This window comes from Amycolatopsis sp. NPDC114505 (assembly GCF_055633615.1).
In genome coordinates, this window is the sequence record NZ_JBVKDV010000001.1 from 1,504,012 (window position 1) to 1,727,815 (window position 223,804).

Below are 223,804 nucleotides of genomic sequence, written 5' to 3' on the forward strand. Positions count from 1 at the left end.
CGAACAGCTGCTTGCCGCGGGTGTTGAGCAGCGCCGGGATGTTCAGCTCCGGGTACGCGTAGTTCATGCTCACCAGCGCGAACCCGAGGAAGCCGACCGCGTAGTGCCCGTCGAGGTTCTTCGCGACCGAAGCCAGGTCCGCCGGCACCGCGCCCGCGTACGCGCCCTTCAGCTTCAGCTCGGGCGCGTAGCTCGGCTGCAGCTCGGCCGCCGCGGCCGACGCGCCGCCGCCCTGGGAGTAGCCGGCGATCGCGACCGGGCCGTCGTCCGGGAGCCCGGCCTCCGGCAGCCGCTGGGCCGCGCGGATCGCGTCGAGCACCGCGTGTCCCTCGGAAGCGCGGTTGACGTACGTGTGGTCGCCCGGCGTGCCGAGCCCCTCGTAGTCGGTCACGACGACGCCGTAGCCCCGCGCCAGCATCCCGGCGATGAACGGACCTTCGTACTCGAAGCCGGCAGCAAGCGCTTTCGACGGCGCGCAGTCGTCGCCCTCGCCCTGCGTGCCGACGGCGTAGGAGACGATCGGGCGCACGCCCGACCCGTGCCAGGCGGACCGCGGGGTCAGCACCGTGCCGGTGACCGCGATCGGCGAACCGTGCGTGTCGGTGCTGCGGTACATGATCCGCTGCACGCCGGCGTCGGCCTTGATCAGCTTGACCGGGTCGATGTAGAACGTCGATGCCTCGTGCCGGACGACGTCGCCGTTGCGGCCGGCCGGCAGGGGCGAAGGGGGGTCGTAGAACGACGCTGCGGAGGCCTGCGGCGGGCCGAACGTCACCAGGGCCAGAACCGAAACCGTGGCGACCGCCGCGGAGAGGGCGCGGCGAGGGAAGATACGCATGCTTGCTCCTCGTTGAGCAGGACTAGTGCGCGGGGGGAACACCTTTTTGGACAGAGGTGTCGGAAAAAGAATCACGTGAGGTGGACCACCATGTCAAGCCCGGCTCCGCGCGGGCGGCCGCGCAAGCTCCCGGTCGGGGAGCAGCGCGCACGCGTGCTGAGCGCGACGGCGAGGGTCGTCGCGCAGCACGGGATGCAGGGCGCGACGATCGAACAGATCGCGCGGGAAGCCGGCGTCTCGCGACAGGCCGTCTACGAGCAGTTCGGCGACCGCGCGACGCTGTTCTCCGAGGTCGTGGCCGTGACGGAGGAGCAGGCGTTCGCCGCCATCGCGGGCCCGTCGGTGGCCGACCCGCAGCCCGGCCTGCGGGCCTGGGCGCGCGCCAACTACGCCAACATGGTCACCTTCGTCGCCGACAGCCCGGAGGCCTACGGCGTGCTCCGTGCGGCGGAACGCGCGGGCGACCCCGCTCTCACCCGGTTGAGGGAGAGGCTGGCCGTCGTCTACGCCGACGCGAGCCGCAAGCGGTGGGCCGCGCACGGCATCGACTCCGGCCGCGCCGACCGCGCGCTCGTCACGCTCTTCTTCGCGATGACCGAGTCACTCGTGCAGGCGACGTGGGACGGCGAGCCGCCGGACCAGGAAGCCCTGATCGACCTGCTCACCGAATTCACGGTCGGCGGAGTCGCCCGCCTCCAGACGAAGGCGAGCGACGTCATCGACCGGCTGCGGTAGAGGGCAGCTAAGCCGCGGCGAGGGCCACTTCGACGGACCCCACCACCCGGTTCCGCCCGCCGTGCTTGGCCGCGTACACGGCCGCGTCGGCGGACGCCATCACTTCCTCGATCGACGACCCGTCGAGCGGGTAGGCGGCGACGCCGATGGACGCCGTCTGCCGTTCGATGTCGACGGTGGCGCCTTCGTTGGTCTTCGTGTTGATGATCAGCTCGCTGACCCGTTGCCGGATCCGTTCCGCCGTGACGATCGCGTCCTCTTTGGAGGTCGACGGCAGCAGCGCGACGAACTCCTCGCCGCCGAACCGGCCGACCAGGTCGTGGGCGCGGGTCTCCTGCTTGACCACGGCGGCGACCGCCTTGAGCACGTCGTCCCCAGCGAGGTGCCCGTAGGTGTCGTTGATCCGCTTGAAGTGGTCGAGGTCGATCATCATGGCGCCGAAGCTGCCGTTGTCGCGCTCCGCGCGCGAGATCTCCCGCTGTGCGCCGTCCTGCCAGGTCGTGGCGTTGAGCAGCTGGGTCTTCTGGTCGGTGGTGGCCAGCTCCTCGAGGCGCTTGATCAGCATCGACCGCTGCAGCACGTACAGCGGCAGGATGACCAGCACCGACAGCAGCGGCTCGTCCGTCAGCACCATGACGAGCAACCCGCCGACGCACAGGGTCGCCAGCTCCAGCAGGTTGTCGTCCATGTTGCCCAGGCAACCCTCCACAGTGGCGTTCGCCTGGTTGGCGAGGTAGAGGCCGAGGCTGGTGAGGAGGGCGTTCACGACGAAGTAGGTGGCCACCGCGAGGCACACGACCGGAACGGTGATCTGCGGCGCGATGAACACGGCGAGCCCCGCCGTGCACGCGGACAGGCTGGCGGTCGTGGCGTTGGCCGCGACGCGGTGCGGCTGCCCGGGGCGGGTGCCCGACCAGCTGCGCAGTGCCATGTTGAGGTAGAGCGACACGCTCAGCAGGGCGACCAGCTGGGCGGGCAGCAGCAGCCCGGCCGGGATCAGCCAGACCGACGTCATGTTGACGTGGGAGCTTTCGCTCAGGCTGCGGCGGGCCCGTTCGATGCGGCGGCTGACCTCGTTCTGTGCGACAGCGAGGGCCAGGAGCAGCGCGAACATCCCGTATTCGTCAATCGAGGCCGGAGTGGTGAAAGCGGCGATGACCGCCCACGCGACCGCCGCCGTGATGGCGGTCAGGGTGAGCGCGATCCAGCGTGGCGGTCGCCGCCACAGCGCCCAGTCGGCAACACCAAAAACCCGGCCTTGTCCAGATCGTTCCCCCAATGTGACCATCTTTCCCCCAAGCTCTTGCGCTGTAGCGCGGTGACAACCCACTCACGGACAGTTTCAGCCCGTTTGCCTCCTGTCCACAAGGGCTTTCGGTGTGTACCTTTTTCCTGACGCCGGATGAAGGGTGACCAGCGATGCGAACCAGAGACCAGTAGCAGGGCGCACCGCAAGGTCGCGAGGTCTATGACACCCGCGCGTGGAGCACGTGGTTCAGGCGTGTTCGGCGCGCGGGACTTCGTCGTCCACACGGGCGTCCCGGTCCGAGTTCAGCGCGCGGTACCACGCCAACGCGAGCGGAAGCGTGAGTATCAATCCGGCAACACCGAAGATGCCGACGGTCGTCTGCGCCCCGACCAAGTCCGTCAGCACACCGCCGATGAGCGGGCTGACGCCGAGCATCGTCGTCAGGCCGGTGTTGGACAGGCCCATCGTCTGCGCGCGGTTTTCGTCCGGCACCGAGAGCGTCAGTGACGCCGTCGCCTGCAGCAGCGCGACCGAGCCGAACGCGCCGGACAGGATGAACAGGACGATCGACACCCACGGGTTCGGCTGCGCGAAGCCTGCCAGCATGGGCACCGCGCACAGCGCCGACAGCGGCCCGATCAGCTTCGGCCGTGCTTCGGCGGGCACCCACCGCGTGAAGACGAAGGTGCCGATGACGCTGCCCACCGGGTCGGCCGCGAGCAGGAGCCCGACGAGCTCGGGGCCGCCGCCCGCCGACGAGACGTAGGGCGCGGCGATCCCCTCGTAGACCGGCAGCAGGCCCATCAGCCAGGTGAACAGCACCAGCGCCCGCAGCGCGGGGTTGGCGAACGCCACCCGCCCGCCGGTGCCGATCATGGCGAAGAACGACTTCCGCTTCTCGGCGTTCGCGGCGGGCGGCCGGGCCCGCACGCCGAACCGGACGAAGCCGGCGGAGAGCAGGAACGTGGCCGCGTCGACCACCAGGGCCACGTGCGGGTCGAGGGCCAGCAGCAGCGCGCCGCCGCCGGCGAAGCCGAGGAGCTGCGCCGACTGCACGGTCATGCTCCGCACGCCCATGCCGACGACGAACCGGTCGCCTTCGAGGATCTGCGGCAGCAGCGCGAGCTGGGCGGCCTTGAACGGCGGGTTCAGCAGCGAGACGCCGGCGACCAGGACGCAGACGACCCAGAACGGCAGCGACGGGATCGCGACGAGCAGGATCAGCCCGGCGCGCACCAGGTCGACGGCGACCATCACGGTCCGTCTCGAGAACCGGTCGGCGAGACCGGTCAGGAAGATGCCGCCGAGCAGCGAAGGCGCGAACGTCAGCGCGTAGGTGAGGCCGGTCAGCGTGGCGGAGCCGGTGACGGTGAAGACGAGGATCGAAAGCGCGACTCTGGCCAGCTGGTCCCCGGCGATCGACAGGAGTTCCCCGAACCACAGCGCGCGGAACTCGGCGATCCCGAACACCTCGCGGAACGTGACGCGATCCCGCGGAGCCGCCATACGCTTTCTCCCGACCTCTTGTGCAGACCGTGCCCTTCGCCTGACCGTTGGTGACGAAAAGGCCTATCGGTCATGGGGTAGTCACGGTACGTGAGTTACCCCAGCCAGTGTCCCGTGACTGTTGGTGAATCTCTAGGTTCTTTCGCCGGTATCGAAGGTGTCACGGAGCTTTCCTGAACGGGTCAGACGATAGCCCGCAGTGTCTGGCCGGTCGCCCAGGAGTCACCAATGGATCATTCCGTACCCGATGGCCGGAGGACCAGAGGCAAAAGTAGCCACCTCGACCACCTTCAGGTCCGGTACCGCTCGATCACCTCGATCGACGCTCGGACCTGCTCGAAGGTGGGTGGCGCGGCCCGGTTGAACACGACGGTCAGGGACCGGCGCGGGACGACGACGAACTCGACATCGACCCCGGCCGCTTCCGACGCGGCCTCGACGACGTCTCGCCAGTGCTTCGGGTCGATCCCGTCGGGGTCGGCCCATTCGTGCGCGAAGATCGCCCAGTTGCCCCTGAGCAGGGTGCCGACCACGTCCTGCGCGGTGTGGACGCGGTGCGGCGGGCCTATCTCATCCAGCACGTCTTCGCGGTCGCGGTAAGGGGGAAAAGGCCCGGGCGCCTGCGTGGACAACGGACAAATCCGCTCCTCTCGCCGTGGTGGCCCCGGGGATTCGGTGCCGCGAGCCGGAGTGTTTGGTTTTATTCCCGGAATTCCGGAGTATGGGAAGGACGTCCTGGTCGGGAGCCCGCGCGTAGCTTCGGGCTCATGGCCGAGCGCGCGCCGTTCACCCTCGCCGTCGTGGGCGCCGGACCCCGGGGGGTCGGCGTCCTCGAGCGGCTCGGCGCGAACTCCGAGCTCCTGCGCGACCGCCGGCTCGAGGTGCACCTGATCGATCCGTTCCCGCCGGGGCCCGGCCGGGTGTGGCGCTACGACCAGTCGCCACTGCTGCGGATGAACTCCATGCCCGAGGACGTCACGATGTTCACCGACGACTCGGTGAAGATGGCGGGCCCGGTGCGGCCGGGGCCGACGCTGCTGGAGTGGGCGCGGAAGGTGCGTGACGGCGCGCTCGACGCCGAAGTCCCGCCCGACGTCGTCGCCGAGCTGACCGCGCTCGACAGCTTCGACTTCCCGACCCGGCGGCTGCAGAGCGCCTACCTGACCTGGGTCTACCGCGAGATCCTCGGCGACCTGCCCGAGGGCATCGACGTCGTCGAGCACGCCGCGCGGGCCGTCGGGGTCGACGGTCATACCGTCAGACTGTCTGACGGTACGACCGTGCGCGCGGACGCCGTCGTGTTCACCGTCGGGCACCTCGACGCGGAACCGGACGAACGGGAGCGCGAGCTCGTCACGTTCGCCGCGCGGCACGGGCTCGCCTACTACCCGGCCGGCTACACCGCCGACGTCGACTACTCCGGCATCGCCCCCGGCGAAACCGTGCTGGTGCGCGGGTTCGGGCTGGCGTTCGTCGACCTGATGCTGCTGCTGACCGAGGGCCGCGGCGGCCGGTTCGAGGACCTCCCGTGCGGCGGTCTGCGCTACCACCCGAGCGGCGCCGAGCCGGTGCTGCACGTCGGCTCGCGCCGCGGGGTGCCTTACCACGCGAAGATCGGCTACCGGCTGCGCGGGAAACCGTTGCGGCTGCCCAGGTTCTTCGACGCCTACGCGATGGACGGGCTCCCCGGCGACGCCCTCGACTTCCGCGCGGACGTCTGGCCGCTGATCGCGAAGGAGCTGACCTGGGGGTACTACAGCGAGCTGTTCACCGGGCACCCGGACCGCGTGCGCATGGACTTCGTCGTGTTCGCCGACGCCTTCGCCGACCTGCCGTGGGACTCGCCGGGGATGCGCGACCTCGTCGACCGGGCGGTGCCCGCCGAGGCCGACCGGCTCGACCTCGACCGGCTCGACCGGCCGATGGCCGGCAGCGAGTTCGGCTCGGGCGAGGAGTTCGGCAAGCAGCTGCGGGAGTACATCGAAGCCGACCTCGCGCGCCGGGCCGACCAGGAGTTCAGCGCCGACCTGGGCGCGTTCATGGCGTTGCTGTCGGTGTACGGCCAGCTGCCGGTGCTCGTCCAAAAAGGACGGCTGGACGCGTCTTCGCAAGTGTCCGATATGGACGGCTGGTTCCACGGGTTCTTCTCGTACTACGCCAGCGGGCCGCCGCCGCGCCGGCTGGAGGAGCTGCTGGCCTTGCACCAGGCGGGCGTGGTCTCGTTCGCCGGCGCGGAAATGCGGGTGACAACGGACGGCGAGGCGTTCGTCGCGTCCAGCGCGAGCTATCCGGGAACGGTATCGGCGCGGACTTTGGTCGAAGCGAGGCTGCCGGGCCCGAGCGTCACGCGCGCGGCGGACGGCCTGCTCCAGCAGCTGCGCGACGCGGGCGAGCTGGCGGAGGAGACGGTGGCGGACCCGGTGACGGGCGCGTTGCTGCCGTCGGGCCGGATCCACACGCGGGTGTCGGACTCCCGCCTGCTCGACGGAACGGGCCACCCGCACCCCCACCGGTTCGCGGTGGGCCCCCACACGAGCGCCCGCTCGGCGGCGGCGTTCACCCGCCCCCGCACGAACGCGTCGAGCTTCCGCCAGAACGACGCCGTCGCGCGCGAGATCTTGGCGCTGGTCAGCCCGCCCAGCTGACGATCTCGGCCAGGACTTGCGCCGGCGGGGGCATTTCCGCGATCTCGGCCGCGATGCCCCGCGCGATGTCCCGGGGTTTCGGATCCGTGAGCAGCTCGCGCGCCGCTGTCTCGAGCGCGGGGATCCGGACCTCGTCGCCGACCAGGGCCCGCGCGACGCCGAGCGACGACAGCGTCTCGGCGTTCGCGAACTGGTCGGCGCCCTGCGGCAGGATCAGCTGCGGCAGCCCGGCGGCGAGCGAGGCGAGCACCGTGCCTGTGCCGCCGTGGTGCACGACCAGGCCCGCGTGTTTCAAGACCTCGGCCTGCGGCACGAACCCGGCCGCCTGCACGCGGTCCGGTAGCGGGCCCAGAAGAGCGGGATCGCCGGGGCCGAGCGCCACCAGCACGTCGACGTCCAGCTGGGACAACGCTCGGATCGCCCCGCGCAGGACGTCCGTCGCGCCGAAGACGACCGTGCCCAGCGTCAGGTAGACGAAGCCGTCTTCCGGGAGCGGGGGCAGCGGGACATCGGGGTCGAACGGCGTCGGGCGCATCCGGAACACCTTCGGCACGGCGGCGGTGCCCGGGTCGCGGACGCTGTCCGGCCAGACGTCGACGCAGGCGTCGCCGAACAGCGCGTCCGACGGGAGCGTGCCCCACAGTGGCCGCAGTCGTTCGGCGGCGACGGACAGGAGCTCCGGCGGCATCGACCGCCCGATCACGACCGAGACGGCGGGGATGCCCGCGCGGCGGGCCGCGATGCCGGCGCCGACGTCGCTCATCTCGTAGACGACCAGGTCCGGACGCAGTTCGGGGAGCAACGGCGTCAGGTCGTCGAGCAAGGATCGCGGCAGCAGCTCGGCGAACATCGTGATGCCGACGTCCAGGAATCCGGCGTCCTCGCCGTGCCGCTTCTTGGCTTCGGCCTCCGCCTCGCCGATGCCGATCCCGGCGCGGTGGACGTCGAACCCGAGGTCGCGCACCTTGGGCACGAAGGCCTCGCCGGTGCCGAAGACGACTTCGTGACCGGCGTCGACGGCCGCGTTCGCCAGTGGCAGCAAGGGAAACAGGTGGCCGTACGCCGGGCGGCACGTGAAGAGGATCCGCACCGGCCCGAGCGTACTCGTCAGCCCTTCACGACCGGAGCGATTTGCTGCACCCACTGCTGCGGTGCCGACGTCCCGCCGGGCAGGGAGTTGAAGTACTCCCAGCCGTCGATCCCGCCGAAGTCCGCGTACTTGCCGATGAGGCTCCGGACCGTCGACTGGAGTGTCGACATGGCGACGTATCCGCTGCAGTTGGCGGGGTTGGTCACGGTCCCGGCGACGACCTTGCTCGCGGGGACCACCCCGCGGCGGATGATGTTGTCGTAGCCCGACGTGCTGCTGAGCGAGCCCCAGCCGCAGTAGAACTGCGTGTTGAACCACGAGATCTGGCTGCCGCGGTCGCGGTAGAGCGTGTCGTAGTTGAGGCCCGAGAGCCCGCCACCGCCGCTGAGCTCGGTCGCGACCGGGGCCAGCGTCACCAGGAACGAGCTGCCGAAGTCGGCGCGCAGGGCGTCGATGACCTTGTTGAGCGCCGCGTTGGACATGTGCTCTTCGACGTCGAGGTCGATGCCGGAGAGCGAGTAGGTCCGGATGAGGTTGCGCAGCAGCGGGTAGTAGGTGTCGAACTGGGTTTCGAGCCGCTGGAAGCTGCCCGCGGCGGCCCCTCCGACGAAGGCGAGGACGTGCACGCCCTGGCCGCGCAGGGTCGCGAGGTCCTGCCACATCCGCGTGAACTTGCTCGCGTTCGGCGGATCGTCGTTGAGGTGCACGACGCTGCCGGCATCGAGGTGGATGGCCCCGACGACGACGTCCGTGGCCCCGGCATCGCGCAGCGGCAGCGGCGAGACGTAGGTGGACCCGTTGTAGATGGTCTGGTAGTAGACGACAACCCTCCGTCCGGCGGCGGCCGAAGCCGGCACCGCACCCGAAATCATCAGCACCAAGGCCACGAAGGCCACGCCGATCCTCCGCATGGTCCAGACCATAAGTCGCGGCGGGTGGTTGGGGAAACACCCACCGTCGAACTTGTCCGGTTTCCTGTCTCGCTTGTCGACATATGACCGGGCTTCCGGTGATTCTCATGGTTTGTGGACACCGTGGCCGGGGTTCTGCCTCTCATTCGCAAGGAGAATGAGAGAAGCCGAAGCCTCGCACATGCGGGTAGTTGACTATCGGTTCGGCGACAAGGTTCTGGTTCGGCACTTCGGTCGTGACGACTGGGTTCCGGGGCGGGTCGTCAGGGTCGAGGAGCTCGATTCCCGGCCAGGGCACCGCTACACCCAGATCAAAGTTGCCCGCTGGGACTCCCGAGTACTTCACGGTGAGTCGAGGCAACATCAGCCTCGTGAGGCATGACTCGCGATGGGACCCCTTCGTCGTGCGGCCTTTCATGACACCGGATGAATACCGCGTCACGGGAGGAGCCGCGCAGTTCCAGATGACGAGCTCACCAGGCCCCACCCAGGTCGGTGCTTACCAGTCGGCGACGTCTTACGACCCAGGTGACCCGGTTTGGGCCTGGGAAGCTGGGTGACCGTGCGCTATCTCGACGGGTTTCGCCGCCAGAACGGCCGGCCGGCCAAATGTTGCCGGCCGGCCGACGTCTGGCCCGTGATCTGCGCCTTTCCGGCGCCGGTGCGAAGGCTTGAGATCGAGCCGGAATGGCTGTCCGAAGCGGATCCGCGTCGAGCGCACGCCCTTTCGCTGCGTTTCGGCTACCACAACGCGGACCGGTACCGGAAGGATTGTCAGGCGCTCGGCGGCTGCGGTAGTCACTGATTCAGCCCACTTCCTGCGCCGAACGTCCGGGGATCGCGTCCAGGAGCTCCTTCGTGTACTCCGCCTTCGGCGCCTCCAGGACCTGCGAAGCCGGGCCCAGCTCCACCAGTGCGCCCTCGCGCATCACTCCGACCTGGTCCGCCAGCTGCCGGACCACTGCCAGGTCGTGGGAAATGAACAGGTACGACAACCCCAGCGACGACTGCAGCTCCGCCAGCAGCCGCAGGATCTGGGCCTGCACCGACACGTCCAGCGCCGACACCGGCTCGTCGCAGATCACCAGGTCCGGCCGCAACGCCAACGCGCGCGCTATCGCCACCCGCTGCCGCTGGCCGCCCGACAGCTCGGATGGCTTTCGGCGCGCCACCGATGACGGCAACGCCACCTGGTCCAGCAGCGACGGGACCCGGGTGCGCGGCAGCCCGAACGCCCGCAGCGGCTCGGCGACGACGTCCTCGATCGAGAACTTCGGGTTCAGTGACGCGTACGGGTTCTGGTACACGATCTGCATCCGCCGCCGCAGCCGGCGCAGTTCGGGGCCACCCAACGACGTGATGTCCTGGCCGTCGAAGGAAATCGAACCCGCCGACGGCGTCTCCAGCCGCAGCACCATCCGGGCCGTTGTCGACTTGCCCGAGCCCGATTCGCCCACCAGGGCCAGCGTCTGGCCGCGCGGGATGTCGAACGAGACGCCGTCGACCGCGCGGATTCCGCCGTCGAACGTCTTCGCCAGGTCGCGCACCGAAACCAGCGGCTCGGCGACCGGGGCCGCCGGACGCACGGTGCTCGTCATGCTCGGCGCCGCCGCGAGCAGCTGCCGCGTGTAGGGGTGCGTCGGCGCGCTGACCACCGAAGAACCCTCCTCGACGACCACACCATCAGAAAGCACCACGATCCGCGACGCGCGGTCGGCCGCGACGCCCAGGTCGTGTGTGATCAGCAGGATCGCCGTGCCCGACTCCGCGGCCAGCGACGTCAGGTGGTCGAGGATCCGGCGCTGCACGGTGACGTCCAGCGCCGACGTCGGCTCGTCCGCGATGATCAGCTTCGGCCGCCCGGCCAGCGCCGACGCGATCAGCACGCGCTGCCGGAGGCCGCCCGACAGCTGGTGCGGGTACTGCCGCGCCCGCAGCTCCGGCGAGGGGACGCCCGCGCGTTCGAGCAGCTCGATGGCCTGGACACCAGCGGCGCGCCGGTCCGCGAGGCCGTGGATCTTCAGCACCTCCGCGACCTGGTCGCCGATTCGGTGCACGGGGTTCAGCGACACCGCCGGGTCCTGCGGCACCAGCGCGATCTCGCGCCCGCGCACCCCGCGCCACTCCCGGGGCGACAGCGCGAGCAGGTCCCGGCCGTCGAAGGTGATCGAGCCGCCGTCGATCCGGCCGCCGCGGGGCAGCAAGCCGATCGCCGCGTGCGCGGTGGTCGACTTGCCCGAGCCCGACTCCCCGACGACGGCGACCACCTCGCCCGCGTCGACGTGCAGTCCGACGTCACGTACCGCCGGGACCTTCCGGTACGACACGGCCAGGTCCGCGATCCGCAGCAGGGTCATCGGTCTCCTCCGTCCAGCGCGCGGGACAGCCGGTTCGCGGCGAGGACGACCGCCGCGACCGTCAGCCCCGGGAACGTCGTCATCCACCAGGCCGTGGCCAAGAAGCTCCGCCCGCCCGCGACGAGCGAGCCCCACTCCGGCGTCGGCGGCGTCGCGCCGAAGCCCAGGAAGCTCAGTGCGGACACTTCGAGCACGGCTGTGCCGAGCGTGAGCGTCGCCAGCGCGAGCACCGGGCCCGCCGCGTTCGGCAGGACGTGCCGCAGCAGCACGCCGGACCAGCGCACTCCGCTGGCTCGCGCCGCTTCGACGAACACGCCGTTTCGCACGCGAAGCACCTCCGCGCGCATGACTCGCGCGAAGGACGCGAGGTTCGCGATGCCGACGGCGATCGCGACGTTCGTCGTGCCGAAGCCCAGCGCCGTGACCAGGGCCAGCGACAGCAGGATCGGCGGGATGGCCAGGAAGACGTCGACGACCCGCATGATCGCCGTGTCTGCCCAGCCGCCGCGGAACCCGGCCAGCAGGCCGAGCGCCGAGCCCGCGACCAGCGCCACGAGGACGGCGATCGCGGTGGCCCGCAGTGAGAGCGACGCGCCGTGGATCACCCGCGCGTAGACGTCACGGCCGGTTTCGTCGGTGCCGAAGAAGTGGTGCAGCGACGGCCCTTGCAGCCGCTCGACGGGGACGCCGGTGATGGGGTCGTACCCGGTCAGCAGGCCCGGCACGAAGGCCGCGAGCAGCACGAACGCCAGCACGGCGACGGCGACCACGAGGCCGGGGCGGCGGACGACCGGGGTGGCGAGGTCAACCACGGGCCACCTCCGGGGTCCGCGCGATGCGCGGGTCGAGCAGCGGGTACAGCAGGTCGACGATCAGGTTGAGCACCACGAACACCAGTGCGGCCAGCACGATCACCGCCTGCACCACCGGGACGTCCTGCGCGGTGACGGCGGCCGCGGTGATCCGGCCGACGCCGTCGCGCGAGAACACCGTCTCGGTGATCACCGACCCCGCGACGAGGTTGCCCGCCACCACGCCGGCGACGGTCAGCGTCGGCACGGCGGCGTTGCGCAGGAGGTGTCCGAAGTGGACGCGCCAGCGGCTCGCGCCCTTGGCCGCCGCGATCTCCGCGTACGGCTCCTCCTGCTGCGTCGCGAGGCTCTTCGCCAGCACCTGCCCGATGATCGCGCCGGTCGGCAGGGCGAGGGTGATCGCGGGCAGGATGACCGTGGAGAAGCCCTGCGTGCCGAGTGCCGGCAGCAGCCGCAGCCGGAACGAGAAGAACTGGATCAGCAGCAGCCCGACCCAGAACGGCGGCAGCGAGATCGCCAGCGACGGCAGGGACAGCAGCGCCTGCCGCAGCCAGCGGAACCGCGTGAACGTCCCGAGGAACGCCGACCCGCCGCCGAACAGCACCGCGAACACCAGCGCCAGGCTCGTCACGGCGAGCGTCGGCGGCAACGCCGTGACGACCATGTGCGACGCGTCGTCGCCGGTCGCGACGCTGCGGCCGAAGTCGCCGTGCAGCGCCGAGACCAGCCGTTTCACGTACTGGACTGGCAGCGGCGAGTCGAGGCCGTACTCCGCGCGGGCGGCGGCGAGCTGCTCGGGCGTCGCCGACGAACCGGCCTCCCCGCTGGCGAGCTTCGCCGAAACGGCGTCGCCCGGCAGCAGGTAGAGGATCAGGAACGACAGCGTGAACGCCGCCCACAGCACGAACACCGCCTGCCCGACGCGGCGGAGCAGGTAGCGCCTCACGAGAGCCACGCGTCGAAGAGCTGCAGCCTCGACGACGCTTCGAAGTCGACGGCGTGCGCCTGCGAGCTCAGCGCGACGACCTGGGTCAGCTCGAACACCGGGATCGCGTAGGCGTGGTCGACGATCAGCTTCTGGACCTCGTCGGCCGACGGCTTGCGCTTGGCTTTGTCCACAGTGGACGACTGAGCGTCGAGGGCGACGTCGAGTGGGTTGCCCGGCGTGAGCTTGCTGCGGTTGCCGGCCTTCGTCGAGAACTGGCCGCGCAGGATGTCCGGGTCGGCGCGCGTCACGTTGTACCAGAGGAAGTCGTAGTTGCCCGACAGCTGGATCTGCGTGGTCTCGGCCGTCGTGTGCTGCTCGATCCGCAGGTCGAAGCCGATCTTGCGCAGCTGCTGCTGGACCAGCTCCAGCACGCTGCGGTTCTGGTTGAACACCGGCGAGAACACCACGGACGCGCGCAGCTTCTGCCCGTCCTTGACGCGGATCCCGTCCGGGCCGGGCACCCAGCCGTCGCCGTCGAGGAGCGCGGCCGCGCCCTTCTGGTCGTACGCGAGCTGCTGCGAGAGGTCGTCGTACAGCGGCGTCGCCGAGCCGAGGATGCTGGTGGCGGGCTTGTAGGACGCCGTCAGCACGGTGTTCACGACCTCGGTGCGGTCGACGCCCTTGAGCACGGCCTGGCGCACCTTCTCGTCGGCGAGCACGCCGCGGGTGGTGTTGGCGTGCAGGTTGAACACGACGCCGGGGTTGGGCCGGATGTTCTCGCTGAAGCCGTTGCCCGTGAACTGCGGCTCGTCGACCGGCTGGATGTCGGTGGCCGCGTCGAGCTGGCCGGAGGCGAGGCTGCCGGTGCGGACGCCGGGCTCCGGCACGATCTTGTAGTCGATCTTGTCGAGGTAGGCCTCGCCCTGGTGCTTGAACAGCGACGAGCCCCAGTTGTAGCCCTTGCGCTTGGCCAGGACGATCTCCTGGTTCTGCTTCAGGCTCTCGAAGACGAACGGTCCGGAGCCGATCAGGCCGGTGCCCTGGCAGCGCTGTTCCGGCGTCTTCTGGAACGCCGCGGGCGCGAGCACGCCGAGCGACATCGTCGAGCTGGCCTGCAGGAACTGGGCGCTGGGCGCGGAGAACTGGAGGCGCACGGTCTGCGGATCGACCACGGTCGACGCCTTGTACGCGGCCAGGTAGCCGTAGCCGAGCTGGGCTTTCGTGCCGAGGGCCTTGATGCCGTCGAAGCTCGTCTTGACGGCGGCGGCGTCGACCGGGCTGCCGTCGGAGAACGTCGCGCCGGCGCGGAGGTGGAAGGTGAACGCCGTCGAATCGGCGCTGACCTCCCACTTCTCGGCCAGCCACGGCTTGATCTCGCCGGTCTTCGGGTCCTGGTCGGTGAGCGAGTCGACCAGCTGGCGCGCGACGTTGATGGACGCGTTCGTCGCGGTCTGCTGCGGGTCGATGCAGTCGGGCGCCGACGAGATGCCCAGGCGCAGCGTGCCGCCGGGTTTCGGCGGGCCGGACGCGGCTTGTTCGGTGCCGGCGGCGGAGCAGGCGGTCAGCAGGACGGGCAGGGCGAGCAGGGCCGCGGCGTTGCGGGCGTGGAAGAGTGGGGACACCGGACGGCCTCCAGCGGGGAGCGGTTGCGTCTTCGATGAGCGACGCTAACCACGCGCTGAAGGCCGTCCCACAGAGCGAACCGCGGTCCCAACCCCTGGCACCGCAACGAATGCCCCTTGACTAACCGCCCGCGATCAGCAGCGGCCGAGCATGTCCGTCAGCGCGGTCTTCTCGGCGCTGTTGATCGTCAGCTTGAACTTGTACTTCACCGCGGTCCACATCTTCGCGTAGGTGCACCAGTAGCTCGTGAGCGGCGGCTTCCACTGGTCGGGCGACTTGTCGCCCTTCTGCTGGTTGACGTTGTCCGTCACGGCGATCAGCTGCGGGTCGGTGAGGTCGTTCGCGTACGCCTGGCGCTGCGCGGTCGTCCACGCCGAAGCGCCGGTGCGCCACGCGTCGGCCAGCGGCACGACGTGGTCGATGTCCACATCGGACGTCGCCGTCCAGGTCGCGCCGTCGTACGGGCTGAACCAGCTGCCGGACGTCGCCGCGCAGTCGGACCCGGTGACGACGTTCGTGCCGTCGCGCTTGAGGACCACCTCGCGGGTGTTGCAGCTGTTGCCCTGGTCGATCCAGTGCGGGAACTTGTCCCGGCTGTAGCCGGTCTGCGAACCGTCGGCCTTGACGGTCAGCGACGCGAGCTCGGACTTCGCCGTGGCCGTCGAAGGGATGCCCGGCGGGGTGGCATCGGCGACGCTGACCAGCGTGCCGGAGAGCACGGCGGTGGCCGCGAGAATGGTGAACGACTGACGAACAGCACGCCTGGTTGGCATTTTGCTGCCTCCGGTTCAGGTGTGGGGACAGCTAACCCTGATACACCGGAGTGGCGTGTGCAACACGTATAGGTGACATGTTGCTGCCCGTTGGTGAACGCTGCGTTGCCGCCAGCTCGCTCAATCGTGAAACTAGCAGGTCAGGCCGGTCCGCGGACCAGTCGAAGGTCTTGGGTGTGCCGGTACCACGTCCACTTGTTCACCGCCCGCTCGTGGACGACGTCGTCGCTGACGGGCCGCGTCGGGATGCAGCCGATCTGGAACGCGCGCGAGTAGAGCGTCGTCGGCCGCTTGAAGATCGTCCCCTTCGTGACCCGGACGGTCAGGCCGGGTCCCTCCGGATCCGGCGTCACCTCGATCGACGACGCCGGCCCGCGCAGCGCCACCGCCTCGTCGGCGTAGGCCACGCCGCGGACGAGCCGCAGCACGCCGCGCCCGACGAGCACGCCGCCGACGTCGTCGCGGATCAGCGGCACCGGGTCGACCTCCCCGCGCAGGGCGAGCGCGAGGGCCTGCAACGGCGTCTTCGGCAGCCCCCAGAGCGCGGCGACGGCCGAGTCCGGCGAAGACGGCACGAACCCGACCGACACGCCGGAGAGCGCGTCCTTGCGCAGCAGCCTCAAGACCACAGCCGCCAGGTCCGCGTCGGTGCCCGACACGACGAGGTGATCGTGTTCGCCCAGCATGGGGTCGATTTCCGTCTTGCCGGGCCGGCTGGGCACGCGGATCGATTCGACATCATCGACCTCTTCGAAGCCCGCCGCCGCATCGCCACAGGCCACCACTAGTCCGCGCACCCGCAGGACCTCCGTTACAGTCATGCACCGGCATTTCCTCAGCGCCACCGGTGTCCGTCCGGGACACTAAACCTCACGTCGTCGAACACCTTGGAGTGTCACATGCCGGCCATCGTGCTCATCGGTGCCCAATGGGGGGACGAAGGCAAGGGCAAGGCCACCGACCTGATGGGTGACCGGGTCCAGTGGGTCGTCCGTTACCAGGGTGGCAACAACGCCGGTCACACGGTCGTCCTGCCGAACGGCGAGAACTTCGCCCTGCACCTCATCCCGTCCGGCATCCTCACCCCCGGCGTGACGAACGTCATCGGCAACGGCGTGGTGGTCGACCCGGGTGTGCTGCTCGACGAGCTGTCCGGCCTCGAAGCGCGGGACGTCGACACGTCCAAGCTGCTGATCTCGGCCGACGCGCACTTGATCATGCCGTACCACGTGGCCATCGACAAAGTCACCGAGCGCTACCTCGGCAGCCGCAAGATCGGCACCACCGGCCGCGGCATCGGCCCGTGCTACCAGGACAAGATCGCCCGCGTCGGCGTCCGCGTGCAGGACCTGCTCGACGAGAAGATCTTCCGCCAGAAGGTCGAAGCCGCGCTGGAGTTCAAGAACCAGGTGCTGGTGAAGGTCTACAACCGCAAGGCACTCGAGGCGGACCAGGTCGCCGACGAGGTGCTGGCCGCGGGCGAGAAGTTCGCGCACCGCATCGCCGACACGCGCCTGCAGCTCAACCAGGCTCTCGAGCGCGGCGAAACCGTGCTGCTGGAGGGCTCCCAGGGCACGCTGCTCGACGTCGACCACGGCACCTACCCGTTCGTGACGTCGTCGAACCCGACGTCCGGCGGCGCGAGCGCGGGGTCGGGCATCGGCCCGGGCCGCATCACCACGGTCCTCGGCATCCTCAAGGCGTACACGACCCGCGTCGGCTCGGGCCCGTTCCCGACCGAGCTGCACGACGAGTCCGGCGAGTACCTGCGCAAGCAGGGCGGCGAGTTCGGCGTCACCACCGGCCGTTCGCGGCGCACGGGCTGGTTCGACGCGGTGATCGCGCGCTACGCGGTCCGCGTCAACGGCATCACCGACTACTTCCTCACCAAGCTGGACGTGCTGTCCGGCCTGGAGAAGGTGCCGGTGTGCGTCGGCTACGAGGTCGACGGCTTCCGCACGCAGGACATGCCGATGACGCAGACCGACGTGCACCACGCGATCCCGATCTACGAAGAGCACCCGGGCTGGTTCGAGGACATCTCGGCGTGCCGCACGTTCGAGGAGCTCCCGGCGAACGCGCGCGCGTACGTCGAGCGCCTGGAAGAGCTGTCGGGCGCCCGGATTTCGGCGATCGGCGTCGGCCCGGGCCGCGAGCAGACGATCGTCCGGCACACGTTTGTATAGGCGCTGTACGTCTAGGTCAGTTTCGTGCTGACCGGCGTCTCGTTGCGGAACAGGTCGAGCACCGGGCAGTGCTCGTCGACCTCGCGCTTGAGGTCTTCGTAGCGCTCCCGGGGCGCCGGCCCTTCCAGTTCGACGGACACGCGCACGTCCCCGAAACCGGGGCGGGTGTTGAAGGAGAAGCCGAAGAAGCCGTGCAGGTCGAGGTCGCCGTCGACGGTGACCTTGACGGAGTCGAGCGGGATGCCGCGCTTCGCCGCCCAGAACTGGTAGGTGATGACCTGGCAGGACCCGAGGGCGGCGAGCGCGAACTCGACGGGGTTGGCGGCCTGGTCGGCCCCGCCGAGCGCGGGCGGCTCGTCGACGGCGAACTCGTGGTCCCGGACCTTGACGTGCACTTCGGTCCTGGTCCCCGGCTTGAGGGTGTTGGCCACGCTGAAGGAGACGGCGGCGTTGTGCGGGTCCGCGTCGACGGCCTTGCGGGTGCCTTCGATGACGTCGGTCAGCGACATGGGTGCTCCTCGGTGATCGGCATTTCGCCACAGAGTGGGCGATTCTGAAAGCGCTCGCTCGGGTTCTCAAGTCCTGAGAGCACCGGCGTCCGGGATGCGGAAGCACTCGACCGGGCGACGCGGGAGCGGTAACGCACGCGGTAACAGCGCGATAACGAGAGGACGGACACCGCAGCCACACCGCAGGAGACCCCCTTTGCCGGAAACGCACAGCCGAGGCCCGATCGACGTGACCCTGGTCGCCGGGTTCCGCACCGCCACCGCCGATCCCGAGGACCTGCGGCGCGCGGTCACCGCGTCGCCGGGTTTCGCGCACGTCGATCAGCAGGCCGCGGTGCTCGAACTGGTCCTGCGAGCGGGCACCACCCAGCCGCGACGCCGTCTTCGGTCCCTGAGAAGGCTTCTGGGTCGCCGGCGCTGACTCGCGGTGCCGGTCTCAGCTCAACCGGTTCGTGAGCGCCGCCGTCACCGACATCTCCTCGAGGTCCAGTTCGCGCAGCACTTTCTGCAGGATGTCGTCGTCGAGGCGGCCGGCGCGGTTCTCGTCGATCATCGCCTTGCGCTGGGCGATCAGGAGTTCCTTCCGGGCCTTCGCGAACTGGGCCTGCGGGGTGCCGGAGCGGTCCTCGCCGGACAGCTTGATCGTGGCTTCGGCGAACCGGTAGCGCGTGTCGACGAGCCGTTTCAGCCGCTCCTTCAGCTGTTCGACCTTCTCGGGCGGCAGGTCCAGCTCCGCGAGCCGGTCGCGGCTGATCTCCCGAAGCCGCTGGTGCGCCGCCTTCTTCGCGACTTCGCGCGCGGCCAGCTCTTCGGCCTCGTCGCGGGATGCCTCCGACGGGTCCTGCACCTTCAGCACCCGGATCAGCGGCGGCAGCGTCAGCCCCTGGATCAGCACCGTCCCGATCGCCACCGCGAACGCGAACAGCTGGATCTCCTCTCGCCCCGGGGTGCCGGCCGGGACACCGGCGGCCGCGGCCAGCGTGACGACGCCGCGCATGCCCGTCCACGAAAGCACCGCCAGCGACCGCCACGGCGGGGTCGCGCGCCCGCGGCCGAACAGCCGGAACGCCCTCGGCAGGAACGCGAAGACGAACACCGCCGGGATCCGGACCACCATCGTCACCAGCAGCACGACCACCGCGACCAGCGCCAGCGTCCCGTTGTCGCGGGCCGCGTGCTGGGCGCCGTCGAGCACGAACGGCAGCTGCAGCCCCATCAGCGCGAACACCAGCGCCTCCAGCAGGACGTCGATCGACGCCCACACCGATCTGTCCTGCATGCGCGTCGCGGGTGACGCGTAGAGCGAGCGCGCGCCGAGGTAGAGCCCGGCGGCGACGACCGCCAGGACGCCGGACCCGCTGAACTCCGGGCCGAATGGGTGCAGGTGCTCGGCGAGGACGTACGCGCCGAACGGCACGATGATCCCGAACGCCGACTCCAGCAGCGGGTCGTCGAGCAATCGCCGGATCAGCACGACCGCCGCGCCGATCGCCAGGCCGACCCCGATGCCCAGCACCGTCGCCACGCCGAACACCGCGAACCCGTGCCCGGCCGAGCCGGCGGTGCCCGCGACCGCGGCGAGCGCGACCTTGTACAGCGTCAGCGCGGCGGCGTCGTTGACCAGGCTCTCCCCGGTCAGCACGGCCATCAGCCGGCGCGGCAGCCCGAGCTTGCGCCCGATCGCCACCGCCGTCACCGCGTCCGGGGGCGCCACCACCGCGCCGAGGACCAGTGCCGACGCGAAGGGCACGTCCGGCAGCAGCAGGTGCACGACGACGGCGACGACCACCGCGGTCACCGCCACCAGCACCACGCCGAGCGCGACGATCGGCCGCAGGTTCGTCTTGAAGTGCGTCACCGAGCTCTCGAGCGACGTCGAGTAGAGCAGCGGCGGCAGCACGACCGTGAGGATCAGCTCCGGTTCCAGCTCCAGCCGCGGCACGCCGGGGATCAGCGCGACCCCGAGCGCGACGACCACCACCAGCAACGGCGCGGACAGGTTGTAGCGGCGGGCGAACGCGGTCAGCGCGAGCGAACCGGCGAGCACGCCCATCAGCGTCAGGATCTCCACGCGCGTGATCTTTCCCCAGGTAGAGGCCATGCGCTCGGCTTCCGTCCAATGGAAGTGAGCTGGATTGCGACATAGCACCCATGCATACTTGTGCGCAATCCGCACACCTGTACGGAAACCGTGCACCGACGCACATCCGGAGGTTCTCCCATGTCCCCTGGCACCCGCTCCTGGGTCGTGCCCCTGGCCTGGACCGCCGTCCTGCTCGACGGGTTCGACCTGGTCGTCCTCGGCTCCGTGCTGCCCGTGCTGCTGCGCGACCACGTCTGGGGCCTGACGCCCGCCACGGCGTCGGTCGTCTCGACCGTCGGCCTGGCCGGGATGATGCTGGGCGGGCTGGCGATCGGCACCATCACCGACGTCATCGGCCGCCGGAAGTCACTGATCATCTCCGTGACGCTGTTCTCGCTGTGCACGCTGCTGTGCGCCTTCGCGCCGTCGACGTTCGTCTTCGGCCTGCTGCGGTTCGTCGCCGGGCTCGGCCTCGGCGGCTGCCTGCCGACGGCCATCACGCTCGTCACGGAGTACGCGCGCCGCGGCAAGTCCGGCAGCGCGACGACCACGGTGATGACCGGCTACCACGTCGGCGCGGTGCTCACGGCGCTGCTCGGCATCGTGCTGATCGCGCCGCTGGGCTGGCGCGCGATGTTCGTCGCCGGGGCGATCCCGGCGGTCGTGCTGATCCCGCTGATGCTGAAGTTCCTGCCGGAGTCGGAGACGTTCCAGCAGGTCCGCGAGACCGAGCGGTCGGCCGGGCACGCGGTGGCCGGCCTGTTCCGCGGCGGCCTGCTGCGCGCGACGATCGCGTTCTGGGTGACGTCGTTCATGGGGCTGCTGCTGGTGTACGGGCTGAACACGTGGCTGCCGGAGATCATGCGCCAGGCCGGGTACCCGCTCGGCGCGGCGCTCAGTCTGCTGCTGACGCTGAACCTCGGCGGCATCGCCGGCCTGCTCGTCGCGGGCCGGGTCGCCGACCGCGTCGGCATCCGCCCGTCGGCGCGCGTCTGGTTCGTCGCGGGGGCCGTCTTCCTGGCACTGTTGAGCGTGAAGCTGCCCGCCGTCGGGCTGTACGCGGCGGTGTTCCTGACCGGCTGCTTCGTGTTCAGCGCGCAGGTGCTGGTGTACGCGTACATCGGCCGGATCTACCCGGACGCGATCCGCGCGACCGGCCTCGGCTGGTCCGCCGGCATCGGCCGCATCGGCGCGATCTCCGGCCCCCTCCTCGGCGGCGCGCTCCTGACGGCCGGAATCGCGTACCCGTGGGGCTTCTACGCGTTCGCCGCCGTCGGCGCCCTGGGTGCGGTAGCGGTCTCGGTGGTCCGCCCGGGCCGCCAAAGCCCGGCCCAGGACACCGCCCCGGCGGTCACCGAATCCCGGCCCGCCACCACCTGAAAGCGTGCCGTCCGCCCCCGGGACAGTCCGGCGCGGCTGTCCCAGGGGCGGAGCCGGCGACCTGGTTCATCGCCGGCGTCACCGGCCGTCAGACGACCCGCTTTGCACTCACGCAGCGGTTTCATCCAACGCGCTGACCGGCTGGGCAGGGTGTGCCGCGGCCTTGCGCAGCGCGGCCCGGCGAGGGCTGATCCAGCGTGATCCGGCGAACCGGATGACCCGCCACCGCAGCCGCGCGGCGATGGACAGCATGTGTTCCTGGTTGTCGCGTTTGGCGACCAGGTAGGCGAGCGTGTGCTCTCCCGGCTCCCGGATGAGCAACGGTCGGGGCCGCACCTTGATCTCGCCGAGTTCGAGCCCTTCCAGCTTCCCGGGGTTGTTGGTGAGCAGCGTGACTTCCTTGAGCCCCAGCTGCTTCAGCAACGCCGCGGCGTCCCGGTACGACCGGGAGTCGGCCTTGCGCTCCAATGCCGCGTACGCGGCGAACGTGTCCATGCCGGTCTCCTGGCAGAGCTGGTATCCCCGCGCCTTCGTCAGGAGACCGGCACCACGGCCTTCCTGGTCCAGATAGATGAGGACCCCGGAGTTCCGCTTGATCTCCTCGAGCGACTTGTCCAGCTGGTAAAGGCAGTCACAGTTGGTGGACCCGAATATTTCGCCGTAGAGGCACCGGGACTGGATCCGCACGAGGCATCCGTCCCGCGGTTCGCCGAACACCGCCGCGCACGCCGGATTGAACTGTTCGGTACCGCCGAGGACGACGACCCGGAAATCGCCGTCCGAATCCTGCAATCTGTGCTCCACGACCTCGGTCACGGGTTCTCCATGTCGGATTTCCTCCACAGCCGGTCGACGTCTTCGGTGCCGGGCATGGAGTCGGTGATCTCCTCGATCGTGAGGTTGGCGGTCATGGCCTGGATCGCCCATTCGAGGGCCTCCCAAGTCAGATCTCCGCCGTCCTTGAGGAGTTGGAAAGTCAGGGCCGCGGAAAAAGCTTCGCGGGCCCCAGGCGTGTCTTCGAGCGGAACGTTCGGGCCCTCGATGTCCCTGGATCGCGTCCGGGACCGGATCTTGGCGCCGAAGTTCTCCACCACACAGACTGTCTCCACGCCTAGGGTGAGCAGTTCCTCAGCCAGCGCGTCGACCGTGTCGGGGCGGTCCGGATAGGACAGCAGCCCGCGCAATTCGCCTTCACGGCCGACGAGGTAATCGACGCCGTGAAGATACCGGTAAAGCTGTTGCGGCGTTGCCATGGGGGGCGAAGCCTGCAAAAGAACCAGCGGTTTCGGCGATTGCTGGGTGGCCGTTTCGAGCGCCCATTGAACCGTTTCCACCGGTGGTTCCAAGGTGACCATGACCGCATCGGCTTCGGCGATTGCTTGTTTCGTGCGCGGTTGTTCGAATTCCGTAGTGGACAGCGAGACCTTACCCGCGTTCATCCAGCCTAAATAACGGGTTTCACCCTTTTGTGTAACGAGCATCAGGGCCCGCGGGTTCGCCTCGCCCGGCGTCGTCCGGATCAGCTCGGTCGAGAGGCCTTCTTGCTGCATGTAGCGAGTGAGCTCGCGTGCGGCCTCGTCGCCCCCGATGGCGGCGCAGAGCCGCGCACGGAGGCCGAACCGCCGCGCGGCGACCGCCAGGTTGAGCCCCTTGCCCCCGGGGTGCTCCTCGAACGAGGTCGCCTGCACCGCGGCACTGATTCCGGGTAGCTCGTCGGAGACCACGACCACGTCCGTCACCGCGCCCCCGACCACGACGATCGAGTCGCTGGGCTCGTGGGAACCGGCAGCCGGCTCCAGCAGTGCTTCCGGACTATGCACGCAGCGCTCGGCGAGCCGGACGAGCGCGCGTGCCTCGACCGAGCCGCGCAGGGTGCGCACGGTCGGCGCCGGGGGAATCCCGGTCACGCCGAGCAGGCGGTGGAATGCCTCCCAGTGCTGGGCGAGCGCATTGCGTCGCTCGCCGAGGTCCTCGGCATACAGCCCGCGCAGCTTCGGCCGATCGGAGAGCAGGTCGCCGAGCACGCCCAGGGAGAGCGCCGCGTCGACGATCAGCCGGTCGGTCGGCTCGAGATCGGCCGTGACGCGGGTGACGACGTCGACGATGGCCTGGTCGGTGGACACGGCGCGCTCACGCGCGTACCGGCGCACGACGGGCAGGTCGGCGAGCAGCACGACGTCGACCTCCGTCGCGCTGAGCCGCTCGACATTGAGGCCGCTGCGGGTGCGCAGCTTGAGGAAGACGTTTCGGACGCCCTCGACGGCGGCGTCGGGCTTCGCCATCAGCCCAGCCTACCCTTCTACTGCCATTTGACGTCTCCAAGATGACACTTGTTGGACAAACTCTGGGTGATTCCATGGCAGATGCACGGGTGCTCGTCACGATCGGTTCATCTGCCGCGGCGAGGGTACCTCCTCTGCTAGTCCGTTCAGGTCACGACTCCCCGGCTTCGAGTGGTGTTTGACTCCTCAGCGAGAGGGCGTCGAGGTGTGAGCCGGGAGCGCCCGTCTTCGTTATCGCAACGTCAATTGACATCGTTACTCGGCAAATGTCACTCTTGGGTTGCCTCATCGGCCCCAAGGAGGTCGCCATGAAGCCCTGCAACTTCGGTTCAGGCCACGAAAGCAGTCCCACTCGCACGGCGTCCGCGCTGCGGATTCCGCAGGAAGCTGCACTGATCGACTTCGGGACCCGACGGAATCTGGCAATTGCCGCCCTGGGATTGCTCGCGCTGTCAGTCGCCGGGTGCGCCCTTCCATTGAAGGCGGCCGACCCCACTGGCGGAGACCAAGTCATCATCGTCTCCAGCGCCACCGCGAATGAGCCTCGGCCCGCCCTTGCCGACGCGGCCCGCAAGATCCTCATCGACGCCGCGAACAGCGGAAACGCCTCTGCGCGTGGCGACGGCAAGAGCAGTGTCGCGCTCGTCGCGGCCGCCGACGGCATCGACTCGCGCCAGGTCGTCCTGACGCCGAGACGAGCCGACGGATCGCTGGAGCACGGGCTGCAACGGCCGTCACTCATCGAGCGCAACATCCAGACCGTTGCCGACGCGGTCGCGGCCACCGCCGCCGCGCGGCCCGGGCTCGATCTACTCGGCGGCATCGACGCCGCTGTCCGCGGGGTTGCTCCCGGTTGGCTGATCGTGGTGAGCAGCGGGCTGAGCACGGCGGGGGCCTTCGACCTGCGGCAGGTCGGCTGGGACGCCCAGCCGAAGACGGTCGCGAGCCAGCTGGCCGCCAAGAACGCGTTGCCGCACCTCGAGAACTGGCACGTGCTGTTCACCGGGCTCGGCAGTGTCGCCGGCGCGCAGCCGCCCCTGCCCGGCCCCGCCCACGACAAGCTCCTGCAGTACTGGCAGGCGATCTGCGCAGGCGCTCGGGCCGCCGGCTGCGACTTCGATGACAAGCGCGTCCCCGGCGAACCGCCGCACGCCACGGTCGCCACGCCGGCCGTGCCCGTGCCCGGCGTGACGTCGGTGGTCGGGCCCGCCGGCCAGGTCAGCACCACCGTGTCCGACAGCGCGCTCGGGTTCTCGGGGGATTCCGCGGTGCTGTCCCCGGGTGCCCGGGAACTGCTGCGCACCCTTGCCGGGAGCATCACCGCGCGGTTGGCGGGTAGGCCCGGTGCGGTGGTGAACGTCCGGGGCTACGCCGCCGATCCGCCGGGGTCGACCGCGGCCGGCCGCCAGGCACTCGCCGACCAGCGCGCCCACGCGGTGTCCGACGCGCTCGGCCAGGCCGGGGTTCGCCAGCGGCTCGACGTAGCCGGGGTCGGCACCCAGCCCGGCCGGACGGCGATGGTGGGCGGCCGGTTCGACGAGGCCGCGGCAGCCGCGATGCGACGAGTGGAGATCGCTTACTAGCAGACGAGGAGGTACCGCCATGACCAGCAGCGACGAGACGCGCAACCTGCCGCTCCCGCAGCCGCGACGCCCGCGGGAGCGGGAGTACGCCGGGGGCTCCTCGGCGGCCGAGGACCGGCTGCTCGCCCGGATCCGGGAACTGCGCTACCTGGCCGAGCGGGCGATGGACGACCACGTCGTCGGCCCGCACGGGCAGAATCTGACGGTAGCCGAAGCCGACGCCAGGGCCGACCTCCTCGACGGGCTGATCGAGCTGGAACAGGTGCGCGGCAGCCTGCGTCACCGCCGCGTCAACCGGCTCACCCGGGTGCTGACCCTGCTGACCGTCACCGTCGTCGACCTGCCGATCATGCTGTGGCTGGCCAGCTCGGTGTTCAACGTCGACTGGACGGCTCCGCTCGGGCTGCCACTGCTCATCAGCGTGGTGATCTCGGTGCTGGCCACCGTCGGCGCCGCCACCGCGTTGCACCATCTGGGCCACAACCAGCGTCAGCACAAGAACCACCGCCGCCAGTTGGAGTGGAGAAAGCTATCCACCGGCGCCAAGCTGAGCCTGCTCACCGTCGGGCTGCTGGTGGGCCTGATGGGCGTGGTGATGTTCGTCCGGGTCTCCACCGAGGGACTGTTGTCCGGGATGAACGGCCTCGCCCTGCTGATGGCGGTGCTCGTCGCGCTCGTCATGGTCGTGTCGGCGACGCTGGTGTTCTGGACGGCCTTCCGCGACGGCTCTCTGGAGCAGGACGACCTGCGCCATTACAGCGATTGCGTCCGGCCGCACCTGGCCGCCAAGCGCGAGTACGAGGACCAGGCCTACGAGCTGGGGTGTCAGTACGATCTGCTGCGCCGCCGCGCCGAACGGGAGGACACCCACCCCGCGTCCGCCGAGTGAGCGCGTGTCTTGGTGAGGGAGTCGACCGAGGCGGACTCCCTCACCAAGACCTCTCGCCGAGCGTCAGCCGAGGTCCTTCAGTTCCTTTTCGACGGCCGCGAGCTCGGCCTCCGAACCCTGGACCTTGGGGCCCTTGAACCACTTGTGGGCCGAGAGCACCCACCACAGCGCCGCGCCGCCGAGGACCACGAGGAACGCGATCGGCGTGTAGTTGAACGAGTCCACCGTCACCGGCGACGCCTGCGGGAGCATGAACAGCACGAAGATCAGGACGACCCACGTCGTCGCGATGATGCCGACCGGCTTGCCCCAGCGTCCGAGGTGCCACGGCCCGCGCTCGAAGCTGTCGCCCAGGCGGACGCGCAGGAACACCGGGATCACGTAAGCGACGTACAGGCCGACGACGGCGATGGACGTCACCGCGCTGTAAGCGGTGTAGCTCCACAGGTACGGCAGCGCCAGGATCAGCGCGCCACCCGCACCCAGCCAGACGGCGTTGGTCGGGGTCTGCGTGCGCTTGTTGATCTTGTGCCAGAAGTTCGACCCCGGGATCGCGCCGTCCCGCGCGAACGCGTAGATCATCCGCGAGTTGGCCGTCACCGAAGCCATCCCGCAGAACAGCTGCGCACCGATGCAGATCAGCAGCAGGAACTTGCCGGTGACCGCGCCGGTGGCGTCGATGAAGATCTGCGCGGGCGGGACGCCGGTGGACGAGCCGACCTCGCCGGCGTAGTCCTGGATCGCGAACGTCAGGCCGATCAGCAGGATCCAGCCCGCGACGAGCGAGACGACGATCGACATCACGATGCCGCGCGGCCCGGCCGTCGCCGCACTCTTCGTCTCCTCGGTCATGTGCGCCGACGCGTCGTAGCCAGTGAGCGTGTACTGCGCGACCAGCAACCCGAGCGCGAAGACGTAGAACGCCGAACCCCAGCCCGTCTGGTTGACGAAGCTGCCGAAGACGAACGACGCGTCCTGGTGCTTGGCCGGCACGAAGACCAGCACGCCCACGATCACCAGCACGCCGATGAGGTGCCACCACACGCTGACGTTGTTGAGGATCGCGACGATCCGGACGCCGAAGGTGTTCAGCAGGCCGTGCACCACGAGGATGATCGCGAGCAGCAGGATCGTGTGGCCCGGCGTCGCCGCGAAGCCCCACTGCAGGTCGAGGAACGCGTTGAGGAACAGCGCCGCGCCGAAGTCGATGCCCGCGGTGACGGCGATCTGCCCGACGAGGTTGAACCAGCCGGTGAACCACGACCACGCCGCGCCGTTCTTCCGGGCCAGCCTCGCGGCCCAGTAGTACAGCCCGCCCGCGGTCGGGTAGCTGGAGCAGACCTCGGCCATGCCGAGACCGACCAGGATGACGAACACCCCGACCAGTGGCCAGCCCCAGATCATCGCGGCCGGGCCGCCCGTCTTCATGCCGAACCCGTAGAGCGTCAGGCAGCCGGACAGGATGGAGATGATGGTGAACGAGACGGCGAAGTTCGAGAACCCCGACATCGTCCGCTTGAGCTCCTGCGCGTAGCCGAGCTGGTGGAGGCGCGCGCTGTCGTCATCGTGGGCGGGGTCGTGGTCGGGAGTGGTCTGCTGGTCGGAAACGTCCATCGGGCACCTCTTGAAAGGTATGCGGCCAGACCATTGAATTCGCCGAAAGTAGCCCCGGTCCCGGAGGGTGTCAAGCCTTCGTCAAGAACTCGTCCAGCCGCCGCAGCCGGGGCCCGCCACCACGGTGGTCGTTCGAGATCAGCGTCGCGGTGATGCCGGAGGACGGCTGGTGCAGGCTCACGAACGTCACGCCGTGGTCGCCGCCCTCCAGCCGGAGCACACCCGGCCGCGGCAGCCAGAAGCCGAGCCCGTAGCCGTCCACGTGCGGGCGCAGCGCCCGGTCGGCCCACTCGCGCGGCACGATCCGGCCGTCGAGCAGGGCGGGCCAGAACTTCCGGAAGTCCGGCGCGCTGCTGTAGATCCCGCCGTCGCCGAAGCCCACGACCGGCAGGCTGAACACGTTGGTGCGGCCGTCTTCCAGGTAGCCGGTGGCCGTCCGGCCGGGGAGCGCGTCCGACCGGAGGAACGCGGTGTCGGTCATCCCCGCGGGCTCGGTGACGCGGGTCCGGACGAGGTCCGCGAAAGGTATGCCCGCGACCCGTTCGGCGATCAGGCCCAGGACGGCGAACGCGCCGTTGTTGTAGTGGAACCGCTCGCCGGGCGGGAACTGCTGCGGGAACCCGTCGAGCGCGACGAGGTAGTCGGCCGACGTGACGAGACCGGGCGGGGTCTCGGGCGGGTTCTCGTCGTCGCAGAAGTCGCCGATGCCGGACGTGTGGGTCAGCAGGTGCTCGATCGTGACGCGGTCGTCGATCAGCGGCAGGTCGTCACCGAGGATGTCGCGGGCTTTCGTCGTCAGTGCGAGGTGTCCCTCGGCGACCAGGCCGATGACGACGAGAGCGGTGAACCCCTTGGTGCCACTGGCGATCGCGAACCGGGTGTCGACGGTGTTCCGGACGGCGTAACCGATGTGCGCGTACCCGGCCGCCTCGGCGTGCAACGTCTCGTCGCCGCGGCTGACCAGCACGACACCGGAAAAGGGCGCTTCCATGGACTCAGCGTCCACGGAAGCGCCCGTCACGGCAAAGTGTTTACCGGCCCAGGAACGCGTGCAGCGACTCGAGGGCGGTGTCCGGCTGGTCGGCGAAGAAGCCGTCGACGCCGGCCTTCAGGAACGCGGCCTCCTCGGTGAAGACGTCGCCGTAGGCGTCCGGCTCGGCCGACGAGCGCAGGTTCGCCGGCAGGAACGGGTTCTCGTTCCGGAACGTGTACGGCTGCACCTTCAGGCCCGCCTTGTGCGCGTCCGCGACGATCGCGGTCGGCTTGGTCAGGTTCCCGGCGGCGTCGAGCGGGATGATCTGCGCCTTGTCCGGCCCGAGGTACTTCGCGTACTTCGCGACGTCCTTCAGCCCCTTCGCCGAGACGATGTCGGCGTAGGTCCGCTTGTCGCCGCTCGCGACGAAGTCCGCCGGGGCGCCGCTCGCGGAGGTCAGCTGCAGCAGCGGCGTCCGGACCTGCTTGTGGAGCGCGATCAGGTTCGACACCTCGAACGACTGGATGATCGCCGGCGCGTCCGGCCGGTCGAGGCCGTTCTTCTTGAGGGCCGCGACGAGCTTCGGCTCGGTCGGGTTGCCGATCGACTGGAAGAACGTCGAGTGCTTGACCTCGGGGTAGGTGCCGAGCGTCCGGTGCAGCTCCTTGCCGAGCCGCTTGGTCAGGTCGAGCACCTCCTGGAAGGTGGCGATCTGGTAGCGCCCGTTGTACAGCGTGTTGTGCGGCCGGTTCGCCGGGATCCGCTCGACCGCGCGCAGCGTCTTCAGCTCGGCGAGCGTGAAGTCCTGGGTGAACCAGCCGGTCGTCGGGACGCCGTCGATCACCAGGGTCTTCTTGCGGTCCGCGAACTCGGGGTGCTTCGAGACGTCGGTGGTCCCGCTGATCTCCGGCTCGTGCCGGGCGACGAGCTGGCCGTCCTTGGTCGGCACGAGGTCGACGTCGACGAAGTTCACGCCCATCCGGTAGGCGAGCTCGTACGAGGCGAGGGTGTGCTCCGGCCGGTACCCGGGCGCGCCGCGGTGTCCGATGATCACGGGGTCATCGTGGCCCCGTCCGTGCGCGGCCGCATCGGCGGACCCCCCGCTTTCGGACGGCACGGTGGACGCGCTCGCCGACCCGACGGCCAGTCCGGTGACGCTCAGCAACGCCAGTCCGGCGAGCGCCAGCACGCCGACACGTTTGCGCTTCATCTGGTGACCTCTTTTCACACAGGGTGTGCCCTGACTACCCGTGCAACCCTCGATGTCGCAAGCGTCCGAAGTGCGTATCTGGACGAACACCCCGGTAAACGGCGCGTGGACTCCTGCGCACGCGCCTGTGTCCTCCGGCACGGCGCGGGCCGGGCGGGTGGCGCACGCCGGCGGGCGTGCCACGCGGGGTTCGCCTTGCAAGCGACCGGCGGGCCGCGGGCGATCGCACCGCGGCCGGCCGGACTGCCCACCCCGCACCGCTGGCCGCTCGCGTTGCGCAGGCGAGCGGTGACCCGCTCCGGCCCCGGCGCACTGGCCACCTCGCCGATGCGCGGCGGCAGGGTGGCAGGGTGGCTGCTCGGCGTTCGCGCTGCAGGCTGCCGGCCGGCTCGCCCCGGCCTGCCCTCTCGCCGGGGCGAGCCGCGTGTCTCGAGCCTCGGTAAACGGCGGCCGGCGGCGGTGCTGCCGGGCTCGGGCAGTGCGGGCCGTCGTAACCAGCGCTGCCCGTATGCGGTCGAGTCCGATGAGCGACCTGTGGACTCCTGCCGACGCGGGTGTGGCCCGCGGCACGGCCGTGCGGGCCGTCGCAACCAGGCCCGTCACCAGCCGGTAGCGCCCCGTGAACACCGCGTGGAACCCTGCTCACGCCGGGTGGCGGAGGACGGCGAAATGTCCGGGGTGAACACGGCCGGATACTCTGTGCGGCGTGCGCGTACTGGTAATCGGCTCCGGCGCCCGTGAGCACGCCCTCGTCCTCGCGGCCTCCGGCGACCCCACCGTCACCGCCCTGGCCTGCGCGCCCGGCAATGCCGGGACGGCCGCCATGGCCGAGCAGCTCGGTGTCGAGGCGGCGGATCCCGAGGCGGTCGCCGCCCTCGCGAAGAGCTGGCAGGCCGACCTCGTCGTGGTCGGGCCCGAGGTTCCGCTCGTCGCCGGTGTCGCCGATGCCGTCCGCAAGGCCGGCATCGCCTGCTTCGGCCCCTCGGCCGCGGCGGCCCGCATCGAAGGTTCGAAGGCGTTCGCGAAGGACGTCATGGCCGCGGCGAACGTGCCGACCGCGCGCAGCGAGGTGGTCGACAACCCGGCCCGCCTCGACGCCGCGCTCGCCCGCTTCGGCCCGACCTGGGTGGTCAAGGACGACGGCCTCGCCGCCGGCAAGGGCGTCGTCGTCACGACCGACTACGACGTCGCGCGCAAGCACGCCATCATGCTGCTCGACGGCGGTCACCCGGTCCTCCTGGAGTCCTTTTTGGACGGTCCGGAGGCGTCGCTGTTCTGCTTCGTCGACGGCCACACCGTCGTCCCGCTGCTGCCCGCACAGGACTTCAAGCGCGTCGGTGACGACGACGCCGGCCCGAACACCGGCGGCATGGGTGCCTACGCGCCGCTGCCCTGGGCGCCCGAGAACCTCGTCGACGAGCTGGTCGAGAAGGTCGTCCAGCCGGTCGCCGACGAGCTGGTCGCGCGCGGCGCGTCGTTCTCCGGCCTGCTCTACGCCGGGCTCGCGCTGACCTCGGACGGCCCGCAGGTCATCGAGTTCAACTGCCGCTTCGGCGACCCGGAGACGCAGGTCGTGCTGGCCCTGCTGCGCACCCCGATCGCCGGGCTGATGCTCGCCACCGCCACCGGCAAGCTCGCCGAGCACCCGCCGCTGGAGTGGGCGGGCGGCGCCGCGGTCACCGTCGTGATCGCCGCCGACGGCTACCCGGGCAAGCCGCGCACCGGCGACATCATCGGCGGCGCCGAACTGGAAGGCGTGCTGCACGCGGGCACCCGCCGTCGCGACGACGGCGCCGTGGTCTCCTCCGGCGGCCGCGTGCTCTCGGTGGTCGGCACCGGCAAGACGCTCAAGTCGGCGCGCAAGCACGCGTACGAGACCGTCGAGAAGGTCCACCTCGCGGGCTCGCACCACCGCACGGACATCGCGCTCAAGGCGGCGAACGGCGAGGTCGGCGCCCCGACGGCCAAACAGCGCGCCTGATCCGGGAACCGGCGGGGGACGATGTTCGTCCAATCTCAGCCTGCTGTCACACCCGGGTTGGTAGCCTCGACGGGAGTCGGCCGGTCACTGTCCGTATGACGTCAGGGGAGAGCATGTCAGGACCCTCGTACGACCTCAGCTCGGCCGTCCCCGTGGCGCCGGCGGCCGCGGACGTCCTGGTCCACCCGGACAAGCTCCTGGACGTCGCCCGGATCGTCGAAGAGCAGGCCAACTCCCTCGAAGACCAGCTGCTGACCAAGCTCGGGCAGCTGCGGATCGACGCGCCGTCGGCCGACGTGATCAGCACCCAGTCGATCGACGCCTGGAACACCCTCATCGCCGACGGCGACCGCTCCTACGCGGGCCAGGTCCGCGAGTACGTCGCCGGCCTGAAGCGCCTGGTCTCGCAGCTGCGCGACGCCGCCAAGGACTACAAGGTCAGCGAAGACGAGAAGGCGGCGGTGTTCGGTGACCGCAGCAGGCACGGTGCGTAGCCGGAAGCTGCGGATCACCGGAGGCGTGCTCGCGACGGCGGCGCTCGCCGGCTGCTCGGCGGGCACCGACGGCACCCCTTACCCCATCGAGACGGCCGCGACCGCGGCGTCGCAGAGCGCCAAGGCGGCCCAGCTGCCGCAACGGCCGGCTGAGCTGCCCCTGCAGGGCGTCAACCTGTGCGAGGTGTTCCCGCAGGTGCAGCTCGACGCCATGAAGATCACCAGCGCGCCCCGGGAAGCTCCCCCGGAGGACGGGCCGACGTGCGTGTTCGACGCGGACGGCGCGGAGCCGGTGCACGCCTACCACGTGCGAGCGGTGTCGGCGGACCTCGACGAGTGGATCACCGGGGCCCGCAAGAAGAACAGCATGACCACCGAGCCGAAGACCATCGGCGGTTACCCGGCGCTGACGAACTACCGCGCGGCCGGCGATCCCGCCGACTGCGAGGCGCTCGTCGGCGTCGCGAGGGGCCAGACGCTGGCCGTCCAGACCTTCGCCATCACCCGCGGCAAGTTCACGCAGCCGCAGCTGTGCGACCTGTCGGTGCAGGCCGCCGACATCGCGCTGCAGACCTTGAAAGCACGCAACTAGGGAGGGCGCGTGGAATTCTCCGAGCTCGCGGCCGGGATTCAGAACCACCGCTTCGACGGCTGGACGAACACCGCGATCGCCGACCAGATCACGCGGATGATCAACGGTGACGGCACCGGCAGCATCGGCACGGCCGTCGACGCGCTGAAGGCCGTCGCGACCGCGCTCGCCCACACCGACCAGACCCTGCGCGCGCAGCTGCTCAAGCTCGGCGTCGAGTGGCAGAGCCAGGCCGGCGGTGCGGCCAGCCAGGTCCTCACCGAGCAGGCCGGGTTCTCCCAGGACGCGACGACGAAGGTCGCGCACGCCGCGGAGATGGTGTTCGAGCAGGGCGAGTCGTTCAACCGGACCAAGTACAAGCTCCCGGACGCCGAGACCGTCCGGAAGGGCGCGGGCGGCTACACGCTCGGCGACGGCCTGCTGCTCAGCCTGATCGGCTTCGAGACCGACCACGCCCGGCAGGTCGAGGCCGCGAACGACGCCAAGGAACAGGCCAAGCAGGCGCTGAACGAGTACGCGCAGGAAAGCGGCACCAACCTGCTCTCGACGCAGTCGCTGTCCGACCCCGAGTCGCTGAAGCTGGCCGCCCCGGGCATCACGCCGGGCGTGCTGGACGTCGCGGGCGCCGCCGTCGCGGTGACGCCGGACGGCGGTGTGAAGCCGGCTTCGGACAAGGTCCGGTCGGTGCACGTCGACCCGCCGGTGGTGCAGCCGGTGTCGCACACGGTCCACGCCGACCCTCCGACCCCGGTCTACGGCGTCGCGGCGCAGCAGCAGCCGTCCCGGCCCGTCGCGCAGCCGCCGCGCCAGACCGGCGCGGGCACCTCGCCCGCGCAGCACACGACACCGTCGTCGTCGACGACTCCGGCGGGCGTGAAACCGCCGACGTCGACGCCCGGCCCCGGCTGGGTCAACGCGCCGGGTCGCGGCACGGCGTCCGGTGACTCCTCCCACTTCTCACCCGGGCTGTCGGTCGGCGGCGGCGAGCAGTTCGTGCCGCCGGGCGCACCCGGCTCACTGCCGCCCGGCTCGGCGCCGGGGACGGCGCCGATCAAGTCCCTCGGCGGCGGTGGCGCGTCCGGCGCCGGCTCGACCAGCGTCGACAGCTCGTTCGGCGGGGCCAACCGCGGTGCCGACGGCCTGCTGGCCAAGGGCCGCACGGTCGGCGCGATGCCGCAGGCCCCGCTCCCGCCCGGTCAGTTCACGGCCGAACGCGGTTTCGTGGCGAAGCCCGGCGCGACCCCCGGCGAGATCGGCGCGGGCGCGGCGGCGGTCGGTGCCGGCGCGGCCGGTGGCGCGCTGAGCGGCGACAAGGAACGCCTGCGGCGCGAAAAGGGCCAGGCGAAGGGCCCGGTGCGGCCGCTGCCGGTCGGCGAGCTGCCCGAGGAGGAGGCCGTCGCGCTGCGGAAGTCGGAGCAGATCAGCCCGAAGCAGCAGGCCGGCGAGTCGAAGTTCCTGTCCGAGGCGGCCCCGCAGGAGGACGACGCCGAGCACGTCCGCCGCTTCGGCGTCGACGACCAGGACCTGTTCGCCGACCAGCGGATGGTTTCTCCCGACGTGATCGGCGACCACAGCGGGGACGGGCGCTGACCGTGTCGCTGGTGCTGTCCGCGCGGGAGTTCGACGTGCTCTGGGAGTCGTTGGGCCTGCCCCGCCGGCACGTCGCGCTGGACGTGCCGAGCGAAGGAATGACCCGCGGCGAGCGGCTGGAAGTGGTCGACGCGGCCTGGGCGTCGCTGAGCGAGCGGCGCCTGGCCCGCAACCGCCGGGTGTCGGGCGAGGTGGCGGACCTGCTCAACCTGCTGGCCCGTCCCCAGTTCGGCGTGGACGTGTGGGTGTGGGCCGAGCGCGAGATCCGCGGCCGCGCGGTGAGCGTCCGCAGCCAGGCGGTGCTGGCGGTGGTCGACAGCGGCGAGGTCTGGCTGATCCCGGCCACGGAGGACGGCCTCCCGGAGGCGGCGGCCTCGGTGGCGGGCGACCTGGGCCCGGGCATCGGCCAGACGGTGAGCATCCCGTACGACGTCCTCAGATCCGCCGACGCGGCCGCGAAGGGCGACGCGAAAGGCCTGGTCACGGCGTTGGAGGACCGGGGCGTGGAGCTGTTCCAGGCCCAGGAGCTGTCGGGCATGCTGCTGGGCCAGGAGGCCAGGGGCCAGTTCGGCGCGGAACGCGTGGGCCGCGACGGCGTGGTCCACCGAGCGGGCCGGGTCGTGGCGTTCTTCGACACGGACGCGGGGCGGTACCTGTTCCAGGTGGCGTCGGACCGCGACGGCCGCGAGTGGGCGACCGTGACCCCGGCGGACAACGCCCTGCTGGCGACGCGAATCCGTGAACTGATGGCGGAGGCCTGATCCCCGCCGGGTGGAAGTTCGCCGGGAACGGTACGCGCGGCGCGCGGGAAGTCATAAAGTAAGCGCGGGAACCGTCCCGGTCATGACGACGTCTGATCGGGCGGATGCAAGTGTGCGAAGGGGATGACGAACCGTGCCTGTCTACGACGCCGACTCGATGGCCATCGCGGCCGGCCAGGTGGAGAAGCTGAAGGACGAGTTCGAAAAGTCCAAGCAGAAGGTCACCGGCATGGACCACGAGCACGAGAGTCCCTTCGGCGGGATGGACGACAAGGGCGACGCGCACGGCGCGGTCGGCAAGTTCAAGGACGGCGTGCACAGCCAGTTCGACGCCGCGGGCAAGCACATGGAGGCGCTGGGTTTCGCCATGCGCAAGGCCGCCGGCCTGATCGCCGAAACCGACCAGGTCGGGGCGAGCGACCTCACGCTGCACGTCGACAAGTGAACTGAGCAGGGGGCACCAGAGTGGCTTTGAACGGGGTCGGCGCCGGAACGCCGGACAATTGGGACGCCTTCATGAAGAAGGTCGATCAGGTCGAAAAGGTCAATCTGCAGAAAATCACCGACGCGGCGACGCAGTTTCGTGACGCGGGCAAGAACGCCGGTGACCACAATGCGTCCCTGAAGTCGTCGACGGACGCGCTGGGCGGCGATGTGTGGGCCGGCCCGGCGGCGGACCAGTTCTTCACCTACGTCCGCCAGGTGCGCGACGCCGGCACCAAGGTGCAGACCCACCTCGAAGACGTCGCCAAGGACCTCGACACCCTGCAGACCAACCTCGCCGAGATCAAGCGCAAGGTCTCGGACAAGCAGAACTCCGCCGAGACCGCGGTCAACGAGCGCAACACCAAGGCGGCGACCGACATCAAGGTCGCGCTGGACAGCGCGAAGAAGGCGATGGACGAGGGCAAGCCCGGCCCGAGCCCGACCGCCGCCGAGATCCTCGAGCAGGCCAAGACGGACATCCACACCATCACCGCCGGCTTCGACGGCGACGTGTCCGCGTTGCAGACCCAGGCCGACACGCAGATCAAGGCCTCGCAGACGCTGATGTCCCAGCAGATCGACGGCGGCTACGACCAGGTTCCCCTGCCGAGCAGCACTCCCGCGGCGCCCAAGAGCACCGGCGGCATCCACAGCAACGGCGCCTCCCACGGCGGTGGCGGTGGCGGTGGTGGCGGAGGCGGTGGCCTCGGCCCCAGCGGCGGCCCGCCGTCGTCCCCGCCGCCCGGCAACGTCCAGCAGTGGATCCAGGAGGCGATCAAGGCCCTTCAGGCGGCCGGCGTCCCCGTCACCGACGCGGACATCCCCAACATCTGGGCGATCATCCAGCACGAGTCGGGCGGGAATCCCAACGCCATCAACAACTGGGACTCCAACGCCGCTGCCGGGCACCCGTCCAAGGGGCTCATGCAGTGCATCGACGGGACGTTCAACGCCCACAAGCTGCCCGGCCACGACAACATCTACAACCCGGTCGACAACATCATCGCGGGCGTGCGGTACTCCTTCGACCGCTACGGCGGCCTCGGCAACGTGCCGGGCATCAAGGCCATGGCCCACGGCGGTGCCTACCAGGGGTACTAGAACTAGCCTGGCCCCATGGCCGACCTCGAGGCGGGTCCCGCGCTGCGGGCCGGTGTGCCGCCCTTCCACGTCATGGACGTCCTTTCCGCCGCGGGCGCGCGGCAGCGCAGTCACGGTGATCTCGTGTCGCTCGCCGCCGGGCAGCCTTCCGTGCCCGCGCCGAAGCCCGTTCTCGACGCCGCCCGCGAAGCGCTCGGCAAGAGCACCCTCGGCTACACCGAACAGCTCGGCATCCCCGAGCTGCGCGAGGCTGTCGCCGGGCACTACCAGCGGAAATACCGGCTCGACGTCACCGCTCAGGACGTCGTCATGACCACGGGGTCGTCCGGGGGCTTCCTGCTCGCCTTCCTCAGCGCCTTCGACCCCGGGGCCAAGGTGGCGATGGCCCGGCCCGGCTACCCCGCCTACCGCAACCTGCTGACCGTCCTCGGCTGCGAGGTCGTCGAGTTCGCGACCACCGCCGAGACGAACTTCCAGCCCACCGTCGCCCTGCTCGACGAGCTCGGGCCGATCGACGGCCTGATCGTCGCCAGCCCCAGCAACCCGACCGGCACCGTCCTGCCGCCCGGGGAGCTGGCCGCCATCGCCGGCTGGTGCTCGTCGCACGGGGTGCAGCTGATCAGCGACGAGATCTACCACGGCATCTCCTACGGCGCCGAGCTCGACTGCGCGTGGCAGTTCGGCCGGGAGCCGCTCGTGCTCGGCAGCTTCTCGAAGTACTTCGCGATGACCGGCTGGCGGCTCGGCTGGATGCTCGTGCCGCAGCGGCTCCACCGCGCGGTCGACGTCCTGACCGGCAACTTCACCATCTGCCCGCCCGCGGTTTCGCAGTACGCGGCGCTCGCCGCCTTCACCCCGGAGGCGTACGCGGAGGCCGACGCGCACGTCGAGCGCTACCGCGCCAACCGCGACCGGCTCTTCGCCGGCCTCAAGGGCATCGGCCTCGACGAGCTCGCTCCCGCCGATGGTGCTTTCTACGCGTACGCCGACGTCAGCGCGTACACCCACGACAGTCTGAGCTGGTGCCAGCGGCTGCTCGCCGACACGGGCCTCGCCATCACCCCCGGCGTCGACTTCGACCCGGTCGACGGCGGCAAGTACGTCCGGTTCTCCTTCGCGGGCAGCGCGGACGACCTCGACGAAGGCGTTCGCCGGCTGGGGGCCTGGCTCGGCCAGGGGGAACCCTGATTCATCCCTGAACGTTGGCTCGCTGAGGGGAGTTTCGCCGGCCGAGGTGTCAGAGTGGAGTCATCGGGCCGGAGGGGCCACGGGAGCAATCGGAGGAAGCCATGTTCTGGAAGATCGTCGGCGGCCTGATCGTCGCCTGGGTGGCGTTCATGGTGCTGGGCGCCGTGATCGGCTTCGTTTTCAAGGCCGTCCTGTGGATCGCCATCATCGGTGGCATCGCCTTCCTGGGCGCCGCCGGCTACCGCGCGATCAGCGGCAAGAAGGACCCCAGGCGGATCAACCGCTACTGAGCTATCCCGGGATCCGCGCCACGCCGCACAGCGACGTCCAGTTGACGGGCGTCAGCGGCGCCAGGCGCGGCCCGTCCGGCCACCACCGGTGCGGCGCCGTCAACCCGGGCTCGAGCAGGTCGAGGCCGTCGAAAAACGACGCGATCTCGGCCCGCGTGCGGTAGCTCGTGTCGAGCCCGGTGCCGCTGAACCGCTTCTGCAGAGACGTCGCGACGCCGGCCGCTTCGGAGCCGTCGTCCGGGTTGTGCTGGTGGAGCAGGACCAGGTACGACCCCGGCGCCATCGCGCCGACGTAGGACTTGACCACTTGCCGGGCCTGCTCGAGGTCCGTGATGTGGTGGACGATCGCGCACAGCACGAGCCCGACCGGCCGGTCGAAGTCGATGAACCGGCCCACGTCGGACAGGGTTTCGCCGGGCCGCAGCAGGTCGTTGCCCGAGATGTGCGTGAAGTCGTTGTCGACGAGCAACGCCCGGCCGTGCGCCTGCACGACCGGGTCGTTGTCGACGTAGACGACGTGCGCCTCGGGGTTGTACTTCTGCGCCACCTGGTGGGTGTTCTCCACCGTCGGGAAGCCCGAGCCGAGGTCGAGGAACTGGTCGACGCCGAGCCGTTCGGTCAGGTACCGCACGGCGCGGACGAGCCACTGCCGCACTTCCTGCGCCATCGCCGGGGACTCCGGCGCGATCTCCAGGATCTGCCGCACCACCGCGCGGTCGGCCTCGTAGTTGTCCTGCCCGCCCATCAACGCGTCGAAGACGCGGGCGATGCTCGGCCGGTCGAAGTCGACGCGGGCCGACGGTCGTTCGCTCGTCATGGCGGCCTACCGGGGGTCGGGGTCCGTGCAGCCTAGGCCACGAACGATCACCGCTGGTAGGCGGACGTGCGGTGCGGGTGAGGTCAGTCGAGCCACGCGCGGGCCGCGTCCGCGCCGTTCCACACCTCCGCCTTGAGCCCCACCGCCCGTGCGCCGTCCACATTGGACTGACGGTCGTCGAAGAACAGGCAGTCGGCCGGCTCCGCGCCGAGCTCGTCGAGCAGCAGGCGGAAGATCTTCGCGTCCGGCTTGACGCACCGGACGTCGCCCGAGAACAGCGTCACGCGGAAGTGGCGGGCCCACTCCTGCGCGCGGACCCACTCGCCGAAGACCACCGGGGCGTTCGACAGCAGCGCCAGCGACGCGCCGGCTTCGGAAAGGGCCTCGAACAACGCCTGCGAAGACGGTTCCAGGTGCGCCCAGCCCTCGACGTCGACGCGGGTCAGCTCGGCCGACAGCGTTTCGTCGACGGACACGTCCAAGGCCTTGCCGACCGTCTGCCAGTACTCGAGCGGGGTGCTTCCGGCGTCATAAGGAATCCGGTAGTCCCAGTACGCCCTCTCGAACTCCGGCAGCGGCGCGCCGATCAGCGCGGCCAGCTCCGGACGGGCCTCGCTCGGCTTGCTCAGCACGTCGCCGTAGTCGAACACGATCCAGTTCACGGTGCCCCCGGTACTCATCGGGCGCCGGACTTGATCCGGCGCAACGCTTCTTCGATGTCGGTCGCGCTCAGGTCCCGGTGCGTCACGAACCGGACCCGGCCCGCCATCGGCACCGCGCGGATCCCGAGCGAGTCCAGCCAGGCCAGCGCGGTCGGGATGTCGGGTACCTCGGCGAGCACGATGTTGGTGTCCGGCTCGTTCGTCGCCCAGCCGTGGTCGGCCAGGCCCTCGGCCAGGCGCCGCGCGTTCTCGTGCGACTCGGCCAGCTCGGGGACGCGGTCCAGCGCGACCAGGCAGGCCGCGGCCAGGACGCCGCCCTGCCGGACGCCGCCGCCGAGCATCTGCCGCATCCGGCGCGCCCGCTCGACGAACGCGACGCTGCCCGCGACGACCGAGCCGACCGGCGCGCCGAGGCCCTTGCTGAAGCAGGCCGAAACGCTGTCGACGCCGACGGTCAGCGCGGCCGGCGGCACCTCCAGCGCGACCGCGGCCTGCCAGAGCCGGGCGCCGTCGAGGTGCACGGTCAGGCCGGCTTCCTTCGCGACGGATAGCAGCTGGGCGTGCTCGTCGGGCGGGGTGACCGCGCCGCCGGCCGCGTTGTGCGTGTTCTCGAGGCAGAGCAGCGACGTCCGTAATGTGAAGTACGGCCCGGGTTGTCCGATCGCGGCCGCGAGGGCGTCGGGCGAGGGACGGCCCGGGCCGCCGTCGTGCTCCAGGATGTCCGGCATCCCGCCGGCCAGCCACGCCGCCGAGCCGAGCTCGTTGGTCAGCACGTGGGCACCCCGCGTGGCCAGGAACCGGTCGCCACGCTGCAGGTGGATGCTCAGCGCGACGAGGTTCGCCATGGTCCCGCTCGGCACCCACAGCGCGGCCGGCATGCCCAGGACGTGGGCGGCGCGTTCCTCCAGCGCCTGGATCGTCGGGTCGCGTTCGAGGACGTTGTCGCCGACCTCCGCGGACGCCATCGCCGCGCGCATCGTGTCATCCGGACGGGTGACGGTGTCGGAGCGGAAGTCCAGCGGCGGCAGCGTGAAGGTCACGGAGCGATCACATCACACCCACCTCCCGGGGATCAATGAGCCCCGGAGTGGTGGGACCTGCTCGGTCCGTGCAACCGTGGACGCCCCTGATTCCGTCCTACCCACCGACGACAACAGAGCGGAGCACGACTGCGCGTGGACCAGCGCGACGAGGAGGAGTTCGCGGAGTACTTCGCCGCCAGGCGGGACGCCGTGCGCCGGACCGCGTACATGCTCTGCGGCGACTGGCACCGGGCGGACGACCTCGCGCAGACGGCGTTCGTCGCGCTGCACCGGAGGTGGAAGAAGATCAGGGATCGCGCGGCGACCGACGCGTACGTCCGCACGACGCTCGTGCGGGCGTCGATCGACGAATCGCGGCGTCCGTGGCGGCGTGAGTGGCAGACCGAGGTCCTGCCGGAACCCGCCGACGACTCGCCCGGCCTCGACGACCTCGTCGCGACCAGGGAAGACCTGCTCGCGGCGTTGAAGGAAGTGCCGCCCAAGCAGCGGGCGGTGCTGGTCATGCGGTTCTTCGAAGGACTCGACGTGACCGGCGCGGCGAAGGCGCTGGGCTGCAGCGAAGGCAATGTGAAGAGCCAGACCGCGCGCGGGCTGGCGAACCTCAAGCAGGTTCTGGAACGGGAGGTGGAGACCAATGGATGAGCAGGAGCTGCGCTCGTTGTTCTCCGCCGCGCCGCCGGACGCACCCGAGCCGACGTTCTCCCAGGACGACGTCGTTCGCGAATCGCGCCGCCAGACCGTGCGGCGCCGGAACCGGATCACCGCCGGGGTGAGCGCCGCGGCGCTGGTGGTCGTCGGGTTCGGCGCGTACGGCTTGCTGTCCGGGGGTACCCCCGAGGCACTGACAGCCGCGGACAACGGCGCCATGGCGTCACAATCCGGGCCGGGGTCGGGGCAACCCGGCTTGAGCCCGGCACGTCCTGAAGTCGGTGGGGGGTCACCGAACTTCTCGTCCGAACCACCTCGGCAGGGAGGTGACCAGGGCGGGAAGACCGGCCAGCTGGCCGAAGGCGCCTCCGGGTGCGAACAGGTGGACGGGGAGCTCGCCATCGCCCTCGCTGGCGAGCTCCCCGGCCACGTCGCCGGAACCCCGGCAGTGCCGGGCGGCGCCTGTTCGACGGCGTCGCGCTCGGCCGGGTTCCCGGTCCCGGGCGGCGAGGTGTCCGCGGCGGTGTACCCGAAGGGCATTCCCGTGGTCTTCAAGTCCCAGCCGGCCGGCACGGTCACGGCCCAGGTGGCCACGGCGTCCGGCGGGTCGTTGCTGCTGGTCAGCGTGCCTTCGGCCGGGGCGACGGCGCCGTACGCGGGTCAGGTTCAGGCGTTCGCGCACGATCTCGCGCCCCGCTTCTGAGCCCGGGTCCGCCCGGTTGGCAGAATGACCGGTCATGACCGCTGCGACCACCCCGAAAGGGGAACGACGGCGCGCCGCGCTCGTCGAGGCCGCCGCGAAGCTGCTCGTCGAGGGCGGGTTCGACGCCGTCCGGCACCGGGCGGTGGCCGAGCGCGCGGGGCTGCCCCTCGCCTCGACGACGTACTACTTCGACTCGCTGGAAGAGCTGGTCACGGCGGCCGTCGAGCACCATTCGAACGCCGAGCTGGCGGCGGGCCGGCGCCGGCTGGAGGAGCTCGCGACCCGCAACCGCGGCGTGCAGGCGACTGTCGACCTGGTGCTGGACATGCTGCTCGGGCCGGAGACCGACGACCCGGAGGCCGACGCGGAAGCGGTGCTCCTGCGGTACGAACGCCTGGTCGCGACCGGTCGCCGTCCGTACCTGCGGCCGTTGATGCGGACGCTGTCGGCCCAGCTCGACGAGCTGCTGACGGAGATCTTCGCGCGCTCGGGCACCCCGGTTTCGACCGATGAACTCGAACGGCTGATCGCGCTGGTCGACGGCGCCGTCGTCAACGCCCTGATCGCGATCGACCCGGCCCCGCGCGCGGCGGCTTCGCGGATGCTGCAGAACGCACTCGACGGCTCCTGACCATTACTGTCGTGCAGGTGGACTTGAACCTGCTGACCGCATTGGACGCGTTGCTGGAGGAGAACTCCGTGCAGGCGGCCGCCGACCGGTTGCACCTCACGCCGCCCGCGATGAGCCGCACGCTCGCGCGGATCCGGGCGACGACCGGCGACGACATCCTGGTGCGCACCGGCCGCACGATGACCCCGACGCCCCGCGCGCTCGCGATGCGCGACGAGGTCCGGACGCTGGTGGCCCGCGCGAACCGGGTGCTGGCCCCGGCCCGCACGGTGGACCCGGCGACGCTGCGTCGCACGTTCACCATCCAGGGCCACGACGCGCTGCTCGCGGCGCTGTTCCCGGCATTGCTGCGCACGGCGTCGGCGGAGGCGCCCGGGCTGGGGCTGCGGTTGCTGGCGGAGGCGCCGGTGGACACGCCCGACCTGGCGCGCGGGCACGTCGACCTGGAGCTCGGGGCGACGGTGCCGGCGTCGCCGGAGATCAGCCACGAGGTCGTCGGCGAGGATCGCCTGGTGCTGGTGACGCGAGCCGGGCGCGAGATGGACATCGAGGAGTTCGCGGCGGCCGAGCACGTGATCGTGTCCCGGCGCGGCCGGCTGCGCGACGGCGTCGACAAGGTGCTGGCCGAGCTTGGGCTGCGCCGCCGGGTGGTCGCGGCGCTCCCGACGGCGGCACTGGCGCTGCAGGCGATCGCGCACAGCGACGTCGTGGGGGTGATGGCCGAGCGGTCCACGGCCCAGGCCCGCGCCGACGTCGGCTTGAGCGCGGTGGAACTGCCGTTCGACCCGCCCAGCGCACCGGTGGTGCTGAGCTGGCACAGCCGCTACGACACGGACCCGGCGCACGAATGGCTGCGCGCCCACTGCCGCACCGCGGTGACCGACGTGCTGGCCGGGTCTGCCGCGGCGGGGTCGTGAGTGAGAAACAGCGTTAGAACACTGTTTCTCACTCACGACCTCACTTGGCCAGCGCTACCAGGACTTCGCCGCGGGGGCCGTCTTCGGCCGCGTCGAGCATGGCCGCGGCCACCGTCGCGTGGCTGATCATCGGCGGGAACAGCTTGCGGGGCAAGGAGTCGAGCCGCACGCTCTGCCGCGTCGGGCTGATCGGGCCGCTCTTCATCGGGCCCACGTGGACCACCGTCCCGCCCATGCCGAGGATCGCCGCGTCCGCGCCGACCTTGTCCGGCACCTCGGCTTTCAGGAGCCGCGCCACCAACGTCCGGGACAGCCAGCCCGCCGCCTCCGCCGAGGGCCCGGTCCCGAGCGCGCCGACCGACACCGCCCGCGACGGTCCCGCGGCCACCACCGCACGGGCCCCGGCGGTCAGCACGCCGGGTGGGTCGCCCTTCCGCAAGCCCAGCGCGTCGAGCACGATTTCGCTGCCGCGTAAGGCATCCGCGATCCCCGCGGCGTCGTGGACGTCGGCGGCGACCGTGGTCAGCCGCTCGGTGGACGACGGCGCCGGGTTCCGGCTGACGGCCACCACCTCGTGTCCGCGCTCGAGCGCCTGCCGCACCAGCTCACTGCCCACCGCGCCCGACGCGCCGAGCACCGCCACCCGGCTCACTTCAGCACCTCCAGCGCCGCGGCGTGCAGACCCGGTGCGGCGACGAGGATGTCGGCCGAGTTGACGTCCCAAGCGGAGCCCGTGAGATCGGTGACGACCGCGCCCGCTTCCGCGGCGAGCAGGGCGCCGGCCGCGCTGCCGGGCAGGTCGGGTTCGTACTGCCAGAACACGTCGTACTGCCCGGCGGCGAGGCCCAGCAACGGGAACGTCGTCGGAATCGTGTTGCGCACCAGCAATGCCTTCGATGCCATCGCCACGAACGCGCTCGCGAACCGCGTGTAGACCTCGGGAGAGCTGCCCGCCTGGCTCGCCGTCACCGCCGCGCTCGAGAGGTCGGTCTTGGCCGAGACGTGCAGCCGCCGCCCGTTGAGGAAGGCGCCTTCGCCGCGCACCGCCGTGTACGTCAGGTCGCCGATCGGCTGGCGGACGACGGTCAGCTCCGGCTGCCCGTCCGTGACCAGCGTGATCGTCACGCCCCACTCCGGCAGGCCGTGGACGTGGTTGACCGCGCCTTCGGTGCCGTCGACCACCCACCACCGCCCGGCCGGCACGACGCGGCCGGTCTCGTCTTCGTCCCACCAGCCGACGCCGGGGACGACGCCGTCGAGCGCCTCGCGCACGATCGCCGTCGAGGTCGCTTCGAGGCGGGTGCCGAGCTCGTACATCGCCGCCCGGTCCGCCGGCCGGCTCGCCGGGTCGTACGCGTCGAGCAAAGCCTGTCCGGCCTTCTCGGCCGCTTGGGTGACCGCTGTCAGAACGTTTGTCATGTACCTATTACGGCACGGACTGACGCCTGACTCCAGTGCAATCTCCTTAACTGACGAGTTACCGCCGTGCACTTGAGCTAGGACTTGCGCTGCGCCTTCGCCAGGTCGTCGCGGGACTTCGTGACGAGTGCCAGCATCGCCTGCTCGGCCGCCACGGGGTCGCCGGCGACGATCGCGTCGAACACCTTGCGGTGGCTCGGCACCGGGTCCTCCGCCGCCGACGCCCCGTGCACCAGCTTGTCGCGCTCGGCCAGCCCGATCGCGATCACGCGTTCCATCCGCATCAGGAAGTTGTTGTGGGTGGCCGTCATCAGCCGCCGGTGGAACGCGAGGTCGGCCTGGACGCTCGCCTCGGCGTCGTCGGCGGCAGCCATGTCGGCCAGTGCCTCCCGCAGTGAGTCGAGGTCTTCCTCCGACGCGCGTTCGGCCGCGATCCGCGCCGCCGCGGGCTCGACGACCGTGCGGACCTCGGTCAGCTCGTCGAGCAGGCCCGGGTCGTCGGCGGCCGCGGTCTGCCAGCGCATGACGTCGGTGTCGAGCATGTTCCAGCGCTCGCGCGGCTGGACGAACGTGCCGCGCTTCTGCCGCGCGTCGATCATCCCCTTCGCGGCCAGCACCTTCAGCGCCTCGCGCAGCGCGGTCAGGCTGATGTCGAGCTCTTCGCGCAGCGCCGGCAGGTCCAGGACGGTGCCCTCGCCCCACTCGTCGGAGAGGATGCGGCTGGCCAGTGCCTCCACGGTCTGGCCGTGCAACCCGCGTGGCCGGTGTTCGGTCAATGGAGGGCCCTCTCAGCTGGCAGGTCGTGATCGGAGTCATCCTACGCCGCCCACTAAGTCGTCATAAATTATGAATACATCTTGACACCGGCGTCGCCCGGTTGCACTCTTTGGCAGCAGTCACGCCCGTGCGGGCACCAAGACAAAGGGGTCACGACATGACGAGTGCAGGCCTGTCCCGCCGCCGTTTCCTGCGCAACACGAGCCTCGCCGGGCTGGGCGCCATCGGCTCGGGCAGCTTCCTCGCCGCCTGCGCCACCTCCGCGAACTCCGGCCCGGTCAAGCAGGCCGCCGGCGCGGTCACCGTCCAGTCGAACCTGTCCTCGCCCGAGGCGAAGAAGGCGATCGAGGCGCTGGCCCAGGCGTTCGGCGCGAAGGGCGGCGCGACGGCCACGGTCAACACCGTCGCGTCCGAGACCTTCCGCACCCAGCTGCCCAGCTACCTCACCGCGGCCACCCCGCCGGACACCTTCACGTGGTACCCGGGTTCGCTGCTGTCCGGCTACGCGCGCAAGGGCCTGCTGCTCGACGTCGGCGACGTCTGGCAGACCATGGGCGACTACAGCGCCGCGTTCCGCGCGCTCTCCGGCGACGGTGCCGGGCACCAGGTCTTCGTCCCCACGTCCTACTACTGGTGGGGCTTCTTCTACCGCAAGTCCAACTTCGCGAAGTGGGGCGTGCGGCCGCCGACGAACTGGACTGAGTTCCTCGCGCTGTGCGAAACCCTGAAGGACAAGGGGATCTCGCCGATCGGGCTCGGCGCGGGCGGTACCACGCCGTGGACCGCGTCCGCCTGGTTCGACTACCTGAACATCCGGATCAACGGCGCGCCCTTCCACCGCGAGCTGCTCGCCGGCAAGCAGCGCTTCGACGACCCGCGCGTCAAGAAGATCTTCGACCCGTGGCGCCAGGCCCTGCCGTACTTCGACCCGAACGGCACCGCGATCGCGTTCCAGGACGCCACGACCGTGCTGCTGCAGGGCCGCACCGGCATGGTCCTGACCGGCACGTTCTTCGCCGACGCCGCCCCGAAGGACGCGCTCGACGACCTCGACTTCTTCCAGTTCCCGATCCTCGACCCGGCCGTCCCGGTCGCCGAGGAGGGCCCGACCGACGGCTTCTTCGCCAGCGCGCGCACCCCGCACGTCGCCGAGGTCAAGGAGTGGTTCAAGTACGTCGCGACGGCCGAGGCGCAGGAGCTCTACATCAAGAACTCCTCCGGCACGGTCCTGCCGACCAACCCGAAGGCCAAGGACAACGGCACCCCGCTGGTCCAAAAGGGACGCAAGATGCTCGCGGACGCCAAGGAGATCACGCAGTTCTTCAACCGCGACTCCTCCGACGCGCTGCAGCCGACCGCCGACGCCGCGCTGATCCGGTTCATCCAGAAGCCGAACGAGCTCGACTCGATCCTGAGCGACTGGCAGACCGCCGCGCAGAAGGTCTGGCAGTCCTGAGATGGCGGTGCTGACCGCTGACCGGCCGAAGACCGCGGTGCGGGCCCCCAAACGCCGTCGCCGGATATCGCCGGTGCTGCTGGCGTTCGTCCTGGTGCCCCTCCTCGTCGAGGGGTTCTGGGTGTTCTGGCCGGCGCTGCAGGGGTTCTACCTGGCGCTGACGAACTGGGACGGCGTCTCGGCGCCCACGTTCGTCGGCCTCGGGAACTTCGCCGAGATGTTCTCCGACGACATCTTCAAGACCGCCGCGCTCGACACGGTGATCTGGCTCGTGCTCTTCGGTGGCCTCTCGGCCGTCGGGGGGCTCGCGCTGGCGGCGTTGCTGCAGAAGGAACGCCGTGGCGTCGGGTTCTACCGGGCCGCGCTGTTCACGCCGGTGGTCTTCTCGCTGGTCGCGACGTCGCTGATCTGGCAGGTGATCTACCAGCCGGACGGCGTCTTCAACAAGGTCCTCGGCGCGATCGGGCTCGGCGGCTGGCAGCACGCGTGGCTCGCCGACCCGAAGACGGCGCTGTACGCGGTGCTCGTCCCGGCGCTGTGGCGGCAGCTCGGGTACGTCATGGTGCTGTACCTGGCCGGGCTCAAGGGCATCGACCCGGCACTGTACGAGGCGGCCAAGCTGGACGGCGCGACCGCGTGGCAGCAGTTCCGCAACGTCACCTGGCCGCAGCTGCGCAGTGTCAACTCCGTGGTCCTGTCGGTGATCATCATCGACTCGCTGCGTTCGTTCGACGTCATCTGGTCGATGACGAAGGGCGGGCCGTACCACTCGTCCGAGGTGCTCAGCACGTACATGTACGCGACGGCGTTCCAGTCGCTGCGCCTCGGCTACGCGTCCGCGCTGGCCGTGGTGATCTTCGTGTTGGCGTTCGGCGTGATCGTGACCTACCTCGTGCGCGCCTTCCGGGAGGACTCGTGAGGAGGACCCGGACCTTCGGGTTCCACCTGCTCGCGGGTGGGCTTTCGGTGCTGTGGCTGCTGCCGATCCTGCTGGTGCTCACGACGAGCGTCCGCACGTTCTCCGACATCGCGTCGAACGGACTGGGCGCGCTGCCCGCGTCGTTCTCGCTCGACGGGTTCGGGCAGGCGTGGGGCGAGGGCGGCGGCGGGCACGCGATGCTCAACAGCCTGCTCGTGACGATCCCGACCGTGCTGCTCGCGCTGCTGCTCAGCTCGGCGGCGGCGTTCGCGCTGAGCCGGTACGAGATCCCGTTCCGCCGCACGATCATCCTGGTGATGCTGGCGGGAAACCTGCTGCCGCCGCAGATCCTGCTCGTGCCGGTGGCGAAGCTGGCCGAGCTGCTGGGCATCTACGACACGCTGACGGCGCTGATCGTCGTGCAGGTCGGGTTCGGGCTCGGCTTCTACACGTTCGTGCTGCAGGGGTTCATGCGGTCGATCCCGGGTGAGATCCAGCAGGCGGCGCTGATCGACGGCGCCGGCGTCGCCCAGATCTTCTGGCGGATCATCCTGCCGATGACCCGCCCGGCGCTGGCCGCGCTCGGGGCGCTGGCGTTCACCTGGACGTTCAACGACCTGCTGTGGTCGATCACCGTGCTGCGCACCGGGACGGTGATGCCGGTGACGCCGGCGCTGCTCGGCCTGCAGGGGCAGTACGTGTCCAACTGGAACGTGATCGCCGCGGGCTCGGTGATCGCCGCGGTGCCGACGGTCGCGGTGTTCCTGCGGTTCCAGAAGCACTTCATCTCGGGACTCGCGATCGGGGCGATCAAGTGACGTGGACAGTGCCGATGAAGTCCACTTCGTACACCGTGGCGCTGGATCCGTCCCGCCGGTGGGCCGAACTGGTGGCGTGGGGGCCGTCCGGGATCGAGGACGGGCCATTGGTGTTCACGAACGCGGGCGACGTGCACTTCATCACCGAGGCCGACGCGGCGCCGGTCGAGTACGCACCGCTGGGTCTGCGGCCGTTCTCCGGCGCGGACGTCGCGGTGCGGGGTGGTTCGTGGTGGCGGTTCGACGCCGTCTCCTCTGCTTCTGACCTGCGCTTGTCCTTTGTGGACGAGGTATCCGGGCTGCGCGCGGTGCTCTGCTACCGGCCGGTGCCTTCGACGGACGTGCTGACCCGGTGGGTCGAGTTCGAAAACACCGGTTCGTCGACGCTGGAGTTCGACCGGCTGGGCTCGGCGGGTGTCTGCATCCCGACGGTGGCCGGCGCCCGTCTGACGTATTTGACCGGGCAGTGGTCGCAGGAGTTCACCCGCCAGTCCGTTTCGCTGCCGGCCGGCGGGTTCCGGATGGAAAGCCGGTTCGGCGTCCCGGGGCACGCTCATGTGCCGTGGCTCGCGGTGCAGGACTCTTCAGGCGGCCCCGCATTCGGCGTTTCCCTGGAGTGGCCCGGGTCGTGGTCGATCGAGGCGGACGTCGAGCCTTCGGGTCTGACGCGCGTCCGGGCCGGGCGGCTGCCTTCGCCGGGGCCGGTCTTGCTGGAACCCGGTGCCTCTCTATCAACCCCGGTGGTTGCGCTGGCGTCCAGTGTGGATGGTCTGTCGGGCCTTGCTTCGGTCTGGCACGACTACGACCGCGTGCTGGCCGGCTCGCGGTGGCAGCGCCCGCGTCCGGTGCTCTACAACTCGTGGGAAGCGACCGGGTTCGACGTCCGGAGCGCGCCCCAGCTGGAGCTGGCGAAGCGAGCGGCGGACATCGGCGTCGAGCTGTTCGTGGTGGACGACGGCTGGTTCACCGGCCGCGACGACGACACCGGCGGCCTCGGTGACTGGACCCCCGCGGACGAGTCGTTCGGGGAGTTCGTCGAGTCGGTGCGGGAGCTGGGCCTGGAGTTCGGCCTGTGGGTCGAGCCGGAGGCGGTCAGCCCGAAGTCGCGGCTGTACGCGTCGCATCCGGACTGGGTGTATCGGATCGACGGGCGTCCGCTGACGTTGATCCGCAACCAGCTGCTGCTGGACTTTGGTCTGCCCGACGTTGTTTCTTTTGTCAAGTCTACTTTGGACTCATTGCTGTCGGCGTACCCGATCTCGTACCTGAAGTGGGACATGAACCGTCCCCCGACGGAGCGCGGCCGCCCGGGCTCGCCGGACGCGGACTTGGACGCCGAGCACGTGGCGGGGTACTTGTCGGTGCTGGACCACCTGCGTGCTGTGCACCCGCACGTGACGATCGAGGCGTGCGCGGGCGGCGGCGGCCGGACGGACCTGGCAACGGTCGCGCGCACGGACGTCGTCTGGCCGAGCGACAACACCGGGCCGTTGGACCGGCTGGCGATCCAGGACGGGTTCCTGCTGATGCACGCGCCGCACCTGATGAGTTCGTGGGTGACGGACTCGTCGGGCATCTTCGACCCGCGGCCCCGGTCGCTGCGGTTCCGTTTCGTGACGGCGATGGCCGGGGTACTGGGGATCGGCGCGGACCTGTCTCGCTGGACTTCGTCACAGCATGCTGAAGCGGCTTCGCTGATCGCTGTGTACAAGTCGATCCGTTCGGTCATTCACCACGGCGTCGCGCGGGTGCTGGCCGGCCCGTCATCCCCGACGGCGGCAACGCAGTACACGTCCGAGGACGGCGACACGGTGGTCGTGCTGGCGTGGAGCACGGGCTCTCTGACGGGGGCGCCGCTGGTGCCGGGCCGGTCGTCGCGGGTGCGTCTTTCCTTGCCCGCGGACGCGTCCTATGTGGACGAAAAGGGATCCCGGTACTCAGGAGCGCACCTGAAGTACGCGGGCCTCCCGTTCGACTGGACCACAGACCACGACGCGGACATCGTGATCCTGCGCCGTCAGGGCAGTGACACCGGCAGCACGAACGTCGGCGACCCCGTCGGGTAGTGCTTCAGGTCCGCCTCACCCGACGCCGTCAGCGTGAACGCCGTGATCGCGTCCTCCGACTGGGCCGCCACGTAACAAGTCCCGTCCACCAAGGCGAAGTGCCGTGGGTTCGCGCCGCAGGGCTGGTCCGCCACGACCAACGTCTCGTCGAGGGCGAACTCCGTCACGCAGTCCGGGCCGCGGTTCGACACGTACATCCGCGCGTCCGCCAGCTCCAGGTGGGCCACCAGGTTCGGCGTCACCGACGACAGCGTCGACGCCGTGACCGACTCCACCGCGAACGCGCCCGGGGACGTCTCGCGGACCGTCACCACGGTGCCGGCCAGCTCGCCCACCACGTACGCCAGATCCGTACCCGGCCGCCGGACCAGCTGGCGCGGGCCCGTTCCGGCAGGCAGCGACGACACGGCCAACGGCGCGAGAGCACCGTCGGAAGACAGCGTGTAGCTGCGGATCTCGTCCGTCCCCAGGTCGACCGCGCTCACGATCGAACTGTCGGGAGCCGGGACCGCCATGTGGACGTGCGCCGCCTCCTGACGATCGGCGTCAGGTCCGCTCCCGGTGTGCTGGACCAAGGCTGTCCGCGACTCCAGGGCACCGGAAGAAGTCAGCGAGAACACCGCCAGGCTGCCCCCGGTGTAGTTGGCGCACAACAGGAAGCGGCCGTCCGGCGTCACCGCCAGGTGACACGGGTGCGCGCCGCCCGTCTCCGAAGTGCCCAGCACCGACAACGCACCCGAGGGCGAAATGGACAACGCCGTGACCGCGCCCGAGGCGGTCTCGTTCGCCGCGTACAGCACCGGCAACGACGGGTGCCGCACCAGCCACGACGGTGACTCCATCGGCAGCGTCGCCACCTCGGAGAGCGCCCCGGACGCGGACCGCGAGAACGTCGTGATCCCCGTGCCGTTCCCCGCGTCGCCGGTGTAGCACCCGACGAAGACCAGCTCAGCCATGCGCGCTCCTCAACAGCGTCTCGACCCGGGCGGAAATCTCCGCGGGCGTGCCGCGGGTCAGCGCCGAGCCGACCCCGCACGCCACCGCGCCCGCCGCCAGCCAGCCTGGCACGTCCGCCGGTCCGATGCCGCCGGTGGGCACCAGTGGCGCCTGCGGGAGCGCCGCCCGCACGTCCGAAATCCACGATGGCCCGAGAGAAGAAGCCGGGAAAACCTTGACCGCGTCAGCACCTTCTTCCAGCGCCCGCACGATTTCGGTCACCGAACCCGCGCCGGGGAACGCCGCCGCGCCGTACCGGTGAGCGGTACGGATCACCGCCGCGTCCACCGACGGCGACACGAGGAACCGCGCGCCCGCGCGGATCGCCAGTACCGCCGACGCCTCGTCGAGCACCGTGCCGGCGCCGATCGTCGCGTCCGGGTAGGCCGCGGACAGCCCCGAGATCGCGTCCAGCGCGCCCGGGTTGGTCAGCGGCAGCTCGATCGAGCGCAGCCCGGCCTCCAAAGCCGCGCGCGCCGCCGATACCGCCGACTCCGCGTCGTGCGTGCGCACGATCCCGACGACGCCCTGCCGCAGCGCCGCCGCCGTGATCTCCCAGCGATAGGTCATCGGTCCACCTCCGTGCCGAGCAGTGCCTTGGTGAGTTCGCGCCGGTCGGGCAGGCCTTCCAGGTCGGTCCGCGAGCCGACGACCAGCGCCGCGCACATCGCGCCCGCCCGCAGCGCTTCGTCCGGCGGTGCGCCCCGCAGCCACGCCGACAGATACCCCGCCGTCAGCGCGTCCCCCGCCCCGACCGGGTCGACGACCCGCGTGACCAGGCTCGGCTGCGACCACGAACCGTCGGCCGTCACCGCTCGCGCGACCTTGTCCCGCTGCTTGACGACGACCGTCTGCGCCCGGCCGGCGAGCAGCGCGTCCGGGGTCTGCTCTAGCAGCTCGAGCTCGTCTTCTCCGGCGAACACCAGATCCGCCCTGGTCAGGAGGGGTCCGACGACCGAGCGCCAGCGATCCGCGGAAGCGAGCTTCAGCCGGACGTTCGGGTCGAAGGACACCCAAGCGCCCGAAGCGCGTGCGAGCGCAAAGAGCGCTTCGACCGCTTCGGACGACAGCATCGCTGTGATGCCGGAGACGTGGACGAGCCGAGCACCGTCGAGACCCGCTTCGCGCACGTACGCAGCCGAGAGACGCGAAGCAGCGGAGCCACTTCGGTGGTACTCGACCGTCTCGGTGTCCCGGATCAAGAACCCGGTGAAGCCGGACGAGTCGACTTCGACCTGCGAGACGTCGACGTCGTCCGCGCGCAGCGTCGCGAGGATCGAAGCACCGGACGGGTCGTCGCCGACGCGGCTCAGCCAGCGGACGCGGTGGCCGAGCCGGGCCAGGCCGACGGCGACGTTGGTCTCGGCGCCGGCGACGGACGACGTGAAGGTGCGGGCACGCCGCAGCGCGACGCCGGGCTCGGCGAGCAGCAGCCGCATCGCCTCGCCGAGGGTGACGACTTCGGTGTTCATCGCCGACAGCATAGCGCGTGAAATCTTAATTTAGGATTTATTCTTGACGGAGGACGAGACGCCCCGGCATGCTGCTCTCCGGCTCAGCTCGACGCTGTTTCATCGGAGAAGGGTGTCCGGCAACATGCTCTTGAAGAGATCCCTGGCGGTCGTAGCAGCGGCAACAGCCGCGCTGACCGCCGTAGCGATCCCGGCTCAAGCAACCCCGGCCGTGGACCAAGGCGCTCCCGACTACTACGACAGCGGGGTCGCGAAGACCCCGTACATGGGCTGGAACACCTACTACGGCCTCGGCGCGCCCAGCGAGGCGTCGGTGAAGTCCGTCGCGGACTTCCTCGTCTCCAGCGGCCTGCGCGACGCCGGCTACCGCTACGTCTGGATCGACGGCGGCTGGACCGCGCCGGACCCGCGTGACGCGCAGGGCAACCTCCACGAGGACAGCGCGAAGTTCCCGAGTGGACTGTCCACTTTGGTCAACTACCTGCACGGCAAGGGTCTCAAGGCTGGCATCTACACCGACGCGGGCGCCTCCGACGGCAAGAACTGCGCGGCCGGCTCCGGCGGCTACTACGAGCAGGACACCAAGCGGTTCGCGAACTGGAAGTTCGACGCCGTCAAGGTCGACTTCCTCTGCGGCATCGCCCAGAACCTCAAGCCCGCCGACGCGTTCTCGCAGTTCAGCAAGGCCCTCGCCAAGGCGGGCCGCCCGATGGTGCTGAACGTCTGCAACCCGGTCACCGACGAGTGGGGCACCCCGCACGGCCCGGACCAGGTCGCCGGCATCGCCTACAGCTACGGCCCGCTCGTCGCCGACTCCTGGCGCACCAGCACGGACATCGCGTTCGGCACGCCGTACGAGGGCATCTGGAAAGACGTCCTGCGCAACATGGACGCCAACGCCGCGCACCCCGAGGCGAACGGGCCGGGGCACTACAACGACCCCGACTACCTGATCCCGATGCGCAAGACCGAGCAGGGCACCTACGAGCTGAACGAGGAGGAGTCGACCACCCAGTTCGTCATGTGGGCGGAGATGGCCTCCCCGCTGATCCTCGGCTCGGACCCGCGCACGCTGCCCGCGTCGATGATCGGCACGCTGAAGAACCCGGAGATCGTCGGCGTCAACCAGGACCGGCTCGGCACGCAGGGCGTCCGCGTCGCGACGAACGGCAGCACCGACACCTACAGCAAGGTCCTCTCCCGCGACGGCGACCGCGCGGTGGTCCTGCTCAACCGCGGCGAGGCCCCGACGCAGATGACGGTGAACTTCGCCGACGCCGGGCTCAAGGGGCGAGTGTCCATTCGCGACCTCCGCGCCCGCGCCGACCGCGGCAGCGCCACCGGCTCGTACACGGTCACGGTCCCCGCGCACGGCACCGCGTTCCTCCGCCTGCACGGCACCGACCTCGTCCCGGGTGACGACCTCGGCGGCGACGCGTCCGCCAGCCCGGCGATCGTCCGCACCGGCGGCCAGACCGTGACGTTCTTCCGGGACCGCGACGGCTCCCTGCAGGTCAAGGGCCTCGACGGGCCGCGCCAGGTCGGCGGCAAGTTCCTCGGCCAGCCGGCCGCGGTCGCCACCGCCAAGGGCGTCGACGTCTACGTCCGCGGCCTCGACAACGCTCTCTACCAGCGCAGCTACACGAAGAAGTGGGGCGACTGGAAGCGGCTCGGCGGGACGCTCACCGACTCGCCGTCCGTCACCAGCAACGGCACGGTCTTCGCGCGCGGCGCCGACGGCCAGGTCTGGCAGCGGACCAGCGCCGGTCAGTGGTCCGGTCTCGGCGCACCCGGCGGCAAACCGATCTACGGCAGGCCCGGCGCGGCGACGTCCACCAGCGGCACGGTCGTCGCGGTCCGCACCGCCGACGACAGCGTCTGGGTCCGCACGAAGACCGGGGACACCTGGTCGGACTGGACCGGCATCGGCGGCACGATCAGCAGCAGCCCGACGCTCGTCGCGGCCGGCGCGAAGGTCGCACTCACCGCGTCCGCGAGCGACTACTCGCTGTGGGCCAACGAGTGGTCCGGCTCGTGGGCCGGCTGGTTCAAACGGCCGGAGTACCCGAGCGGGAGCATCGTGGGAACCCTCGGCGCCGCGTCCGACGGCGCGTCGCTGTGGTTCGCCGCCCGCGGGCCGGACGACCATGTCCACGTAGCCGAGTTCTAGGAACAGGAGAGGCGATGTCCACGCGCACCGCGGTGGTGACCGGAGCGGCGTCCGGGATCGGGCTGGCGACGGCCCGGAAGCTGCTCGACGACGGTTACCGCGTGCTGGGCGTGGACATCGCCGAACTCCCCGACGGCGTCACGCCGATCCGGGGATCGGTCAGCGACGAAACGACCTGGGCGGACATCGGCGAGGTGGACGCACTGGTCAGCAACGCCTACGTGCCGAGCACCGGGCCCCTGCACGAGATCGACCGCGCCGACTGGCAGCGGCAGCTCGACGTCAACCTGACCGGCACGTACCTCGCCCTGAAAGCCTGCCTACCGTCGCTGCGGAAGAACGGCGGCGCGGTCGTGCTGGTTTCTTCGGTGCATGCGCACTTCGGGCTGCCGGGCCACCCCGCGTACGCCGCCAGCAAGGGCGCGCTGGTCGCGCTGGCCCGGCAGCTGGCCGTCGAATACGCCCCGGCCGTGCGGGTCAACTCCGTCCTGCCGGGGCCGGTGCTCACCGAGGCCTGGAACCGCATCTCGCCGGCGGACCGCGAACGCAGCGCCCAGGCGACCCCGGCGGGCCGGCTCGGCGACCCGGCGGAGGTGGCGAACGTGATCGCGTTCCTGCTCTCGGACGCCGCGTCGTTCGTCACCGGAGCCGAGCTGACCGTCGACGGCGGCTGGTCCGCCGCCAAGGATTCCGCGTAGATGGGGGACACGGGTGAAGATCACCGGGGTTGAAACGTTTCTGGTCGCGCCGCGCTGGCTCTTCCTCAAGGTCAGCACGGACGAGGGCATCAGCGGCTGGGGCGAGCCCGTGGTCGAGGGCCGCGCGGAGACCGTGCGCGCGGCCGTGCACGAGCTGTCCGAGCTGGTGATCGGCCAGGACCCGCTGCGCATCGAGGACCATTGGCAGGTGCTGCGCCGCGGCGGTTTCTACCGCGGCGGGCCGGTGCTTTCCAGCGCGTTGGCCGGCTTCGACCACGCGCTGTGGGACATCGCCGGCAAGGCTCGCAACACGCCCGTGCACGAGCTGCTCGGCGGCCCGGTCCGCGACCGCGTCCGGGTCTACAGCTGGGTCGGCGGCGACCGCCCGTCCGGCATCCGCGAGGCGGTGACCGCGCAGGTCGAGGCCGGGTTCACGGCCGTGAAGATGAACGTCGCCGGGCCGCTGACCGCGATCGCGTCGCCCGCCGAGGCCGACGCCGCGGTGGCGCGTGCCTGGGAAGCGCGGGAGGTGCTCGGCCCCCACCGCGACCTGGCGATCGACTTCCACGGCCGCGTCTCGCCCGCGATGGCGCGGCGGCTGGTCAAGCTCCTCGAAGACGTCCAGCCGATGTTCGTCGAGGAACCGGTCCTGCCGGAGACGCAGGGCGACGCGCTGCGCCGGGTCGTCGAGGCCTCGACCGTGCCGGTCGCGGTCGGCGAGCGGCTCTACTCGCGCTGGGAGTTCAAGCCGGTGCTCGACGCGGGCGTCGCGGTGCTCCAGCCCGACCCGTCGCACGCCGGCGGCATCTCCGAGCTGCGGCGGATCGGCGCGCTCGCCGAGGTCTACGGCGCGTCGCTGGCGCCGCACTGCCCGCTCGGGCCGATCTCACTGGCCGCCTCTCTGCAGGTCGCGTTCGCGACGCCGAACTTCCTGATCCAGGAACAGAGCGTCGGCATGCACTACCACGAGGGCCGCGAGCACGCGTACCTTACGGATCCGTCGATCTTCGCCTTCCAGGACGGCTACGCGGCCCGCCCGCTCGGGCCCGGCCTCGGCATCGAGGTCGACGAAGCGGCGGTCCGGCGCGCCGACGAGGTCGGGCACACCTGGCGCTCGCCGGTGTGGCGCCACGACGACGGCGGTCTCGCCGAATGGTGATCTGGCTCGACCGCGGCGACCTGCGGCTCGGTCTGGTGCCGGAACTCGGCGGCCGGCTGCTGTCGGTGCGCCACCGCGGCGTCGAACTGTTGTGGCGCAACGCCGACCTGCTCGACGACGACCTGCGCGGCGAGTACGCGCCGAACTCCGGGCGAATGGGCGACTGGGTCAACTACGGCGGCGACAAGACGTGGCCCGCGCCGCAGGGCTGGTCCGGCCCGGACGAATGGGCCGGCCCGCCGGACCCGGTCCTCGACTCCGGGCCGTACGCCGTGGCCGCCGACGGCGACACGGTGACGATGACCAGCGCCCCGGACCCGCGCACCGGGCTGCGGTTCACCCGCGCGGTCACGATCCTCGACGGCGGCTACCGGCTGGACCTGCGCGCGGAGAACGTGTCCGGGCGGCGGGTGCGCTGGGCGCTGTGGAACGTGACCCAGCTCCCCGGGGGTGGCGAGGTCATCGCCGGGCTCAGCCGGCCGGACGTCGTCGCGCTGGTGGCCGGGACGGGCACGCCGGAGTACACAGTGGACGGTGACCGGCTGGTCGTGCCCGCCCAGGACGTCGTCGGCAAGCTGGGGGTGCCGGGTTCGGCGGGCTGGGTGACCTACGGCGCGTTGACGCTCTCCTTCGACGTCGACCCGGCGGGCGAGTACCCGGATCAGGGCTCACCGCTGGAGATCTGGCTGGAGCACCCGCTCCCTTCGCCGCTCGCGGAACTGGGTGACCTGGATCCGCCCGCGCGGATCGTCGAGCTGGAGGTGCTCGGCCCGCTGACCGTGCTCGCCCCGGGTGCTGCGATGAGCCTGACCTGCACAGGTATCGTGAGGGCGTGACGGACAAGCCCCGCATTCCGAACGTGCTCGCCGCCCGCTACGCCTCGGCGGAGCTGGTCTCGCTCTGGTCGCCGGAGCAGAAGGTCGTCCTGGAGCGGCAGCTGTGGCTCGCCGTCCTCAAGGCGCAGAAGGACCTCGGCGTCGAGGTGCCCGATGGCGTGGTCGAAGACTACGAGCGCGTCATCGGTACTGTCGACCTCGAGTCGATCGCGGCCCGGGAGCGCGTCACCCGTCACGACGTCAAGGCGCGCATCGAGGAGTTCAGCGACCTCGCCGGGCAGGAGCACGTCCACAAGGGCATGACCTCGCGCGACCTCACCGAGAACGTCGAACAGCTGCAGCTGCTCCGCTCGCTGGAGCTGGTGCGCACGCGCGTCGCCGCCGTGCTCGCCCGGCTGGCCGTGCTCGCCGTCGAGCATGCCGACACCGTCATGGCCGGGCGCTCGCACAACGTCGCCGCGCAGGCCACCACCCTCGGCAAGCGCTTCGCCACGGCGGCCGACGAGCTGCTCGTCGCGTTCGAGCGGCTCGACAACCTGATCGAGCGTTACCCGCTGCGTGGCATCAAGGGCCCGGTCGGCACCGCGCAGGACATGCTCGACCTCCTCGGTGACGAGTCCACTTTGGACGAGCTCGAGGACCGCGTCATGCAGCACCTCGGCTTCAACCAGCGGTTCGTCAGCGTCGGCCAGGTCTACCCGCGCTCGCTCGACTTCGACGTGCTGTCCACTGTGGTCCAGCTCGCGGCGGCGCCGTCCAGCCTGGCCAAGACCATCCGGCTGATGGCCGGCCACGAGCTGGTCACCGAGGGCTTCAAGCCCGGCCAGGTCGGCTCGTCCGCCATGCCGCACAAGATGAACACGCGCTCGTGCGAGCGGGTGAACGGCCTCGCGGTCGTGCTGCGCGGCTACCTCTCCATGATCGGCGAGCTGGCCGGCGACCAGTGGAACGAGGGCGACGTCTCCGACTCGGTCGTCCGCCGCGTCGCGCTGCCGGACGCGTTCTTCGCGCTCGACGGCCTGCTGGAGACCTTCCTCACGGTCCTCGCCGAGTTCGGTGCCTTCCCGGCGGTCATCGAGCGTGAGCTCGATCGCTACCTGCCGTTCCTCACCACGACGAAGGTGCTCATGGCGTCCGTCCGCGCGGGCGTCGGACGTGAGACGGCCCACGAAGCGATCAAGGAGCACTCCGTCGCCGTCGCGCTGGAGATGCGGGAAGGTCGCGCCGAGAACGACCTCCTCGATCGCTTCGCCGCCGACGAGCGCATCCCGCTCGACCGCGGTGAGCTGGACAAGCTCCTCGCCGACCGGATTTCGTTCACCGGCACGGCCGGCCGTCAGGTCGAGCAGGTGGCCGAGCGCGTCGCGCGGGTGCTCGAGCGCTTCCCGGAGGCCGCGGGCTACGCGCCCCAGCCGATCCTGTGAGCTGACGCACCCGTCCACGGAGTGGAACGAATCCACACGAACGGGCGAAATCCCTAATCTCGATCGCTGACCCCAGAACGTACATCTCCCCTGGAAGAAGCGATGAGATCCACGCTGTCCAAGATCGCCGCCGCCCTCACCGCGGGCGCGCTGACGCTGACCCTCGCCGCCTGCGGTGGTTCCGACGCGGGTTCGACCACCCTGCGCGTCGGGACCCTGAGCGACGCCCCGCCGTCGATCTACCTGGAGAACGGCCGGTTCACCGGCTACGACAACGAGTTGCTGCGCGACATCGCGAGCCGTGAGGGTTTCGAGGTCGAGTTCGTCGGCACGGAGTTCTCCAGCCTGCTGGCCGGCGTCGCGACCGGCAAGTTCGACATCGGCAGCTCGACGATCTCCAGCACCGAGGCGCGCAAGAAGACGGTCGCGTTCTCGAACGGCTACAACACCGGCTTCACCACGATCGTGACCGCGAAGGGCGCGAACCTGAAGGCCCCGACGGCGTTCGCGGGCAAGCGCCTCGGCGTCGTCCAGGGGTCGGTGCAGGACGAGTTCGCGGGCAAGACGGCCGGCGCGGAGGTCGTCCGCTTCCCCGACTACAACGCGGGTTTCGCGCAGCTGAAGAACGGCACGCTGGACGGCTGGGTCGTGCCGCAGGACATCGGCCAGAAGTACCTGGACCAGAACCCCGCGGTCCCGCTGGAGCCCGGCTACACGGTCGAGGACAAGGACACGCCATCGGCGTTCGCCGTCGCGAAGAACAACCCCGACCTGCTGAAGAAGCTCAACGACGGACTCGCGAAGGCGATCGCGGACGGCTCGGTCGCCCGCATCTACGGCCAGTTCTACAAGACGACGCCGCTGTCGAAGGAGCTGCAGCAGGGTGGCCCCGGCTTGCTCGTGAAGAACGTGAGTGCGTGACATGAGGAAGCTGATCGTCACCGCGCTGGCTGCCGTCGACGTTCGTGGCTCGGATGGCGCTTTCCCGCATCGAGCCCCGGCGGGCGTACTGATCTCGACAACGAGCGCGACTCCAGGCGCACCAGTCGCGAAACCGCGCTCAGCCGGTCTCCTCGCAGCCTTGGCCTCGCAGTCGTGAGTGCCTTGGCCGACCAGAGCGTGCGAGTCACCGAGGTGAGCATCCAGGCCAAGCAGGGCACGCCGGTCACCGACGAGCAGGGCCTGGCGGGCAAGCGCGTCGCCGTCATCCAGGCGACCGTCGGCGACCACTGGCTGAGCGGCACCGTTCCCACCGCGCAGGCCGTGCGCTTCCCGGACTACGCCGCCGCGCTGACCGCGTTGAAGAGCGGCGCGGTCGACGCGTACGTCCTCGACCAGAGCATCGCGGAGAAGAACGTCACCGACAACCCGGACGCCAAGCTGGTCGTCGTGAAGAGCTTCGTCACTGACGTGCCGCACGGGTTCGCGGTGAAGAAGGGCAACTCCGAGCTGCTCGGCAAGATCGACACCGGGCTCGAGCAGGTGATCTCCGACGGGACCTGGCTTAAGCTGCACCAGCAGTTCCTGCCGACCGTTCCGGTGCCGGCCGGGTTCCAGGGTTAGGAGAAGCATGAAGAAGACACTGGTCACGTTGCTCACCGCGATCTTGCTGGCCGCGCTCACGGCGTGCGGTGGTTCGGACAGCGGTGGCGACAAGACCCTGCGCGTCGGGACGCTGAGCGACTCGAAGCCGAACGCCTACCAGGAGAACGGCAACTACACCGGGTTCGACAACGAGCTGCTGAAGGCCATCGCGGCCAAGGAAGGCCTGAAGCTCGAGTTCGCCGCGACGGAGTTCTCCGCCCTGCTCGGCCAGGTCGCGAACGGCACCTTCGACATCGGCAGCTCGGCGATCTCGCAGACCGACGCCCGCAAGAAGACCGTCGACTTCTCCGCGCCGTACAACTACCAGTCCCTCGGCATCGAGGCCAAGGAGACCGCCGGCATCACCGACGAGAACTCCCTGGCAGGTAAGCGGGTCGGCGTCGTCCAGGGCACGGTCTCGGATTCGTGGCTCGGCACGAACGCGCCGACCGCGCAGGCCGTCCGCTTCCCGAACGACGCCGCCGCCCTCAACGCCCTCAAGACCGGCGCGATCGACGGCGCGGTGTTCGACCAGGCCACGGCCGAGGACTACGCGAAGAACAACGCCGACGCGAAGCTCAAGGTGACCAAGGCGATCACCACGACGATCCCGCACGGGTTCGCGTTCAAGAAGGGCAACACCGACCTGATCAACAAGATCAACGACGGCCTCAAGAAGGTCATCGCGGACGGCACCTGGGTCAAGGTCCACGACCAGTTCGAGCCCACCGCGCCCGTGCCGGCGGAGTTCAAGGCGGGGCAGTAGTCCACAATGGACGATTTCGTCAACACGTTCCTGAACTGGGACTACATCACCCAGGTCCTGCCCGACCTGCTGAAGACCGGCCTGCTCAACACGCTCGTCCTGTCGGTGTCGTCGGCGCTGATCGGCACCGTGCTCGGCATGCTGCTCGCCGTCATGGGCCTGTCCACCAAGCGGTGGCTGCGCTGGCCCGCGCGGATCTACACCGACATCTTCCGCGGGCTGCCGGCCATCCTGACGATCCTCCTGATCGGCCAGGGGCTCGGCACGCTCGCGCGGGACGTCGTCGGCACGAACCCTTACCCGATGGGCATCCTGGCGCTGTCGCTGATCGCGGCGGCCTACATCGGCGAGATCTTCCGGTCCGGCATCCAGAGTGTCGACAAAGGACAGATGGAGGCCAGCCGCGCGCTCGGGATGAGCTACACGAAGTCGATGCTGCTGGTGATCATCCCGCAGGGTGTCCGGCGGGTGCTGCCCGCACTGGTCAACCAGTTCATCGCGCTGGTCAAGGACTCCAGCCTCGTCTACGTGCTCGGCCTGCTGGCCGGGCAGCGCGAGCTGTTCCGGATCGGCCAGGACCTCGCGGCGAACACCGGCAACCTGTCGCCGCTGGTCGCCGCCGGGGTGTTCTTCCTGGTGATCACGGTGCCGCTGACGCACCTGGTGAACTACATCGACAAGAAGCTCCGGACCGGCCGCAAGGTGCGCCCCGACGAACCGGACGAGGGTGACCCGGTGGAGATCGGTCCCGGGGGGAGGGTGAGCACGTGGTGACGACGGCGGTGCGCTCGTCCAGTGTGGAGCTGCGCGACATCCACGTCAGCTTCGGCACGCTGGAAGTCCTGCGCGGGGTCGACCTCAAGGTCGAGAGCGGCAAGACGACCTGCGTGATCGGTCCGTCCGGCTCCGGCAAGTCGACGCTCCTGCGGTGCGTGAACCGCCTGCAGGAGCCGGACTCCGGCGACCTCCTGCTCGACGGCGAGTCCGTGATCCGGTCCGACCCGGACGCGCTGCGCCAGCGCGTCGGCATGGTGTTCCAGCACTTCAACCTCTTCGGCCACCGGAGCGTGCTGGACAACATCGTGCTGCCGCTGCGCAGCGTGAAGGGGATCAGCAAGGAGGAGGCGTCGGCGATCGCCCGCGCGCGGCTGTCGGACGTCGGCCTGGCCGACAAGGCGCCGTACCGGCCGAGCGCGCTCTCGGGCGGTCAGCAGCAGCGCGTCGCGATCGCCAGGGCGCTGGCGATGGACCCCGAGGTGATGCTCTTCGACGAGGCCACCAGCGCGCTCGACCCCGAGCTGGTCAAGGGTGTGCTGAACCTCATGGCGGGCCTGGCCTCGCGGGGACTGACCCTGATCGTCGTGACGCACGAGATGGGCTTCGCGCGCAGCGTCGCCGACGAGGTCGCGTTCATGGACGCGGGGAAGATCGTGGAGCAGGGCCCGCCGGCGCAGCTCTTCGACGAGCCGCAGAGCCCCCGCCTGCAGCGATTCCTGTCACAGGTCCTCTAGAAACGACGCGCTTCTTCGCCGTGCCCGCGGGTAGCCTGCGGGCATGGCGAGGATCGCGCGGCTGACGTACTACCCGGTCAAGGGGTGTGCCGGTACTTCGGTGCCGGTCGCCGAGGTCGGGCCGGCCGGGCTGGCGCACGACCGCGTCTTCCAGGTCGTCGCGCCCGACGGGGACTTCCGCAGCCAGCGTCGCTACCCGATCCTGGCCTCGGTCCGGCCGCGCGTCGACGGCGGCAAGCTCGAACTCGCCGCGCCGGGCGTCGAAGACCTCGTCCTCGACATCCGCCGCGACGGTCCGCGGCACCCTGGCTCGACGTTCTCCTGGCACGGCACCGGCATCCACCAGGGCGACGAAGCCGCCGAGTGGTTCTCGGACCTGCTCGGCCTGCCGTCCGTCCTGATCGGCGTCGCGCCGGACCACGAGCGCGTCACGGGCGGTGAGACACCCGGCACGGCCGCGTTCGCCGACGGGCACGCGCTGCTCGTCGCCGGCGAGTCCTCTTTGGACGGCCTGAACGCGCGCATCCTCGAACGCGGCGGCGAGCCCGTGCCGATGGACCGCTTCCGGCCCAACGTGATCGTGTCCGGCTGGGCCGAGCCGCACACCGAGGACGAAGTCCGCGCGATGACCGTCGGCACCGCGAAGTTCGGCTACGCCAAGCAATGCGTGCGCTGCACGGTGCCGATGGTCGACCAGGAGACGGGGAAGAAGGCGGGCCCCGAGCCGATCCGCACGCTCGCGAGCTACCGGCGGCACCCGGACGGCGGCGTGATCTTCGGGATGAAGGCCGCGGTGCTGCGCCCGGGTCAGGTCGCGGTGGGCGACGAGGTGATCGTGCACTCCTGGGCGGGCCCGAGCCCCAGCACGGCCGCGGCGGAACCGCCGTTGACGGCGACGGCGAGCCGTCCCGCGGAGTCGGTGTAGAGCACGCTCGCGCCGGCGGGCACGTCGGCGAAGGTGCGGCCGACCTCGGTGAGCACCGCGATCCGCTCGCTGTGCACGGAAACCGCGCCGGACAGCCCCGACAGCTCCAGGTCGGCCGGGGTCGCGGCGAGCTGGACGTTGCCGAAGTGGTCGACCGTCAGCACCTCCGACACCAGCTTCCCCGGGAACGCCGCCACGAACGGCTCCGGCAGCTCGACCAGGTCGGTCACGGGAGCGCCGAAGTCGGCCGGCGGGACGCCCAGAGCCAGGTGGGCCGCCGCGGGCGCGAAGACGTCCCGGCCGTGGAACGTCGCCGACGTCACCGGCAGCCGCAATGACGGCTCGGCCAGCTCGTACGCGGCCCGGACCCCGCCCAGCGCCTGCGCGGCGGGCAGCAGGAGGCCGTTGTCCGGCCCGACCAGCAGCCCGCCGTCGGCGACGACGACCACGCCGAGCCGGGCCGTGCCGACGCCCGGGTCGACGACGGCGACGTGCACCGCCTCGGGCAGGAACGGCACCGTCTGGGCCAGCGCCATCGCCCCGTGCCGGACGTCCTGGGGCGGCACCTCGTGCGTGACGTCGAGTACCCGCACGGCGGGCGCCAGCCGCGCGATCACGCCGTGGCAGGCCGCCACGAAGCCGTCGCGCAGGCCGTAGTCGGTCGTCACCGAGATCCAGTCGTACGCCATGCCAGCATCATCCATGGTGGCGGAGGGTGCGCGTTAGGGTTCAGCGCGTGACACCCCTCTCCACCCCCGAGCGAGTCGCCACCGGCAAGGTCCGTGACCTGTACGCCGTGGGCGACGACCAGCTGCTGGTCGTCGCTTCCGACCGCATTTCCGCCTTCGAGCGCGTGTTCCCCACCGACGTCCCGGACAAGGGCCGGGTCCTCACCGCGATGAGCGTGTTCTGGTTCCGCGAGCTGGCCGACGTCCTCCCGAACCACCTGATCGCCCACGACGGGCCCGCCATCCCGGAGGCCTTCCGCGGCCGGGCGCTGCTGGTCGAGCGGCTCCGGATGCTGCCGGTGGAGGCCGTCGTCCGCGGCCACCTCGCCGGCCGCGGGTACGCGGAGTACCGCAAGTCCGGTTCGGTGTGCGGGATCGCGCTGCCGCCCGGGCTGGCCGAGTCCGCGCGGCTGCCGGAGCCGATCTTCACGCCGTCCACCAAGGCACGTCCCGGCGAGATCGACGAACACCTCGACTTCGAGACGTTCGCGACGGTCCTCGGCCGCCCGCTCGCCGAACGGGTCCGCGAGGCGTCGCTCGAGCTGTACCGCCGTGGTGCCGCCCGGGCCGCGGAGCAGGGCCTGCTGCTGGCCGACACGAAGTTCGAGTTCGGTGTCCGGCCGAACGGCGAGCTCGTGCTCGCGGACGAGCTGCTGACCCCGGACTCGGCGCGCTACTGGCTCGCTGACGGCCACCGCCCCGGCCGCCCGCGGCCGTCGTTCGACAAGCAGCACGTGCGCGACTGGCTGGTCGACCCGGCGTCCGGCTGGGACTGCGTGTCCGCGCTGCCGCCGTTGCCGCCCGAGGTGGTGACCGCCACGCGCAAGCGCTACCTCGAGGCATGCCGCCGCATCACCGGGCGTTCCCTGGCAGACTGGCTGCGTGATCCTGCTGATCTGCGGCAGCCTGCGGGCCGGCTCCGGCAATGCGGCGGTGCTGGGGACCGTGGCGACGCTCACCGCGAGCAAGACGTACACCGGTCTCGGCGACCTGCCGCACTTCAACCCGGATGACGACCGCGACCCGCTGCACCCCGAGGTCGCGGCGCTGCGGGCGGCGATCAAGGAGGCGGACGCGATCCTGATCTGCACGCCGGAGTACGCGGGCGGCCTGCCGGGCTCGCTCAAGAACCTCCTGGACTGGACGGTCGGCGGCGGCGAGATCTACGGCAAGCCGGTGGCGTGGATCAACGCGTCGTCGGTGGCGGCGCCGACGGGTGGCCGCGACGCGCACGACTCGCTGCGGAAGGTCCTGGGGTACGCGGGCGCGAAGATCGTCGACGAGGCGTGCGCGCGGATCCCGGTGTCGCGCGCGGACGCCGTCGACGGGCAGGTCGCCAACCCCGACCTGCGCGGGCGGATCGCCGTGGCGGTGCAGCGCCTGCGTGAAGGCGTCTGACCCTTCCGGCAACGGACGCTCGCCCGTCCTGCGCAGTTCATGACGACTTTAGACGCGTACGTCCCAATGGTGGCGTGGAAGCTCGCTTGCTGGTTTCGCTGTCGGGAATCACCCCGCGCACGCTGCACCGGTGCGCCGACCTCACGGCCGAGCTCGACCGCCGCAAAGTCCCGCTCTCGGTGCTGTACGCCGCCCGCACGGGCGGCGGCCCGGTGACGGAGTGGGTGCGCACGCGCGCCCGGACCGGCGATTCCGTGCTGCTGCACGGGTACGACCACACCGTCACGCCCACGCACCGCACGGTGTACCTGGGCAAGAAGGCCGAGTTCGCGACCCTGCCGGCCCACGAGGCCCGGCTGCGGCTGATCGCCGCGAAGGCCGCACTGGACAGCACCGGCCTGGCCGTCGACGGCTTCGCACCGCCGCGCTGGATCGCCTCGTCCGGGACGCTGCAGGCGTTGGCGGAGCACGGGTTCCGCCTCTGCGCGGACCTCGGCGCGGTCCGCGACCTCGTCACGGGCGAGGTACGCCGGGCGCGCGTGAGCGAGTTCACGAGCCAGTCGCAGCGCACGGAAACGGTGCGCTGCTTCGCACTGGTGCTGGCGTCGGCCCGCGCGGCTCGCCGGGGCGGGCTGGTCCGGCTGGGGGTGGACGCCACGGACCTCACCCGCCCCGGCCTCCGCCAGGCCCTCCTCGACGCCGTCGACGTGGCGCTGGAGAACCGGGCGTTCGGAGCCACTTACGGCTCGCTGCGCACGGTCGCGGCCTAGAACTTCGCGGGCTCGGCCCGTTCCAGCACCTTGACCTCGGTGCCCTCCGGCGCGAGGTTGCCGAACAGGCCGTAGTGCAGGGCCGGGTTGGCCAGCACGGCCTCGTGGATCGGCACGGCGACCCGCGGCGCCACGGCCCGCAGGTAGTCGACCGCTTCGCCGGCCTTGAGCCACGGCGCGCCCGTCGGGAGGCCCAGCACGTCGATCTTCTGCTCGGGCACGAAGAACGAGTCGCCGGGGTGGAAGAACGCGCCGTCGTCGAAGACGTAGCCGATGTTCGGGATCACCGGGATGTCCGCGTGGATGACGGCGTGCTCGCCGCCGACCGCCTTGATCGAGGTGTCCCCGACCGCGAACGCGTCGCCCACGTTGGCGATGTCGAACTGGACGCCCAGCTTCTCGACCTCGGGCGCGGAGCCCGGGTCGACGATCAGCTTGGCATCCGGGTTGGCTTCGAGGATCTTCGGCAGCCGCTCGATGTCCAGGTGGTCGAAGTGCTGGTGCGTGACCAGCACGGCGGACAGCTCCCGCTCACCCTCGAACCCGGTGGAGAACGCGCCGGGGTCGATCAGGATCCGCTCGGAGCCGGTCTCCAGCAACAGGCAGGCGTGTCCGAAATGGACGATACGCATCGATGTTCTCCTTCGCAGGTGGTCGATTCCAGCCTAGCCCCGGTTCGTCAGCCGGCGCCGGATGTCGTCGAGGTCGACCGGGCTCACCCCGGCGTCGAGGAGGTACCGCTCGACGTCGAACCCGTCGAGCGTGTCCCGGATCGCGGCCGCGGTCGTCGTGCCCCGCTCCGCGAGGAGAGCCTCGATGCGCGGCCCCTGGTCCTCGGCGCCCATCTCGGCGAACAGCGCTTTCACGGCCTCGGCGGACAGGTCGTAGTCCGCGGCGATCGCGTCGGGGCCGACGCCGGCCAGCGCCAGCAGCAGGAGCGCGACCAGACCGGTCCGGTCCCGCCCGGCACCGCAGTGGAACAGGACGCCGCCGGGCGCGGACCGCGCGATCGCTTCGACGACGGCGGCGCAGCGCTCGGCCTTCCGTTCGAGGAAGACGCGGTAGTAGAGCGGGGTGCCGTTCAGCCGGGCACCGTTGACGTGCCGCCAGAACTCGAGGTCGCCGATGTCGTCGAGGGGAACCTCCACGCGGTCGATGTCCGACGGCGTCGTCACGTCGTCCGCGACGGCGAACTGAGCCGAACCCGCCAGCGCCGTCAAACCGTCGGCCGGCCGGATCTCGTCGGCGTTGCGCAGGTCGATGACGGTCCGGACACCGGCCTCCCGCGCCTGGGCCCACCCGGCGCCGGTCACGAACCGCAGGTCCGCCGCCCTGAAGAAGGCACCGCGGCGGGTCGTGCCGCCCGCGGCGATCGGCAGGCCGCCGAGGTCCCTGGTGTTGTGGAAGCCCTCCCAGGTCACTGCTCTGCTCATGCGTCACAGTCTGCCGGTGAGCAGCGCGTCGCCCAGCTCGGTCCGCCGGTACAGCACCCGGTGACCACGGCGTTCCGACGCCAGCAACCCCGCTCCGCGCAACGCCGTCAGGTGCGCCGAAACCGTCGCCGGCGCCAAGGCGTGCCGCCGGGCCAGCTCGGTCGTCGCCGCCGGGCGGTCGAGGGTGGCCAGCAGCAGCGCCCGCGTCCGGCCGAGGACCTCGACCAGGGGCTCCGGCGGCGCCGCGGACGACGTCCACAGCGAAGCCACCCCGCGGGCCGGGTAGAGCAGCGAGATCTGCCACGGCGGCACCGTCACCACCCCGACGTTCGGCCACGCGAACACCGCCGGGATCAGCAGCAGCCCGCGCGCGTCGATCTCCAGCCGCTCGCGAGCCCGGAGGTCGACCAGGACCGACGTGTCCGACAGCCGCACGCGCGGGTGCAGGCCGGCCAGCATCGACGCGATCCCGCCGGACCCCAGCTGCCGCGTCCGGTAGGCGATGTCCGCTGCCAGCAGTTCGCGCAGACGCGGCCACTCCGGCGCGAGCAGCGCGTTCCACACCGTCTCGAGCTGGTCGGCCAGCAGGTCGCGCGCGGCGGCCGGGTCGGCGGGCAACGCGCTGAGGTCGGCGTCGACCATCCCCAGCTCCAGCGCCACCTGGTGCGGCGGCGTCGCCCGGACCGCTCGCAGCTGCGCCTCCGCCGTCGTCTCCGGACCGTCGGGCGGCGGGCTCAGGAACTCGGTGATGTAGTGCCGCGCGCCCAGGACCGCGGCCAGCTCGGGCACGTCGGGAGCGTCGGAGAGCCACGGCAGGTGCGCCGGGTGCCGCCGGACGCCGAGCAGCGTCTGGACAGCGCCCAGCACCTCCTCCAACGGCGAGATCGCGAAGCGGACGCGTTGCGCGCCGGCTGCCGTCAGGACCAGCTCGATCATCGGTGATTCGCCCTCACCCGAATCAGTGTGCCCTGAGAGAGCCACGGACGAGCGTATGAGCATGTCGTTGTTCACCCATCGCGCCTACTGGCGCTGGTCGGCGGGCGTCCAGTTCGCCCGGCTGCCGGCGACCATGGCGCCGCTCGCGTTCACCCTGCTGACCACCGCGACGACCGGTTCCTACCGGCTCGGCGGCGTGCTGATGTCGGTCTACGTCGCCGCCGAGATGCTCTGCGCGGTCCCGGTCGGGCGGCTGCTCGACCGCGTCGGCCCGGCGCGCGGCCTGCCGGCGCTGCTGCTCCTGACCGCGGCCGGGTTCGCCGCCGTCGCGCTGGCCGCCGACGCACCCGCGCCGGTCCTGGTCGCCGTCGTCCTGCTGCCCGGCATTGCGGGCGGCGCGCTGTCCGGCGGCTTCCGGACGCTGCTCGCGGACACCGTCGACGACGACCTGCTCCCGCGCGCGATCTCCGTCGACGCGATGATCCTGGAAGGTGTGCTCATCGGCGGTCCGGCGCTGGTCGCACTGCTCGACCTGGCCGGCACGTTCGTCCCGGTCGCCGCGATGGCCGTCGCCTGCGTGGTCGCCGCCGCGCTCGTCCCCCGACGCGCGGGTGAGCGCGAACGGGTGGAATCCGGCGCCGACGTCCCGCCCGCGCGGCTCGTCACCTACCTGCCGTGGCTGTGCTGCGCGTTCACGGTCGGGCTGCTGCTGTCGACGATCGAGGTCGCGCCGCTCCCGCTGGTCCAGCGCCTCGGCGCGCCCGAGACGGCCGCGCCGGTCGTGATCGCGGTGCTGAGCGGGGCGAGTATCGCGGGCAGCGCGCTCTACGCGTGGCGCGGCAAGACCGGCGACCCGCGGCTGTTCCTCGCCGGCTTCGTCGCCGGTGGGCTCGCGCTCGCCGCCGACCTCGGCTGGGCCGGGCTGCTCGGGTCGGTGGCGGTGATCGGCGCGTGCACGGGACCGCTGGTGGCCACGACGTCGGTCAACCTGCAGCGCGTGCTGCCGAAGAACCGCAGGTCGGCGGGGTTCTCGCTGAGCTTCACGGTGCAAGCGGCCGGCTTCGGGCTGGGTTCGCTGGCCGTCGGCGTGCTGCCGTTGTGGCTCGCACCGTTGTTCGGTGTCTTTGCCGCGGCGATCGCGGGTGCAATGCTGGTGGCGAAGCCCGCGAGAGCTATTGGCACGATGTCAGTAACGTCGTAACCTGGGCTGACCCGCGACCTCCAGGGAGACGCCGATGACTGCCGTCCAGCCGAAGCCGACGTCGGTCGGCGAGACTTTCGACTCGCTGAGCCCGGCGACCGACGAGGTGGTCGGAACCTACCCCGTGCACGACGCCGAGGACGTCCAGGCGGCCGTCGCGCGAGCGCGTGTGGCGGCGAAGTGGTGGGAGGACCTGGGCTTCGCCGGGCGCGCCGAGCGGCTCCGCGGCTGGAAGGGCGTGCTGACGCGCCGGCTCCCGCAGCTGTGCCAGGTGGTCCGCGACGAGACCGGCAAGCCGATCGCGGACGCGCAGCTCGAGAGCGTCCTGGCCATCGAGCACATCGCGTGGGCGGGCAAGCACGCGAAGAAGATCCTCGGCAAGCAGAAGCGCTCGGCCGGGCTGCTGATGTCGAACCAGGCGGCGACCGTCGAGTACCAGCCGCTGGGCGTGGTCGGCGTGATCGGCCCGTGGAACTACCCGGTGTTCACGCCGCTCGGCTCGATCGCGTACGCGCTCGCGGCCGGCAACGCGGTGGTGTTCAAGCCCAGCGAGTTCACGCCGGGCGTCGGGAAGTGGCTGGTCGACGCGTTCGCCGAGATCGTGCCGGAGCAGCCGGTGCTGCAGCTGATCACGGGCTTCGGCGAGACGGGCGCGGCGCTGGTCGGCGCGGGCGTGAACAAGATCGCGTTCACCGGCTCGACGGCGACGGGCAAGCGGATCATGGCCGCGGCGGCCGAGACGCTGACCCCGGTGGTCATCGAGGCGGGTGGCAAGGACCCGGTCCTGGTCGACGCGGACGCCGACCTGGACGCGGCCGCCGACGCGACGGTCTGGGGCGCGTTCTCGAACTCGGGCCAGACCTGCATCGGCGTCGAGCGGGTGTACGTCCACGAGAAGGTCCACGACGAGTTCGTCGCAAAGGTCGTCGAGAAGTCGAAGGACGTCCGCGCGGGCTCGGACGAGGCGGCGCAGTACGGCCCGGTGACGATGCCATCCCAGCTGGGCGTGATCAAGAGGCACATCCAGGACGCACTGGCTCGCGGCGGCAAAGCAGTACTGGGCGGGGAGGAAGCGGTCGGCGACCGGTACGCGCAGCCGACGGTCCTGATCGACGTCCCGGAGGACTCCGAAGCGGTGACGGAGGAGACGTTCGGCCCGACGGTGACGATCGCGAAGGTCCGCGACATGGACGAAGCGGTCGAGAAGGCGAACAACACGAAGTACGGCCTGGGATCGACGGTGTTTTCGAAGTCCCGCGGCGTGGAGCTGGCGGAGAAGCTGCGCACGGGAATGACATCGATCAACGCACCGCTGTCGTTCGCGGGCATCGCATCCCTGCCATTCGGCGGCGTGGGCGACTCGGGCTTCGGCCGCATCCACGGCCCGGAGGGCCTACGCGAGTTCGCCCGCACGAAGGCGATCGCACGTCAGCGTTTCACGGCCCCGTTGACGCTGACATCGTTCAGCCGCAAGCCTTCGACGGACGCGATGGTGGCCAAGCTGGTGACGATTCTGCACGGCAAGCGCTGAGGCGTTGCGGGGCTGTGGACAAGTCGCGTCCGCAGCCCCGGAACTGTCAGTGCCCGCCGGTAAACTGGATACCGGGGGCCGAGGGCCGCCCTCCCCATCGGCCGAACAGGTGAACTGCCGCTTCGGCCTCAACGATCTCCTCGCGCGAGGCGTGTGCGCCGGTGCCACCCGGACCGGCACCGAAGTCGCCAGCACGACGAGGAGCACCGCCACCTTCGAATAGAAGTCCTTCAACTTCGCACTCAGCACACCCGATCTGGTCGGCGGCTTCGACCGCATCAAGATGCAGATCTGCCTGACGGGCGGCGTCCGGTGCAGCCTCCCCGTGCACGCACATCGCGACGGCGTGGCCGAACAGCTCGTCGCCAGGCCGACCTGACCAGTGGGAGGTCCGGCGAACCGGACCTCCCACTCAAGCCTTGATCAGCGCGTCCACCGCGCTGTAGAACATGCCGAGCCCGTCGTCCGACGGCCCGGTCAGCGCGTCGATCGCGTGCTCCGGGTGCGGCATCAGGCCGACCACCCGGCCGTTCTCGCTCCGGATCCCCGCGATGTCGTTGCGCGACCCGTTCGGGTTCCCGCCGACGTAACGGAAAACAACCCGGCCCTCGGCTTCGAGAGAATCCAAAGTGGACTGCTCGGCCACGTAGCACCCGTCGATGTTCTTCATCGGGATGAGGATCTCGGCGCCGGCCTCGTACCGCGACGTCCACGCCGTCTCGGTGTTCTCCACCCGCAGCCACTGGTCGCGGCAGATGAAGTGCAGGCCCTGGTTGCGGATCATCGCGCCGGGCAGCAGCCCCGCCTCGCACAGGATCTGGAACCCGTTGCAGATGCCGAGCACCGGCATGCCCGCGCGCGCCGCCTCGATCACCGGCGTCATCACCGGCGCGAACCGGGCGATCACGCCCGCGCGCAGGTAGTCGCCGTACGAGAAACCGCCCGGCACGACCACCGCGTCGACGTCGTGGAGGTTCTCGTCCGCGTGCCACAGGGGCACCGCCTCCGCGTCGGCGTAGCGGACCGCGCGGGCCGCGTCACCGTCGTCGAGCGTGCCCGGGAACGTGATGACGCCGATGCGCGCGCTCACGCGCCGACCCGGGTGATCGTCCACTGCTCGATGACCGGGTTCGCGAGGAAGCCCTCGGCGATCTTCTCGAGCGTCGCGTCGTCGACCGTGTCGTCGACCTCGATCTCGAAGTGCTTGCCCTGGCGGATCTCCTTGATCCCGGTGAAGCCGAGACGGCCGGCGGCGCCGAGCGCGGCCTGTCCCTGCGGGTCGAGGATTTCGGGCTTCGGCATGACGTCGACGACAACTCGGGCCACGGCAGGCTGCTCCTTATTCACGCAGGTCGTGGGTACCCCGCGAGCATAGTTCACCCAGTTCGGCGGGCTGCGGGGGCCGCCGGGAAAACTAGACTGGCCGACGGCGCGCCGCTGCGCCATGATGAGTCGTTGACATCGCGCCAACAGCTGTGGAGGCACCGTGGACTCCTACGACTACGTGATCGTCGGCGCCGGGAGCGCCGGGTGCGTGCTGGCGAACCGGCTCACCGAAGATCCGTCGGCCCAGGTCTTGCTGCTCGAAGCGGGCGCGGAGGACACGGCGGACGAAATCCACATTCCCGCCGCGTTCCCCAACCTGTTCAAGACCAAGTGGGACTGGAACTACGAGACGGTCGAGCAGAAGCACACCGGCAAGCCCGCGTACTGGCCGCGCGGCAAGGTGCTCGGCGGCTGCTCGTCGATCAACGCGATGATCTACATCCGCGGCAACCGCGCCGACTACGACGGCTGGCGCGATTCCCACGGCGCCGAAGGCTGGGGCTGGGACGACGTCCTCCCGTACTTCAAGCGCGCCGAGGGCAACCAGCGGCTCGACGGTCCGCTGCACGGCACCGACGGCCCGCTGAACGTCGAGGACCGCCGGTTCACCCACGAGCTGTCGAGCGCGTGGGTCGACTCGGCCGTCGCGTGGGGCCTCAAGCGCACCGACGACTTCAACGGCGAGAGCCAGGAAGGCGCCGGCGTCTACCAGGTGACCTGTAAGAAGGGCCGCCGCTGGTCCACCGCCGACGCGTACCTGCGGCCCGCTTTGGAGCGGCCGAACCTCACCGTGAAGACGTGCGCACCCGCGACCCGCGTCGTCTTCGAGGGCACGCGCGCGATCGGCGTGTCCTATTTGGACAACGGCGTCGAGACCACCGCGCGCGCGTCGACCGAGGTCATCTTGAGTGGCGGCGCGGTGAACTCGCCGCAGCTGCTGATGGTTTCCGGCGTCGGCCCGGCCGAGCACCTGCGCGAGCACGGCATCGACGTCGTCGCGGCGCTGCCGGGCGTCGGCGAGAACCTCCATGACCACCCGGCGTGCGGGATCATCTGGTCGACGCGGGGCACGACCGACCTGGTCGACGCGGCCACGCCGCGCGGGCTCGTCCGCTACCAGCTGACGAAGCGCGGGCCGCTGACGTCGAACATCGGCGAGGCGGGCGCGTTCTTCCCGACCACCGAAGGACTGCCGGCGCCGGACATGCAGATCCACGTCGCGCCGACGTTGTTCTACGACAACGGAATGCGCGAGCCGACGGTCCCCGGCTTCACATCGGCGGCGACACTGGTGGACGTCGCGAGCCGCGGCCGGCTGCGGCTGAAGTCGTCGAACCCGTCGTGGAAACCGGAAATCGACCCGGCGTACTACGCGGAGTCGTCGGACATGGACAAGATGGTCGCCGGACTGCGGGCGCTGATCGAAATCGGCCGCTCCGGCCCGTTGAAGCGGTTCCTGGACAAGCCGTTCCTGCCTGCGCGGCACGATTTGAGCGACTCCGAGCTGGCGGAGCACATTCGGGAGAACACGCAGACGCTTTATCACCCGGTCGGGACGTGTTCGATCGGGTCGGTGGTCGACCCGCAGCTGAAGGTGCAGGGGGTCGACGGGCTGCGGGTGGTCGATGCTTCGGTGATGCCGGTGGTGCCGCGCGGGAACACGAACGCGCCGACGATCATGGTGGCGGAGAAGGCGGCGGACCTCATTCGGGGGCGGTGAGGGCGGGCCGCGGACGTGAGTTGTCCACAGGTCAGCTCTTGCTCTGATCGTTCGAAAGCCACTTCTCCGGCCGGACCCGCACCAGCACCGACCGCTCACCCAACGCCGACTCGACGTAAGCCTCCGCCTGGTCAGCGGCCAAGTACCGCCCCGCGATCCGCAGCGCCTGCTCGCGCGTCGGGGGCTCGTCGTTCGCCACCACCGGGCCCTCCGCCGTCACGTACTTGTACGGCGGGTTCTCGTCCTGCACCGCCAAGCTCAACCGCCCAGCCGCCCGGATCGACCTGTCCTTGACCGTGTCGCGTTCCATCCAGATCAGCAGCTCGCCGCCCGGCGAATAGTCGTACCAAACCGGGACCGCCAGTGGTGCCCGGCCGGCGCGCTCCACCGCCAGCACCCCCACGTGCACCCCGCTCAGAAACGCCTCGCGCTCGGCTGCGGTCATGACGAAAGACATGGCACTCCCCGGGTAGAAGATCTCCTACCCGGGGAGCAACACGTCGCGAACTCCGGACATTCCGGACTACGAAGCCGCCGCCACCAGACGCGCGTACGAACCGCCGGCCGCCAGCAGCGCCGAGTGCGAGCCCAGCTCCGTGATCCGGCCGCCCTCGACCACCGCCACCCGGTCGGCCGCCGCCGCCGTGTGCAGGCGGTGGGCGATCGCGATCACCGTGCGCCCGGAAAGCACGCTGGTGAGCGAGCGTTCCAGGTCGCGCGCCGAACCCGTGTCCAGCAGCGACGTCGCCTCGTCCAGCACCAGCGTGTGCGGGTCCGCCAGGACCACGCGGGCCAGCGCCAGCTGCTGCGCGATCGCCGCCGGCACCGGGTGCTCGCCCGAGCCCAGCTTCGTGTCGAGCCCGGACGGCAGCGTCGCGACCCAGTCCGACGCGCCCGCCGAGGCCAGGGCCGCCAGCAGCTCGTCGTCCGTCCAGTCGCCACCCGCCCGGCGGGCCGGCAGCGCCAGGTTCTGCCGCAGCGTCCCCGAGAACACGTGGTGCTCCTGGGTCAGCAGCAGGACCTCGCCGCGCAGGACGTCGTCGGCCAGCGACGAGACGTCCTGGCCGCCGATCCGGACCGAGCCCGACGACGGCGCCGCGATGCCCGCCAGCAGCCGGCCGAGCGTCGACTTGCCCGCGCCGGACGGCCCGACGATCGCCAGCCGCTCGCCGCGCGGGACACGCAGGTCGATGCCGTGCAGCACCTCGCGGTCGGCCGTGTAGGCGAACCGGACGTCGTGCACGTCGATGTCGCGTCCGCGCGGCACCTCCGTCACCTTCGGCGACTCCTCGCGGGACACCGAGTGGATGCCCAGGATCCGGCGCGCCGCGGCCGCCGCGACCTGCAGGTCCTCCAGCCAGAACAGCGCTTCGTTCAGCGGGGCCGACATCGCCTGCACGTACAGCAGCATCGTGGTGATCTCGCCGAGCCCGGCCCAGCCGCGCGTGTACGCGAGCAGTCCGAGCGGCAGCATCACCGCCAGCGGCAGCACGTAGCTGATCTCCAGCGACGGCAGCCACCGCAGCTGCAGCGCCCGCATCCGCCGCTCGCCGAGGATGCTCTGGTCCAGCGCGCCGTGCGCCGCGTCGACGCGCCGCTCGGTCAGCCCGAGCGCCTCGACCGTGCGCGCGCCCTCCGCCGTCTCGTGGACGCTGGTGGTCAGGTCCGCCCACCGGTCGAGCATCCACTGCATCAGTGACGGGATCCGCCGCTGGTACCAGACGTTGACGCTCACCAGCAGCGGAACCGCGATCAGCAGGCCCAGCGAGAGCAGCGGCGACGTCACGACCATCGCGACGACCGTGAACACCACGGTCACCGCCGCGATCAGGATCTCCGGCGCCGCGAACCGCGCCGCGTGGTCGATCCGGCCGAGGTCGGTGGTGGCGCGGCTGAGCAGGTCGCCGGTGCCGGCCGCCTCGACCGTGCCGAGCGGCAGCCGCAGCGCCGTCCCGACGAACTCCTCGCGCGTCTCGGCCAGCACCAGCTCGCCGAACACCGCGCCGCGCATCCGCGCGATCTTCCGCGCCACCGCCTGCAGGATCAGGATCCCGACGAACACCGCCGCCAGCAGGTCGACGCCGGCCGTCGTCGCGCCGGCCGCGACGTCGTCGACCAGCGTGCCGAGCAGCTGCGGCCCGGCCAGCCCGATCAGCGTCGCCACGGCCAGCGAGCCCAGCAGCAGGCCGAACTCGCGCTTGTGGTTCACCGCCGTGCTCATCGCCCAGCGCCGGACGTCCCGCCGGGACGCCGTGGGGAGCCGCTTCACACCGTCACCACCTTTGCCGTGAAGACCTCGTCGGCCACATGTGTCCACAGTGGACTTTGACTGAACACCACCGTCGTCTTGCCGCGGCGCAGGGCCGCGACGCGCTCGGTGATGCGTGCCTCCGTGTGCGCGTCGACCGCGGACGTCGGCTCGTCCAGCACCAGCACGTCGGCGTCGACCGCCAGTGCGCGGGCCAGGTTCAGCCGCTGCCGCTGGCCGCCGGACACCTCGCGCCCGCGCTCGCCGATCACCTCGTCGACGCCGTCGGGCAGCGCCTCGACGATGTCGTCGGCGTCGGCCGCGTACAGCGCTTCGGTGATCCCGACGCCACTCGGCCGCGCCGGCGCCAGCTGCTCGCGCAGCACGCCCGAGAACCAGATGTCCTGGTTGTGCGCGTAGACGACCCGCCGCCGCAGCTCCGCGAGCGCGACGCGGTCCGCCCGGACGCCGCCGACCAGCACCTCTTCACCCTCGGCCGGGTCGGCGAACCGCGCCAGCCGGTCGGCCACCGCTTCGCCGTCGGCGCCGAAGTCGACGACCGTCAGCCGCCCGGCCGCGACCCGCACGCCGGACTCGGTGTCGACCAGCTCCAGCGGTCCCGCGGGCAGCCGGACCGGCGTCTCCGGGTCGGCCAGCTTCGGGCTGATCGCCAGCAGCGCCACGACCTTTCGCGAGGCGACCAGGCCGGACGTGATCGCGCCGACCGCCTCGGTCGCGGCGGTGACCGGCCAGACGAGGAACGCCGAGACGCCGTAGAACGCCACGAGCTGCCCGATGCCGATCTCCCCGGCCACGGCCAGCCGCGCGCCCAGCCAGGTGATCACCACGGTGACCAGGCCGGGCATCGCGATCTCCGCCGCGGCCAGCCACGCCTCGGCCCGGCCGACGTCGATGCCGGCCAGCCGCACCCGCTGGCTCGTCTCGCGGAAGCGGCTGAAGAACCGCCGCTCGCCGCCGATGCCGCGCAGGATCCGCAGGCCGGACACGATGTCCGCGCCGAGCGCGTTGACGTCGCCACGCTTCTCGCGTTGCTTCGCCTTGCGCTTCTGCAGCGGCGCCAGCAGCGGCCCGATGCCCAGCACCGCGACCGGCACGCCGACCAGCGCGACCACGCCGAGCAGCGGAGACGTCGAGATCAGCCACACGGCGACCACGACGAACGCGAGCAGCGAGCCGAACGCCCGGCCGGTCATCTCGACGGTGTTGCCGATGTGGTTGATGTCGGTCGTGGAGATCGCGACGAGGTTGCCGGTGGTCGTCTTCTCGCGCAGGCCGGCGCCGACGCGCGTGGTGTGCGCGGACACGGCGCGCTGCGTCGAGCCCGCGCCGTGCAGCCACAGGCCGTAGTTGAGGAAGTGGAGCCAGGTCCCGGTGAGCGTCTGCACCACCCCGAGCAGGGCGGCGGCCAGCGCCCAGCGCCAGACGGCGGCACCGTCGTGCGCGCTGACGGCGCCGATGCCCTGGCCGATCACCAGCGGCACCAGCGCACCGGGCAGCGCCCAGACGACACCGAGCGCGGCGGCGCCCAGCACCGTGCCGAGCCGGGCCCGGAACACGGCGAGCAGGAAGCGGCTCGCGCTCGGCCGCGCGGGCAGCCGCAGCGGCGGAAAGGGATACGTGGCGGAAAGCACGATTCCCGACGGTAAGCCGCCGACCAGCGTAAGGCGACCGATTTTCCGGCGCCCCCACGCTCCGGCCCGCGGGGGTCCCTATGTGGTTGTCAAGCCGCAGCGGGAGCGGGTTCGGGGTGGCGGTAGTGGGTGCCGTTGCGCAGCATCGCGTAGAGGACGTCGCAGCGTCGGCGGGCCAGACAGATGAGGGCGGCGTTGCGCTTCTTCCCCTCGGCCCTCTTCCTGTCGTAGTAGGCACTGCTGGTCGGTCGGACAACGCGGCGAACGCGGCCAGGAAGAACGCGCGTTTGAGCTGGCGGTCGCCGGTCCGAGCGGGGTGCTCGCCCTTGATGCTGGTGCCGGAGCTGGGCGGCGCGCGGCCGGTGTTGTGGTGGGTTGGCGGGGTGTCACGTCCCCGGTGGGCGCGGTCGTCGGCGTCGTGGGGGACTAGTACCCGGTGCAGCGTAAATGGCGGCCGGCCTCAACAACGTCACGGCGAGACCGCCGGGTCCGGTTCCCGCGGTGAAGCATCCGATCGGGTGAACCGGCCGGTTCCGCCTCAACGGCCCGCCGGCGTGGAGCGTGACCGTGCGGGTGCCCGGACCGCGGGCGCCGTCGACGAGGCCCGAACCACAGGAAAGAGAAATTCACGTGGGAACCATGAAGAACGTCGCCCGGACGTCGTTGGCCGTCGGCGGAGCCGTCGCCACGGTGATGGCGTTGACCGGCACCGCGTCAGCGGTCGCGGCACCCCGCAACGGTGTCTGTGACCTGGGCGAGTTCTGCCTGTACTGGGGGAACGGCCTGACCGGCTCGGTGTCCGACTTCAACGGCTCGATCAGCGACTACGGGAGCACTCAGCCGACCTGCTACGAATTCAAGGGCCCCGGCCTCGGCAAGGGTCAGTGCATCCGGAACAACGCCTTGTCGGTGAAGAACAACACGACCGGACACACCATCTTCCTCTACTTCGCCGACAGCCACTTCACCCTGACCGTCGGGCAGCAGCTCAACATCAACAACCGGGACACCTCGCACACCTTCGTCCGCAACTAGGCGGCCCGCCGGATCCGCGGGGATCACGGTTCGACGCCCCCAGGCGAGGGTGCCCGACTGGGTGGCGGTGGCCAGGTCGGTGAACGACGCTGCCGTGCGGTAGCTGTAGTCGTCGGCCTGGTTGAACGCGGACCAGTCGGCTTTGGTCACCCGGACCTGGACCTCGCCGGTGAGTAGCGCGCGGGGCGCCGGAGGCGCTCGGGCCGGCGGCGCCGGGGGCCGGCCTGCTCGGCGGCCCCCGGGGCAGGGCTTGTGCTCGGTGGGGACGTGACAGTTTGCTTTTCAGGTAACGGTGGGGACCCCCGGTTTCGACGTTACTCGCGGGGGCCGACAGTTCCGGGCCGGCGTCCGCGAGTTGTGCACAGGCGCGGCTCGCGATGTCGGCTCGCTCACACCCGCCGGCGCGCGGCCGGATTCGGCGGGCCCACCGTCCGGAGTGCCCGGGTGCGCCCCGTATCCTGGCGGCCGTGGCGAACCCTGACACGGACACCGTGACCAGCACCGTTGACACCACCGAGCGCGCCGGGGCGACCCCGGACCACAGTCAGCCCTACCGCGAGCTGGGTCTCGCCGACGACGAGTACGCCCGCATCCGGGAAATCCTCGGCCGCCGGCCCACCGACGCCGAGCTGGCCATGTACTCGGTGATGTGGAGCGAGCACTGCTCCTACAAGTCGTCGAAGAAGCACCTGCGCTACTTCGGGGAGACCGCCACCGACGAGATGAAGGCCAAGATGCTGGCCGGCATCGGCGAGAACGCGGGCGTCGTCGACATCGGCGAGGGCTGGGCGGTCACCTTCAAGGTGGAGAGCCACAACCACCCGTCCTATGTGGAGCCGTACCAGGGCGCCGCGACCGGCGTCGGCGGCATCGTCCGCGACATCATGGCCATGGGCGCGCGGCCGCTGGCGGTCTCGGACGCGCTGCGCTTCGGCCCGGCCGACGCCCCCGACACCAAGCGCGTGCTGCCCGGCGTCGTCGCCGGCGTCGGTGGCTACGGCAACTGCCTCGGCCTGCCGAACATCGGCGGTGAGCTGGTGTTCGACCCGTCCTACTCCGGAAACCCGCTGGTCAACGCCCTGTGCGTCGGCGCGATGCGCGTCGAGGACCTGCACCTGGCCTTCGCGTCCGGCACCGGCAACAAGATCATCCTGTTCGGCGCGCGCACCGGTCTCGACGGCATCGGCGGCGTTTCCGTCCTGGCGAGTGACACCTTTTCGGGTGATGAGTCGGCGTCCGGCCGCAAGAAGCTGCCGAGCGTCCAGGTCGGCGACCCGTTCACCGAGAAGGTGCTCATCGAGTGCTGCCTCGAGCTGTTCGCGCAGAAGCTGGTCGTCGGCATCCAGGACCTCGGCGGCGCCGGCCTGTCCTGCGCGACGTCCGAGCTGGCCGCGGCCGGCGACGGCGGCATGCACGTCTACCTCGACCGCGTTCCGTTGCGCGCCACCGGGATGACCCCCGCCGAGGTGCTCTCCAGCGAGTCGCAGGAGCGGATGTGCGCGGTCGTCTCGCCGGAGAACGTCGAGGCGTTCATGGCGGTCTGCCGCAAGTGGGACGTCATCGCCACCGACATCGGCGAGGTCACCGACGGCGAGCACCTCGTGATCACCTGGAACGACGAGGTCGTCGTCGACGTCCCGGCGCACACCGTGGCGCACCAGGGCCCGGTGTACGACCGGCCGATCGAGCGTCCGTCCACACAGGACGCGCTGATCGCGGACACCTCTTCGAAGCTGCCGCGTCCGTCCACTCCGGACGAACTGCGCGCGGATGTGCTGCGGTTGATCGCGTCGCCCAACCAGGCGTCGAAGGAATGGGTGACGTCGCAGTACGACCGCTACGTGCGGGGTAACTCCGTGCTGTCGCAGCCGTCCGACTCGGGCATGATCCGGATCGACGAGTCGAGTGGCCGCGGCGTCTCGGTGGCGACGGACTGCAACAGCAAGTTCGTCTACCTCGACCCGTACCGCGGCGCGCAGCTGGCGCTGGCGGAGGCGTACCGCAACGTGGCGACGGGCGGCGCGACGCCGGTGGCGGTGTCGGACTGCCTGAACTTCGGCGCGCCGACCGACCCGGGCGTGATGTGGCAGTTCGAGCAGGCCGTGCACGGCATCGCGGACGGTTGCGTCGAGCTGGGCATCCCGGTGACCGGCGGCAACGTGAGCTTCTTCAACCAGACGGGCTCGACGGCGATCCTGCCGACGCCGGTGATCGGCGTCCTCGGCGTGATCGACGACGTGACCCGCCGCATCCCGACGGGCATCGGCGCGGAGGCCGGCGAAACCCTGCTGCTGCTGGGCGAAACGCACGACGAGCTGGACGGTTCGGCGTGGGCCCGCGAGCTCCACGGCCACCTCGGCGGCGTCCCCCCGCGCGTGGACCTGGCGCGCGAGAAGCTCCTGGGCGAGATCCTGGTGGCGGGCTCCCGCGACGGAATGATCTCGGCGGCGCACGACCTTTCGGACGGCGGCCTGATCCAGACGCTGGTCGAGACCGTCCTGATCGGACAGTGCGGCGCCCGCGTGTTCCTCGACGCGGAGCAGGACCCGTTCGTCCAGCTGTTCTCCGAGTCGGCGGGCCGCGTGCTGGTGGCGGTCCCGCGCACGGAGGAGCTCCGCTTCACGGAGATGTGCACGGCGCGCGGGTTGCCGTGGCGCAAGACCGGCGTGGTGGACCCGGAGTCGGGAACGCTGGAGCTCCAGGACATCACGGAGTTCACGCTCGACGAGCTGCGCGAAACCTGGGAGAAGACCCTCCCGGCCCTGTTCGGCTGACCTGTGGACACGTGACCGGAGGGCACCGCGAACTGTCGGTGCCCTCCGCTAGCGTGGAAAACGGGGGCTGCTCAGGGCAGTTCGGTCCCGGCAGGCAACCTGGCCTGGCCGAAATCCGGCGGCATAGCAAAGAAAACGTCCCGGAAACTCACCTCGTCATGCGCGGTGAAGTCGCGGAACCCCGTCCCCGCCCCGAACTTCGTCCGCACGAACTCCACCGGCCCGCGCACGGTCGCTCCGGTCAAGAACACCGAGCCCGAGAACGACGTGTCCGTGAACGACACGCCGTTGACGATCTCCGTCCGCTGCGCGCCCAGCAAGCCGACCTCCTTGCCCGACAGGTTGAACCGGTCGAGCCGGGCGCCGGAAAGGTCGAGCGCGTAAGCCGGTCCGTTCGCGCCCGCGTCCGGGAGCAGCGACCGGATCACCCGCTGGGCCGTGCGCCGGGCCTGCAGCTCGCGCTCGGCGGCGGCCGGGTCGTCGACCTTGTCGAGCTCGGGATGCTTGAACGGACGCCGCAAGTACGCGCACAGCACGTCGAGCACCGTCTGCGTGTACGTCTCGGGTCGCGACCGCGCCACGCCTCCCAGTGCGTGGATCGCCCCGACCCGGACCTGGTCGGCGTCGTGCCCCAGCAGCTCGATCGCCTTCGCGAACCGCTCGTCGGAGATGCGGGTGCGCTCGAGGTCGTGCCGGTCCTCCTCGACGCGCCGGCGGCGGTCGTTCAGCCACAGCCCGTACAACGCCGCGACCGCGCCGCCCGCCAGGCCGGCCGTCTTGAGCGCGTCGCCCCGGGTGGTCGCGCGGTCGGCGAGCAGCCAGACCAGCACTCCGGCGAACGCGGCCGCGCTGACCAGGAACGCCAGTGCCAAGGGTGAGAACCGTTTCACGCGCCCACCTTCGAGACGATCCGGGCTTCGCCGTCGCGGAGCTCCTCCTGCTTCCAGGCCGACGGCAGCAGCACGGTCTTCTCCGACAGGACCCGCGTGTTGTACAGCGAGACCGACGCCGGCAGCGACGCGAACCGCAGGTCCGTCTGACCGCCGAAGAACGTCCGCCCCAGGTCCAGCGAATCGGACGCCACCACGTCGGTGAACACCGCGTCCTTGGCGAACTTCGCGTCCTTGAACGTCGTCCGCCCGGCGAACTCCGTGCTGGTGAAGTCGGCGTCCTCCGCGAAGGCCGTGCCGCTGAACCACGCGTGGCTCTCGAACACCGCTCCACGACAGCGGAAGTGACCGACCAGACGCCCGTCCGCGGTGCCCGCGGCGGTGAAGTACACGCGGCCCTTGAAGCGGCAGCCGCTGAGGTTCGTGCTGCTGTGCAGGGACGCATGCCGCGCCAGGAGACTCCCGATCAGCTTGCCCGAGAGGTCGAAGTACTCGAGCGTCGCGCCGGTCAGGTCCAGGTCGTACGCCGGGCCTTCGGTGTCGCGCGCGGGCAGCAGGTCGGTGATCAGCCGCTGCGCCGTCAACCGGACCGTGAGCTCGCGCTCCGGTTCCGGATCGGCCGAATCCTTTTGCGGCCGCTCGAACGGCCGCCGCAGATAGGAACACAGCACGTCCAGCACCGTCTGCGTGTACTCCGGCCGGCTGCGCGCCAGGCCCGCCAGCGCGTGCATCGCCCCCACCCGCACCTGGTCGGCCGCGTGGCCGAGCAGCTCGACGGCCTTCGCGAACCGCTCGTCGGCCACCCGTTCGCGGTCCAGCTCCGCGCGCTGTGACTCGAGCTCGTGGCGCTGCCGCTCGATCTCCTGACGGCGTTCCTCGACCCGGCGGCGCCGGTCGTTCAGCCACAACGCGTACAGCGCCACGATCGCGCCGCCGGCGAGGCCGCCGGTCTTCAGCGCGTCACTGCGGCTGGTGGCGGGGTCGGTCAGCAACCAGCCGCCGACCCCGACCAGCAGCACCACTGCCGCGAGGAACGTCCACGCCAGCGGTGATCGCCACAGCTTCACCGGGTCAGGACACCAGCATCGTGCTGACGCAGAAGCCCTTGTCGTCGAAGTTCGTCGCGCTCAGCGTGCCCTTGACGTTCTTGCCTGCGGACGTCCCGGTGACCTGGCCCTCGACGAGGAACTCGTCGTCCGGCACCTCGCCGAGCTCCAGCTGCAGCGGCGGCTTGAGGAACGTCTTGAGCCACGAGTCGAGCAGGTCCTTCGAGTCCGAGCAGCCCAGCGCGAGCGCGCCGGGGGTGTCGCCCGCGTTCAGCTTGTCGATGAAGCCCTGCAGCACGACCTTGGCGTCCGCCCCGCCGCCGCTCGGCGAAGATGGCTTCGTGGTCGGCGTCTTCTTGGGGGTCGTCTTCGGCGCCGTGGGCTTGGCGGACGTGCTCGACGACGGCGGAGCCGCGACGTTGTTGTTGTCCTTCGACAGGAAGAAGCCGGGCGCGACGAAGCCGGTGATCCCCACGGCGGCGAGCAGGACGACGACGGCACCGATGGTGATCCACAGCCCGGTCTTGCCCTGCTTCGGCGGCGCCGGCGGCCCGCCGAAGCCCTGGCCGTAGCCCCCGGACTGGTCCCAGCCCGCCATCTGGCCGCCCTGGTTGGGATCCCAGGCCTGCTGGCCGTACTGCTGCGCGTTCGGGTCCGCCCACGCCGACTGCTGCTGCGCGTTCGGGTCGCCCCAAGCCTGCTGCTGCTGGGCGTTCGGGTCACCCCACTGCGGCGGCTGGCTCGCCGGGAACCCGCCCGACGGGTAGCCCTGCTGCTGTTGCTGGCTCGGGTCCCAGCCCTGCGGGTACTGCTGCGTCGGGTACGGCTGTTGCTGCTGCTGGTTGGGGTCCCACCCACCCTGCTGCGGGTACGGCTGCTGCTGGAAGCCGCCGGACTGCGGCTGCTGGCCGTACGGGTCGGGCTGGCCGGGCTGGCCCGGCTGAGGCGGGTACGTCATCTTCATGCCTTCCGGGCGCTGGGTGTTCGTGCGCTTCCGACGTCCGCAAGGCCCGTGTGGTTCCCCCAGGACGTGGTGAGCAGCATTCTGCAAGCTCGGACGGTACGGCATGAAACCGGCTCCCGGGCGCGACGACGCGAAACTGCGTTCCGGGGGTTCCCGGTGGAGCCCACAGTCGTCACGAACCGGGAGCCGGGGGTGCGGGTCAGCCGGCGGCGAGTGCCTGGAGCCGGTCGTAGGCACCGTTGAAGGTGTCCTGGTCCAACGGGCTCGAGGTGTACTGCCAGACGGTGTAGACGCTCCAGCCGTACGGCAGCGTGCCCACCGACGACGCGTACCGCGCGACCCACAGCGGGGCCGTGCTGGAGAAGTCACCGCTGACGCACTGGTTCCACCAGCTCGTCGACGTGTAGATCGCCGGGTAGCGGCCGGTCCGGGCGTGGTAGGTGTCGTGGAAGTCGAGGATCCACGCCGTCATCGCCGCCTTGCTCAGGCCGTAGCAGGTGGCGCCGTACGGGTTGTACTCCATGTCCAGCGCCCCGGGCAGCGTCCGGCCGTCGCCCGACCAGCCGCCGCCGTGGGCGACGAAGTAGTTCGCCTGCGCCGCGCCGCTCGCCGTGTTCGGGGTCGCGAAGTGGTAGGCGCCGCGGATGAAGCCCTGGTTGTAGGAGCCGTTGTACTGCTGCGCGAAGTACGGGTTCGTGTAGCTGGTGCTCTCGGTGGCCTTGGTCCAGACGAACCGCTTGCCCTGGTTCCACCAGTTCGCCCAGTCGACGTTGCCCTGGTAGCTGGCGACGTCCATGCCGGCCACGGTGGCCAGCACCTGACCGGGGATGGCCTGGGCGGGCTGCGGCTGCTGCGCCGCCTTCTGCGAGTCCGGCGTCGACTTGTCGCCTTCGACGCGCCGGATCTGCGACCCCAGTTCGTGGTTGTGCTGTGCGATGTCCGCGTTGATCGCGGCCACGGGGTCGGCTTCGGGGGAGAAGGTCGCCGCCTGGGCCGTGCTGCCGAGCAGGAGCAGCGTGGCCGGGACGACCAGGGCGGCGAACAACCGCCCTCTTCGGGAAGTGGACATCGTTGAATCCCTTCACAGATACCCTCGCTGAGGACGGCTTACTGCAGGTAGCCGCCCGTGCACGATTGTGAGGACGAAGGGGCGCTTTGTCACTCAGTTCCGTGAAATTGGGTATACGCGTGGGTGATTTTCCCGGGAAGAAGATCGTCAACCGGTGACCGGTTAACACCTATAATTCGTGAGGCCGGTCAGCCGAGCGCGAGGGCGCGCAGCCGGTCGGCCGGGCCGTTGAACCAGTTCTGGTCGCCGGGCAGGGAACCGCTGTCGGCGAACTGCCAGATCGTGTGGACGCTCCAGCTCGCGGGCAGCTCGCCGATGAAGGTGTTGTAGCGGGCGATCCACAGCGGATTGCCGCCGAAGCCGCCGTTGTTCGCGGTGCAGCGCTTCCACCAGCTCGTCGACGTGTAGATCGTCGGGTAGCGCCCGGTGGCCGCGCGGTAGGTCTCGGAGAAGTCGCTGATCCAGCGGACCATCCCGCCCGCGTCCTTGCCGTAGCAGGTTTCGCCGTACGGGTTGTACTCCGCGTCGAGCGCGCCGGGCAGGGTCCGGCCGTCGGCCGACCAGCCGCCGCCGTGGGCCAGGAAGTAGCGCGCCTGCGACGCGCCGTCGGAGATGTCCGGCCGGGCGAAGTGGTAGGCGCCGCGGATCAGGCCGGCGTCGTAGGAGCCGTTGTACTGCTGGGCGAACTGCGGGTTGACGAACCCGGTGCCTTCGGTCGCCTTGACGTAGACGAACTTCGCGCCCGTCCGCGCCGCGCCGGGCCAGTCGACCGGGCCCTGGTGCCCGCTGACGTCGTGGCCGAGCTCCTGGTCGTCGGTCGCGTACTGCACGCCGGGCGTCGAGTCGACGCCTTCGACCTTGGCGATCTGCGAACCGGCGAAGTGCTCTTCGGCCCCGGCGTAGATGTCCTGCGCGGTCGCCGGCGACTGACCGGCGACGAGCAGGAGCGCGGCGGCGAAGGAAAGCAATGCTCGACGTCTCACCCTCATGCTCCCCACCAGTCTCGTGAGTCTTGTCCAGCCTCACGATGCACCCGAGTCGCCGGATCGGCGACTCGGGTGTTCACTCGATGGGGTTAAACCCGCAGGTCAGCGCTGTTCGTCAGCCAGCGCCTTCAGTAGGTGCTCGGCCGGGACGACGGCGGTGATCAGGTCGTGCGGGTTGATCGCGACGGGGTGTCCGCCCAGCAGGCTGACGATGTCGCGGCCCACGACCGCGCGGGCGTGCGGCCACTCGCGCGGCACCAGTGCCTTGCGGGTGTAGGCGGGCACCATGACCCGGCCGTCGGTGTTGTGGAAGCCGATCACGGTGCGCTGCACCGGCGACATCGCGTAGACGAACAGCGTCGAGTCGAGGACGACCTTCGGCAGGTCCGACGCCGGCCGGTGCTCGGTGCGGACGAGCTGCAGCAGCTGCTCGAGGTCGTTCGACGGCTCCGGGAAGCCGAGCGCCTTGGGCGAGGGCCGGTAGCGGTCGTTGGGGTGGAAGTCGGCGACGACGTCGCCCGCGCCGTTCACCGGGTAGGCCCCGACGACCGCCCACGACGGCACCGGGCCGTTCGGGTCGAAGGCTTCGTCGATGACGTAGAGCCAGCTGTCGGGGTTGGCGCGGGCGTTCGCGCGCATCTCCGCGGTGATCTCGGGCGTGCCGTGCTTGCCGGAGCGCCGCGCCTGCTGGCCGCGCCGCGCGGCGCGGTTGTGCTTGCTGTGCTTGCCCGGGCGATCGGCCCCGCTTCCGGTGGGCTGCTGCGAAACCATCCGATCTGCCTCGTCCCGCTGCGCCATCTCATCCCCACGTTCCGGGTGTGCCTGAAAAGTCTTGGTGCGCCACTCTACTGTTTGCCCATGGCCTCTTCGCGTTCGGTCGACCCCGGACAGTTACGTGCGGCGGTGCTGGCGATTTCGGCGTGGCTGCAAGGCGACGCGCCCGATCCGGCGCGGCCGGAGCTGGCCGCGGCGGTCCGGCTCAGCCTGCGCGCGCTCGCGGCCGACGCGCCGGGCCGCACGGTCGAGGTCCGCGTGCCGCCGTTCGCGGCGGTGCAGTGCGTCGACGGCCCGCGGCACACCCGCGGCAACCCGCCGAACGTGATCGAGACGGACCCGCGCACCTGGCTGGAACTGGCCACCGGCCGGTTGGACTGGACCACGGCGGTGGCGGACGGCCGGGTGTCCGCATCGGGCACCCGGGCCGACCTTTCCCACTGGCTCCCCCTCATCCGGATCTGACGGACCCGGGGGCGCGACGGGCTACGGCTTGCGGCCGACCCCGCCGGAGATGGTCCGCTGCGCGACGTTGAGCTCCTTGAGCCGCGGGCCGTCCGGCCACCAGTCGGCGCACAGCGTCACACCGGGGTCGACGAGCTCGAGGCCGGCGAACAGCGCCTCGATCTCCTTCTGCGTCCGGAACGTGCCGGAGCCCATCGGGCTGTGCAGGAAGAAGTCCTCCATGCGGCGCGCGGTCGCGGAGTCCTCGTTCTCGGGGTCGGAGAAGTGGCTGAGCCCGACGAAGGAGCCGGACGGCAGCGCGTCGACGTACTCCCGCATGATCTCGGCCGGCCGGTCGTGGTCGCCCTTGAAGTGGTGCAGCGTGCCCATCTGCAGCAGCACGAGCGGCTGGGTGAAGTCGATGTGCTCGCGGACGACCTCGTTCTGCAGGATCCGCTGCGGCTCGAAGATGTCTTCGGCGACGAAGTGGGTGTGCTCGTTCTCTTCGAGCAGCGCGCGGCCGTGCGCGAGGACCACCGGGTCGTTGTCGACGTAGACGACCTTGGTCTCCGGGTTGATCCGCTGGACGACCTGGTGGGTGTTCTCGGCCGTCGGCAGGCCGGATCCGAGGTCGAGGAACTGGGTGATGCCGGTCTGGCTGGCGAGGAACCGGCACGCGCGGATGAGGAAACCGCGGTTTTCGAAGGCGAGGTCCTGAGCCTCCGGCGCGGCCTGCTGCACCTTGTGCAGGACCTCCCGGTCGATCTCGTAGTTGTCCTTCCCGAGCAGGAAGGCGTCGTACACGCGCGCGATGCTCGCTCGGGTCGGGTCGACCCCCACGGGAACTCGTTCGGTCCGGGTCGCGGCGTCGGGCATGTTGAACCTCGCAAGTTCTGTGTCGAAAGTCTCGTACTCTACGTAGAGTAGGCCGACGCGCGCATGGGGTAAACCGGGTCACCTCTTTGCGCAGGACGGGTTAACGTGTACTTTCGGTAGTCGGGCTAGAACCCCCTGGTGACGTGAGCGCGGAAGGTCCGGTAATGAACGCGGTGAACGCGTCCGCAGGCGAGCAGAACATCGGCCCCACTGCGCGCCGCATGATCCTGGGCTCGCAGCTGCGGCGGCTCCGTGAAGAGGCCGGCGTCACCCGCCAGCAGGCCGGGTACAACATCCGCGGGTCCGAGTCGAAGATCAGCCGCCTGGAACTGGGCCGCGTCGGCTTCAAGGAGCGCGACGTCACCGACCTGCTGACGATGTACGGCGTCGACGACGCGACCGAGCGCCAGACGTTCCTCGACATGGTCAAGCAGTCGAACGAGCCGGGCTGGTGGCGGCGCTTCGGCGACACGATGCCGAACTGGTTCACCGACCTCGTCGGCCTCGAAGAAGCCGCCGCGCGAATCCAGATCTGGGAGCCGCTGTACGTCTCGGGGCTGCTGCAGATCGAGGGGTACGCACGGGCGATCTTCAGCCACGGCCGCCCGGAGATGGCCGACGAGCGCGTCGACCAGCTGGTCGCGCTGCGCATGCGGCGGCAGAAGATGTTCAGCAGGCCGGACGCGCCCCGCGTGTGGATGGTGCTCGACGAGTCCGTCCTGCACCGGCCGATCGGCGGGATGAAGGTGCTCAAGCAGCAGATCGAGTACCTGCTGGAGATGAGCGCGCTGCCGCACGTGTCGGTGCAGATCCTCCCGTTCTCCCGCAGCGGGCTGTCCGCGGAGCACGCGTTTTCGCTGCTGCGGTTCGGCGAGCCGGAACTGCCGAACATCGCGTACGTCGAGTACCTGACCGGCGCGCACTACATCGAGAAGCGCGAAGAGATCGAGAAGTACAGCCGCTCGCTGGACATGCTGGCGGTCGACTCCGAGACTCCGGAGCGGAGCCGCGCGCTCCTCGCGAAGCGGCGCGCCGAAATCTGAGAACGTCCTGGTGAACCGGTTCGCCGGCGCCGACGTGTTCCCGTTGAGTGGTCACCGGGCGTATCCGCGATCCGCCGCCGATCCCTCCGGCTGTCCCGATGATCGGTGACTACTCGTAGTTGTTCACCCATTAGGGTCGCTAACTATCACCCGATAGGTTAACCGTGACCTGGTGATTCTTTACCGTCCGAGAACTTTGCAAGAAATTCTGCACGTGCATTTACCGTTGCAGGCACACGTGCTAGCCTCCGATACGCGGGCAAATGCACATGCATATGCGCTGCCCGGAAGGTTTTCCGCATCGAGAGGTGGGACCATGGCAGAGCGATTCGAGAACGGCATCCCGGCCGATCGGCTGTCCGGGGCCGAGTGGCGCAAGGCGAGCTACAGCGGCTCGGTCGGCAACTGCGTCGAGGTCGCGCCGCTGTCCACCGGCGAGATCGCGATGCGCAACTCGCGGTTCCCGACCGGTCCGGCGCTCGTCTACACGCGCGCGGAGATGGCGGCCTTCCTGGCCGGCGCCAAGGACGGTGAGTTCGACGATGTCCTCGGCTGAGGCCGTCGCCCCCGTCTTCGACATCGAAACCGGACTTCAGGAGCTGGTGGCTCGCGGCTACCAGTTCGTCCACCCCGCCGACGAGCGCGGCGAGGTCCTCGCTGTCGTCGGCGTGCGGGTGCACGACGACGTGGTGGACGTCGTCCGGCTCAACGCCGAAGACGACGTCGTGGCGACCCGGATGCCCGGTACCGAAGACAACATCTTCGAGCCGGAACACTGGTTGTGGCGCCGCAGCGGCGAAGGCGCCCAAGTGCTCACGGAGATCCTCTCGCTGCCGGATGCTTGCTAGACATGAAGACTTCAGGCCCTGTCCGAAGTGGTCAGTACCACGTCGGGCGGGGCCTGACCCATGTCCGCACCGTCTACACTGAAAGCGGCCCGACCACGTCTTCCCAGGAGCTCCTCGGTGGTTTCCGACCCGCAAGTCGTGTCCGACCAGCCCGACCCGGAACCCCGTGAGGAGTGTGGCGTCTTCGGCGTCTGGGCTCCCGGGGAAGAAGTCGCGAAGCTGACCTACTACGGCCTCTACGCCCTGCAGCACCGCGGGCAAGAGGCCGCCGGCATCTCCGTCTCCGATGGCTCTCAGATCGTGGTCTTCAAGGACCTCGGCCTGGTCAGCCAGGTGTTCGACGAGCAGATCCTGCAGTCGCTGCAGGGGCACATCGCCGTCGGGCACTGCCGGTACTCGACCACCGGCGCCACCATCTGGGAGAACGCCCAGCCGATCTTCCGCACCACTGCGACCGGCAGCGGCCTTTCCTTCGCGCACAACGGCAACCTCGTCAACACGGCCGAGCTGCGCGAGCGCACCATCGACGCCGGGCTCAAGCCGCACGCGGGCCTGACCGGTTCGTCGAGCGACTCCGACCTGATCTGCGGGCTGCTCGCCGCGAACGCCGCCGACAAGGGCATCGAAGCCGCCGCGATGGAGCTGCTGCCCACGCTCAAGGGCGCCTTCTGCCTGGTCTTCGCCGACGAGAACACGCTCTACGCGGCGCGTGACCCGCACGGCGTACACCCGTTGGTGCTCGGCCGGCTCGAGCGCGGCTGGGTCGTCTCGAGCGAGACGGCGGGCCTCGACATCGTCGGCGCGTCCTTCGTCCGCGAGGTCGAGCCCGGCGAGCTGATCGCCATCGACGCCGCCGGCCTGCGTTCTTCGCGGTTCGCGAACCCGGACCCCAAGGGCTGTGTCTTCGAATACGTCTACCTCGCCCGCCCCGACACCACGATCGCGGGCCGCGGGGTGCACGCCACCCGCGTCGACATCGGCCGCCGGCTCGCCGGTGAGCAGCCGGTCGAGGCCGACCTGGTGATGCCGGTGCCGGAGTCCGGTACGCCGGCCGCGATCGGGTACGCGCAGGGCTCGGGCATCCCGTACGGCACCGGCCTGGTGAAGAACGCCTACGTCGGGCGCACGTTCATCCAGCCGTCGCAGACCATCCGCCAGCTCGGCATCCGCCTCAAGCTCAACCCCCTGCGCGACGTCATCCGCGGCAAGCGCCTGGTCGTGGTGGACGACTCCATCGTCCGCGGCAACACCCAGCGCGCGCTGGTCCGGATGCTGCGGGAGGCCGGCGCGCTCGAGGTGCACGTCCGGATCGCGTCACCGCCCGTGCGCTGGCCGTGCTTCTACGGCATCGACTTCGCGTCCCGGGCCGAGCTGGTCGCGAACGGCGTCGACCTCGACGGCATCCGGCGCTCGATCGGAGCCGACTCCCTGGGCTACATTTCCCTCGACGGCCTGGTCGCGGCCACGGAGCAGCCGAAGACGCGGCTGTGCACCGCGTGCTTCTCCGGCGAGTACCCGATCCCGCTGCCCGAGGACGCGCTGATCGGGAAGCACCTGCTCGAAAGCCTCGACTCGGTCAATGGCGCGGCAACTCCGGTCAGCTCGGCCGGGTACGGTGCCGAAGACGCCGTCCGGCGTCCCTAGCAGTTCCTTCCAGAGGGAGTCCTTCCACCGTGAGCGAGTCCACGAGCGCCACGTACGCCGCCGCCGGCGTCAGCATCGACGCCGGCGACCAAGCCGTCGAGCTGCTCAAGCCGCACGCCGAGCGGGCCACGCGCCCCGAGGTCATGGGTGGCGTCGGCGGCTTCGCCGGGCTCTTCTCCCTGAAGCTCGACAAGTGGAAGGAGCCGGTGCTCGCGTCGTCGACCGACGGCGTCGGCACCAAGATCGCGGTCGCGCAGGCGCTGGACAAGCACGACACGGTCGGCATCGACCTGGTCGCGATGGTCGTCGACGACCTCGTCGTGACCGGTGCCGAGCCGCTGTTCCTGCAGGACTACATCGCCGTCGGCAAGGTGCACCCGGAGAAGATCGCCGCGCTGGTCGGCGGCATCGCCGAGGGCTGCGTCCAGGCCGGCTGCGCGCTGCTGGGCGGCGAGACCGCCGAGCACCCCGGCCTGATGGGCGAGCACGACTACGACATGTCGGCCACCGGCGTCGGCGTGGTCGAGGCGTCGCAGCTGCTCTCGCCGGAGAAGGTCCGTCCGGGTGACGTCGTGCTGGCGCTCGGCTCGTCGGGCCTGCACTCGAACGGGTACTCCCTGGCCCGGCACGTGCTCCTGGACATCGCGCGGATGCCGCTCGGCGGCCACGTCGAGGAGTTCGGCCGCACCCTCGGCGAGGAGATGCTGGAGCCGACGCGGATCTACGCGAAGGACTGCCTCGCGCTGGCCGCGGAGACCGAGGTCCGGACGTTCGCGCACATCACCGGCGGTGGCCTGGAGGCCAACCTCGCCCGCGTCATGCCGCGTGGCCTGGTCGCCCGGCTCGACCGCGGCACGTGGACGCCGGCGCCGGTGTTCGCGGTGATCGGCCAGCGCGGCAAGGTCGAGCGGGCCGAGCTGGAGAAGACCTTCAACATGGGCGTCGGCATGGTCGCGATCGTCGGCGCCGAAGACGTCGACCGCGCGCTGGCCATGCTGACCGCGCGGCACCTGCCGGCGTGGGTGCTGGGCGACGTCCAGCCCGCCGACGACGTCGACGGCCCGCGCGCCGTGCTTTCCGGCGACCACCCGCGGTTCTGACAGCGTCCTTTGAAAGAAGCCACTTGATCGGGGCTGTCACACTGGTGACATGGCAGCCGAAGACGTGGTGATCGGCTCCCGGTTCACGATCCCGGGAGCCGAGTTGAGCGAGCGCTTTTCGCGCTCGTCCGGCCCGGGCGGCCAGGGCGTGAACACCACCGACTCGCGCGTCGAGCTGTCCTTCGACGTCGCTTCGTCGCCGTCGATCCCCGAGCACCTGCGCGACCGGGTCCTGGCCGGACTCGGCTCGCGGCTGGTCGACGGCGTCCTGACGATCGCGGCCAGCGAACACCGCTCCCAGCTGCAGAACCGGGAAGCGGCCCGCGGCCGCCTGGCGAACCTCCTGCGCGACGCGTCGGCGCCGCCGCCCGCCAAGCGACGCCCCACGAAGCCCTCTCGGGGTTCGAAGGAGCGCCGCCTGGCGTCGAAGAAGCGCCGGAGCGACGTCAAACGAGGCCGCTCCGGCCGTCTGAACGACTAGCCCAAGGACAGGTGCACGCACTCGCCCGCCGGCCGGTAGCCGACGCGGGCGTAGACGTTCCCGATCCCCAGGTCGCCCGGGGTGAGGAACGCGGTCTGCGCGCCGGCCTCGTGGACGTGGCGGGTGAGTCGCGCGGTGAGCGCCACGGCGATCCCGCGCCCCCGGTACGCCTCGAGCACGGCGATCCCGGCGACCTCGGTGGTGCCGTCGACGATGTCGAGCGCGACCCCGCCGCCGACGACCACGCCGTCCTCCTCCGCGAGGAGGTGGCGCCCGGTGGTCTTCAGCCGGTCGACCTCGGCGTCGCTGATCTCCGGTGCCTCGCCGAACGCGATGTTCTGCGCGCCTCGCATGCGCCGGAAGTCTTCGACGGACTCCGGGGCCCGCAGCCGGACCCCCGCCGGAGCCGGCCGGTCGACTCGATCGGCCGCCGTGCAGGTCATCAGCGGCACCCGGCGCTCGAGCCCGTACCCCGCCTCGACCAGCAGGTTCTCCAGGTCGGGGGCGACGTCGGTAAAGTACTCGAGCCGCGGGAGCAGGTCCCGCCGCCGGAACGCCTCGGTCAGGGCGTCGATCTCGGCCGTCGTCGGCTTCGCGCCGTCGTCCGGGATCGCGTAGTTGAGCATCGGGTGGGCCGTACCCGGCGAGTAGGTGGCCAGGAAGGGGCCGACCCGCTCGGTGTCCCGGCCACGCGGTGCCGTCTTGCGGACATAGCTCTGGATAGCGGACATCGCTGGGTTGGAGCCTTTCGAGAGCGTGTCAAGGAACCGCGGCCCCGATCGGGCTCGCGGGCGGAACGCTGGGCGTCGGGCCTAGCGGGGGCCGACGCCGGAGGCGGCGCCAGGCATAGGCGGTCATTCCTTGACTCGAAGGGTCTCTCCCGGCCATCTTGGCACGGCCGGCAAGCGGATTATTGACGCTCTCGGTGCGAGATGGCCGCGTAGCGCGTGTCCCAAACCGAGCGCGGGACCCGCATCCTGAGCGTCGGGGCCTCGCAGACCGTCCGGCGTTGCGCCGGGATGGTCACGGGCACCGGCGGCGGCGGATCGAGCGCCCGCCAGCCGCGGCGGCTGAGTGCCGCGCCGAGCGTCGCGCCCGCGGTGTTGAGCAGGACGTCGTCGGTCGAGGTCACCCGGCCGGTGTGGATCAGATATTGCGTACCTTCCACCAGCACGGACGCGACGAGCGCGGCCAGTGCGATCCGCAGCAGAGTGCGCAGGCCGCGCATCCGCATGGGCAGCAACGCGCCGAGCGGACACAGCAGCAGGACGTTGCCGATCACCTGCCAAAGTGACCCGTCGTCGCTGAAGGCCGCGGTGATGTCGGCGCCGGGAACGAGGTCGAGCGTGCTCTCGCCGGAGGTGCCGACGGGCATCGTGACCAGGCACAACACCAGGAATGCGACGAGGAACGCGGCGCTGTCGACGCCGGCCGTCGCGGTCGCGTAGCGGGCCGGCAGTCTTCGCCGCCGACGCGCCGCGAGCAGTGGCCAGCCGAGCAGCGCGTACGGCAGCGCGATGGCCGAAACCGGAATCATCCCCCAGAAGGCGCGCAGCAGGGTTTCCATGCGCCTCCTCTCTCGAACCCCTCAAGAAACTTCGATGCGCGTGCCCTCCCAAGATCACCTTCGCATCACAAGATCGTCTCGGCAGTACGAGCGGACCGCACTATTCGGTGATCTTTCCGGTGGCGCGACAAGGGTTCCCGTGGTTCGGTCGGGAGGCACACCGTCCACAGTGGAGGTTGTGGACAACCCTGTGGATGAATTCGGGGAGTTTGTGAGGAAGCCTTACTTCACAACGTAAAGCCGCGATGCGTGCCTGTGTACTACTCGGCCAGCTCGCGGGCCTGCTCGAGGAGGTTCTGCAGGTGCAGACCACGGCGGACGTCGCAGGGGTGCGTCGTGGTGCCGCTGGCGATCATCGCCGCGAAGTCGTCCAGGAGCGCGGTGTAGGACTCCTGCGCGGAGCCCGGTTTGCGCCCGAGTGTCCGGTAACCGTGCTGTCCCCAGACGGCGACCTCGACGACGGTCGGCTGCACCGGCAGCCGCAGCGACAGCGTCGCGGTGCTGACCACGCCGTTCTCGTGCGCCAGCATCAGGTGCCAGAGGTCGCCGGGGCTCTGCCGGGCGGCCACGACCTCGGTGATCGGGCCGAGCGCGGCGTCCAGCATGTCGAGCGCGTGCGGGCCGATGTCGAACAGCGCACCGCCGTCGTCCTGACGCCACTCCGAGGCCGCGTACTGGCCGCCGAGCAGGGCGCCGGACAGCCAGCGCGCGCCGCCCCCGGCCCAGCCACCGGCCTGGGCGAGCCCGGCGAGCCAGTCCTGGGTCTGCGACGAGTACCGCAGGGTCAGCACCACGAGCGCGGCAACGTCGGCCGCGGCGACAGCGTCGGCCAAACGCTGAGCACCGGCGAGGTCGGCGGCGATCGGCTTCTCCAGGATCAGGTGCTTCCCGGCTTCGGCCGCCCGCACGCCCAGCTCGGCCTGTACCGACGGCGGAACGGCCAGCGCGACCGCGTCCACCTGCTCGAACAGCTCCTCGACGCTGCTCGCGGTGGCCGCGCAGTGCGTGTCCGCAAGCGTTTGCGCGGCCTCGGGCCGCCGGGCCCAGACCGCCGTCAGCGCCGTGCCGGGGTGATCCGCCAGGCCGGGCGCGTGGATCGTCGTCGCCCACGGGCCGGCGCCGATCAGGCCGACGCGCAGCTGTCCGTCCGCGATGAGCTGTCCCACAGCCCGCAGTCTAGGTGTGTCGCTCGTCGCGCCGGAACCACGTCCACCGCTGGTTATGGTTCTCGCATGATCGCCGCGCGCTTCGCCCGTTTTTCCGCTGCCTCTGCCCTGCTGCTGGGGGCGTGCCTCGCCGGGGCCGCGCCGGCCTCGGCGACCGGCACCGACGGGTCCTGCGCCGAGGGCGCCGGGGTCACGGTGATCGTCGACTTCGGCGACCTGGGCCCGCAGCCGCTGATCCGCTGCGCCCCCGGCACGCCGGCGAACGGCATCGCGGCGCTGCAGGCGGCCGGCGTCGACGTCGCCGGTTCGCAGAAGTACGGCCTCGCCGTGGCCTGCCGGATCGACGGCAAGCCGGGGCCGGACGTCGAGTCGTGCGCGGGGATGCCGTCGGCGACGGCGTACTGGAGCTACTGGCACGCGTCGGCGGGTGGCGCCTGGGAGTCGAGCCAGGAGGGCGCGCAGACGTCGAAGCCGGTCGCGAACGGCTTCGAAGGCTGGGCGTTCGCGAAGCCGAAGTCGGCCAACGACCTGCCCACGCCGCCCAAGGTGGCCCCCGTGCGGCAGGCGGCCACGCCTGCTCAGGCACCTGCTGAGCAGGGCAGTTCGTTCCCGTGGGGCCTGGTCATCGGGGCCGTGGTGATCGTGGTGGTCGCCGGCGCCGGGATCGTCGTCGCGCGTCGCCGGCGTGCGAGCTAGGGCGCTGCACCCCGGCGCCTGGTGGGTCTGGGCGCTCGCGCTGGCCGTTGCCGCCAGCCGGACGACGAACCCGCTGCTGCTCGGCCTGATCATCGCCGTCGCGGGGTTCGTCGTCGCGAACCGCCGGAGTGATGCGCCGTGGGCGCTGGCGTTCCGGCTCTACGCGTACGTCGGCGCGCTGATCGTCGCGTCGCGCGTGCTGTTCCGGATCCTGGTCGGCGGCGAGGACGGCGGGCACGTGCTCCTCGCGCTGCCGCGGATCCCGCTGACCGCCGGGTTGTCCCTGCTCGGGCCGACGTCGGCGGAGGCGCTGCTCGGCGGGTTCTATGACGGCCTGCGGCTGGCGACGATGGTCGTCTGCATCGGCGCGGCGAACGCGCTGGCCAACCCGAAACGCCTGCTCAAGGCGGTCCCCGGCGCACTGTACGAGGTGGGCACGGCGGTCACGGTGGCCCTGACGGTGGCGCCGCAGCTCGTCGAGAGCGTGCAGCGCGTGCGGCGGGCCCGGCGGCTGCGGGCGGGGCGGACTCGCGGGCCGCGGGCGGTCAAGGGCATCGTGGTGCCGGTGCTGGCGGATGCGATGGACCGGTCGCTGCGGCTCGCGGCCGCGATGGACTCCCGGGGCTACGGGCGCCGGGCGTACCTGAGCCCCGGCGTGCGGGCGCTGATCGCTTCGTGCGTCCTGGCCGGGCTGGTCGGCGTGTGCGTCGGCGTCTACGGCGTGCTCGACGGGACGTCGTCGTGGCTCGGCGTGCCCCTGCTGGCGGCGGGGCTGGCGGTCGCGGTCGTGGGGTTCGTCCTCGGTGGCCGGCGCGTGCGGCGGACGGCGTACCGGCCGGACCCGTGGCGGTGGCCGGAGACGCTGGTCGTGCTGGCCGGGATCGGGTCGTGCGTCTCGCTCTTCCTTTCCGCGCAGGTCGATCCGGGGAACCTGTACCCGTCGTTGAGTCCGTTGCGGTGGCCGGAGGTTTCGGTGGTCCACGTGGTGTCCCTGCTCATCGCGGTGGTGCCCGCGTTCGTGGCGCCTCCCGCGCCGGGGGTGACCCGGTGATCGAGTTCTCGCGGGTCACGGTGACCTACCCGGACGCGTCGCGGCCGGTGCTTTCGAACGTCTCGCTGCGGGTGGAGGAGGGTGAGCTGTGCCTGGTCGCGGGGCCGACCGGGGCTGGCAAGTCGACGTTCCTCAGCGCGATCAACGGGCTCGTCCCGCACTTCACCGGCGGGCGGCTGGCCGGGCGGGTGCTGGTCGGCGGCCTGGACACGGCGTCCCACCCGCCGCGTGAGCTGGCTTCGGTCGTCGGCGTCGTCGGGCAGGACCCGCTGTCGGGGTTCGTGACGGACACCGTCGAGGAGGAGCTGGCGTACGCGATGGAGCAGCTCGCGGTGGCGCCGGACGTCATGCGCAAGCGCGTCGAGGAAACCCTTGACCTGCTGGGGATCGCGGAGCTGCGCAACCGTCCACTTCGGACTCTTTCGGGCGGGCAGCAGCAGCGCGTCGCGATCGGCTCGGTGCTGACGGCGCATCCTTCCGTCGTGGTGCTCGACGAGCCGACGTCGGCGCTGGACCCGACGGCGGCCGAGGACGTGCTGGCGGCGATCACCCGCCTGGTGCACGACCTCGGGACGACGGTGGTCGTCGCGGAGCACCGGATGGAGCGGGTGGCGCAGTACGCGGACCGGGTGCTTTACCTGCCGGGCGACGGTTCGGTGCGGTCCGGTTCGCCCGCGGAGATCCTGGCGACGTCGTCGATCGCGCCGCCGATCGCCGAGCTCGGGCGGCTGGCGGGGTGGTCGCCGTTGCCGCTGTCGGTGCGGGACGCGCGGCGGGTCGCGGGGCCGCTGCGCTCGCGGCTCGCGAAATTGTCGGTGGTGGGTCGTACTCTCCCGGTGACCGGTCGAGCACTGGACGTGAGAGGGGTGGTGGTCCGGTACGGCGATGTCCTGGCGGTGCGCGGGGTGGACCTGCGCGTCGGGCCGGGGGAAGTGGTCGCGCTGATGGGACGCAACGGCTCCGGCAAGTCGTCGCTCCTCTGGGCGGTGCAGGGCAGCGGGCCGAGGTCGGCGGGAGAGGTCGACGTCGGTGGTGCGGATCCGGCGTCGCTCAAGCCACGAGTGGCCCGTCAGCGTGTCGGACTGGTCCCGCAGACCCCCGCCGACCTGCTGTACCTCGATTCGGTCGACGCCGAGTGCGCACAGGCCGACACCGAATCGGAGGTCGCGGCGGGAACGGCCCGGGCCATGCTGGACCGCCTCGCCCCCGGGATAGCCGGTGAAGCGCACCCCGGCGACCTGTCCGAAGGGCAGCGACTGGCGTTGGTGCTGGCGATCCAGCTGGCGTCGGCCCCACCGGTCGTGCTGCTCGACGAGCCCACCCGCGGCCTGGACTACCACGCGAAGAAGCGCTTCGCGGCAACCCTGCGAGAGCTGGCCTCGCAGGGCCACGCGGTACTGCTGGCCACGCACGACGTCGAGTTCGTGGCGACGGTGGCGCACCGCGTGGTGGTGATGGCCGAGGGAGAGGTGGTCGCGGACGGCCCGACGAAGGAGGTGATCGTCGCCTCGCCGGCGTTCGCCCCGCAGGTGGCGAAGATCCTGGCCCCGGAGCGGTGGCTCACGGTGGACGAGGTCGCGGAGGCGCTGGCATGAGGAGGAAGGCGCAGGCCGCCGAGCGGGCGGGGGCCGAGAGGCGCGCGGGTCGCGCGGCCCGGCGCACGCGATGGCGCGGAGTTCAGCGGGCCAGAGACTCGCGCGGCCGGGCGATGCCCAGCGGCTCGAGGAGGAAGGCGGAGGGGCGGGCCCCGGCATCGTGCGGCGCTCCCGCTCGTCCGATGGCGGAGTTCAGCTGGGCCCGGGCGATGCCCAGCGCCTCGGCGCAGCAGGCCGCCCGGCGCGTGACCTCGTCCCGCGGGCGCTCTCAGAGGTCCTGTCGTGAGTGACTTCCTCGGCTCACCACCGCGCGCGGTGCGGGTCACCCTGCAACCCGCCCTGGTCCTCGGTACCGCGACCGTCCTCGGCCTCGCCATGTTCTGCTGGCCGCTGCTCGCGCACCCCACGCCGACCGCCGCCGCGCACACCGCCGATGCTCCCTTCGTCTTCATGGCGACCCTGCCGGTGCTGATCCTCGTCGTCCTCGCCGAACTCTCCCGTGGGGGCATCGATGCCAAGGCTCTCGCTCTCCTCGGGGTGCTCTCGGCGGTCAACGCCGGCCTGCGGCCGCTCGGGGCCGGGACCGGGGGCATCGAGCTCGTCTTCTTCCTGCTCGTGCTCGCCGGGCGGGTGTTCGGGCCCGGCTTCGGGTTCGTGCTCGGCTCGACTTCGCTGTTCACGAGCGCGCTGCTCACCGCCGGGGTCGGGCCGTGGCTGCCGTTCCAGATGCTCGCGTCGTCGCTCATCGGGCTCGGGGCCGGGCTGCTGCCGCGGAAACCGCGCGGGAAGGCGGAAATCGCGCTGCTCGTGGCGTACGGCGTCTTCGCGGCCTACTTCTTCGGGCTGCTCATGAGCCTGTGGTCGTGGCCGTTCCTCGCCGGCACCGGCACCGGTGCCACCGCCGGACTCGGGTTCGTCCCCGGGGCGCCGCTGCCGGACAACCTGCACCGGTTCGCCGTGTTCACCGTCCTGACGTCGACCCTCGGCTGGGACACCGGCCGCGCGATCACCAATGCCGTCGCGATCGTCCTGCTCGGGCCGGCCGTCCTGGGGGTGCTGCGGCGCGCCGCCCGGCGGGCGGCCTTCGACGCGCCCGTGAGCTTCGATCAGGCCAGCGTGTCGTAGAGGTCGACCAGCTCGGCGAACCGGGCGGCGTCCGGGACGTGGCTCGTGTCGAGGTCGGCCACGCGGAACCGGTTGCCGGGCGTGGCCGCGTCGGCCTCGCGGATCATGCGGTCCTGCAGCTCCAGCGGCACGATCCGGTCGCGTAGGTGCCGGATGTACACCCGCGGCACGCGGCCCCACCGGGCACGGTCGCCGCGGGCCGGGGTCGCGCCCTTGCCGAGGAGGTCGTCCGGGGCCATCGAGTTGAGGAACGCGTAGAACTCGGCGTCCGTGCCTTCCGCCAGGAACGCCTCCTTCGCCGCCGTCAGCAGAGCCCGGTCCGCGGTGCGCCAGTTGAACCGGATCGCGCCGATCACCGACGGGTCGGCCGCGACGAACCCCAGCAGGTCGCCGACCCGGGACGACGCCGCCTCCGGGGTGGCCATGTACTCGTCCGGGGTGGCCAGGTCGACGCAGCAGAACGCCGTGTCGTAGACGAGGAGGTCGATCAGGTCCGGCACCACGTCCGCGACCAGGCTGACCATCGCGCCGCCGATGCTGGCGCCGACCAGCACGACCGGGCCGTGCGCCGCCGCGCGGCGGACCACCTCGACCGTGGCCGCCACCTGGTCGGCGACCGTGACGCCGGCCAGCGCCGACGGTTCCGTCGCGAACGCCGCGAGGTCCTGGGGTGCCTGGTAGGAGAGCCGGTACTGCTGACCGGGCTGGGGAACGCCGACACCGCGGTGCCCGCGCAGGACCAGCTCGTCGGGCGCGGCCGAGACGCCGTTGGCGCCGGCGGCGAAGACGAACGTCGTCACACCGTGGGGGGAAGGCATACCCCGACACTAAAACGCCCGGCCGGCGAAGGTGCCGGCCGGGCGTGACGAAAGATCGATCAGCCGTAGGAGTAGAAGCCCCGGCCGGTCTTCTTGCCCAGCAGGCCCGCGTCGACCATGCGCAGCAGCAGCGGCGGCGACGAGTACAGCGGCTCCTTGAACTCGGCGTACATCGAGTCCGCGATGGCCTTGATCGTGTCCAGTCCGATCAGGTCGGACAGGCGCAGCGGGCCCATCGGGTGGGCGGTGCCCAGCTCCATGCCGCGGTCGATGTCCTCGGCCGACGCGAAGCCCGACTCGATCATGCGGATCGCCGAGAGCAGGTATGGCACCAGCAGCGAGTTCACGATGAACCCGGCGCGGTCCTGCGACCGGATGACGGTCTTGCCCAGCGCCGTCGTCGCGTGCTCCTCCGCGCGGCGGGCCGTCTCCTCGCTGGTCAGCAGCGAGGGGACCAGCTCGACCAGCGGCAGCACCGGCACGGGGTTGAAGAAGTGGATGCCGACCACCTGCTGCGGCCGGCTCGTCGCCATGCCCAGCTTCATGATCGGGATCGACGAGGTGTTGGACGCGAACAGCGCGTCCTCCGCCTCGACGATCTTGTCCAGCTGGCGGAAGACGTCGACCTTCGCCTGCTCCTGCTCGAGGATCGCCTCGATGACCAGTTCGCGGTCGGCGAACTCGGCGATGTCCGTCGTGAAGCGGAGCCGGCTCAGCGCCGCCTCGGCGTCTTCGGAAGAGAGCTTGCCGTTCTTGACGCCGCGTTGCAGCGACTTCTCGATCCGGGCCTTCCCGGCGTCGAGCGCCGGCTGGTTCACCTCGGTGACCAGGACGTCCACTCCGGACCGGGCGTGCACCTCGGCGATGCCGGACCCCATGAGGCCCGCCCCGACGACTCCAACCCGACTTACCACCGGCTCAACTCCTTCATCGCCTTCGCAGCCCCGTTTTGTGGGCAGCACGCAGCGCGCGAGGGCGGTCGCCGGATTGTGTCCGGCTATGCCCTCGCGCGGTTACGCGTGCTCAACGACGGTACTCGCCGTACCCGTCGTCGTACGGGTCTTGATCATCGCTATCGGACTCGGGCTCCTCGTAGTGACCACTAGAGGAACCGGTCGACAGCTCGCGCTGCAAAGCATCGAAGTCGGTCTCGTGCGAGCTGTACTTGAGCTCGCGCGCCACCTTCGTCTGCTTGGCCTTAGCCCGGCCGCGCCCCATGGCTCGACCCCCTCGCACAGGGGCGGGGCGGCCGGGGGAATCGGCGGCCCCGCATCGTCTCGACAATTCTTTCCTGCTCACACCGTACCGTGTCCGGGGGGTTCGATGCGACGTGGCACGGTGTGCCGGTGGTGACAGTGTCCGCCGGACGCCGGTTACCGGCCGGTCGGTGGCGATCGGCGCTGGTAGGCGTGCCACGATCTACTCGTGCTCCGTCCCTTCGTGGCCTACTTGCGGGTGTACGAGCCCCTGCTCGCCTTGGGCGATCCGCCGGACGAACGGCTGCGTGCGGCCGTCGCGGCAGCCAAGCTCCGGCGGACGGACGCGGGCGCGCGCGAGCAGGCCATGTGGCTCAAGTCACAGGTCGCCGCGCCGCGGCGGTTGCTGCCCGCCGAGCTCGCCGACGGGCGTCCCGCACCGAGCCTGCAGACCGACGTCCTGGTGCTCGCGGCCGGCGACGTGCCGGAGGGCAAGGCCGAGCACGGGCCGTTCGTGTGCCCGCTGGAGCTGCGGGCCCGCTCGGCGGCCGCGCTGGTCACCTTCCTCGGTGACGCGCACCCGGCGTTGAAGAACGTCGTCCTCGACGAGGGCGGCTTCACCCAGGAGACGATCCGCGGGCGGACGAAGTCGGCGATGGCGGACCTGAGCACGTCGGCGGCGCACACGCTGTCGACGACCTGGACCGTCCCGCTGCCGTGGTTCGTGCTGATCGACCCGGACGAGCGCCGGCTGGTGCTCGGCGGCGGCCGCGACGACCCGAAGCGCGAGGTTTCCTGGCGCACCACCCTCGCCGACGCACAGCACCGGGCCCGCGAGGCCGGTGAGCTGCTGGAGCAGACGTTCGGCGACTCCGGGCCGGGCCGCGTGCTGTTCGAGACTCGGCGGTGGCTGGACAACTTCCACCCGGACTCCGTGGTCGAGCTCGACTACGGCGGGCTCGTGCAGCTGTTCGCGGACCCGATCCTGGAGGCCGACAACACCGCGGACGAGGTCCACGACATCCTGGACGCGCTGCGCTCGGGCAACGTCGAGGAGCTGGCCGAGCTGTTCTCCGACCTGCGCGAGTTCTGGGGCGACCTGGCGTCCCGCGAACGCTCGAACTAGCCGCGCAGCTCGGGCACGCGCACTTCGCCCACCGGCTGCCCGCCGCCCAGCACCGAGCCGCGGGCCAGTTCGCCGAGGGCCGACACGTCGACCCCGAGGTAGCGCAGCGCCTCGACCGCCAGTGGGGCGCAGGCCCGCTTGTTGCCGTCGTCGATCTTCAGGGCCATCGCGAACCCGTCCGGGAGCGCGAACGCGTGGACGCCCTCCGCGCCACCCTTGGACATCAGACCGTCCACCGTGGACATCAGCTCCGTGTCCTCGCGGCCGGTGCCCGCCACCAGCCACGGGTTTTCGCGCATCGCCGAGGCCACCGTCCGGGCCGGCCCGTCCGCCGCGAGCGCCACCCGGCCGAACGCGCGGGCCAGTGCCGTCAACGAGAACGCGAACAGGGGCGCGCCGCAGCCGTCGATGCCCGTGTGGGCGATCGGCTCGCCCGTCAGGTCCGCGACGGCCGCCGCGATCGCCTGCTGCAGCGGGTGGTCCGGGGACTCGTAGCCGTCCGTCGGCCAGCCGGCGCGGACGCACGTCGTCAGCATCGCCGTGTGCTTGCCCGAACAGTTCATCATCACGCGCCGCGGCTCGGCGGCGTCGCGCATGCTCGGCACGTGCAGCGGGAAGTCGGGCGGGCACGCGAGGTCGTCTTCGCGCAGCCCGGCGTCCTGCAGGAGCTCGATGACCCGCTTGACGTGCCCGGGTTCGCCGGAGTGCGACGCGCACGCCAGCGCGAGGTCTTCGCCGGTGAAGTCCAGGCCCGCCCGCAGCATCCCGACGGCCTGCAGCGGCTTGTTGGACGAGCGCGGGAAGACCGGCGAGGTCACGTCGCCGAGGGCCAGGCGCGCGTCGCCTTCGGGGCCGGTGATCACGAGCGCGCCACGGTGGACGCTTTCGACGAAACCGGAGCGGACGACTTCGGCGAGGACGGGGTTCGTCACTCGCCGTGCCCGCCTTCGCTCTCCAGCAGCTCGTCCACAGTGGCCGAACCCTGCTGGTACCGCCGCGCGATCTCCGCGTTGAACGTGTCCATCACGCCCTGGACCTCGCGCCGGAAGGACGACACCGACAGCTCTTCGCTGGCGTAGGTGTCCAAAGCGGAGGCGAGCTTCTCGTCCGTCAGTGATCCGACGTCGGTGAGATCCGTGTCGCCGATCAGGGCCTCGGCGTGCCGGCGGTGCTCGCCGGCCCGCGACGGCTCCAGCTGCTGGTGGCGCCCGGAACCCGCGGCGGGGCCCAGCGCGTTGTCCGCCAGGATCGTGGCGAGCTGGTCGACGATGCTCGACTCGCCGCCGGAGCTGCGCCGCGACTGCTCCGCGCGCACGATGTCGATCCGGGCGTGCAGCAGCCTGCGCAGGTACGACAGGTCCGTCTCTTCCTGCGCGGCTTCGTCGCGCCGCTCGCGCAGCACCTTCAGCGGCAGTTCACCCAGGCCGCTGAGGTACCCCGGGCCGAGCACGCGGTCGATCCGCCGCCTGCCGCCGGGCCGCACTTCGATCACAGCGCAGTTTATCCCGGTTGAGCGTGATCTCGCTGTCAGGGGCTTTTGTTCAGCCACGAAGTCGCGCCGCCGCCGCGCGACCCGGCGCGGGCTGCTCCGACGGGACGGAGTCGGGGTCGATCGCGGCCTGGACGAGGTTGTCCTCCGAGCCGGTCAGCAGCTCGGCGTCCACCGGAGTGGACCGCTTGACCAGCGCCAACGCGATCGGGCCGAGCTCGTGGTGCTGGATGACCGTGCCGACCCGGCCGACGGTCCGGCCGTCGAGCAGCACCGGGTCGCCGGTCTCCGGGCGCACCTCGGGCGAACCGTCCAGGTGCAGCAGAAGGAGGTTGCGCGGCGGGCGTCCCACGTTGTGGACCTTCGACACCGTCTCCTGACCGCGGTAGCAGCCCTTCGCGACGTGCGCGGCCGAGCCGACCCAGTTCACCTCGTGCGGAATCGTGCGCTCGTCGGTGTCCACCCCCAGCCGCGGCCGCAGCGACTCGACGCGCAGCGCGTCGAACACCCAGCTGCCCGCCGCGCGGGCGCCCGCGTCGGTGAGCCGCTTCCACCAGGCGGCCAGGTCGGCTCGCGGCACCGCCAGGTCGACGCTCGACCGGCCGGGCCACGGCATCCGCCGCGCGAAGCCGCCGCCGGGCAGGGCCGCCACCGCGTACGGCTCCGTCCCGACCTCGACGCCGGCCGCGCTCAGCACGCGCTCGGCGTCCGGGCCGAGCACGGTGAGCAGCGCGAACTCGTCCGTCGCGTCGCGGATGTCCACCTTGGACCAGAACTTCATGGCTTCGAGGTACTCGAGCAGCGTCTGCGGACCGCCCTTGGGCAGCGCGCTGGTGACGCTCGTGCCCGGGTCGGTGTCGAGGTAGACGGTGCCGCCGACGTGCGCGACCACCATGTGCGTCTCGACGCGGCCCTGGCTGTCGAGCACCAGCGCCTCGGTGCCGGTTCCCTCGGCCAGCTCGGTCACGTGCTGCGAGATCACCAGGTGCAGCCACGAAAGCCGCTCTTCCCCGCTGACGGCGAGGATCTCCCGGTGCGATCGGTCGATCACGACCACGCCGCGCGCGGCCGTGCGCTGCTCCGCGAACGGGTCTCCCCAGTGCCAGGGGACTCCGGGTTCCGGGTGATCGTCGGGTGGGGGGATCGATCCGGGCACGTCCAGCAGCGGCGAGCGGTACGGCATACCGCCCAGCCTAGGTGAGTACCGTGAGCGCATGCGCGTGCTCGTCCTCCTCGACGGAACCCCGGCCGACCCCGACGTCGCCCAGATCAAGGTCGACGACCTCGGTCTGCAGCGCGGCGACGGCGTCTTCGAGACGATCCTGGTCGTCGACGGCAAGCCCCGTGAGCTGCGTCCGCACCTCGAGCGGCTGGCCCGCTCGGCCGCCATGCTCGACCTGCCCGAGCCCGACCTGAGCGCGTGGGAACGCGTTGTCGAAGCGGTCCTCGAACGGTGGTCCGGCAGCTCCGAAATGGCGCTGAAACTGGTGTACACCAGGGGTTCCGACGGAGACCCCGACGCCGTGCCGACCGGGTTCGCGCTCGGTTCCGAGGTCTCGCCGTCGATCTTGCGGGCCCGTGCCGAGGGCGTCGCCGCGATCACCCTCGAACGCGGTTTCCCGCCGGACCTCGCCGAGCGCGCGCCCTGGCTGCTGCTCGGCGCGAAGCCGTTGTCGTACGCCGTGAACATGGCCGCGGTGCGCGAAGCCGGCCGCCGTGGCGCCGAAGATGTGATTTTCACCGCCGCCGACGGCTCGGTGTTCGAAGGGCCGACCTCGACCGTGGTGCTGGCGAAGGGCCGGACGCTCTACACGCCGCCGTCGACCATCGGCATCCTCCCGGGCACGACGCAGGCCGCGCTGTTCCGCGGCGCCGAGAAGGCGGGCTGGGCGGTCAAGGTCGAGCCGCTGACCGTCCGCGACCTCGTCGAGGGCGACGGCGTCTTCATGGCGTCGAGCGTGCGCAAGCTGACCCGCGTGCACACGCTGGACGGCGAGCGGCTGCCGGACTCGTCGGCGCTGTACGCCGAGCTGGTGGCGGCTTACGAGAGCGAATACGCCTGAGCGATCCGCACGATCGCCGGCGCGACCTCTTCGGCGCGGTAGGCGGCGATCTTGTGGTGCCCGTCGATGATCAGGTCGCGGTCGCCGTCGGCCAGCACGACCGCGACCGGGCGGTGCCCGGTGCGGATGGCGGTCCGGTAGTAGCCGACGCGGGCTTCGTCGGACGGCGGCCAGACATCGGTGGGGGTGAGCAGCTGGTCGTCGGGCAGCCGTTCCGGGCCGCTCACCCGGTAGTCGCCGTCGACGAGCAGGTCGAGGACCGGGCCGAGCGTGGTGGCGAGCGGGCGGCGCAGCTGACCGGTGGCCAGTGCGATCCGCAGGGCCTGGGGCAGCTCCGCCCGCTCCCGCGTGTTCACGTCGAGGAAACCCGTGCCACCGCTGATCGTCACCTTCTCCACGCCTATGAGGACGGGTGACGGCGCGACATGGTTCCAGCTCTCACGCGGACGGGTGCACCAGGTGATCCGGGTCTCACCCGCGTGGCGGTACAGGACTTTCAGGACATCCGGAACCGCACCCGGGTGCCCGGCCGGGCCTGCGCGAGCGCGCTCAGCGCACCCGACCGCACGACGGCCGCGACGGGGTAGCCGCCGGTGGTCGGGTGGTCGGCGAGGAACACCACCGGCAGCCCGCTCGGCGGCACCTGGATCGCCCCGGTGACCACGCCTTCGCTGGGCAGCTCGCCGTCGGTGACCCGGCGCAGCGGTGTCCCGTCGAGGCGCAGGCCGACGCGGTTCGACTCGGCCGTGACCGTCCACCACGCCGACAGCCCGCGGGCCGGGTCGTCGAGCCAGTCGTCGCGGGGGCCGGGCGTCACCGGCACCACGAGTTCGCCCGGGGCCGGGACGGGGACGACGACGTCCGCACCCGCCGGGATCCCGGGCTCGCCGAGCGGGAGCACGTCGCCGGCGCTCAGGGGGTCGGGCCCGATGCCGGACAGGACGTCGCGCGAGCGGCTGCCGAGCACCGGGTCGACGGCGATCCCGCCGGACACCGCCAGGTAGCAGCGCAGGCCGGTCGACGGCGTGCCGACCGCCAGCGTCTGCCCGGCGCGGACCGGCACCGGCGCGTGGGAGCCGACCGGACGGCCGTCGACCCGGACGTCGACCGCCGGGCCGGTGACCGCGACCGTCGCCGACGCCGTGAGCCGCACCGAGAGGCCGCCGAGCAGCGCTTCGATCCCGGCAGCCGTCGAAGGGTTGCCGGCCAAGCGGTTCGCCAGCCGCAGCGACGCCGTGTCGAGCGCGCCCGAAGGCGCGACGCCGAGGTGCGCGTAGCCGGGCCGGCCGAGGTCCTCGACCAGCGCGTACCGCCCCGGGTCGAGGACCTCCACGCACCTCATCGGACGCGCCGGAAGCGGACGCGGTCGCCCGGCGCGAAGAGAGCGGGCGGGTCGGCGTGCGGGTCGAACAGCGTCGCCGTCGTGTGCCCGAGCAGCCGCCAGCCGCCCGGTGACTCGCGCGGGTAGACGCCGGTGAACTCGCCCGCCAGCCCCACCGAGCCGGCCGGGACGCGGGTGCGCGGGGACTCCAGCCGCGGCTGCCGCAGCGGCTCCGGAAGCCCCGTCAGGTAGCCGAACCCGGGCGCGAACCCGGTGAACGCGACCGTGTAGACGGCGTCGGTGTGCAGGTCGGCGACGGCGTCGGCGGAGATCCCGGCGTCCGCGGCGACCAGGGCGAGGTCTTCGCCGTCGTAGCGGACGTCGAGCGTGACTTCGCGGGGCTCGCCGGCGGGCGGATGGGTGAGGTCGGCGCCGTCCAGCAGGGCTTTCACGGCGGCCACCCCACCGATCACCAGCAGGCTGCGCGCGCCGGGAACGAGGTCGGCGACGCCTTCGGGGCGGGCGGCGGACACGGTCGCGTGCGCCGCCCGCATCTGCTCGAGCGAGTCGCAGTCCAGCAGGGCGGCGTCCTCGCCACAGCGCCGCCAGCGCACGGCGTCAGCCGACGACGCGGCGCAGCAGGGCCGAGGTGTGCGGCTGCATCTCCTGGCCCATCATGGCGCGTTCCTCGACGTAGCCGAGGGAGCCTTCGATCAGGCCGTAGAGCCGCTGCGCCCCGGTGACGTCCTTCGCCGAGGCCGTGCGGATCACCGCGTCGGTGCCCAGCTCCCAGGACGTCTGGTTGCGCGGCTTGCCGTAGTACAGCTCGACGATGCCGGTGTTGTGCGTGAGCAGCAGCTCGATCGTGTCGTCTTCCTGCGGCCGCCAGAACCCGGACTCGCGGGCGGCGGGGCGGATGACGTTGCCGTCGTCGTCCAGCAGCCACGCGCGCGCCTCGTGCACGAGGAACGGGCGGCCGTCGTGCGAGATCGTCAGCTGCTGCGCGAACTTGCGGGGGCCCTCGATGGTCGGGTAGTCGACCTCGCCCTCCCCTCGCCAGACGCCGACGAGCGGCAGCAGCGCGAGGCAGGCGTCGTTGAGGTTCGGCCCCTCACGCAGGTTCGCGGTGTCGTTGGGGATGGGCAGGTCGTCCCACAGCGGAAGGTTGCGCTCGCGAGTGCTCTCCGCGCGCATCTCCGCTGCTGCGATGGCGTCGTCGCCGCTGGCGGTCATGGGTCAGCGCTGGTCCGCGTAAAGCCGGTAGACGACGTACACGGCGAACCACGTGATGGCGACGCCCGCCAGCACCAGCAAGGTCGTAAACAGAGCTTCCACGTCCAGCAGGATAGTCCGCCGCCGCTCAGCCGGCCCGGCGCAGGGTCGCCGCGGTGAGCACGGTCACCGCCACAGGACCCCTGAACGCCGTGAAGGCCTCCCTGCCGGAGCAGGAAGGCCTTCACGAAAGAACGAGACTCAACCGACCGAGATGGCCAGCTGGTGCAGGCCCGGGCCCTCCGCCGTCACGGACGCTTCGCCGTTGCCGGTGCGGTGCAGCGCGCGCACCGTCCAGGCACCCGGTGCCGCGTAGAAGCGGAAGTCACCGTCGGCCGAGGAAACGACCTCGCCGGTGAAGTCGCCGCCGCCGTCGAGGAGCCGGACGAACGCGCCGCCGACCGGCCCGTCCGCGCCGGTCACCTTGCCCGCGAGCACGACCTGGCCCTTGGTGTCGTAGTCCGCCGGCGTGGCCTCCTGGACCGGTGCGCCGCAGCTGTCGTCAACCGCCATCACTTGGCTCCCAACTCGACCGGCACGCCGACCAGCGAACCGTATTCCGTCCACGAACCGTCGTAGTTCTTCACGTCCTCGTGGCCGAGCAGCTCGTGCAGCGCGAACCACGCGATGGACGACCGCTCGCCGATGCGGCAGTAGGCGATGGTGCCCTTGCTCGCGTCGATGCCCTGCTCCTTGTAGAGCTCGTCGATCTCGCTCTCGGTCTTGAAGGTGCCGTCCTCGTTGGCGACCTTCGCCCACGGCACGTTCAGCGCGCCCGGGATGTGGCCGGGCACCTGGGACTGCTCCTGCGGCAGGTGCGCCGGGGCGAGCAGCTTGCCGGAGAACTCGTCCGGCGACCGGACGTCGACGAAGTTCTTCGCGCCGATGGACTGGACGACCTCGTCGCGGAACGCGCGCAGGGACAGGTCCTGGTCCTGGGCCTTGTAGTCGGTGGCGGCGCGCTTGACCTCGTCGGAGCTCAGCTCACGGCCGTCGAGCTCCCACTTCTTGCGCCCGCCGTCGAGCAGCTGGACGTTCTCGTGGCCGTAGAGCTTGAAGTACCAGTACGCGTAGGCGGCGAACCAGTTGTTGTTGCCGCCGTAGAGGATCACGCGGTCGTCGTTCGAGATGCCCTTCTCCGACAGGAGCTTCTCGAAGCCCTCCTTGGAGACGAAGTCGCGGCGCACCCCGTCCTGAAGGTCCTTCCGCCAGTCGAACTTCACCGCGCCCCGGATGTGGCCGCCGTCGTACGCGGTGGTGTCCTCGTCGACCTCGGCGAACACGACGCCGGGGGTGTCCAGGTTCTCCTCGGCCCACTGGGTGGTGACCAGGACGTCTTCACGGCTCATGGAACGGACTCTCTTTCTGGGGTTGAACTTTCAGGACGCGCGGGCGGGGGTGAAGCGCTTGAGGAGCAAGAACATTTCGCAGCCGAGGCAGAAGTCGAAGGCCGCGTTGAGGAACGCCGCGAAGAGCGCGAAGGCCGTCGCGACGATGCCGAGCGGGACGATCCCCACCGCGAAGCCGACGGTGCCGACTAGGGCGAACACGAACCCGACGGCCTGGGCGAACCGCAGTGGTGCCGCGTCCTCCCGCTCGTCGGTCGGGCCGAGGCGCGGGGCCACGAGCGTCCGGTACACGATCGAATAGGGCGCGGGCTTCAGCCCGACGAACGCGCCGATGGCGAACACGACGGTCTGGATCGCCAGCAACGGCCACCACTGGGTGACCAGGACGACCGCGAGCACGATCGTGGTCAGGATGGCGGCGAACCGCGGGCCCCGCGGGTCGACGGCCGGTCCGGCGGACATGGTTCCTCCAGCTGGAGCAGAGGGGGGTGCGTGCGAACGGCACGCTTCAGCGGCTTCGGGGCTGGCTGGTTCCGGGCGTGGTTCAGCGCCGGTCGGAGTGAGTGCGACACAGGCTGCTGCGGACGCGGCAGAAGTCGACTGCGCGTCGCTGCGTCAAGAAGGTGGTCAGCCTGGTCACGGGTGCGAGGGTACCCAGAGCTCCCTCAGAGTGGGAACCACGTTCATACCTTGGGACGATTCCCGGCACGTGGGACATGGCCTGGTCAGGGCGTCCGGCTGGTGAGATGCGGCCGGAGCGCGTCCAGCAGCTCGGGGCCCTTGGGGACGCCGCCGACGCGCAGCAGCTCCCGTCCGTCCGGGGTCAGCGCGATCGTGGTCGGCGTCCGCAGCACGGAGAGCGACTGCGCGACCTCCGGCTGGTTCGTCACGTCGAGCTCGACGTGGTGCAGGCCGTCGGTGCGCTCGGCCAGGGGTTCGAGCACGGCCTTCGCGTGCCGGCAGGGCGCGCAGAAGGTGGTGGAGATCTGGACCAGCGTCACGGCGGACGCCGGGTCGAGGACGTCGGCGACGGGGCCGGGCAGCGCACGGGCGGGCTTGGCGTCCCGCACGCGGCCGTTGCGGGCCTTCAGCAGCAGGCCGGCGGCCGACCCGGCCACCAGTACCGCCACGAGCACCCACAGCCCCGTCACCGGCCGCCTCCTTACTTGCTCAGCTGCGCGAACGACACGTTCGTCGCTTCGCCCTTGATCGTCACCGATCCGCTCTGCACCCGCACGCCGGTCGGGGTGACCGACAGCGGCAGGTCCTTCGTGTTGATCGAGGCGCCGAAGTTCGGCATCAGCGCCTTCTGCACAGCGGCCGGAACGACGGTGGTCTCCTGGTCATTCCCGAACTGCAGCCGCTTGGGGATGAAGTTGATCGTCCCGTCCTTCGCGTCGGCCTCGATCATCGCGAAGCAGAAGATTTCCAGATCCTTGCCCGCGAACGGAAGGTGTCCCGAAATGCGGACGCCGGTGCTCGACTCGTCCTGGTCGGCCTGGCCCTCGGTGGTCGTCGTCGGGGTCGGCGTCGGCTCGCTCTGCCCGCTGTCGCCGTTCTCGACGTAGTCCGTGGTCGCCGGCTCGATCCGCAGCTCCTTGATCTTGTCGAGCGGCGACATGCGGGCGAGGTCGGCGGCCTTGATGGTGACGGCGCCGGTCAGCTTGCCGATGGTGATCGCCTTCGTGTTGCCGTTCGTGAGGTCCGACAGCGGCGCGTTGACGTCCTCGAGCTCGGCGTTGAGCGCGACGTCCTGCAGCTTGTCGCCGACCGGAACGCCGGCCGCGGACACGCTGATGTGACTGTAGTCACCGCCCAGCGCCTGCGTGAGGAACGGGAAGCCGTGGATCGTCACCGACGGGTCGTCGGTCAGCTGCAGCTGCGTGCGGGCCTTCTGGGAGATCATGTGCTCGGCGTACGCGGCCGCCCCGAAGTCGGCGCCGACCAGCAGCAGCACCAGGACGACGAGGGCGATCACCCAGCGCCTCGCCCGGCGTCCGCGGCGCCGCGCGTCCGGCCTCGGTGCGGGTCGGTCGTCCCGGGTCACGGGCCTGCTCACCATCGCGTCCGTACTCCTGTTCGTCGGGTCCACCGGTGTTTCTCCAGGTGTGATCGATCCAGCAAGGGTTAGGTACCGGGCCGTCGAGCCGCTATTCTCACTTAGCACCGAACAACGCCACGGTGAGGCGACGATTTGTGAAGGCGGTGCGGCTCATGAGCCTGGACCTTCTGGTGCTGACCGCGGAAGCCGACGCCACCGCGGTGCTTCCCGCGCTGGACCTGCTGCCGCACACCGTACGCGTCCGCCCTCCCGAGGTGACGGCCCTGCTCGACGCGGGCCACCGGGACGTGATCGTCCTCGACGCCCGCAGCGACCTGGCCTCGGCGAAGAGCCTCTGCCGCCTGCTCAAGGGCACCGGTGAAGACGAGGCGGCCACCCCGATCATCGCCGTCGTCGGCGAGGGCGGCCTGGTGGCCGTCAGCGCCGAGTGGCGCACCGACGACATCCTGCTGCCCACCGCGGGCCCGGCCGAGGTCGACGCGCGGCTGCGGCTGGTCACGACCCGCGACGGCGGCTCCGCCCAGGTCGAAGCCGAGCTGCGGGTCGGCGAGCTGGTCATCGACGAGGCGACCTACACCGCCCGCCTGCGCAAGCGCACCCTCGAGCTCACCTACAAGGAGTTCGAGCTGCTCAAGTACCTCGCCCAGCACGCCGGCCGGGTGTTCACCCGCGCCCAGCTGCTGCAGGAGGTCTGGGGCTACGACTTCTTCGGCGGCACCCGGACGGTCGACGTCCACGTGCGGCGGCTGCGCGCCAAGCTCGGGCCGGAGCACGAGCAGATGATCGGCACCGTGCGCAACGTCGGCTACAAGTTCGAGCGGCCCGCCAAGGGCGGCGTGCGGGCGAACGTGCCCGCGCAGCAGACGGCCGAGGTCCCGGCCGACACTCCCGAACACGCGCACTGACTCCCCTTCCGTCACCAGGAGACGTCTCGCACACCGGTCGCGTTGCGTCCGGCCCGGGTACGGTCACGGGGTGAGCGGAGAAGGCGAGTGGCGCCAGGAGCTGGACGAGCAGCAGCTCGAGGACGTGCGCGGGGTGCTGCTGGCCGTGCGCGAGGCCGACGGGCGGCCCGAGGTCGAGCCCCAGGGGCCGCTGCCGGGTGAGTTCGACGGCGGAGAGCACCTCGTGGCCTGCGTCGAGGGCGAGGTCGTCGGCTACGCCCACCTCGACACCACCGGCGACTCTTTCGGGCACCAGGTCGCCGAGCTGTTCGTGCACCCCGCCCACCGCAACCGCGGCTACGGCGTGAAGCTGCTTCAAGCCGTCGACGAGCGCGCCGCGGTCGGCTTCCGCATCTGGGCGCACGGCGACCACCCCGCCGCGCGGCAGCTGGCCGTGCGCACCGGCCTGGAGCGCAAGCGCGAGCTGCTGATCCTGCACACCGACGTCGAGGGCGCCGACTGGCCGGAGCCGCGGCTGCGCGACGGCGTCTCGCTGCGGACGTTCGTGCCGGGGCAGGACGAGGACGCCGTCATCAGGGTGAACGCGCGGGCCTTCGACTGGCACCCCGAACAGGGCGCGCTGACCGCCGAGGACCTCCGCGCGGACGAGGCCCGGTCGTGGTTCGACGCCGACGGCTTCTTCCTCGCCGAGCAGGACGGCGAAGTGATCGGCTTCCACTGGACGAAGGTCCACGAGGCGACGCCGGGGCGCTTCGACGGCGAGCGCGTGGGCGAGGTCTACGTCGTCGGCGTCGACCCGGCGGCGCAGGGCGGCGGGCTCGGGCGGGCGCTGACGCTCGCCGGGCTGCGGTACCTCGCGAGCCGGGGGCTGCGGCAGATCATCCTGTACGTCGAGGGCGACAACGCGCCGGCGCTGGCGGTCTACACCAAGCTCGGGTTCACCCGTCACGAAACCGACGTCCAGTACGGTCGGTGACCACGATGGACGCCGCGCGAACAATCCGTCACGGAGTGCGAACGCGCAGGTCACGACGGGGACACGGCACCCTATCGGGCTAGTAGCACTGCTCACATCCTGGACCTTGTTCACTTTGCGTTCATGCGATGACGGCCGACCGTCCACCAGGGCTGCCTAATGTCCGGATCCGGCGCGGTAGTACGCCGCGACGACCCGGTCAAGCTCCTGATGGAGGAAACAGCAGTGAAGATCATGCGGCCCCTGAGCGCGGTGGGCATCGTCGCGAGCGCCGCCCTCGTGCTCGCCGCCTGTGGTACCGACCCCGCGGCGTCCAACAGCAGCAGCTCGAACTCGGCCTCGGCCCCCGCTGCCACCGGCACCGCCGACGTGGAGTGCGGTGGCAAGAGCCCGCTCTCCGCGGAAGGTTCGTCGGCCCAGAAGAACGCCATCGACATCTTCACGCAGCAGTACGGCAAGAAGTGCTCCGGCCAGCAGGTGAACTACAACCCGAGCGGTTCGGGCGCCGGCGTCAAGCAGTTCAACGCCAACCAGATCGACTTCGGTGGCTCGGACTCGCCGGTCACCGCCGCGGACCTCGATGCGGCCACCAAGCGCTGCGCGAGCCCCGCGTGGAACATCCCCATGGTCGTCGGCCCGGTGGCCGTCGCCTACAAGCTTTCCGGCGTCGACAAGCTGACGCTGACCCCGTCGGTCATCGCCAAGATCTTCAGCGGCGCCGTGACCAAGTGGAACGACCCGGCCATCAAGGGCGTCAAGGGCAACGAAAGCCTGACCCTGCCGGACAAGGCGATCCAGGTCGTCTCCCGCGCCGACGAGTCGGGCACCACCGACAACTTCCAGAAGTACCTGGGTGCCGCGGCGAAGGCCGACTGGACCAAGGGTGCCGGCAAGAAGTTCAACGGTGGCGTCGGCAACGGTGCGCAGGGCTCCAACGGTGTCGCGACCGCGGTGAAGGCCTCCGACGGCGGCATCACCTACGTCGAGGGCGCGTTCGCCAAGGACGGCCTGACCCCGGCCCTCATCGACAGCGGCTCCGGCGGCGTCGAGCTCAGCGCGGCGAACGTGGCGAAGTCCCTCGACTCGGCCAAGTTCCTCAAGGACGGCACGAACGACCTCGCGCTCGACCTCAACGGCATCTACGCCAGCAACACCCCGGGTGCCTACCCGCTGCTGCTGACGACCTACGAGATCGTCTGCTCGAAGTACGCGAACCCGGACGTCGCGAAGGCCGTCAAGGCGTTCCTGACGGTGGCCGCCACCGACGGTCAGCAGCCGCTGTCCGCCAAGGGCTACGTGCCGATCCCGCAGTCGCTGCAGACCAAGGTCCTCGCCGCCGTCAAGGCGATTTCCTGAACCGGCGTTGCGACTGAAATCCGAGTGATAGAGGCTGGTCAGAAGTAGCTGATGAGCGAGTCATCCTCGACGCGAACGCCCACCGGCGACCCCGGTGGGCGTTCGTCGTCCGCCACGACGCCCCCGGAGGTCCCGATTTCGGAGCAACCAGCCCCGCCGGCGGCGCCCCAGCCGCCCGCGAGCGAGAAACCGAAGAAGGTGCGGCCCGGTGACCGCATCTTCCAGAACCTGACCACCGGGGCCGGGATCTTCGTCGTCGCCCTGATCGGCCTGATCGGGCTCTTCCTGCTCATCCAGGCGATCCCGGCGCTGCAGGCCGACAAGGCCAACTTCCTGACGAACCACGGCTGGTCGACCAACGACCCCGCGAACATGTCGTTCGGCATCCTCGACCTCCTCGAGGTCACGGTGGCGACGTCGCTCGTGGCGCTGATCATCGCGATGCCGGTTTCGCTGGGCATCGCGCTGTTCCTGACCCAGTACGCGCCGAAGCGGCTCGCGCGGCCGTTCGCGTACGTCATCGACCTGCTCGCCGCGGTGCCGTCGATCATCTTCGGCCTCTGGGGCATCCTCGTGTTCGCCCCGGCGATCGAGCCGTTCTCGCAGTGGATCAACGACACGTTCTCGTGGTTCCCGCTGCTGGCGCCCGGCAACGTCGCGCCGAGCGTGCGCGGCACGATCTTCACCGCGGGCATCGTGCTCGCCGTGATGATCCTGCCGATCATCACGTCGCTCTCGCGCGAGGTCTTCGAGCGCACGCCGACGCCGCACCTCGAGGGCGCGCTGGCACTGGGCGCGACGCGCTGGGAAGTCATCCGCACCACGGTGCTCCCGTTCGGCAAGGCCGGTTACGTCGGCGCGTCGATGCTCGGCCTCGGCCGCGCGCTCGGCGAGACGATCGCGCTGGCGGTCATCCTGCTCATCCCGCAGGGCCGGAACTTCGACTGGAGCCTCTTCGACGGCGGTTCGACGTTCGCCTCGAAGATCGCCGCCAACTACAGCGAGTTCAACAACGAGATCTCCGCCGGCGCCTACATCGCGGCCGGCCTGGTGTTGTTCGTGCTCACGTTCCTCGTGAACTTCGCCGCGCGCTCCGTCATCGGCAAGAAGGGGGACTGAGCATGTCCACCACGCTCGAAGCTCCCGCCACGACGCCTGCGTTCCAGCAGGTCAGCCTGGCTCGCAAGCTCAAGAACGGGCTGGCGACCACGCTGGTCTGGCTGTCGTTCCTGATCGCCGTCGTCCCGCTGGTGTGGGTGCTCTACACGGTCGTCGCGAACGGCATCAAGCGCATCCCGTACAGCAACTGGTGGTCGCAGGACCTCGGCAACTTCCTGTCCGACGAGGTCGGCGGCGGTGTCGTGCACGCGATCATCGGCAGCCTGCTGCAGGGCCTCGTCTGCGCGGTCATCGCGGTGCCGATCGGCATGCTCGTCGCGATCTACCTCGTCGAGTACGGCCGCGGCAAGCTCGCCAAGGCCACCACGTTCATGGTCGACATCCTCTCCGGTGTCCCCTCGATCGTCGCCGCGCTGTTCATCTACGCGCTCTGGATCACCACGTTCGGCCTGCCGCGCAGCGGTTTCGCCGTGTCGCTGGCCCTGGTGCTGCTGATGATCCCGGTGGTCGTCCGCTCGTCGGAGGAGATGCTGCGGATCGTCCCGGACGACCTGCGCGAGGCCTCCTACGCGCTGGGCGTGCCGAAGTGGAAGACGATCGTGAAGATCGTGCTGCCGACGGCCCTGTCCGGCATCATCGGCGGCATCATGATGGCGCTGGCCCGGGTGATGGGCGAGACCGCGCCGCTGCTGGTCCTGGTCGGGTACTCCGCCTACACGAACTGGGACATCTTCAGCGGTGAGCAGGCGGCGCTCCCGCTGCTGATGAACAACGAGCGCGTCACCAACTCGATGGATCCCGGCTCGGTCGGCTTCGACCGGATCTGGGGCGCGGCACTGACCCTGGTGCTCATCATCGCGCTGATCAACCTCCTCGCCACCGTGTTCGCGCGCCTTGTCGCCCCGAAGAAGAAGTGAGCTGTAGCCATGGCAAAGCGAATCGACGTCAAGGACGTGGACATCTACTACGGCAAGTTCCACGCCGTGGACCAGGTCACCCTTTCCGTGCCCCCGCGCAACGTCACCGCGTTCATCGGCCCGTCGGGGTGTGGCAAGTCCACGGTGCTGCGGACGCTGAACCGGATGCACGAGGTCATCCCGGGTGCCCGGGTGGACGGCCAGGTGCTCCTGGACGGTGAGGACATCTACGCGTCGGCGGTCGACCCGGTCCAGGTGCGCCGCACGATCGGCATGGTGTTCCAGCGCCCCAACCCGTTCCCGACGATGTCCATCAAGGACAACGTCGTCGCGGGGCTGAAGCTGGGCGGCACCAAGGGCAAGAAGACCCTCGACGACATCGCCGAGCGCGCCCTGCGCGGCGCGAACCTGTGGAACGAGGTCAAGGACCGCCTCAACAAGCCGGGTGGCGGGTTGTCGGGCGGTCAGCAGCAGCGTCTGTGCATCGCCCGCGCGATCGCGGTCCAGCCGGACGTGCTGCTGATGGACGAGCCGTGCTCGGCCCTCGACCCGATTTCGACGCTGGCGATCGAGGACCTGATCGGGGAGCTCAAGAAGGACTACACGATCGTCATCGTCACGCACAACATGCAGCAGGCGGCGCGGGTTTCCGACCAGACGGCGTTCTTCAACCTGGCCGGGGTGGGGCAGCCGGGGCGTCTGGTGGAACTCAACGACACGGAGAAGATCTTCTCCAACCCGGACGAAAAGGCCACGGAAGACTACATTTCCGGGCGCTTCGGCTGAGTCGTCGTTGTGTGAGAAGGCCTTTCTCGCCCGTGCTCGGGGCAGGCGAGAAAGGCCTTCTTTTTTGTCCTTTGTGGATCAATGAGCCGGGACATAGCGCAGCGTCAGGATTCCCGATTCCCACGCTTTGCTTTCCACGAGCCGCAATTCGCGTCGGTCCGTGAAAAGTGGCTGCCCCGCACCGATCGCCGTCGGGTAGAGCTTGACCCAGTACTCGTCCACCAGTCCGGCCCGGACGAACTCCCGCACGATCGACACCCCGCCGAACAGCACCATGTCCTTGCCCGGCAACGCCTTCAGCGTCGCGACCTCGGCGGCGAGGTCCGGTCCGGCGAGCCGGTGTGGCGCGGCCACCTCCGCCGACGACCGCGAGAAGACCACCTGGGGCGTCGAAATCATCCACGTGGCGAAGTCGGCCAGCTCGGCCGGGCTCGCCGGGTCCGTCGCCTGGGCGCGGAAGTTCTGCTCGATGCCGTGGTGGAAGTTCCGGCCCGTCAGGATCGTGTCGACGCGGGACCGCAGCTCGTCCGACAGCGAGATGTTCATCGACGGGTCGGGCGACATCCAGTCCAGCTCGCCCGCCGGGCCGGCCAGGTGGCCGTCGAGGGTGAGGTTGACGTAGGCGATGACGGTGCGCATGGCCTGCTCCTTCGTGAGTGTGCTGTCACCCGTTGAGAGACACCCGCGCCGCGAAACTCATCGGTCCCCACGAAAAAAGGCCCCCGACGCAGGTCAGGGGCCTTTTTTGGAGCTTGCTCAGATGTCGTCGTCGGAGCCGTAGCCCGGCATCTTGCCGGTGACCACGAAGATCATCCGCTTCGCGACCGACACCGCGTGGTCGGCGTAGCGCTCGTAGAAGCGGCCCAGCAGCGTCACGTCGACCGCCGCGGCCACGCCGTGCGGCCACTCGCGGTCCATCAGCACCGTGAACAGGTGGCGGTGGATGTCGTCCACCTGGTCGTCGTCGGTCTCGAGCGTCTTCGCCGCTTCGACGTCCTTCGTCTTGATGACCTGCTCGGTCGACCGGGCCAGCTTCACCGCGACCTCGCCCATCTCGGCGAAGTACGGCTTGACCGCCTCGGGCAGGACCGGGTCGGGGTGACGGCGCCGGGCCGCCTTCGCGACGTGGAGCGCCAGATCGCCCATCCGCTCCAGGCTTTCCGCGGCGTGGATGGCGGCCAGCACCGTGCGCAGATCGGTCGCCACGGGCGCCTGCAGGGCCAGCAGCGCGTACGCCTGCTCCTCGCACTGGGCGCGGGCGTCGTCGACCTTCACGTCGTCGCTGATGACCTGCTCGGCGAGCCCGAGGTCGACCTCCAGCAACGCGCGCGTGGCGCGCTCCATGGCGTCGGCGACCTGGACCGACATCCCGGCCAGGTTGACGGCGAGCTGTTCGAGTTCGACATGGTAAGCCTCACGCATGGCCCAACCCTACGGCCAACCGTGGCCAAACACCTCATCGCCGGGTGAACCGCACGTGAACCCGGACTAACGATCCCTCGCGGATCAGCCCGTGGTGCTCGTCTTCTTGCTCGTCGTCGACTTGGAAGTGGTCTTGGACGACGACTTCGACGTGCTGGTCGGCGGAGCCTGCTCGCTCACCGGCACCGGCGCGTTCGGGTCCGGCAACGCGGTGTTGTTGCGCAGCGCGTCGAACAGGGCCTTCGTCTTGCTGCGGACCAGGACCTCGTTGCCGCGGCTGTTGGCCTCGCCGGTCGTCGGCACGGTCAGGAACGAGATCTTCGACTGGTCCATGCCCTTCATCGACTGCGCCAGCGTCATCATCTGCTTGACGCCGAGGTTGTCGCCGAAGGTGGCCTTCGCGAAGGCGTTGATGAAGTCGGTGAGCTTGCCGGGGTCGAGCACGACGTCCGACGACATGACCTTCTTCAGCAGCGCGCCGATGAACTCCTGCTGCCGCTTGATCCGGCCGTAGTCCGACGTCGGGTCGCCCTTGACGTGCCGGGCGCGCACGAAGTTGAGCGCCTGGTCACCGGAGATCGTGACGTCCCCGGTCTCCAGCAGCACCTTGCCGAGGATGCCGTCGTCGATCGGCTTCTCGTTGTGCACGGTGACACCGTGGACGGCGTCGACCATCTCCTTGAAGCCGTTGAAGTCGATGCCGACGAAGTGGTTGATCCGCAGGCCGGTGATCTGCTGGATCACCTTGGTGACGCACGCCGGCCCGCCGACCGCGTACGCGGTGTTGAGCTTGGCGATCTTCTGGCCGGGGAAGACCTCGTCGGTGGTCTTGTTCTGCGCCGGGTCCCACTTCTGGCAGTCCGGCCGGTTGATCTCGAGGTCGCGCGGGAACGACGTGACGACGACCCGCTTCCGGTCGGCCGGGATGTGCGCCACCATCACGGTGTCGCTCCGGGCGCCCGGAGTGCTGTCCGCGGTGCCGACGCCTTCCTCGGCGGTCGCGCCGTCGCGGCTGTCCGAGCCCACCATGAGGAAGTTCTCGTCGTTGGCCTGCGCGTCGGCGTCCTGGATGTCGGACGAGTTCTCGTCGAGCGCGGAGACCTGCGTGAACTTGGCGTCGAAGTAGGTCTGGGCACCCCAGGCGCCACCGATGCCGAGGAACACGAGCCCGGCGACGGCGGCCGCGGCGATCCGGCCGAACCGCGCCGAGCGCTCGATCTTCTTGGCCTTCTTTTCCTGCAACAGGGCCAGCTCGGCGCTCTCGGCCTGCTCTTCCGGCGACGGCGTCGGAGCGACGACGCGCTGAAGCGCCGTACGCGTGCTCTCGATCAGCGAAGCAGGCGAGAGGCGTTCACGGCGCTCGCGTCGCTTCGCCTCTTCGGCGTTCATCTCGTCGTGCGCGGCCGAGAACCGGGCGAGGGTGTGGTCGATCTTGCGGCGGTACTGCGTCGCCTCGTCGATCGCTTCCATCTCGTCGGTCATGGTCAGCGGGTCCAGCTCGGCCCGCGGGGGTACGGAGCCAGGACGGCGCAGCGGGGCGTTGGCCGCGGCCGCCTCGGCAGCCGGCCCCTGGGGTGCGCCTGAGTCCGGCGCAGGTCGTTGCGGTGCGGCGTCCGGGCGCTGAGGTGCCGGCGAATCCGGGGTGGGCCGCTTGTGCGCGGGCGCTTCGGATGCCGCCGCGGCGCTCTCGGTCAGGGGCCGGCGGGATGCGGCGCCATCGGCGGGGCGGCGCGCGGCAGCAGTGTCTGGGCGGCGGGGTGCTGCTCCGTCGGGGGTCGCCGCGGGGCGGCGGGTTGCGTCGGCGCCTGGGCGTTGGGCGTTGTCGGTGACCGCGGGCCGGCGGGGTCCGTCGGCTGGGGCCACGGCCCGTCGGGGTGCGTCTGCGGCAGCGCGCTGGGGTGCGGGTCCGTCAGCCGCGGGCCGCTGAGGTCCGGCACCCTCGGCCGCGGGGCGCCGGCGGATGGGCCGGGGTGCGGCACCGCCGTCGGCCGGGCGCTGGGTGGCGTCCGGCGCACCCGCGGCGCGGCGAGAGCCGTCGTCGGCGGTGGGACGCAGGGCTGCCGTCGGGCGCTGGCGAGCGGCGCTGTCAGGGCGGCGGGGCGCGCCACCCTCGTCGCCGGGGCTCTGGGGTGCGGGGCCGTCCGGCGTGGCCGCGGGACGGCGGACCCGGCGAGGTCCGCCACCTTCGTCGGCGGAGTTCTGGGGAACAGCTCCTTCGCCGGTGGGGCGCTGGGGAGCGCCACCGTCCGGACCGACCGCGGGACGGCGGACCCGGCGGGGCGGCTGGGGCGCGGCGGTCGTCTGCTGCGGGCCGGGGTTCGCGGCCGGGGGGCGGCGCTGGAGCGGAGCCTCGGGCGCCGGGGCGGCTGCCGCCGTGCGGCGCGGCTGGCGCGGCCGCGGCGGGCGCGATTGACGAGTGGCGTCCGTGGGTACTGGGTCCTCGGCGGGCGGCTGCGGTGCGCGCGAGTGCGCTCCACGCGACGGGGCGGGCGCTTCGGCTCGCGCTCGGCGTCCGGGCTGGTCGGCGCGGTCCTGCGGCTCGCGCGACGGGAGCGGTCGAACGCCGGTGGACTTGGCGACGACGTCCGAGACGCTGATCCCGCCCTGGTCCTCCATCGACCGGCGTCTGCCGGTGCGGGGCCGCGCGGGACCGTCCGAACGGCGACCGGTCCCCGGGCTGTCGTGCTCGTCCGGCACTCGGTCTCCTTTCGCGCGATCGAAGGCGGGGTTGTTACTTGGCCGTCTTCCCCCGCGAGAGGTGATCGTTCCCCCGGAGGTTTTCGTTATCGTACGGATACCCCCCGTTCGTGACGACACCCTCCCGGAATTTTCTTCACCTTGAGTCGACGAACGGCGGCTGGCCGTCGACAAACGGGTGAAGGATGCCCGCAGCTTTCCGGGGTAATGGGGTGTTTACGTTACTCAGAGTGGGTTATTAACCGCGTACTTTGCGCGTCGTGATAGGCGACTTTGTTCCGCCCGGCCCGTTTCGCCGCGTAAAGCAGGTCATCGGCGCTTCGCAGCTGGCGCTCGGGCGCGGTCGGGGCGTCCGGCCCCTCGTGGGCGAGCCCGGCGCTGATGGTCACGCGCAGTCCCGGCTGGAGTTCTGACCAGGGGTGACGGGCGACGCGCACGCGGGCGGCGTCGACGATGCGGACCGCGTGCCCGGCATCGACGCCGGGCAGCCACAGCACGAACTCCTCGCCGCCGTAGCGGGCGCAGAAGCCGTCCGGCGGCAGCCCCTCCTGGAGCAGATCGGCCACCCGGCGGAGGACGCGATCGCCGACGAGGTGACCGTACGTGTCGTTGACGCGCTTGAAGCGGTCGAGATCGACGAGCGCGATGCCCAGCGCGGGCCGCGGCCGGGCGGGCGGCCGATCGGTGAACGGTCCGTACAAGCGCTCGTCGAGGTACCGGCGGTTGTAGCTCGAGGTCAGCGCGTCGCGCAGGCTGCCGTCACGCGCGATGTCCAGCGCGGAGCGGAGGTGCTGGTAGGCGCGGCGCCAGTCGCCCTGGGTCGCGAAGAGCGTGGCGACGGCCTCGTGGAGGCGCAGCAGGTCCGGCGGCTGCGGGCTCCGGCGCAGCACGCCTTCTTCCCCAGCGACCATGCCCACCTCCACCACGCATTGGTTGTCGTCGTAGTGGAGGCCGTGCTTGAGGCGCGGGTGCGGTCGAAGGTGAATTTCGCTCAAACGAGACCGCGGCGGTGACACTCCGGAGTTGCGCCGTCAGAGTCCGGCGAACGGCTCGATGCCCTTGAGCTGGGAGAACTGATCCTTGGCCCAGTAACTCACATTAGCCGTCTCGTCGTTCAACAACTCTTGGTAGCCGGTCCAGGAGACCCAGCGCCAGCCGCCGACCTCGGCCGGGTTCGGCTCGGGCTCGGCGTCGGCCCAGGCGGCGAAGACCGGGCAGAACTCGTTCTCGACGATCCCCTGGAACGGCGGCGTCCGGTACCGGTAGCTCGGCAGCACGCAGTGCAGCTCCGACAGCGACGGCAGCCCGATCTCGTAGGCCGCGCGCCGCCGGACGGCGTCCTCGAGCGACTCGCCCGGCGCGGGGTGGCCGCAGACGCTGTTCGTCCAGACCCCCGGCCAGACCTTCTTGTGCGGTGCGCGTTGCGTGATCAGCAACGCGTTGTCGCGGCGTCGCAGGACGTAGCAGGAGAAGGCCAGGTGCAACCGGGTGTGCTCGTGGTGGCTGGCCAGCTTCGGGCCGGTTTCGCCGGTGGGCACGCCGTCTTCGGTGACGAAGACGACCTGCTCGGTCTCGGGTTCGGTCGCGGTATCCACGGCCTCAGTGAACACGACGAGCCGGCGCGGCTCGTACCGCGAGCCGGGTGGGTTACCGGCGGTCCGCCCGGCCGGGTGACGGGCCGCTACCGCGCGTCGAGGTGCTCGACGATGAGCGAAGTCACCGCTTCCGGCGCCTCTTCCGGCACCCAGTGCGTGACGTCCTCGATCATTTCGAACCGGAAGGGTGCGGTGACCCAGTTCTCGGTGTCGAGCGCGGCGGTCGAGCCGAACGAGACGTCCTCGGTGCTCCAGATGTACAGCGTCGGCACGGAGATCTTGCCGATCTTCCCGCCCGGCCGGCCGCCGCGGTACCAGTTGAGGGCCGCGGTGAGCGCCCCCGGCTCGGACAGCCGCTGCACGTACTCGTCGATCTTGGTCGGCGACACGCGCCGCTCGAACATGTCCCGCAGCGCCTTGGCGTCGTTCTCCAGCATCTTGCGTTCGGTGACGCGGGTCTGCCGCCACTCGGTCATGTACCGCGACCGCAGGTGCTGGTCTTCGTCGGTCTTCATGGCCTCGGCGAGCGCGGCCGGGTGCGGCGTGGAGACGACGGCGAGGCTGCGCAGCCGGCCGGGGTGCGCGTCGGCGGTCCACCAGGCGACGGCCCCGCCCCAGTCGTGCCCGACGAGGTCGAACACCGGCCAGCCCAGCCGATCGGCGATCGCGACGACGTCCGAGACGAGGTGATCGATCGAGTACTCGGTCGCCTGCTCGGGCCGCACCCCGGGCGAATAGCCCCGCTGGTCCGGCGCGACGGCCCGGTACCCGAGCACCCCGAGGGTGGCGACCTGGTGCTCCCACTCGACGGCGGCTTCGGGGAAGCCGTGCAGCAGCAGCACGGGCCGCCCGTCTTCGGGCCCGGCGGCGATGGCGTCGAAGGAACCGGCCTCGGTGGGGATGCTGATGTGGTCGATCACGAGCCCGAATCTACTTCGCGCGGTTGAATGGCGAGTGGCCGGTCAGATCCGCTTGAGCGCGCAGTCCGGGCCCATCGCGTCCTCGCCGGTCAGCCAGGTGTCCAACCCGACGTACACGGTGAGCCCGGAGCGGCCGGCGAGGGGCGTGAGATCGGCGCGCTCCGCATCGCCCAGCGAAAGGAGCCGCAGGTCATCGAGGCCGGCCAGCAGGTTCAGGTCGAAGGGTGCGGTACCGGCGAGCCGGAGCGCCCGCAGGCGGGTCAGGTCCGCGATCGGCGCCAGGTCCGCCACCGGGCAGGACCGCAGCTGCAGCTCGGTCAGCGTGCCCGACCACGCGCTGAGCCGGGAGAGGTCGCGGAGGGCGTCGCAGCTTTCGAGGCGCAGGTCCTCCGGTCCGTCCAAAAAGGACAGCACGGAGAGGTCTCGCAGGTGGAAAACGTTGTTGAGCTCGAGCGTCCGCAACTGCCGCAGCGGAGCCAGTTCCGCCAGCCGGTCCGGGTCGTCGACCCAGCTCAGCTGCAGCCGGCGTAGCTCGGGCAGCTCGGCCAGCCGCGCCCAGCCGTGCGTCTCGACCTCGGCGGTCACGCGGGTCAGCCCGGGAACGTCGGCGAGCGCGGACACGTCGGCCGACTGCGGCAGCGGGTCGCCGAGCAGGGCGACGTGGGTCAGCGGGGTGCCCGCCAGCGACGGCAGGTCGAACCCGGCGAGGTCCTGCACCCGCACCTCCCGCAGCCGCGGTAGCCGCCGGACGAAGTCGAGCCGGCCGTAGCCGTTTTCGAACAGGCAGGTGAGCACCTGCAGGTGGCGCAGGTGTTCCAGGCCCGCGAGCAGCGCGGGGTCCAGCACGGTCAGGCAGTCGTACGGAAGTGGCGTGCCGGCGAGCACGCGCTCGGCGAACTGCGCCGGGTCGAACCGCGTGTGCGCGTCCATGAGCTCGTCCACCACGAGGGGATCGGACTGGTCGCCGTAGCGCGCCAGCAGCTCGAGCGCGGCGGGGCCGCCGATCAGGGCGGCGGCGCGCACGGTGGCCGCGGCGGCCTCCGGGTCCGCGGGCACCGGGCCGGCGAGCAGGTCCAGGACGAATTCCCCGGCCGTGGCCAGGGATTCGGCGATCGCGAACGTCCGCGGCGGGATCAACGCCGACGTGCGGTCCTCGATCCTTGTGCGCAGGGTCCCGGGCAGTTCGGGAGACGTTTCGAGGCAGGCCAGTGCGACGAGGTCGAGCTTGAGCCGGTCCCGCTCGGGAGCCAGGAGTCCTTCGAGCAGCTTCTCCCGCTGCGCCGGGTGGGCGTGCCCGGCTGCCAGCACGACTACCTCCCGCCAGTCGTCGCGGTGCGCGTTCGCGACCAGCACGCCGATGTCGTCCTCCTCGATGGCCGCCTTCGCCGCGAGGTACTCGCCGAACGTCCGGTGCACGAAGTCGATCCGGCCGGGGACCGGTTCGCGCAGCACGCCGCCGCGGTCGAGCAGGTGCCGGAACACCTGGTGCGGGGTCGCGTCGATCTGGCCCATCGACGTCAGCTTCGCGGCCAGCCGCGCTTCCGCGTCCGCCACCGGGATGTCCGTGTGCGCGTTGCGGACCAGCCAGTACGCCAAGTGCCGCAGCAGCACCAGTTTCTCGGTCAGCGACAGCCGGATGCCGGGCTCGATCCGCCGTTCGACGTCACGGCTGTCGAGCAGCATGCGCAGCGCGACCTCGTAGAGCTCCATGCGGTTGTCCGGCAGGTGCCCGTTGCCTTCGTGGTGCAGGGCGCAGAGCAGCGCGCACAGCAGCGGGTTCTCGGCCAGCCGCCGCAACGCGCCGCGCGCGCCGATGGCCGTCACGAGTGCGTCGCGACGTTCTTCGAAGTCCTCGCCCGTCGCCGCGTGCCAGCGGGTGACGAACGTCCGGACGTCGCGCGGGGTCATCGGCCGCAGCCGGACCTCGGTGAAGTCGTCGCCGGCCAGCCAGCCGGGCTCGACCGCCGCCGGCCGGGTGGTGACGACGAACCGGGCCCGCGGGAACGCGCCGATCAGCTCGCCCAGCCAGTCCCGGACCTCCGGACGGCGTTCCGCGGGCAGCTCGTCGATCCCGTCCACGAGCACGACGGCCCGGCCCTCCCGCAGCCGCTTGTGCACCCACCCCGGCGGCATCTCGTCGGCGATGTGCCTGCCGACTTCGTCGAGGAACTGTTCCGGCGCCGGCAGTCCGGACCGGCTGAACCGCCGCAGCCGCACCAGAAACGGGTCGAGACCGGACCAGCCGCCGACGCTCTCCAGCTGCCGGCTCGCGCACTGCACCGCCAGCCACTGCAGCATCGTCGTCTTGCCGGAGCCCGCCTCGCCGCGCAGCAGGATCCGCCGGGTGCGGGGCAGCACGTGCTCGATCCGGTCGGCGGGCGGCCCGTCATCGTCGGCGGTGACGCTCAGGCTGAGGTACGCGACCGACAGCGGGTACAGCCGGGTCGCGTCGGTGAGGCCGGCGCCGAACAGCGCCATCCGGTCCAGCGCCGTGACGACCTGACGCCGGAAGTCCGCCGCGAAGTCGTCCGGATGACGGCGTTCCGGCATCGCTTCGAGCACGTTTCGGACTGCCTCCAGGATCTCCGTCTCCCGCCGGAGCACCTCGACCAGCGCGCCCGGCTGGAAGCGGGGCAGGGTGCTCGTCACCTGGACCAGGTACGCGCAGCACTCCCGCAGCACCCGCCGGTACAGCCCGGTCGCGTCGGCCGAGAGGAGCGTGGTGACGTCCGGGACGGTCCGCTGCAGGTAGCGGTACAGGTAGCCGGCGTCGAGGTCGGCGGCGAAGAGGTCTTCGTCGGTCAGCGCGGCCCGCTCGAACGTGTCGTGCACCGCGTCCACCGCCCCCGCGCGCTCGTTTTCCGGCAGCGCGTGGAACTCGACGTCGAGGAACGGCAGCAGCCGGTCGGCGACGCGGGACTCGAGGTTCGTGAACAGCAGGCGGAGCTTGCGGCGGTCGTTGAGGCCGGTGACCTGCTTCTCCAGCAGGCCGAACACCTTGGCCGAGGCGTCGGCGGCGAGCGGGCGGTCGCCGAGCCAGAGCTTCGCGGCGGCCTTCACCACCGCGGTCGTCAACGCGATGGCCGAGGCTTCGAGGCTCACCGAGTCGAGCCTAGCCGAGCACCTCGTCCGTCGTGGCGACCTTCACCAACGGCCCGTACAGCCGCATGAGGTCCAGCGCTTTCGCGTGGCTCTCGTCGTCCACGCCCGCGCACGCGTCGGACACCACGGTCACCGACACGCCCGCGTCCGCCGCGGCCAGCGCCGTCGACAGCACGCAGCAGTCCGTCGACACGCCCGCCAGCACCAGCCGGGCGCCGCCGACGCGGGTCGCCAGGCGCGGGGTCCACTTGCCGAACGTTGTCGCGTCCACTGTGGACGGCGGGTCGAACTCGGAGATCACTTGGTACAGCTGGTCATCCGGCGGCCGCAGTGCGAACGGCCACTGCTCGTAGTACTGCTTCCACGCCCCTTCCGGGTGCGCGGGCGCGATGAACCGCGTGAACACGACGTCCGCGCCGAACGCGTCCACCAGGCGGTGGATCGGCGGGAGCACCTCGGCGAAGCGCGGGGTGAACCACTCGCTCGCCGGGGTGGCGAACACGTTCTGCAGGTCGATGACCGCCAGGACCGACCTCACGCCGCCTCCTGCGCGCGGACCCGTTGCCGCGTGAGCAAAGTGACGACGAAACCGAGTGCCAGCGCCAGCAGCACGCCGAGGTTCGCGAACGCCCACGAGCCGTCGCGCCCGCCGAGGCCGAGCGGTTCGAGGAGGTAGCCCTGCCACTGGAGCCAGCCCGCGGCGGTGTTCGTGACCAGGCCCCAGCCGAGCGCCGTCGCCACCAGCACCAGCGCGATCGGCCCCCACCGGATGTCGCCGTAGCGGCCGGCCGGGTCGAACAGGTCCGGCTCGGCGTAGTCGTGCCGGCGCAGCAGGACGTCCGCGAGCATCACGCCGCACCACGCCGCCACCGGTACGCCCAGCGTCACCAGGAAACCCTGGAACTGGCCGAGGAACTCGCCGCCGAAGAACACGATGTAGATCGTGCCCGCCACCATGAGCACGCCGTCGACGAACGCCGCGACCGGCCGTCGCACGCGCAGCCCGGCCGACAGCAGCGCCAGCCCCGACGAGTAGATGTCCAGCACCGCGCCGCCGACCAGCCCGAGCACCGCGACGAGCGCGAACGGCACCAGGAACCACAGCGGCAGCAACGTCGTCAGCGCGCCGATCGGGTCCTTCGCGATGGCGCCGTTCAGCTCGGTGGACGAGCCCGCCAGCAGCAGCCCGAACACCAGCAGCACCAGCGGCGCCACCGACGCGCCGAACGTCGTCCAGCCGACCACGCCGCGGCTCGACGACGACCGCGGCAGGTAGCGCGAGTAGTCCGCGGCCGCGTTGACCCAGCCGAGGCCGAAGCCGGTCATCAGGAACACCAGCGCGCCGACCCACTGCTGGGCCGAGCCGGACGGCAGCGCGCTCACGGCGTCCCAGTGCACGTCGCCGACGACCAGCACGACGTAGACGACCGTGAGCACGCCGGTGATCCAGGTGATCCACGTCTGCAGCTTCATGATCGCGTCGAAGCCGAGCACGCCGGCGGCGACGGTCAGCGCGGCGACGACGACCAGCGCGATCACCTTCGTCGCCGTCCCGCCGCCCCAGCCCAGGCGTTCGAAGACCGTCGACGTGGCGAGCGTCGCCAGCGCGGTGAGCACGGTTTCCCAGCCGACCGTGAGCAGCCACGAGATCGCCGACGGCAGCCGGTTGCCCCGGACGCCGAAGGCCGCGCGCGAGAGCAGCATCGTCGGCGCCGACCCGCGCTTGCCCGCGATCGCGATGAACCCGCACAGCAGGAACGAGAACAGGATGCCGACGACCCCGGCGACCAGCGCCTGCCAGAACGAGATGCCGAAGCCGAGGGTGAACGAGCCGTAGCTCAGCCCCAGCACCGACACGTTCGCGCCGAACCACGGCCAGAACAGCTGCCGCGGCCTGCCGCGCCGCTCGGCGTCGTCGATCACGTCGAGGCCGTTGGTCTCCACCTGGAGCTTCCGGGTGCCCGTTTCGGTCATGGCCCGTCCCCTGTGGTCAGTAGGTGCTACGACTCTGCCCGTTCCGCCGCCGCAGAGCGAGCAGTTCGTCGACGAGCGGCCCGAATTCCAGTCGATTCACCGACAGCACGGTCTCGACGACGTCGGGGCGGAAGGCACCCACGCCGTGCGCGGCGCCGAGCATCGCCCCGCAGATCGCGGCGACGGTGTCGGTGTCACCGCCGAGCCCGGCGGCCAGGCGCAACGCCGCCGGCGGGTCGTCGCCCATGGCCTCGGCCAGCGCGAACGCGGCCACGACGGACTCCTGCGACGCGACCGACGTGCCGATCACCCTGGCGACCGCGTCGGCGACGGCGGCCGGCGCCATGCCCCGCACCCAGCCGCGCGCCCACTCGATCCGGGCGGCGATCTCCCCGCCGGCCGCCCAGTGCCCGCGTTCCCCGCCGACGACCGCGGCCCGCTCGCCGGCGTCGAGCGCTTCGGAGAGGCTCGCGCCCTCGACCCCGGCGGACACGGCGGCGGCGACCGCGGCGGCGGACGCGATGCCGAGGCTGGTGTTGTGCGTGACGCGCGCGGTCGCGGCGACCGCGTCGACCAGCGCGTGGAGGTCGTCGGAGGGGGTCGCGATGCCGACCGGCGTGACGCGCATGGCGGCGCCGTTGGTCGTCCCGGTGCGGCCGGCCTCTTCGGCGGGGACGCCGTCCTGGAGGCGGGTGAGCGCGCGTTTCGTGGAGGGGCCGAGGAGGTCGGCGGAGCCGCGGCGGATCATGTCCGCCTCCCAGATGAGCAGGGCGTCGGCGAAGACCTGCGGCTCGACGGTGCCGCGGCCGTCGATGAGCAATCGGGCCAGCAGGACGGCCTGCTCGGTGTCGTCGGTGACCGACCCGGCGGGCATCGACGGCGCGACCGGCTGCTCGGCGACGGCGGTGAGCAGCCCGGTGACCGGCCCGTAGGTGGCGGCGATGGCGGCGCGGGACATGGACTGCGTCGGCATGCCGAGTGCGTCGCCGACGGCGAGCCCGGTGAACGCGCCGAGCGCCCGGTCCCGCGCGCTCACCGGTGTCCGAAGGTGAGGTGGAACTGGAACCGGTCCGGGTCCAGCAGGCTGACGACGCGCTCGACGAGCCGGCCTTCGACGTCGACCGAGGTGCGTTCGGCGCGGAGGAAGAGCTCGCCGATGCTGCGGCCGAGGAGCTCGGCGTCGCCGGCCTCGAGGCGTTCGGTGCTGATCCACTGGTCGCCGCCGACGGAGATCCGCCCGGCGGCTTCGAGGGTCTTGGTGAGGGAGCCGTCCCGCAGGCCGGTCTCGGGGAGGTCGGCGAGTGGGCCGGCGGCGGAGACGGTGGCGGTCTCGAGCGAGACGCCCCGGTCGTGCTCCCGCCGCAGCCGCCGCACGGCGACGTAGGTCTTCTCGCCGAACTCTTCTTCGAGGTCCCGGTCTTCGACGGTCTCGATGCCGAGGAGCTCGGTGGTGACGGGCGCGCCGGCGTCGGCGAGGGCGCGGGCCCAGCCGAGCCGCTGGTCGAGCTGGACGCCGTCGAAGGTGACGAACGACCCGACGCCGGCCTGGGTGGAGATCAGTTCGAGCTGCTGGAGCTCGGAGAGGGCGCTGCGGACGGTGCCGCGGCTGACCTGGTACTGCTCGGCGAGCTGGTTCTCGCCGGGGAGACGTTCACCGTGGGCGAGGCGACCCGAGCGGATCAGGTCGGAGAGGTCGCCGACGAGCTGCTGCCGCTTGCTGTACATGTACACACCTGTACACGCTGCGTTCGTGCTGGTCAAGCGGCGACGAGCTGCTTCGCGCCGGCTTCCCGCGCGACCATCTCGCCGGCTTCCTTCGCGGAGGCCCCGGCGGCCACCATGATCACCGCGAACGAGGTCACGAAGATGACCGTGCTCAGCCACACCATGGTCGAGACGGGCAGCGTGAAGGCACCGACCACGCGAGCGGCGCTTTCGAGCATGAACCCGACACCCCAGATGAAGCTGCTGCGACGCAGGACTTTCGCGAACCTCGGGTTGGGGTTCAGGCGCTCCCAGGCGGCTTCGTGGTCGTCCTTGCCGTGGGTGAGGAACGGGCGCAGGGTCTTCGTCATGATCGGCTGCGCGGTGAACGCGGAGACCAGGATGACGAGCCCGACGAACCCGCTCCCGATCGAGTCCTTGGCGATCATCATGCGCGCATCCCCGGAGACGAAGGTCAGCAGCATCCCGACGACGTTGGTCACGAGGACGACGAGCGCGAGCCCGTTGAGGGTGCGGTGCTTGGCGAACTGGAAGAGCGTCCTGGCCAGCGGAAAGACCCCGGAGAGGGCGAGGGCGGCGAAGTCGCTGGCGCCGAGCGAGTGGAGTCCGTAGTAGACGCCGAGCGGGACGGCGATCTCGACACCGAGGGTCTGGAGCAGGGAACCGAGTCCGTTGTTGTTCGTCATGCGAAAAGCTTGTCGCGGCACGGGGTTCCGGAAGGGTGCGTTCCGGCCGGTTTTAGCCCTGACAAGTGTCACGGTCGTTGCCCGGCCGCCGATTCCGCCGGGAGTCGGTGGCCGGGCTAGGCCGGCCGGCTAGGCCACCAGGTAGCCCAGTAAGAAGACGATCAGGAGCACCGCTACTCCGGCGACGGCGAGGACTATCTGGATGTGCTCGCTCCCACCCACGCCCGCGGTCGCCTGGGTACCTCGGCCCGACGGACCGGGGGGTGCCGAGCCGTCGCTTCTGGTCCAGCGTTCGAGCGCTGCCGTCCAGGCCTTGTCGGGAAACTTCCGCCCGGCGGAAGCGCTGATCATCATCGCGAGCGGCTCCGACGGGCACTGACGCACGACGTCGATCGCGTGGTGCACGGCGACAGGATCGTCGAGGTCGGCCAAGTCAGGACCGTAGGTGACTTCGAGCAGTTCGCTGAGCAGCTGCTCCCGCACGACAATCTCGACGGTCCGGGCGGCAGTGCTCAATACCTGGGAATTCAGGTCTCGCCGCAGAACGTCACGCCCCTGCGACCCGATCCACGTGCTCGCGAGCGAGCGTAGCTCCTGCTGGAGGCTTTCGACGGAGTCCGCCGTCAGCAGACCGTCGGCGCGTCTGCCGTGCTTCGGAACGTGGTGGGGTTCCGGCCGTGATTCGTACGCCGGCTGCTCAGCTGGTCCGGGCTCGCTGAAGGACCGAGCAGGTTCGAACACGGAAGGTTCTTCGCGGGTCTCCGCCTCCGGCAACGGTGTGCCGTGCAAGAACAGAGCGACGAGCTGGGTAGCCAGCTTTGCGTTCTGACCGGTCGGCGCCTGGCGCGTTAGGACTTTCGCGCGCCGGACCACAGCCGCCGTCTTCGGAGGGGCGGGGACGAAGACGATTTGCGGCAGTCCTTCGACGTCGTGACGATCCTCGTAGGTCGAGAAGGTCCACGGCACGTCGATCGGCAGGTGCTCGGCGGCAACCTCACGCAGCCCCCAGACGAACGGCAGCCGATATTCCTCGGGACAACCCACGATGGTCAAGGGCAGGTACGGGTCGTCAAGCAGCCGAGACAGCGCTGAAGCGAGGCCGCGCTCCAGCTCGTCCACGTAGGGTCGGTGCTGCTCGGCGGCATGTTTGTCGGCGGTCGTGGCGAGGTTCGACGCGGGGATCGGCTCCAGCGCCGGTGGCGGTGTCGCCTGCCAGTCGGGCCAGGCTCCCAAGGCCAGTGCAGCCGACGTGTCGAGGAGATCGGCTGGGCCGATCAAGACGTGTGAATTGGTCCGGCCGTCGGAGTAGCCGTGGCGCACCCGGCGCATGACTGCCGCCATGTCGCCGAAGACGAAGTACGACAGGGCGTGCGGTGGCGCCGTGGCGCTGTTGACGGCCTGGAGCCTGATATATCGCTCCAGGAGGCGCAACCATTGGTATTCGTCCTTCGGCGACATCGAAGAAACGAGCAGGGTCTGGCGCTTGTTCGTGTCGGACCAGCCGAAAAAGGCCTGGTGGAGGAACTCTTCGGAGCGGGGGTGGCCGGTCACGGGAGTCCCACCTTCTCTGCTTCCGGCCCGGCGAGGACACCGGACATGGCCAAAATCGAGATCAACGGGGTCAGCACGCGGGTGGGACGCACCCCGTGGGGGAAATACTTTTTGGTATCGTCGCCTGGCGTCACTTGAATCGCTTCTCCGCCACTCGCGGATACGAAGTGCACGGTGCAGCGTGGGAACGCCTCGTACGGTCTGAGTGATGACCCCGCACCGACGTATCGCAGGTAGGAATAGGCGTCCCGGCTTTCGGCGCGGATCTCCGCCGCGCTCAACGAAGCCGCGTCGCTCTCGCGCAGCCACCGATCGGCAGGTGGCAGGTAGCGGAGACGGTCCGACTTCGTGACCGCGATCGCCGCGGCGAGTCCGGTGCGGCTCTGCAGTCGCTGGACAGCCAGTTCGAACGAACGGTTCTCGCTCAGTGCGTGTGAAGCCCCCGCCTCCGGCAGATCCTCCGAGGCCTGAACGAAGATCACTGCCGTCGCCGCGAGCAGGAATCGGGTAGCCCGGTTTTGAACATCGGTCTTCTCGAGGTCTTCTCCCGAAACGTCGAAGAACGTCACCGGCCGGGCACCGTGGGGGCCTTCCAGCAGCAGGATGTCGGCTTCGATCGATCCGGGACGAGATCCCGGCAGCGCGGCTCCACGTTCGAACGGCTCGATGAAGCTCTCACGGAAGAGGTCGTGGCGGCGGCGGTCGAGAGCCGACACCTTCACCCCATATGCGTTGAGGCCGACCAGATAGGCCTGCCGGATCATCGCGGTCAGCAAGTGGGTCTTCCCCGCAGACGGACCTCCGACGAGTCCGATCACGAGTGGTTCACCGTAGTCGGCGTAGGTGGCGGGCAGGAAGTGCGGGAACGAATCCCCGGACGGGTTCGGGCACTGCCGGTAGCCATTGCGGAAGGCGTCGATCCGTCTCGCCTCGGACATCTGGCTGAGGTCGTGGTTCGCGTAGTCGCCGGCGTCTTCGTCGAAGATGGCGATCGTCGGTCCCTGCGGCCAGGGGAAGTCGTCGGCGCACATCGGGCACCGCACGTTTCGTCCTGGACCGAGGCCGGCGGTCATCGGACCACCGCCATCAGCAGCGCGAGGAGTGCGGTGGTGCGGAACGGGAACCGGCGCCAATTTTTTCGGCCGGCCTGGCCGTTCCCCGACTGTTTCGGAGCAACATCGGTTGCGCCGGGCCCGCGCTTGCGGAGTCCGGCTTCGTCGAACTCCTTGCGTCCCGTGCGGAAGGCCTCCCCAGGGGTCTCCCGATGAGGGAGCGGACTTCGCACCCGCAGTTTGGCGAGCAGTTCGACCGCGTGTGGCCGGTGTTCAGGGGGATTGTCGAAGACGGTGGACAGCAGGGAACGAAGCCGTTCAGGATCCCGGTTCCGGTCGGGCCAGGCGCTGTCGGCCAGTGCGCCCAGATGGTTGCGGCGGACGACCCGGCCGGCCGCCCAGACGTCGTCGCGAATGTCGACGATTCCCGTTCCTTCGAGCTGCTCGGGTGTGCGGGGCGGCGGCCCACCGCGTCGTCTCGGCTCGCCTGCGCGCTGCGCCCATTCGAAGTCGACGAGCTGGACGTGCCGGCCGTCCCAGCGGATGGCGTCGAAGTTCACCGCCCCATGGACGACCGCGGCCGCGCCGATGAGCTGGACGGCGCGGAGGAGGCTGAGGTCGAACTGCCGCCGCTGATCGTCGTCGAATCCCTTCACCCCGGCAGCAACCGGTTCGCCGGTGTAGGCGCGTAGCAGCACGAACGGCTCTTCGACGTCGACGTTGTAGGCGACGAGCCTGGCCAGCTCCGGCGGGTACTCGTCGGTGTAGACCTGCCCGAGCCGGGCGCCGGCGCGGATCTCGTTGTCCAGCAGCGTGTAGAGCCGGGGGTTGCGCCGCCCAGCGGCCCGCGAAACGAACTTGCGAACCAACCGCTGCTGGTTGGCGAGGACGATCCGCTGCTCCAGCGTCGCCCCCGGCGAGACGAACTCGCTGTGGTCGGTGAGCGTGATGTCGCGTAGCCGTCCCGTCACGTCCCGGCACCACACCACTTCGGTCCTGGCTTCCATTTAGCGGGCACCTCCCAGTACCTGGCGGACGGACTCCGGTCGCAGCGGCAGCAGTCGCAGGGCGCCGACGAGCTCCCCGGCGCTCCACTCGACGCCGGGGTCGGTGGCCAGGCGTTGGTGGGCGACGTCGTGCTCGAGCACCTGTCGTAGCTGGGCCGGGGCGAACCGGACCAGAGCGGGCTCGGCGGCCGTGCTCAGATAGCCCAGCTGGCCGCTGCGGCAGAGCTGGGTCATTTCGCCGTCTACGCGGGTGCGCAACGCCTCGAGCGCCGCGGGCGACTCGGCCCACATGCGGGCCATCAAGGCATCCCGGGGTGCGGGAGCGTGGTTGAACGACGGTGTGGTCAGCAGACCGGCAGCTTCGAGGTGGGTCCGGTACTCGTCGAGCAGGTACTCGAGCCGCTGGGAGTAGCCACCCAGCGGGGTCCGCAACGATGACTCCGCCGCCGGCCACGCGGGCGCGAGGGCAGTGCGGCAGAGATCCGCGAGGTCGCCGTGGACGACTTCGTACAGTTCCGTAGGGACCGGCCGCAGTCGGGCTCCGGGGGGCTCTCCCGCGGCGTTGACCAGCGATTTCTCTGCCTTCTTCAAGGTCTCGGCCAGCTCTTCGAGCCCTCTCGACACCTCCGCAGCAGCAGCGGCGATCGCCCGGTGCCGGCGCATCGGCAGCCATTCGGCGACGACGACTTGTTCGGCCAACCGCCTCAACTCGTCGAGGCTCTGGCGAAGTGCGCCGATCGGCAGCTCGGCGCACCACCGGCGCGTGGTCGACCGCCACCCGAGCACGACCGCGGCGACAGTGCCGAGCACGGTCAGCACGGTCGCGATGTCCGCGGTCAGAGGCGGAACGGTCAGCTGGTCAGCCAGCGCTCGGGAGAGGAGAGCTCCGGTGCCCACCCCGAGAAGGGCGATCGCGGCATAGGTGGCGACGACGACGGAACCGGACTCTTGGCCAGGCCGGCGACGCACCACGAGCGATCCGGCCGCGATCCACACGACCGCGAGCAGCGCGCTCGCCAGCACTCCGGGCCAGCCCGCACGTACCGCGGCGAGCAGCGCGCAGCCGACGAACACCAGCGGGAACACCGCTGAAGGCAGCGGCCACCGGCGGACGGGTGGAAGAACCAGGCTCAGTGAGCCGCAGCGTTCGAACTTCTCGACCGTCGCCGCGCAGCCCTGGGGGCGGCTGTTCTCGGACGCGAATCGGGTCTCCTGGGCCAGGGCCGGCAGTGACGCGCCTTCGTCGAGCCGGGTTTCGATCGCCAGCCGCAGGCCTTCGGCGATCTCGTGTCGCCGCGCTTCGGGCGGGGTGCGGACACCGAGCTCCACCACGCTCTCGATCGGCGGGTTCCCCACCTGGAGCTGGCCGTCGATCCGATTCACCAGCTCGGCCAGGTGCCGACGGTAGTTCTCGGCCGCTTTGCTCGCCAACGCCACCTGCTCGGCGAGCTCTGCGGCGCGGCCAGGCCCGAGCAGCGCCCTCGCGTTGATCAGCGACCGGGCCAGTACTTCGACCTGGTCCAGCCGGTGCTTGGCATCCGTCCCGGCCTTCGCGACGGCGCCGAAAAGCACCGCACCGCCGGGGTCCCGCGTGTCGTCGAGCCGGCGGATCTTCGCGGCCAAGTCGTGCGACGGCGACTGGTCTTCGGCGCAGAGCGCCCGCACGCCTACGGCACCGGCGGCCGCCAGTTCCTCGGGGTCGACAGCGTGGGAGACCAGCCGGATCCCCGGATTGGCCGCCGGTCCGGCAAGCTCGCCCGACACGGTGACAACGCGGTCGAAGAGCTCAGGCACGAGCAACGCGGAAATGAGCCCGTCGAGCGCGTCGCCCGCGGCGGCGGGGCGTAGCCGCGCAGTGTCCGGAGCCCAATCGACCCCGCGCCGGTCGCCGGCCCAGAGGACGGTCGCGTGCCGCAAGGCCGGTGGCACCTTGAGGATGACGCCGTCGAGCGGGTTGTCCGTGCTGGCTTCGCCGATCGCGACGCACACGACCGCCGTCACCATGTCGCCGCCCACCAGGGACAGGTAGGTTTCCGCGTGCTCGACGAGCGTGTCGGCGTCGTCGAGGACCGCTACCCGGCCCGAGATCCCGGCCGGCACGCCCGCTGCTTCGTCGCGCAGGTCCAGGAGGGTCACCTTCGAGGTGCTCACCAGCGTCATCGGTCTAATCCGTCCGCGACGTCGACCAGCTCACGCAGGTCGATGAGGTTCTTCGTCGTGCCCTGGACGTCCTGGGCCAGTGCCGCGGGCAGTGTTTCCGACCAGAATTCGCGGAAGACGGCCAGCTGCGGGTCCCGGCTGAGCACGCGGTTCTCCCTGGCCTTTTTGGTCATCAGCAGTTCCTGCTCGGCGAGGTCGACAATGGTGGTGAACTCCCGGGCCGGTGGTGAAGGTGACCTGTTGGCTCCCGTGGGCGCCGACGACATCAACCTGGCCGCGAGGCTGCGGCGCGCCTGCTGGTCGTCGGTGAGGATCCAGTGCTCGTAGGCCTGCAGCACGCTGGCCCATGACGAAAGCGCGCCTAGCGGGGTGAGCTCGAGCTTCATCGGCACCGCGTCGCGGCCGCCGAGTTCGACCGCGATGGAGCGCGGACTCGCAGGGTCGCCGTCGATGAAGATCCGGCCCTCCCAGGCCGCGCAGAGCAGCCGGTGCAGGATCTGCCGCCGATCGCGGCCGTCCATCAGCAGGTAGTCGGTTTCCTGGCTCAGCCGCCGGCGCCAGGGCAGCGTGTCCTGCGGCTGTGGCTGTCCCTGTGCTTCGGCCCAGAGCTTCACCACGCGGCGCAGCTCGGGCACCTCGGTGATGCCCATCGAACTGCGGGTCAGCACCACAACCATGGAGTCCGACTGGACCGCGCGAAACTCCGGTTCGCCCATCATGTCGGCCGGCAAGGAGACCTCGCGGCGGAGCAACCGCTCGATCTCGTCGCTCTCCTGCGCGGCCGGGTAGGTGAACAGGGCCTTAAGCGGCGCTCGGCCGTCCGGCGCGAAACCGCCGGGGACCAGTTCCGCGAGCTTCTGCCTGAACCGGTTGAGGTCGCCGTCGGTGACCGTGCGATCACGGCGCTGGACCGCGTTCGCCAGCAGGTCCTCCATCCGCGGGATCAGCGCTGGAACACCGCGGTCGTTCGGCCGGACCTGCTCGGTCACGGCCTGCTTGATCCGCTGGCGCACATAGGCGACCGCGGACTCCGGATCGCGCCTGCCCTTTTCGTACGCGATCGTCCAACCCTCCTTGCCCAGCAGCAGGTTGAGCACGTCCCCTTCACCGGCGTTGGGCGCGAGGTGTTGGGAGAAGCCGAGCTTCAGCCGTTCCAGCACGGTCTGGTAGAAGCCTTCGAGGCCGAGGTTCTCCGGCGGGAGCAGGTACCCGACGCCGACCCGCGGCTTGTAGAGGTCCTGCGCGCGCTGGTCGAACTGCTGAGGGTCGTTCCGCGCGTGGTGCACGAACTGGTCATGGATGCCCTGGAACTCTTGGACGAACGCCTGCCACGGTCGGCTCCACAAGCGGTGGCTGTTGTTCCACGTGGCGTTCCAGATCCGGCGCGTCTGCCAGGCGTACCAGTTGTCCTGCAAGCGCACGACGTTCTGCGCGGGCGCGTCGGTGATCCGCACACGCTGCAGCTGCATCTTCTTGCGGCGCAGTTCGTTCGGCAGTGGCGGGGCCGCGCTGCTGAGGCCGGCCGGTTCCGGCGGCGGGGATCGCCAGCTCTCCAGCAATGCCCGGAAACCGTTCTGGTCCAGCGGATCGGTTAGATCGCGGTGCCCGAACAGCCCGCGCTGCAGGCGAAACAAGTCGATGTCGCTCAAGAGCGCACTGGCCGCGGCGACGGGGTCGAAGGCCTGGGCCAGGTTCGCGACCGGACCGGCGAGGAGCTCCGGCCCGCGGTCGATGTTGGTGCTCATCGCGTTGGCGCGTTCGGTGAGGGCCGCGAGGACCGGCCCGTAGCCGACGGGAGAGCCCTGAGGCGGCAGTCGGTTGGGGATCGCTTCGAGCAGCTTGTCCAAACCGGACGCGGTGATGAAGCGCCGGATGTGGCTCTTGTTGGTCTCCGCGGCGAGTGGCGGCACACGCAGTTGGTTGATCGCGTTGGCGAGCAGGTGCGAGCTGACAACGTCGGTCAGCTCCAGCAGCGGGATGGTCAGCGCGGCCACTGCGCTGGTGGTTACCCCACGCCTGCCGACGCCGGTGTCGGCGGTGGCGTGCCGGTCAACCTGGCTGTTGATGAAGCCGTCCGCGAACGACTGGTACGGCCGGTTCGAGCCGCCGCCGTCCTCCTCATCCGGACCGGACGGGCCGGCGCCGATCAGCGACGTCATCAGGGAGACCATCGAGCGGTTCAGGTCGTCGCGGCGCACACCACCGACCGGCCTGCCGAAGAGGAACGCGGTCTGCACAGTGTTCGCGGCCAGCTGGACCTGCTCCAGCTGTGGGTAGTGCACGGACACCGCGCCCCGGGTGCCGCGAGCGTCCAGGGCCTCAGGGGAGCCATGCGCGTTCTGATCGTCGACCAGCCGGAAGAGGTCCACGAGTGCGGAACCTGCGTTGAGGTCGGCTGCGCGCCCCCCACCCTGACCCTCGTCGAATGCCGAGGGCATCAGAACCAGCGGGTAGATCTCGGCGTTCTTCCCACCCCGCTGCATCAGCTCGCCGATCAAGTGCAGGTAGTCGTAGTAGATACCGCAGCCCGTACCGCCGGCCACGGAGAACGCCACGAACACGATCACCGGATTGACGCGCTGGGACCGCCGTCCGCTGAGCACGAACAGGTCACCAGCGGACTTGTTGATGGCGGCGAGCGCTTCCTTGATCGCCAGCAGGGCGGTGTCGGGGTTTCGCCTGAGGGTCTCGAACAGGACGCCGCGCCCGACCGTGGGGAGCTGACCGGCTCCGCGTACGAGCGGGCCGATCAGCGGATCGGTCTCCCGCGGCGGCAGCCAGCGGATGGCCTCTTCGTCCTTGATGTTGATCCGGAGGCTTTCGGCCACCTCGGCGGAGTTCGAGAGCCGGGCCGGCACCAGGTCGGTGATGAGGTGCATGGTCCGGCGGGCCGCCTGCTCGTGTTCCCGGCCGGGCACGACCTCACGGCGGACCCGCTGGAGCTCGTTCGCGCTGAGGTCCGCGTAGACGAACTGCAAGCAGGAGGGCAGCTGATAAGGCAGGAACTGCGAGTCCTGCATGTCGGAGAGAAGCCGTGTCCCGTCCGGTCCGCACAGCTCTTCCCGGAGGCTCTTTTCGAGCTCGGCACCGACCTTGCAGCCCGTCCCACCGAGCCCGACGAACAGCATCGGTTGATAGATCCTCATCGCGGCATCGTCCTCACGGTCAGCTGAACGGGTTGTAGGGATCGAGTGGCGCGGATTCGCGCCGTGGGGCGCCCGCCGGCGGTGCGCTGTGGAAGGGGTCCTCGTCGAACGGATCGTCGTGACCAGGACCGCCGTTGTGGCCGTTCCCAGGGTCGTGAGCTGCGCTGGCGAACGGGTCGGGCGGCAGCGGCTGCGGGGCACCCTCCGCCGGCGAGACGTCGAACCCGCTGGCTGACGACGGCCCTGGGACGGCACCGCCGAAGGGGTCGTACCCCATGTCGGCCACCGGGACTCCGGGCACCGGATCGGCGGCGCTGCCACGCTCGTCGAGGATCACGATCTCCAGGTCGGGGTCGATCTCCTGATGCTGGCCGGGTAGGAGCCGGATGGCCGCAGCGCCGGGCGGGACGAATTCGATCCGCTGTCCGGCACGGCGGATCTCGAAGAACTGCGTGTCACCGGGGGCCGGCTCGTGCAACTGCGGTCCGGTGAAGTCGGTCTGGACGACGAACCTGAACCGGCGGGCGCGTGGCTCGCGCGGCTCGAGTTCCGGCCGGGGGTCGCCGTGGTGGAGCAGCCGTACCTTGAGGCCGCGCACGCTGCGGTCGTCCTTCCGGGCCCGCAGCCGGACGTAGCCGAAAACCAGTGCCGTGACGACCAGGGCGGCCAGCCCGACGAGGTACCAGAAGTACTTCTGCACGATTCCTGGCTCCGGCTCGATGGTCGCGGCGTAGAGCCGTTCCGCGACAGCGACCTGGGGGTTGGTGTCGTCGACCAGCCGGAGCTTGGCGGCGTTCCCGCCGAGCGGGGAACTCGTTCCGAAGTGCAGCGTGAACGGCGTGGTGGTCTGGCCGGGGGCTGCTTGGACGATCCCGGGGTCGACGGTCAGCGCGGTGCCTTCGGTCGGCTCCACCACCTCCAGCCGCAGCCGGGTCGCCTTCCCGGACTGGTTGGCGACCGCTACGGAACCCGAGACGGAGGCGCCGGGGGTGAGCTCGGCGTCGTTGGTGTCGAAGAGGATCTGCGCCTGGATGGTGGCGGGGCCGCTCCGGATGCGCGCTGGGAAGATCCGGGTGTCTCCGCCGATGCCGATCCCGGAGACCCGGCCGGTGAAGGTGAGGTCGCCCGAGGCCCCGTCGGGCACCTTGTACTGTGCGGAGAACGTCCCGTCGTGGTCACCGTCGGCGAGAGGCAGGTCCTGCGCCGGTGCGCCGGCACCGCTGACACTGGTTACGAAGGTGAGCCCCTGCAGGGTGTTCGCGTCCGTGATCGCGTGACCCCTGGCCCAGACCTGCATCTCGATAGAGACCGCCTGGCCGGCGGCGGGCTGCGGTGGGGTGACGTTCAGGTACGCCTTCACCGCGGCCTGGTAGACGACCGTGGCGGCCACGTCCTGGGCAGGCACGTCGCCGGAGGAGAGGTGGATTCGCCATTCCCCCGGCTCGGGATCGGTGATCCGCAATGATTCCGTCTCGGTGGTCTGGCCCACGAACTCGAAGTGCGATCCGCCCGGGGAGCCGGCCGCCGCTGAAACGGCCTTGGTTGCGCCCGGTGCCCAATACTCGACCTGGACACGAGGATCACGCTTGTAGACGAGGATCGAAGCGTCGCTGGCGACGGCGGGGATGGAGACTTGCAGGTCGGTGGCACCGCCCTGGGGCACCCGGCCCGTCGCGGGCGGCTCGTACTTCACGCAGCTCGCCGAACTGAGAGCCTCGCTGACGGCCTTGGTCAGCTCTGCTGAGGTCGGCGTGACCTGCTCGTGCGGGTCGGCCGCGGCCGGGCTGCAGCTCTTACCCTGCGCGAAGCCGCGCAATGCGTTTTGGTCGACCGAACCGAAACCGAGCGGCCACACTTGCACGCCGGCCCCGCCGAGTTCCTTGAGGACCTCGGCCAGTTTCGCGGTGGCCGCGTCGTTCCGGCGTTGTGGTGTGTCGCCCCAGAATTGACTGTTCGCCACGTTGAGCTTGCCGTCGGTCAGCAGAAAGACGACCTTCTTCTGTGGCCCGCCCGCCTGCAGGAACGCCTGTGCCTGCTGCAGCGCGGCCACGTGGTCAGTGTCGTCGCCCTCGGCGGGCGTCCGCCGGTGCAGGCCACCGATGCAGTTCGCGAGAGAGTCGCGCTTCTGTGCGGAGTCGAAAAGTGTCGGCGCGCAAACGACGTCGACCGGGCTCTGTCCCGGACCGTTCGAACTGCCGAAACCAACCACGGAAACGACCGAACCCGGCGCCAGCACACCACCCGCGATCGTTCTGGCCGCCTCCTTCTCCTTCACTACGTCGGCTTCGCTGATGCTTCCCGACTCGTCCACCAGTATCGAGACCTGGAGCGCCGGAAGCGTGGCTGGCGAATCCTGCGCGGAAACAGCGGCAGGCGTCAGGATCGGCAGGAAGAGTGACAATCCGAGGAGGTATCGGAAGCGGCGCCGGGACGTTCTTGCGAGAACGGTCATCCCGATCACTCCGCCCGCGACAGAATCAGGGAGCCGAGCATGGAAGAAGCCCTTTCCGGACTGGGACTGTGAGTCATCGACAGCGAACAGCCTAGGAGTCGGGGTGCCGTCGTTCGTCGTTACAGGACGGAGCAGTTACGCCCGTACAGCGGTTCCTTGTAAAACGCGCGCAATCGACCAGCTCTTCCTGGCGATAACGATTCTCCGTGCGGGCGAGTTGTCGTGTTTTTGTCCTGTACTCGACAACGGAAGCGCGGTAGACGCACCCGCAAGGAGGACACGGCCGCGTCACGTAACGGGTATGCGAGCCGGGGCGATTGTTGAACGCGAGTGTGCACAGGTGCGTTGCCGGCGATTTCCGCAGTGGAGGCATAGTGACCGAGATCGTCGCCGTCAGCGAGCGCGGCGGGGCGAACATGGACGTGGTCTTCGTGCACGGCCTGAACGGCGACCCCCGTGGTTCGTGGTCGACGTCCGAACCCGATTCGTTCTGGCCGGCCTGGCTGACGGAAGACATACCGGATGTCGCGGTGTGGTCCATGGGGTATGACGCGTCATCGAACACGTGGCTGGGCAAGGCGATGCCGATCCGGGAACGGGCGATCAACCTGCTGGCCCAGTTGCAGAATTTCGACATCGGGCGACGGCCGTTGTGTTTCATAACCCACAGCACGGGTGGGTTGTTGGTTAAGGAGATGCTGCTCAGTGCGGCCTATGAACGTGCCGAGTACGCGCCTTTCGCGCGTGCTGCGAAAGGCATCGTTTTCCTTGGTACTCCGCACGCGAGATCCGGCATGGCAGACTTCGTGACGGCATTGGGCGCCACGTACCGGAGGATCCCGGGTGTCGAAGGGCTGCGGCAGAGCACTGACTTCCTGACGTCGCTCAATGAGCGTTACCGGGACTGGGCGGACCGCTCCGAGATCGCTAACCTGATTTTCTTCGAGACGTCTCGGACGCAGGGCGTGCGAGTCGTGGACGAGGTTTCCGCCGACCCGGGCCTGGCCGGGGTCCGGCTGATCCCGGTCGACGAGAACCACTTCAACATTTGCAAACCGGCCGACCGAGGCTCGCTCGTCTACGGTCAGGTCAAGGCCTTCGTCAGAAGGATCAGCGACTCGGTCACCGGTAGCCGCGATGGCGACGGCGAGCACGAGCCGTTCACGACCGACCCGGCCGGCGACGCTTCGGCCGCGTGGCAGGTCCGGACCCGCGGATACGCCGACCGCCCGCCGACGGCGGACTTCCTCCGCCGGGAAGCCATGATCAGGGCGCTGGCGGACCTGATCACCCCGGTGAGGGAGCAGCCTTCCGAGTCTTCGGGAGAGGATCATGATCAGTCCGGTCCGACCGTGATCGCGCTGGACGGAGCGTGGGGAACCGGCAAGACGTCGCTGGTCGACCTCGTCGGGCGGCAGCTCGAAACCGCTCCGCGCCCGGCTCCGCCGCCGGACCGCGGCAAGCGGTTGACGGCTCGCCGTGCCGACCGGTTGCTGGGCGGCCGGAACGGAGTCCTGCCGACCGACGAGGCGATGCCCCGGGCAGTTCCCGACACCCCGTCACTGATTACCGCGCACTTCCAACCGTGGGCGCACCAGACGAGCGAGCAGGTCTGGGCCGGCCTCACGACCACCGTCCTGGATGCTGTGGCGGAGCACCTGCTCCCGTCGCAACGAGCGGCGACCGAGGCCTACTGGTTCCGCCGCAACCTCGAGCGCGTGGATCGGATGCGGTTGCGCCGGGCGCTCCGCAAGAGCGTCTTGTCACCGATGCTGACGGTGTCAGTGCTGGCCCTCGTGGCTCCCCTCGTCGCTCAGATGGCGAGGTCGACCGACACCTACCGGCTCGTCGCCTGGGTCATCGCCGGGTCCAACATTGCGTTGCTCGTCGCCTTCACCCTGTTCCTGTTCGGGATCCTGCACACGGTCGGGCGGTTCTGGCGCCGCCCGGCGGCCGACTTCCTGCCCGCGGACCTGTTCGTGGGGCCGGTGCCGAGCGGCACCAAGGACGAAACGGTCCGCGACCCCTACCACAACGCGCGGTCGGGCTCGCTCTACCTCGCTCAGCACGATGTGTTCAGGGTTCTGGAAGACGTCCGCGTCAGCGGTCACCACATCGTCGTCTTCATCGACGACCTCGACCGCTGCACCCCGCGCGCCACTGCGGAAGTCTTCGAGGCGATCAACCTTTTCGTGACCCGAACCTTTCCGGTCACCAGGTTCGTGCTCTGCTTGGACACGACCACGGTCGCTGCCCATCTGGACGAGGTGTACGCGTCCTTGAAGGACAAAACCCTGCACGGCGACGACCCCAGCCCTGGATGGAGCTTCCTGCGCAAGCTCATCCAGCTGCCCATCCCGATTCCGCCTGCGGTCCCCGGGGATGTTCCGAGGCTCCTCGAACACCTCCTCGGTGGCGAGGAGTCACGGCGTTCTGTGGCGGATGCGTCCACCGGGTGGCGCGACGGCCCGCCGAATCCGGTCGCGGAGCCGGCAACGAACTCCGCGGACGGCGGTCGGTCGCTCACGACCTCGAAAGTCAGTGAAATGATCAAGGTGCTCGAACACCACCCCGGCGTTCGGCAGCGCATCACCGAGCGGCTGAGGGAACAGCGGGAGCTGTCGGTGCGCGAAGTAAAGAGGCTGCTCACGATCTGGCAGTACTACGTCCGGGTGCTCAGCCGCGTCGATCACGCCGATCTCGCCGAGCAGGCCCGCCACCTCGTGATCCTTGCCGAGATCATCGCGCGCTGGCCTGCGGCGCAGCGGACACTGCACCGGGTCACCGATGGGAAGAACGGGATGGAGCTGCTGGCGAACGCGACGAGCGACTGGGAGTGGTCCGTCATCGTGCGCGACCTGAAGCTCCATGACCCGGTGCACGGTGAATGTGTCGACGGCATTCGCGAACTCTTCGCGAGGTACGAAGGAGACAAAGTCGCCGCGCTGGCGGCACGGCTCATTTGAGCGAGCCTGCAGCTCAGCCACCGGAGTGCATGTCTTCCGCTTCCGGGACGCAGTCGTCGTCCGGGTCGTTCAGCCAGCCGTGGGGCAGCGTGACCTTGCCCGGTGAGCCCTGGCGTCCGCGGGGGCCGTCGGCGTTGTCCGGGAACGGGGCGTCGTGGTCGAGGCGGCCGATCAGGTCGTCGAGCTCGGGGAGGCCGGAGACCATCGCGAAGCCGCGGCGCAGTTCGGAGCCGACCGGGAAGTTCATGAAGTACCAGGCCATGTGCTTGCGCAGGTCGCGCAGGGCCTTGGTCTCGCCGTCGTGCTGGATGAGCAGCTCGGCGTGCCGGCGCAGCACGCCGGCCACCTCGCCCAGGTTCGGCGGCGTCGGCAGCGGGCGGCCGGCGAACGCGGCTTCCAGCTCACCGAACAGCCACGGCCGGCCGAGGCAGCCGCGGCCGACGACCACGCCGTCGCAGCCGGTCTCGTCGACCATGCGCAGGGCGTCGGCGGCGGAGAAGATGTCGCCGTTGCCGAGGACCGGGATGCTGGTGACGGCTTCCTTGAGGGCGGTGATCTTCGTCCAGTCGGCCTGGCCGGAGTAGCGCTGCGCGGCGGTGCGCGCGTGCAGGCTGACGGCGGCGGCGCCCTCGGCTTCGGCGATGCGGCCGGCGTCGAGGAAGGTGCGGTGGTCGTCGTCGATGCCGATGCGGAACTTGACGGTGAACGGCACGTCGCCCGCCGCTTTCGCGGACTCCCGGACGATCGCCTCGAACAGCTTCCGCTTGTACGGCAGCGCGGCCCCGCCACCCTTGCGCGTCACCTTCGCGACGGGGCAGCCGAAGTTGGAGTCGATGTGGTCGGCGAGCCCTTCGCCGACGATGATCCGGACGGCTTCGGCCATGGTCTTCGGGTCGACGCCGTAGAGCTGCATGGACCGGGGCTTTTCGTCGGCCCCGAAGGTCATCATGTGCATGGTCGCGGGGTGCCGTTCCACGACGGCTCGCGCGGTGATCATTTCGCACACGTAGATGCCGGCGCCGTACTCGGCGCACAGCTGCCGGAAGGCGACGTTGGTGATGCCGGCCATCGGAGCGAGCACCACAGGAGGATCGACCTGGTAGGGGCCGATCTTCAGGGCGGGCTTGCTCAGGGTGGCGGTCACGTCTTCCATTGTCGCTTGTGGTGTCGATCACGTCGACCAGGGGCGGGTCAGGCGACGAGGTCGTCCCAGCGGACCAGGATCGCCGTGGCCAAGAGGCCGGCCGCGATGATCTTGATCAGGACCGCTCCGGTGGTCAGCCCGGTGAGTCCGGTGAAGTCCAGCAGCACGCTCGCCACGAACGCCGCCGCGAGCAGCTTCGCGCCCCAGCGACGGCGAAAACCGAGTGCGACGACGGCCAGCAGCTGGATCGCTGTCGCGAACACCGACAGCACGAACCACGGCGACGGATCGCCGCCGTGGCCGAGGTCGTCCGCCAGGACCTTGATCGAGGCGACCAGGAGCACCAGCGTGCCCAGGCCGAAGACCACCAGCATCACCGGCAGGAAGATGCGGCCGGCGCCGACGGGCGTGGCACGTTCGGGAACACGGCGACGGGGCACGGCAGGCCCTCCGCTCGACTCGGGAAACCACCACCCTGCCCGATCGCGCGGCGGGTATCCACCGTGGTTTTACCGCCACTGCCCGTAGGGTTCCGGCATGACCGACAAGCCCCTGCGCTGGGGAATCATGGGGACCGGTGGCATCGCCGGCGCCTTCGCGGACGATCTGAAGCTGACGGATTCCGGCGTCGTCGCCGCGGTCGGGTCGCGCACGGCCGAAAGCGCCGACGCCTTCGCCGAGCAGCGCGGCATCCCGGCCCGGCACAGCAGCTACGAAGCTCTCGCGAACGATCCGGACGTCGACATCGTCTACGTCGCCACGCCGCACCCCCTGCACCACGGCAACGCGCGGCTCGCGCTCGAGGCCGGCAAGCCCGTGCTGGTCGAGAAGCCGTTCACGATGAACGCCGACGAGGCGCGTGACCTCGTCGCGCTCGCCCGGGAACGCGACCTCTTCCTCATGGAAGCCATGTGGACGCGCTTCCTGCCGCACATCCGGCACGTCCGCGAGCTGCTGCCGAGCCTCGGCGACGTCGTCACCGTCATGGCCGACCACGGGCAGTGGTTCGCCGAGGACCCCGCCTTCCGGCTGTTCGCGCCCGAACTGGGCGGTGGCGCCCTGCTCGACCTGGGGATCTACCCGGTTTCGTTCGCGTCGATGGTGCTCGGCACGCCCGACCGCGTCGCCGCCATGGCGACTCCCGCGTTCACCGGCGTCGACGCGCAGACGTCGATGCTGTTCGGCTACGCGAGCGGGGCGCAGGCCGTGCTGAGCTGCACGTTGAGCGCGGTTTCGCCGACGACCGCGGCCATCGTCGGCACCGACGCGCGCATCGAGATCGAAGGCCCGTTCTACGCGCCCGCGTCCTTCACGCTCATCCCGCGCGAAGGCGAGCGAAGCCGCTTCGAGTACTTCGATGAGGGCCGTGGCCTGCGGCACCAGGCCGACGAAGTGGCGCGGCTGCTGGCCGCCGGCGAGACCGAGAGCGCGCTCATGCCGCTCGACGAAACCGTCTCGATCATGACGACCATGGATGAGGTACTCAACGCGGTTGAGTAGTGCTACGGATCCGCCGGACGCCCCTTGTGGGTGACTCTGTCTGGTATGACCACCGAGGCAGATGTGCTCCTCCGGCTCGCCGGCGAGATCGACGACCTGGGGCGTCGTCTCGCCGTGGTGGGCTCCGAATTGCGATCCGTGCGGGTCGAGCAGCCGACGCCGGCTGAGCAGCCGAAGCCGGCTGAGCAGGCCCAGCAGGCCGGCCAGCCGAAGCCGGCCGAACAGCCCAAGCAGGCCGAACAGCCACAACCGCAATCTCAGCAGCCCCAGCCCCAGCCCCAGCCGCAACCCCAGCCGCAACTCCAGTCGCAGCCCTGGCCCCAGCCGCCCCAGCCGCCGCAGCCGCCGCAGATGCCGCAGATGCCGCAGATGCCGCCGCCGTGGCCCCACAACCCCTGGCAGCCGCCCCAGCAGCACTACGTCCCGCCGCCGTCGCCCTACCTGCCCGCTCCGCCGCGCCAGACGCTCGGCGAAAAGCTCGGCAAGGAAGGCGCCGGCAGCCGTGTCCTGGCCTGGGTCGGTGGGGCCGTGACGCTGCTCGGTGTCGTCCTGCTGCTCGTGCTGGCCGTCCAGCGGGGCTGGCTCGGGCCGCTGCCGCGCGTGCTCGTCGGCGCCGCCTTCGGGCTCGCGCTGACCGGCGCCGGCGTCTGGCTGCACCGCAAGCCCGCCGGTCGCACCGGGGCGTTCGCCCTCGCCTGGACCGGCATCGCGACGCTGTACCTGGACGCCGTCGCCGCGACGTCGCTGTACGACTTCCTGCCGGTGCTCGCCGGGCTCGCCGTGGGCCTCACGGTCGCCGTCGGCGGGCTGCTCGTGGCCCTGCGCTGGGATTCGCCGCTGCTGGCTTCCGTGGTCGTCGTCGGCTGTGCCGTGTGCGCGCCGATGATCACCCGCGGGTTCACCCCGGAGCTCGTCGCCTTCCTGCTGATGGTCCAGCTCGCGACGGCGCCGGTGCAGCTGCGCCGCGACTGGTCGTCGCTGACGCTCGCCGCCGGGGTGCCGCCGCTGTTCGCCTCCGTCATCAGCACCGCGGTCGGGCACGGCACCTGGGAGAACACCGCCGCCGCGCTCGGCGCGGGTGTCGTCTGCGTCGCCCTCGCGCTGGTCGTGCTGCGCCGCCGGGAAAACGACCCCGCCGCGCTTTCCGTGCTGGCGACGGCGATCGTCCCGACACTGGTCGCGGCGCTGCTCCTGCCCAAGGTCCAGGCCGTGCCCGTCGCGGCCGGCGCCGGCGTGGTCCTCCTGGCCGTCTGGGCGGCGCGTCGCTGGTGGCCGGGGCTCGCCGGGCAGCTGGCCGGGCTCGCCGGGCTGCTGGCGATCCTGCAGGCGACGGTCACCCAGTTCGACGGCCCGGCCCGCGCCGCGGTGCTGCTGGGTGAGGCGCTGCTGCTCGTCGTGGCCGCGGTGGGCGGGCGCAACCGGTTCGCGCTGACGGCCGCGCTCGGCTTCGCGACGATCGGTGGCCTGGTCGGCGTGTTCTTCGACGTCACGCCCGCTTTGCTGATGGTGTACCGGATCCGGCCGGCCGGTGACGTCGCCGGCGCGCTCGCCGTCGCGTTGCTGCTCCTCGCGGTTTCGGTCGCGCTGCCGTGGGCGGCGGTGCGGCTGGCGGTCTTCCGCGGACCGGCCGACGACCTGCCGATCTGGCTCGTCGCCGGGGTTTCCGCGCTCTACGGCGCCGCCGGGGTCGTGCTGTGCGCGTCGCTGCTGGCCGTTCCCGGCCGCACCGGCTTCCTCCTCGGCCACGCGCTGATCACGGTCTCCTGGACGATCGCCGCACTCGTGCTGCTGCTGCGCGGTATCGCCGTCGTCGGGCTGCGCGTGAGCGGGCTGGTCCTGGTCGGCGCCGCCGTGCTCAAGCTGGTGCTGTTCGACCTGTCCGCGCTCGACGGCCTGGCACGGGTCGGCGCGTTCCTCGGCGCCGGACTGGTCCTGCTCGCGGCCGGCGCGCGGTACGCCCGGCTCGTCGCGTCACGCTGACGCGGGAAGAATTGTCGGTGCCTCGTGGTTACCTGGATCACACGACCGACGACCAGGGGGCAGTACCGATGGCAGAACCGAAACTCGCCGACCGCGCCGCGGAGAAGATCGGCTGGCTGACCACCGTCACGCCGAAGGGCCGGCCCGCGCCGCGGCCGGTGTGGTTCGTGCTCGACGGCGACGACATCGTGGTGTTCAGCAAGCCGGACACCGCGAAGCTCAGGCACATCGAAGCCAACCCCGAGGTGAGTTTTCACCTCAACGGCAACGAAAGCGGCGGCGCGATCCTCGTCGTCAACGGGAAGGCGCACGTCGACGAGGGGAAGGCGTCCGAAGCGCCGGGGTACCTCGAGAAGTACGGCCCGTCCTACGCCGCCATCGGGTTCGAGGAGCCCGGCGGGTTCGACGCCGAGTACTCCGTCCGCATCCGCGTGGTGCCCGACCGCACCTGGGGGTGGTGACGGGTCAGTCCACAGTAGACAACTCGATCCGCATGACGACGCGCCGCGGCGTCGGGTGGCTGACCTCCTCGAAGCCCGCTTCCGCGAACACCTGGCGGGCGCCGACGTGCAGCTCGCCCCAGGTGATCTCCTTGCCCGGCCGGGTGATCATCGGGTACGCCTCGAGCGCGCGGGCCCCGCGTTCGCGGGCGAAGCCGATCGTGGCGCGGGCGAGCGGGTAGGTGAGGCCGCGGCCGCGGAAACCCTTGCGGACGGCGAAACACGTCACCGCCCAGACACCGTCGTCGTCCTTGTCCTCGGTACGGCCGGTCCACGGGACACGTGTGCCGCGCAGCTTGGGGTAGGCGCTCCGCGGCTCGACGGCGACCCAGCCGGCCGGCTCGCCGCCGACGTAGGCGACGAGCCCGCTGGTGGCGGCGTCCGGCTCGCCGCAGGCGGTCTGGGTCCGCAGCATGGCGGTGCGCTGCTCCCGCGTGGAGTCGCGCCAGATCCAGCCGGCGACCTTGAACCGCTGGCACTGGCAGCGGGCGGGGTAGTCGGCGGTCCCGAAGACCGCGGCGACGTCGTCCCACGACGCCTCGTTGGCGGGGACGACGGTGACGTCTTCGGCCGCCGTCACGCCGGCACGTCTTCGCCCACCAGGCCGTCCACGGCTTCGCGGAGCAGGTTGGCGCGGAGCTGCCCCGCGTCCAGGGTCGCGTAGGAGTCGGTCATGACCGCGGAGCCTAGGATCCATTCCGGACGATCCACTTCCGGAATCGAGAACTCCCATGGCGGACGACACGAGCCCGACGGCGCGGGCGCTGCGCACCCTCGAACTCCTCCAGGCCACTCCGGGCATCACCGCCGACCGGCTCGCCGGCAAGCTCGGCGTCTCCGAACGCGCCGCCCGGCGCTACGTCGGCATCCTGCGCGAGGCCGGTATCCCGGTCGTCTCCGTCCGCGGGCCCTACGGCGGTTACCGGGTCGGGCGCGGCCTGCGGCTGCCCCCGCTGACGTTCAGCCCCGCCGAGGCACTCGGCCTGGTCATGGCCGTGCTCGACGGTCACCACGACGCCGGTGATCCCGCCACCCTGGTCGGCGGCGCGCTCGGCAAGATCGTGCAGGCGCTGCCCGAGCCGGTCGCCGCGCAGGCCGAGGCCGTCCGGCGGACCGCCGCGCCCGCGCCGGACGCCGCCGCCGCGCGGCCGGACCCCGGCACCACCGCCGCCCTCGTGCACGCCTGCGCCGAGCACCGGCGGGTCCGGCTCGGCTACCGCTCCGAGGCCGGCAACGAATGGACCGGCGACGTCGACCCGTGGGCCGTCGTCGTCCGCCACGGCCGCTGGTACCTGCTGTGCCGCACCCACCGGAAGGACGCGCGCCGGGCGTACCGGATCGACCGGGTCCGCGGCGTCGAACTCCGCGACGACACCTTCGAGCCACCCCGCGACCTCGACCCGGTCGCCATGGTCGAGGAACACCTGTCCGTCGGCTGGGAGTACGACGTCGAGGTCGTCATCGACGCGCCCCTCGACCTGGTGCGCCGGTGCCTGCCCCGCGCCGCCGGGCAGCTCGAGCGCGTCGACGACGGGACGACCCGCCTGCGTGGCAGCACCAGCAACCCCGGCTGGTACGCCGAGCAGCTCGCGAGGATCCCGGCGCCGTACCGGATCGCCGGGTGCGCGGAGATCCGGGCGGCCGCGCGCGCCCTCGGGCAGCGCCTGGTGGCCGCCGCCGAGAACGGGTGAACCGCGGGGAGCCCGCGTATCGTCGTCCCGTGGCGGAACAGACCGGCGAAACCCGCAATGAGCGGCTGACGCGCAACATCGGCGAGCTGCTGCAGGAGCTGCGGGTCGCGCAGGCCGGCGTGCAGATCCTCTTCGGCTTCCTGCTTTCGGTCGTGTTCACCGACCGGTTCCACGACGCCAGCGGGTTCGAGAAGTCGCTGCACCTGTCCGCGGTAGCGCTCGCGGTGGCGGCGACGGCGCTGCTGACCGCGCCCGCGGCGTGGCACCGCCTGCTGTTCCGCACGGGTAGCCGGGAACGGATCCTGACCGTCGGCAACCGGCTCGTGCTGGTCGGCCTGGTCTGTCTGGCCCTGGCGATCACGTCGACGGTCGCGCTGATCGCGAAGGTGGTTTACGGCGGGATCGCGATGGTCGTCATGGCCGCGTTGTGCGTGCTGCTCTTCGGGATGCTCTGGTTCGTCATGCCGCTGCGGATCCACCGCGCGAACGGCGCTCAGCCGACGGGCCCGCCCAGGTAGAGCGTGTCCTCCTGGACGAAGCAGAGCGGGTTGCCGAACGGGTCGTCCGCGTAGAAGGACCGTTCGCCCCAGAACTGGGTCTCGATCGCGTCGTCGATCCAGCGCGGCCCGGCGTCCCGCACCAGCCGGAACGTCTCCTCGACGTCTTCGACCGCGAGGTAGACGATCCGCGGGTCCCGCTGGGGCCGCGGTTCGCGGTGTTCGAGCGGCGCCTCGACGCAGGCGAGCACGACGTCGCCGCAGGTGAAGTAGTGCCGGTTGACCGAGATCCGCTCACCGGGGTGGCCGAGGACGGCGGCGTAGAAGGCGGCCGCGGTCTCGATGTCGTCGACGGGCTGGATCAGCCGGAATACCCGCATGCGCGCACAGTACAACAGCGGCCTTGACAGTGGGGGGACAATAAAAAATCGACGTGCCTTCCGAATAAATAGGAAGACCCATCGAATGTAGCTTCAGTCTAACCGCTGTGAGGGGAATTTGTCAAACCAGGGGTACGACGAGGAATTGCGGGCCGAGCGAGCGTACGTCACCGGGCTGTACGCGCGCCTCGACCGCGAACGTGACGAGGCGCGCGCCCGCTACCGCCACGCGCTCGGGGAACCGGGAACCACGCTGGTGGAGCGCGATGCGGACGTGCGGGTCCGGGCCCGGGAGACGGTCCGGCTGAACGTCGCCGACAACGGGCTCTGCTTCGGCCGGTTGGACGCCCTTTCGGGCGAAACGGAGTACATCGGCCGGATCGGTCTTTTCGACGGCGAAAACGACTACGAGCCCCTTCTGCTGGATTGGCGGGCGCCGGCGGCCCGGCCGTTCTACGTCGCCACCGCGGCGACGCCGGAAAACATGCGCCGCCGCCGTCAGTTCCACACGCTGGGGCGCCGGGTCGTCGATTTCACCGACGAGGTCCTCGGCCGGCCGGACACCGACGATTTCGGGGGGTCTGGGGGGCCGTCCCCCCAGGCATGTTTCAGCGAGCGCGGGGACGCGGCGTTGCTGGCCGCGGTCAACGCACCTCGCGGCGCCGGGATGCGGGACATCGTCGCGACGATCCAGGCCGAGCAGGACGAGATCATCCGGCTCGGCCACGCGGGCGTGCTGGTCGTCGAAGGCGGGCCCGGCACCGGGAAGACCGCCGTCGCGCTGCACCGCGTGGCCTACCTGCTCTACACGCAGCGCGAACGGATGTCGCGCAGCGGCGTGCTGGTGGTCGGGCCGAGCCCGCTGTTCCTCGACCACATCGGCCGCGTGCTGCCTTCGCTCGGCGAGTCGGACGTCGTCTTCCTGACCACCGGCGACCTCGTGCCCGGCCTGCGCGTCACCGCCGAGGACCCGCCGGAGGTGGCGAAGCTCAAGGGGTCGCTGAAGATCCTCGACGTGCTGACCGCGGCGGTCGCCGACCGGCAGCGGGTGCCGGACGAACCGGTGCCGGTCGAGCTGGCCGACGTCACGGTGGAGCTCGACGCGGGCATCGCGGACGAGGCCCGGCTCGAGGCGCGCCGGTCCGGGCTGCCGCACAACGAGGCCGGCGCGGTCTTCCGCGAGCACGTCGTCGCGCTCCTCGCCGAGCGGGCCGTCGCGCTGATCGGCGAGGGCTGGCTGACCCGGGAGGACCGCTGCGCGTGGGCCGACCTGCGCATCGACGTCCTCGACGAGCTGGCCGGGCACGAGGACCTCGACGTCGCGCTCGGCGCGTTGTGGCCGGAGCTGACGCCGGAAACGCTGCTGGCACCGCTGTACATGTCACCCCGCCGGCTCGCGGCCGCCGGTGCCGATCCGGCGCTGTTCCGCGCGGACGGCGCGGCCTGGACGGTCTCCGATGTGCCGCTGCTCGACGAGCTGGCCGGACTGCTCGGCCGGGACGAGACGGCTGAACGCGCCGCCGCTCGCCGCCAGGCGGAGGAGGACGCGGAGTACGCCGAAGGCGTCATGGACCTCATCAAGCTGGACCGCGAGGAGCAGGACGAGGACCTCGGCCTGGTCGCCACCGACCTGCTCTACGCCGAGGACCTGGCCGACCGGTTCACCGAGCGCGACACCCGCGACCTCGCCGAGCGCGCGGCCGCCGACCGCGACTGGACGTACGGGCACGTCGTCGTCGACGAGGCGCAGGAACTGTCCGAAATGGACTGGCGGGCGCTGATGCGGCGGTGCCCGAGCCGGTCGTTCACCGTCGTCGGCGACCTGGCGCAACGCCGTGGTGCGGCCGGGGCGACGGCGTGGGGGCCGATGCTGGCGCCGTACGTCGCCGACCGGTGGGCGTACCGGGAGCTGACCGTGAACTACCGGACGCCGGCGGAGATCATGACCGTCGCCGGCGCGCTGCTCGCGGAGTTCGCGCCGGACACGCGGGCGCCGGAATCAGTGCGGGCCAGCGGGGTCCGGCCGTGGGCCAGACGTGTCACCGGCGACGACCTCCAGGCCGCCATCGACGATTTCGCCCGCGAAGAAGCCCGTGTTGAAGGCACGAGTGTCGTCATCGGCCCGGCCGGGGTGCCGGGCACGGTTCCGGCGTCGGCGACCAAGGGCCTGGAGTTCGACGCCGTCCTCGTCGTCGAACCCGCGCGGATCCTGGCCGAGGGCCCACGCGGCGCGGCCGAGCTGTACGTCGCGCTCACCCGCGCCACGCAGCGCCTCGGGGTGCTGCACCGGGATCCGCTCCCGGCGGTGCTGGCCGGGCTCGCCGAAGCGGGCGTGCCCGCGCGGGCCGGTCACCGCCGGTTCCTGTAGCCGGCCGGGGATGGCGGGTGGGGTCCGTCATCCCCGGTTGCTACGCCGTGAGCCGGCCCCAGGCGTAGTTCTGCTTGGCGAGCTTCAGGTAGACGAACAGCTCGGTCCCGGACACGCCGTCGATCTTGCGGATCTCCTCGCCCAGCACTTCGAGCATGTGGTCGTCGTCCCGGCAGACGAGTTCGGCCAGCAGGTCGTAGCGCCCGGCGCACAACACGACGTAGTGCACGTTCGGCAGTTCGGACAGCTTGTCGGCGACCGCGCGCGGATCAGCGCCGTCGACGCTGATCCCGACCATCGCCTGCCTCGTCAGATCGACGTTGACCGGATCGGTCACCGCGACGATCTGCATGAGGTCGTCACGCAGGAGTCGTTGCACGCGCTGCCGGACGGCTCCCTCCGAGAGCCCGACCGCCTTCGCGAGCGCGGTGAACGATGCCCGGCCATCCTGCTGCAACAGGGCGATCAAAGATCTGTCCGTGTTGTCCAGTCCGCGCGCACGTGAATCTTCACCCATGCCGTCCCTCCCTGTGTTTCGGCATGTGATTTGTCAAGTGCGCAGCGTATCGAGACCTGACCAGAAAGCGAGACCCCTGCGCCAGCTTCACGTGATCCGGCGCCAGGATCGTGATTTGCCGAGGAATCGGTGGCTGTGGAGGAAACTCACGAGTCATTCCGAGGCGCCTTCGGATGCCCGCGAACCCGCCGATCTAGAACCAGGTGTCGAGCGCGAGGGCGAGCGGCCCGTCGCCCGCCCAGGCGATCACCCCGTCCGGCCGGAGCAGCAGCGGACCGGTGTTCGTCACCGGCAGGACGTCGACGCGCGGATCGGCCGCGTGCGCCGCGGTCAGCAGGAGGCCGCGGCCGGTGCGGGTGTGCTCGTGCAGCCGGGTCGTGCGGCCGTCGCCGTCGACGAGTTCGAGGTCCGGGCAGTGCTCGCCGGCCGGTGCCGGTGCGGGGTAAGGGAAGTCGTAGCGTTCGCGGACGCCGGACAGGAGGTCCGCGAAGTACCGGTTCGCCTCCGGCAGGTCCAGCACTTCGCCGACGATCTCGCGCAACGCGTCGACGTGCGGGCCGGGCGCCAGCAACGCCGACTGCGCGCGTGTGTTGCGTAGCACCGCTTCGCCGGCTGGGTGCCTTTCGCGCGTGTACGTGTCGAGGAACGCTTCGGGCTTGTCGCCGCGGAGGACGGCGCCAAGCTTCCAGCCGAGGTTGGCCGCGTCCGGTATGCCGAGGTTGAGGCCCTGGCCGCCACTCGGCGAATGCACGTGCGCGGCGTCGCCGGCGAGGAAGACGCGGCCGCGGCGGTAGTCGCCGGCCTGGCGGGCCTGGTCGCCGAACCGCCGTTCCTCCTGGAACTCCTCGACGACGACGTCGGCACCGGTGATCCGCCGGATGCTCGCGGCGAAGTCTTCGGTGGTGACCGGTTCCGGGTTCGCCGCGGGCTCGGTGATCCCGACCATGCTGCCGCCGTGGAGGAAGGTGCCGCCGTCGTGCCGTCCGCTCGGCGGGACGTCGCCGGCGAACCGCGCCTGCCCGGCGACCGTGCGCAGCAGCGCCGGCGTGCCGGGGAAGGCGAACCCGGCCAGCTTGCGGACCGTGCTGCGGCCGCCGTCGCAGCCGACGACGTACCTGGCGCGCCACGTCTTCCCCGCGGTCACGGTGACACCGTCCACATCGGACTCCAGCGCGGTGACTTCGTGCCCGCGCAGGATCCTGATGCCTTCGGCGTGCTTCGCGAGGACCCGTTCCAGCTCCGGCTGCCAGATGTTCGTGCGAGGGCGGTCTTCGCTGGGGACGATCTTGAAGATGTTGGCGAAATGGCCGCGGGTGCTGCCGTGGTCGCGCGCGAGGTCCTTCGTGCCCGCGACGTCGGCCTCGGCGAGCTGAGGACCCAGCCCCCGTCGCCACAGCGCTTCGGTCGCCAGCGCACCCAGGCCGCGTGACTTCGGTTCTTCGGAAGGTGTCTCGAGACGTTCCAGGACCAGGGGCTCCGCGCCCGCCAGCTTGAGCTCCGCCGCGAGGAACAGGCCCACCGGGCCCGCGCCCACGACGATCACGTCGGCATCCATACTTTCTCCTTAACTTGTTAAGGTGATAGTGTCCTTAACTAGTTAAGGCGTCAAGGAGGGCCATGCCGCTGGAAGTCGGCGACGCGGTGCGCGTCGCGCTGAAACTGCTGGAAGACGAGGGTCTCGACAAGCTCACCGTGCGGCGGCTGGCCACCGAGCTGGGCGTCAAGGCCCCCGCGCTGTACTGGCACTTCAAGAGCAAGCGCGCGCTGCTCGACCACCTGACGGACGCGATCGTCGCGCCGGTCGTCGCCGGGCTGCCGTCCGGCGGGCCGTGGCTGAGGTGGCTCGAAGACGCGGGCTTCGCGCTGCACGCGGCGTTGCTCGCACACCGCGACGGCGCCCGCGTCGCGCTGGGAGCCGACCTCACCACGGCCCGCGCGCTCGGCGAACTCGCCGAGCGCGCGGTCGGGGTGCTGCACAACGCGGGTTTCCCGCTGGGCGAGGCCACCCGCGCGGCCGGGGTGCTGGTGCACTTCGTGCTCGGCCGGGCCGTCGAGGACCAGACGCGGCCGTCGCTTTCCGAAGAGACCGCGGTGATCGCGTCGCCGTCGTTCCCGTTCCCGCTGATGGCCCGTGGCCTGCGCGAACGCGCCGGCTCGACGGTCGAGGACGACTTCCGGTACGCGCTCGGCGTGCTGCTCGCCGGGCTCGACGCCGTCAGCCCAGATCGCGACGGCTGAGGTCCTCCTCGGTTTCGCGGCGCACCAGCAGCGTCGCGACGCCGTCCCGGACGCCGACCAGCGGCGGCCGCCCGACCTGGTTGTAGTTCGAGGCCAGCGAGTGGTGGTACGCGCCGGTGCACGGCACGGCCAGGAGGTCGCCCGCGTGCAGGTCGCCGGGCAGGAGGATGCCGTCGGCGAGGACGTCACCGGATTCGCAGTGCCTCCCGACGACGGTCATCGGGACGCGCTTTTCCCTGGAGCGGCGCCCGACCAGGCGCGTCGTGTAGCGGGCGCCGTACAGCGACGGCCGCGCGTTGTCGCTCATGCCGCCGTCGACGGCGACGAACGTGCGGCTGCCGCGCTTGACCGCGCACACCCGGTACACCGTGATCCCGGCCGGCCCCACGAGCGCCCGGCCCGGCTCGATCGTCAAGCGGGGCAAGGGAAAGTCGTGGCTCGCGCATTCATAGGCGAGCGCCACGCGCAGGCGTCGCGAGTAGCCGCCGAGGTCGAACGCGGGCTCGCCGCCGACGTACGGCACCGCGTGCCCACCGCCGAGGTCGAGCTCCCGCAGCGTGACGCCGTGGGTGTCGCGGATCCGGACGAGCACCTCGGCCATCCGGCGCGCGGCGGCTTCGTAGCGGTCGACGCGGGTGACCTGCGAGCCGATGTGGCAGTGCAGGCCGGCGAGCCGCAACCCGGGTTGGTCTCGTACGGCCTTCACGGCCGCGTCGACGTTGTCGGGGACGCCGTCGAGCAGCGAGAAGCCGAACTTCTGGCCCTCGGTGCCGGTGCTGATGGAGGCGTGCGCGCCGGCCGCAACGCCCGGCGTCACCCGGATCATCACCTGCTGCGCGCCGTGGGCGAGCGCGCCGAGCTGCTCGATCTCGTCGAGCGAGTCGACCACGATCCGGCGGACGCCGTACGCGAGAGCGGCCTTCAGGTCTTCGGGCGTCTTCGCGTTGCCGTGCAGCAGCATGCGCTCCGCGGGGAAGCCGACTCCGCGGGCGACAGCGATCTCGCCCGCGGAGCAGGTGTCGAGCGACAACCCCTCTTCGGCGACCCAACGCAGTACTGAGCGCGTACACAGCGCCTTGCTCGCGTACGCGACTTCGACGTCTGGGAGCGTTTCGCGGTACTCGCGCGCGGTGTCGCGGACCTGTTGTTCGTCGATGAGGTAGGACGGCGTCCCGAAGCGGGCGGCGAGGTGGCTGACCCGCGCGCCGGCGAAGAGGAGTTCGCCGTCTTCGCCGAGTCGGGTGCTTCGCGGCCAGACTCCTGGCTCGAGGTGATCGGCGGCTTCGCAGCCGAGGCTGGGAAGAAGCTCGCTGAGCGTCACGGTGTGCCTCCGGGCATCACGGCGGATCGGACTCCGTCAGGACACCGCTGTCCCCTTTGCGGCGCGTCCCCCGTGAATGCCGTCCTGACGGGTTCCCGCCGGCCGCTTACGTGTTGTTGACGCGCGAGTAACTTCGGCCACACCCCGGTTGACCTGCGCAGAGCTGAATTTCCACGCCGGCCGCCGTCACACGGGGCATGGTTACCGACACGATGGACGAGACCGATTTCGCCGAACTGACCGAGCGGCACCGCCGGGAGCTGCGGGTGCACTGCTACCGGTTCCTGGGGTCGCTCGACGAGGCCGAGGACCTGGTGCAGGAGACGTTCCTGCGCGCGTGGCGCGGGCGTGACCAGTACGCAGGGCGGGCGAGCGTGCGGGCCTGGCTGTACAGGATCGCCACGAACGCGTGCCTCGACTTCCTCGACCGGTTCGTGCGGGAGGTTCCTTCTCCGGACCTGCCGGTGGCGTCCGGCTCGCACCTGGCCCCGCGCCCGGCGGCGGCCGTCCCGTGGTTGCAGCCGGCCCCGGACGACGTCCTCGAGACGGCGATTTCCCGGGAGACGGTCGAGCTGGCGTTCCTCGCGGCGGTCCAGTACCTCTCGCCGAGGCAACGCGCCGTGCTGATCCTTCGCGACGTCGTCGGCTGGTCGGCGAAGGAGACGGCGACGGCGTTGTCGACAACCCCGGCTTCGGTGAACAGCTCGCTTCAGCGCGCGCGGGCGGAGTTGAAGGAACAGCTGCCTTCGCGACGTACGGAGTGGCGTGACTCTTCGAGCGGCGAAGAGCGCGAAGTCGTCGCGCGCTACATCTCCGCTTTGACGACGGCGGACGACAAGGCGATCGCGGCGGTGCTCAGCGAGGACATCCGTTGCAGCCACCAGCCGGGAGCGGGCGGCCACGACGGCCCCGAGCCGACTTGGTACGGCGGCCTGGCGACGGTCCTCGCAGGCTGGGCGCCGGTGTTGCACGGGCCGAAGGCGATGGAGCTGCGAATGCTGCCGGTCAGCGCGAACGGCGGCCCGGCTGTGGCAACGTACCTACGTCACGACGGTCGGTTCCGGGCGTTCGGGCTGAACACGTTGCGGGTGGTGGACGGCCGGGTCGCCGAGGTGACGACGTTCGCCCCGGCGGTGCTCGGCGCGTTCGGACTGCCGGACGTGCTGCCCGACGCGCCGTAGGAAGGCGAGCGCGGGTCGCGCCTGTCGGCCGCCCGAGGGCGAGTGGCCACGCGCATCAGGCTGCCGGAAGAGGAGTGAGGGCGTGCGTCGGCCGCGTTTCTGCGTCGGCCGAGTTCGGTCAGTGCGCCTTGTGGTCCGCCACCGAGCCGCACACGCAGCCGCGGTCGGCGCCCTGGCCTGCTGCCGTTGCCGCGCAGTAGCGGCGGGCTATCGCGTCGTGCGCCTCCACGGGGTGGGGGCAGTTCGGGCACCGTGCTTCGGCCTGCTCCACCTCGGGTGCGTCGGGCGCCGGGGCCGTCATGCCGGTGCCTTCTTCGTCCGCAACGGTTCGCCCACCGAGTGGAGGTGCTCGAGCACGTAGCCGTACGAGCGGGCCCAGCCGCACTGTGCGTAGGAAATCCCGTGCCGCTCGCAGAACTCGCGGACGATCACCTGCGCGTGCTTCAGGTTCGGCCGGGCCATGCTCGGGAACAGGTGGTGCTCGATCTGGTAGTTCAGCCCGCCGAGGGCGAAGTCGACGACCGGGCCGCCGCGGATGTTGCGGGACGTCAGCACCTGCTTGCGCAGGAAGTCGAGCTTGTGCCCGGCGACCAGCATCTCCATGCCCTTGTGGTTCGGCGCGAACGAACAGCCCATGTACAGGCCCCACAGGAACTGGTGCACCAGGATGAAGATGATCCCGGTCAGCGGCGACAGCACGATGAACACCGCGGCGAGGTAAGCCACCAGGTGCGCGATCAGCAGCGCGGACTCCAGTTTGCGGCGGCGAATATCCTTGCGCAGCACGGCCTTCACACTTGAGACGTGCAGGTTCAGGCCTTCGAGCAACAGCAGCGGGAAGAACAGGAACGCCTGGTACTTCGCCACCCAGCGCAGGAACCCGCGCTTCTGCGAGCTCTGCGCCCTGCTGAACGCGAGCGCGGCGATGTCGACGTCCGGGTCCTCGTCCTCGTTGTTCGGGTTGGCGTGGTGACGCGCGTGCGTGCCGACCCACCAGCCGTAGCTCAAGCCGGTGAGTCCACCGTGGACGAATCCGGTGGCGTCGTTCGCGCGTCGGGTGCGGAAGATCTGCTTGTGGCCGGCGTCGTGGCCGATGAACGACAGCTGCGCGAACATCATCGCGAAGAACGCCGCGAGGAAGAGCTGCCACCACGAGTCGCCGAGGTAGGCGAAGGCGACCCAGCCGCCGCCGAACGCGGCGAGGTTGAGCCCGATCCGGACCGCGTAGTTCCGGCGGCGCCGCCGGAGGAGACCGGCGTCCTTGATGAGCCTCGAGAGCTCGGCGAAGTCACTGCCGTGCGATATTTCCGGTGCCTGAAGCGAAGTCATGTCCGCCGTTCTGGTCAGCTGAAATGCTTGTCCAGCAACGGCTTCCGGCTTTGCGCGCCGGACCCGATCCCGAATAAGGGCTCTGGGGCCTGACCGCGGGTTCGCTCCGCGGCATGGCTACAGCGTCCCATCCCCGACGGCCGAAGACAATCGCCCGCGGACCACCGATGAGGTGTACAGTCAGCCACAACGGGATGACGGTGACGTTCCGCACACCCCGTGACTTCCGGTCGGAGAACACCGGCCGGGGACAGGAGTCGAACCGGGTTCCGAACCCGTTCGCCACGCAGCCATGCCGGCCGTTCGGCCGGCGAGCAGCCGCCCGCAGTCGCGCAGAGCGACGCCCGAGGCGCCCATTTGGGTTGCGGCAACGAGGTCTCCGCCGGATCGGCGTCTGCCGAGTGGCTCGCCGGTGAGCCGGGACTTCGCGTCCCGGCCCGCCGGCGGACCGCCCTCGTTTACGAAAGTCCCCACGAAGCGAGCAAACCGAAGAGTCGTTCGCGTTCGGCGGCGGTCAGCAACCGGCTCGGCGGCCGGACGTCGGGGCGGCACAGGCCGAGCTGCCCGAGCGCGTCCTTGACGACGCTGACGTTGTTGGCGTTCCCGTTCGCGGCGCGCAGCTCTTCGAACGGCCGGATCCGCTCCCAGACGGTCATCGCGGCCGGATAGTCCCCTGTGGACAGTGCGCGGAACATCTCCAGCGAGATCGCCGGGTCGACGTTCACCAGTCCCGAAGTGAAACCGGTGGCGCCGACGGCGAAGTAGCCGGGCGCCGAGAGCTCGGCCAGACCGGCGATCCACACGAAGCGCCCGAAGCCCGCGTCCCGCGCGACCGAGCCGAACCGCACCGGGTCGGGCACGGCGTACTTCACGCCGATGACGTTCGGCGCCGCCTCGCCGAGGGCGTGCAGCTGCTCGCCGGCGATCGCCGGGTTGCGGACGTAGAGCACGACGCCGAGTTCGGGCACCGCGGCCGCGATCGCGGCGTGGTAGTCGACCCAGCCGTCGCCGGAGATGTACGGGTGCACGGGCTGGTGGATCATGATCATGTCGGCCCCGGCGTCCCGCGCGTGCGCGGCCGCCCGCGTCGCGGACGTGACGTCGTGACCGATCCCGGCGAGCACGCTGGCCCGGCCGGCCACGGCTTCGACGGTGACTTCCAGGCACTGCCGGGCTTCCGCCGCGTCCAGCGCGTAGAACTCGCCGGTGTTCCCGTTCGGCGTCACGACTTCGATGCCACCGGTGACCAGTCGGTCGACGAGCTTCGCGTACGTCTGCCCGTCGACGGCACCTTCGGCGTCGAACGGCGTGACCGGGATGGCCACCACCCCGGAAAGCCGCCGCCTCTGCTGCTCGAACGTCATCGGGCCCCCTTCGTTTCGGTGCTGTCTTCTTCCGGCAGCCCACGGGCGACCCGGTCGATGAAATCGGTGATGTGCCGGCGAAGCAGGTGTTCGGCCTGCCGGGCGTTCCCGCTTTCGGCGGCGGTCAGGATCGCCCGGTGCTCGGCCGCCTCACCCCGCCACGTCGGGCTGATGCCCCAGCCGGTGACGGTGATCAGCGCGGCCTGGTCGCGCAGGCCGTCCAGGATCTCGACCAGCAACGGGTTCCCGCACCCGGAGTAGAGCGCGCGGTGGAACAGCCGGTTGGTCAGGCTGGCTTTGGCGCGGTCGGCGGCCGCGGTACCGGTGCCGACGTCGGCCAGGACGTCCCGCGCTTCGCCGAAGTCCGCACCGCGCTCGACAGCGCGTCGGACGGCTTCGGGCTCGAGGAGCGCCCGCAGGTCGTACACGGCGAGCGCGCTCTCGGCGTCCATGACGCGGACCGCGGCGCCCTTGTACGTGCTCATCGTGACCAAACCGGAACCGGCGAGGATTCGCAGTGCTTCGCGCACCGGCGTCTTCGACACCCCGAGCAGGGCGCCCACCTCGGCTTCGACGAGCGTTTCGCCCGGTCCGAACTCCCCGCTCAAGATCGATTCCTTGATCGCGTCGCGCACGAAATCCGTGCGCGAGACGGGCGGCGGCGGCCTCCTGGCCGAAGAAGTGCTCGCCACTGGCATGTCCGATCTGATATACGATGCGACATACAACATTATCACGGACCCAGGGAGCAGCCATGCAACGTCGCACCGGCTTCCGATTCCGACGAGTGCTCTTGGCGGCCGGCCTCGTGGCCGGATTGGCGGCCTGTGGCGCTCCCGGCGGGGACGGCGGCCAGGCGGCGGATCCGAAGGCCGTCCCCGACAAGCCGAGCAAGCCCGTCGACCTGAACATCCTCGACATCGCGGGCAACTTGCAGCTCACCAAGCAGATGATCGAGAACTTCAAGGCCGCGCACCCCGAAGTGCTCTCGAAGGTCACGTACTCGACGGCGCCTGCGCCGAGCATGGCGGGCAAGCTGAAGGCCGAGCAGGACGGCGGCGTCGCCCAGACCCACCTCGTCCTCAGCGGCACGGACGGCCTGTCCGCCGGCATCGCGAACGGCACCCTCGCGAAGGTCCTCCCGGACTTCTCGAGCCGGTTCCCGAACCTGATGCAGAACTACCTCGAGCCCGCGGCCAAGATGCAGGAGCTGGCCAACGGTTACGGCGTCGAGGTCGTCTACTACCCGTCCGGCCCGCTGCTGGAGTTCAACCCGGGAGCGGTTCCGGCGGCGCCGGCGTCCCCGCAGGAGCTGCTCGACTGGGCCAAGGCCCACCCCGAGAAGTTCCAGTACGCGCAGCCGTCGAACTCCGGCCCGGGCCGGACGTTCCTGATGGGCCTGCCGTACCTGCTCGGCGACAAGGACCCGAAGGACCCGGACAAGGGCTGGGACAAGACCTGGGCGTTCCTGCAGGAGCTGGGCAAGTACGTGAAGTACTACCCGTCCGGCACCACCGAGACGATGAAGAACCTCGCCTCGGGTTCGGTGGACATGGTCATGTCGACGACCGGCTGGGACATCAACCCGCGCAAGCTCGGCACGGTGCCCAACACGGTCAAGACCGCGATCATGCAGCCGATGCACTGGGTCACCGACGCCCAGTACGCCCTGATCCCCAAGGGCCTGTCGCCCGATCAGGAGTCGGCGATCCTGCAGCTGATCGCGTGGATGCTGAAGCCCGACCAGCAGGCGATCGCCTACGACGACGGCTACTTCTACCCCGGCCCGGCGGTCAAGGACGTCACCCTGCAGATGGCGCCGCAGAAGAGCCAGGACACGATCAAGCAGTTCGGGCGCCCGGAGTACGAGCAGTGGATCTCGCAGTACCCCAAGGAGACCTCGCTGCCGGCCGAGCAGCAGGTCAAGGCGTTCGACAAGTGGAACCAGCTGGTCGGCGGCTCGAAGGTCGGCAAGAAGTGACGTTCGAGCAGCTCCGCCTGGACGGGGTGTCCCGGAGCTTCGGCACCGCGAACGCCCTGAGCGGCCTCGACCTCGCCATCACGCGCGGCGAGTTCGTGGCCCTCCTCGGCCCGTCCGGCTGCGGCAAGTCGACCGCGCTCAACTGCCTGGCCGGCCTGCTGCCCCTGACGGGCGGCAGCATCTGGCTCGACGACGCCCGCATCGACGGCCGGCCCCCGGAGCAGCGCGGGTTCGGGATGGTCTTCCAGAACTACGCGCTGTTCCCGCACATGACGGTCCGCGCCAACGTCGGCTTCGGCCTCAAGATGCGCAAGGTGGCTCGCGCCGACGCCCGCCGGCGCGTCGACGACGCCCTGCGCCTGGTGCAGCTCACCGACCACGCGGCGAAGTTCCCCGCGCAGCTCTCCGGTGGGCAGCAGCAGCGCGTCGCCATCGCCCGGGCCGTGGTGCTGGAGCCCCCGGTCGTCCTGATGGACGAGCCGCTGTCCAACCTCGACGCCAAGCTCCGCCTCGAGATGCGGATGGAGATCCGCCGCCTCCACCAGACCCTCGGCCTGACCACGGTGTACGTCACCCACGACCAGGAGGAGGCCCTGTCGCTGGCCGACCGCCTGGTGGTCCTGCGCGACGGCACGGTCCAGCAGATCGGCACGCCCGAGGAGGTCTACGCCCAGCCGGTGAACAGTTATGTGGCCTCCTTCATGGGATATCGGAACCTCCTGGACGTGACGGTCACGGGCACCGCGGGGTCCTCGCTGATCGTCGAGGGTGCCGGAGCCCGCCTGACGGGCCGCGGCTCGCTCACCGAGGGCCCGGCGAAGGTCGCGATCCGCCCCGAGGACTTCGTCATCGGCGACGGCGCCGAGAACGCCCTCGACGTCACGGTCGAGATCGTCGAGTACCACGGCCGCGAACTGTCGGTCTCGGCCCGTCTCGAGAGCGGGACACCGGTGTACTTCCGCACGGACAAGCGCCTCGCCCCGGGCGACACCGTCCGGATCGGCGTCCCGGCCGAGCGTGTCCTGGTGTTCGAGCCATGACGGCCGTCGCGAGCGCTCGCCCGGCGCTGCGTCACCGCCTGGCCGAACGCGGCATCGACCGCACCCTGCTCCTCCTGGTGCCCGGCCTGCTCGTCACTGCCTGCCTGTTCCTGTACCCCTTCCTCTACGGCCTCCAGCTGTCCTTCGCCCCGCGCCAAGGCGGGATCTTCGCCAACTACGCGAAGTTCTTCGGCGACCCGTACCTGCGCGACACCATCTGGACGACGCTCGGCATCGCGCTGCCCGCGACGTTCATCAACGTGCTCGCCAGCATCCCGATCGCCTACGTGATGCGCGGCCGCGTCCGCGGCAAGCGCCTCCTCACGACGATCCTCGTCGTGCCGATCACGCTCGGCACGGTGCTCACCGCGCAGGGCCTGATCATGTACGGCGGGCCGGCGGGCTGGCTGAACAAGGTGCTCACCGTCCTCGGCATCACCAGCGAGCCGCTCCCGCTGATCCACAACTACACCGGCGTGCTGCTGTCCCTGGTGATCACCGGCTTCCCGTTCTCCTTCCTGCTGACGCTGTCCTATCTCTCGGGCATCGACCCCTCCTTGGAGAAGGCCGCCGCGACCCTCGGCGCGAACTGGGCCCAGCGCTTCCGGCGCATCACGCTGCCCCTGCTGGCTCCCGGCCTGGCGATCACCTTCTGCCTTTCGTTCGTGATGGCTTTCTCGGTCTTTCCGAGCGCGCAACTCGTCGGCGACCCCGCGAACGAGACCCGCGTCATCTCGATCGCGGCCTACCACGCCGCGTTCGAGGAGTACGACTACTCGATGGGCTCGGCCGTCGCGATGCTCATGGCGGTGGTCATGTTGATCGTGATCGGCCTGGTCATGGCGTGGCGCGGCACGCTGTACCGCGGAGCGACCGGAGGCAAGGGATGACCGGTTGGGTCGCGCGTCCCGGACGTTGGGTCGTCTGGGCCGTCGTCGTGTTCTTCTTCGTCAACCTCGCCGGCGTCGTGCTCTCGGTGGTCGTCGACTCGTTCGGCAGGCAGTGGTTCGGCACCTGGCTCCCGGACGGCTTCACCACCCACTGGTACGCCGACGCCTGGCGCGAGTTCGGCCTCTCCGACGTCCTCCTCACCACGGCGGTCGTCGCCCTGGTGGTGATCGCCGTGTCGGTGGCGGTCGGCGTCCCGGCCGCCTACGCGCTGGCCCGCCGCTCGTTCCCCGGCAAGCGCCTGGTGATGCTGCTGTTCGTGCTGCCGATCCTGATCCCTCCCATCACCTACGGCATCCCGCTGGCCACCGTGCTCTACAAGTTCCACCTGGCCGGCACGACCACCGGCGTCATCCTGGCGAACCTGGTGCCGTCGGTGCCGTTCGTCGTGCTGACCATGACGCCGTTCATCGAGCAGATCGACCCGAAGATCGAAGCCGCCGCACGCATGTCCGGCGCGCGCACGGTCTCGGTGTTCACCCGGATCCTGGGGCCGCTGCTGCTGCCGGGGATCCTGGCCGCCTCGATCCTCGTGCTGGTCCGGACGGTCGGCATGTTCGAGCTGACGTTCCTCACCGCCGGCCCGGACTCGACGACCCTCGTCGTGGCGCTCTACAACTCCGTGTTCGCCGCGGGCATCCGGGCCAACCAGTCGGTCGACGCCATGGCGACCATCTACACCGCGTCCATGCTCGTGCTCCTTCTCGTCGCGCTGCGGTTCGTGAACCCGACCCAGCTGGTCACCCGGATCCGGGAGGAGACCTAGTCCGTTCGCTCATGCGTTCGACTTTACCGCGAAACGTCGAACAGATGATCGACACGATCGGGCGAACCTCGGACTTGCGCCTCCCCCGAGGGGAGGTGCCACGCTGACGGGCATGCGGTACTCGATCGGCGAGCTGGCCCGCCGGACCGGCCTGACGGTCAAGGCCGTCCGGTTCTATTCCGACCGCGGGCTCGTGCCGCCGTCCGGGCGCAACACCGCAGGTCATCGGCAGTACGACGACGCCGCGCGCGCCCGGCTCGACCTCATCCGCACCCTCCGGGACCTGGGCGTCGACCTCGCCACGATCCGGCGGGTCGTCGACGGCGAAGCGACCGTCGCCGACGTCGCGGCGAGGCACGCCGAGGCCCTGGAGGTGCAGATCCGCGTGCTGCGCGTGCGCCACGCGGTGCTGACGGCCGTGGCGAAGCGCGGCTCGACCCCGGAGGAGACAACGCTGATGCACGAGCTGGCCCGGCTGTCCGAAGTGGAGCGACGTCGCCTGGTGGACGACTTCCTCAGCGACGCTCTCGGGGACCGACCCGACCTCGCCGGAGTCGCCCGCACCCTGACGCCTGAACTGCCGGAGAATCCCGACCCCGCACAGGTCGAGGCCTGGATCGAGCTGGCGGAGCTCACGCAGGACAAAGAGTTCCGCGCGATCCTGCGCCGGCTCGTGGAGCAGCACGAAGGTGGTCTGCGCCGCGGCCTCGCCGCCGAGGTACGCGACGCCGTCACGCCGGCCCTGGCCGCCGGAGTCGCACCGGATTCACCGGCGGCCAGGGTGATCGTCGACGGTCTCGGCCGCGATTCCGCTCAGCTGAGGGAATGGCTCGCGCTCGTCGAGGATCCCCGCCGCGAGCGCTACTTGCGGCTGCTCGCCGTGGTGAACGGCTGGGCCGCCCCGGAAAGCCTGGCGCCGGCGTTCGGCTGGCTGGCCGCGGCTACGGCTTGACCTCCGCCCTGATCCACGCCAGCGCGTCCGCCACCGGCTGCGCGTCGACACGGCGTCCGTCGCGCAGCCGCAGGGAAAGCTGCCCCGCGGCGACCTCCTGCGGCCCGATCACGGCCTGGTACGGCACCAGCCGCCCGTCCCGGATCCGCGCGCCGAGGCTGCCCTCGGTGGCGATTTCCGCGCGCAGCTCTTCACAACCGTCCAAAACGGACTGAGCGTGGGGTATTTCGGCGGAGGACAACGGCAGCAGCCGCAGCTGGACCGGCGCCAGCCAGGCCGGGAACGCGCCGCCGTGGACCTCGACCAGCTGCGCCACCGCGCGTTCGACGCTGCCGATGATGCTGCGGTGCACCATGACCGGCCGGTGTTTCGCCGCGTCCGCGCCGACGTACTCGAGGCCGAACTGCTCGGGCTGGTGGAAGTCGATCTGGACGGTGGAAAAGGTCGATTCGCGGCCCGCGCTGTCGACGATCTGGACGTCGATCTTGGGGCCGTAGAAGGCCGCCTCGCCCTCGACCGCGTCGTAGGGAAGCCCGTCGAGGACCGAGCGCAGGATTTCCACGGCCCGGTCCCAGTCGCCGGGGACGTACTTCCCGCCGGGGCCGGGGAGCGAGAGCCGGTAGCGCGCCGGGCTGATGCCGAGCGCGTCGTAGGCCTGCCGGATCAGGGCCAGCGCGGCGGCCGCCTCGCCTTCGACCTGGTCAGGGGTGCAGAAGATGTGCGCGTCGTTGAGCTGGATCGCGCGCACCCGGCTCAGGCCGCCGAGCACGCCGGACAGCTCACTGCGGTACATCCCGCCGATTTCGGCGAGCCGCAACGGAAGTTCGCGGTAGCTGCGGCCGCGCGAACGGTAGATCAGCGCGTGGTGCGGGCAGAGGCTCGGCCGCAGCACGAGCTGCTCGCCGCCGACGTCCATGGGCGGGTACATGTCGTCGCGGTAGTGCGACCAGTGCCCGGAAATCTCGTACAGCTCCCGTTTTCCGAGCACCGGCGAATGGACGTGCCGGTACCCCGCGCGCCGTTCGAGACCGCGGACGTACTCCTCGAGGCTGTGCCGGACGATCGCGCCGTCGGGCAGCCAGTAGGGCAGGCCAGCGCCGATCAGAGGGTCGGTGTCGAACAGGCCGAGCTCACGGCCGAGCTTGCGGTGGTCGTGCATTGTGGACTCCTCGTGGACGGCGAGGCGGATGACCACAAGACGAAGCCCGGGGCGACCGCCCCGGGCTTCGTGAGCAATGGATCAGCGCGCCGGGACACTTTCCGGCGTCGTCGTGTTCGCTGCGCGCTTCATGTCTTCGACGGTAGCAGGACCGTCCACCGCTATTCGGCCACGAGCCGGAACGTGTCGAACTCCGGGCTCCCGGCCGGCCGCAGCACGAGCACGGTGACGCCCGCGGCCGTGCGCCGGCTCTCGACGTGCTCGAACTTCTTCGGCACCACCCCGTCCGGGAAGAGCCGCCGCCCCTTGCCGAGCACGACCGGGAACAGCCACAGCCGGTACTCGTCGACGAGGTCGTGCGCGATCAACGTCCGCAGCAGCTCGCCGCTTCCGTGGACCTGGAGCTCGTCGCCCGGCCGCGACTTCAGCTCGCGGACGGACTCGACGACGTCGCCGCGCACGATCGACGTGCCCGCCCAGGACGACTCCGTGAGGGTTCGCGAAACCACGTGCTTCGGCAGGCCGTTGAGGCGCGCGGCCAGCGGGTCGGCGGGGTCGGTGACCTTCGGCCAGTGCGCGGCGAAGATGTCGTGCGTCCGGCGGCCGAGCAGGAACGCGCCCGCCCGGGTGATCCACTCCTCGGCGAGCTCCGCCATGCCGTCCTCGTAGAACGGCGTCACCCAGCCGCCGAGGTCGAACCCGCCGGACGGGTCCTCGTCGGTGCCGCCCGGGCCCTGGTAGACGCCGTCCAGGCTCAGGAACGTCGTGGCGATCAGCTTGCTCATGGTGCCTCCTCGGATGCCGTGTACCAGTACGTCACCCGGGGAGGCGCCGGATCGACAGCGTCAGGAGGCCAGGAACAGCTCCAGCTGCTCGACGACGAACGCGTGGTCGTCGGCCTGCGGAAGGCCGGACACGCCGACCGTCCCGACCGGGCCGACGCCGCGGACGAGCACCGGGAACACGCCGCCGTGGGCCGCGTACACGTCCGGGTCCAGGCGGGAGTCCGCCTCGAACGAGCCGCCCTTCGCGCGGAACTGCGAGCCGACCAGGAAGGAGCTGTGGCCGTAGCGGTCCACCACGCGGCTCTTGCGGTCGATCCACGCGTCGTTGTCGGCGGAGGTTCCCGGCAGCGCCGCGTGGAAGAGGCGCTGGCCGTTGCGGCGGACCGAGATCGTCACCGGGAGCCCGCGCTCCTTCGCGGCGGCCAGCAGCTGGGCGCCCAGCGCCAGCGCGGTCTCGTTGTCGAACTTCGTGAACTGGAGGCGTTCCTCCTGGTCAGCGAGCTGGTCGAGGCGTTCGGCGTCGGTCATCCACCCATTAAATCAACACTGTTGTTTAATTGCCAGTGAACTCGGTCAGTGACAGGACGTTGCCGTCCGGATCGCGGAACCACGCGATCCGCCCGCCCGGCGTGGTCCAGATTTTGTCGGTGTCCTGTGGCAGCGTGTCGAACGTGAGGAACTCCACGCCACGGTCGCGCAGCCCGGCCACCGCCGCCCGGATGTCGGCGACCGCCCAGCCGAGCACCGTGAACGGCTGCGGCGTGAATTCGGCGACGGCGGTGACGCGGAGCATGGTCGTGCCACTGCGGAACACACACGCGAAGGGGGTCTGCTCGATGAACTCGAGCCCGGCGACGTCCGTGTAGAAGGCACGTGAGCGCTCCAGGTCGGTCGACGGTGCGAAGGCGACCAGATCCGCTGAGTCGAGCATGGGTACCACCTCTTTCCGCGGAGAAGGTACCGCTCGCCGGGCCGCTGACGTGGGGATGAGGAGGCGTGCATGGGCCGGATCCGGCGGCGCACGGTGCTCGGCGGCGCGGCCGCGGCCACCGTCGCCGGCTCGTTGACGGCCGCGTGCGCGGTTCCGCCGCGGAAGGGGACGATCGACGACGTCCGCCACGTCGTGGTGCTGATGCAGGAGAACCGGTCGTTCGACCACTACTACGGCACCATGGCCGGCGTACGCGGTTTCGGCGACCGCGCGGCGCTGCGGGACGTCTTCCGCCAGCGCGGCAAGGGCGCGCCGGTGCTGCCGTTCCGGGTCGACACGTCCGTTGTGGACGGCCAGGACCTCGGCGAGCTGCCGCACGACTGGAACAGCACGCACCGAGCGTGGAACGGCGGCGCGTACGACAGCTGGGTCAAGGCGAAGAGCCCCATGACGATGGGGTACTTCACGCGCGACGACATCCCGTTCCAGCGCGCGCTGGCCGGCGCCTTCACCCTGTGCGACCACTACTTCTGCTCGATCCAGGGGCCGACGCAGCCGAACCGGCTGTTCCACTGGACCGGCACGATCGACCCGGACGGCGTCGCCGGTGGCCCGGTCACGCACAACTTCCCGGACTACGAGCCGTCGTTCCACTGGACGACGTACCCGGAGCGCCTCGAGTCCGCCGGGATCACCTGGCGGATCTACGCGAACGACGAGGAGCGCGGCGTCCCCGAGCACTTCGCCGGCGACTACGGCGACAACCCGCTGTGGCTGTTCCGGAACTTCCACGACGCGCTGTACTCGATGGACCCGGTGAAACAACGGCTGGCCGAGCGCGCGAACCTGCGCAAAAAGCTGCTGCCCGACTCCGGCAAGGGCAAGGACCTCGACCACGTGCTGGCCGAGTTCATCGCCGACTGCGCGGCCGGGACGCTGCCCGCGGTGTCGTGGGTCGTGGCGCCGTACGGCTACTGCGAGCACCCCGCCGCCCGGCCGGTCGACGGCGCGTCCTACGTCCAGCGGATGCTGAAAGCGTTGTGGGACAAGCCGGAGCTGTGGGAATCGACCGTCGTCTTCATCAACTACGACGAAAACGACGGCTTCTTCGACCACGTCGTGCCGCCGACGCCGCCACCCGGGACGCCGGGCGAGTACCTGCCGGGGAACCGTCCGGAGAAGGGCGGCGCGTCCGGTGCGCCGGTGCCGATCGGGCTGGGGCCGCGCGTGCCGATGACCGTCGTCTCGCCGTGGAGCCGGGGCGGCTGGGTGAACTCGCAGGTCTTCGACCACACGTCGGTGCTGCGCTTCCTCGAGACGTGGACCGGCGTGCGCGAGCCGAACATCTCGGCCTGGCGCCGCGCCATCTGCGGCGACCTGACCAGCTGTTTCGACTTCCGAGCGCACGACACGACGATCCCGCTGCTGCCGGACGCGGACGCGTTGCGCGCCGAAGCCGACCGGACGCAGTCCCGGCTCCCGAAGCCCGGGCTCGGGCCGGGCGCCCTGGTGCAGGACCCCGGCACGGCGAAGGCGCGCCCGCTGCCGTACCAGCCGGTCGCCTGGGCCACGGCCGGGCCGGACGCGCTCGAGCTGCACCTGGCCAACCACGGCACGCAGACGCTGCAGCTGGCCGCGTACGCCTACCACGCGGGCGGAGCGTCACAACGCTTCGACGTCGGCCCTGGCGTCTCCACGACGGGCGAAGTCGCGTACGCCGACTCGTACGACATCGCGATCCACGGCCCGAACGGCTTCGTCGTCGAGGCTTCCGGCAAGGCGGGTCTTGACGCCTCCGTCACGTTCACGCCGGCGCCCGCGCTGCGGGTCACGGTGACCAACAGCGGGCCGGCGCCGGTCGCGCTCAACGACGTCACGCTTCCGCCAGGCGGTTCGCACGAGTTCCCGGTGCCGGCGAAGAACGGCTGGTACGACGTCACGTTCGAGGCGCCCGGGTGGCGTCGCCGCTTCGCCGGGCACCTCGAGGACGGCCGCCCGTCGCGGACCGGGCCCTAGCGCAGGGCGTCCAGCGCGAACGCGGCGAGCATCGCGACGCCGCTCGGCATCGCGTCCTCGTCGAAGAGCACACGGTTGGAGTGGTTCGCGGCCGCTTCGGCGGGGTCGACGCCGGGCGGGCACGCGCCGAGGAACGCGTACGCGCCCTGAACGCGTTGCAGGACGTAGGAAAAGTCTTCGGCGCCCATCAGCGGGTCCGCCATCAGTTCGACGTTCTCCAGGCCGAGCACGGCCTCCCCGAGCGTCAGGACCTCGGCGGCGACGCGGTCGTCGTTGACGGTCACCGGGTAGCCCGGCTCGACGTCGGCGACGACGCGGCAGCCGTACGCGGCGCCGACCTGCTCGCACACCTTCGGCAGCTCGGCGCGGACCAGCGCGCGCGTCTGCTCGGACAGCGTACGGATCGTGCCCTGCAGCTCGGCGGTCTCCGGGATGATGTTCGTCGTCGTGCCGGCCTGGATCCGCGTCACCGAAAGCACCGCGGGGTCGAACACGCTGACCCGGCGCGTGATCATCGTGTGCAGCGCGCCGACCATCGCCGCGGCCGCCGGCACCGGGTCGATCGTGTGCTGCGGCGCCGAGCCGTGGCCGCCCTTGCCGGTCACGAGCACCGAGAACGAGTCCGCCGACGCCATCTGCGCGCCCGGCCGGACCGACAGCAGTCCACTCCGGAGGTTGGCGAGGATGTGGACGCCGAACGCGCGCTCGACCCGCGTCCCGGCGGCGTCGAGCACGCCTTCGTGGATCATGAACCGGGCGCCGTGGTGCCCCTCCTCGCCCGGCTGGAACATGAACACGACCGACCCGGCCAGCTTGTCCTTGCGCCCGGCGAGCAGCCGCGCGGCCGAGGCGAGCATCGCGACGTGCGTGTCGTGCCCGCACGCGTGCATCGACTCCTCGTCCTCGGAGGCGAAGTCGAGGCCGGTCTCTTCGGTCAACGGCAGTGCGTCCATGTCGCCGCGCAGCAGCACCGCCGGGCCGGGCCGTGAGCCGCGCAGGACGGCCGTCAGCGACGACGTGGCCTTGCCCTCGGTGATCTCCAGCGGCAGGTCGGCGAGCGCCTCCCGGATCGCCGCCTGGGTGATCGGGAGGTGGAGGCCCTGCTCCGGGTGGCGGTGCACGGCACGCCGGAGCGCGACCGTGCGGTCTTGCAGCGCCCGCGCGTCGTCGAGGAGGCCGGCGAACGGTGTGCCGGGCAGCGTGGGCAGGTCAGTGGGGCCGGTCATGCTCCCGATAGTGCCCCATGCGGCGCTTCGGGCGCACCGTGCGTGCGTTCGGTCGAGCGGCGGAATACGGTGTGCGCATGGCGGTGGATGAGCCGGTCACGGGCTTCGCGGTAGCCGTGGTCCGGGAAGACGGTCGGTGGCGGTGCAGTGCGCTCGACCCGGGGGCGCTGACCGAGCTGGACGCAGCGATCACTGAACTGGGCAAACTACGTTCCACCGGTGCGTCCTTCGGGCTGCTGGCGGTCGACGACGAGTTCTTCGTCATCGTCCGGCCGAGCCCGCGGGGGCCCTCGTTGCTCCTCTCGGACGCGGCGGCGGCACTGGACTACGACATCGCGGCGGACGTCCTCGACGTCCTGCGCGTCGACCCACCGGACGAAGAGGACGACTCCGTCTGGCCCGAGGGTGATCTCGGGCTGCTGGCGGACCTCGGGCTGCCCGGGCCGGAGCTGGAGGTCATCGTCGGCGAGGTCGACCTGTACCCGGACGAGCAGCTGCAGATGGTGGCGCAGCGCTGCGGGTTCGGCAGCGAGTTCGCCAAGCTCCTGGACGAGCTCTGAGACGGCCGTCCGACACCGAGGCCGTGGAGGCCGCGCTGGAAGCGGCGCGGGCTCCCGGCTCGGACGTGCCGATCGGGGCGGTCGTGTTCGACCCCGACGGGAAGCCCCTGGCGGCGGCCCGCAACGCCCGCGTGGAGCTGGGCGACCCGACGGCCCACGCGGAGATCCTCGCGCTCCGCGCGGCGGCGGGCGTGGTGGGCGACGGCTGGCGCCTGGAGGGCTGCACGCTGGCGGTGACGCTGGAGCCGTGCACGATGTGCGCGGGCGCGCTGGTGCTGGCCCGGATCTCACGGCTGGTGTTCGGGGCGTGGGAGCCCAAGACGGGCGCGGTCGGGTCGCTGTGGGACGTGGTCCGCGACCGCCGTCTCAACCACCGCCCGGAGGTCCACGGAGGCATCCTTTCGGCGGAGTGCGCATCCATCCTGGAGACGTATTTCGCCACGCGGCGCTGACCTTCGTGGCCCGGTGGGTACCCACTGGGCATGACTATGAAGGACAAGGTCCAGCAGGCAGTCGGCGGCGCCCGTTCGAAGCTCGGGAAGGCGACGGGCAACCGGCGCATGGAGGCTTCCGGACGCATGCAGCGCCGTCGCGCCCAGGTGGCCGAAGTGGCCCACGACCTGCGTTCGAAGGCCCGCGGCCTGGTGCGAGACGCGCAGGTCAGGCGCCGCGGCGACCGGGGCGCCGACCCCTTGTGATGGGCGCGGGTGCCCTCCGGTATTGTTCTCGGCGGTGGCGTGTCCGAGCGGCCGAAGGAGCACGACTCGAAATCGTGTGACGGCTAATCCCCGTCCGTGGGTTCAAATCCCACCGCCACCGCTCTCGAAACGCCCGGCAGCCTCACTGAGGTTGCCGGGCGTTTTTGCGTTGACCCGACACCGGTAGTGCCTTCGCTCGCCGACGCGGTACAGACCGCACTGCTTGACTTGAAGGGCTCTTGAAGTGTGACCGTGGTGGGAACCTGCTGATCACCAAGGAGCGCACCATGAAGGTCCTCGTCACCGGGGCCACCGGCAACACCGGCCGCCACGTCGTCCGGGGTCTGCTCGACCGAGGCGCTGACGTCAGGGTCCTCGTTCGCGACCCGGCGAAGGCGCAGCAAGGCGAGGTCATCCAAGGCGACATCGCCGACCCGGCCGAAGCCGCCGAGGGAGTCGACGCCGTTTACTTCGTCTGGCCCTTCTACTCCGCCGAAGGTATCGACAAAGCCCTAAAACCCTTCAAAGACAAGAAGATCGTCTACGTCTCATCGGCAGCCGCCGAAGACGGTGGTTTCTGGGCCGACGTCGAAGACGTCATCAAAAACGTCACCGACGACTGGACCTTCCTCCGCATCACCGGCCTCGCCACCAACACTCTCGGCTGGGTGGAGCAAGCGAAAACCGGCAAAGTCCGGGCACCCTACGGGCAAGCCAAACGCTCCCTCGTCCACGAAAAAGACGTCGCCGACATGGCGATCAAGGCGTTCACGGAAGACCATGCGAAGCAGATCTACCTCGTCACCGGACCGGAAGCCCTGAGCCAGGCGGACCAGGTGACGATCATCGGACAAGCTCTGGGAATCCCTGCGAAGTGGGAAGAGCAGCCCGAAGAAGAAGCAAGAAAGCAACTGGGCGAGGAATTCGCGAGGAGCGCCCTGCCCTACTGGGCGTCCCTTGTCGACGATCCGGAGCCCATTTCGCTGGACGTCCCCACCGTCACCGGCCATCCGGCGAGGAGCTTCGAAGACTGGGCCCGGGAACGGTTCAGCTGAGCTGGACCGCCGGCGCCGTCAACGGTTCCAGTTCCGCCAGCAGCGAGGACAGCAGCGCGATCTTCGCGGAAACCGTCCGGACGACCGCCGCGCACGTCGTGCTGACCGTGCTCACCACCTCGGGGGACCGGTCGTCCGCCAGGACCGCTGCCACCGATGCCGAAGCGGCGGAAGCCAGGGCGGACACCTCCGCGGACGCCGATACCGCCAACGCGTCCAGCTCGGAAGCGATCCGGACGCCCAGCGCCGCGGTGGCCGCCGCCGCGCGGGCGGCCGCTCCGTACTGGGCGTCCACTGTGTCCGCCCAGATGCCGAACGTCTCCGCGCTGCCGCCGCCTTCGCCTTGCTCGACGCCATCGCGGAACTCCGCGGAGGCCGACGTCACCAGGGACGCGCCCGCGTCGACCGCCGAAGCCGACGCGCTGATCGACGACGGTGAACAGTCCAGGTGGCGCAGGGCCGCGACCGGGTCCGGGGCGCCGATGCGGCCCGCAGCCGCGCGCAAGGACGCCAGCTGGGCCGCCGCCGAGGTCAACGCCGGGTGTTCGAACACCGGAGACGTCACGGTGCCACCGCGATCCGCCCCCGGAAGCCGGTGCTCCGGGTGCTCTCCGCCGCCATGCGCAGCCGGCCGGCGAGATCGGACGTCGCGTCGCCGAGGACGCGCGCGTCCGCTTCGCGGGCGGCGAGCGCGGCCGACCAGCGCGCCGCCAGCTCGCGAGCCTGTGCCGAGATGCCGAACGGCGTCGAGTCGACGCGGGCTTCGGCGAACCTGCCCGCCGCCTTGTCGTCGGCGGCCGTCGCCTGGTCCAGCTGGTCGGCGGCGATGCGTAGCCGGTCCGGGTCGATCCGCGAGCCTCTGCCTTCCGGCATCGTGACCTCCGTCGTCAAGGGCGCTCACCCGATCGTGGAAGATCTTGCCTCATGCTCCCGAGCCGCCCGCATCGCGGTGACCTGCGGCGTTGACCGCGTTCCACCAAGTGGACGTCTTGACCGCAGGGCGGGAGGAAGAACACCATGAGCACATGCCCGCCACCTCGGAAAGCACGCCTGTCCGGTGGCACGGCCGCGCCTCCAAGCGGTCGGTCGGGGAAGGCACCGTGGAGCTCCTGCTGCGCCGCGGCCGCCTGGGCTCGCCCCCTGCCTGACGCGAGCCCGGCGTCCGAACCCTCCGAAAACCCTTGGAGCACAACCATGTCCGTAGAGCTGCCTGCCCGGATTCAGCTGCGGGAGGCCATCGCACCCCCCGACGGCCTCCTCGAGGGCCCGCGCGTCCTGCACCGGAGCGAGAGCGAACCGTACGAACTCTTCCGGATCCGCCCGCTCGGCCGGGTGATCGGCGCGGAGATCGACGGCGTCGACCTCCGCCGCCCCGTCACCGCCGAGCTGCGCGAAGAGCTCAACCGCGCCCTGCTCGAGTGGAAGGTGATCTTCTTCCGCGACCAGGACATCACGTCCGCGCAGCAACGCGCGTTCGCCGCGAACTGGGGCGAGCTGGAGACCAACCCGTTCATCCCCAAGGGCGATGACGACGCTGTCACGCGCTTCGAGCGCACCGCCGCCATGCCCGGCTACGAGAACATCTGGCATGTCGACGTCACCTGGCGGCCCAACCCGGCGCTCGGCTCGGTGCTGCGGCTGATCCAGGTGCCGCCCGTCGGCGGCGACACGATGTGGGCCGACATGGCCGCCGCCTACGACAACCTGCCCGAGGACGTCCGCGCCCGCATCGACGGGCTCACCGCGGTCCACGACTACCTCCCCGGCTTCGACCGGTTCTCCGATCCCGCGCTCCTCGCGCAGTGGCAGGACGAGTTCCCGCCGGTCGAGCACCCGGTGGTCCGGACGCACCCGGAGACCGGGCGGCGCACCCTGTTCGTCAACCAGGCGTTCACCACGCACATCGTCGGGATGGACCGCGCCGAGAGCGACCGGCTGCTGCGCTACCTCTTCCTGCAGGCCCACACGCCCGAGTTCCAGGTCCGGTTCGGCTGGCGGCCGAACTCGGTGGCCTTCTGGGACAACCGCGCCACGCAGCACTACGCGGTCAACGACTACCACCCGCACGTCCGGATCGCGGAGCGCGTCGCCATCGCGGGCGACCGGCCGTTCTGACCCTTAGCCTGGGGGCATGACCGATGAACCCCAGGCAGTGGTGACCGGTTTCCTGAAGGCCCTCGAAGACCTCGACATCGACCGCGCGCTGACGTTCGCGGCGAGCGACATCGTGTACCAGAACGTGCCGTTGCCGCCCGCCCGCGGCGTCGCGGCGGTCGAAAAACAGCTGCGGCTGATGGCCCGGTTCGGCTCCGGGTTCGAGGCGCGGACGCACCACATCGCCTCGGACGGCAACGTCGTGCTCACCGAACGCACCGACGTGCTGCGCCGCGGCGCGTGGGAAGCGGAGTTCTGGGTGTGCGGCACGTTCGAGGTCGAAGCCGGCCGGATCGTGCTGTGGCGCGACTACTTCGACTGGACGACGGTCCTGGCCGCGAGCGCGAAGGGTGCTGGGCGGGTCGCACTCGCCGGCGCGCGCACGCTTATCGGCCGCTACAAGGCGAAGCAGGCAGTGCGCTAGACGCGGTGTTCGCCGCGGTCGTGGTCCCGAAGGTCCACGACCGCGGCTATCCCCAGCACCAGCACGAACACGCAACTGAGAACAATCAGCCCCCACATGATGGTTCTCCCTCCCCCGCGTGTTCGTGCCGGTCGAGAGCTGTCTAAAAGTGGTCTGTGCCACTTTTCCGGCGGCTCACGCAGACCGTACCGCCGCTTCACGCGGGTTGTTCCGGGTCTTAGGGAGCATTTAAGGCAGATGCGCCGGATGGGTGACAGTCGCACCGCGTCCTGTAACAGCTCGCACGCGATCAGTTACGTGCCAACGCTTACCGATGCTATTCCGTCCCGGATGGAGACGGACGTCGAGCGCCGAGCCGAGAGATCCGCGACGTACTGCAGGACTTTGCCCGCTTCGTCCCCGGCGAGCGGTACGCACTCGTTGTCGGCGTCACGCCGCACCGGGATCAGCTCGAGCCGGGGTTCGTCGCCGAACATGCAGCCGGCCAGCAGCCCGTCGACGTACCGGCCGCGCATCGCCGGCCAGTCGAAGACGAGGTTGCCGAGGCTGTAGAGGATCGGGCGGCCGCGGTGGACCTCGACGGCCTGGATCGTGTGCGGCCCGTGCCCCGCCACCAGGTCGGCGCCGGCGTCGATCACGGCGCGGCCGTAGGTGACCTGGTACTCGGCCAGTTCTGGGCCCGGCAGGCCCCAGTGCATCGAGACGACGACGTGGTCGTGGGCCGCCTTGGCCTGCTTGACGTCGGCGACCAGCCGGTCGAGGTGTTCGGGCACCGGCGACGTGCGCACCAGCGGCGGGCGGCCCGGGATCTCCGCGACGCGCGGATCGGGCTGGTAGGCCGTGGTCGCAAACGCTTGCGCGACGCCGGGAAAGTCCAGATGCGAGCCGTAGGGGCGAAGCGACGTGTAAGCGAGGAAGGCGACCTTCTCCCCGGCCCGTTCGAGCACCGCGGGTGCGTGCGCGGCGGCGAGGTCCGGGCCCGCGCCGCAGTGCGCGATCCCGGCCTGGTCGAGGACCGGGAGGGTGGCCGGCACGGTGAGGTCGTTGGCGCACGAGACGACGTCGATGCCGCCCGACGTCAGCGCTTCGGCCATCGCCGCGTCGAGGGGACCCTCGAGGTTCGCGAACCGGACATCGGCGCCCTTGAGCAGCGGTTCCAGCCGTTCGAACGCCGTCGACGGCTTCGCGCGGCCCTGAACGTTGACGTCTCCGCCGAGTACCAGCGTGATCACAAAACCTGCTCTGCCGAAAGAGTGACGACGAAAGTAGTTGTTACGAATCGTTGCACCTTTGTCTTCCTCCTCCTCATCTGTTCGGGGGACTATGCCACGACTGTTCAAGCACAAAGGGGACTCAGGGTGATCAAGACCCACAGAGCCAAGACCGCGCTGACGGTGGCCGTCGCGTCCGGTTTGGTGCTCGGCGGAGTGGCCGCACCGGCCGCCTTCGCGGCACCGAGCGCCGACGCGGTCATCGCCGAGGTCTACGGCGGTGGCGGCAACTCCGGCGCCACGTTGACCAACGACTTCGTCGAGCTCGCCAACCACGGTACTGCCGCCACGAGCGTCGACGGCTTCAGCGTCCAGTACCTGCCCGGCTCGCCGAGCGCATCCAGCACCTGGCAGGTGACGCAGCTGGCCGGCAGCGTCGCGCCGGGCGGGCGTTACCTGGTGGCCGAGGGCAAGGGTTCCGGGGGAACCGTCCCGCTGCCGACGCCGGACGCCACCGGCACGATCGCGATGTCCGCGACCGCGGGCACGATCGCCCTCGTCTCCGGGACGACCGCGCTGACCTGCAAGACCGCCGCGGACTGCGCCGCCGACCCGAGGATCAAGGACCTCGTCGGGTTCGGCACGGCGACCGTGCGCGAAGGCGCCCCGACGGCCGCGCCGGCCAACGCGACGTCCGTCGCGCGCGGCGCGTCCCTGGTGGACACCGACGACAACGCCACCGACTTCACCGTCGGCGACCCGACGCCGACCAACACCAAGGGCGAGACGACCGGCGGCGGTACTCCCGGCGACCCGGGCACCCCGGCGAAGATCCACGAAATCCAGGGCACCACGCGCATTTCGCCGTTCAAGGACAAGAAGGTCAGCGACGTCACCGGCGTCGTCACCGCGACCAGGACGTTCGGCTCGGTGCGCGGCTTCTGGATCACCGACCCGAACCCGGACAACGACCCGCGCACCAGCGAGGGCCTGTTCGTGTTCACCGGCTCGACCAGCCCGGCCGTCGCGGTCGGCGACGCGGTGACCGCGGCCGGCACCGTCCGCGAGTTCTACCCGGACGCGCCGGCGACGTCGAACTACCAGTCGCTCACCGAGCTGGGCAGTGCACAGTGGACGGTCGGCTCGCACGGGAACGCGCTGCCGGCGCCGACCGTGCTCAACCCCGACACCGTGCCGACGACGTACGCGCCGTCGCCGGGCGGGAACATCGAGGCGCTCCCGCTGGAGCCGGCGAAGTACGCGCTGGACTTCTGGGAGTCGCACGAGAGCGAGATCGTTTCGGTCAGCGACGCCCGCGTCGTGGGCCCGTCGAACTCGTTCAACGAGCTGTACGTGACGACCAAGCCGGACCAGCACAAGTCGGTTCGCGGCGGCAGCGTCTACCTGGGTTACGACCAGTTGAACAGCGGCGTGCTCAAGGTGTCCTCGCTGATCCCGTTCGACCAGCGGCCGTTCCCGAAGCTCAACGTCGGTGACTTGCTGACCGGCACGTCGTCGGGCCCGGTCGAGTACAGCAACTTCGGTGGCTACACGCTGTTCGCCAGCGTGCTCGGCACCGAAAAGGACAACGGGCTGCAGGGCGAGACCACGCGCAAGCAGCGTTCGGGCGAGCTCGCCGTCGCGACGTACAACGTCGAGAACCTGGCCCCGGGTGACCCGCAGGCGAAGTACGACCGGCTCGGCGAGGCGATCGTGACGCACCTGGCGACGCCGGACATCGTGAACCTGGAAGAGATCCAGGACAACACGGGCGCGACCGACGACGGCACGGTGGCGGCGGACCAGACGCTGCAGAAGTTCACCGACGCCATCGTCGCCAAGGGCGGCCCGCGCTACCAGTGGCGTTCGATCGACCCGGTGAACGACCAGGACGGCGGCCAGCCGGGCGGCAACATCCGGGTGGCGTTCCTGTTCAACCCGGCGCGCGTGTCCTTTGTGGACAAGCCAGGTGGGACGTCGACGTCGGCGGTGGGCGTCGTCCGTGACCACGGGAAGGCGCACCTGACGGCGTCGCCGGGCCGCGTCGACCCGGCCAACGAAGCCTGGGAGGCCAGCCGGAAGCCGCTGGCCGGCGAGTTCGTCTTCAAGGGCCGCACGGTGTTCGTCATCGCCAACCACTTCAACTCCAAGGGCGGCGACCAGCCGACGCACGGCCGGTTCCAGCCGCCGGTGCGCAGTTCCGAGGTGCAGCGGGCGAAGCAGGCCACGGTGCTGCGCGGGTTCGTCGATTCGTTGCTGGCGGCCGACAAGAGCGCCAACATCGTCGTGGCGGGCGACCTGAACGACTACCCGTTCTCGCCCGCGGTCCAGACGCTCACCGCCGGTGGCGCGCTGAAGGACCTGATTGCGTCGGTGCCCGAGGCGGAGCGGTACAGCTACGTGTTCGAGGGCCAGTCGCAGGTGCTGGACCACATCCTGGCGTCGAAGGCGCCGCGCGGGGTGGACTACGACGTCGTCCACATCAACGCGGAGTTCGCCGACCAGGCCAGCGACCACGACCCGCAGGTGATCCGGTTCCGGCCGAGCACCGGCAACGCCATCCAGGACGCGCTGTACGACCTGCTCGACTACCTGGAGCAGGTGCTGGGCAAGTACTTCCCGTAAGTCTCACTGTTCAAGGCCACCACCGGGCGCCGTCCGGTGGTGGCCTTTTTCTTTGTGCCACACCATCGGGTGACAGGGAAACCGCAGCGCGTTCGCCGCCGTCTTTACTGGTGACGGGACCACAGGGGAGGGTGGCGTGGACGGATACGCGGTGAAGGCCGACGAGCTGGGCAAGCTCATCGGTGACCTCGACACGGCAGCGGGCCGGATGGCCGACGCGAACAGGAAGCTGGGCGGCGGCGGAGCGTTCGGGTCGTTGGGGACGGCCGAGCTGGGCCAGGCGGGGGTCTCCTTCGAGGAGGCGTGGGGCTACGGGATCGGGCGGCTCGGTGAGGCGGCTTCGGACATTACTGAGCGGCTGAAGCAGGCGAAGCAGAAGTACGAGCAGATCGAAGCGGAGTTCGGCGGCGAGCTGAAGAAGTTCGGCTCGACGGTGATGGGCGCCAGTCCCGGGGTGCCGGGCTTCGGTGACCTGGCTGGGCGCGATGGCAAGGTCGGCGGTGGGGTCACGGGCGGCGTGCCCGGCATCAACGACCTGGCCGGTCACGAGGGCCGGCCGACCGGTGGCGGAATCGGCGACTTGGCCGAGCCGGGCGGTGGCATGGTCGGCGGCGGCGCCACCGGCGGTATCGCCGACATCCTGAACGGCCTTGACCGATGAGCGCCCGCGACTTCCCGGCTCTGGGTTTCGACCCGGTGCCCGGCGACCTCGACGGCATCACCGACCTGGCGGGCAAGTACCGGGCCGTGAGCAGCGACCTGACCGAGGCCGACGACTCGCTCCGGCAGATCGTCCGCAAGCAGGGCATCTGGCAGGGCGAAGCGAGCGATGCCTTCTCCCGGCGCATCGGCCCGTTGCCGCAGTACCTCGAGGGTGCGGCCAAGTCGATGGGCCAGGCCGCGGACGCGCTCGAAGGCTGGTCCCGCGACCTCGGTGACCTGCAGAAACGTGCGTCCGACCTGGAGGCCCGCGCGGCTGCGGCCGCCAAAGCGGCGGAGCAGGCGCGCGCGAACCCGGACTTGGCCCTGGCCGACCGGACGTTCCCGGACCAGCCGTCGCTGCAGATCGCCCAGCGCCTGCTGGACGACGCCGGCCGGCAACTCCAGTCCGCCATCGACGGCTGCCAGAACATCCAGGATGCGGCGAAGCAGCTCGAACAGGAGCACACGGCGGCAGCGGCCCAGGTCGCGGAGGCACTGCGGAAGGCGAAGGAGCTTGCCCCGGAGGAGCCGGACGTCCTCGACCAGCTGACCGACGCCGTCGGCGGGGCATTTGTCGACTTGGGCAACGTCCTGGCCGACTCGGTCGACCAGGCGTGGGACTTCGTCCAGGACCACGCGGAGGTGATCAGCAAGGTGTCGGATGTGGCCGGTGACGTCGGCAACCTGCTCGGCTTGGTCGGGGACTGCGTGCCGGATCCGGCTGGGACGGTCGTCGGTGCCGTCGGCGCCGAGCTGGGGTTGATCGCGCTGGCCGGGCACGCCACCGCCGCGTCTGCGGGAGCCGATGTCGCGCCCGAGACGCTGACCTTCGATGCGGCCGGGGTCGTCAGCACCCTGATCGGTCTCGCGCCCGGCGTGCCGGACTGGGTGGCCAAGGTCGGCACTTACGGCCTTCTCCACGAGCAGGCCCTCGGCGAGTTGTTCGGCGGCGGCGACTTCGAAAGCCCCCTCGACGACCTCAAGAGCTACTGGGTTCCGAAGGACGCGAACCAAGTGTTCGCGGCCGGGGTTTCTCCGGCGGGCGTCGCGTTGTGGAACGCCGCCAGGGCCGGCGCACAGGCCGACGACGCGCCGGCGCGTCGGCGGGAGCGGGCGGAAGACGAGGTGTGGGGCTGATGCCGCTGCAGATCGACCTGCCTCCCGGGTTCGCCGGGATGCCGGTGGGCACCGACGACAAGATGAACCGCGGCCACGCCTGGACCATCGCCGAAAGCCTGGCGTCCGGGACGTCCGTCGAGGAGTTCGGCAGCTACCTGATGGCGCTCGTCCCGGCGATGCGGGCGAACGGCATCCGCGTCTTCGGCAAGTTCGCCGTCGGCCGGCGCAAGGGTGACGTCGCGACCTTGACGCTCGGCGTCGCCCAGTGGCCGGAGACCGCGCCCGGCAACCGAGACGCCCTGGTGGCGGCGCTGGCCGAGCAGTACCGGAGCCGGCACAAGCTCGCGGCGGTGCAGCCGGTTCGGCTCCCGATCGGCCCGGCCATCGTGGCCTTCAGCGGCGGCGAGTTCCACCTGCCCGACGACGACGTCCGCACCCAGATCAAGGCGGAGTACCAGATCCCGCTGCCGAACGGCCGGTCCGTGGTGATCCTTTCGGTGGTGGCGGAGTCCGAAGACGCCTGGCCCGCGGTCGCCGAGGCGACGGCGAAGGTCGCTTGGAGTCTCCGCAGCGAGGAGACGACGTGAGTGAAATGGTGCTGGCGGCCGGCTCCAGTCGATCGGCGACGGATTGGCTGACCCTCGCGCTGTTCGGCGCGGTGGCCGTCGGAGGTCTGACGCTCACCGTCGTTCGTGCGGCTCGATCGATGAAGCCGCGCAAAAAACAGATGGCGAAGCTGGCCGCCGAACTGAACGGCCGGCAGCAGGTCTACATCCGGATGATCGAAAACGGTCTCGCCATCGACGACCTCGCCTGGGTCGCACGTAGTCGCGGGTACAGCCTGATCGTCCACCGGCACTTGAAGTACTACGAATTCGTGTACACCCCGTACCAGCCCGGGAGGGTGGCATGAGCGACAACGCGCGGCTGATCGAGGAAATGCGGTGGCAGCTCAAGCAGATCGACGACCGCAAGGCCGAGAACCAGCGCCTCCTCGCGGGCATCGCCGGGAGCAATGACACCACCGTCACCTCGCCGGATCGGTCCGTCACCGTGCTCGCCGGGCCCGGCGGTGTCGTCAGCGAAGTGCGGCTCGCGCCCGAAGCCATGCGCCTCGACGCCGTCACGCTCAGCCGGACCATCACCGCCGTCGTCCGGGAGGCGGTCGTCGCGACCGGACAGCTCGGCGAGAAGCTGCCGGTCAGGCAAGCGCCGCAACGCAAGCCGGCCCCGGCGGTCGACGACGAGCCCTACGACACGGTCTTCGATGTCTAGACCGGCGGCGGCTGCTCGCCGCGCTTCGAAGCCGCTCGCTTGGCGCGCCAGCCCAGGGCCAGCACCGCCTGGACCAGCTCCTGGTAACTGGGCTTGACCTCCTCGAGGTACCGCTCCAGATACGCCGGGCGCGCCGTCAGGACCGGGCGGGGCTCGTCGCCCGGGTCCAGCCAGAGCAGGCCCTGGATGTTGTGCAGCGCCATCTTCCACCAGCGGGTCGCGCGCTCGGCCGCGCGAGCCTCGCGCTCCTTCGCCGTCTCGATGGCGTTCTGGGCTTCCTCGATCTGCCCGGCCAGCTCCTCGGCGCGCGCCAGCTCCCAGGCGCGCAGGTTCTCCGCCGAGCCGCGGGAAAGGGCGATGATTTCCTTGTACCGCATGGCCGCGGTGGCGCCGTCGTCGGTCACAATGCGTTCTCCGGACGCTGGAACGGGATGATCACTTCGGGGGCGCCGTGGGTCGTGCGGTCGAAGAACAACGCGCGGCCCGGACGTGGTGACCAGTGCACCACCTGGCCCGCCGCGAACGGCGCCAGCTCGTTGCCCTGGACGTCGAGCGCCGCCCACGTGCCGATGTCGTCGGTGCCCGCGAAGCCCAGCGTGTCCTTCAACCGGGCGATGCTGCGCCACCAGCCGATCGTGTGGACGCCGTGGCTCGGGCCCTGCTTCAGCACCATCCGCAGATGGTCGAGGCCGCTCTTCAGCTGCCCGACGGCCTTGACCTCCAACGTCGGCAGCGCGGCGTCGACCCCGTACAGGAGCAGGACTTTCGCGCCGCCGGACAGCGCGCCGGTCATCGACTCCAGCACGCCGGTCAGGTCTTCCACCAGCGTGGCCGCGTGGCCGTCGGCGCGCAGCCGCTCGGTCAGCTCCAGCGCCGCCGGGGCGCAGGCCTCGATCGGGCAGCTCAGCACGAACTCGATTTCGCCGGGCTCGTACTGCTTCGACAGCGAGCGTGCCGCCGAGTCCATGATGGACAACGCTTCGGCGGTGGCCGAGCCGAGCACCGCGACGTTGCGGCCCGGCGCCCGCGGCAGCTCCACGCCGCACGCGGCCTCGGTGACGTCGATCGACTGGCCCAGCAGCGCCCGCGGCCGCGAGCTCGGCTTCAGGTCCAGGTACGCCGGGAACTGTTCCAGGATCGGCGAATGCGCGCCGTCGAACAGCCGCGGCCGCGGGAACCGGCCCTGGTACTCCTCCCACAACCGGTGCTGCAGCTTGACGAACACGTTCTTGCTGCTCGCGTCCGGGATGTGGGCCAGCTGGTTGCCGTGCGCGACGCCGGAGTCGTGGTTGATCACCCCGTGCCACTTCGGGGCCGACACCGCCGCATTGTTCGTCTCGGCCAGCACGCGCCGCGCCTTCGGCATCGCGATGCGCAGCGTGCACTGCTCGAACACCGCCGGCTTGCCCCAGAACGCCTCGATGCCGGCGACGTCCTGGCTGGCCAGCACCATGTGGATGCCCTGTGACCGGCCGCGCCGCGCGATGTCCTCCAGCAGCTGCGTGGCCGTTGCTGTCACCTGGTCGCGGCCCGCGAACAGGTACTGGAACTCGTCGATCACCGCCACGATCCGCGGCCAGTGCCCGCCGGGGTCGGCTTCGCGGAGGTCGGCGAGGTTCGTGACCTCGTGCTCCTTCGCGGCCGCGGACCGGCGCCGCAGCTCGTCGGCCAGGTACCGCAGCAGCGCCAGGCCGAACTCGCGGTCGGTGTTGACGTTGACGCCGACGAGCCGCGCGTGCGGCAGCCAGCTCGCGTCCTTGCGCCCCGGCGCCAGCCCGGCGAACGAGACGCCTTCCTTGAAGTCCAGCAGGTACAGCGCCAGCTCGTCCGGTGTGTACCGCGCCGCGAGACTGCCGAGCAGCGCGTACAGGAAGTTCGTCTTGCCCGAACCGGACGGTCCGCCGATCAGGGCGTGCGGGCTCGCGTCGCCGATGACGACCTCGACCGGCTCGCCCTCGAAGAACCCGACCGGCGCGCGCAGCTCCCGGGCCGAGCTCTCCTGCCCGATCTCGGTCGGCATCAGGTCGTCGAACGACCGCGGCCCGCCCTGCTTGGCGATCAGCGCGGCAGCGATCCGGTCGGCGGCGCGGATGACCTGCCCGGACGGCATCGGCGGATCGAGGGTGACGACCAGGTCGGTGCCGGTCATGCTGCTGATCGCCTGCCGGTCGTCGATCAGGCTGAGCGTCTCGACCGACGCGCTCACGGCGGTCGGCACGTCGATCATGATCAGGCAGATCCCGGCGGCCAGCGCTCCACTCGCGACACGCTTGAGGTCGCGGGCGCGCTCCGGCTCGAGGGTTTCGCCGTTGCCGTACAACACGACGATGCGGAACGGCTCGACCCGCTCCTGCCGGTCGATGCGCAGCTCCCGCAGCGACGTGTGCCCCGCCTGCATGCCGGTCGCGTGGATGCGGCGGATGTGCCCGGCCAGCTCGTCGAGGAGGTCCTCGAGCCGGCCCGGGTCGTACAGGGAAAGCGCGCTCGTGCGGCTCAGCGGGTAGAGGTCGGGCAGGATCGCGGTCAGCTGCCCGATGTCCCACAGGTGCACGCGCACCGCGCCGGGTTCGAACGTCGAAAGCACGCGGATCAGCAGGTTCTGCACGATGCCGTCGATGGTCGGGCGCGTCTTCGGCGCCGACGTGATCGCCAGGTGCGACTCGTCGAGCAGCGGGACCGCGACGTCGAACGTGCGGGTGGCGTCGCCGCCGGCGGCCGTCGCGGAGCCGACGCGCCACAGGCCGGGCGAGGTGATGCCGGCGTTGTGGCCGACGCGCCCGAGCCAGTCACCCGGCGGCAGCCCGGCCGCGCCGGGTGAGTTCTGCGAGACGAGTTCGCGCAGCGTCGTGGGTCCGTTGCCCCAGTCGGTGTAGAAAGCGCTTCGCACGCTGCCGAGCCCGCCGAACACTTCGTGCGCGGCGGGGTGCCGGGACCACTCGTTCTGCTGCTCGGCACTCGCGTGGTTCATGCCGACGCGGACGATGTCGCGCTCCAGCTCGAGTTTGGCGAGGTCGGCCTCCGCGGCTTGGCGCGCCCCGGCCGCCGCACCCAGGACCAGCCCGATCTGGTGGCGGACCCGGTCGAGGGCGGTTTCGACCCGGTTGCGTTGCTCGGCTGACTTGTTGGCCATCGGCGTCCCCAAGAAAAGGTGTCCCCAAAAGGATTACAGGCGCGACCGGTATCCGCTCACCAGATCTTCGGCAGCGGCCAGCCGGACGAGGAGCTGGTCCAGCCCCTCGCCGGCCTGCGCGTACTGCGAAGGCAGCCAGGGATCGGCCTTGGCCTGGGCGTCCACGAGTGCTTGCCGGGCTTCCCCGAGCAGGCTTGTGGCCCGCTCGGAGTGGGCGCGCGCGTCGGCGAGCCCGGCCACGACGGCGGTGAGCAGCTGGTGGAGTTCGGCAAGCGTCATCCGGCTAGAGACGCGCCGAGTAGGAGTCGGCGGAGGAAATGCTTGCTTGAACCGTGCTCTGCAATCCGTTGATGCCTTGCAGAGCCTCCGCCAGCAACCCGTGCGCCTGGCTCACTTCGTGCTGGCTGCTGCCTTGCGTCGCTTGTGCGAGCGACTGCTGGGCTTCTTCGAGAGACTGCGCTGCCTGCTGCAGGGCGGCGATGCTCGCGGACGCCTTTTCATTGGCGAGCGCGATGCCAGCGCGGATCTCTTCGACTCCGGCCATCGGGCCTCTACTCCTCGGTCGTACGGGGGCGGATATCTATTGAAACAGATCCAACGACTCAGCGTGATCATCTGATTGTGCGGAGTGATCACGGGCTTGGAATCAGCAAGGCCCCGGACGTGGGACGTCCGGGGCCGGGCCGATCACGGTGCGTGCCGGGGTTGACCTGGCACGGATCTCGCACACTGAAGTCGCTGGCCAGCGCTACCCCAGGTCAGAGCGGTTTTCGTGCCACTGCTGGCCTTTCTGGAAGCGTCGGGCTCGGGTTGGGGTGAGACTAGCGCGACCGGAGCAACGGGCTGCGCTCAGCCCTGCTCGTAACTCCCTGTGGACGAACAGATTTGTCCGGCAATCGCTCGAAAGACATTTCACATTTCGGGCAGCGGGGGCCCGGACGAGCGGCGCGGCCGCATCCGCACGGGCAAGTGCTCGTGCGAGCCGGATTCGGGACAGGCCACGGACTTCCGGGCCGGAACGACGAAACGCCGGGCGCGCGGCCCGGCGTTTCGCCTGTTCAAGTGCGGAGGATACAGGATTCGAACCTGCGAGGGCGTGAACCCAACACGCTTTCCAAGCGTGCGCCTTAGGCCGCTCGGCCAATCCTCCGCAGGAGACGATACCGGATGGCCGTCCCGGGACCTGAAGGTGGGTCTCAGCCGTTGGCGGCCGGCGGTGCCGCGACGACGTCGGCCACCACGCACGTGATGTTGTCCGGGCCGCCGCCTTCGTTGGCCAGGCGGATCAGCTCCGGGATCACGTCGGCCGGCTCGGGGATCGCCGCCAGGATGTCGCGCATGGTGGCTTCGGTCACCGGGCCGCTCAGTCCGTCCGAACAGAGCAGGTAGCGGTCGCCCGGCTTCGCCTTGAACGTCCAGATGTCGGGGTCGCTGGAGCCCGTCGTCTGCAGGGCCTTCATCAGCAGCGACCGCCGCGGGTGCGTGGCCGCGTCCTCGGCCGCGACCCGGCCGTCCTCGACCAGGGCCTGCACGAGCGTGTGGTCGCGGGTCAGGCGCCGCAGGTCGCCTTCGCGCAGCAGGTACCCGCGGGAGTCGCCGATGTGGGCCGCCGCGAACTCGACGCCGTCGAACATCAGGACCGTCAGCGTCGTGCCCATGCCCGCGGTGGTCGGCTCGTTCGAGGCGACCTCCGTCAGTCTTTCGTCGATCGACTTGACCACGCCGGCCAGTGTCGCGGCCAGGTCGACGTCCGTGAGGTCCATCCGCCGGAGGTCGACGTCGAGCTCGCGCAGCACGTCGACCGCGGTCGCGCTGGCGACTTCGCCGTGCGGCTGGCCACCGATGCCGTCGGCGACGGCGAGCAGGCGGGAACTCGCGTACAGCGAGTCCTCGTTGACCTGGCGTCGCTTGCCGACGTCCGACCCCGCGGCGTACCGGAGGACGTACCGATCGTGTGTCATGCACCCATGAAAGCATTGGTTGACTGAGTTCACAAGCAACTCGGCTGAATGGAGCACTCTCCGATAGAGTTCCCGCCATGGACGACGACGCCACGGTCAGCGCGGCCGACATCGCGCGCCTCGCCGGGGTCGGCCGGGCGGCGGTGAGCAACTGGCGCCGTCGTTACCCGGACTTCCCGCCGCCCGTCGGCGGCACGGCGTCGAGCCCGTTGTTCGGCCTGTCCGCCGTCACCGGCTGGTTCCGCGCCCGCGGCAAGAAGTTCGAGCTGTCCGCGGGCGAACGCGCGTGGCAGCGGTTGCGTGCACTGGGCGACGACCTCGACCTCGCCGAGCGCGTGAGCCGCGCGGGCGCCTTCTTCGCCTTCCAGGCCGGGATCCTCGACACCTTCGACAGCAGGCTCGACGACCCCGAGCTGATCACCCTGCTCAGCGAGATGACGCACCGGGCCGGGCCGGTCGAGTCGTTCGAACTGTTGTGCCGCCGTTACTTCGAGGCGCATTCGCGGCGGTTGTCGGCCACGCCGGAGCCGGTCGCCGAGCTGATGGCCCGGCTCGCCGGCCCGGTCTCGGCGATCCTCGACCCCGCGTGTGGCTTCGGCGCGCTCGCGCTGGCGAGCGGCGCGAAAACCGTGCTGGGGCAGGACAGCGACCCGATGACGGCGTCGATCGCGACGTCGCGCCTGCGGCTGCGCGGCATCGAAACCGAGGTCTACGCGGTCGACGCCCTGCGCGAAGACGCCTTCGCCGGCCGGACGGCCGAAGCCGTGCTGTGCGACCCGCCGTTCAACGAACGGGCCTGGGGCCACGACGAGCTCGTCGGCGACGCGCGCTGGGAGTACGGCCTGCCGCCGCGCGGTGAGCCCGAGCTCGCGTGGGTGCAGCACTGCCTCGCCCACGTCGAACCCGGTGGTGCGGTGGCGATCCTGATGCCGGGCGCGGCGGCCGGGCGGCGCAGCGGCAAGCGCATCCGCGGCAACCTGCTGCGGGCGGGCGCGGTCCGCGCGGTCGTCACGCTGACGCCGGCCGGTCCCGACCTCTGGCTGCTGCGGCGGCCGGAGCCCGGGCAGCGCCCACCGTCCACCGTGCTGCTGGCGGAGGCGGGCGACGATCTGTCCACTGTGGACGAAATGTGGCAGGAGTTCCGCGAGCACCCCGAGTCCGGCGTCCGGATCATCGACCTGCTCGACGACGACGTCGACCTCACGCCGGCCCGGCGCCGTGGCCGCGACGAGGACGTCGGCCAGGCGTTCCAGGCCGTGCGGAGCCGGTTCGCCGAACTGGCGCCGCGGCTGCCGCCCCTCGAAGCCGCCGACGGAGAACCGGCGTTCACGACGATCGGCGAGCTGGTCAAGGCCGGGGTGGTCGAGGTCCGGCACGCGGCCCGCGCCGACGCCGAGCACCCGACGGCCGACGACGGTGACGTGGTCGCGTCCGTGACCGGGATCGCGTACGTCCACAGTGGACCACCGGAGGCGGTTGGTCCGGGGCTTACGGTGTACCGCGTCGACCCGGATCGGCTGGACGCGGACTTCCTGGCCGGCTGCCTGCGCGCGGCCGACCTGCCCGCCGCGTCCGCGTCGACCCGGATCGACGGGCGGCGCGTGCGGATCCCGCGCGTCCCGAACGACGTCCAGCGCGAGTACGGCCGGGTCTTCCGGAACCTGGCGGAATTCGACGCCGTCCTGCGCGAGACGGCGGAAACGGGCCGTGAGCTGGTGAGGCTAGGCTTCGCTGGACTTGTCGAAGGACGGCTCCGCCCAGGAGGCGGATAGGGGAACGGATGCTGATCGCCGACCGCTACGAGCTCGACGAGCTGCCGCTCGGACGCGGCGGGATGGGCGCGGTGCACGGCGGGCACGACCGCCGGCTGGGCCGGCGCGTGGCGATCAAGCTGCTCCGGCTGCCGGGCCGCGACGAAGAGCTCGAAGCGCGCTTCGCCCGCGAAGCACGAATTCTGGCGACGCTCGACCATCCCGGCGTGCCGACGCTGTACGACTACGGCACCCACGACGACCGGTTGTTCCAGGTCATGCAGTTCGTCGACGGCGTGACCGTCGCCGACCTGCTCGCCGAGCACGGACCGCTGCCGGTGCCGTGGGCCGCGGCGATCGCGGCGCAGGCGTGCGCGGTGCTGACCGCCGCCCACGCGCTCGCGGTGTGCCACCGCGACCTCAAACCGTCCAACCTGATGCTCGGGCCGGACGGCGGCGTCAAGGTGATGGACTTCGGGCTCGCGGTGCTCCGCGAGGCCGACGCCGCGCAGTTCACGCGGGCCGGGCAGCTGCTGGGGACGCCGTCGTACATGGCGCCCGAGCAGATCCAGCGTGGCGGCGCCGAACCGCGAAGCGATCTCTACGCGCTGGGGTGCGTGCTGTACGAGATGCTCACCGGGCGGCGGCTCTTCGACGGGCCCACCGCGTACGCCGTGTTCGAGCGCCAGGTCAAGGAGCTGCCGCCGCCGGTGCCGGGGGTGCCGAAGCAGCTCAACGCCCTGCTCGCCGAGATGCTGGAGAAGGACCCGGAAGCGCGGCCGCCCGGGGCGGCCGCGCTGTACGAGCGGCTCGGCGCGTTCGTCGGCGGGCTGCCGCCGCTGCCGGGCTTCCTGGTGCCGCCGTCGGTGCCCAGCCCGGGCCGGATGTACGCGCGGATGCTGGGGCGCGTCAGCGGCTGAGCGCCGCCGGCCGCCGGTCGGCGAGCGGCAGGCCGAGCCGCTGGACGCGGGAGTACGTCGTCGTGTTCTGCACCGCGATGCTGACGCCCAGGGTGAGCGCGATCGACGCGGACGTCAGCGGCCCGGCGACGCCGAGCGCGGTGCCCAGCGCGACCAGACCGACGCGGACGGCGATGGTCAGCAGCCACAGCCCGATGGTGACGGCCGAACCCTTCTGGAACGTCGTGCCGTCACGCTCGGTGAGCGTCGTCGTGGTGCTGCGCAGGACCCCCAGACCGGCGAGGACGACGAGATCGGCGCCGAGCAGCCCGAGTTCGGCAGCCGACGCGCCGGGCAGCGCCTTCGCGGTGAGGTAAGCGCCGACGGCGATCAGGACCAGCGGCATCAGGACCAGCGTCTTGCGGTCGAGCAGCGTGCCGCGGACCTGCTTGTAGACGACTTTGTAGAGGACGAAGGCGGCGATGACCGCGTAGAGCAGGACGTTCGCTGCGCTGGGCATTTCGGGACTCCTTGGTTTCCGGGGTGCTCCCAGCTTCGGCGAACGGCGGCGGGTTTTCGTCGGCGCCGGGATCGGGGCCGGGTGGAACCCGTCCTCAACCCGCGGGTTGAGGGGTCACCCGTCCGGGCTGCCCAAATCGTGACCTTCCCGGACGAACCTCCAACGGGTGACCGCCGTCTTTACGGGTGTCCACAAGCGATGATCGAACATGGGGGTAACGGATCGTGAAGAGGCTTCTGGCGGGAGCGGCCGCGCTGGCCACCGCGTTCGTGCTGGCCGCCTGCTCCGGGGGAGGGGCGGCGCCCGAGGGGCCGAACGCCGGCGGCGGGGCCGTCGCGGCCGCCGGTACCGGGGGCGGGGCGCCGACGACTTCGAGCACCACCGCGGCCCCCACCACGACGACCAGTGCCACGCCGACGCCGTCGACCACCAAGCCGGCGCCGAGCACCACCACGACCAAGCCGAAGCCCAAGCCCAAGCCGAAGCCGGCCGCTCCGGCGAGCGACCCGGGCGTGCCGTGCGCCGCCGCGGCCGCCGCGTCGGGCACCGCCGCCTGCGTCGACATCTCCGCGCACAAGGCGTGGATCCTGCAGGGTGGCAAGGTCGTCTACGGGCCGGTGCCGATGCTGCCGGGCCGCAAGGGCTACGCGACGCCGACCGGCACGTTCCACGTGCTGTCGAAGGAGAAGGTGCACCTGTCGAAGGAGTTCGACAACGCGCCGATGCCGAACTCGGTGTTCTTCTACCCGGGCGACGCCTTCCACACCGGCAGCCTCTCGGTGTACTCGCACGGCTGCATCCACCTGTCGGCCGGTGCGTCCCTGAAGTTCTTCAACACCCTGCACATCGGTGACGTCGTGCAGGTCGTCCCGTAACCACCTGGTCGAAGTAACTGGCCCCCCTGCTCAGGCGATGAACCATCGTCGGGAAGGGGGGCCGGATGCTGTCGAGAGCGCTCAAGGCACTGGTGGCGGTGGTGCTGACCGGGGCGTTGCTGCCTGTGGTGTCGTCGGGGGTGGCCGAAGCGGCGGCACTCCCGCCGGGGTTCGTACTGCGGGACACCAGCGCCGGGCTGGGACAGGACCCGCTCACGGACTTCGCGTACCTGCCCGACAATTCGATCATCGTGACCGGCAAGGGCGGCAACGTCCGCTGGCTGCCGGCGAGCGGGACCGGCCGGACGATCGCGTCGCTGCCGGTCCGCGTCAACGAGGACCTCGGCCTCGTCGGCCTGGCCGTCGCGCCGGACTACGCGACGTCGCACCGCATCTACCTGACGCGCTCGATCAACGTCGGCACCGGTTTCGTCATGCGGCTAGCGCGGTTCACGGTCGTCGTGGACGCGGCGGGCGCGCCCACCGGGCTGACCGGCGAGCAGACGCTGTTCGAGGTGCCGGGCATGTACAACGTCCACGGCATCGACGGCATCGTCGCGGCCACCGGCGGGACGCTCTGGCTGTCGATCGGGGACAACGGCGACTTCACGAAGGTCGACCCGGGTGCGCTGCGCGCCCAGGACGTCAACCAGCCGTACGGCAAGATCCTGCACCTCACAGCCGACGGCAAGGGCGTGCCGGGGAACCCGTACTACGACGCCGCCGATCCCGCGTCGGCCGCGAGCAAGGTGTTCGCGCGGGGGTTCCGCAACCCGTTCCGGTTCGGCGTCGACCAGAACCTCGGCCTGCCGGTCGCCGGGGACGTCGGCTGGAACAACTGGGAAGAGGTCAGTGTCGTCCCGCGCGGCGGGAACATGGGCTGGCCCTGCTGGGAGGGCACCCACGCGACCCCGGGCTACAGCGGCCTCGCGGGCTGCGCCGGCGTGGCGAACCAGCCCCCGATCTTCGAGTACCAGCACGGCAGCGGCGTCATGCAGGGCAACAGCGTCACCGGCGGGATCGTCTACAACGGATCCAGCTACCCGGCGGCCTACCGCGGCTCGTACTTCTTCGGCGACTACGTCGGCCAGAAGATCTGGACGCTGCGCTACGACGACCAGGGCAAGCTCACGCAGGCCCCGGAGAACCCGCCGGTCTTCACCGGCATCGGCGGCCCGGTGAAGTTCGCGGCGGCGCCGAACGGCGACATCGTCTACGCCGACATCCTGAGCGGCACCCTGCGGCGGCTGAGCTACTCGTCGGGCAACACCGCGCCGGAGGCGAGGGCCACGACGACCACCGACCCGGACACCCGCACGGTGTCGTTCGACGGCTCGACGTCGGTCGACTACGACGGCGACCCGCTGAAGTACGACTGGGACTTCGGCGACGGGACCACCGCGGCCGACGCCGGCCCCGCCGTCGGCCACCAGTACGCGGCGGGCACCGGGTCGTTCACCGCGAAGCTGACGGTCCGGGACCCGCTGGGGGCCACCGGCACGACCACCATCGCGGTCGCACCCGGCAACCACACCCCGCAGCTCGTGCTGACCACGCCCGGGACCCCGGCGACGTTCGCGGTGAACCAGCAGGTCAGCGTGAGTGCCACCGCGACGGACGGCGAGGACGGCACGCTGCCGGTCACGTGGACCACCGCGGTCCGGCACTGCCCGAGCGAAGCGACGTGCCACTCGCACCCCGGCGTCGGCGGCGACGGGACGAGCTTCGCGCAGCCGTTCACCGAGCACCCGGACTCCCGGATGGAGTTCACCGCGACGGTGACGGACAGCGCGGGCGTCAAGACGTCCAAGACGTACACGGCGATGCCGCGCCGGCACCGGATCACCCTGCTCAGCACGCAGCCCGCGGCGCTGAGCATCCCGGTCGAGGGCGGCGTCAACACGGCGCTGGTGACCGAGGGCGCGACCTTCGACGTCGAGGCCGCGCTGCTGGGCACCGACGGTGTCTCGAAGTTCGCCGGCTGGCAGAGCGGTCCGGCGGACCGGACGTGGGTCGTCACCGTCGGCACGAGCGACCTGACCTTGACGGCGAACTACGACACCCCGATCGACCAGCGCTACAACGCCGACCCGGAGTTGCCGGCGAAGCTCGGGGCGCCGGCGGGCACCGAGGTCACCGACGGCCCGGTCCACTACCGGGCGTACGCGAACGGCCGCCTGTACTGGAGTGCGGTGGGAGGAACGAAGTTCGTCACCGGCCCGGTGCTGGACAAGTACCTCGCCATCGGCGGGCACGGCAAGTTCGGCCCGCCGACGTCCGACACCGCGGTGACGTCGGACGGTGCCGGGCAGTACGGCGACTTCGTGAACAACGGCAACGTGGGGTCGATCTACTACACGGCCGCGAACGGTGCGCACACGGTTTACGGGGAGATCCGGCGGAAGTGGGTGGCGCTCGGTTACGAGCGTGGTCTCGGGTATCCGACCACCGATGAGATGGGGACGCCGGACGGTGCCGGGCGGTACAACCACTTCTTGAACGGGGGCAACGTCGGTTCGATCTACTTCACGAACGCGACGGGTGCGCACGCGATATACGGGGAGATCCGGCGGAAGTGGGCGGCGCTGGATTACGAGCGTGGTCTCGGGTACCCGACCAGCGATGAACTGGGGACACCGGACGGAATCGGGCGGTACAACCACTTCGTCAAGGGCACCAACGTCGGTTCGATCTACTACACGCCCCAGCTCGGCGCGCACGCGATCTACGGTGAGATCCGCAAGAAGTGGGCGGAGTACGGCTACGAGCGCGGTCTCGGCTATCCGGTCGACGACGAAGACGGGACGCCGGATGGTGTCGGCCGGTTCAACCACTTCAGCCTCGGCCACTCGATCTACTACACGAACGCGACCGGTGCGCACGTCGTGAAGGGCGAGATCCGGAAGCGCTGGGCGGCCCTCGGCTGGGAGCGCTCGTACCTGCGCTACCCGACGTCGGACGAGTCCCAGTCGAACGGCGTGTACCGCAGCGACTTCCAGGGCGGCTACATCACCTACACCGCCGCCGGCGGGGCGGTCGACCGTCCCTGGTGAACCAGGCCGTCCTCCTCGGGAACGGCCTGGTTCCGTCCGTGCGTCAGGAGCGCAGGTCCGCGGGCGTGGTCCCGGTCGAGGTCAGCGGCAGTTTGAGCGCCACCCGCTCGGTCAGCCACGGGCTCGGCCGGTACCGCGGATCCCCGGTCGACGCGGCCAGGCCACTCAGGATCCGCAGCACGATGTCGCCGCCGACGAGGTCTCCCCAGGCCAGCGGGCCACGCGGGTAACCCAGCCCCAGCCGGACCGCCGTGTCGATGTCCGCCGGGGACGCCAGGTTCTGGCCCGCGATGAAGCACGCCGTGTTGACGATGGACGCCAGGAGGCGCTGGGCGATCGGGGCCGGGCCGTCGCGGACCACCGTCACGGGGTGGCCCGTCGCCGCCAGCGCGCCCCAGGCCGCGCGGCCCGCGGCCGGGTCGAGTCCCGGGTGGACGGACATCGTCAGGCGCCGCTCGTAGCCGCCCAGGGGGTCGACGCCGGCGACGCGGTCCAGCGGCAGCCCGGCGCGGGTGCCCGCGTCCACTGTGGACTCGCCGTAGAGCGGGACGAGCAGGACCGCGTCCGGGTACGCGTCCGACACCACCTGCACGCCGGCTGCCGACAGCACGCGGCCGAGGTGCTCGTCCGCGACGAACACCGGACCGGACGGCTTCGGCGGCGCGGCGGGCTCCTCGGCCACCTGCTGCTTGCCTTCGACGTACGAGTAGAAGCCGGAACCGTTCTTGCGCCCGAACAACCCGGCGGCGACCCTCGGCCGCGTCAGCCACGACGGCCGCAGCCGCGGTTCGCCGTGGAAGCCGCTCCAGATGCTCTCCAGCACCGCGTGGGAGACGTCGAGGCCGGTCAGGTCGAGCAGCTCGAACGGCCCGAGCTTCAGGCCGAGCACGTCCCGCGCGACGCGGTCGATGTCGGCGGGCTCGGCCAGTGCCTCGGCGAGGATCTGCAGCGCCTCGGTGTTCAGGCCGCGTCCGGCGTGGTTGACCAGGAAGCCCGGCGCGTCCTGCGCCAGCACCGGCTCGTGGCCCCAGCTCTTGACCAGCTCGAGCGCCTCGGCGGGCAGCCAGTCGTGCGTGCGCGTGCCCGGGACCACCTCGACCAGGCGCATCAGCGGCACCGGGTTGAAGAAGTGCAGGCCGATCAGCCGGCCAGGATCGGCCAGCTCGGCGGCGATCTCGGTGACCGACAGCGAGCTGGTGTTCGTCGCGAAGATCGTCTCTTGTGGACAGACGCGCTCGAGGGCGGCGAACAGGGCCCGCTTCGTGGCGATGTCCTCCCGGACGGCCTCGACGACGAGGTCGACGCCGTCCGCGGGCGCGTCGGGCGCGTCCACCGCGACCAGCCGGTCCTTGACCGCCCGCGGGTCGTCGAGCTTGCCCTTCGCGGCCAGCTTGTCGACCATCCCGCCGACGTACTCGATCGCTTCGGCGACGGCCTCGCGCCGGACGTCCGCGAGCTCGACGGTCACCCCCGCGGTCGCGGCGAGCTGGACGATCCCCCGGCCCATCACCCCGGTCCCGATCACCCGGATCCTGCCGACCTTCCCGGCCCACCCCGTCACGTCGTGCCCGCCTTTCCCGTGATGTCGTCGGGCCGACGGTACCGTCTCGGCCCTGACAGGGAAGCTCGCCGAAGCCGTCGGCCTGCTGCTGCGCGCCTAAAGGCCGACGAACTCCGCCATGCGCGTCGCCGAGTGCGTGAAGAACGCGTCGGCCGGGTCGACGCTGCCGACGTACTGGCCGAACAGGTCGAAGTTGATCGCCCCGAACAGCTGGGTCCACGCCATGATCAGGCGCGTGACCGTCTCGGGCCCGGCGACGATCCCGAGGACCTTCGTGAGCGTCTCGGCCTGGTCGCGCAGCTCGGGTGCGACTTCGCCGTCGATATTCCGCAGTTCCGTGTGCGTGAGCACCTTGACCAGGGCGAGCGCGACCCGGCCGGCGGGGGCGACGGTGTCCTGCGGGGCCTGGTAGCCGGGGATCGGTGAGCCGTAGATCAGCGCGTACTCGTGCGGGTGCGCGCGGGCCCAGTCACGCGTCGCGTGCCAGATCGCGAGCCACCGGTCGCGGGGCGCGCCCTGGCCGGGGTCGGCCTGTTCGGCCGCCTCGCCGATCGCGTTGTAGGCGTCGACGATCAGGTCGGTCAGCAGCCGGTCGCGGCTCGGGAAGTACCGGTACAGCGCGGACGACACCATGCCCAGCTCCCGCGCCACCGCGCGCAGCGACAGCCCGTGCGCGCCGACGTCGGCGAGCTGGCGGCGGGCCTCGTCCTTGATCTCCTGGGTGAGCTCGGCGCGGGCACGTTCGCGCGCGGTCTTGGTGGCGGTCATGGGGATCAGTGTGCCACGACGAGAGCGGCGCACAAAATAGAGAGCAGTGCTCTTGACAGAGTGCAGTGCTCAGGTGTTCACTGCTCTTAACCGAGAGCACTGCTCTCCCGAAACTTCGGAGGACACCATGACCGCCGCCCGCTACATCGAGCCGAAGAAGGCCACCAACGCGTTCAACGAGGCCGTCGCGAAGCTGACCCGGATGGGCTTCAGCGTGTGGGGCAGCCGGGTGCTGACGGTCGTCGGCCGCAAGAGCGGCGAGCCGCGGTCGGTGCCGGTCAACCTGCTGACCGTCGACGGCGTGCGGTACCTCGTCGCCCCGCGTGGCGAGACGCAGTGGGTGCGCAACCTGCGGGCCGCCGGCCAGGGCACGCTGCGCGTCGGGAAGCGCGTCGAGGAGTTCACGTTCCGTGAGCTGGTCGACGACGAGAAGCCGGGCATCCTGCGCGCCTACCTCAAGCGCTGGAAGTTCGAGGTCGGCGTGTTCTTCGACGGCGTCGACGCCAAGGCGTCCGACGAGAAGCTGCGCGAGATCGCGCCGGGCTACCCGATCTTCGAGATCTTCACGAAGTAGGTTTGCGCCGCTTCGTCAGGTTCGCCGCGACCAGCACGACTCCGACCAGGAACGCGACGAGCCCGATCAGGAACCACAGCTTCTGCCCGGTCATGAAACTCCCGGTGATGACGCCGATGCCCTGCAGCACCCAGACGGCGCCGACGAGCACGAGCACTACCCCGACCGCGAAGGTGATCCAGCGCCTCATGCGGCCAGTCTAGGCAGGCCGGTCGCCCGGGACGAGTTCGTGGCGGTACGCGTACACGACGGCGTGCACGCGGTCGGGGAGACCGAGCTTGCTCAGCACGCGGGACACGTGCGTCTTGACCGTCTCCTCGCCGACGTGCAGCTGCCGCGCGATCTCCGCGTTGCTGCAGGCGTTGGCGATCAGCAGCAGGACCTCCCGTTCGCGGGAGGTGAGCCGGGCCAGTTCGGGCGGTTCGGCGGCCGCGGGCTCGAGCACCGACGCGAACTTCGCGACCAGCCGCCGCGTCACCGACGGGTCGATCAGCGCGTCGCCGCGCGCGGCCACCCGGATCGCCGCGACCAGCTCCTCCGGCGCCAGGCTCTTCAGCAGGAACCCGCTCGCCCCGGCACGCAGCGCGCGGTAGACGTACTCGTCGGCGTCGTAGGTCGTGAGCACGAGGACGCGGGTGTCGTTGCCCGGCGCGGCGAGGATGGCCTCGGTCGCGGCGAGGCCGTCGAGGCGGGGCATGCGGACGTCGAGGACCGCGACGTCCGGGCGCAGGCGGGCGGTCTCGGCGACGGCTTCGCGGCCGTCGGAGGCCTCGCCGACGCAGGTGAAGTCGGCCTGGGTGTCGAGCAGCGCGCGCATCCCGGAGCGGAACATCGCGTGGTCGTCGGCCAGCAGGACGCGGATCATGTGCTCTCCACCGGGAAGGTCGTGCGCAGCTGCCAGTGCCCGCCGGTCTCGCCGTAGGAGACCTGGCCGCCGAACAGGGTCACGCGCTGGCGGATGCCCGCCAGGCCGCGGTGCGCGTGCTCCTTCTGTGACGTGCGGTCCGCGCGCAGGCCGTTCGTCACCGTGAGCACGACTTCGGTGCGGCCGTGGTTCAGCTCCACCTCGACCGGGCCCTCGCCGTGGCGCAGCGCGTTGGTCAGGGCTTCCTGGGCGATGCGGTACAGGGCGACGTCGAGCGAACCGGGGAGCTCGCGGGCTTCGCCGCGCAGGGTCAGCCGGGTCGGCAGGCCCGCCGCGCGGACGGTCTCGACCAGCTCGTCGAGGTTGTCGAGGCCGGGCTGTTCGGCGTTGGTTTCGGCGTGCAGGAGGTCGAGGAGCCGGCGCAGGTCGGCCATCGCCGAGCGGCTGGCGGACTCGACCGCGCCGAGCGACTTCCGCACGGGGCCGGCGTCGTCGGGGAGGCCGAGCCGGGCGGCGCCGGCGTGCACGCCGATGGCGCTGACGTGGTGGGAGATGACGTCGTGGAGGTCGCGGGCGATGGTCGTCCGCTCCTCGGTGACGGCCCTGCGCACGGCCTCTTCTTCGTGCTGGCGGCGTTCGTCGGCTTCGCGCTCGAGATCGGCGATGTAGGCGCGCCGGGCGGTCGTGTACCGGCCGACCAGCCACGGCAGGAGGGCGCTGACACTGACGCTGATGGCGATCAGCCGCCAGTCGGCCGCGGTGCGCCCGCCGCCTTCGACGCAGCCCGCGGTGACGCCGGCGAGCAGGGCGAGAAGCGCGAGGACGGCGGGTTTCGGGCGCAGCCACGCGCCGGCCCGGTAGCCGGCGATCAGGATGCCGGCGTTGTTCCCGACGACGTAACCGGTGCAGGTGCAGAGGAGAAGCGGCGAGCCGGCGAAGAGGAGGGCGTGCGCGAGGGCGACCCAGCCGGAGTACCGCGCGGGGCCGGCGAGGGCGGCGTTGACGGCGATCCCGCCGAGCAGGACGGCCCAGGCCTGCCAGCCGACGCCGGTCCCGTTCCCTGGCCCGCCGATCGGGCCGCGGAGTGTGAAGAGGGCGGCATCGGCAACAACACAGACGAGCGCGACCAGCAGCGACTGGCGCCGCAGGGACCCGCTGATGTCGTGCACGCCCGCAACTCTGCCCTAGTCGGCGGCAACGGTGGGCGGGAACGCCCCGATGCTGCGGGAGGGGTCCGCAGCATCGGGGCGATCCCTGGTCGGGAAGGCTCGTGGAGCTTTGGGGCGGTTGGGGCGGGCCGGGGGCTGCCGGGCAGGGCGCCCCCGGCCGTGGTCGGTCGGGTGGTGCGGCCGGGCCGGGTCGCCTACCGCGGTCCGGCGGGCGGTGAGGGCTTGGCTTGGTGGGCCGCGCCACCTGCCTCGGTTGGCGGCGCGGACCGGCAAGCCGCCTCACCTGCCGCAGTTGGGTGGTCGGGGCGGGCTTAGCTCGGCGAGCCGCACCACCAATCGGTTGGGCGGCGAGGGCCTGACCCGGCGAACCCGCCTCACCTACCTCGGTTCGGTGGTGCGGCCGGCCCGCAAGCCCGCCTCACCCACGTCACCGCCTCAGTTCGATGGGCGGGCCGAGTAGCCGCCGCCGCGGCGTTGGCCTGTTCCCTGGCGCTGGCCCTGCTGGGCCTGGCCCAGCGATGTCGCCGTTGCTGTTGTGCCCTCGACCTTGGCCACCACCGTCACGTTCGTGTCGCCCTGCTTCACCTCGCCCGTCTTCTGGGTTGAGCCGTTGAGCGTGTACGTCTGCTTGTAGCCGTCCTTGCTCGTCAACGTCACCGATGTCGCACTCAACTCTGTGACGTCGCCCGTCTGGAGGCGCTCCGTCGTATAACCGCCGCTTCCGTTCGACACCACGAAGTCGCCGTGGAGCGCTTCGCGCAGCGCAGCCATTCCGCCGCCGAAACCGTTGCCGAAGCCTCCGCCCGGGCCGCCCTGGCCGGGGAACTGGCCGCCTCCTGGACCGCCGAAGCCGCCGGGGCCCTGCTGGGCCGAATTGTCGGCGCTGCTGGTGCCCGCCCAGATCGCCGCGCCGCCGCCGGCCGCGATCACCACCGCGATGCCGGCCGCGATCGCCGTCTTCTTGCCGGACCAGCCCTTCTTCGGCGCGGCCGGGGCCGGGTCGCCCCAGTTGGCGGGGGCCGGTTCACCCTGCGGTGGCGTGTTCGGCGTCGGCTCGGTCGTCATCGTGTCCTCCGGTCGTACCCACACTGGTCCAGGTCAGGCTCGCCGCCGAGGCTGTGTTTGAGCTGTGCGAGGCGTCAGCGAGCGCTGTGCCTCGAACGAACGAACTCTCACAGGAAACGCACAGCGAGGTCACAGTGAGCACCGATGCGCCGCCGAGAAGGTGGCACTATGACCGCTATGAACGCCACGTCACCCGGCCCCGGCAAGGCCGACCTGCGCCGCGCCGACGGGAGCCCGGTGCGGGTGCTCGTCGTCGACGACGAGGCGACGCTGGCCGAGCTCGTGTCGATGGCCCTGCGCATGGAGGGCTGGGAGGTGCGCAGCGCGGGTGACGGCACCGAAGCCGTCCGGATCGCGCGCGACTTCCGGCCCGACGCCGTCGTCCTCGACGTCATGCTCCCCGACTTCAGCGGTCTCGAAGTGCTCCGGAGAATGCGGTCGGAGGCGCCACACCTACCTGTGCTCTTCCTGACGGCGAAGGACGCGGTCGAGGACCGCATCGCCGGGCTCACCGCGGGCGGCGACGACTACGTCACCAAGCCCTTCAGCCTCGAAGAGGTCGCGCTGCGCCTGCGCGCGCTGCTGCGCCGGGCCGGCGGGGTGACCGGCGCGAGCGGGTCGACGCTCGTCGTCGGCGACCTCACCCTCGACGAAGACAGCCGCGAGGTGCACCGCGGTGGCGCGCTGGTGCCGCTGACCGCGACCGAGTTCGAGCTGCTGCGCTACCTCATGCGCAACCCCAAGCGCGTGCTGTCGAAGGCCCAGATCCTGGACCGCGTCTGGAGCTACGACTTCGGCGGCCAGGCGAACATCGTCGAGCTCTACATCTCCTACCTGCGCAAGAAGATCGACGCCGACCGCGAGCCGATGATCCACACCATGCGGGGCGCCGGGTATGTCCTCAAGCCAGCGGGCTGAACCACGGCGGTTCCGGACGCAACGGCCGTGGTCGCTGCGGCGGCGGCTGATCTTCCAGCTCGCCGCGCTGCTCGCGCTGGTGTGCCTGGTCGTCGGCGTCGTCACGGAGTTCGCGCTGAGCGAGTTCCTGGTCGGGCAGCAGGACAAGCGGCTGGCCGCGGCGAGCGACCGCGCGTCGCACAACGGGGAACGGCCGCCGCCCTGGACCTACGGTGAGGCGCCGCCGCCGGATCCGCTGCGGGCGCTGGGCCAGGGCGAGGGCACGCTCGCCGCCGTCCAGATCGGTTCGGGGGGCACCGGGGCCGTGCTCGACTCCACGGTGGGCTCGCCGACCAAGAAGCGGGCGCCGTACCGGCAGCTCAACAAGGACCAGATGCGGGTGCTGCTGGCGGTGCCGTCCGACGGGAAACCGCACAGCATCGTCCTCAGCGGCACCCTCGGCGACTACCGCGTCGTCTCGACGACGTCGCCCAGCGGCGACAAGACCGTCATCGGCCTGCCGCTCAAGGACGTCAACGAGACGCTCTGGCGGCTCGGGTTCATCCTCGGCGGCGTCGCGCTCGCGGGAATCCTCGTGGCCGGCGCGGTCGGCGCGGCGACGATCCGGCGCACGATGAAACCGCTCGACCGGCTGGCCGCGACCGCGACGCGCGTCTCCGAGCTGCCGCTGGACCGCGGTGAAGTCGCGCTGTCGGAACGGGTCCGGGAGGCCGACACCGACCCGAACACCGAGGTCGGCAAGGTCGGCTCGGCGCTGAACCGGATGCTGCAGCACGTCGCGGACGCGCTGACCGCGCGGCACGCGAGCGAGAACCGCGTCCGCCAGTTCGTCGCGGACGCGAGCCACGAGCTGCGCACGCCGCTGGCGGCGATCCGCGGGTACGCCGAGCTCACGCGCCGCGGCGGCGCGGAGGTGCCGCCGGATGTCGCGTTCGCGATGAGCCGCGTCGAGTCCGAGTCGCGCCGGATGACGACGCTGGTGGAGGACCTGCTGCTGCTCGCGCGCCTCGACTCCGGCCGCCCGGTGGTGCACGAGTGGGTGGACCTGTGCCGGCTGGTGGCCGACGCGGTCGCGGACGCGCACGTCGCGGGCCCGGGCCACAAGTGGCTGATGGACGTCCCCGGCGAGCCGATCGGCGTCCTCGGCGACGCGGGTCAGCTGCACCAGGTGGTGATCAACGTGCTGGCCAACGCGCGCACGCACACCCCGGCGGGCACGACGGTGACGACGTCACTGTCCACTTCGGACGGCGTACTCCGGCTCCGCGTGGCGGACGACGGCCCCGGCATCTCCCCGGACGTCCTCCCGGACATCTTCGAACGCTTCGCCCGCGGCGACAACTCGCGCTCACGGGCGGCGGGGAGCACCGGCCTCGGGCTGGCGATCGTGGCCGCGGTGGTCGGCGCGCACGGCGGCCGGGTCGGCGTCCAGAGCCGGCCGGGGCGGACGGAGTTCGAGATCACGTTCCCGGAGGCGCCGGCGCCCGCGTGATCACCCGTCCGGGTCCGATGCACAGCGCACGCACAGCTTCGGCACAAGTTCACCACATGCGGCGCCGACACGGTCGGAACCATGACGACCACGCTGTCGGCGCCCGAACACGCCCAGCCCGCGCCCGAAGCCGCCCGGAAACCGCGCTGGGTCCGGCCTTCCGTGGCCGCGCTGCTGCTCGGCACCGGCCTGCTCTACCTGTGGGACCTGGCGAAGACGGGCTGGGCCAACGACTTCTACGCGATGGCCGCCCAGGCCGGCACGTGGAGCTGGAAGGCGCTGTTCTTCGGTTCGCTCGACCCCGGCAACGTCGTCACCGTCGACAAACCGCCGTTCTCCCTGTGGGTCATGGGGCTGTCCGGCCGGCTCTTCGGCTTCTCGAGCTGGAGCCTGCTCGTGCCGGACGCGCTCGCCGGCGTCGCCTCGGTGGGCCTGCTCTACCTCGCCGTGCGACGGCTGTCCGGCCCGGGCGCCGGCCTGCTCGCCGGGGCCGGGCTCGCGCTGACGCCGGTCGCCGCGCTCATGTTCCGCTACGACAACCCCGACGCCTTCCTGGTGCTGCTGCTCGTCGCCGGCGCCTACTGCGTCGTGCGCGCGCTGGAGCACGCGAGCACGAAGTGGCTGCTGCTCGCCGGCGTCGCGGTCGGGTTCGGCTTCCTCGACAAGATGCTGCAGGCGTTCCTCGTCCTGCCCGCGTTCGTGCTGGCCTACGCGGTCGCGGCGCCGACGTCGCTCGGCCGCCGGATCGGCCAGCTGTTCGCCGCGGCCGGGGCGGTGCTCGTCTCGGCGGGCTGGTGGATCGTGGTCGTCGCGCTCTGGCCGGTGGCGGACCGGCCGTACATCAGCGGCTCGACCGACAACACCGTGCTGGAGCTGGCGTTCGGCTACAACGGCCTCGGCCGGATCTTCGGCGAAGGCCGGGGCGGCAGCGGGACGGCGCCGGGCGGGGCCGGCGGTTTCGGCGGTGGCTTCGGCGGCGAAACCGGCCTGACGCGGTTGTTCGGCGGCGAGTTCGGCGGGGAAGCGTCGTGGCTGCTGCCCGCCGCCCTGATCGGCCTGGTCGCCGGGCTGTGGTTCACTCGGCGCGCGCCCCGCACCGACCGGACCCGCGCGGCACTGCTGCTGTGGGGTGGCTGGCTGGTCGTCACGACGCTCGTGTTCAGCTACATGAGCGGCATCATCCACCCGTACTACACGGTCGCGCTGGCCCCGGGGATCGCGGCCACGCTGGGGATCTCCGCGCGTGAGCTCTGGCGCGGCCGGGCGAACTTCGCGGCCCGCGCGGTGCTGGCCGTGCTGCTCGCGGTCACCGCCGTCTGGGGCTTCGTGCTGCTCGCACGCACGCCGGACTGGCAGCCGTGGATCCGCTACACGCTGCTCGTGCTCGGCGCGGCCGGGGTGCTGGCGCTGCTCTTCGGCGCCGACCGGCTCCGGCGCTCCGGCCCGGCGGTGGCCGTGCTCGGCCTGTGCGGCGCGCTGCTCGGGACGGCGTCCTTCACCCTGGCCACGGCGGCGACGCCGCACTCCGGTGGCACGCCGTCGTCCGGCCCGGCCGTCGCGAGTGGACGCGGGTTCGGCCGTGGCGGCGGCGGGTTCGGCGAGGGTCAGACCGACACCGCCGTGATCGACCTGCTGAAGAACACGACGACGAAGTGGGCCGCGGCGCAGAGCGGCGCGATGCAGTCGGCCGGGCTGGCGCTCTCGAGCGGACGCCCGGTGCTCGCGATCGGCGGCTTCAGCGGCAGCGACCCGGCGCCGACGCTGGCGCGGTTCCAGCAGTACGTCGCCGCTGGGGACGTCCACTACTTCGTCGCCGGCGGGCGCGGCGGCTTCGGCGGTGGTCGCGGTACCTCGGGCGAAATCCAGACGTGGGTCGAGCAGAACTTCACGCCGGCCACCGTCGGCGGCACGACGGTTTACGACCTCACAAAATCTGTCAATTGATCGAAATTCGCCCGATTGTTTCCGGCGTGTTAACAGTCGAGGAATCATTCGCGGATTCGACGCCGGTGCGGTATCGGCGGAGGCGTACACCTGTTCGATTCCGGTCCCGTTGACCGGCGCATCGCGAACGATTGTTCGGTTCCCGGAAATAGCGCTCGGTGATGATCACGGCGTGCCGTAACGACGAGGGACTACAGCCCGTGCAATTGCCCGTGCTCGTGGCCGGGATCTTGGCCGGGCGGCCGACAGAAACCCGGTCAACTCGATCTTGAAACGGCCTGATATCGCTGGTCGGCCCGGCCGGGGGTCACTCGTTCGGCTGCATTGCCCGGGCGTTGTGGAGATCTTGTGCTAGTCGCTAGGCTCGCCGCCGGTCCGTAGTCCTGAGCAGTCCTGAGCAAGTCCTGAGCACCGCGATTCCTCGGGTACGGCACCACTCCACTTCCCCCGCAGCTGGGAGTTCGTTGTGATTTCCCGTTCCCGCCCCCGTCTCCTGACGGTGCTCCTGACCTTGCTGACCCTCGCCGGGGTCACCGCGCTTTCGGGCTGCAGTGACAGTTCCGCCACCGGCACCGGCGGCAAGATCACCCTCGGGTTCAGCGCCTGGCCGGGCTGGTTCCCCTGGCAGGTGGCGCAGGAACAGGGACTGTTCGCCAAGAACGGCGTGAACGTCGACCTGAAGTACTTCGACAACTACACCGACAGCATCAACGCGCTGTCCAGCGGGGCCATCGACGCGAACAGCCAGACCCTCAACGACACGCTCTCCTCGGCTTCCGGCGGCGCGAAGCTGTCGATCGTGCTGGTGAACGACAACTCCACCGGCAACGACAAGATCATCGCGCGGGACGGGATCAACGCCATCGCCGACCTGAAGGGCAAGAAGGTCGCGGTCGAGCAGGGGACGGTCGACCACTACCTGCTGCTGCTCGCGCTGCAGGAGGCGAAGCTGACCGAAAAGGACATCGAGCTGGTCAACCTGCCGACCGACGCCGCCGCGGCCGCGTTCGTCGGCGGGCAGGTCGACGCCGTGGGCGCGTTCGCGCCGTTCACCTCGAAGGCCCTCGAGCGCCCGGGCAGCCGCGCGATCTCGACGTCGACGGAGTTCCCCGGTGCCATCCCGGACCACCTCGTCACGTCGCAGAAGCTGGTCAAGGAGCACCCGAAGGACGTACAGGCACTGGTCAACACGTGGTTCGAGACGCTGACCTGGATCAAGAACAACAAGGACGCGGCCGTCGGGATCATGGCCAAGCGCGGCGGTGTGTCCGACGCGGACTACAAGTCCTACGACGCCGGTACGACGATCTTCACGCGCCAGCAGAACCTCGACGCGTTCACCCCGGGCGTCACCGCCCAGCACCTCGACTTCCAGGCGAACAAGATCGTCGACTTCATCGTCGGCACCGGGCTCGCCCAGCAGCGGCCTTCGCTGGACGGCCTCTTCGACGACCAGTTCGTGAAGGCCGCACCGCAGTGACCGGTCGGACCCAGCAGCTCGCCGAACGCCGGGAGTCGGGCCGCCCGGCCTGGGGACCGCTGCCGCGCCGGCGCGCGCCGAAGTCCGCGTCACCGCTGTTTTCCCTGCGCACGCCGATTTCCGCGTCGGCGCGCTGGACGCTGGCGGTGCTGTCGTTCGCGATCCCGTTCCTCGCGTGGGTCGTGCTGAGCGTCAGCGGGGTCGTCGACCCGACGTTCCTGCCGTCGCCGGCCGCGGTGGTCCGGGCCGGGGCGGACATGGCGAGCACCGGCGAGCTGTTCGACGACCTCTGGGCGACGACCCAGCGGGTGCTCGAAGGGTTCGGCCTCGCCGTGCTGGTGTCGGTGCCGCTCGGCATCCTGATGGGCGGTTTCACCGCGGGGCAGGCGTTCTTCGAGCCGCTGATCGGGCTGCTGCGCTACCTGCCGGCGAGCGCGTTCATCCCGCTGCTGATCATCTGGCTCGGCCTCGGCGAGCCGTCGAAGATCGCCATCCTCTTCATCGGGACGGTCTTCTTCAACACGCTGATGACCGCCGACGTCGTCCGCGGCGTGCCGGCGTCGCTCATCGACGTCTCCTACACCCTCGGCGCGCGCCGGGGCGAGGTCCTGCGCAAGGTCGTCGTCCCGCACGCGCTGCCGGGCATGATCGACGCGATCCGCGTCAACGCCGCCGCGGCGTGGAACTTCGTGGTCGTCGCCGAGCTGATCAACTCCTCGGCGGGTCTCGGCTACCGGATCGTCCGGGCGCAGCGGTTCCTGCAGACGGACAAGATCTTCGCCGTGCTCGTGGTCATCGGGATCGCCGGGCTGGTCATCGACGTCCTGTTGCGCCTGCTGCGCACGAAGGTCGGGAAGTGGGCGGCATGACGCTGGAGCTGCGGAACGTCGCGAAGGACTACACCGTGCGCGGCAAGGTGACCCGCGCGCTCGACGGCGTCGACCTCGAGGTGTCGCGCGGCGAGTTCGTCTGCGTCGTCGGCGCGAGCGGCTCGGGCAAGTCGACGCTGCTGTCGCTGGTGGCCGGGCTCAGCCGGCCGACCGAGGGCGAGATCGTGCTCGACGGCGTCCCGGTGACCGGCCCCGGCCCGGATCGCGGGCTCGTCTTCCAGGCCGGCGCGCTGTACCCGTGGCGGACCGTCGAGAAGAACGTCGCGTTCGGACTCGAGCTGCTGCCGGTCGACGCGGGCGAGCGCGCCAAGCGCGTGGACTGGTACCTCGCCGAGACCGGGCTCCACGCCGTGCGCAAGTCGCTGCCGAAACAGCTTTCGGGCGGCCAGAAGCAACGCGTCGCGATCGCGCGGGCGCTCGCCTGCGAACCGGATGTCCTGCTGCTGGACGAACCCTTCGGCGCCTTGGACGTCCAGACCAAAGAGGACATGCAGGTGCTCATCCGCCAGGTCTGGGCCGACACCGGTACCACGGTGCTGATGGTCACCCACGACGTCGAGGAAGCGGTGTTCCTGGGCGGCCGGGTGGTGGTGCTCGCCTCCGACCCCGGCCGGATCGCCGCCGACGTCGAGGTGACGCTGCCCGCCGAGCGGGACCTGGCGGTGAAGCGCGAGCCGCGGTTCCTCGAGCTGCGCGCCCGGATCGAGGACCTCGTCCGGGAGCAGCACCGCGGCCACGTCGGCCGGGTTGCCGCGGACGGGTGAGAACGGAAGACGGGAAGGTGTGGGGATGAGGCACGGCGAGGCGACCGTGGAACGGGCCGGTGGCGGGGGAATCCTGTCCAGGCTCGGCATTCGCGGCAAGCTGAACCTGCTGCTCCTGCCCCCGCTGGTGGCGGTGGTGCTGGTGTCGGTGCCGTTCGTGCTGACCCAGGCGAACAGCGCGGTGGCCGCGACGCAGTCGGCGACGGTCGCCCGGCACACCCAGCAGCTCGGCGGCCTGGTCTGGCAGCTGCAGCGTGAACGGCTGCTGACCGGCGCGTACGTCGCGACGCCGTCGACGCCCGCCGACCAGATGCTGCAGCAGCAGAAGGCGGTGGACACGGCGGTCGAGAGCGTGCGGGCGTCGCTGGGAGCCGACGCGCCGGACGAGCTTTCCGCGGCGCTGACCCGGATCGGCTCGCTGAACGAGCTGCGGCAGAACGCGCAGCGCCGCGGTGTCGCGCTCGACAGCGTCGCCCGCACCTACCACGCGGTGATCGGCGCGGTAATCGATTCACTGCGGCTGGTCCCGCAGCTCACCAGTGACGCCGAGGGCACGCGGGAGCTGACCGCGCTGGAGGCGCTGCTGCGCGCGAACGAGGAGAACTCGTTGCGCGGCATGGCGTTGATCGTGACGGCGGTGTCGCCCGAGGCCGGCCGGTCGATCCTGGACGACGCGACCCAGCAGGCGCCGATCTTCACCGACCGGTTCGTCCAGCTGGGCGGCAGCGACCAGTCCGCGCTGGTCGTCAACGTCGAGCAGAGCGAGGCGGGCCGCCGGATCAACGAGCTCGCCGGCCAGGTCGACGCCCCGCGCACGACCTCGGGGACGAGCCAGTACCTCGCCGACGTCCTCGCGGCGTCGGAACGCCAAGCGGGGCAACGGAAGCTGGTCCAGGAGAAGGTCACCGGCGAGATCGCCGACGCGGCGACCGGGCGAGCGGACGCCGGCACGCGGCTGGCGTGGCTGGTCGGCGTCGGCGCGGGCCTGCTGTTCCTGCTGGTCGCCTTCCTCGCGGTCGCGGTGTCCCGTTCGATCGCCCGGCCGCTGCGGCAGCTGACCACCGCGGCGACGTCGGTCGCCGACCTCGCCGGTACCGAGCTCGTCCGCGTGACCGACACCGAGGAGGCCGAGGCGCAGGTCCCGCGGCTGGCCACGATCGACGTCGTCTCGAGCGACGAGCTCGGCGAGCTGGCCGCGGCGTTCAACCGGGTCCAGACCACCGCCGCCGAGCTGGTCGAACGGCAGGCGCTCACCCGGCGCAACACCAGCCTGATGTTCGCGAACGTCGCCAAGCGCACGCAGAACCTCGTCGGCCGCCAGCTCGCGCTGATCGACGAGGTCGAGCGCGACGAGCAGGACACGCGGCTGCTGGCCAGCCTCTACCGGCTCGACCACCTCTCCACCCGCCTGCGCCGCAACGCCGACAACCTGCTCGTCGTGTCCGGCACCCGCGACGAGACGCGCATCGCCGGCCCGATCGAGCTGTCCACGGCGCTGCGGTCCGCGCTCGCCGAGATCGAGGACTACCAGCGCGTCAAGCTCGGGGTCGTCGCGGAGATCCTGCTGTCCTCGTCCTTCGGCGCCGACCTGGTGCTCGTGTTCGCCGAGCTGCTGGAGAACGCGACGTCGTTCTCGCCGCCGGGCTCGGCGGTCGAGGTCGACACGATGTTCCTCGCCGACGGCTCCTGCCTGGTGAGCATCGTCGACCACGGCATCGGCATGACCGCGGAGAAGGTGGCCGAGGAGAACCGGCGGCTCGTCGAGCGCGAACGGCTCGAGCTGGCGCCGACCAGCGTGCTCGGCCTGTTCGTGGTGGGCCGCCTGGCGCGGCGCCACGACCTGGGCGTCGAGCTGCTCGCGACGCCGAGCACCGGCGGTGTGACCGCGCGGCTGACGATCCCGCCGTCGCTGTTCAGCCACCGCTCGGTGATGCGGGTCAAGCCGGTGATCCCGGCGCAGGCCGTGCCCGAGGCGCGTCCCGCGGAGGCCGTCGCGGTGGCCGCCGCGTCCATTTCGGACTCGTTGCGTCCGGTCGAGCTGCCTTCGCCGGCGATCCCGGCGCTTCTCGGGTCTCGCAACGGCTTCCTCTGGTTCGACCAGCGGGACCCGGTGTGGCCCGACGCCGAGCCGGAAGAGCCGGCGAGCCGGGGCGGGCTCAAGCGGCGCGTCCGCGGTGCCCAGCTGCCGAGCCCGGGTACCACCGCGCCGGTGTCGCCGGAGCCCGGACCACGGCACGACCCGGAGGCGACCAAGGCCGCGATGGACGGGTTCCAGGACGCCTTCGCCCGGGCCGCCGCTCCGGCACCTCCACGCGAAAGTGCCCCGGTGGCCGCCGAAGCCCGGGACGGCCTGGTCCGCCGGGTCCCCGGTGCCCAGCTCGCCCCGGGCCTGAAGCCGGTGACCGCCACGGGCCGGCCGCCCGCCCGTGCCGTCGTGAGCCGCGGCAGGCGGGACCCGGCGGCCGAGCGAGCGGCGTTCGACTCGTTCGCCGCCGGCCTCGCCAAGGCGGACGTGGTGACGGCGGAACACCTGGAAATGGACGCACGAGAAGAGAGCAGGAAATGAGCATCCCCGCAGCTGGTGTCAGCGTCGAAGCCCAGAACTTCAACTGGCTGGTGAGCCGTTTCGCGCAGCACACGGCCGGCGCGATCGCCGCCATCGCGGTCTCGGCCGACGGGCTGCTGATCGCGGTGTCCTCGGAGCTCGAGCGGTCCAACGCCGACCGGCTCGCCGCGATCTCCTCCGCCATGCTCGGCCTCGCCCACGGCGTCTCCGAAAGCCACCCGCTCGGCTCGCCCGACAAGGTGATCATCGAGCTGGAGCACGGGTACCTGCTGGTCTGCACCATCAGCATCGGCTGCTCGCTGGGCGTGCTGGCCAACAAGCAGGCCAGCCTGGGCACGATCGCCTACGAGATGGCGATGTTCGCCAACCGCGCCACCGAAGTCCTGACGCCGGGCCTGATCGAGGAGCTCAAGAACACCGTAGGTTCGTGATGACCGAAGAGCCGGACACCTCGCTGCTGCGGCCGTACCTGATGACCTCGGGACGCGCCCAGCCGGTCGACCAGAGCCTCGAGATCGAGGCGCAGGTCATGACGTCCCGCCTCGGGGCGGCGTCGCACCCGAAGCTCACGTTCGAACGGCAGGAGATCGTCTCCCTCTGCCGGAGCACCGTGTCGGTCGCCGAGGTGGCCGCCATGCTCGGCCTGCACATCGGCGTCGCCCGGGTGCTGGTGGCCGACCTCGCCGAGCAGGGCTACGTCGTCGTCCGGCGGCCGGCGAACCACACCTCACACGACCTCGGCATGATCGAAAGGGTCATTCGTGGACTCGAAGCCATTCACTGAACCGGCGGCCCGCCCACCGGCCCCGGTCAAGATCGTCATCGCGGGCGGCTTCGGCGTCGGCAAGACGACGGCGGTGTCGTCCATCTCGGAGATCAAGCCGCTGACCACGGAGGCGGCGATCACGTCGGTCGCGGCTTCGGTGGACCGCACGGGCCACGTCCCGCGCAAGACCACGACGACGGTCGCCCTCGACTTCGGCTGCATCACGATCGACGACGAGGTGAAGCTGTACCTGTTCGGCACGCCCGGCCAGGACCGCTTCGGCTTCATGTGGCAGGACCTGGTCCACGGCGCACTGGGGGCGCTGGTGATCGTGGACACCCGCCGCATGGACGACTGCTACCCGGCGGTCGACTACTTCGAGAACGCGGGCCTGCCGTTCGTGGTGGCGGTGAACATGTTCGACGGGTCGCTGGGGCACAACCTGGAGGACATCCGCTGGGCACTGGCGGTCAGCGAGGACGTCCCGCTGATCACGTTCGACGCGCGGCAGAAGCTTTCGGTGCGGGACGCCCTGCTGGCGGTCCTGCACAACACGTTCAAGAAGGCCCGTGCCCAGGCGGCCGCGGGGGCTTGAAGGCCCTCCGGCCCACCGAGAGTTCTCGGCGGCTACACTGATCCACGGACCCCGCGCGGCGTCCACCCTGTGAACCTCCCCAGGGCCGGAAGGCAGCAAGGATAAGCAGGCTCTGACGGGTGCGCGGGGTCCCCTTCGTCTCTGCCTCGGGCTTCGCCCCTCGCTCGACTCCGTCGTTGTTCCCGGGGGCCGAGCCCCCGGAGCCCCACGGTGCCTCTCTCACGGCCTCGCGGGTCTGCCGCTCAGAACAGGCCCAGCACGTCTTCCGGCGGCTGCGGCGACGGCGGGCGGTCCTCGTCCGTGATCGGGGCCGCCCTTCCGGCCAGCTTTCGCAGCTCCGCGCCGTGGACGCACCTGGCCGGGAAGGCCGCCGAGGCCGTTCGCTGGGTGATCTCCGCCGTCGGGAGGTCCGACGCCGAAGCCGCGAACACCAGGTTGCCGAAGCGGCGGCCCTTCAGGACCGCCGGGTCCGCCAGCAGCAGGACCTCGGGGAACACCTCGCGCAGCGTCGCCAGGAAGCGGCGGGCGAACGGGAGCCCCGAGCCGTCCGTGATGTTGGCCAGGTAGATCCCTTCCGGACGCAGGATCGTCGCGATCGCGCGCGTCGCCTCCAGGGTGGCCAGGCCGCCGGCCAGGGTCGCGCGCTCGAACGCGTCGACCACCGCCAGGTCCGCCGAGTCCTCGCGTCTCGTGGCCAGCCCTTCGCGGCCGTCCGTCACCCGGACGCGCAGGCCCGGCACCCGCAGCCCCAGCTGGGCGCGGACCAGTTCGACCAGCTCGCCGTCGGCGTCGAACACCAGCTGCCGCGACCCCGGGCGCGACGCCGCGACGTAGCGCGGCAGCGTGCACGCCGCCCCGCCGATGTGCAGCGCGTCCAGCGGGCCCGGGGGCAGCTGGTCCACGACGTCGCCGAACCGCCGGACGTAGTCGAACTCCAGGTTGGCCGGGTGGTCCAGGTCGACGTAGGACTGGGCGACCCCGTCTACCGACACCAGCCAGGCGTTGCCGCGGTCGACGTCGCGGCGGAGCTCCGCCGTCCCGAACCGGACCGGGTACCGCCCGGCTGCGGGACCAGGCTTTCGCGCACGCGCCACGACCGGCGAGCCTAGTTGTCGGTGGCCCCCGGTAGTCTCGCGGCGTGGCTCTCGCGCTGTACCGCAAGTACCGTCCGGCTACGTTCGCCGAGGTAGTCGGTCAGGAGCATGTGACCGAACCCCTCCGCACGGCGTTGTCCGCCGGGCGGATCAACCATGCCTACCTCTTCTCCGGCCCCCGCGGCTGCGGCAAGACCTCCAGCGCGCGCATCATGGCGCGCTCGCTGAACTGCGTGAAGGGCCCGACGCCGGACCCGTGCGGCGAGTGCAACTCGTGCAAGGCGCTCGCTCCCGAGGGGTCGGGCAGCGTCGACGTCACCGAGCTGGACGCCGCCAGCCACGGTGGCGTCGACGACGCCCGCGAGCTGCGCGACAAGGCGTTCTACGCGCCGGCGGAGTCGCGGTACCGCGTGTTCATCATCGACGAGGCGCACATGGTCACCACGCAGGGCTTCAACGCCCTGCTGAAGATCGTGGAAGAGCCGCCTGAGCACGTCATCTTCATCTTCGCGACGACCGAGCCGGACAAGGTGCTCACCACCATCCGCTCGCGGACGCACCACTACCCGTTCCGGCTGATCCCGCCGGGCGCGATGCGCGCGCTGCTGGAGAGCAACGTCGCGGCCGAAGGCGTCGAGGTCGAGCCGGCGGTGTACCCGCTGGTCATCCGGGCCGGGGGCGGTTCCGCGCGGGACACGCAGTCGGTGCTCGACCAGCTGCTCGCCGGCGCGGGCCCGGACGGCGTTTCGTACTCGCGCGCGGTCGCGCTGCTGGGCGTCACGGACGTGGCGCTGATCGACGACATGGTGGACGCGCTGTCGACCGAGGACGCCGCGACCGTGTTCGGCACGGTCGAGAAGGTCACGGAGGCCGGCCACGACCCGCGCCGGTTCGCGACGGACCTGCTCGACCGGCTGCGCGACCTGGTGCTGCTGCGCGCGGTGCCGGACTCCGCGGGCGGGCTGGTGTCGGCGCCGGAGGAAGAGCTGTCGCGGATGGTCGGGCAGGCGGAGCGGATCGGTCTGGCGACGCTGTCGCGGTACGCGGACATCGTCCACAATGGA

At 70.7% G+C, this 223,804-nt stretch carries 217 protein-coding genes, 2 tRNA genes, 1 other RNA gene and 2 pseudogenes (2 of these 222 running past the window's edge); 108 read left to right on the forward strand and 114 right to left on the reverse strand.

Going from position 1 to position 223,804, the window contains the following annotated elements; all coding sequences use genetic code 11:
• Positions 1-838, reverse strand: partial view of a lipase family protein gene (locus ACZ7OU_RS07595; RefSeq protein WP_470254547.1) — the 5' portion only. The gene continues 386 nt to the left of window position 1, outside the view; the window shows 838 of its 1,224 coding nt (coding positions 1-838); its start codon is at positions 836-838; the stop codon falls past the left edge of the window.
• A gap of 90 nt (positions 839-928) precedes the next feature.
• Between ACZ7OU_RS07595 and ACZ7OU_RS07600 the strand changes: the two genes are divergently transcribed.
• Complete coding sequence (locus ACZ7OU_RS07600) at positions 929-1,573, forward strand: TetR/AcrR family transcriptional regulator (RefSeq protein ID WP_470240371.1); 645 nt, start codon at positions 929-931, stop codon at positions 1,571-1,573.
• A 7-nt stretch (positions 1,574-1,580) separates the two neighbouring features.
• Here ACZ7OU_RS07600 and ACZ7OU_RS07605 read toward each other — a convergent pair whose 3' ends face one another.
• The 3 genes from ACZ7OU_RS07605 to ACZ7OU_RS07615 all read right to left on the reverse strand — a co-directional run bounded on the left by ACZ7OU_RS07605 (position 1,581) and on the right by ACZ7OU_RS07615 (position 4,909).
• Positions 1,581-2,687, reverse strand: coding sequence for a GGDEF domain-containing protein (locus tag ACZ7OU_RS07605; RefSeq protein WP_470254548.1), 1,107 nt, complete (start codon positions 2,685-2,687; stop codon positions 1,581-1,583).
• 381 nt (positions 2,688-3,068) lie between these two features.
• Complete coding sequence (locus ACZ7OU_RS07610; protein ID WP_470240372.1) at positions 3,069-4,328, reverse strand: MFS transporter; 1,260 nt, start codon at positions 4,326-4,328, stop codon at positions 3,069-3,071.
• Positions 4,329-4,618: 290 nt separating this feature from the next.
• On the reverse strand, positions 4,619-4,909 hold the full coding sequence (locus ACZ7OU_RS07615; RefSeq protein ID WP_470240373.1) for a hypothetical protein: 291 nt from the start codon (positions 4,907-4,909) through the stop codon (positions 4,619-4,621).
• Positions 4,910-5,095: 186 nt separating this feature from the next.
• Between ACZ7OU_RS07615 and ACZ7OU_RS07620 the strand changes: the two genes are divergently transcribed.
• Entirely contained in the window at positions 5,096-6,973 is a 1,878-nt protein-coding gene (locus ACZ7OU_RS07620) for an FAD/NAD(P)-binding protein (RefSeq protein WP_470254549.1), read from the forward strand.
• Here ACZ7OU_RS07620 and ACZ7OU_RS07625 read toward each other — a convergent pair.
• A complete protein-coding gene (locus ACZ7OU_RS07625; RefSeq protein ID WP_470254550.1) occupies positions 6,957-8,063 on the reverse strand; it encodes a glycosyltransferase in 1,107 nt (368 codons plus the stop codon). The two genes, ACZ7OU_RS07620 and ACZ7OU_RS07625, sit on opposite strands and share 17 nt — an antisense overlap.
• A 17-nt stretch (positions 8,064-8,080) precedes the next feature.
• A complete protein-coding gene (locus ACZ7OU_RS07630) occupies positions 8,081-8,974 on the reverse strand; it encodes a glycoside hydrolase family 18 protein (protein WP_470254551.1) in 894 nt (297 codons plus the stop codon).
• A gap of 562 nt (positions 8,975-9,536) precedes the next feature.
• Here ACZ7OU_RS07630 and ACZ7OU_RS07635 point away from each other — a divergent pair.
• Positions 9,537-9,779 (forward strand): hypothetical protein, encoded by a 243-nt coding sequence (locus ACZ7OU_RS07635; protein ID WP_470254552.1) that lies wholly within the window; start codon positions 9,537-9,539, stop codon positions 9,777-9,779.
• Position 9,780: 1 nt separating this feature from the next.
• Here the strand turns inward: ACZ7OU_RS07635 and ACZ7OU_RS07640 are convergent, their stop codons facing one another.
• From ACZ7OU_RS07640 to ACZ7OU_RS07665, 6 genes are all read right to left on the reverse strand, one after another.
• Positions 9,781-11,331: a dipeptide ABC transporter ATP-binding protein gene (locus ACZ7OU_RS07640; protein WP_470254553.1), complete on the reverse strand. Its 1,551-nt coding sequence runs from the start codon at positions 11,329-11,331 to the stop codon at positions 9,781-9,783.
• Positions 11,328-12,143, reverse strand: coding sequence for an ABC transporter permease (locus ACZ7OU_RS07645; RefSeq protein WP_470254554.1), 816 nt, complete (start codon positions 12,141-12,143; stop codon positions 11,328-11,330). The genes ACZ7OU_RS07640 and ACZ7OU_RS07645 overlap by 4 nt, the downstream gene beginning before the upstream one ends.
• Positions 12,136-13,089, reverse strand: a complete 954-nt coding sequence (locus ACZ7OU_RS07650; protein ID WP_470255894.1) for an ABC transporter permease — start codon at positions 13,087-13,089, stop codon at positions 12,136-12,138. Before ACZ7OU_RS07650 ends, ACZ7OU_RS07645 begins: the two co-directional genes overlap by 8 nt.
• Positions 13,086-14,693: an ABC transporter substrate-binding protein gene (locus tag ACZ7OU_RS07655; RefSeq protein WP_470254555.1), complete on the reverse strand. Its 1,608-nt coding sequence runs from the start codon at positions 14,691-14,693 to the stop codon at positions 13,086-13,088. Before ACZ7OU_RS07655 ends, ACZ7OU_RS07650 begins: the two co-directional genes overlap by 4 nt.
• A 135-nt stretch (positions 14,694-14,828) precedes the next feature.
• The gene (locus ACZ7OU_RS07660) at positions 14,829-15,467 is read right to left on the reverse strand and encodes an HNH endonuclease family protein (protein WP_470254556.1); all 639 of its coding nucleotides are present in this window, start codon (positions 15,465-15,467) and stop codon (positions 14,829-14,831) included.
• A gap of 140 nt (positions 15,468-15,607) precedes the next feature.
• Positions 15,608-16,288, reverse strand: coding sequence for a hypothetical protein (locus ACZ7OU_RS07665; RefSeq protein ID WP_470254557.1), 681 nt, complete (start codon positions 16,286-16,288; stop codon positions 15,608-15,610).
• Between the two features lie 78 nt (positions 16,289-16,366).
• On the opposite strand from ACZ7OU_RS07665, the gene ACZ7OU_RS07670 reads away from it, so the two are divergent.
• Positions 16,367-17,653 carry an adenylosuccinate synthase gene (locus ACZ7OU_RS07670; protein ID WP_470254558.1) on the forward strand — a complete coding sequence of 429 codons (1,287 nt, stop codon included), beginning with the start codon at positions 16,367-16,369 and terminating at the stop codon, positions 17,651-17,653.
• Between the two features lie 11 nt (positions 17,654-17,664).
• Here ACZ7OU_RS07670 and ACZ7OU_RS07675 read toward each other — a convergent pair whose 3' ends face one another.
• Positions 17,665-18,162 (reverse strand): OsmC family protein, encoded by a 498-nt coding sequence (locus ACZ7OU_RS07675; protein ID WP_470240384.1) that lies wholly within the window; start codon positions 18,160-18,162, stop codon positions 17,665-17,667.
• 196 nt (positions 18,163-18,358) lie between these two features.
• On the opposite strand from ACZ7OU_RS07675, the gene ACZ7OU_RS07680 reads away from it, so the two are divergent.
• Positions 18,359-18,583 carry a hypothetical protein gene (locus ACZ7OU_RS07680; RefSeq protein WP_470254559.1) on the forward strand — a complete coding sequence of 75 codons (225 nt, stop codon included), beginning with the start codon at positions 18,359-18,361 and terminating at the stop codon, positions 18,581-18,583.
• A gap of 15 nt (positions 18,584-18,598) precedes the next feature.
• On the opposite strand, the gene ACZ7OU_RS07685 is transcribed toward ACZ7OU_RS07680, so the two are convergent.
• Complete coding sequence (locus ACZ7OU_RS07685; protein WP_470254561.1) at positions 18,599-20,233, reverse strand: Na+/H+ antiporter; 1,635 nt, start codon at positions 20,231-20,233, stop codon at positions 18,599-18,601.
• Between the two features lie 150 nt (positions 20,234-20,383).
• On the opposite strand from ACZ7OU_RS07685, the gene ACZ7OU_RS07690 reads away from it, so the two are divergent.
• Entirely contained in the window at positions 20,384-21,625 is a 1,242-nt protein-coding gene (locus tag ACZ7OU_RS07690; protein WP_470254562.1) for an MFS transporter, read from the forward strand.
• 108 nt (positions 21,626-21,733) lie between these two features.
• Here the strand turns inward: ACZ7OU_RS07690 and ACZ7OU_RS07695 are convergent, their stop codons facing one another.
• Together ACZ7OU_RS07695 and ACZ7OU_RS07700 are read right to left on the reverse strand one after the other, a co-directional pair.
• Entirely contained in the window at positions 21,734-22,441 is a 708-nt protein-coding gene (locus ACZ7OU_RS07695; protein ID WP_470254563.1) for a GTP cyclohydrolase II, read from the reverse strand.
• Positions 22,438-23,907 (reverse strand): carbohydrate kinase family protein, encoded by a 1,470-nt coding sequence (locus ACZ7OU_RS07700; protein ID WP_470254564.1) that lies wholly within the window; start codon positions 23,905-23,907, stop codon positions 22,438-22,440. The genes ACZ7OU_RS07695 and ACZ7OU_RS07700 overlap by 4 nt, the downstream gene beginning before the upstream one ends.
• Before the next feature lie 476 nt (positions 23,908-24,383).
• Here ACZ7OU_RS07700 and ACZ7OU_RS07705 point away from each other — a divergent pair, with 476 nt between their 5' ends.
• On the forward strand, positions 24,384-25,490 hold the full coding sequence (locus ACZ7OU_RS07705) for an OmpA family protein (RefSeq protein ID WP_470254565.1): 1,107 nt from the start codon (positions 24,384-24,386) through the stop codon (positions 25,488-25,490).
• A gap of 19 nt (positions 25,491-25,509) precedes the next feature.
• A complete protein-coding gene (locus ACZ7OU_RS07710; RefSeq protein WP_470254566.1) occupies positions 25,510-26,379 on the forward strand; it encodes a hypothetical protein in 870 nt (289 codons plus the stop codon).
• Between the two features lie 63 nt (positions 26,380-26,442).
• Here ACZ7OU_RS07710 and ACZ7OU_RS07715 read toward each other — a convergent pair whose 3' ends face one another.
• The 3 genes from ACZ7OU_RS07715 to ACZ7OU_RS07725 all read right to left on the reverse strand — a co-directional run bounded on the left by ACZ7OU_RS07715 (position 26,443) and on the right by ACZ7OU_RS07725 (position 30,176).
• Positions 26,443-27,993: an amino acid permease gene (locus tag ACZ7OU_RS07715; protein WP_470240387.1), complete on the reverse strand. Its 1,551-nt coding sequence runs from the start codon at positions 27,991-27,993 to the stop codon at positions 26,443-26,445.
• A gap of 70 nt (positions 27,994-28,063) precedes the next feature.
• A complete protein-coding gene (locus tag ACZ7OU_RS07720) occupies positions 28,064-28,984 on the reverse strand; it encodes a serine hydrolase domain-containing protein (protein WP_470254567.1) in 921 nt (306 codons plus the stop codon).
• Between the two features lie 40 nt (positions 28,985-29,024).
• Positions 29,025-30,176: a glycerophosphodiester phosphodiesterase gene (locus ACZ7OU_RS07725; RefSeq protein ID WP_470254568.1), complete on the reverse strand. Its 1,152-nt coding sequence runs from the start codon at positions 30,174-30,176 to the stop codon at positions 29,025-29,027.
• Between the two features lie 706 nt (positions 30,177-30,882).
• On the opposite strand from ACZ7OU_RS07725, the gene purD reads away from it, so the two are divergent.
• The 9 genes from purD (at position 30,883) to ACZ7OU_RS07770 (ending at position 38,659) form a co-directional block, all read left to right on the forward strand.
• Positions 30,883-32,157: a phosphoribosylamine--glycine ligase gene (purD, locus tag ACZ7OU_RS07730; RefSeq protein WP_470240390.1), complete on the forward strand. Its 1,275-nt coding sequence runs from the start codon at positions 30,883-30,885 to the stop codon at positions 32,155-32,157.
• Between the two features lie 113 nt (positions 32,158-32,270).
• Entirely contained in the window at positions 32,271-32,651 is a 381-nt protein-coding gene (locus ACZ7OU_RS07735; protein ID WP_470240391.1) for a hypothetical protein, read from the forward strand.
• 25 nt (positions 32,652-32,676) lie between these two features.
• The gene (locus ACZ7OU_RS07740) at positions 32,677-33,243 is read left to right on the forward strand and encodes a DUF3558 domain-containing protein (RefSeq protein ID WP_470240809.1); all 567 of its coding nucleotides are present in this window, start codon (positions 32,677-32,679) and stop codon (positions 33,241-33,243) included.
• Positions 33,244-33,252: 9 nt separating this feature from the next.
• A complete protein-coding gene (locus tag ACZ7OU_RS07745; protein ID WP_470254569.1) occupies positions 33,253-34,833 on the forward strand; it encodes a hypothetical protein in 1,581 nt (526 codons plus the stop codon).
• Positions 34,834-34,835: 2 nt separating this feature from the next.
• Entirely contained in the window at positions 34,836-35,594 is a 759-nt protein-coding gene (locus tag ACZ7OU_RS07750) for an ESX secretion-associated protein EspG (RefSeq protein WP_470254570.1), read from the forward strand.
• Between the two features lie 133 nt (positions 35,595-35,727).
• Positions 35,728-36,039, forward strand: a complete 312-nt coding sequence (locus ACZ7OU_RS07755) for a hypothetical protein (RefSeq protein ID WP_470240394.1) — start codon at positions 35,728-35,730, stop codon at positions 36,037-36,039.
• Between the two features lie 71 nt (positions 36,040-36,110).
• Entirely contained in the window at positions 36,111-37,181 is a 1,071-nt protein-coding gene (locus ACZ7OU_RS07760; RefSeq protein ID WP_470254571.1) for a transglycosylase SLT domain-containing protein, read from the forward strand.
• Positions 37,182-37,196: 15 nt separating this feature from the next.
• Positions 37,197-38,369, forward strand: a complete 1,173-nt coding sequence (locus ACZ7OU_RS07765; protein ID WP_470254572.1) for a pyridoxal phosphate-dependent aminotransferase — start codon at positions 37,197-37,199, stop codon at positions 38,367-38,369.
• 101 nt (positions 38,370-38,470) lie between these two features.
• Positions 38,471-38,659, forward strand: coding sequence for a hypothetical protein (locus ACZ7OU_RS07770; protein ID WP_364610651.1), 189 nt, complete (start codon positions 38,471-38,473; stop codon positions 38,657-38,659).
• A gap of 1 nt (position 38,660) precedes the next feature.
• Here the strand turns inward: ACZ7OU_RS07770 and ACZ7OU_RS07775 are convergent, their stop codons facing one another.
• The 3 genes from ACZ7OU_RS07775 to ACZ7OU_RS07785 all read right to left on the reverse strand — a co-directional run bounded on the left by ACZ7OU_RS07775 (position 38,661) and on the right by ACZ7OU_RS07785 (position 41,178).
• The gene (locus ACZ7OU_RS07775) at positions 38,661-39,476 is read right to left on the reverse strand and encodes an SAM-dependent methyltransferase (RefSeq protein WP_470240397.1); all 816 of its coding nucleotides are present in this window, start codon (positions 39,474-39,476) and stop codon (positions 38,661-38,663) included.
• Between the two features lie 83 nt (positions 39,477-39,559).
• Positions 39,560-40,138: an HAD family hydrolase gene (locus ACZ7OU_RS07780; protein ID WP_470240398.1), complete on the reverse strand. Its 579-nt coding sequence runs from the start codon at positions 40,136-40,138 to the stop codon at positions 39,560-39,562.
• Between the two features lie 14 nt (positions 40,139-40,152).
• A complete protein-coding gene (locus ACZ7OU_RS07785) occupies positions 40,153-41,178 on the reverse strand; it encodes a threonine aldolase family protein (protein ID WP_470240399.1) in 1,026 nt (341 codons plus the stop codon).
• 135 nt (positions 41,179-41,313) lie between these two features.
• On the opposite strand from ACZ7OU_RS07785, the gene ACZ7OU_RS07790 reads away from it, so the two are divergent.
• Genes ACZ7OU_RS07790 through ACZ7OU_RS07805 form a run of 4 tightly spaced genes read left to right on the forward strand, consistent with a single transcriptional unit; the run spans position 41,314 to position 44,080 of the window.
• Positions 41,314-41,823, forward strand: coding sequence for a SigE family RNA polymerase sigma factor (locus ACZ7OU_RS07790; protein WP_470240400.1), 510 nt, complete (start codon positions 41,314-41,316; stop codon positions 41,821-41,823).
• Positions 41,816-42,532: a hypothetical protein gene (locus ACZ7OU_RS07795; RefSeq protein WP_470254573.1), complete on the forward strand. Its 717-nt coding sequence runs from the start codon at positions 41,816-41,818 to the stop codon at positions 42,530-42,532. The genes ACZ7OU_RS07790 and ACZ7OU_RS07795 overlap by 8 nt, the downstream gene beginning before the upstream one ends.
• Positions 42,533-42,566: 34 nt before the next feature.
• Positions 42,567-43,163 carry a TetR/AcrR family transcriptional regulator gene (locus ACZ7OU_RS07800; protein WP_470254574.1) on the forward strand — a complete coding sequence of 199 codons (597 nt, stop codon included), beginning with the start codon at positions 42,567-42,569 and terminating at the stop codon, positions 43,161-43,163.
• Positions 43,164-43,174: 11 nt separating this feature from the next.
• The gene (locus tag ACZ7OU_RS07805; RefSeq protein ID WP_470254575.1) at positions 43,175-44,080 is read left to right on the forward strand and encodes a LysR family transcriptional regulator; all 906 of its coding nucleotides are present in this window, start codon (positions 43,175-43,177) and stop codon (positions 44,078-44,080) included.
• Positions 44,081-44,120: 40 nt separating this feature from the next.
• On the opposite strand, the gene ACZ7OU_RS07810 is transcribed toward ACZ7OU_RS07805, so the two are convergent.
• The 3 genes from ACZ7OU_RS07810 to ACZ7OU_RS07820 form a co-directional block, all read right to left on the reverse strand.
• The gene (locus tag ACZ7OU_RS07810) at positions 44,121-44,732 is read right to left on the reverse strand and encodes an NAD(P)-dependent oxidoreductase (RefSeq protein ID WP_470254576.1); all 612 of its coding nucleotides are present in this window, start codon (positions 44,730-44,732) and stop codon (positions 44,121-44,123) included.
• Positions 44,729-45,499 (reverse strand): inositol monophosphatase family protein, encoded by a 771-nt coding sequence (locus tag ACZ7OU_RS07815; RefSeq protein ID WP_470254577.1) that lies wholly within the window; start codon positions 45,497-45,499, stop codon positions 44,729-44,731. The genes ACZ7OU_RS07810 and ACZ7OU_RS07815 overlap by 4 nt, the downstream gene beginning before the upstream one ends.
• 77 nt (positions 45,500-45,576) lie before the next feature.
• Complete coding sequence (locus ACZ7OU_RS07820) at positions 45,577-46,275, reverse strand: FadR/GntR family transcriptional regulator (protein WP_470240406.1); 699 nt, start codon at positions 46,273-46,275, stop codon at positions 45,577-45,579.
• A 158-nt stretch (positions 46,276-46,433) separates the two neighbouring features.
• Here ACZ7OU_RS07820 and ACZ7OU_RS07825 point away from each other — a divergent pair, with 158 nt between their 5' ends.
• The 4 genes from ACZ7OU_RS07825 to ACZ7OU_RS07840 are packed head-to-tail and all read left to right on the forward strand — an operon-like array spanning position 46,434 to position 51,535.
• The gene (locus ACZ7OU_RS07825; protein WP_470254578.1) at positions 46,434-47,732 is read left to right on the forward strand and encodes an ABC transporter substrate-binding protein; all 1,299 of its coding nucleotides are present in this window, start codon (positions 46,434-46,436) and stop codon (positions 47,730-47,732) included.
• A 1-nt stretch (position 47,733) separates the two neighbouring features.
• On the forward strand, positions 47,734-48,651 hold the full coding sequence (locus ACZ7OU_RS07830) for a carbohydrate ABC transporter permease (protein ID WP_470254579.1): 918 nt from the start codon (positions 47,734-47,736) through the stop codon (positions 48,649-48,651).
• Positions 48,648-49,469: a carbohydrate ABC transporter permease gene (locus ACZ7OU_RS07835; protein WP_470240409.1), complete on the forward strand. Its 822-nt coding sequence runs from the start codon at positions 48,648-48,650 to the stop codon at positions 49,467-49,469. The genes ACZ7OU_RS07830 and ACZ7OU_RS07835 overlap by 4 nt, the downstream gene beginning before the upstream one ends.
• 14 nt (positions 49,470-49,483) lie before the next feature.
• Entirely contained in the window at positions 49,484-51,535 is a 2,052-nt protein-coding gene (locus tag ACZ7OU_RS07840) for an alpha-galactosidase (protein ID WP_470254580.1), read from the forward strand.
• Here ACZ7OU_RS07840 and ACZ7OU_RS07845 read toward each other — a convergent pair.
• From ACZ7OU_RS07845 to ACZ7OU_RS07855, 3 genes are read right to left on the reverse strand one after another with little or no spacing between them, the layout of a single operon-like run.
• The gene (locus ACZ7OU_RS07845; protein WP_470240411.1) at positions 51,487-52,491 is read right to left on the reverse strand and encodes a lactonase family protein; all 1,005 of its coding nucleotides are present in this window, start codon (positions 52,489-52,491) and stop codon (positions 51,487-51,489) included. The two genes, ACZ7OU_RS07840 and ACZ7OU_RS07845, sit on opposite strands and share 49 nt — an antisense overlap.
• Complete coding sequence (locus ACZ7OU_RS07850) at positions 52,484-53,101, reverse strand: bifunctional 4-hydroxy-2-oxoglutarate aldolase/2-dehydro-3-deoxy-phosphogluconate aldolase (RefSeq protein ID WP_470240412.1); 618 nt, start codon at positions 53,099-53,101, stop codon at positions 52,484-52,486. Before ACZ7OU_RS07850 ends, ACZ7OU_RS07845 begins: the two co-directional genes overlap by 8 nt.
• The gene (locus ACZ7OU_RS07855) at positions 53,098-54,003 is read right to left on the reverse strand and encodes a sugar kinase (protein WP_470254581.1); all 906 of its coding nucleotides are present in this window, start codon (positions 54,001-54,003) and stop codon (positions 53,098-53,100) included. The genes ACZ7OU_RS07850 and ACZ7OU_RS07855 overlap by 4 nt, the downstream gene beginning before the upstream one ends.
• 124 nt (positions 54,004-54,127) lie before the next feature.
• Between ACZ7OU_RS07855 and ACZ7OU_RS07860 the strand changes: the two genes are divergently transcribed.
• The 11 genes and pseudogenes from ACZ7OU_RS07860 to ACZ7OU_RS07910 all read left to right on the forward strand — a co-directional run bounded on the left by ACZ7OU_RS07860 (position 54,128) and on the right by ACZ7OU_RS07910 (position 65,076).
• Positions 54,128-56,173, forward strand: a complete 2,046-nt coding sequence (locus tag ACZ7OU_RS07860) for a DUF8189 domain-containing protein (RefSeq protein WP_470254582.1) — start codon at positions 54,128-54,130, stop codon at positions 56,171-56,173.
• Positions 56,174-56,187: 14 nt separating this feature from the next.
• Positions 56,188-56,871 carry an SDR family NAD(P)-dependent oxidoreductase gene (locus ACZ7OU_RS07865; protein WP_470254583.1) on the forward strand — a complete coding sequence of 228 codons (684 nt, stop codon included), beginning with the start codon at positions 56,188-56,190 and terminating at the stop codon, positions 56,869-56,871.
• 13 nt (positions 56,872-56,884) lie between these two features.
• Complete coding sequence (dgoD, locus tag ACZ7OU_RS07870) at positions 56,885-58,030, forward strand: galactonate dehydratase (RefSeq protein ID WP_470254584.1); 1,146 nt, start codon at positions 56,885-56,887, stop codon at positions 58,028-58,030.
• Positions 58,024-58,866, forward strand: coding sequence for a DUF4380 domain-containing protein (locus ACZ7OU_RS07875; protein ID WP_470254585.1), 843 nt, complete (start codon positions 58,024-58,026; stop codon positions 58,864-58,866). Before dgoD ends, ACZ7OU_RS07875 begins: the two co-directional genes overlap by 7 nt.
• Positions 58,863-60,290: an adenylosuccinate lyase gene (gene purB, locus ACZ7OU_RS07880; RefSeq protein WP_470254586.1), complete on the forward strand. Its 1,428-nt coding sequence runs from the start codon at positions 58,863-58,865 to the stop codon at positions 60,288-60,290. Before ACZ7OU_RS07875 ends, purB begins: the two co-directional genes overlap by 4 nt.
• A gap of 102 nt (positions 60,291-60,392) precedes the next feature.
• The gene (locus tag ACZ7OU_RS07885) at positions 60,393-61,211 is read left to right on the forward strand and encodes an ABC transporter substrate-binding protein (RefSeq protein WP_470254587.1); all 819 of its coding nucleotides are present in this window, start codon (positions 60,393-60,395) and stop codon (positions 61,209-61,211) included.
• A 213-nt stretch (positions 61,212-61,424) separates the two neighbouring features.
• A pseudogene (locus tag ACZ7OU_RS07890) lies at positions 61,425-61,853 on the forward strand (substrate-binding periplasmic protein); the annotation flags it as partial.
• 7 nt (positions 61,854-61,860) lie between these two features.
• Entirely contained in the window at positions 61,861-62,640 is a 780-nt protein-coding gene (locus tag ACZ7OU_RS07895; protein ID WP_470254588.1) for an ABC transporter substrate-binding protein, read from the forward strand.
• A gap of 6 nt (positions 62,641-62,646) precedes the next feature.
• Positions 62,647-63,414, forward strand: coding sequence for an amino acid ABC transporter permease (locus tag ACZ7OU_RS07900; protein WP_470254589.1), 768 nt, complete (start codon positions 62,647-62,649; stop codon positions 63,412-63,414).
• Positions 63,411-64,151 (forward strand): amino acid ABC transporter ATP-binding protein, encoded by a 741-nt coding sequence (locus ACZ7OU_RS07905; RefSeq protein WP_470240810.1) that lies wholly within the window; start codon positions 63,411-63,413, stop codon positions 64,149-64,151. Before ACZ7OU_RS07900 ends, ACZ7OU_RS07905 begins: the two co-directional genes overlap by 4 nt.
• A 43-nt stretch (positions 64,152-64,194) precedes the next feature.
• Positions 64,195-65,076: an MOSC domain-containing protein gene (locus tag ACZ7OU_RS07910; protein WP_470240422.1), complete on the forward strand. Its 882-nt coding sequence runs from the start codon at positions 64,195-64,197 to the stop codon at positions 65,074-65,076.
• Here the strand turns inward: ACZ7OU_RS07910 and ACZ7OU_RS07915 are convergent.
• The gene (locus ACZ7OU_RS07915; protein WP_470240811.1) at positions 64,959-65,765 is read right to left on the reverse strand and encodes an SAM hydrolase/SAM-dependent halogenase family protein; all 807 of its coding nucleotides are present in this window, start codon (positions 65,763-65,765) and stop codon (positions 64,959-64,961) included. The two genes, ACZ7OU_RS07910 and ACZ7OU_RS07915, sit on opposite strands and share 118 nt — an antisense overlap.
• 47 nt (positions 65,766-65,812) lie before the next feature.
• Between ACZ7OU_RS07915 and ACZ7OU_RS07920 the strand changes: the two genes are divergently transcribed.
• The 3 genes from ACZ7OU_RS07920 to ACZ7OU_RS07930 all read left to right on the forward strand — a co-directional run bounded on the left by ACZ7OU_RS07920 (position 65,813) and on the right by ACZ7OU_RS07930 (position 67,972).
• Positions 65,813-66,817: a phosphoribosylaminoimidazolesuccinocarboxamide synthase gene (locus ACZ7OU_RS07920; RefSeq protein WP_470254590.1), complete on the forward strand. Its 1,005-nt coding sequence runs from the start codon at positions 65,813-65,815 to the stop codon at positions 66,815-66,817.
• The gene (locus ACZ7OU_RS07925; protein ID WP_470254591.1) at positions 66,738-67,202 is read left to right on the forward strand and encodes an NADPH-dependent FMN reductase; all 465 of its coding nucleotides are present in this window, start codon (positions 66,738-66,740) and stop codon (positions 67,200-67,202) included. The genes ACZ7OU_RS07920 and ACZ7OU_RS07925 overlap by 80 nt, the downstream gene beginning before the upstream one ends.
• Before the next feature lie 74 nt (positions 67,203-67,276).
• A complete protein-coding gene (locus ACZ7OU_RS07930) occupies positions 67,277-67,972 on the forward strand; it encodes a DUF2334 domain-containing protein (protein WP_470254592.1) in 696 nt (231 codons plus the stop codon).
• Here ACZ7OU_RS07930 and ACZ7OU_RS07935 read toward each other — a convergent pair.
• From ACZ7OU_RS07935 to ACZ7OU_RS07945, 3 genes are read right to left on the reverse strand one after another with little or no spacing between them, the layout of a single operon-like run.
• Entirely contained in the window at positions 67,969-68,604 is a 636-nt protein-coding gene (locus ACZ7OU_RS07935) for an MBL fold metallo-hydrolase (protein WP_470254593.1), read from the reverse strand. The two genes, ACZ7OU_RS07930 and ACZ7OU_RS07935, sit on opposite strands and share 4 nt — an antisense overlap.
• 33 nt (positions 68,605-68,637) lie before the next feature.
• Positions 68,638-69,405 carry a tyrosine-protein phosphatase gene (locus tag ACZ7OU_RS07940; RefSeq protein WP_470254594.1) on the reverse strand — a complete coding sequence of 256 codons (768 nt, stop codon included), beginning with the start codon at positions 69,403-69,405 and terminating at the stop codon, positions 68,638-68,640.
• 3 nt (positions 69,406-69,408) lie between these two features.
• Positions 69,409-70,341 carry an ArsR/SmtB family transcription factor gene (locus ACZ7OU_RS07945; protein ID WP_470254595.1) on the reverse strand — a complete coding sequence of 311 codons (933 nt, stop codon included), beginning with the start codon at positions 70,339-70,341 and terminating at the stop codon, positions 69,409-69,411.
• 61 nt (positions 70,342-70,402) lie between these two features.
• Here ACZ7OU_RS07945 and ACZ7OU_RS07950 point away from each other — a divergent pair, with 61 nt between their 5' ends.
• The gene (locus tag ACZ7OU_RS07950; RefSeq protein ID WP_470254596.1) at positions 70,403-71,542 is read left to right on the forward strand and encodes an MFS transporter; all 1,140 of its coding nucleotides are present in this window, start codon (positions 70,403-70,405) and stop codon (positions 71,540-71,542) included.
• A 34-nt stretch (positions 71,543-71,576) separates the two neighbouring features.
• Positions 71,577-73,073, forward strand: a complete 1,497-nt coding sequence (locus ACZ7OU_RS07955; RefSeq protein ID WP_470240430.1) for an aldehyde dehydrogenase family protein — start codon at positions 71,577-71,579, stop codon at positions 73,071-73,073.
• Positions 73,074-73,485: 412 nt separating this feature from the next.
• On the opposite strand, the gene purQ is transcribed toward ACZ7OU_RS07955, so the two are convergent.
• Positions 73,486-74,163 carry a phosphoribosylformylglycinamidine synthase subunit PurQ gene (gene purQ / locus ACZ7OU_RS07960; RefSeq protein WP_470240431.1) on the reverse strand — a complete coding sequence of 226 codons (678 nt, stop codon included), beginning with the start codon at positions 74,161-74,163 and terminating at the stop codon, positions 73,486-73,488.
• On the reverse strand, positions 74,160-74,399 hold the full coding sequence (gene purS, locus ACZ7OU_RS07965) for a phosphoribosylformylglycinamidine synthase subunit PurS (RefSeq protein ID WP_364610540.1): 240 nt from the start codon (positions 74,397-74,399) through the stop codon (positions 74,160-74,162). The genes purQ and purS overlap by 4 nt, the downstream gene beginning before the upstream one ends.
• Positions 74,400-74,559: 160 nt before the next feature.
• On the opposite strand from purS, the gene ACZ7OU_RS07970 reads away from it, so the two are divergent.
• The gene (locus ACZ7OU_RS07970; protein ID WP_470254597.1) at positions 74,560-76,119 is read left to right on the forward strand and encodes a GMC family oxidoreductase; all 1,560 of its coding nucleotides are present in this window, start codon (positions 74,560-74,562) and stop codon (positions 76,117-76,119) included.
• 31 nt (positions 76,120-76,150) lie between these two features.
• On the opposite strand, the gene ACZ7OU_RS07975 is transcribed toward ACZ7OU_RS07970, so the two are convergent.
• The 4 genes and pseudogenes from ACZ7OU_RS07975 to ACZ7OU_RS07990 all read right to left on the reverse strand — a co-directional run.
• A complete protein-coding gene (locus ACZ7OU_RS07975; RefSeq protein WP_470240433.1) occupies positions 76,151-76,576 on the reverse strand; it encodes a TIGR03618 family F420-dependent PPOX class oxidoreductase in 426 nt (141 codons plus the stop codon).
• Between the two features lie 66 nt (positions 76,577-76,642).
• Complete coding sequence (locus ACZ7OU_RS07980) at positions 76,643-78,388, reverse strand: ABC transporter ATP-binding protein (protein ID WP_470240434.1); 1,746 nt, start codon at positions 78,386-78,388, stop codon at positions 76,643-76,645.
• Positions 78,385-80,019: an ABC transporter ATP-binding protein gene (locus ACZ7OU_RS07985; protein WP_470254598.1), complete on the reverse strand. Its 1,635-nt coding sequence runs from the start codon at positions 80,017-80,019 to the stop codon at positions 78,385-78,387. The genes ACZ7OU_RS07980 and ACZ7OU_RS07985 overlap by 4 nt, the downstream gene beginning before the upstream one ends.
• Positions 80,020-80,108: 89 nt before the next feature.
• Positions 80,109-80,380: pseudogene (locus tag ACZ7OU_RS07990) on the reverse strand (IS110 family transposase); the annotation flags it as partial.
• A 278-nt stretch (positions 80,381-80,658) separates the two neighbouring features.
• Between ACZ7OU_RS07990 and ACZ7OU_RS07995 the strand changes: the two are divergent.
• Together ACZ7OU_RS07995 and purL are read left to right on the forward strand one after the other, a co-directional pair.
• A complete protein-coding gene (locus ACZ7OU_RS07995; protein ID WP_470240436.1) occupies positions 80,659-81,054 on the forward strand; it encodes a peptidase inhibitor family I36 protein in 396 nt (131 codons plus the stop codon).
• A 491-nt stretch (positions 81,055-81,545) separates the two neighbouring features.
• The gene (gene purL / locus ACZ7OU_RS08000; RefSeq protein WP_470240812.1) at positions 81,546-83,828 is read left to right on the forward strand and encodes a phosphoribosylformylglycinamidine synthase subunit PurL; all 2,283 of its coding nucleotides are present in this window, start codon (positions 81,546-81,548) and stop codon (positions 83,826-83,828) included.
• A 71-nt stretch (positions 83,829-83,899) separates the two neighbouring features.
• Here the strand turns inward: purL and ACZ7OU_RS08005 are convergent, their stop codons facing one another.
• From ACZ7OU_RS08005 to ACZ7OU_RS08030, 6 genes are all read right to left on the reverse strand, one after another.
• Entirely contained in the window at positions 83,900-84,718 is an 819-nt protein-coding gene (locus tag ACZ7OU_RS08005; RefSeq protein ID WP_470240437.1) for a pentapeptide repeat-containing protein, read from the reverse strand.
• Positions 84,715-85,785 (reverse strand): pentapeptide repeat-containing protein, encoded by a 1,071-nt coding sequence (locus ACZ7OU_RS08010; protein WP_470240438.1) that lies wholly within the window; start codon positions 85,783-85,785, stop codon positions 84,715-84,717. Before ACZ7OU_RS08010 ends, ACZ7OU_RS08005 begins: the two co-directional genes overlap by 4 nt.
• Positions 85,786-85,789: 4 nt before the next feature.
• On the reverse strand, positions 85,790-86,722 hold the full coding sequence (locus ACZ7OU_RS08015; protein WP_470240439.1) for a hypothetical protein: 933 nt from the start codon (positions 86,720-86,722) through the stop codon (positions 85,790-85,792).
• 205 nt (positions 86,723-86,927) lie between these two features.
• Positions 86,928-87,797, reverse strand: a complete 870-nt coding sequence (locus tag ACZ7OU_RS08020; protein WP_470240440.1) for a lysozyme — start codon at positions 87,795-87,797, stop codon at positions 86,928-86,930.
• Positions 87,798-87,985: 188 nt separating this feature from the next.
• On the reverse strand, positions 87,986-88,786 hold the full coding sequence (locus tag ACZ7OU_RS08025; protein ID WP_470254599.1) for a lysozyme: 801 nt from the start codon (positions 88,784-88,786) through the stop codon (positions 87,986-87,988).
• Positions 88,787-88,885: 99 nt separating this feature from the next.
• Complete coding sequence (locus ACZ7OU_RS08030; protein ID WP_470240442.1) at positions 88,886-89,581, reverse strand: type VII secretion system-associated protein; 696 nt, start codon at positions 89,579-89,581, stop codon at positions 88,886-88,888.
• Between the two features lie 60 nt (positions 89,582-89,641).
• On the opposite strand from ACZ7OU_RS08030, the gene ACZ7OU_RS08035 reads away from it, so the two are divergent.
• Complete coding sequence (locus ACZ7OU_RS08035) at positions 89,642-90,022, forward strand: sterol carrier family protein (RefSeq protein WP_470240443.1); 381 nt, start codon at positions 89,642-89,644, stop codon at positions 90,020-90,022.
• Positions 90,023-90,043: 21 nt separating this feature from the next.
• Here the strand turns inward: ACZ7OU_RS08035 and ACZ7OU_RS08040 are convergent, their stop codons facing one another.
• The gene (locus tag ACZ7OU_RS08040; RefSeq protein ID WP_470240444.1) at positions 90,044-90,841 is read right to left on the reverse strand and encodes an SAM-dependent methyltransferase; all 798 of its coding nucleotides are present in this window, start codon (positions 90,839-90,841) and stop codon (positions 90,044-90,046) included.
• A 200-nt stretch (positions 90,842-91,041) separates the two neighbouring features.
• On the opposite strand from ACZ7OU_RS08040, the gene ACZ7OU_RS08045 reads away from it, so the two are divergent.
• The 6 genes from ACZ7OU_RS08045 (at position 91,042) to arfB (ending at position 95,993) form a co-directional block, all read left to right on the forward strand.
• Entirely contained in the window at positions 91,042-91,920 is an 879-nt protein-coding gene (locus tag ACZ7OU_RS08045; protein WP_470240445.1) for a helix-turn-helix domain-containing protein, read from the forward strand.
• A gap of 316 nt (positions 91,921-92,236) precedes the next feature.
• Positions 92,237-92,476: a DUF397 domain-containing protein gene (locus tag ACZ7OU_RS08050; RefSeq protein ID WP_470240446.1), complete on the forward strand. Its 240-nt coding sequence runs from the start codon at positions 92,237-92,239 to the stop codon at positions 92,474-92,476.
• The gene (locus tag ACZ7OU_RS08055) at positions 92,463-92,768 is read left to right on the forward strand and encodes a hypothetical protein (RefSeq protein ID WP_470240447.1); all 306 of its coding nucleotides are present in this window, start codon (positions 92,463-92,465) and stop codon (positions 92,766-92,768) included. Before ACZ7OU_RS08050 ends, ACZ7OU_RS08055 begins: the two co-directional genes overlap by 14 nt.
• A gap of 117 nt (positions 92,769-92,885) precedes the next feature.
• Entirely contained in the window at positions 92,886-94,412 is a 1,527-nt protein-coding gene (purF, locus tag ACZ7OU_RS08060; RefSeq protein ID WP_470240448.1) for an amidophosphoribosyltransferase, read from the forward strand.
• A 29-nt stretch (positions 94,413-94,441) separates the two neighbouring features.
• The gene (purM, locus tag ACZ7OU_RS08065) at positions 94,442-95,512 is read left to right on the forward strand and encodes a phosphoribosylformylglycinamidine cyclo-ligase (RefSeq protein ID WP_470240449.1); all 1,071 of its coding nucleotides are present in this window, start codon (positions 94,442-94,444) and stop codon (positions 95,510-95,512) included.
• A 49-nt stretch (positions 95,513-95,561) separates the two neighbouring features.
• The gene (arfB, locus tag ACZ7OU_RS08070) at positions 95,562-95,993 is read left to right on the forward strand and encodes an alternative ribosome rescue aminoacyl-tRNA hydrolase ArfB (protein WP_470240450.1); all 432 of its coding nucleotides are present in this window, start codon (positions 95,562-95,564) and stop codon (positions 95,991-95,993) included.
• Here the strand turns inward: arfB and ACZ7OU_RS08075 are convergent.
• The 3 genes from ACZ7OU_RS08075 to ACZ7OU_RS08085 form a co-directional block, all read right to left on the reverse strand.
• On the reverse strand, positions 95,990-96,724 hold the full coding sequence (locus tag ACZ7OU_RS08075; protein WP_470254600.1) for a GNAT family N-acetyltransferase: 735 nt from the start codon (positions 96,722-96,724) through the stop codon (positions 95,990-95,992). The genes arfB and ACZ7OU_RS08075 overlap by 4 nt on opposite strands.
• Before the next feature lie 179 nt (positions 96,725-96,903).
• Entirely contained in the window at positions 96,904-97,560 is a 657-nt protein-coding gene (locus ACZ7OU_RS08080) for a VanZ family protein (RefSeq protein ID WP_470254601.1), read from the reverse strand.
• 260 nt (positions 97,561-97,820) lie between these two features.
• Positions 97,821-98,726, reverse strand: coding sequence for a Gfo/Idh/MocA family protein (locus ACZ7OU_RS08085; protein ID WP_470240453.1), 906 nt, complete (start codon positions 98,724-98,726; stop codon positions 97,821-97,823).
• Positions 98,727-98,792: 66 nt separating this feature from the next.
• Between ACZ7OU_RS08085 and ACZ7OU_RS08090 the strand changes: the two genes are divergently transcribed.
• The 4 genes from ACZ7OU_RS08090 (at position 98,793) to ACZ7OU_RS08105 (ending at position 103,193) form a co-directional block, all read left to right on the forward strand.
• Positions 98,793-99,422, forward strand: a complete 630-nt coding sequence (locus tag ACZ7OU_RS08090) for a hypothetical protein (RefSeq protein ID WP_470254602.1) — start codon at positions 98,793-98,795, stop codon at positions 99,420-99,422.
• Positions 99,412-100,473, forward strand: coding sequence for a CbiQ family ECF transporter T component (locus ACZ7OU_RS08095; RefSeq protein WP_470254603.1), 1,062 nt, complete (start codon positions 99,412-99,414; stop codon positions 100,471-100,473). The genes ACZ7OU_RS08090 and ACZ7OU_RS08095 overlap by 11 nt, the downstream gene beginning before the upstream one ends.
• Positions 100,470-102,068 carry an ABC transporter ATP-binding protein gene (locus tag ACZ7OU_RS08100; RefSeq protein ID WP_470254604.1) on the forward strand — a complete coding sequence of 533 codons (1,599 nt, stop codon included), beginning with the start codon at positions 100,470-100,472 and terminating at the stop codon, positions 102,066-102,068. Before ACZ7OU_RS08095 ends, ACZ7OU_RS08100 begins: the two co-directional genes overlap by 4 nt.
• Before the next feature lie 282 nt (positions 102,069-102,350).
• Positions 102,351-103,193, forward strand: a complete 843-nt coding sequence (locus tag ACZ7OU_RS08105; protein WP_470254605.1) for an ECF transporter S component family protein — start codon at positions 102,351-102,353, stop codon at positions 103,191-103,193.
• On the opposite strand, the gene ACZ7OU_RS08110 is transcribed toward ACZ7OU_RS08105, so the two are convergent.
• The 3 genes from ACZ7OU_RS08110 to ACZ7OU_RS08120 all read right to left on the reverse strand — a co-directional run bounded on the left by ACZ7OU_RS08110 (position 103,175) and on the right by ACZ7OU_RS08120 (position 105,229).
• Positions 103,175-104,011 (reverse strand): alpha/beta fold hydrolase, encoded by an 837-nt coding sequence (locus ACZ7OU_RS08110; protein ID WP_470254606.1) that lies wholly within the window; start codon positions 104,009-104,011, stop codon positions 103,175-103,177. The genes ACZ7OU_RS08105 and ACZ7OU_RS08110 overlap by 19 nt on opposite strands.
• Before the next feature lie 59 nt (positions 104,012-104,070).
• Complete coding sequence (locus ACZ7OU_RS08115; RefSeq protein WP_470240459.1) at positions 104,071-104,925, reverse strand: 3-hydroxybutyryl-CoA dehydrogenase; 855 nt, start codon at positions 104,923-104,925, stop codon at positions 104,071-104,073.
• Between the two features lie 109 nt (positions 104,926-105,034).
• Positions 105,035-105,229, reverse strand: coding sequence for a DUF3073 domain-containing protein (locus ACZ7OU_RS08120; protein WP_470240460.1), 195 nt, complete (start codon positions 105,227-105,229; stop codon positions 105,035-105,037).
• Between the two features lie 207 nt (positions 105,230-105,436).
• On the opposite strand from ACZ7OU_RS08120, the gene ACZ7OU_RS08125 reads away from it, so the two are divergent.
• Entirely contained in the window at positions 105,437-106,333 is an 897-nt protein-coding gene (locus tag ACZ7OU_RS08125; protein ID WP_470254607.1) for a DUF8083 family protein, read from the forward strand.
• Here the strand turns inward: ACZ7OU_RS08125 and ACZ7OU_RS08130 are convergent.
• The 3 genes from ACZ7OU_RS08130 to ygfZ are packed head-to-tail and all read right to left on the reverse strand — an operon-like array spanning position 106,330 to position 109,005.
• Positions 106,330-107,265, reverse strand: coding sequence for an asparaginase (locus ACZ7OU_RS08130; RefSeq protein WP_470254608.1), 936 nt, complete (start codon positions 107,263-107,265; stop codon positions 106,330-106,332). The two genes, ACZ7OU_RS08125 and ACZ7OU_RS08130, sit on opposite strands and share 4 nt — an antisense overlap.
• Positions 107,262-107,825 (reverse strand): RsiG family protein, encoded by a 564-nt coding sequence (locus ACZ7OU_RS08135; protein WP_470240463.1) that lies wholly within the window; start codon positions 107,823-107,825, stop codon positions 107,262-107,264. The genes ACZ7OU_RS08130 and ACZ7OU_RS08135 overlap by 4 nt, the downstream gene beginning before the upstream one ends.
• 49 nt (positions 107,826-107,874) lie before the next feature.
• Positions 107,875-109,005 (reverse strand): CAF17-like 4Fe-4S cluster assembly/insertion protein YgfZ, encoded by a 1,131-nt coding sequence (ygfZ, locus tag ACZ7OU_RS08140; protein WP_470254609.1) that lies wholly within the window; start codon positions 109,003-109,005, stop codon positions 107,875-107,877.
• 31 nt (positions 109,006-109,036) lie between these two features.
• Between ygfZ and ACZ7OU_RS08145 the strand changes: the two genes are divergently transcribed.
• The gene (locus tag ACZ7OU_RS08145; protein WP_470254610.1) at positions 109,037-109,885 is read left to right on the forward strand and encodes an aminodeoxychorismate lyase; all 849 of its coding nucleotides are present in this window, start codon (positions 109,037-109,039) and stop codon (positions 109,883-109,885) included.
• On the opposite strand, the gene ACZ7OU_RS08150 is transcribed toward ACZ7OU_RS08145, so the two are convergent.
• The 9 genes from ACZ7OU_RS08150 to ACZ7OU_RS08190 all read right to left on the reverse strand — a co-directional run bounded on the left by ACZ7OU_RS08150 (position 109,864) and on the right by ACZ7OU_RS08190 (position 115,889).
• On the reverse strand, positions 109,864-110,283 hold the full coding sequence (locus tag ACZ7OU_RS08150; RefSeq protein ID WP_470240466.1) for a hypothetical protein: 420 nt from the start codon (positions 110,281-110,283) through the stop codon (positions 109,864-109,866). The two genes, ACZ7OU_RS08145 and ACZ7OU_RS08150, sit on opposite strands and share 22 nt — an antisense overlap.
• Positions 110,284-110,381: 98 nt before the next feature.
• Positions 110,382-111,227, reverse strand: a complete 846-nt coding sequence (locus ACZ7OU_RS08155; RefSeq protein WP_470254611.1) for a 5-oxoprolinase subunit C family protein — start codon at positions 111,225-111,227, stop codon at positions 110,382-110,384.
• Positions 111,224-111,820, reverse strand: coding sequence for a 5-oxoprolinase subunit B family protein (locus ACZ7OU_RS08160; protein WP_470240468.1), 597 nt, complete (start codon positions 111,818-111,820; stop codon positions 111,224-111,226). The genes ACZ7OU_RS08155 and ACZ7OU_RS08160 overlap by 4 nt, the downstream gene beginning before the upstream one ends.
• Positions 111,821-111,824: 4 nt before the next feature.
• Positions 111,825-112,439, reverse strand: a complete 615-nt coding sequence (locus ACZ7OU_RS08165; RefSeq protein WP_470240469.1) for a heme-binding beta-barrel domain-containing protein — start codon at positions 112,437-112,439, stop codon at positions 111,825-111,827.
• A 240-nt stretch (positions 112,440-112,679) separates the two neighbouring features.
• Positions 112,680-112,991, reverse strand: coding sequence for a DUF1416 domain-containing protein (locus ACZ7OU_RS08170; RefSeq protein ID WP_470240470.1), 312 nt, complete (start codon positions 112,989-112,991; stop codon positions 112,680-112,682).
• Entirely contained in the window at positions 112,991-113,827 is an 837-nt protein-coding gene (locus ACZ7OU_RS08175) for a sulfurtransferase (protein ID WP_470240471.1), read from the reverse strand. The genes ACZ7OU_RS08170 and ACZ7OU_RS08175 overlap by 1 nt, the downstream gene beginning before the upstream one ends.
• Before the next feature lie 30 nt (positions 113,828-113,857).
• The gene (locus ACZ7OU_RS08180) at positions 113,858-114,289 is read right to left on the reverse strand and encodes a DUF4395 domain-containing protein (RefSeq protein WP_470240472.1); all 432 of its coding nucleotides are present in this window, start codon (positions 114,287-114,289) and stop codon (positions 113,858-113,860) included.
• Positions 114,290-114,552: 263 nt separating this feature from the next.
• Entirely contained in the window at positions 114,553-114,978 is a 426-nt protein-coding gene (locus ACZ7OU_RS08185; protein WP_470240473.1) for a TlpA family protein disulfide reductase, read from the reverse strand.
• A gap of 11 nt (positions 114,979-114,989) precedes the next feature.
• Complete coding sequence (locus tag ACZ7OU_RS08190) at positions 114,990-115,889, reverse strand: LmeA family phospholipid-binding protein (RefSeq protein WP_470240474.1); 900 nt, start codon at positions 115,887-115,889, stop codon at positions 114,990-114,992.
• 152 nt (positions 115,890-116,041) lie between these two features.
• Here ACZ7OU_RS08190 and ACZ7OU_RS08195 point away from each other — a divergent pair, with 152 nt between their 5' ends.
• From ACZ7OU_RS08195 to pstB, 6 genes are all read left to right on the forward strand, one after another.
• Positions 116,042-116,794, forward strand: coding sequence for a winged helix-turn-helix transcriptional regulator (locus tag ACZ7OU_RS08195; RefSeq protein WP_470254612.1), 753 nt, complete (start codon positions 116,042-116,044; stop codon positions 116,792-116,794).
• 70 nt (positions 116,795-116,864) lie between these two features.
• Entirely contained in the window at positions 116,865-117,770 is a 906-nt protein-coding gene (gene mshD, locus ACZ7OU_RS08200; RefSeq protein ID WP_470254613.1) for a mycothiol synthase, read from the forward strand.
• Positions 117,771-117,995: 225 nt separating this feature from the next.
• The gene (gene pstS, locus ACZ7OU_RS08205; protein WP_470240477.1) at positions 117,996-119,126 is read left to right on the forward strand and encodes a phosphate ABC transporter substrate-binding protein PstS; all 1,131 of its coding nucleotides are present in this window, start codon (positions 117,996-117,998) and stop codon (positions 119,124-119,126) included.
• 198 nt (positions 119,127-119,324) lie between these two features.
• Positions 119,325-120,245, forward strand: coding sequence for a phosphate ABC transporter permease subunit PstC (gene pstC, locus ACZ7OU_RS08210; RefSeq protein ID WP_470240813.1), 921 nt, complete (start codon positions 119,325-119,327; stop codon positions 120,243-120,245).
• Positions 120,246-120,247: 2 nt separating this feature from the next.
• The gene (pstA, locus tag ACZ7OU_RS08215) at positions 120,248-121,162 is read left to right on the forward strand and encodes a phosphate ABC transporter permease PstA (protein WP_470240478.1); all 915 of its coding nucleotides are present in this window, start codon (positions 120,248-120,250) and stop codon (positions 121,160-121,162) included.
• A gap of 9 nt (positions 121,163-121,171) precedes the next feature.
• A complete protein-coding gene (gene pstB, locus ACZ7OU_RS08220; protein ID WP_470240479.1) occupies positions 121,172-121,948 on the forward strand; it encodes a phosphate ABC transporter ATP-binding protein PstB in 777 nt (258 codons plus the stop codon).
• 78 nt (positions 121,949-122,026) lie between these two features.
• Here pstB and ACZ7OU_RS08225 read toward each other — a convergent pair whose 3' ends face one another.
• The 18 genes from ACZ7OU_RS08225 to ACZ7OU_RS08310 all read right to left on the reverse strand — a co-directional run bounded on the left by ACZ7OU_RS08225 (position 122,027) and on the right by ACZ7OU_RS08310 (position 147,437).
• Positions 122,027-122,587: a dihydrofolate reductase family protein gene (locus ACZ7OU_RS08225; protein ID WP_470254614.1), complete on the reverse strand. Its 561-nt coding sequence runs from the start codon at positions 122,585-122,587 to the stop codon at positions 122,027-122,029.
• A gap of 117 nt (positions 122,588-122,704) precedes the next feature.
• Complete coding sequence (gene phoU, locus ACZ7OU_RS08230; protein WP_470240481.1) at positions 122,705-123,370, reverse strand: phosphate signaling complex protein PhoU; 666 nt, start codon at positions 123,368-123,370, stop codon at positions 122,705-122,707.
• Between the two features lie 84 nt (positions 123,371-123,454).
• Positions 123,455-124,852 (reverse strand): LCP family protein, encoded by a 1,398-nt coding sequence (locus ACZ7OU_RS08235; RefSeq protein ID WP_470254615.1) that lies wholly within the window; start codon positions 124,850-124,852, stop codon positions 123,455-123,457.
• Positions 124,853-126,288: 1,436 nt separating this feature from the next.
• Positions 126,289-126,978 (reverse strand): GGDEF domain-containing protein, encoded by a 690-nt coding sequence (locus tag ACZ7OU_RS08240; protein WP_470240483.1) that lies wholly within the window; start codon positions 126,976-126,978, stop codon positions 126,289-126,291.
• Between the two features lie 120 nt (positions 126,979-127,098).
• Positions 127,099-127,662 carry an isopentenyl-diphosphate Delta-isomerase gene (gene idi, locus ACZ7OU_RS08245; RefSeq protein ID WP_470254616.1) on the reverse strand — a complete coding sequence of 188 codons (564 nt, stop codon included), beginning with the start codon at positions 127,660-127,662 and terminating at the stop codon, positions 127,099-127,101.
• An 86-nt stretch (positions 127,663-127,748) separates the two neighbouring features.
• On the reverse strand, positions 127,749-128,582 hold the full coding sequence (locus ACZ7OU_RS08250) for an alpha/beta fold hydrolase (protein ID WP_470254617.1): 834 nt from the start codon (positions 128,580-128,582) through the stop codon (positions 127,749-127,751).
• Positions 128,583-128,624: 42 nt separating this feature from the next.
• Positions 128,625-131,684 carry an NACHT domain-containing protein gene (locus ACZ7OU_RS08255; RefSeq protein WP_470254618.1) on the reverse strand — a complete coding sequence of 1,020 codons (3,060 nt, stop codon included), beginning with the start codon at positions 131,682-131,684 and terminating at the stop codon, positions 128,625-128,627.
• Positions 131,685-131,694: 10 nt separating this feature from the next.
• Positions 131,695-132,222 carry a cysteine hydrolase family protein gene (locus ACZ7OU_RS08260; protein WP_470254619.1) on the reverse strand — a complete coding sequence of 176 codons (528 nt, stop codon included), beginning with the start codon at positions 132,220-132,222 and terminating at the stop codon, positions 131,695-131,697.
• Complete coding sequence (locus tag ACZ7OU_RS08265) at positions 132,219-133,658, reverse strand: purine-cytosine permease family protein (RefSeq protein ID WP_470254620.1); 1,440 nt, start codon at positions 133,656-133,658, stop codon at positions 132,219-132,221. The genes ACZ7OU_RS08260 and ACZ7OU_RS08265 overlap by 4 nt, the downstream gene beginning before the upstream one ends.
• A gap of 16 nt (positions 133,659-133,674) precedes the next feature.
• Positions 133,675-134,694 carry an ADP-ribosylglycohydrolase family protein gene (locus ACZ7OU_RS08270; protein WP_470240489.1) on the reverse strand — a complete coding sequence of 340 codons (1,020 nt, stop codon included), beginning with the start codon at positions 134,692-134,694 and terminating at the stop codon, positions 133,675-133,677.
• Positions 134,691-135,383 (reverse strand): GntR family transcriptional regulator, encoded by a 693-nt coding sequence (locus ACZ7OU_RS08275; protein WP_470240490.1) that lies wholly within the window; start codon positions 135,381-135,383, stop codon positions 134,691-134,693. Before ACZ7OU_RS08275 ends, ACZ7OU_RS08270 begins: the two co-directional genes overlap by 4 nt.
• 32 nt (positions 135,384-135,415) lie before the next feature.
• Entirely contained in the window at positions 135,416-136,069 is a 654-nt protein-coding gene (locus ACZ7OU_RS08280; RefSeq protein ID WP_470254621.1) for a VC0807 family protein, read from the reverse strand.
• Between the two features lie 129 nt (positions 136,070-136,198).
• Positions 136,199-137,620, reverse strand: coding sequence for a hypothetical protein (locus ACZ7OU_RS08285; protein ID WP_470254622.1), 1,422 nt, complete (start codon positions 137,618-137,620; stop codon positions 136,199-136,201).
• Positions 137,617-138,693: a hypothetical protein gene (locus tag ACZ7OU_RS08290; protein WP_470254623.1), complete on the reverse strand. Its 1,077-nt coding sequence runs from the start codon at positions 138,691-138,693 to the stop codon at positions 137,617-137,619. Before ACZ7OU_RS08290 ends, ACZ7OU_RS08285 begins: the two co-directional genes overlap by 4 nt.
• Positions 138,690-139,679 (reverse strand): hypothetical protein, encoded by a 990-nt coding sequence (locus ACZ7OU_RS08295; RefSeq protein WP_470254624.1) that lies wholly within the window; start codon positions 139,677-139,679, stop codon positions 138,690-138,692. Before ACZ7OU_RS08295 ends, ACZ7OU_RS08290 begins: the two co-directional genes overlap by 4 nt.
• Positions 139,680-141,839 (reverse strand): hypothetical protein, encoded by a 2,160-nt coding sequence (locus ACZ7OU_RS08300; protein WP_470254625.1) that lies wholly within the window; start codon positions 141,837-141,839, stop codon positions 139,680-139,682.
• Complete coding sequence (locus ACZ7OU_RS08305; RefSeq protein WP_470254626.1) at positions 141,836-144,985, reverse strand: tubulin-like doman-containing protein; 3,150 nt, start codon at positions 144,983-144,985, stop codon at positions 141,836-141,838. The genes ACZ7OU_RS08300 and ACZ7OU_RS08305 overlap by 4 nt, the downstream gene beginning before the upstream one ends.
• Positions 144,986-145,004: 19 nt before the next feature.
• Positions 145,005-147,437, reverse strand: a complete 2,433-nt coding sequence (locus tag ACZ7OU_RS08310; RefSeq protein WP_470254627.1) for a vWA domain-containing protein — start codon at positions 147,435-147,437, stop codon at positions 145,005-145,007.
• Positions 147,438-147,811: 374 nt separating this feature from the next.
• On the opposite strand from ACZ7OU_RS08310, the gene ACZ7OU_RS08315 reads away from it, so the two are divergent.
• Positions 147,812-150,403 (forward strand): P-loop NTPase fold protein, encoded by a 2,592-nt coding sequence (locus ACZ7OU_RS08315; protein ID WP_470254628.1) that lies wholly within the window; start codon positions 147,812-147,814, stop codon positions 150,401-150,403.
• 13 nt (positions 150,404-150,416) lie between these two features.
• On the opposite strand, the gene dusB is transcribed toward ACZ7OU_RS08315, so the two are convergent.
• Positions 150,417-151,556 carry a tRNA dihydrouridine synthase DusB gene (gene dusB / locus ACZ7OU_RS08320; RefSeq protein ID WP_470254629.1) on the reverse strand — a complete coding sequence of 380 codons (1,140 nt, stop codon included), beginning with the start codon at positions 151,554-151,556 and terminating at the stop codon, positions 150,417-150,419.
• Positions 151,557-151,594: 38 nt separating this feature from the next.
• Positions 151,595-151,987 (reverse strand): hypothetical protein, encoded by a 393-nt coding sequence (locus ACZ7OU_RS08325; protein WP_155547965.1) that lies wholly within the window; start codon positions 151,985-151,987, stop codon positions 151,595-151,597.
• Positions 151,988-152,084: 97 nt separating this feature from the next.
• Here ACZ7OU_RS08325 and ACZ7OU_RS08330 point away from each other — a divergent pair, with 97 nt between their 5' ends.
• The 3 genes from ACZ7OU_RS08330 to ACZ7OU_RS08340 all read left to right on the forward strand — a co-directional run bounded on the left by ACZ7OU_RS08330 (position 152,085) and on the right by ACZ7OU_RS08340 (position 155,488).
• Complete coding sequence (locus ACZ7OU_RS08330) at positions 152,085-153,047, forward strand: Gfo/Idh/MocA family protein (protein WP_470254630.1); 963 nt, start codon at positions 152,085-152,087, stop codon at positions 153,045-153,047.
• Positions 153,048-153,092: 45 nt separating this feature from the next.
• Positions 153,093-155,027, forward strand: a complete 1,935-nt coding sequence (locus ACZ7OU_RS08335; RefSeq protein WP_470254631.1) for a DUF2339 domain-containing protein — start codon at positions 153,093-153,095, stop codon at positions 155,025-155,027.
• A gap of 68 nt (positions 155,028-155,095) precedes the next feature.
• Positions 155,096-155,488 (forward strand): TIGR03667 family PPOX class F420-dependent oxidoreductase, encoded by a 393-nt coding sequence (locus ACZ7OU_RS08340; protein ID WP_470240495.1) that lies wholly within the window; start codon positions 155,096-155,098, stop codon positions 155,486-155,488.
• A gap of 4 nt (positions 155,489-155,492) precedes the next feature.
• On the opposite strand, the gene ACZ7OU_RS08345 is transcribed toward ACZ7OU_RS08340, so the two are convergent.
• Positions 155,493-156,107: a GNAT family N-acetyltransferase gene (locus ACZ7OU_RS08345; RefSeq protein ID WP_470254632.1), complete on the reverse strand. Its 615-nt coding sequence runs from the start codon at positions 156,105-156,107 to the stop codon at positions 155,493-155,495.
• Between the two features lie 151 nt (positions 156,108-156,258).
• Here ACZ7OU_RS08345 and ACZ7OU_RS08350 point away from each other — a divergent pair, with 151 nt between their 5' ends.
• Positions 156,259-157,218 (forward strand): helix-turn-helix transcriptional regulator, encoded by a 960-nt coding sequence (locus tag ACZ7OU_RS08350; RefSeq protein WP_470254633.1) that lies wholly within the window; start codon positions 156,259-156,261, stop codon positions 157,216-157,218.
• Between the two features lie 29 nt (positions 157,219-157,247).
• Entirely contained in the window at positions 157,248-157,736 is a 489-nt protein-coding gene (locus ACZ7OU_RS08355) for a DUF6328 family protein (protein ID WP_470240498.1), read from the forward strand.
• On the opposite strand, the gene ACZ7OU_RS08360 is transcribed toward ACZ7OU_RS08355, so the two are convergent.
• The gene (locus ACZ7OU_RS08360) at positions 157,712-158,095 is read right to left on the reverse strand and encodes a VOC family protein (protein WP_470240499.1); all 384 of its coding nucleotides are present in this window, start codon (positions 158,093-158,095) and stop codon (positions 157,712-157,714) included. The two genes, ACZ7OU_RS08355 and ACZ7OU_RS08360, sit on opposite strands and share 25 nt — an antisense overlap.
• A 118-nt stretch (positions 158,096-158,213) precedes the next feature.
• On the opposite strand from ACZ7OU_RS08360, the gene helR reads away from it, so the two are divergent.
• On the forward strand, positions 158,214-160,463 hold the full coding sequence (gene helR / locus ACZ7OU_RS08365; RefSeq protein WP_470254634.1) for an RNA polymerase recycling motor ATPase HelR: 2,250 nt from the start codon (positions 158,214-158,216) through the stop codon (positions 160,461-160,463).
• 40 nt (positions 160,464-160,503) lie between these two features.
• Here the strand turns inward: helR and ACZ7OU_RS08370 are convergent, their stop codons facing one another.
• Positions 160,504-160,980, reverse strand: coding sequence for an Lrp/AsnC family transcriptional regulator (locus ACZ7OU_RS08370; RefSeq protein ID WP_155547955.1), 477 nt, complete (start codon positions 160,978-160,980; stop codon positions 160,504-160,506).
• Between the two features lie 193 nt (positions 160,981-161,173).
• Positions 161,174-162,535 carry an FAD-dependent monooxygenase gene (locus ACZ7OU_RS08375; RefSeq protein ID WP_470254635.1) on the reverse strand — a complete coding sequence of 454 codons (1,362 nt, stop codon included), beginning with the start codon at positions 162,533-162,535 and terminating at the stop codon, positions 161,174-161,176.
• A gap of 62 nt (positions 162,536-162,597) precedes the next feature.
• Here ACZ7OU_RS08375 and ACZ7OU_RS08380 point away from each other — a divergent pair, with 62 nt between their 5' ends.
• A complete protein-coding gene (locus ACZ7OU_RS08380) occupies positions 162,598-163,218 on the forward strand; it encodes a TetR/AcrR family transcriptional regulator C-terminal domain-containing protein (protein ID WP_470254636.1) in 621 nt (206 codons plus the stop codon).
• Here ACZ7OU_RS08380 and lysA read toward each other — a convergent pair.
• Positions 163,196-164,539 (reverse strand): diaminopimelate decarboxylase, encoded by a 1,344-nt coding sequence (gene lysA, locus ACZ7OU_RS08385; RefSeq protein ID WP_470254637.1) that lies wholly within the window; start codon positions 164,537-164,539, stop codon positions 163,196-163,198. The genes ACZ7OU_RS08380 and lysA overlap by 23 nt on opposite strands.
• 197 nt (positions 164,540-164,736) lie before the next feature.
• On the opposite strand from lysA, the gene ACZ7OU_RS08390 reads away from it, so the two are divergent.
• Positions 164,737-165,720, forward strand: coding sequence for an RNA polymerase subunit sigma-70 (locus ACZ7OU_RS08390; RefSeq protein WP_470254638.1), 984 nt, complete (start codon positions 164,737-164,739; stop codon positions 165,718-165,720).
• A gap of 118 nt (positions 165,721-165,838) precedes the next feature.
• On the opposite strand, the gene ACZ7OU_RS08395 is transcribed toward ACZ7OU_RS08390, so the two are convergent.
• The 4 genes from ACZ7OU_RS08395 to ACZ7OU_RS08410 all read right to left on the reverse strand — a co-directional run bounded on the left by ACZ7OU_RS08395 (position 165,839) and on the right by ACZ7OU_RS08410 (position 169,105).
• Positions 165,839-166,021 carry an RGCVC family protein gene (locus tag ACZ7OU_RS08395; protein WP_470254639.1) on the reverse strand — a complete coding sequence of 61 codons (183 nt, stop codon included), beginning with the start codon at positions 166,019-166,021 and terminating at the stop codon, positions 165,839-165,841.
• Positions 166,018-167,049, reverse strand: coding sequence for a fatty acid desaturase family protein (locus ACZ7OU_RS08400; RefSeq protein WP_470254640.1), 1,032 nt, complete (start codon positions 167,047-167,049; stop codon positions 166,018-166,020). The genes ACZ7OU_RS08395 and ACZ7OU_RS08400 overlap by 4 nt, the downstream gene beginning before the upstream one ends.
• A gap of 458 nt (positions 167,050-167,507) precedes the next feature.
• A complete protein-coding gene (locus ACZ7OU_RS08405; protein ID WP_470240507.1) occupies positions 167,508-168,413 on the reverse strand; it encodes a dihydrodipicolinate synthase family protein in 906 nt (301 codons plus the stop codon).
• The gene (locus tag ACZ7OU_RS08410) at positions 168,410-169,105 is read right to left on the reverse strand and encodes a GntR family transcriptional regulator (protein ID WP_470240814.1); all 696 of its coding nucleotides are present in this window, start codon (positions 169,103-169,105) and stop codon (positions 168,410-168,412) included. The genes ACZ7OU_RS08405 and ACZ7OU_RS08410 overlap by 4 nt, the downstream gene beginning before the upstream one ends.
• Positions 169,106-169,167: 62 nt before the next feature.
• Between ACZ7OU_RS08410 and ACZ7OU_RS08415 the strand changes: the two genes are divergently transcribed.
• The 5 genes from ACZ7OU_RS08415 to ACZ7OU_RS08435 all read left to right on the forward strand — a co-directional run bounded on the left by ACZ7OU_RS08415 (position 169,168) and on the right by ACZ7OU_RS08435 (position 174,100).
• Positions 169,168-170,394: an extracellular solute-binding protein gene (locus ACZ7OU_RS08415; protein ID WP_470240508.1), complete on the forward strand. Its 1,227-nt coding sequence runs from the start codon at positions 169,168-169,170 to the stop codon at positions 170,392-170,394.
• Positions 170,391-171,434, forward strand: coding sequence for an ABC transporter ATP-binding protein (locus ACZ7OU_RS08420; protein WP_470254641.1), 1,044 nt, complete (start codon positions 170,391-170,393; stop codon positions 171,432-171,434). The genes ACZ7OU_RS08415 and ACZ7OU_RS08420 overlap by 4 nt, the downstream gene beginning before the upstream one ends.
• Positions 171,431-172,324 (forward strand): ABC transporter permease, encoded by an 894-nt coding sequence (locus ACZ7OU_RS08425; RefSeq protein WP_470254642.1) that lies wholly within the window; start codon positions 171,431-171,433, stop codon positions 172,322-172,324. The genes ACZ7OU_RS08420 and ACZ7OU_RS08425 overlap by 4 nt, the downstream gene beginning before the upstream one ends.
• A complete protein-coding gene (locus ACZ7OU_RS08430; protein ID WP_470254643.1) occupies positions 172,321-173,148 on the forward strand; it encodes an ABC transporter permease in 828 nt (275 codons plus the stop codon). The genes ACZ7OU_RS08425 and ACZ7OU_RS08430 overlap by 4 nt, the downstream gene beginning before the upstream one ends.
• Before the next feature lie 112 nt (positions 173,149-173,260).
• Positions 173,261-174,100, forward strand: coding sequence for a MerR family transcriptional regulator (locus ACZ7OU_RS08435; RefSeq protein WP_470240512.1), 840 nt, complete (start codon positions 173,261-173,263; stop codon positions 174,098-174,100).
• On the opposite strand, the gene thrS is transcribed toward ACZ7OU_RS08435, so the two are convergent.
• The 4 genes from thrS to ACZ7OU_RS08455 all read right to left on the reverse strand — a co-directional run bounded on the left by thrS (position 174,090) and on the right by ACZ7OU_RS08455 (position 176,975).
• Positions 174,090-175,289: a threonine--tRNA ligase gene (gene thrS / locus ACZ7OU_RS08440; RefSeq protein ID WP_470255895.1), complete on the reverse strand. Its 1,200-nt coding sequence runs from the start codon at positions 175,287-175,289 to the stop codon at positions 174,090-174,092. The two genes, ACZ7OU_RS08435 and thrS, sit on opposite strands and share 11 nt — an antisense overlap.
• Positions 175,290-175,420: 131 nt before the next feature.
• Positions 175,421-176,044 carry a dihydrofolate reductase family protein gene (locus ACZ7OU_RS08445; protein ID WP_470254644.1) on the reverse strand — a complete coding sequence of 208 codons (624 nt, stop codon included), beginning with the start codon at positions 176,042-176,044 and terminating at the stop codon, positions 175,421-175,423.
• 60 nt (positions 176,045-176,104) lie between these two features.
• Positions 176,105-176,572, reverse strand: a complete 468-nt coding sequence (locus ACZ7OU_RS08450; RefSeq protein ID WP_470254645.1) for a heme-degrading domain-containing protein — start codon at positions 176,570-176,572, stop codon at positions 176,105-176,107.
• Between the two features lie 25 nt (positions 176,573-176,597).
• Entirely contained in the window at positions 176,598-176,975 is a 378-nt protein-coding gene (locus ACZ7OU_RS08455) for a VOC family protein (protein ID WP_470240515.1), read from the reverse strand.
• Positions 176,976-177,044: 69 nt separating this feature from the next.
• Between ACZ7OU_RS08455 and ACZ7OU_RS08460 the strand changes: the two genes are divergently transcribed.
• Positions 177,045-178,991: a phosphocholine-specific phospholipase C gene (locus ACZ7OU_RS08460; RefSeq protein WP_470254646.1), complete on the forward strand. Its 1,947-nt coding sequence runs from the start codon at positions 177,045-177,047 to the stop codon at positions 178,989-178,991.
• Here ACZ7OU_RS08460 and ACZ7OU_RS08465 read toward each other — a convergent pair.
• Entirely contained in the window at positions 178,988-180,217 is a 1,230-nt protein-coding gene (locus tag ACZ7OU_RS08465; RefSeq protein ID WP_470240517.1) for a M20 metallopeptidase family protein, read from the reverse strand. The two genes, ACZ7OU_RS08460 and ACZ7OU_RS08465, sit on opposite strands and share 4 nt — an antisense overlap.
• A gap of 77 nt (positions 180,218-180,294) precedes the next feature.
• On the opposite strand from ACZ7OU_RS08465, the gene ACZ7OU_RS08470 reads away from it, so the two are divergent.
• From ACZ7OU_RS08470 to ACZ7OU_RS08490, 5 genes are all read left to right on the forward strand, one after another.
• A complete protein-coding gene (locus ACZ7OU_RS08470; RefSeq protein WP_230863018.1) occupies positions 180,295-180,777 on the forward strand; it encodes a tRNA adenosine deaminase-associated protein in 483 nt (160 codons plus the stop codon).
• A gap of 23 nt (positions 180,778-180,800) precedes the next feature.
• Positions 180,801-181,229 (forward strand): nucleoside deaminase, encoded by a 429-nt coding sequence (locus ACZ7OU_RS08475; RefSeq protein ID WP_470254647.1) that lies wholly within the window; start codon positions 180,801-180,803, stop codon positions 181,227-181,229.
• 30 nt (positions 181,230-181,259) lie between these two features.
• Positions 181,260-181,475 (forward strand): CsbD family protein, encoded by a 216-nt coding sequence (locus ACZ7OU_RS08480; protein WP_470254648.1) that lies wholly within the window; start codon positions 181,260-181,262, stop codon positions 181,473-181,475.
• A 33-nt stretch (positions 181,476-181,508) separates the two neighbouring features.
• A tRNA-Ser gene (locus ACZ7OU_RS08485) sits at positions 181,509-181,596 on the forward strand.
• A gap of 166 nt (positions 181,597-181,762) precedes the next feature.
• The gene (locus ACZ7OU_RS08490) at positions 181,763-182,530 is read left to right on the forward strand and encodes an SDR family oxidoreductase (protein ID WP_470254649.1); all 768 of its coding nucleotides are present in this window, start codon (positions 181,763-181,765) and stop codon (positions 182,528-182,530) included.
• On the opposite strand, the gene ACZ7OU_RS08495 is transcribed toward ACZ7OU_RS08490, so the two are convergent.
• Both ACZ7OU_RS08495 and ACZ7OU_RS08500 read right to left on the reverse strand, forming a co-directional pair.
• Positions 182,523-183,095: a hypothetical protein gene (locus tag ACZ7OU_RS08495; RefSeq protein ID WP_470254650.1), complete on the reverse strand. Its 573-nt coding sequence runs from the start codon at positions 183,093-183,095 to the stop codon at positions 182,523-182,525. The two genes, ACZ7OU_RS08490 and ACZ7OU_RS08495, sit on opposite strands and share 8 nt — an antisense overlap.
• Positions 183,092-183,403, reverse strand: coding sequence for a hypothetical protein (locus ACZ7OU_RS08500; protein WP_470240548.1), 312 nt, complete (start codon positions 183,401-183,403; stop codon positions 183,092-183,094). The genes ACZ7OU_RS08495 and ACZ7OU_RS08500 overlap by 4 nt, the downstream gene beginning before the upstream one ends.
• A 321-nt stretch (positions 183,404-183,724) precedes the next feature.
• Here ACZ7OU_RS08500 and ACZ7OU_RS08505 point away from each other — a divergent pair, with 321 nt between their 5' ends.
• Together ACZ7OU_RS08505 and ACZ7OU_RS08510 are read left to right on the forward strand one after the other, a co-directional pair.
• The gene (locus ACZ7OU_RS08505) at positions 183,725-184,645 is read left to right on the forward strand and encodes a TauD/TfdA dioxygenase family protein (protein ID WP_470254651.1); all 921 of its coding nucleotides are present in this window, start codon (positions 183,725-183,727) and stop codon (positions 184,643-184,645) included.
• Between the two features lie 16 nt (positions 184,646-184,661).
• Positions 184,662-185,108 (forward strand): limonene-1,2-epoxide hydrolase family protein, encoded by a 447-nt coding sequence (locus tag ACZ7OU_RS08510; protein WP_470240550.1) that lies wholly within the window; start codon positions 184,662-184,664, stop codon positions 185,106-185,108.
• 293 nt (positions 185,109-185,401) lie between these two features.
• Here the strand turns inward: ACZ7OU_RS08510 and ACZ7OU_RS08515 are convergent, their stop codons facing one another.
• Positions 185,402-186,340 carry a CapA family protein gene (locus ACZ7OU_RS08515; RefSeq protein ID WP_470254652.1) on the reverse strand — a complete coding sequence of 313 codons (939 nt, stop codon included), beginning with the start codon at positions 186,338-186,340 and terminating at the stop codon, positions 185,402-185,404.
• Positions 186,341-186,466: 126 nt separating this feature from the next.
• On the opposite strand from ACZ7OU_RS08515, the gene ACZ7OU_RS08520 reads away from it, so the two are divergent.
• The 6 genes from ACZ7OU_RS08520 to ACZ7OU_RS08545 all read left to right on the forward strand — a co-directional run bounded on the left by ACZ7OU_RS08520 (position 186,467) and on the right by ACZ7OU_RS08545 (position 192,040).
• Entirely contained in the window at positions 186,467-188,944 is a 2,478-nt protein-coding gene (locus tag ACZ7OU_RS08520; RefSeq protein WP_470254653.1) for an endonuclease/exonuclease/phosphatase family protein, read from the forward strand.
• Positions 188,945-189,080: 136 nt separating this feature from the next.
• Positions 189,081-189,605, forward strand: coding sequence for a hypothetical protein (locus ACZ7OU_RS08525; protein ID WP_470254654.1), 525 nt, complete (start codon positions 189,081-189,083; stop codon positions 189,603-189,605).
• Positions 189,602-190,783, forward strand: a complete 1,182-nt coding sequence (locus ACZ7OU_RS08530) for a WXG100 family type VII secretion target (protein WP_470254655.1) — start codon at positions 189,602-189,604, stop codon at positions 190,781-190,783. Before ACZ7OU_RS08525 ends, ACZ7OU_RS08530 begins: the two co-directional genes overlap by 4 nt.
• Positions 190,783-191,352 carry a hypothetical protein gene (locus ACZ7OU_RS08535; protein WP_470254656.1) on the forward strand — a complete coding sequence of 190 codons (570 nt, stop codon included), beginning with the start codon at positions 190,783-190,785 and terminating at the stop codon, positions 191,350-191,352. The genes ACZ7OU_RS08530 and ACZ7OU_RS08535 overlap by 1 nt, the downstream gene beginning before the upstream one ends.
• 5 nt (positions 191,353-191,357) lie before the next feature.
• Entirely contained in the window at positions 191,358-191,678 is a 321-nt protein-coding gene (locus tag ACZ7OU_RS08540) for a hypothetical protein (protein ID WP_470254657.1), read from the forward strand.
• Positions 191,675-192,040 carry a YbaB/EbfC family DNA-binding protein gene (locus ACZ7OU_RS08545; RefSeq protein ID WP_470254658.1) on the forward strand — a complete coding sequence of 122 codons (366 nt, stop codon included), beginning with the start codon at positions 191,675-191,677 and terminating at the stop codon, positions 192,038-192,040. Before ACZ7OU_RS08540 ends, ACZ7OU_RS08545 begins: the two co-directional genes overlap by 4 nt.
• On the opposite strand, the gene ACZ7OU_RS08550 is transcribed toward ACZ7OU_RS08545, so the two are convergent.
• From ACZ7OU_RS08550 to ACZ7OU_RS08575, 6 genes are all read right to left on the reverse strand, one after another.
• Positions 192,037-192,444, reverse strand: a complete 408-nt coding sequence (locus ACZ7OU_RS08550; protein ID WP_470240557.1) for a hypothetical protein — start codon at positions 192,442-192,444, stop codon at positions 192,037-192,039. The two genes, ACZ7OU_RS08545 and ACZ7OU_RS08550, sit on opposite strands and share 4 nt — an antisense overlap.
• Complete coding sequence (locus tag ACZ7OU_RS08555; RefSeq protein ID WP_470254659.1) at positions 192,441-195,170, reverse strand: FtsK/SpoIIIE domain-containing protein; 2,730 nt, start codon at positions 195,168-195,170, stop codon at positions 192,441-192,443. Before ACZ7OU_RS08555 ends, ACZ7OU_RS08550 begins: the two co-directional genes overlap by 4 nt.
• 33 nt (positions 195,171-195,203) lie before the next feature.
• Positions 195,204-195,449, reverse strand: a complete 246-nt coding sequence (locus tag ACZ7OU_RS08560; protein WP_125308449.1) for a hypothetical protein — start codon at positions 195,447-195,449, stop codon at positions 195,204-195,206.
• Positions 195,450-195,453: 4 nt separating this feature from the next.
• Positions 195,454-195,714, reverse strand: a complete 261-nt coding sequence (locus tag ACZ7OU_RS08565) for a hypothetical protein (RefSeq protein ID WP_003056176.1) — start codon at positions 195,712-195,714, stop codon at positions 195,454-195,456.
• A 521-nt stretch (positions 195,715-196,235) separates the two neighbouring features.
• Positions 196,236-196,320 (reverse strand) — tRNA-Ser (locus ACZ7OU_RS08570).
• Positions 196,321-196,366: 46 nt separating this feature from the next.
• Positions 196,367-197,131, reverse strand: coding sequence for a PP2C family protein-serine/threonine phosphatase (locus tag ACZ7OU_RS08575; protein WP_470254660.1), 765 nt, complete (start codon positions 197,129-197,131; stop codon positions 196,367-196,369).
• A gap of 77 nt (positions 197,132-197,208) precedes the next feature.
• Here ACZ7OU_RS08575 and ACZ7OU_RS08580 point away from each other — a divergent pair, with 77 nt between their 5' ends.
• Complete coding sequence (locus tag ACZ7OU_RS08580) at positions 197,209-198,903, forward strand: HsdM family class I SAM-dependent methyltransferase (protein ID WP_470254661.1); 1,695 nt, start codon at positions 197,209-197,211, stop codon at positions 198,901-198,903.
• A gap of 8 nt (positions 198,904-198,911) precedes the next feature.
• On the forward strand, positions 198,912-199,802 hold the full coding sequence (locus tag ACZ7OU_RS08585; protein ID WP_470240561.1) for a serine/threonine-protein kinase: 891 nt from the start codon (positions 198,912-198,914) through the stop codon (positions 199,800-199,802).
• On the opposite strand, the gene ACZ7OU_RS08590 is transcribed toward ACZ7OU_RS08585, so the two are convergent.
• Entirely contained in the window at positions 199,792-200,301 is a 510-nt protein-coding gene (locus ACZ7OU_RS08590; protein ID WP_470254662.1) for a hypothetical protein, read from the reverse strand. The genes ACZ7OU_RS08585 and ACZ7OU_RS08590 overlap by 11 nt on opposite strands.
• A gap of 224 nt (positions 200,302-200,525) precedes the next feature.
• Here ACZ7OU_RS08590 and ACZ7OU_RS08595 point away from each other — a divergent pair, with 224 nt between their 5' ends.
• Positions 200,526-201,176 (forward strand): L,D-transpeptidase, encoded by a 651-nt coding sequence (locus ACZ7OU_RS08595; RefSeq protein WP_470254663.1) that lies wholly within the window; start codon positions 200,526-200,528, stop codon positions 201,174-201,176.
• Positions 201,177-201,241: 65 nt separating this feature from the next.
• On the forward strand, positions 201,242-204,229 hold the full coding sequence (locus ACZ7OU_RS08600) for a PQQ-dependent sugar dehydrogenase (RefSeq protein ID WP_470254664.1): 2,988 nt from the start codon (positions 201,242-201,244) through the stop codon (positions 204,227-204,229).
• Positions 204,230-204,272: 43 nt separating this feature from the next.
• Here ACZ7OU_RS08600 and ACZ7OU_RS08605 read toward each other — a convergent pair whose 3' ends face one another.
• Together ACZ7OU_RS08605 and ACZ7OU_RS08610 are read right to left on the reverse strand one after the other, a co-directional pair.
• Complete coding sequence (locus tag ACZ7OU_RS08605) at positions 204,273-205,790, reverse strand: 3-hydroxyacyl-CoA dehydrogenase (protein ID WP_470254665.1); 1,518 nt, start codon at positions 205,788-205,790, stop codon at positions 204,273-204,275.
• A 96-nt stretch (positions 205,791-205,886) separates the two neighbouring features.
• Entirely contained in the window at positions 205,887-206,558 is a 672-nt protein-coding gene (locus ACZ7OU_RS08610; protein ID WP_470254666.1) for a TetR/AcrR family transcriptional regulator, read from the reverse strand.
• 127 nt (positions 206,559-206,685) lie between these two features.
• Here ACZ7OU_RS08610 and ACZ7OU_RS08615 point away from each other — a divergent pair, with 127 nt between their 5' ends.
• Positions 206,686-207,132, forward strand: coding sequence for a nitroreductase family deazaflavin-dependent oxidoreductase (locus tag ACZ7OU_RS08615; protein ID WP_470240567.1), 447 nt, complete (start codon positions 206,686-206,688; stop codon positions 207,130-207,132).
• Here the strand turns inward: ACZ7OU_RS08615 and ACZ7OU_RS08620 are convergent.
• From ACZ7OU_RS08620 to ACZ7OU_RS08635, 4 genes are all read right to left on the reverse strand, one after another.
• Positions 207,122-207,322 (reverse strand): hypothetical protein, encoded by a 201-nt coding sequence (locus ACZ7OU_RS08620; RefSeq protein WP_360666471.1) that lies wholly within the window; start codon positions 207,320-207,322, stop codon positions 207,122-207,124. The genes ACZ7OU_RS08615 and ACZ7OU_RS08620 overlap by 11 nt on opposite strands.
• 9 nt (positions 207,323-207,331) lie before the next feature.
• Positions 207,332-207,997 (reverse strand): response regulator, encoded by a 666-nt coding sequence (locus ACZ7OU_RS08625; RefSeq protein WP_470240568.1) that lies wholly within the window; start codon positions 207,995-207,997, stop codon positions 207,332-207,334.
• Positions 207,994-209,166: a sensor histidine kinase gene (locus ACZ7OU_RS08630; protein ID WP_470254667.1), complete on the reverse strand. Its 1,173-nt coding sequence runs from the start codon at positions 209,164-209,166 to the stop codon at positions 207,994-207,996. Before ACZ7OU_RS08630 ends, ACZ7OU_RS08625 begins: the two co-directional genes overlap by 4 nt.
• A 435-nt stretch (positions 209,167-209,601) precedes the next feature.
• Positions 209,602-210,231 (reverse strand): hypothetical protein, encoded by a 630-nt coding sequence (locus ACZ7OU_RS08635; protein ID WP_470254668.1) that lies wholly within the window; start codon positions 210,229-210,231, stop codon positions 209,602-209,604.
• A gap of 168 nt (positions 210,232-210,399) precedes the next feature.
• Here ACZ7OU_RS08635 and ACZ7OU_RS08640 point away from each other — a divergent pair, with 168 nt between their 5' ends.
• The 11 genes from ACZ7OU_RS08640 to ffs all read left to right on the forward strand — a co-directional run bounded on the left by ACZ7OU_RS08640 (position 210,400) and on the right by ffs (position 221,784).
• On the forward strand, positions 210,400-211,149 hold the full coding sequence (locus tag ACZ7OU_RS08640) for a response regulator transcription factor (RefSeq protein ID WP_360666482.1): 750 nt from the start codon (positions 210,400-210,402) through the stop codon (positions 211,147-211,149).
• On the forward strand, positions 211,127-212,641 hold the full coding sequence (locus ACZ7OU_RS08645) for a sensor histidine kinase (RefSeq protein ID WP_470240571.1): 1,515 nt from the start codon (positions 211,127-211,129) through the stop codon (positions 212,639-212,641). Before ACZ7OU_RS08640 ends, ACZ7OU_RS08645 begins: the two co-directional genes overlap by 23 nt.
• An 81-nt stretch (positions 212,642-212,722) precedes the next feature.
• Complete coding sequence (locus tag ACZ7OU_RS08650) at positions 212,723-214,585, forward strand: glycosyltransferase family 39 protein (RefSeq protein WP_470254669.1); 1,863 nt, start codon at positions 212,723-212,725, stop codon at positions 214,583-214,585.
• 466 nt (positions 214,586-215,051) lie between these two features.
• Entirely contained in the window at positions 215,052-216,065 is a 1,014-nt protein-coding gene (locus ACZ7OU_RS08655) for an ABC transporter substrate-binding protein (RefSeq protein WP_470240573.1), read from the forward strand.
• Complete coding sequence (locus ACZ7OU_RS08660; protein ID WP_470254670.1) at positions 216,062-216,934, forward strand: ABC transporter permease; 873 nt, start codon at positions 216,062-216,064, stop codon at positions 216,932-216,934. The genes ACZ7OU_RS08655 and ACZ7OU_RS08660 overlap by 4 nt, the downstream gene beginning before the upstream one ends.
• A complete protein-coding gene (locus ACZ7OU_RS08665) occupies positions 216,931-217,719 on the forward strand; it encodes an ABC transporter ATP-binding protein (RefSeq protein ID WP_470240575.1) in 789 nt (262 codons plus the stop codon). Before ACZ7OU_RS08660 ends, ACZ7OU_RS08665 begins: the two co-directional genes overlap by 4 nt.
• Positions 217,720-217,744: 25 nt before the next feature.
• Complete coding sequence (locus ACZ7OU_RS08670) at positions 217,745-220,285, forward strand: sensor histidine kinase (protein ID WP_470254671.1); 2,541 nt, start codon at positions 217,745-217,747, stop codon at positions 220,283-220,285.
• Complete coding sequence (locus ACZ7OU_RS08675) at positions 220,282-220,716, forward strand: roadblock/LC7 domain-containing protein (RefSeq protein WP_364378792.1); 435 nt, start codon at positions 220,282-220,284, stop codon at positions 220,714-220,716. Before ACZ7OU_RS08670 ends, ACZ7OU_RS08675 begins: the two co-directional genes overlap by 4 nt.
• Positions 220,716-221,069: a DUF742 domain-containing protein gene (locus ACZ7OU_RS08680; protein ID WP_470240817.1), complete on the forward strand. Its 354-nt coding sequence runs from the start codon at positions 220,716-220,718 to the stop codon at positions 221,067-221,069. The genes ACZ7OU_RS08675 and ACZ7OU_RS08680 overlap by 1 nt, the downstream gene beginning before the upstream one ends.
• The gene (locus ACZ7OU_RS08685; protein WP_470254672.1) at positions 221,047-221,646 is read left to right on the forward strand and encodes a GTP-binding protein; all 600 of its coding nucleotides are present in this window, start codon (positions 221,047-221,049) and stop codon (positions 221,644-221,646) included. Before ACZ7OU_RS08680 ends, ACZ7OU_RS08685 begins: the two co-directional genes overlap by 23 nt.
• 43 nt (positions 221,647-221,689) lie before the next feature.
• Positions 221,690-221,784: signal recognition particle sRNA small type (gene ffs, locus ACZ7OU_RS08690), an RNA gene on the forward strand.
• A 104-nt stretch (positions 221,785-221,888) separates the two neighbouring features.
• Here the strand turns inward: ffs and ACZ7OU_RS08695 are convergent.
• Positions 221,889-222,740, reverse strand: a complete 852-nt coding sequence (locus tag ACZ7OU_RS08695) for a spermidine synthase (RefSeq protein ID WP_470254673.1) — start codon at positions 222,738-222,740, stop codon at positions 221,889-221,891.
• Between the two features lie 44 nt (positions 222,741-222,784).
• Here ACZ7OU_RS08695 and ACZ7OU_RS08700 point away from each other — a divergent pair, with 44 nt between their 5' ends.
• Positions 222,785-223,804, forward strand: the 5' end (the start) of a protein-coding gene (locus tag ACZ7OU_RS08700) for a DNA polymerase III subunit gamma and tau (RefSeq protein WP_470254674.1). The gene runs 1,191 nt beyond the window's last position; the window shows 1,020 of its 2,211 coding nt (coding positions 1-1,020); it begins with the start codon at positions 222,785-222,787; its stop codon lies off the right edge, out of view.

Bases quoted from the DNA above. Each gene is read 5' to 3' on its own strand.
- ACZ7OU_RS07600 (WP_470240371.1), top strand. From the start codon at position 929: ATGTCAAGCCCGGCTCCGCGCGGGCGGCCGCGCAAGCTCCCGGTCGGG.
- ACZ7OU_RS07605 (WP_470254548.1), bottom strand. From the start codon at position 2,687: ATGTTCGCGCTGCTCCTGGCCCTCGCTGTCGCACAGAACGAGGTCAGC.
- ACZ7OU_RS07610 (WP_470240372.1), bottom strand. From the start codon at position 4,328: ATGGCGGCTCCGCGGGATCGCGTCACGTTCCGCGAGGTGTTCGGGATC.
- ACZ7OU_RS07620 (WP_470254549.1), top strand. From the start codon at position 5,096: ATGGCCGAGCGCGCGCCGTTCACCCTCGCCGTCGTGGGCGCCGGACCC.
- ACZ7OU_RS07630 (WP_470254551.1), bottom strand. From the start codon at position 8,974: ATGCGGAGGATCGGCGTGGCCTTCGTGGCCTTGGTGCTGATGATTTCG.
- ACZ7OU_RS07640 (WP_470254553.1), bottom strand. From the start codon at position 11,331: ATGACCCTGCTGCGGATCGCGGACCTGGCCGTGTCGTACCGGAAGGTC.
- ACZ7OU_RS07660 (WP_470254556.1), bottom strand. From the start codon at position 15,467: ATGCCAACCAGGCGTGCTGTTCGTCAGTCGTTCACCATTCTCGCGGCC.
- ACZ7OU_RS07665 (WP_470254557.1), bottom strand. From the start codon at position 16,288: ATGACTGTAACGGAGGTCCTGCGGGTGCGCGGACTAGTGGTGGCCTGT.
- ACZ7OU_RS07670 (WP_470254558.1), top strand. From the start codon at position 16,367: ATGCCGGCCATCGTGCTCATCGGTGCCCAATGGGGGGACGAAGGCAAG.
- ACZ7OU_RS07675 (WP_470240384.1), bottom strand. From the start codon at position 18,162: ATGTCGCTGACCGACGTCATCGAAGGCACCCGCAAGGCCGTCGACGCG.
- ACZ7OU_RS07690 (WP_470254562.1), top strand. From the start codon at position 20,384: ATGTCCCCTGGCACCCGCTCCTGGGTCGTGCCCCTGGCCTGGACCGCC.
- ACZ7OU_RS07700 (WP_470254564.1), bottom strand. From the start codon at position 23,907: ATGGCGAAGCCCGACGCCGCCGTCGAGGGCGTCCGAAACGTCTTCCTC.
- ACZ7OU_RS07710 (WP_470254566.1), top strand. From the start codon at position 25,510: ATGACCAGCAGCGACGAGACGCGCAACCTGCCGCTCCCGCAGCCGCGA.
- ACZ7OU_RS07715 (WP_470240387.1), bottom strand. From the start codon at position 27,993: ATGGACGTTTCCGACCAGCAGACCACTCCCGACCACGACCCCGCCCAC.
- ACZ7OU_RS07720 (WP_470254567.1), bottom strand. From the start codon at position 28,984: ATGGAAGCGCCCTTTTCCGGTGTCGTGCTGGTCAGCCGCGGCGACGAG.
- ACZ7OU_RS07725 (WP_470254568.1), bottom strand. From the start codon at position 30,176: ATGAAGCGCAAACGTGTCGGCGTGCTGGCGCTCGCCGGACTGGCGTTG.
- ACZ7OU_RS07735 (WP_470240391.1), top strand. From the start codon at position 32,271: ATGTCAGGACCCTCGTACGACCTCAGCTCGGCCGTCCCCGTGGCGCCG.
- ACZ7OU_RS07760 (WP_470254571.1), top strand. From the start codon at position 36,111: ATGAAGAAGGTCGATCAGGTCGAAAAGGTCAATCTGCAGAAAATCACC.
- ACZ7OU_RS07765 (WP_470254572.1), top strand. From the start codon at position 37,197: ATGGCCGACCTCGAGGCGGGTCCCGCGCTGCGGGCCGGTGTGCCGCCC.
- ACZ7OU_RS07770 (WP_364610651.1), top strand. From the start codon at position 38,471: ATGTTCTGGAAGATCGTCGGCGGCCTGATCGTCGCCTGGGTGGCGTTC.
- ACZ7OU_RS07775 (WP_470240397.1), bottom strand. From the start codon at position 39,476: ATGACGAGCGAACGACCGTCGGCCCGCGTCGACTTCGACCGGCCGAGC.
- ACZ7OU_RS07795 (WP_470254573.1), top strand. From the start codon at position 41,816: ATGGATGAGCAGGAGCTGCGCTCGTTGTTCTCCGCCGCGCCGCCGGAC.
- ACZ7OU_RS07800 (WP_470254574.1), top strand. From the start codon at position 42,567: ATGACCGCTGCGACCACCCCGAAAGGGGAACGACGGCGCGCCGCGCTC.
- ACZ7OU_RS07815 (WP_470254577.1), bottom strand. From the start codon at position 45,499: ATGACAAACGTTCTGACAGCGGTCACCCAAGCGGCCGAGAAGGCCGGA.
- ACZ7OU_RS07825 (WP_470254578.1), top strand. From the start codon at position 46,434: ATGACGAGTGCAGGCCTGTCCCGCCGCCGTTTCCTGCGCAACACGAGC.
- ACZ7OU_RS07830 (WP_470254579.1), top strand. From the start codon at position 47,734: ATGGCGGTGCTGACCGCTGACCGGCCGAAGACCGCGGTGCGGGCCCCC.
- ACZ7OU_RS07840 (WP_470254580.1), top strand. From the start codon at position 49,484: ATGAAGTCCACTTCGTACACCGTGGCGCTGGATCCGTCCCGCCGGTGG.
- ACZ7OU_RS07845 (WP_470240411.1), bottom strand. From the start codon at position 52,491: ATGGCTGAGCTGGTCTTCGTCGGGTGCTACACCGGCGACGCGGGGAAC.
- ACZ7OU_RS07850 (WP_470240412.1), bottom strand. From the start codon at position 53,101: ATGACCTATCGCTGGGAGATCACGGCGGCGGCGCTGCGGCAGGGCGTC.
- ACZ7OU_RS07855 (WP_470254581.1), bottom strand. From the start codon at position 54,003: ATGAACACCGAAGTCGTCACCCTCGGCGAGGCGATGCGGCTGCTGCTC.
- ACZ7OU_RS07860 (WP_470254582.1), top strand. From the start codon at position 54,128: ATGCTCTTGAAGAGATCCCTGGCGGTCGTAGCAGCGGCAACAGCCGCG.
- ACZ7OU_RS07865 (WP_470254583.1), top strand. From the start codon at position 56,188: ATGTCCACGCGCACCGCGGTGGTGACCGGAGCGGCGTCCGGGATCGGG.
- ACZ7OU_RS07875 (WP_470254585.1), top strand. From the start codon at position 58,024: ATGGTGATCTGGCTCGACCGCGGCGACCTGCGGCTCGGTCTGGTGCCG.
- ACZ7OU_RS07885 (WP_470254587.1), top strand. From the start codon at position 60,393: ATGAGATCCACGCTGTCCAAGATCGCCGCCGCCCTCACCGCGGGCGCG.
- ACZ7OU_RS07895 (WP_470254588.1), top strand. From the start codon at position 61,861: ATGAAGAAGACACTGGTCACGTTGCTCACCGCGATCTTGCTGGCCGCG.
- ACZ7OU_RS07900 (WP_470254589.1), top strand. From the start codon at position 62,647: ATGGACGATTTCGTCAACACGTTCCTGAACTGGGACTACATCACCCAG.
- ACZ7OU_RS07910 (WP_470240422.1), top strand. From the start codon at position 64,195: ATGGCGAGGATCGCGCGGCTGACGTACTACCCGGTCAAGGGGTGTGCC.
- ACZ7OU_RS07915 (WP_470240811.1), bottom strand. From the start codon at position 65,765: ATGGCGTACGACTGGATCTCGGTGACGACCGACTACGGCCTGCGCGAC.
- ACZ7OU_RS07935 (WP_470254593.1), bottom strand. From the start codon at position 68,604: ATGCGTATCGTCCATTTCGGACACGCCTGCCTGTTGCTGGAGACCGGC.
- ACZ7OU_RS07940 (WP_470254594.1), bottom strand. From the start codon at position 69,405: ATGAGCAGAGCAGTGACCTGGGAGGGCTTCCACAACACCAGGGACCTC.
- ACZ7OU_RS07945 (WP_470254595.1), bottom strand. From the start codon at position 70,341: ATGATCGAGCTGGTCCTGACGGCAGCCGGCGCGCAACGCGTCCGCTTC.
- ACZ7OU_RS07950 (WP_470254596.1), top strand. From the start codon at position 70,403: ATGTCGTTGTTCACCCATCGCGCCTACTGGCGCTGGTCGGCGGGCGTC.
- ACZ7OU_RS07955 (WP_470240430.1), top strand. From the start codon at position 71,577: ATGACTGCCGTCCAGCCGAAGCCGACGTCGGTCGGCGAGACTTTCGAC.
- ACZ7OU_RS07975 (WP_470240433.1), bottom strand. From the start codon at position 76,576: ATGTCTTTCGTCATGACCGCAGCCGAGCGCGAGGCGTTTCTGAGCGGG.
- ACZ7OU_RS07995 (WP_470240436.1), top strand. From the start codon at position 80,659: ATGAAGAACGTCGCCCGGACGTCGTTGGCCGTCGGCGGAGCCGTCGCC.
- ACZ7OU_RS08015 (WP_470240439.1), bottom strand. From the start codon at position 86,722: ATGACGTACCCGCCTCAGCCGGGCCAGCCCGGCCAGCCCGACCCGTAC.
- ACZ7OU_RS08020 (WP_470240440.1), bottom strand. From the start codon at position 87,797: ATGTCCACTTCCCGAAGAGGGCGGTTGTTCGCCGCCCTGGTCGTCCCG.
- ACZ7OU_RS08025 (WP_470254599.1), bottom strand. From the start codon at position 88,786: ATGAGGGTGAGACGTCGAGCATTGCTTTCCTTCGCCGCCGCGCTCCTG.
- ACZ7OU_RS08030 (WP_470240442.1), bottom strand. From the start codon at position 89,581: ATGGCGCAGCGGGACGAGGCAGATCGGATGGTTTCGCAGCAGCCCACC.
- ACZ7OU_RS08035 (WP_470240443.1), top strand. From the start codon at position 89,642: ATGGCCTCTTCGCGTTCGGTCGACCCCGGACAGTTACGTGCGGCGGTG.
- ACZ7OU_RS08045 (WP_470240445.1), top strand. From the start codon at position 91,042: ATGAACGCGGTGAACGCGTCCGCAGGCGAGCAGAACATCGGCCCCACT.
- ACZ7OU_RS08050 (WP_470240446.1), top strand. From the start codon at position 92,237: ATGGCAGAGCGATTCGAGAACGGCATCCCGGCCGATCGGCTGTCCGGG.
- ACZ7OU_RS08055 (WP_470240447.1), top strand. From the start codon at position 92,463: ATGTCCTCGGCTGAGGCCGTCGCCCCCGTCTTCGACATCGAAACCGGA.
- arfB (WP_470240450.1), top strand. From the start codon at position 95,562: ATGGCAGCCGAAGACGTGGTGATCGGCTCCCGGTTCACGATCCCGGGA.
- ACZ7OU_RS08075 (WP_470254600.1), bottom strand. From the start codon at position 96,724: ATGTCCGCTATCCAGAGCTATGTCCGCAAGACGGCACCGCGTGGCCGG.
- ACZ7OU_RS08080 (WP_470254601.1), bottom strand. From the start codon at position 97,560: ATGGAAACCCTGCTGCGCGCCTTCTGGGGGATGATTCCGGTTTCGGCC.
- ACZ7OU_RS08090 (WP_470254602.1), top strand. From the start codon at position 98,793: ATGATCGCCGCGCGCTTCGCCCGTTTTTCCGCTGCCTCTGCCCTGCTG.
- ACZ7OU_RS08110 (WP_470254606.1), bottom strand. From the start codon at position 104,011: ATGCCTTCCCCCCACGGTGTGACGACGTTCGTCTTCGCCGCCGGCGCC.
- ACZ7OU_RS08120 (WP_470240460.1), bottom strand. From the start codon at position 105,229: ATGGGGCGCGGCCGGGCTAAGGCCAAGCAGACGAAGGTGGCGCGCGAG.
- ygfZ (WP_470254609.1), bottom strand. From the start codon at position 109,005: ATGCCGTACCGCTCGCCGCTGCTGGACGTGCCCGGATCGATCCCCCCA.
- ACZ7OU_RS08145 (WP_470254610.1), top strand. From the start codon at position 109,037: ATGCGCGTGCTCGTCCTCCTCGACGGAACCCCGGCCGACCCCGACGTC.
- ACZ7OU_RS08155 (WP_470254611.1), bottom strand. From the start codon at position 111,227: ATGAGGTGCGTGGAGGTCCTCGACCCGGGGCGGTACGCGCTGGTCGAG.
- ACZ7OU_RS08165 (WP_470240469.1), bottom strand. From the start codon at position 112,439: ATGACCGCCAGCGGCGACGACGCCATCGCAGCAGCGGAGATGCGCGCG.
- ACZ7OU_RS08170 (WP_470240470.1), bottom strand. From the start codon at position 112,991: ATGGCGGTTGACGACAGCTGCGGCGCACCGGTCCAGGAGGCCACGCCG.
- ACZ7OU_RS08175 (WP_470240471.1), bottom strand. From the start codon at position 113,827: ATGAGCCGTGAAGACGTCCTGGTCACCACCCAGTGGGCCGAGGAGAAC.
- ACZ7OU_RS08180 (WP_470240472.1), bottom strand. From the start codon at position 114,289: ATGTCCGCCGGACCGGCCGTCGACCCGCGGGGCCCGCGGTTCGCCGCC.
- ACZ7OU_RS08190 (WP_470240474.1), bottom strand. From the start codon at position 115,889: ATGGTGAGCAGGCCCGTGACCCGGGACGACCGACCCGCACCGAGGCCG.
- ACZ7OU_RS08195 (WP_470254612.1), top strand. From the start codon at position 116,042: ATGAGCCTGGACCTTCTGGTGCTGACCGCGGAAGCCGACGCCACCGCG.
- pstA (WP_470240478.1), top strand. From the start codon at position 120,248: ATGTCCACCACGCTCGAAGCTCCCGCCACGACGCCTGCGTTCCAGCAG.
- pstB (WP_470240479.1), top strand. From the start codon at position 121,172: ATGGCAAAGCGAATCGACGTCAAGGACGTGGACATCTACTACGGCAAG.
- ACZ7OU_RS08225 (WP_470254614.1), bottom strand. From the start codon at position 122,587: ATGCGCACCGTCATCGCCTACGTCAACCTCACCCTCGACGGCCACCTG.
- phoU (WP_470240481.1), bottom strand. From the start codon at position 123,370: ATGCGTGAGGCTTACCATGTCGAACTCGAACAGCTCGCCGTCAACCTG.
- ACZ7OU_RS08235 (WP_470254615.1), bottom strand. From the start codon at position 124,852: ATGACCGACGAGATGGAAGCGATCGACGAGGCGACGCAGTACCGCCGC.
- ACZ7OU_RS08240 (WP_470240483.1), bottom strand. From the start codon at position 126,978: ATGGTCGCTGGGGAAGAAGGCGTGCTGCGCCGGAGCCCGCAGCCGCCG.
- ACZ7OU_RS08265 (WP_470254620.1), bottom strand. From the start codon at position 133,658: ATGACCGAAACGGGCACCCGGAAGCTCCAGGTGGAGACCAACGGCCTC.
- ACZ7OU_RS08275 (WP_470240490.1), bottom strand. From the start codon at position 135,383: ATGTACAGCAAGCGGCAGCAGCTCGTCGGCGACCTCTCCGACCTGATC.
- ACZ7OU_RS08280 (WP_470254621.1), bottom strand. From the start codon at position 136,069: ATGACGAACAACAACGGACTCGGTTCCCTGCTCCAGACCCTCGGTGTC.
- ACZ7OU_RS08290 (WP_470254623.1), bottom strand. From the start codon at position 138,693: ATGACCGCCGGCCTCGGTCCAGGACGAAACGTGCGGTGCCCGATGTGC.
- ACZ7OU_RS08295 (WP_470254624.1), bottom strand. From the start codon at position 139,679: ATGGAAGCCAGGACCGAAGTGGTGTGGTGCCGGGACGTGACGGGACGG.
- ACZ7OU_RS08300 (WP_470254625.1), bottom strand. From the start codon at position 141,839: ATGACGCTGGTGAGCACCTCGAAGGTGACCCTCCTGGACCTGCGCGAC.
- ACZ7OU_RS08305 (WP_470254626.1), bottom strand. From the start codon at position 144,985: ATGAGGATCTATCAACCGATGCTGTTCGTCGGGCTCGGTGGGACGGGC.
- ACZ7OU_RS08310 (WP_470254627.1), bottom strand. From the start codon at position 147,437: ATGACCGTTCTCGCAAGAACGTCCCGGCGCCGCTTCCGATACCTCCTC.
- dusB (WP_470254629.1), bottom strand. From the start codon at position 151,556: ATGGAAGACGTGACCGCCACCCTGAGCAAGCCCGCCCTGAAGATCGGC.
- ACZ7OU_RS08330 (WP_470254630.1), top strand. From the start codon at position 152,085: ATGACCGACAAGCCCCTGCGCTGGGGAATCATGGGGACCGGTGGCATC.
- ACZ7OU_RS08335 (WP_470254631.1), top strand. From the start codon at position 153,093: ATGACCACCGAGGCAGATGTGCTCCTCCGGCTCGCCGGCGAGATCGAC.
- ACZ7OU_RS08340 (WP_470240495.1), top strand. From the start codon at position 155,096: ATGGCAGAACCGAAACTCGCCGACCGCGCCGCGGAGAAGATCGGCTGG.
- ACZ7OU_RS08350 (WP_470254633.1), top strand. From the start codon at position 156,259: ATGGCGGACGACACGAGCCCGACGGCGCGGGCGCTGCGCACCCTCGAA.
- ACZ7OU_RS08360 (WP_470240499.1), bottom strand. From the start codon at position 158,095: ATGCGGGTATTCCGGCTGATCCAGCCCGTCGACGACATCGAGACCGCG.
- ACZ7OU_RS08370 (WP_155547955.1), bottom strand. From the start codon at position 160,980: ATGGGTGAAGATTCACGTGCGCGCGGACTGGACAACACGGACAGATCT.
- ACZ7OU_RS08375 (WP_470254635.1), bottom strand. From the start codon at position 162,535: ATGGATGCCGACGTGATCGTCGTGGGCGCGGGCCCGGTGGGCCTGTTC.
- ACZ7OU_RS08380 (WP_470254636.1), top strand. From the start codon at position 162,598: ATGCCGCTGGAAGTCGGCGACGCGGTGCGCGTCGCGCTGAAACTGCTG.
- ACZ7OU_RS08390 (WP_470254638.1), top strand. From the start codon at position 164,737: ATGGTTACCGACACGATGGACGAGACCGATTTCGCCGAACTGACCGAG.
- ACZ7OU_RS08395 (WP_470254639.1), bottom strand. From the start codon at position 166,021: ATGACGGCCCCGGCGCCCGACGCACCCGAGGTGGAGCAGGCCGAAGCA.
- ACZ7OU_RS08400 (WP_470254640.1), bottom strand. From the start codon at position 167,049: ATGACTTCGCTTCAGGCACCGGAAATATCGCACGGCAGTGACTTCGCC.
- ACZ7OU_RS08405 (WP_470240507.1), bottom strand. From the start codon at position 168,413: ATGACGTTCGAGCAGCAGAGGCGGCGGCTTTCCGGGGTGGTGGCCATC.
- ACZ7OU_RS08415 (WP_470240508.1), top strand. From the start codon at position 169,168: ATGCAACGTCGCACCGGCTTCCGATTCCGACGAGTGCTCTTGGCGGCC.
- ACZ7OU_RS08425 (WP_470254642.1), top strand. From the start codon at position 171,431: ATGACGGCCGTCGCGAGCGCTCGCCCGGCGCTGCGTCACCGCCTGGCC.
- ACZ7OU_RS08430 (WP_470254643.1), top strand. From the start codon at position 172,321: ATGACCGGTTGGGTCGCGCGTCCCGGACGTTGGGTCGTCTGGGCCGTC.
- ACZ7OU_RS08435 (WP_470240512.1), top strand. From the start codon at position 173,261: ATGCGGTACTCGATCGGCGAGCTGGCCCGCCGGACCGGCCTGACGGTC.
- ACZ7OU_RS08445 (WP_470254644.1), bottom strand. From the start codon at position 176,044: ATGAGCAAGCTGATCGCCACGACGTTCCTGAGCCTGGACGGCGTCTAC.
- ACZ7OU_RS08450 (WP_470254645.1), bottom strand. From the start codon at position 176,572: ATGACCGACGCCGAACGCCTCGACCAGCTCGCTGACCAGGAGGAACGC.
- ACZ7OU_RS08455 (WP_470240515.1), bottom strand. From the start codon at position 176,975: ATGCTCGACTCAGCGGATCTGGTCGCCTTCGCACCGTCGACCGACCTG.
- ACZ7OU_RS08460 (WP_470254646.1), top strand. From the start codon at position 177,045: ATGGGCCGGATCCGGCGGCGCACGGTGCTCGGCGGCGCGGCCGCGGCC.
- ACZ7OU_RS08465 (WP_470240517.1), bottom strand. From the start codon at position 180,217: ATGACCGGCCCCACTGACCTGCCCACGCTGCCCGGCACACCGTTCGCC.
- ACZ7OU_RS08470 (WP_230863018.1), top strand. From the start codon at position 180,295: ATGGCGGTGGATGAGCCGGTCACGGGCTTCGCGGTAGCCGTGGTCCGG.
- ACZ7OU_RS08480 (WP_470254648.1), top strand. From the start codon at position 181,260: ATGACTATGAAGGACAAGGTCCAGCAGGCAGTCGGCGGCGCCCGTTCG.
- ACZ7OU_RS08490 (WP_470254649.1), top strand. From the start codon at position 181,763: ATGAAGGTCCTCGTCACCGGGGCCACCGGCAACACCGGCCGCCACGTC.
- ACZ7OU_RS08500 (WP_470240548.1), bottom strand. From the start codon at position 183,403: ATGCCGGAAGGCAGAGGCTCGCGGATCGACCCGGACCGGCTACGCATC.
- ACZ7OU_RS08505 (WP_470254651.1), top strand. From the start codon at position 183,725: ATGTCCGTAGAGCTGCCTGCCCGGATTCAGCTGCGGGAGGCCATCGCA.
- ACZ7OU_RS08510 (WP_470240550.1), top strand. From the start codon at position 184,662: ATGACCGATGAACCCCAGGCAGTGGTGACCGGTTTCCTGAAGGCCCTC.
- ACZ7OU_RS08530 (WP_470254655.1), top strand. From the start codon at position 189,602: ATGAGCGCCCGCGACTTCCCGGCTCTGGGTTTCGACCCGGTGCCCGGC.
- ACZ7OU_RS08535 (WP_470254656.1), top strand. From the start codon at position 190,783: ATGCCGCTGCAGATCGACCTGCCTCCCGGGTTCGCCGGGATGCCGGTG.
- ACZ7OU_RS08540 (WP_470254657.1), top strand. From the start codon at position 191,358: ATGGTGCTGGCGGCCGGCTCCAGTCGATCGGCGACGGATTGGCTGACC.
- ACZ7OU_RS08545 (WP_470254658.1), top strand. From the start codon at position 191,675: ATGAGCGACAACGCGCGGCTGATCGAGGAAATGCGGTGGCAGCTCAAG.
- ACZ7OU_RS08555 (WP_470254659.1), bottom strand. From the start codon at position 195,170: ATGGCCAACAAGTCAGCCGAGCAACGCAACCGGGTCGAAACCGCCCTC.
- ACZ7OU_RS08560 (WP_125308449.1), bottom strand. From the start codon at position 195,449: ATGACGCTTGCCGAACTCCACCAGCTGCTCACCGCCGTCGTGGCCGGG.
- ACZ7OU_RS08565 (WP_003056176.1), bottom strand. From the start codon at position 195,714: ATGGCCGGAGTCGAAGAGATCCGCGCTGGCATCGCGCTCGCCAATGAA.
- ACZ7OU_RS08575 (WP_470254660.1), bottom strand. From the start codon at position 197,131: ATGACACACGATCGGTACGTCCTCCGGTACGCCGCGGGGTCGGACGTC.
- ACZ7OU_RS08580 (WP_470254661.1), top strand. From the start codon at position 197,209: ATGGACGACGACGCCACGGTCAGCGCGGCCGACATCGCGCGCCTCGCC.
- ACZ7OU_RS08585 (WP_470240561.1), top strand. From the start codon at position 198,912: ATGCTGATCGCCGACCGCTACGAGCTCGACGAGCTGCCGCTCGGACGC.
- ACZ7OU_RS08590 (WP_470254662.1), bottom strand. From the start codon at position 200,301: ATGCCCAGCGCAGCGAACGTCCTGCTCTACGCGGTCATCGCCGCCTTC.
- ACZ7OU_RS08600 (WP_470254664.1), top strand. From the start codon at position 201,242: ATGCTGTCGAGAGCGCTCAAGGCACTGGTGGCGGTGGTGCTGACCGGG.
- ACZ7OU_RS08610 (WP_470254666.1), bottom strand. From the start codon at position 206,558: ATGACCGCCACCAAGACCGCGCGCGAACGTGCCCGCGCCGAGCTCACC.
- ACZ7OU_RS08615 (WP_470240567.1), top strand. From the start codon at position 206,686: ATGACCGCCGCCCGCTACATCGAGCCGAAGAAGGCCACCAACGCGTTC.
- ACZ7OU_RS08620 (WP_360666471.1), bottom strand. From the start codon at position 207,322: ATGAGGCGCTGGATCACCTTCGCGGTCGGGGTAGTGCTCGTGCTCGTC.
- ACZ7OU_RS08625 (WP_470240568.1), bottom strand. From the start codon at position 207,997: ATGATCCGCGTCCTGCTGGCCGACGACCACGCGATGTTCCGCTCCGGG.
- ACZ7OU_RS08635 (WP_470254668.1), bottom strand. From the start codon at position 210,231: ATGACGACCGAGCCGACGCCGAACACGCCACCGCAGGGTGAACCGGCC.
- ACZ7OU_RS08640 (WP_360666482.1), top strand. From the start codon at position 210,400: ATGACCGCTATGAACGCCACGTCACCCGGCCCCGGCAAGGCCGACCTG.
- ACZ7OU_RS08645 (WP_470240571.1), top strand. From the start codon at position 211,127: ATGTCCTCAAGCCAGCGGGCTGAACCACGGCGGTTCCGGACGCAACGG.
- ACZ7OU_RS08650 (WP_470254669.1), top strand. From the start codon at position 212,723: ATGACGACCACGCTGTCGGCGCCCGAACACGCCCAGCCCGCGCCCGAA.
- ACZ7OU_RS08665 (WP_470240575.1), top strand. From the start codon at position 216,931: ATGACGCTGGAGCTGCGGAACGTCGCGAAGGACTACACCGTGCGCGGC.
- ACZ7OU_RS08670 (WP_470254671.1), top strand. From the start codon at position 217,745: ATGAGGCACGGCGAGGCGACCGTGGAACGGGCCGGTGGCGGGGGAATC.
- ACZ7OU_RS08675 (WP_364378792.1), top strand. From the start codon at position 220,282: ATGAGCATCCCCGCAGCTGGTGTCAGCGTCGAAGCCCAGAACTTCAAC.
- ACZ7OU_RS08680 (WP_470240817.1), top strand. From the start codon at position 220,716: ATGACCGAAGAGCCGGACACCTCGCTGCTGCGGCCGTACCTGATGACC.